Raw genomic sequence first — 230,686 nt, forward strand, 5'->3', positions numbered from 1 at the left:
ACGGGCTCGCCACCCGGCGGCGCCTTCCGCCGCCGGCCGCGGCGAACGTGTACGAACTCACCGTGCACGGGCGCCGGTTGCTGCCGGTGCTCCAGGCTCTGGGTGAGTGGGGTCAGGCCGAGCTGGGCGAACGGCGCCCCACCGACGCGGTCCGCGCCCACTGGTTCGCGTTGCCCCTGCTGCGGGCTCTTCAGGGCGAGGGAGTCGTCGAAGTCGCCCTGGAGGAAGGGGACTTCCATCTGTACCTCGGCGCCGAGGACGGGGCGGCGTACGGCGACGGGCCCGCGCCCGGCGCGGTGGACGCGCGGCTCGCGATGGACACCGCCACGTGCCTGGCTGTCGGCCGGGGCGAGCTGGGCGTGCCGGACGCCGTCCGGGCGGGGCGGATCAGCGTGACCGGGGACGGCGCCGTCGCGAAGAGCCTTCGTGAGGCGTGAGGCGTGAGGCGCGGTGCGTCGGTGCCGGTGCCGGTGCCGGCGTTCGGCGCCGACGCAGGCTCGGGCTCGGGATCGGACTCAAGCTTCTGCTTCGGCGTCGGCGGAAACAGCGAAGGCCCGCCGTTCGGGCGGGCCTTCTCCGTGGTTCGCGTGGGCTCAGATGCTCGGGGGCACCCGGGACGGCCGTCCCGAACCGCGCGTGAGCGCGTACCCGCCGATGCCGGCGAGCGCGGCCAGGATGCCGCCGATCGCCGTCCACACCCAGCGGTCGGACCACCAGCCGGAGGACCAGCCGTCGTCCGGCTCGATGCTGGAGAGCACCGCCGACTTCGAACCGTCCTCCTCGGCCTCGGACTTGACGGCGATCCCGGGCACCAGCGGCTTGGCGAGGGAGCCGTCCACCGCGGCGGCGCCGCCGATGTCCTTGGAGTCGACGCGCACCTCGGTGCTCACCGGCTGGCCGAGGTCGGAGGAGCCCAGGCCGAGAACCGTCAGCCGGATGTAGTACGTGCCCGGCAGCGGGTCGTCGGCCCACGGCTCCGACCAGGCGCGCACCGTGCGCAGCACGCAGGCCAGCTCGACCGAGGCCGACCCCTGGGTGGCGGTGCGCGTGGCCGAGCCGTACTGGCAGGCCTGGCGGCGGCGCAGGCCGTCGTAGACGTCGATCTGCCAGGTCTCGGCGGAGTGGGCCTGCGGCAGCTTCACCGTCGCCCTGACCGTGGGACGCTGGCCGGCGTCCGCCGGGAACGACCAGTACAGGTAGTCACCGGTGGAGCCGGACGCGGTGGCCCGCTCGCCCTGCTCGATCTCCGTCGCCGTACGGAACGAGGTGCCCGCCTGGGTGGGGGCGCTGTCCTCGGACGAGGCGCTCGGCGACGGCGAGGAGTCGGCGGCGGCCGGTCCGGCGGCCAGCCCCAGCGCCAGCGCCGCGACGGTCAACACATGTCTGATACGCATCAGTTCGTCCTCCAGACCGCGACCCGCCAGCGCGACAGCCAGCCCCACAGCAGACCGGCGACGAAGCCGGTCAGTACCAGCGCGCCCAGCAGCCACCAGCCGCGCCCGAGGCCGAAGGAGGCCACGTCGCTCGCCGGCGACGGGCTGTCCACCACGTCGACGGTCAGCTCCAGCGGCATACCCGGCGTGGTCTTCACGCCCGCGGCCGCCGAGAAGGAGTGGGTGACCTGGAGACACACCGTCTCCGCGGTCGCGGTGTCGTCGTCGTTCTCGGGCCTCGGGTAGCGGAGTCCGGTCGAGACCGCGTCCGTACGGCCGTTGCCCGCGGCCTCGCCGCGCACGATCTCCCGGCCCTGCGTGGTCACCGCCCGCAGCAGCACCCCGTAGTTCGGGTTCACGGCCCGGTCGTTCGCCACGCTCACCGAGGCGCGCAGCTCCTTGCCCGGGGCGACGTCGACCTTGTACCAGCGCTGCTGCCCGAACTCCTCGTGGTCGGTGTACAGCCCGGACTTGAGCGACGGCGCCTGCGCGCACTGGTCGGCGCCGGTGGTGGCCACCGGGGTCACCACGGGATCGGCCGCCCGGTCCACCAACTGACCGACTCGGTCGCTCAGTTCCTTCTTGTGCTGCACGGAGGTGTAGGTGCCGCCGGTCGCGTCCGCGATGCAGCTGAGCTGCTCACGGGTCTTGGTGTCCGGCACCAGGCCGAGAGTGTCGATGGTCAGCCCGATGCCCTTGGCGGCGATCTCGCGGGCGACCTCGCACGGGTCCAGCGGCTGGCAGGTGTCCTCGCCGTCGCTGATCAGGACGATCCGGCGGGTGCCGTCGCCGCCCTGGAGGTCGCCGGCCGCCTTCAGCAGCGCGGGACCGATCGGCGTCCAGCCGGTCGGCGCCAGCGTGGCCACCGCGGTCTTCGCGTCGGTCCGGTCCAGCGGGCCGACCGGGTAGAGCTGAGCGGTGTCCTTGCACCCCGTCTTTCGGTCAATGCCGGGGTAGTTGGCGCCCAGCGTGCGGATACCCAGCTGGACCTCCTCCGGCGTCGCGTCGAGCACCTCGTTGAACGCCTGCTTCGCCGCGGCCATCCGGGAGCCGCCGTCTATGTCACGCGCACGCATGGAGCCACTGACGTCCAGGACGAGTTCTACCTTCGGAGCGGGCTGCTGCTCCGTCTCGTCGGCGACAGCTCCGCCAGGGAACGCGATCCCGGCCGCCAGGGCGGCGAGCAGAGCACATATGCCTGCCGCCAGCCGTTGTCTTCTGATCATCGGTGGATCGTATTGATCGCACACGCCGGGTGCCAAACGCGGGCAGCGGCAGGCGGCGGACGCGATGCTGTCGGACTGCGTCGCCGTTTGCCGTCGCGCGCCCGCAACCTCCATGCGCGGGCCCTCGTGCCGTCGGCAGGGCGCTCGCGCGTGCGGAACACGGTTCTGCCCCAAGGGACTTCGGTCACCGGCCGACTCCTCATCGCGGGCGACCGTAACCACGCCGACCGAAGGCGGGGGAGTCGATGCGCAGGTCGAGGACCACGTCAGGACCACGTCAGGACCGCGTCGAGGACCACGTCAGGACCGCGTCGAGGACCGCGCGGTGCGCGACGGTGACGCCGTATCAGTCCAGAAAGGCCTGCGGGTTGGGCAGGTCCGTCCACTGGTCGCCCGGGGTTTCGGGGGAGAGGCGCATCAGGGTCAATGCCTTTGCGGGCAGGGGGCCTTCGCGCAAGGCGGTGAGGTCCGGGGTGTGGGGGAGGTCCGGCAGGGCGGCGCTGAGCGCCGCGCCCAGGGCTGGACCGGAGCCCGCCGTGCCGGCGAGCGCGCCCGCCACCAGGGAGCCGAACAGCTTGCGACGCAGGGTGGTCTCGTCGTCGGTGATCAGACGGCCGGTCAGGGCAGGCGAGGTGATGCCGTGGCGGGCCAGCCGCTCGGGGCTGATGCGGATGTCGGCGAGGTCGCGGTAGACGAGCCGGAGCGGGGTGCCGTCGGCGGCGGAGAGGATCACCAGCAGGTTCTGGCCGTGCGCCTCCAGCGCGACGCCCAGGTCGAGCAGGCGCAGGCCGGCCGTGAGGGCCAGGCGGGTGAAGGCGGCCAGCCAGGCGGGGGAGTCCGGGAGCCGGGTGGTGGCGAGGGCGGCGACGGGCAGGACACGCTCGCCCGGCCCCGCGTACTCCTCGGGCGACTCCCGCAGCAGCGCCGCCAGGTCGGGGGAGTGGGCCGTGACCGCGCCCAGGGTGCGGGTGACGTGCACGAGCCCGCCCGTGCGCGCCGCCAGCTCCGTCGCGAACGAGGACAGGGCCGCCGACGCCTCGACGGAGTACACGGAGATGTCCCGCACCGAGGAGGTCAGCCGGGCGCTCAACGCGGTCTTCACGTGCGGGCCTTCGGGCAGCGCCAGCGTGCGCAGCGACATCAGCGGGTGCGCCGGACGCCAGGGGGCGTACGACCGCTTGAGCACATGCGCCGCCTGCCAGGGATGCACCGGCACCAACAGCCGTTCCCCGTCCCGCAGTTCCTCCGGCCACTCCCCGGACACCAGGCACTCCGTCACCGGTACCGGCACCGTGCCGAGCACCACCACCGGACCGTGCTCCGGTCCGTACGCCAGCTGGTCCGCCACCGAGAACCCGGGCCGGGAACGGCAGTTGGGGTGGAACGGATGCCCGTCGACCACCCGCTGCTCCCACTCCCAGTCCCGCTCCGGCCACGCCTCCCCGCGACCTGCCTCCGTACGATCCGCCTCCGTACGACCTGCCTCCGTACGTTCCGCCTCCGAACGACCCGCGCCCGCCCGCGACAGCGCCAGCGAGGCCACACTGCCCGCGAGTTCCACCGCGAAGGAGGCCGCGTGCGGCACCGCGAGGTCGGTCATCAGCAGCGCCGGATCGTCGTACCGCTCCCGGTCCAGGCGCACGGCGGTGACACGGTCGCCGGTGGCGTACGGGTCGGTGTGCGGCCCGTACAGACTCCGGCCGTCGGCGAGGCGCAGGGCGAGGCCGTGCGCGCCCCGGGACCGGCCGGAGATCCACGGCAGCGGCTCATGGACGAGCGCCCGCCACAGTCGCGTCAGCACCGCCGCGCGAGCGCCCGGCAGCGCGGCCCGGTACCGGTCGAGCAGGCCGGGCCGTACAGCGGCGAGCTCCTCGGCCACCTCGGCCTCGGCGGTGCGAGAGTGGTACACGGTCGTCTCCTCGGGGACGTGCAGGCAGCAGGCGGCTCAGGGCACGATTGTCGGATACGGCAGACATACTGGTCGCGACCGGCCCCCCGGACGACGCCGGAGCCGATCGGCGCATCGGCCCCGGGCGGCCAAGAACCACGACCGACTCCCCCGACGAGAACGAATGGACCGCGTGGACCTCAAGCCCCCCACCGACGCCGCCGGCCGCCCCACCGACGACATCGGCCGGCGCGCAGACGCCTACGCCGCCGCGCCCCTGCTCAACTGCCTGCTGCGCGAAGTGGCCCAGCCGCTCCCGGACGCCGCCGGGGACCGGCCCGTCCACCGGCTGCCCGGCACCGGCCGGCTGCTGCGGGTGCGCGCCGGGCGGCGTCCCGCCGACCCCGAGGTGCACGTCGGCGGCGCCTGGCAGCGGATCGGCCACACCGAACTGGTCAAACTGGTCGCCGAGGAACTGCGCCGGCACACCGGACAGCCGAACGGCGACCTGCCCGCCGAGATGATCGACAGCCGGGACACCGTCGCCGCGCTGCTCACCGCCCGCGCCCGGACGACCGCGCCCGAGGACCCGTACGTGCGCTCCGAGCAGTCCCTGATCACCGGCCACCCCTACCACCCGGCCCCCAAGGCGCGCGGCGGCGGCCCGGTCGCGGCCTGGCTGCCGTACGCCCCGGAGGCGCACGCCCGCTTCCCGCTGGTGCTGCTCGGCGTCCGCGAGGACCAGGTCGCCGAGGAGGGCGACACCCGCGCCCTGGACGCCCTCGGCACCGCCCCGCCCGGCTACCGGCTGCTGCCCGCCCACCCCTGGCAGCTCGACCTCCTCGCCCGCGACCTCGCGCCGGCCTTCGCCGACGGGCGCCTGCTGCGACTGGGCACCACGGAGTACGACGTGTGGCCGACGGCGGCGGTACGCACGGTGTACGAACCCGCGCGCGACATGTTCCTGAAGTTCAGCCTCGATGTGCGCATCACCAACGACATCCGCCGGCTGTGGCGCCACGACCTGCGCAGACTGTGCCGCACCGATACGGCGGCCCGTACCGCCTTCGGGGCCATGGGGGGACCCGCGGCCTGGCTCAGCGACCGCGGCTACCGCACCGCGGCCTTCGCCTTCGAGGAGCTCGCCGTCCTCACCCGCGACGGCCTTCGCGGCCACCTGCTGCCCGGCGCCACCCCACTGCTCGCGGCCGGTCTCGCGGAGGACTTCGAGGGCAGCCCGCTGACCGCCGCACCCGATCCGGACGCCTGGTGGGAGGCGTACCTGCGGCAGGTGGTCCCTCCCGTCCTCACGGCGTTCGGGGACCACGGGGTGGTCCTGGAGGCGCACCTGCAGAACTCCCTGGTCGCCGTGGACGCGTCCGGCATGCCCGTGCAGGCGCTGTTCCGTGACGCGGAGGGCACCAAGCTGCTGCCCGAGGTCTCCCGGGCCGCCGGCTGGGAGCGGCTGGTGTACTGCCTGGTCGTCAACCACCTCAGCGAGATCGCCGCCGCCCTCGCCGAACACCACCCCGGACTCGACCCCTGGCCGGCCGTGCGCCGCGAGCTGGCCCGGCACGGCCTGCCCGAGATCCCCGCCCTGCTCGCCGCGCCCACCCTGCCCGGCAAGACCAACCTGCTGCTGCGCTGGACCGGCGCGGACGGCGCCGACGCCCGCTACCTGCCGCTGCCCAACCCCCTGGCCACCGGCTGACCTGAATTACGCTGGCCGGTGTGCTGCGCGATGTGACTGCCGTTCGATACGTGACCCCCCTCAGGTCGGGCGGCTCCGTGCCCGGAGTCGTCGAGGCCGACGACCTGGGGACGTACGTCGTGAAGTTGTCCATGGGGTGGCGCTGACCTGCGGTATTGCAGCAATCCGAATTGCTGACCTGCACGGATGCTCCTTTCGGAGCGTTTCAGGTTCGTGCTGCTTTATGTAGCCAATCCTCCCCACGCGCTCCCCAGCGGCGCGAACACTCCCCGGATTCTCCCCAGGGGAGGCCGACGTCACCAGCGGCGATGAGACGACAAGCCCACCCTGTCGTAGGCACGCTGAGTGACTTCCGTGGGGCCTGAGCCATGGGTCGAGCAGCATGGCCTGCGCCGACTGGGGGGCGCGCGTTGCGGTCGGCGACCTGGAGAGTGCTTCTTCCCGTGCAGCCAACAGGACCCTAGACAAGTCCCATCGTTGCAGGTCAGGAGCACTCTCCGCTTATTTGATCAAGCATCGGACAACCCGCGGCGTGAAAGCGCGAGGCTAAACCCCTCGGCACAGATGACACGACCGCACGCAGTGACCGACGCCGTCACCGCGGGTCGTGATCAGCGGGGCGACCCGCGCAGGGTTCGAGTTCGGGCCCGGTCTGGGATCGGGTCTCGGAACGGGTCTCGGACTGGGATTCGGGTCGGGTCATGCGGGCTCTGCCGATGGTGTGAGCAGTGCGTCCGCGATGGACGTGCGGGCGTAGAGCACCGAGCGGCCGCTGCGGTGGGCGGTGACGAGCCCCGCGTTGCGCAGGGCGGTGAGGTGCTGGGAGACACCGGCGGCGGACAGGCCGCTGTGCTGGGCGAGTTGGGTGGTGGAGGACGGGGTGTCGAGTTCGGCGAGGAGCAGGGTGCGGGAGCGGCCGAGGACGACGGCGACCGCGTCGGTGGCGCTGGTGGCCCTTGGCTCCCACAGGTTGCCGATGCCCCGTGCGGGATAGGCGAGTTGGGGTGGGTCGGGCGAGACCGCGCGGGTCATGACACGCGGCCAGGCGAACGTCGAGGGGACGAGCAGCAGCCCCGAGCCGGCCTCGTCGCGGGTCAGCGCACAGTGGCGCCGGACGAGGTGCAGGGTGCCGTCGTCCCACCGTACGGTCTCGTGGAGTTCGCTCAGAACGCGGGCGGAGCCGTGCTCGGCCACCTGCCGGGCGCGATGGAAGACGTCGGCCTCCAGGAGCTTGCGGATGCGGGCCCAGTAGGGGGCGAGGGCGAGCTCCCAGTAGCACTCGATCTCGGCGGCGACCTTCTCCAGGGTCGCCTCGGGGGCTTCGTCGAGGAGCCTGAGCCGGGGGGAGGGGCGGTCGGTGCGCTCGACTCCGAGCATCTCCAGGTCCTTGCGCACCTGCGCGGGTGTGGTCCGTCGGATCGCGTCCAGTTCGGCGACGAGGGTGGGGAAGGGGCTGGCAGGGGTCGGGTTGAGGAAGTCCGCGAGATAGCCGCGGGCGGGGACGAGCTCGGCCAGCCAGCCGCGGTCGAGCCCGGCGTGGACGAGGCGGGGCCGCACCTGTGCCGCCCACCGCCGGTGCAGCGGAGGGTCGTTGGCATCCTGGAGCAGCCGGAAGCTGGTGACGACCTCCCACATGGGGGAAACCGCGAACCGGGTCTGCGCCAGGTCCGCCGCGGAGAAGCTGAGTCCCGATTTCATGCGCCGTCACCCTCCCTGTACCGCCGATGGATTCGGTCTGAGCTTAATCAATGGATCGCCGGCAGGGAGGGGAGCAGTCTCCTCGCATGCTCTCCACCTTCCGCGGACTCCCGCGCACCGTCTGGACCGTCTTCGCCGGCACGGTCATCAACCGGCTCGGCTTCATGGTCACGCCCTTCCTGGTTTTCTTCCTCGCCGCACGCGGAGTCACGGGAACCGAAACCCCGTACGTCCTCGGCGCGTTGGGCGCCGGCAACCTGCTCGGCCCGGCGCTCGGTGGCGTGCTCGCCGACCGCATCGGGCGCCGTCCCACTATGCTCATCGGGCTCCTCGGTGCGGCCTCGGCCCAGGGTGTGCTCTTCGTGGCGCCGGGCGTGTGGACGATGGCCGCCGCGGCGCTGGTGATCAGCGCCGCGGGCATGATGGTGCCGCCCGCGGCCTACGCGCTCATGGCCGACGCCGTCGACGCGGAGCGCAGGCAGCGCGCGTACGCCTTGTTCGGCTGGGGCGTCAACATCGGTACGGCCGTGGCGGGTGTGCTCGGCGGCCTCCTCGCCGCGCACGGGTACTGGCTGCTGTTCGCGGTCGACGCCGGCACGATGCTGACCTACGCCATCGTGGTCGCGACCCGGTTGAGCGAACCGCCTCGCGTGGCAACCCAGGCGGAGGAAAAGGACGGCATCGGCTACGGAGTCGTCCTCCGGGACCCCCTGGCGCTCGCGCTGCTTCCCCTCTTCGGTGTCCAGCTCTTCGTCTACTCCCTCACCGAGGTCGCCCTTCCGCTCGCCATCCACGACAGCGGCCTCTCCCCGGCGGTGTACGGCGCGATGGCGGCGGTCAACGCGGTCCTGGTGGTTGCGCTCCAGCCCTTCGTGACCGCCCGGCTGGCCCGGTTGCCCCAGCTTCCGGTCCAGTGCGCGGGCAGTGTGCTGATCGCCACGGGTGTGGCTCTGACCGGTCTCGCGGGCGGCGTCGTCGGCTACACCGTGTCGGTGGTCGTCTGGTCCCTGGGCGAGGTGGCCGTCGCGGGCATTGCCGCCGCCGTCGTCGCCAATCTCGCGCCGGCCCACGCCCGGGGCCGCTACCAGGGCGCCTTCAGCTGGACCTGGGGCGTCGCCCGCTTCGCCGCCCTCACCCTCGGCGTCTCCCTGTACACGGGTCTCGGCCCGGCGGTCCTGTGGTGGACGGCCCTGGTCGCCGGCACCCTCACCGCGCTCGGCACCCTGGCCCTCGCGGGCCGGGTCGCCGACCACACTCAGGCCGCCGCTGCTCAGCAGCCGACGAAGACGGAAGCGGCGGAAGACGCGGAGGAGGACGCGGTGGACGGATCCATGGCCGCAGCCGTGGCCGCAAGCACGGGCGGAGAGGCCGTGGCGGTCGGCTCCGGGTGCGGGAAGCAGGCCGGGCCGAAGGGCCGGTAGGTGTGTACGAGGGCCATGAGGCGAGCGTGTCATGGTTGGCTGCGAACTGCAGCACTCGGGCGGCAGCGCGGAGTTCGGGCGGAGGCCCCGAAGCTTTCGGGCGCCGGTCCGAACTCAGATGCTTGGGTGCTTTGGCCGGTCGCTAACTGGTAGTGCCGAGCGAGCACGCCAGATCCAGACCGACGCTGTGCAGCCTGCGAGCGCCCTGCTTGCCGAGTAGGGCGCTGCCTGTGGCCCCGTGGTATCCCCCCGTTCGCGGGGCCACACTGCTGGTAGGCCAGGGGGCCGTCGCCCAGTATGCGAAGCACGAGAGTCCGCCCTCGTCATGCCAGAGCGGGTCCTCGACACTCGGAGGCCGAGGGCCGGCGTGCCCCACCGGATATTCCGCTCTCGAATGGTCCTGGTGCCCGGCCGGTGTCACCCTGAAGGGGTGATGGCGGAGGTACTGCTCCGGTCGTCGTGCACCGGCCCTCGGTGGCGGGTGGCCGGCGCGTCACATTGCGCACTCGTGGGTACGACGATCACCTTGGCACGGCCTATTCGGGCCACGATCTGATCGTCTTCCTTGAGGCTGCGGGCCATCGCAGACCCCGATTGGCTGCTAGAGGTCTGCGATGGGTTGAGTGGTCCGGTCGCCCAGCGCATGAGTGGCAGGCGGCCTGACGCCGCGGTACGCCTCAGCCGTCAGTGTCCCGCTCGTCTTCTTCCGGGAGCCGTGAACGCCTTGAGCGATTGCGTCGTGAGTGGTCTGCGCAGATCCTTTGGGATGCTTGTTCGCTGAAGCGGTCCGCGGTTGACCGGGCAACCTCTGCTGCGCGCCGATCGGAAGCCGATAGTGTGGAGCGAGCCGAATCAGGGCCGTTCAAGGGGGCTGAGTGGAAGCCGAGTTGGTGCGGCTGGTCGCGTCTGTTGCGACCACCATGGCCGGGGCGATCGGTACCGACGCATATACCGCGTTCAAGAACCGGCTGGGGGCACTTTTCAGGCGGGACAGGCAGGAGCGGGCGGACTCTTTCCTCAGCGAACTGGAGGAGCGACGTAACGATCTGGTCCTGGCTCGGGACAGGGGTGACGAAGCCCGGGTGGCGGAGCTGGTCTCAGAGATCGAGGAACTGCTGCGCAGCGAACTGCGACAGCTCCTGGGCGAGCAGCCCTCTCTGGCTGGAGAGCTGAGGGACCTGCACACAGAGGTAAGGAACGTTGTCACCAACGGCACCTTGGTAGTGGGAAGTCACACACAGGTGTCGAATGTGTACAACCACTACTACGACGGGGGTTCGGCTCCCCCTCGACAGGCCCTTCGGAGCGATGCGGCGCCGTTGCCCCGAATCGTTCTGTGGCCGATGGAGCACTACGAGAACAACGACAGCCTGCTACGGCGCATGGACACCGTGTGGGAGCAAAGCCAGGCCGCCGGGGTCGCCGCCACACTGTATATGCAGGGTGTGCCGGGTAGTGGGACGTCCGCCGCTGCACGTAGGTGGCTGCGCACGCACAGAGACGAACTGGCGGGACCTCAACTCGAAGCGTCGCTGGGCAGAGACACCTGGGGAAACCTGCCGGAGCCCTCAGCGATCCTGGAACGCTGGTTCCGCGAGCTGGGCGTCCCGGCTGAAGACGTGCCTGCCGACCCCGGGGAGCGGTCGGCGTACTTCCGTAGGATCGCTGCCCGTGGCCCGATCGTCGTGCTGCTTGAGGACGTCGTAGTCGCCTCCCAGGTCGAACCGCTGCTGCCGGGCACTCCGGGCAGCGTGGCCCTCATCACCAGCCACTCCCGTCTACCCCGACTGGTCCGCACCGTCGGCGCGGAGCCTTTCGAGATGAAGCCGCTGAGTCGAGTGCACAGCCTGAGGCTGCTCATCAACGTGGGCAGGATCAAAGGCGACACGACGGCGTACGAGAAGGAACTCGACCTGATCGCCGACGGATGTGGCGATCTCCCTCTCGCACTGTGCATCGCCGGGGCACAGCTGGCACTCGGTCACGCCGGCCGGGTGCATGAGCTGGCGACGGAACTGTCCGACCGCACGACCAGGCTGGAAACGCTCGACATGGATGACGAGATCTCCGCCGCGCTGGACCCCGGTTATCGCGGCCTCACCGGTGATGCCGCGCGTCTGTACCGTTGCATCGGCCTTCACCCAGCCGGAAGGTTCGAGGTAGATGTCGTACGGGCCATGCTCCCGGACATGGACACCGCTGCCCGGAACAAGGTTGTTCGACAGCTCACCGACGCGAACCTGATTGAGCCGGACGGGGACGGCTACCGGGTGCGTCACCATCTCATCCACGACCATGCGCTCGCGTGTGCTCTCGCCGACGAACCGGCCGAGGCCCGTGAAGCGGTGCTGGACCGGATCATCGCGCACTACCTGGAGTTCGCCGAACGCGCGGAGGCGGCTCTGTCCTCCCGCCACCGCTATGATCCCGCGGGTACGTACGCGGCGTACGCACCCACCGGGAACGTTGACGCACCAAAGGTGATCGCGAGTCTGGAGCGACGCAGGGAGAGCCTGGAGAATGTGGTCCGCGTGGCTCACGAGATGGGTCGGCATGACCAGACCTGGCGGCTGGCTCAGGGGCAGCACACCTTCTACCTCAAATGCGGCCTGCACAGTCCTTGGATCACGACACACGAACTAGCGCTCAAATCGGCCTACGAATGCCGTGACCAAATGGCCATCGCCCGTATGCACTTCGAACTCGGCTTCGCTTATCTCGAGCGGTGGAGCACACGCCAGGGCGACCCGCAGACCGCCCGCGAACACTTCGAGCGGGCACTTGAACTCGTACGCCCGGCCGATGGCAACGCCACCGAAGGGCAGCGGCGGACGGAGTCCAGTGCGCTGGAGGGTCTCGGCCTGCTGGAACGTAAGTTGGGCAATCCTGCGGTCGCCCTTGAGTACTACGCCGTGGGGCTGCGCGCGTTGAACGGCATCGACCACAAGCGTGGCCGAGCCTTGTTTGCCCTCCATCGTGGTGTGGCGTTCACTGATCTGCGGCGTCACGACGAGGCGGCCCGGGAACTGCGCTCCGCCCGCGAACAGTTTGCGGATCTGTCGGCGCCCGATCCTTACAACGTAGCTCGTGCTCTGACCCGTTGCGCCGAGGACCGGCGTGCCGCCGACCAGCTGGGTGCGGCTGTTCAGGCACTCGATGATGCGATCGAGATCATGACCGTGAACGGTCCGCCCTACCAACGGGCCGGGATTCTTCTGCTCAGAGGTGATCTGCTGAGTGAACAGGGCGACCACGTACGGGCGACGCTCGACTGGGTCACAGCGGGCGACCTGTTCCGCGAAGCGAACAGTCTGCGGGCGCAGGAGGCCGACCAGCGTCTCACAGATGCCCCGAGTCCGGGTGACGAGGACGGGTCACGGGACGTCGACGACGAGTAGGCCAGTCTCGGTATCCGCTCCGATCGCCACCTGAACGTGCAACGGGCCGGGTCCGCCCACGGCGGACATCGCGTGGTCATGGATCACCGAGGCCGCGATGGCCGCTGATGCCCACGACGGGCGCCTGCCGTCCCAGCGGGCGCTCAGGCGCGTGCCGTCCCGCAGCAACGCCAGGCAGCCGCCCTCGGGTTCTTCGAGGGCGAGCAGGGCGCACCCGGGGTAGACGGCGGCGACGGCCTCCCAGTTCACCAATCCGGCGACGTGACGCGGTCGACCCAGCGGCACGATCAGTACGTCCGCGGAGTGGGGCCAGTTGATGTCCGGATCGTCGATGTCGGCCACCAGGTGGGCTCCCGACAGATGCCGTTCCATGGTGCGGCGCTGCAAGGGTGCGGGATAGCGCTGCACCGTGGCCCGGCCCTTTCCGGAGGCGACGGACACGTACACCGGTCGCTGGGCGGGGGAGGAGTATCCAACCGGCACGGTGGAGGGAACCGGAACCAATCGCGACCTGGCAGGTGTCACGGGCTCGGGAAGTTCGAGCCATTCATAGAACAGGCGCCGCAGTAGGACGGCCGATTCCCCGGGCCGTGACGTTACAGCCCCACGCAGCTGACCCAGTTCGGTGCTGTCCTGCTGGACTGCGGCCGCTTCCTTGATCTGCGACAGGAAAGGCCGGCGAGCCGAAAGCCGGGGAAGTATCTGGCCGAGACGAGCCATGGGGGACTGAGAAGCCACCTTCGATTCTGCGAAAGAACCCAAAATAGTCGGGATACCCAACGCGAATCCGTACATCGTCAAAGAGCCATGGTCGCCAAGAATTCCATCCGCAGCCAGCAACGCGGCCTTCCAGGTTTCCGTATCCGGTACCGGAAGCAGTAGCCCATGCTCGGTAAGCGGAGCCAACCAGTTCTGCAATTGCCAGGCGCCATGACCGTAAAAGGCATTGCAATGGACGGCCGCCAAAACACGATATTCGTCGACCGGTAGCTCCGCCAGGACACGGCGAAGTAAATCCGATTCACTCTCGCCCGACGCCAGAATCGACCCGCGTCCCCACGTGGACGAGACAACAATGAGCTTTTGGCCTGGGAGAACACCCATAGCCCGCCGGTAGTCCTCCCGGAACGGAGCGCTCACCTGTAGCTGATCGAAGCAGGGATCCCCCGCCACCACGCTTATGGGTACGGCCTCGGGGCAACTAGCAGCGAGCCGCTGGCGTTGTTCATCATGAGAGAGAATGATCGCCGACGGAACCATCCGGCCTTCATGTGTCAACCACTCTGGCGACAAGCCAAATGCTTCCCGCTTCCCGCTTCCCGCTTCCCGCTTCCCGCTTCCCGCTTCCCGCTTCCCGCTTCCCGCTTCCCGCTTCCCGCTTCCCGCTTCCCGCTTCCCGCTTCCCGCTTCAACAGCTTATTGTACCCCGCGCCATGCGGTGCGCCAATCAATGGAGTGCGCAAATTTTGAAGGTCGCCGCCCCGGCTTGTGGCAATCGCCAAGTCGAATTTTTGAGCCGTTGCTTCTTCCCACGGTATATGTAGCATTCCCCGGGAAGTGAAGAATTCAAAAATCCCCTCGTCAAGAGCCGAGGATTCGGTGCAGGTGAAGACCGTTTGGACGCGCCGGTCGCCTTCGAACACGGTGAGCAGGTCGAGCAGCCGCGTCGCGGATGTGATGTTGTGGACCACGCCGAGAACGGTTCGCTTCGCCGCCACACTCACCCAGCGTCGACCGTCCGCCGCCATCGGCAGCGGAAGTCGCCCTGCACCGCGCACGTTCGCTCCCCACTATCCCCTGTGTGACCTCGTCAGACGATAACGTGCCGCAGGATCTGCCAGATCTCGCCTGTGGGCCACGGGTGGCTCACGTGTGATCACTCCACAGCCCTCAAGCGATCCCCTGAGCCCGTTACTTCCGTGCACTCGCCGGGGCCACGCCGGAGGACCAGCCTGCTCGGAGAGGTGGACCGACAGCCCGCACAGCTTAGTTAGGCCCCTGGGGGCGGTTGCGAAGCCTCGCGAGGGGGAGCTTGCGCGGAGCCCTACAGCGGCCTTCCTTCGTCTCTCTTGCTGGTTGACGAAGTGCGTGTGCACCCCCTGGGGAGAGTGTGATCTCGCGTGCCTGATCCGGCCAGTCGACCGGATCGACTTGCAGAGCAGACCCACTCCGGTGACGCTCGACGTACGCGGGTCGGGCCCACCCTTGCTGTGGGCCCGGCTCGTGCCCCTTCCGATCAGTGACGCCCCGTGGCCCCCGACGCCTTCCGGCCCCTTGCTGATGCCGTAGACGTTTCGGGTTTCGCCTTCGCGGCCACTGTTGCGGCCTGCGGCGAGAAGCCTGCATCCTCCAGGAACTGCATCGCGGCGACAATGTCCTTGCAGGTCTTGGTCAGCAGCATGATCGACAGGTCGCTCTGTGCCTCCGGCGGTAGGTTCGCCAGGGAGCACTTGTAGACGCGCACGGCCGCCCTGTGCAGCGACTCCAGTCTCGAAGCCGCGTAGAGCTTGGCCTTGTCAATGTCGTTCGTGGCGGCATAGCGGCCGTGAACCAGGGTGAAGTTGGTCTTCTCGTTGCCGCATTGGTGGTCACGGATCCACGCCTTGCCGCGCTCGAACTGGGAGCCCGTGTTGCGGCCGATCGCATCCTTCCGCTCGAGTCCCCTCCTTGTAGTCGACTGCCGACGTTGCCGCCTCCTCTTCGACCTCTTCGGCGTCCTCAGTGGTCGCGAGCTCAGCCTCGGCCTCGATCTCACGATCGACCTGGCGCCAGTGCTCGTGCTGGGCCTCTCGCAGCAGACGCGAGACAGGGCCGCTCACGTACAGACCCGCTTGCGGAGGCCGTCGAGATCGAGGGCGTGCTTGCTCTCCGGAGGTGTGATGGACCGCATCTGCGGAACGTGCTCGTTGAGGACCCCGGCGATCTCTGGGCCGGAGAGGTCGTCCACCACGATCTTCACTGTGCTCGCCCTTCTTGGGGACTCTCGGTGATCACGGTCGTGGCGCACCGCTGACCGTGCAGAAGCTCACTACGGTGCACATGGATTCAATGATCCTGGCCAAGGTGGTCGAGGAGGCCGGTCAAGTGGGTGATGTAGGACGTCGCTCCGATGAGGCTGCTCGCCGGGGTGAGGGCGGTGTAGCCGAGCACGGGCATGCCCGCGGCCTTCGCCGCGCGGACGCCGCCTGGGCTGTCCTCGATGACGAGGCAGTCGTGCGGGTCGGTATGGAGTGCGGCGGCGGCGTGGAGGAAGAGGTCGGGAGCGGGTTTGCCGACGCCTCGGACGTCCTGGGCGCTGAAGACCACGTCGGGCGGCAGGAGGGGGCGCAGGCCGGACCGGTCGAGGGTGAGGTCGATCCAGGCGTGGTCGGAGGAGGACGCCAGGCAGTAGGGAATGCTGCGGCGCCGCAGTTCGGTGAGCACGGTGGAGGCGCCCTGGACGGCGTCCAGCTTCTCCCGGAAGGCGGCGAACACCCGCTCGTGGAGGCGGGTGGTGAAGTCCGCGGGCAGTGTGCCGCCGAATCTGTGCGCGACGACCGTGTGGACGGTGCGGCCGGCGTTGCCGAGGAAGTGCCGGTAGGACTCTTCCAAGGTGAAGGGGAAACCCAGTTCTGTGAGGTAGCCGGAGAGCACACGGTGAGCGATGGGCTCGCTGTCGACGAGCACGCCGTCGTTGTCGAAGATGATCAGCTGGGGTTTCACGGGGTCTCCGCCCGGTTGAAGGTCGCGGTGAGGGCGATCGCGAGGAAGGCGGCGCCGAGGAGGCAGGTCGCGGTCCAGCCGCCGGCCGTGTAAGCGGCGGGTCCGAGGGCCGTACCGGCGATGCCGCCGAGGGTGTAGCCGGTCATGTAGACCGAGGCGAGGCGGGCTCGGGCGTCGTCGATGCCGTAGACGACGCTCATGTTCAGCAAGTGGGTGGCGTGGACGGCGGTGTCCATGGCGAAGAGCCCGATGAGGAGCCAGGCCAGGTGGTGGCCGCCGGCCCAGAGTGCGGCGAAAGATGCCACGCCGAGGACCAGTGCCGTCCTGGTGAGCCGTCTGCGGTCGGCTCGGTCGGCGGCGCGGCCGATGGGGCGGGCGGTGAGTGCTCCGGCGGCGCCGGCCAGTGCAAGGAGTCCGATCTGGGCGGGGCCGTAGCCGTAGGGGGGTTCGGAGAGGCGGAAGGCCGCGGTCGACCAGAAGACGCCGAAGGCGGCGAAGGAGCAGCCTCCGATGAAGGTCCGGCGGCGCAGCAGCCGGTGGGTGGCGGCCAGGCGAAGCGTGGCGTGGAGCTGGGACCGGTACGGGACGGGCAGGTCGGGTGGGGCGGGTGGAAGGGCGCGGGTGAGGACGACGGCGAGCAGCAGGGTGCTGACCGCGGCCGCGGTGAACAGTGCACGCCAACCGACGGCCTGCGAGACCAGGCCGGCGACGGTGCGGGACAGGAGGATGCCGGTGAGTCCGCCGGTGAGCATTGTCCCGACGGCGCGTCCGCGTTCGTGGGGTGCGGCCATGGTGGCGGCATAAGGGATGAGGGTGTTGACGAAGGCGGCGGCGGTGAGCCCGATGAGTGCTCCGGCGGTCAGGAGGAGGCCGGTGGTGCGGGCGGCGGCGGTCAGGGCGACGGCGGCGGCGTCGGCGCAGAGCAGGACGGCGAGTAGGGGGCGGCGGGGGACGATGTCGCCGAGCGGGACGATCAGGATCAGGGCGAGGGCGTAGCCGAGTTGGCCGACGGCGATGAGATGGTCGGCCGCGTGGGGGCCGATGGACCGGGAGATCTGTGGGAGGAGGGGCTGGCAGTAGTAGAGGTTCGCGATCGTCAGTCCGTAGGCCGTCGCGAGCAGCCGGCCGGTCCGGGGAGAGACGCTCTGCGGAGGTTCGATCAAGGTCACTTGGACGAACCTAGGGAGCCGATTGGGCCGTGGGTAAGATCCAATCGCATGGCGGATCAGTGGCCCAATCCTGGCCTGGACCTGCATCTGGAACTGGACGTCACCGACGGGCTCCGGACGGGTCTCGAGCGGGCGTTGCGAGCGGCCGTGCGGTCGGGGCGGCTGGCGCCCGGGACGCGGTTGCCGGCGACGCGGAGGCTCGCGGAGGACCTGGGGGTGGCGCGGGGCACGGTACGGGCGGCGTACGACCAGCTGATCGCGGAGGGGTATCTGACCGCACGGCAGGGTTCGGGCACCGTGGTGGCGCTACTGTCGCGCGTCGTGCCGGTGGCCACGGCCGAGCCGGTACGGGCGGAGCGGCCACGGCATGATCTGCGTCCGGGGAGTCCGGACGCATCGGCGTTTCCGGTGGCGGCGTGGCTGGAGTCGTCGCGGCGTGCCCTCGGCTCGGCTCCGGCCGACGCCTTCGGCTACGGCGATCCGCGGGGACGCGCCGAGTTGCGGACCGCGCTGGCCGGGTATCTGGGGCGGGCACGAGACGTGTCGGCCCATCCGGATTCCATCGTGATAACCAACGGGTATCTGCAGGGTCTGACGCTGCTGGCCGCCGTCGTCGGCGGGACCTTCGCCATGGAGGACCCGGGTGTTCCGCTGCATCGCGAGGCGGTCCGCCGTGCCGGGGCACGAGTGGTGCCGCTGCCGGTCGACGATCTGGGCGCCCGCACCGATCTCGTCGGCGCTCTGGCGCCGAACGCGGTCGAGGTCACCCCGGCCCATCAGTACCCGACCGGCCGGACGCTCCGTCCCGGGCGACGGCGCGCCCTGCTGGACTGGGCGCGCTCGTGCGGCGGTTTGGTCGTCGAGAACGACTACGACGCGGAGTTCCGCTACGACCGCAAGCCCGTCGGCGCGCTGCAGGGCGCCGGCCCCGAGGACGTGGCCTATCTGGGCACGACGTCCAAGGCCCTCGGCCCGGCGCTGCGGATCGGCTGGATGGTCCTGCCGCCCCGTCTGATCGACCCGGTGGTCGACGCCAAGCTGCACGCCGACCACCACACCGAACATCTCGGCCAGCTGATCCTGGCCGACCTGATCACTCGTCACGGCTACGACCGGCACATCCGCGCCTCCCGCCAGCGATACCTCCGCCGCCGCGACCAGCTTCGCCGCCGCCTCGTTGGACGTTCCCGTCTCCCTGACCGGCATCGCCGCGGGTCTGCACGCCCTGGCCGTCCTTCCCCCGGACGGGCCCACCGAGGCCGACGTCCGCACGGCCGCGGAGACACACGGCCTCGCCCTCGGCTACCTGTCGGAACGCCGCGCACTCCCCTCCACCGCCCAGGGCGTCATCATCGGCTACGGCCGTCCCCCCGAACACGCCTACGCGTCCGCCCTGGACGCCCTGACCGCGACCTTCACCGCCTGCTTCCGCTAACCCGTACGCCCAACCCGCTCAAAACGGAGACACCTTGCGGATATGCCGTGACCTGCACAGACACCGCGGGCACGGAAAGCGGGCCGCCGCCAGACGCTCGGCCCGAAGAGGAAGAGAGCTTACTTGCCCTCGATATGAGCGCGGCTGCTGTCGTCGGGGTCCTGTTTCATCTCCGTCAGGTAGCGCAGTGCCCCGAACTGGACCAGAACGTCGGCGCGGCCCATGCCGACGTTGTTCGTCTCCCCCTGAACAATGCTGTGCAGGGGGCCGCTGAGCAGCCACTGGTGAAAGTCGCGCTGCAGGTCCGCCTCGTTGGCCTCACGCTGTCCTGTTCCGGGCTTTCGACGGTAGTCGTAGGGCGGGTCGCCCTTCTTTCAGGAACATCACGGCGGCGGATCTATGTGCATACATAGCCAAGTTGGAGTCAACCGTCTCCTCGGTCGACTACCAGCGCGGCATTCTGTCCGAGCTCTCCTCCATTCTGGAAGCGGCTGTCGACGACAAGCGGCTCGCCAGGAACCCCATGCGTGCGAAGTCCGTGCGGTGGCCAAAGGCGCCGCAAGAGCGACGCGACGCGTGGCCGTTGGAGACGGCGCTGCGAGTCCGAGACGTCATCAGCGCGCACAACCGGATAGCCGTCGTAGTCGGCCTGGGATGCGGGCTCCGTCAGGGCGAGGTGTTTGGGTTGAGCCCGGAGGGCATCGACTACGCCCGAGGCGTCCTCCACGTCCGCCGCCAAATCCAGGCGATCCGTGGAAGGTTGTACTTCGCCCTGCCGAAGGGGAAGAAGACCCGTATCGTCGACATGCCCTCCTCGGTGGCCGAGGAGGGCATGTCGAAGCGTTCCCACCGGTCGAGGTGGAGCTTCCGTGGGGGAAGCCGGAGGGGCAGGGGCGGAAGTTCTCCCTGCTGCTCACCACGCGACTCGGCAACGCAGTCGCGGTGAACACGTGGAACACCTACACCTGGAAGCCCGCGCTGGCCGAGGCCGGCATCATCCCGCCGCGCGCCGAGGGAGTGAAACCCTGGCAGTGGGCGGCGGCCCCGAAGGACGGCTTCCACGTGCTGCGGCACACCTATGCCTCGATCATGCTGGAGGCCGGAGAGTCTGTCGTGACCTTGGCGCGGTGGCTCGGGCACTCCTCGCCCGCGATCACCCTCGGTTACTATGCTCACTTCATGTCGGAGGCCGGAAGCAAGGGGCGCACCGCCATTGACGGACTGCTTGGGGAGCGGGGGGATCGGCATGCCGGTCGAAACTCCCCAGATTCTCCCCAGGCCCGTTGACGGGTGATTCCCGCTGCTCCACCGCCTCTGAAGGCGGCCATGGATTGCAAGGTTGAAGAGATGGGTGGCCTGGGAAAATGCTAAAAGAGGTCACCGTGACCCGCTACATCGCGCCCCTGCGTGAAGGCGGCTCGCTGCCGGCGCTTGTCGAGGCCGATGACCTGGGTACGTACGTCGTCAAGTTCACCGGTTCGGCGCAGGGCCACAAGGCACTGGTCGCCGAGGTGATCGTCGGCGAACTCGCCCGCGCGCTCGGCCTGCGCTTCCCCGAACTGGTCCTCGTCCACTTCGACCCCGCCATCGCCGCCGCCGAGCCCCACCAGGAGGTGCGCGAGCTGCACGGCGCCAGCGCGGGCGTCAACCTCGGCATGGACTATCTGCCGGGCGCCCGCGACCTCACGCCCGAGATCGCCAGGGACTTCCCCGTCGACCCCCTGGAGGCGGGCAGGATCGTCTGGCTGGACGCGCTGACCGTCAACGTCGACCGTACGGTCCACAGCTCCAACCTCATGGTCTGGCCCACCCTCGGCATCGTGCCCCCGCGGCTGTGGCTCATCGACCACGGCGCCGCGCTCGTCTTCCACCACCGCTGGGACACCACGACCCCGGGCAAGAAGTACGACTTCCGCCACCACGCCCTCGGCCACTACGGCCCCGACGTCCGCGGCGCCGACGCCGAACTGGCACCCAAGCTGACCGAGGAACTGCTGCGCGGCATCGTCGCCGAGGTGCCGGACGCCTGGCTCGCCGAGGACGCGGGCTTCGCCACGCCCGACGACGTCCGCGCCGCCTACGTCGACTACCTCCTGCGGCGCGTACGGCTCTCGCACGAGTGGCTGCCCACCGACTTCCCGAGCCGCGAGGAACTCGCCGCCGAGGAGAGCGCCCGCGCGCGACGGACCGAGCAGGGCCGCCCCGACTGGCTCAAGCGCGTCCCCGACCTGCACGGCAAGCCGGCGGCGGAGCAGGACTGGTCGGTCCACCTGGGCTGAGAGCGGCGGCGCACCGGGGGCGGGGCCGGGGGCGGGCCGAGTCCGAGCCCGCGCGCCCCCGAGACGCCGCCCGGATCAGTCCCCGAGACGCCGGCCGGCTCATCCCCTGAGCCGCCAGTAGGCCGACAGGGTCAGCCCTGGAGCTGCCGGTACGCCGGGAGGGTCAGGAAGTCGACGTAGTCCTCGTCCAGGGACACCCGCAGCAGCAGGTCGTGCGCCTCCTGCCAGTGGCCGGCGGCGAAGGCCTCCGCGCCGATCTCCTCGCGGACGGCGGCCAGCTCCTGCGCGGCTACCCGCCGGGCCAGTTCCGGCGTGGCCTTCTCACCGTTCTCGAACTCGACACCCGCGTTGATCCACTGCCAGATCTGCGAGCGGGAGATCTCGGCGGTGGCCGCGTCCTCCATCAGGTTGAAGATGGCGACCGCGCCGAGTCCGCGCAGCCACGCCTCGATGTAACGGATGCCGACCTGGACGGCGTTGACCAGACCGCCGTACGTCGGCTTCGCCTCGAGGGAGTCGACGGCGATCAGGTCGGCGGCCTCGACGTGGACGTCCTCGCGCAGCCGGTCCTTCTGGTTCGGCCGGTCGCCGAGGACCTTGTCGAAGGACTCCATGGCGATCGGCACCAGGTCGGGGTGGGCGACCCAGGAGCCGTCGAAACCGTCGGCCGCCTCGCGGTCCTTGTCGGCGCGCACCTTCTCGAAGGCGACCCGGTTCACCTCGGCGTCCCGGCGGGATGGGATGAACGCCGCCATACCGCCGATCGCGTGCGCGCCGCGCTTGTGGCAGGTGCGGACGAGGAGTTCGGTGTACGCCCGCATGAACGGGGCCGTCATCGTCACCGCGTTGCGGTCCGGCAGGACGAACTTCGTTCCGCCGTCACGGAAGTTCTTCACGAGGGAGAACAGGTAGTCCCAGCGTCCCGCGTTCAACCCCGAAGCGTGGTCGCGAAGTTCGTAGAGGATCTCCTCCATCTCGTACGCCGCCGTGATCGTCTCGATCAGGACGGTCGCGCGCACGGTGCCCTGCGGGATGCCGAGCCGGTCCTGCGCGAACACGAACACGTCGTTCCACAGCCGGGCTTCGAGGTGCGACTCGGTCTTCGGCAGGTAGAAGTACGGGCCTTTGCCGAGGTCGAGCAGGCGCCGGGCGTTGTGGAAGAAGTACAGGCCGAAGTCGACGAGCGCACCGGGGACCGCCGTGCCGTCGGCGTCGACGAGGTGCCGTTCGTCCAGGTGCCAGCCGCGCGGCCGCATGACGACCGTCGCCAGCTCCTCCTTTGGGCGCAGGGCGTAGGACTTGCCCGACGCCGGGTCGGTGAAGTCGATGTCCCGGGCGTAGGCGTCGATCAGGTTCACCTGGCCGAGGACCACGTTCTCCCAGGTGGGCGCGGAGGCGTCCTCGAAGTCCGCGAGCCACACCCTCGCGCCCGAGTTGAGTGCGTTGACCGTCATCTTGCGGTCGGTGGGGCCCGTGATCTCCACCCGCCGGTCGTCCAGCGCGGCCGGGGCCGGGGCCACCCGCCAGGAGTCGTCCGCGCGGACGGCGGCCGTCTCGGGCAGGAAGTCGAGCGTGCCGGTACGGGCGATCTCGGCGCGGCGCTCGGCGCGGCGGACGAGGAGTTCGTCACGGCGCGGGGTGAACCGCCGGTGCAGTTCCGCCACGAAGCCGAGCGCGGCGTCGGTGAGGACCTCCTCCTGCCGGGGCAGCGGCTCGGCGCCGGCGACGGTCAGGGGGGACGGCGCGGGTGCGGACATGAGCTGTCACTTCCTTCAGCAGTGGCATCAGATGCCAAGGGGCATGAATCGGACAGTCGGCGCCCGCTGCGCGATGGGACGCTTCTGGTCTGTGGATACTAGTTTCCTCATGGTGGAGCTTCAATGTTCCGTTGACGTCGAGGCGCTCCGGGCGCGGCGAAGTGGCCCCCGGTGTCACCCCGTTCACCGCAGGCGGCGCAGATCGGCCTCGGTGTCGATGTCGTACGGCTCGGCGACGTCCGCGCACTCCACGAGCCGGGTCCGCGCCGTGTGCTCCCGCAGGTAGGCGCGGGCCCCCTGGTCGCCGGTGGCCGTCGCGGCGATGCCGGGCCAGTGCGCCACCCCGAACAGGACAGGGTGTCCGCGTACGCCGTCGTAGGCGGCCGCGGCCAGCGAGGACTCGCCGTCGTACGCGCCGAGCACCCGGGCCACCGCCTCCGGCCCGATGCCCGGCTGGTCGACCAGGCTGACCAGGACCGCGCGCACACCCGTACCCGCGAGCGAGGCGAGCCCCGCGCGCAGCGAGGAGCCCATGCCCTCGGCCCAGCGGGGGTTGTCGACCAGTACGCACCCGCTCAGGTCGGCGCGCGCCCGGACGTCGTCCGCCGCCGCGCCCAGGACGACGTGGATCCGCCCGCATCCGGCCGCGCGCAGCACACCCACCGCGTGCTCGGCCAGGGGCCGCCCCCGGTGTTCCAGCAGCGCCTTGGGGCGACCGCCCAGCCGGCTGCCCCCGCCGGCGGCCAGCAGCAGTCCGGCGATCTCCGGGCGGGGATGCCGATGGCCGTGCTCGTGCTGATCGTCCGTCATGGATCCTGCATACCCGGCGCGGGCCGGGGAGGGCCGCTCCCCTTGGGCTGAATTTCGGTCCGCGCGGTGGCGTTCCCGCATCCCGTCGCGTTAACTGACCCGCGCACAAGGCCGTGCGAAGGGGAGGGCTGGGTTGCGGAGCTTGGGGCAGAGGCCAGTGACCGGCAGCGAAGAGGACCCGCGGGTGGCGGAACTGCGGTCCGCCGTGGCCCGCCTGCGCCGCGAACTCGCCGCGCTGCCGTCGGAGTTCCCCGACCGGGGCATCGCCGAGGACGAACTGGCGGCCCTCGCCGCGATGATCACCGGCGGCGCGCCGGAGATTCCCCGCCTGCGCCGTTCCCTGCTCCTGATCGCCGGGGCGATCGGCTCGGTCAGCGCACTGGCCCGGGGCCTCGCCGAACTGAGAGCGGCGATGGACGTGCTGGGCGGGTCCCCGGGCACCTGAAGGCGCCTGGGAGGGCCTCCCTCTCCCGCCTCGAACACGCGAGCCACGGCGAGGCCGGGCCCGCAGGGGCCCAGGGGTTCTGCGGCGCCGGGGGGTCCCTACGGGATCGGTGGCCCTGGGGGTTCTGCGGGCCCTGCGGGTCGCACGGTTCCCTACAGGTCCCACAGCATCTACGTCCCGTACGGGTCCCTACGGCCCCTGCGGCCCCTGCGGCCCCTACGTCCCGTACGGCCCGTACGGCCCCTACGGCCCCTACGGCCTGTACGGGTCTCTACGGCCCCTACGGCCCCTACGGCCCCTACGTCACGTACGGCCCCCTACGGGCTCTGTGGCCCCTGCGGGTCGTGCGGCCCTTACAGGTCGCAGGGTCCCTACGTGGCGCACAGCCCCCAGGCCCCCGCGGCCCCGGCCGCCAGTGTGCCCCCGCCCGTCCTCGGAGCACACCGTGCGACGGCCCCTCAGGTGCTGGAGCTCGCCAGCGTTCGCGACAGCTCAAGGGCCACTCGCTGAAGCGCGGCCACACTCCGCGCCGTGGTGGCGTCCGTGAGCCGCCCCGCGGGCCCGGAGACGGAGACGGCCGCCGCGGTGGGGGAGTCCGGCACGGACACCGCGAGGCACCGCACCCCGATCTCCTGCTCGTTGTCGTCCACGGCGTAGCCGAGCCGACGTACCTCGTCGAGAGACGTCAGGAAGTCCTCCGGCGTGGTGATCGTCCGCTCCGTCGCGGCCGGCATGCCCGTCCGGGACAGCAGCGCCCGCACCTCCGCGTCGGGCAACTCCGCCAGCAGCGCCTTGCCCACGCCGGTCGCGTGCGGAAGGACGCGCCGGCCCACCTCCGTGAACATCCGCATCGAGTGCTTCGACGGCACCTGCGCCACGTAGACGATCTCGTCGCCGTCCAGCAGTGCCATGTTCGCCGTCTCGCCGGTCTCCTCCACCAGGCAGGCCAGGTGCGGCCGCGCCCAGGTGCCGAGCAGCCGGGAGGCGGACTCGCCGAGCCGGATCAGGCGGGGCCCGAGCGCGTACCGGCGGTTCGGCTGCTGTCGTACGTAACCGCAGGAGACCAGCGTGCGCATGAGCCGGTGGATGGTGGGCAGCGGCAGCCCGCCGGCCGCGGACAGTTCGCTCAGGCCGACCTCGCCACCCGCGTCCGCCATCCGCTCCAGCAGGTCGAAGGCGCGCTCCAGGGACTGGACCCCGCCGCCGGCGGCTCTGGCGGATGCGTTGGCGCTGGCGCGGGACGTCGGCACGGCGCGTTCCTTTCGGGGCTGGCGGGGAAGCCAGAAGCGTACCGGGCGGTCGTTCGCCGCGCCCCTTGACGCCGGGGGCCGCCCACGTGAAGACTCCTTCAACAGAACGTTGAATTCCGTTACATGGGGGTAAATCCCGTTTCCTGGACGTAGAACAGCAGACGGCGGAGAAAGGGGTTCGGGTGTCCGACGCCGACCTGGTGTTGCGCTCCACGCGCGTCATCACCCCGGACGGGACGCGGGCCGCCACGGTCGCCGTCGCCGCCGGGAAGATCACGGCCGTACTGCCGCACGACGCGGAAGTGCCCGCCACGGCCCGGCTGGAGGACGTCGGCGACCACGTCCTGCTGCCCGGCCTGGTCGACACCCACGTCCACGTCAACGACCCCGGCCGCACCGAGTGGGAGGGCTTTTGGACCGCCACGCGCGCGGCGGCCGCCGGTGGCATCACCACCCTCGTCGACATGCCCCTCAACTCCCTGCCGCCGACCACCACGGTCGAGAACCTGCGGGTGAAACGGGAGGCCGCCGCCGGCAAGGCGCACATCGACGTCGGCTTCTGGGGCGGCGCGCTCCCCGGCAACGTCAAGGACCTGCGCCCCCTGCACGACGCCGGAGTCTTCGGCTTCAAGGCCTTCCTCTCCCCGTCCGGCGTCGACGAGTTCCCGCACCTGGACCAGGAGGAGCTGGCCCGGACCCTGACGGAGACGGCCGGCTTCGACGGCCTGCTGATCGCGCACGCCGAGGACCCGCACCGGCTGGCCGCCGCCCCGCAGCGCGGCGGGTCCAGGTACGCCGACTTCCTCGCCTCGCGGCCGCGTGACGCCGAGGACACGGCCATCGCCCACCTCGTCGCGCAGGCCCGCCGCCTGCACGCGCGCGTGCACGTCCTGCACCTGTCCTCCAGCGACGCACTGCCGCTCATCGCCGCCGCCCGCGCCGACGGCGTCCGCGTCACCGTGGAGACCTGCCCGCACTACCTCACCCTGACCGCCGAGGAAGTCCCCGACGGAGCCAGCGAGTTCAAGTGCTGCCCGCCCATCCGCGAGGCCGCCAACCAGGATCTGCTCTGGCGGGCACTCGCCGACGGCGCCATCGACTGCGTCGTCACGGACCACTCACCTTCGACCGCCGACCTGAAGACCTCCGACTTCGCGACCGCCTGGGGCGGCATCTCCGGCCTCCAGCTGAGCCTGCCGGCGGTGTGGACCGAGGCCCGTCGGCGCGGCCACGGCCTGGACGACGTCGTCCGCTGGATGTCGGCGCACACGGCCCGGCTGGTCGGCCTCGACGCCCGGAAGGGTGCCATCGCGGCAGGCCGCGACGCCGACTTCGCCGTCCTCGCCCCCGACGAGACCTTCACCGTCGACCCGGCCGGACTCCAGCACCGCAACCCGGTCACCGCGTACGCGGGCAAGACCCTGTACGGCGTCGTGAAGTCCACCTGGCTGCGCGGCCGGCGCGTCTTCGCCGACGGCGAGTTCACCGAACCGACGGGCACACTGCTCACCCGACCCCGGTGACCTGTCCCCGGCGGCCCCTTCCACTTCCCCTCCCCCCACCTCCCGACCCCCGACGTCCGTAAGGAGCCCCTGATCACCGTGACGGCGCAGGATCCAGCCGGCCGGGCCGGCTTCACCGGCGACGCGAACCCCTACACAGGTGGTGACCCGTACGCCGACTACCGCACCGCCGACTTCCCCTTCACCCGGTTCGCCGACCTCGCCGACCGGCGGCTCGGCGCCGGGGTCGTCGCCGCCAACGACGAGTTCTTCGCCCAGCGCGAGAACCTGCTCCTCCCCGGACGGGCCGAGTTCGACCCCGAGCGCTTCGGTCACAAGGGCAAGATCATGGACGGCTGGGAGACCCGCCGCCGGCGCGGGCCGTCAGCGGAGCACCCCTGGCCGGCCGCCGACGACCACGACTGGGCGCTGATCCGCCTCGGCGCGCCGGGTGTCGTACGGGGCATCGTCGTGGACACGGCCCACTTCCGCGGCAATTACCCGCAGGCCGTCTCGGTCGAGGGCGCGTCGGTGCCCGGCTCCCCCTCGCCCGGGGAGCTGCTCTCCGACGACGTGAAGTGGACGACACTGGTCCCGCGCACGCCGGTCGGAGGCCACGCGGCCAACGGCTTCGCGGTGGACGTGGAACAGCGCTTCACCCACCTGCGCCTCAACCAGCACCCCGACGGCGGCATCGCGCGCCTGCGCGTGTACGGCGAGGTCGCGCCCGACCCGGCGTGGCTGGCGGCGATCGGCACCTTCGATGTCGTCGCCCTGGAGAACGGCGGCCAGGTCGAGGACGCCTCCGACCTCTTCTACTCCCCGGCCACGAACACCATCCAGCCCGGCCGCTCCCGCCGGATGGACGACGGCTGGGAGACGCGCCGCCGCCGCGACCACGGCAACGACTGGATCCGCTACCGCCTCGTCGCCCGGTCCCGGATCCGCGCGATCGAGATCGACACGGCGTACCTGAAGGGCAACAGCGCGGGCTGGGCGGCGGTCTCGGTGCGGGACGGCGAGAGCGGCGACTGGACCGAGATCCTTCCGCGCACCCGCCTCCAGCCGGACGCCGGCCACCGGTTCGTCCTCCCCGACCCCGCCGTCGCCACCCACGCGCGCGTGGACATCCACCCCGACGGCGGCATCGCCCGTCTGCGCCTGTTCGGGTCGTTGACGGAAGAGGGCGCGTCCGCGCTGTCGGCCCGCCACCAGGAGCTGGGCGGCTGAGACCTCCCTGGCTGGTGCCCTGGGGTCCTTAGGGACCCTGGGCGCCCTGGGTCTCTCGGGTGCCCCGGGTGGCCCCGGGTTCCCTGGGGTCCCTCGGAACTCTTTCCGTCACCCCGCGCGTTCCCCCCACGTGACCCTTCAGCAAGAGATCGTCGGCACCGCCATGCAGATGGCGGTCGTCAACCTGCACCCCGGCCAGACCGTGTACTGCGAGGCCGGGAAGTTCCTGTTCAAGACGACGAACGTGACCATGGAGACGCGCCTGTCCGGCCCGTCGGACAACGGCGGCCGGCAGCAGAGCGGAGGCGGCGGAGGCGGCGGCATGGGCGGCATGCTGCGCCAGGCCATGGGCACCGCCATGCAGGTCGGCCAGCGCGTGCTGGCCGGCGAGTCGCTGGCGTTCCAGTACTTCAGCGCCCAGGGCGGCCAGGGCACGGTCGGCTTCGCGGGCGTGCTGCCCGGCGAGATGCGCGCACTGGAGCTCGACGGCACGCGCGCGTGGTTCGCGGAGAAGGACGCCTTCGTGGCCGCCGAGTCCACCGTCGAGTTCGGCATCGCCTTCCAGGGCGGCCGCACCGGCATGAGCGGCGGCGAGGGCTTCGTCCTGGAGAAGTTCACCGGCCACGGCACAGTGATCCTCGCGGGAGCCGGCAACTTCATCGACCTGAACCCGGCCGACTTCGGCGGCCGCATCGAGGTCGACACCGGCTGCGTCGTCGCCTTCGAGGAGGGCATCCAGTACGGCGTCCAGCGCGTCGGCGGTCTCAACCGCCAGGGCATCATGAACGCCGTCTTCGGCGGGGAGGGCCTGTCCCTGGCCACCCTGGAGGGCAACGGCCGCGTGATTCTCCAGTCCCTCACCATCGAGAGCCTCGCCAACGCCCTGAAGAAGGCCCAGGGCGGCGACAAGCAGGGCCCGACCGGAGGACTGTTCTCCACGAACGTGGGCTGACCGTCAACACCAGACCGTCAACACCCGGGCCCTGGCTCCTTTGTCGCCGTAATCCCCTGGTCCGGACGGGCCGCCGGTAGGTACGGTGATCGTCCCCGTGCGAGCCGCCGACGTCCGCGCACGCCGTCCGCAGCCCCGGAGAGCTTGCCCATGTCGACCGTCGCCGTACCGGGCGCAGCCGTCACGCCCCGCCGTGCCCGGCACACCGACCTGCCCGTCCTGCTCGTCGCGGTCGTCTGGGGCGCGAGCTATCTGGCCGCCAAGGACATCACCACCGCCGGCACGGTGCTCGCCGTGCTGGTGCTGCGGTTCGCGCTGGCCGTGCCCTTCCTGGCCCTCGCGGCGAGGCGTTCGCTGCGCGCCCTCACCGGCGCCCAGTGGCGCGGGGCCGCCCTGCTGGGGCTGATCCTCAGCGGCATCTTCCTGCTGGAGACGTACGGCGTCGTCCACACGTCGGCGACGAACGCGGGCCTGATCATCAGCCTCACCATGATCTTCACCCCGCTCGCCGAGGCCGCCGTCACCCGCACCCGGCCCGCCTCGTCCTTCCTCGGCGCCGCGGCCCTGTCGGTGCTCGGCGTCGTCCTGCTCACCCAGGGCGGCGGCTTCACCCGGCCCTCACTCGGCGACCTGCTGATGCTGCTCGCCGCCCTGGCCCGCACCCTGCACGTCCTCGCGATGTCGCGGATCCGGGCCGTACAGGACGCCGACCCGCTGCCGCTCACCACGGTCCAGCTGGGCACCGGGGTCGCCGTGTTCGCGGCTCTGTCGGCGGGGACCGGCCCCACGCCGTGGGCCACCGCGGCCGGATTCGGCGTGCGCGAGTGGGCCGGACTGCTGTTCCTGTCCGTGCTGTGCACCCTGGTCGCCTTCTTCGTCCAGATGTGGGCGGTCCGCCGCACCTCCCCGTCCCGGGTCAGTCTGCTGCTCGGCACCGAACCGCTGTGGGCCACCGCGGCCGGCCTCGCGCTCGGCGGGGAACGGCTCGGCGTGCTCGGTCTCGCGGGCGGTGCGCTGGTGCTCGTGGGGACCGCGTGGGGACGACGGGCGGCGGGTTGAATTCCCGAGAAATCATGGGACTTGACGGGTGAAACCTCGTTCCTGTCATTGACATGCCATCATCTACGCGCGTCATCATGAGGGCATGAGATTCCCCCCACACGCATCTCGTATCGGCGCCGCAGCGGCGCTCCTGTCCGCACTCCTCGTCGGCGGCACCGTCTCCGCCACCACGGCGGACGCCGCCGCCACGTCCGTCGGCAGCATCTGCGCCGGCGACCTCCCGGCACAGGCGTACGACACCCTGGACCTCATCGACCAGGGCGGCCCCTTCCCGTACCCGCAGGACGGCGTCGTCTTCCAGAACCGCGAGCACGTCCTGCCCTCGGAACCCACCGGCTACTACCACGAGTACACGGTGAAGACCCCCGGCTCCTCCACCCGCGGTGCCCGGCGCATCGTCACGGGCGAGGGGTACCAGGAGGACTACTACACGTCCGACCACTACGTCACGTTCGACCTGATCGACTTCGGCTGCTGAGCCGACCGGACGGGTTCGAGGCGACGGCGCGCGCCCACCCTCGGGGGACGGAAGGCCACACTCGGCCGGATCTCCGTCCCCCGGCGGTGCCGGTGGCTGCGACTGCGGCAGTGTCGGCGCACAGTGTGAACGTGGTCCCGCGTGCGGGGGACCACCCAAAGTCCACGGTCGTGCGACTTTGGTCGGTGATCGTCCGCACGGAGCGGAAGCGGGGCCCGATCCTGCGTAGATTTGTCGACCGTGAGCAACGACGAACCGGCCCGGGCGCCGCAGGATTTCGTGGGCCGCCGGTGGCTGTTCCCGTCCGCCCTGGTCCATGAGCTGGCCCCCGACACCACCGCCTCAGGCCGCCGGCCACGGCGCACCGCCCGCGACTGGGTCGTCGACTTCTGCTGCTTCCTGCTCGCCGTCGGACTCGGTCTGGTGGCTGCGCGGTCCCTGCGCGACGAACCCGGGCTTCCGCACTCCCTCGCCGTCCTCGACGTGGCACTCGGCGTCGTCGCGTGCGCGGCGGTCTGGCTGCGGCGCCGCCTGCCGGTCGAGCTGGCCGTCGCGCTGGTCGCGGTCAGTTTCGCGTCCTCCACCGCGGGCGGCGCGGCGATGGTCGCCGTGTTCACGCTCGCCGTGCACCGGCCCTTCCGCTACGTGGCCTGGATCGGGGGGACCGAGCTCGCGCTGACCCCGCTCTACTACTGGCTGCGGCCCGACCCCGACCTGCCGTACGCCGGGATCGTCGCCTTCTCGGTGCTGCTCACCATCACCGTCATCGGCTGGGGCATGTTCGTCCGCTCCAAGCGGCAGCTCATGCTCAGCCTGCACGACCGCGCCCGCCAGGCGGAGAGCGAGGCACGGCTGCGCGCCGAACAGGCGCAGCGGCTCGCCCGTGAGGCCATCGCGCGTGAGATGCACGACGTGCTGGCCCACCGGCTCACCCTGCTCAGCGTGCACGCCGGAGCCCTGGAGTTCCGGCCGGACGCGCCCCGGGAGGAGATCGTGCGGGCGGCGGGGGTGATCCGGGAGAGTGCCCACGAGGCGTTGCAGGATCTGCGGGAGATCATCGGCGTACTGCGCACCGGGGAGGCGGACGACGCGGCCGGGAGCCGCCCGCAGCCGACCCTGGCCGCCCTGGACACCCTCGTCGCCGAGTGCCGCGAGGCCGGCATGAAGGTGACCCTCGACCACCGCGTCACCGACCCCGCCGCCGTCCCCGCCTCCGTCGGCCGCACCGCCTACCGCATCGCGCAGGAGGCCCTCACCAACGCCCGTAAACACGCTCCCGGCACCGAGGTCCGTCTCCGCCTCACGGGCGCTACCGCCGACGGCCTCACCGTCACGGTCACCAACGCCGCCCCCGAATCCGAGGCCCCGCCCGTCCCCGGTTCCGGCCAGGGCCTGATCGGCCTTACCGAACGCGCGACCCTGGCCGGTGGCCGGCTGGTGCACGGGCCCACGACGGACGGCGGGTTCGAGGTGCGCGGGTGGTTGCCGTGGGGCGCAAGCTGAGGGGTTCGGGGTGAGGGGCGGGGGCTGCCTGCCGGCTTGTCTGTCTGCTTGTCTGCGTGTCTGTCGTGGCCGAGGCCGGCGGGAGGACCGGGCCTGGTGGCGAGCACGCCGTTCCCGCGCGGACGGATCACGTACCGGCTCGCGGGGCGACGGCTGCCCGCCGGGGCCCGGGTCTTCATGCTGGCCGAACGCGATCTGTGCGGACCTGATCGCCCCGGTCCGGCCCGGCCCGGTCCGATCCGGTCCGACAGCCCTGGCCGACGCTCCGTCGGACGGTCCGCGCGGGTGCCGGTCCGGCGTGGAGACCGCCGGTCTTCGCCGGTCTCCGCGGGCCTCGCGGCTCCGCCGACGTCCGTCGGCGGCTGCTCGCCCTCCCGCGCGCGGACGTGATTTCGTGAACCCATGACTGTGACGCCGATCAGACTCCTCCTCGTCGACGACGACCCTCTGGTGCGGGCCGGGCTCGCGCTGATGATCGGCGGCGCCGGAGACATCGAGATCGTCGGGGAGGCCGCCGACGGGGACGAGGCCGAGGGCGCGGTCGAGCGGACCCGGCCGGACGTCGTGCTCATGGACATCCGGATGCCTTCGGTGGACGGCATCACGGCCACCCGACGGCTGCGCGCGCGGGCGGACGCGCCGGAGGTCGTGGTGCTCACCACCTTCCACGCCGACGAGCAGGTGCTGCACGCCCTGCGCGCGGGCGCCGCCGGGTTCGTGCTCAAGGACACCCCGCCCGCCGAGATCGTCGACGCGGTGCGCCGGGTCGCCGCCGGAGAGCCGGTGCTGTCGCCCGCCGTCACCCGTCAGCTGATGCGGCACGCGGCCGGTACCGCCGCGGACTCCCGCCAGGCACGCGCGCGTGAGCGGCTCGCCCGGCTCAACGACCGCGAGCGGGAGGTCGCCGTCGCCGTCGGCCGGGGCCTGGCCAACGCGCGGATCGCCGCCGAGCTCTTCATGAGCGTGGCCACCGTCAAGACCCATGTCTCCCGCATCCTCGCCAAGCTGGACCTCAACAACCGCGTCCAGATCGCCCTGCTCGCCTACGACGCGGGACTTCTGGAAGACGGGCGCGGAACCGAACCGGGCGAGGGGACCTGAGACGGGCCCGGAGACAGCCACCGGGACGCCCGCGGAGACGGGCACTGACCGCACGCCTCACACGTTGTCCACTTACCGGGGGACGCCCGGCAGGCCTCGGGGGAGTCCGGAGGGGGAGCGATGGACAGGCAACGGGTGGTCGATCTGGGGGAGTTCGGCGATGATTTCCGCCGCGATCCCCATCCGGTGTACGCCCTCCTGCGCGAGAGGGGTCCCGTGCACCGGGTCCGGACGCCGGGCATCGACCGGGGCCAGGAGACGTGGCTCGTCGTGGGGTACGGGGAGGCCCGCGCCGCCCTCGCCGACCCCCGCCTGGCGAAGGACATCAGCAAGATCGGTACGACCTTCCTCGACGAGGAGCTGATCGGCAAGAACCTCCTGGTCGCCGACCCGCCCCAGCACACGCGCCTGCGCTCCCTGGTCACGCGCGCGTTCACCGCGCGCCGGATGGAGCGGCTGCGCCCGCGGATCCAGCGGATCACCGACGACCTGCTGGACGAGATGATCCCGCGCGGCCGCGCCGACCTCATCGACGCCCTCGCCTACCCGCTGCCCATCACCGTCATCTGCGAACTCCTCGGTGTCCCGGACATGGACCGCGCCGAGTTCCGCAAGATGTCCACCGAGGTGGTCGCGCCGACCAGCACACAGACGGAGTACGACGCCGTCGTCCGCCTCGCCGAGTACCTCACCGAGCTGATCGAGGACAAGCGGTGCGCCGGACCGACCGACCTGCTCAGTGACCTGATCCGCACCACCGCCGAGGACGGCGACCGGCTCTCCGCGCGGGAACTGCGCGGCATGGCCTACCTGCTGCTCATCGCCGGCCACGAGACCACCGTCAACCTCATCGGCAACGGCGTCCTGGCTCTCCTCACCCACCCCGACCAGCTCGCCGCCCTGCGCGCAGACATGAGCCTCCTGGACGGTGCCGTCGAGGAGATGCTGCGCTACGAGGGGCCGGTGGAGACCGCCACGTTCCGCTATGCCGCCGAGCCCCTGGAGATCGCCGGCACGGCGATCGGGCAGGGCGAGTCGGTGATGATCGGCCTCACCGCGGCCCAGCGCGACGGCGACCGCTACGCCGACCCGGACCGCTTCGACATCCGCCGCGACACCCGCGGGCACCTCGCCTTCGGACACGGCATCCACTACTGCCTCGGCGCCCCCCTGGCGCGCATCGAGGGCCGGGCAGCCGTGGGCACCCTGCTGACCCGCGCCCCCGCCCTCGCCCTCGACAACGCCCCCGGCGAATGGCTCCCGGGCATGCTGATGAGAGGGGTGCGCACGCTGCCGGTCCGCTGGTGACCGGGACGGGCTGCGGCGCTCCGGCACACGTCTGAACGCCGCCGACCGCCGACCGCCGACCGCGTCCCGGCTCCTCCCGATCCCCCTCTTCCACCCCCCGCAACGGCTGCGACCACAACGGCTGCAACGGCTACGACTGCAACGGCTGCAGCCGGTCCGGGATCTCCACCAGCCGGACCTGCCTGCGCTCACGGCGGGAGACCTCGCAGGCCTCGGCGATACGCAGGGCCTGGAGTGCCTCGCGGCCGTCGCACGGGTTGGCCCGCTCGCCGCGCACCACCTCGACGAAGGCGCAAAGCTCCGCCTCGTAGGCGGGGCCGAACCGCTCCAGGAAGCCGGTCCAGGGTTTGTCGGCGGGCGGGGGACCGGTCGGCTCGGTGGAGGCCACCGGCGTGCGGTCGTCGAGGCCCACCACGACCGTGTCCCGCTCGCCGGCCAGCTCCATGCGGACGTCGTAGCCGGCTCCGTTCAGCCGGCTCGCGGTCGCCGTGGCGAGGGTGCCGTCGGCCAGGGTGAGCAGCGCCGCGCCGGTGTCCACGTCACCGGCCTCGCGGAACATCGCGGGCCCGGCGTCCGAACCGGTCGCGTACACCTCCACCACCTCACGGCCCGTCACCCAGCGCAGCACGTCGAAGTCGTGGATGAGCGTGTCCCGGAACAGTCCGCCGGACAGCGGCAGCCATTCCGGCGGCGGAGGAGACTGGTCGCAGGTCATGGCCCGTACGGTGTGCAGCCGGCCGAGCCGGCCCGAGCGCACCGCCTCCCGGGCGCCCGCGTAGCCCGCGTCGAAGCGCCGCTGGAAGCCCATCTGCAACACCGTGCCGGCCGACTCCACCTCGGCGAGCGCGTGTAACGTCCCCGGCAGGTCGAGGGCGATCGGCTTCTCGCAGAAGACCGGAAGTCCCGAGCGGGCCGCCCGCCCGATCAGCTCGGCGTGTGCGGCCGTCGCCGTGGTGATCACCACCGCGTCCACGCCCCAGGTGAAGATCTCGTCCACGCTCGGCGCCGCCGTCTCACCCAGCCGGTGCGCCACCTCCTGTGCCCGTGCCGGATCCGTGTCCGTAAGGATCAGTGATCCGACCTCCCGATGGCGGCTCAGCGTGTTCGCGTGGATGGTGCCGATGCGGCCCGTACCGATGACCCCGATGCGCATGGGAACAAAGTGGGGGCCGACCCCGCACGCTGTCAATCCGCATGTCCTGACAATCGGACTACACAACTTCCCGTCAACCGGGCGCCGGACTACGCTCGGGCCCGTGCCGAAACCAGATGCCGACCCGACCGTGTCACTCAAGCTGCGTGTGGACCGCAGCTCTCCGGTGCCGTTGTACTTCCAGCTCTCCCAGCAGCTGGAAGCCGCCATCGAGCACGGCGGCCTCACGCCCGGCAGCCTGCTGGGCAACGAGATCGAGCTGGCCGCCCGGCTCGGCCTGTCCCGGCCCACGGTCCGGCAGGCCATTCAGACCCTGGTCGACAAGGGCCTGCTGGTGCGCCGCCGGGGCGTCGGCACCCAGGTCGTGCACAGCAGGGTCAAGCGCCCCCTGGAGCTGAGCAGCCTCTACGACGACCTGGAGGCGGCCGGCCAGCGACCCGCGACCAAGGTCCTGGTCAACACGGTCGTCCCCGCCTCGGCCGAGGTCGCGGCCGCGCTCGGCGTCACCGAGGGCACCGATGTCCACCGCATCGAGCGCCTGCGCCTCGCGCACGGCGAGCCGATGGCCTACCTGATCAACCATCTGCCGCCCGGCCTGCTGGACCTGGACACCGGTCAACTGGAGACCACCGGCCTGTACCGGCTGATGCGCTCCGCCGGCATCACCCTGCACAGCGCCCGTCAGTGCATCGGGGCCCGCGGCGCCACCGCGGCCGAGGCCGAGCGGCTCGCCGAGGCCGAGGGCTCCCCGCTGCTCACCATGCAACGCGTCACATTCGACGACACCGGCCGCGCGGTCGAGTTGGGCGACCACACCTACCGCCCGGCCCGCTATTCCTTCGAATTCCAGCTGCTCGTACGCCCCTGAGCGGCCCGTCTGAGTTCGTCACAATGTCAGGACAATGTGACCGGTTTGGGCTCCCCGGGCATATCGCGGGTGTTTACCGTGTTCGATACTGAAGTGTTTGGGGCAGGTGAGGTCGCCGACGGAACGCACCGACGGTGAGGTCGCCCGCCCCTTGCGCACGTAGGAGCACAGTCAGAGCACGGCAAGAAGGGCAACGCCTCGTGGCACGGTTTCGGACCTGGGTAGGCATCGCGTTGGCGGGGGCGCTCAGCCTCTCCCTCGCCGGCTGCAGCAGCACCGGCGGCAAGCGGGCCGAGGACGCCCGCAAGGCCGCCGCGGCCCAGGGCAGGTCGGCGGTGAACACGCCCCGCTGGACCTTCGCGATGATCACCCACTCGGGAGATGGCGACACCTTCTGGGACATCGTGCAGAGCGGCGCCGAGCAGGCCGCCGTCAAGGACAACATCAACTTCCTGTACTCGCACGACGACGAGGCCCAGCAGCAGGCCCAGCTGGTGGACGCCGCGGTCGACAAGAAGGTCGACGGCATCATCGTCACCCTCGCCAAGCCGGACGCCATGAAGGCCGCGGTGGCCCGCGCCGAGAAGGCCGGCATCCCGGTGATCACGGTGAACTCGGGCTCCGAGGAATCCAAGGCCTTCGGCGCCCTCACCCATATCGGCCAGGACGAGACCATCGCCGGCGAGGCCGTCGGCGAGGAGCTGAACAAGCGGGGCAGGAAGAACGCCCTGTGCGTCCTGCACGAGCAGGGCAACGTCGGCCACGAGCAGCGCTGCGACGGCGTCGAGAAGAGCTTCCACGGCAAGCTGCGCAAGCTCTACGTCAACGGCACGAACATGCCCGACGTGCAGTCCGCCATCGAGGCCAAGCTCCAGGCCGACAAGTCCCTGGACGCGGTCGTCACGCTGGGCGCTCCCTACGCCGACACCGCCGTGAAGGCCAAGTCGGACGCCGGCAGCAAGGCCGAGATCGACACCTTCGACCTGAACGCCCAGGTCGCCGCCGAGCTGAAGAACGGCACCCTCGGCTTCGCCGTGGACCAGCAGCCGTACCTCCAGGGCTACCAGGCCGTCGACCTGCTGTGGCTGTACAAGTACAACGGCGACGTCCTCGGCGGCGGCAAGCCGGTCCTGACCGGCCCGCAGATCATCACCAAGGACCAGGCGTCCGCGCTGGCGGAGTACACCGAGCGGGGCACCCGATGAGCGTCACGACCGACGAGCGCAGCCCTGGTGGCCGGTCGCCGGGCGCGCTGCCGGACAAGAAATCTGACGAAAGGATTCTGCAGACCTCACCGCTGCGGAGACTCCTCGCCCGCCCCGAGCTGGGCTCGGTCGTCGGCGCGATCGCCGTCTTCGTCTTCTTCGCCGTCGTGGCCGACGGGTTCCTGCACCCGGCCAGCCTCGCCACGGTCCTGTACGCCTCCTCGGTCATCGGCATCATGGCCGTACCCGTGGCCCTGCTGATGATCGGCGGGGAGTTCGACCTCTCCTCGGGCGTCCTCGTGACGTCCTCCGCGCTGATCTCCTCGATGTTCAGCTACCAGATGACGGCGAACACCTGGGTCGGCGCGGGCGTCTCGCTGCTGTTCACCCTCGCCATCGGTGCCTTCAACGGGTTCATGCTCACCCGGACCAAGCTGCCCAGCTTCATCATCACGCTGGGCACGTTCCTGATGCTGAACGGCATGAACCTCGGCTTCACCAAGCTGATCGACGGCACGGTCTCCACCAAGACCATCGGCGACATGGAGGGCTTCCCCAGCGCCCACGCCGTCTTCGCCTCGACCCTCACCATCGGCGGCGTCGGCTTCAAGGTCACCATCCTGTGGTGGCTCGGCCTCGTCGCGCTCGCCTCCTGGATCCTGCTGCGCACCCGCGTCGGCAACTGGATCTTCGCGGTCGGCGGCAACCAGGACGCGGCCCGCGCGGTCGGCGTCCCGGTCGCCAAGACCAAGATCGGCCTCTACATGGCCGTGGCGTTCGGCGCCTGGATCTCCGGCCAGCACCTGCTGTTCTCCTTCGACGCCGTCCAGTCCGGCGAGGGCGTCGGCAACGACATGATCTACATCATCGCGGCCGTCATCGGCGGCTGCCTGATCACCGGCGGCTACGGCAGTGCCATCGGCTCGGCGGTCGGGGCGCTCATCTTCGGCATGACCAGCAAGGGCATCGTCTTCGCCGAGTGGAACCCCGACTGGTTCAAGTTCTTCCTCGGAGCCATGCTGCTCCTCGCGACCCTGCTCAACACCTGGGTCCGCAAGCGCGCGGAGGCCGCGAAATGACCGAGACGCCCCAGACACCCGCGACACCCGCGACACCGGGGACGACCGGGACACAACCCGAGGCGGCGGAGCGCACCGCGCTGGTCGAGCTGACCGACGTCAGCAAGTACTACGGCAATGTCCGCGCCCTTGAGGGGGTCTCCCTCGAAGTCCACGCCGGGCAGATCACCTGTGTCCTCGGCGACAACGGCGCGGGCAAGTCGACGCTGATCAAGACCATCGCCGGCCTGCACCGGCACGACGGCGGCATCCTGCGCATCGAGGGCGAGGAGACCCGGCTGTCCTCGCCGCGCGAGGCCCTGGATCGGGGCATCGCCACGGTCTACCAGGACCTCGCCGTCGTGTCCCTGATGCCGGTCTGGCGCAACTTCTTCCTCGGCTCCGAGCCCCGCAAGGGCGCGGGTCCCTTCAAGCGCATGGACGTCGACTTCATGCGCCGCACCACCCACGCCGAGCTGCTGCGCATGGGCATCGACCTGCGCGACGTCGACCAGCCCATCGGCACTCTCTCGGGCGGCGAACGCCAGTGCGTGGCCATCGCCAGGGCCGTCTACTTCGGCGCCAAGGTCCTCGTCCTGGACGAGCCGACGGCCGCACTGGGTGTGAAGCAGTCCGGTGTGGTCCTCAAATATGTGGCGGCGGCACGCGACAAGGGCCTGGGTGTTGTGCTCATCACCCACAACCCGCACCACGCGTACCTGGTGGGCGACCGCTTCGTCCTGCTCAGGCGCGGCACCATGGTGGGCAACCACACACGCGACGAGATCACCCTGGACGAGCTGACCAAGCAGATGGCCGGCGGAGCCGATCTGGACGCGCTGGTCCACGAACTGCAGCGAAACTGAAGGGTGGCGGGGACCGGACGGCCGCGCGGCCCCGCCGCGCGTCACCCGGACCGGCCACCCCGCACCGGGTGACGACCGCGCGCCACCCGGTGACGACCGCGTGTCCCACCCCCCGTCCCGCAACGCACCCACCCGCACGGTGAGGCAGAATCGACCAACGATGAGCACCTACCGCGACCTCACCGCCCCCATCGGCTCCCGTCGGGCCCCGGTCCTCCGTACGGTCGGCACACGGGAGCGCCGATCCCACCTGACCGCGCCCCGCGTGCCCACGGTAGGCATCGACATCGGCGGCACCAAGGTCATGGCGGGCGTCGTGGACGCCGACGGCAACATCCTGGAGAAGCTCCGCGCGGAGACCCCGGACAAGTCCAAGAGCCCCCAGGTCGTCGAGGACACCATCGTCGAACTGGTCCTGGACCTCTCCGACCGGCACGACGTGCACGCGGTCGGCATCGGCGCGGCCGGCTGGGTCGACGCCGACCGCAACCGCGTCCTGTTCGCCCCGCACCTGTCCTGGCGCAACGAACCCCTGCGGGACCGCCTCTCCGGCCGCCTCTCCGTGCCGGTCCTCGTGGACAACGACGCCAACACCGCCGCGTGGGCGGAGTGGCGCTTCGGCGCCGGCCGCGGCGAGGACCACCTGGTCATGATCACGCTCGGCACCGGCATCGGCGGCGCCATCCTGGAGGACGGCCAGGTCAAGCGCGGCAAGTTCGGCGTCGCCGGCGAGTTCGGCCACATGCAGGTCGTGCCCGGCGGCCACCGCTGCCCCTGCGGCAACCGCGGCTGCTGGGAGCAGTACAGCTCCGGCAACGCGCTCGTCCGCGAGGCCAGGGAAATGGCCGCCGCCGACTCCCCGGTCGCCTACGGGATCATCGAGCACGTCAAGGGCCAGATCGGCGACATCACCGGCCCGATGATCACCGAGCTGGCCCGCGAGGGCGACGCCATGTGCATCGAGCTGCTCCAGGACATCGGCCAGTGGCTCGGCGTCGGCATCGCCAACCTCGCCGCCGCCCTCGACCCCTCCTGCTTCGTCATCGGCGGAGGCGTCAGCGCCGCCGACGACCTGCTCATCGGCCCGGCCCGGGACGCCTTCAAGCGCCACCTCACCGGCCGCGGCTACCGCCCCGAGGCCCGCATCACCCGCGCCCAGCTCGGCCCCGAGGCCGGCATGGTCGGCGCCGCCGACCTCGCGCGGCTGGTCGCCCGCCGCTTCCGGCGCGCCAAGCGGCGCCGCGTGGAGCGTCACGAGCGCTACGAGCGCTACGTACAGACCCGCCGCGACCAGGACACCGCATGACCCCGTCCCTGCCCCACCAGGCCGCGCCCCCGGACGAGCCCCGCCGGCCGGCCGAGGACGCGCGCCACAAGGCGAGACGCAGGGCGCTGACCCTGCTGATCATCGTCCTGCTCATCGGTGTCCCGGCCGGCTACCTGGTGATCTCCGCCAACCAGAGCCGCAACAGCGGCAAGGACAAGGAAGCCAAGTACTCGGCCACCGGCCTCACCACCGGCTGGCCGTCGAAGGTGCAGCGCCGCCTCTACCAGGTGGCGGTCCCGCACCCGGCCGACAGCGTCGCCTACTACGAGACCAACAACTGGAAGACCAGCCGCCTGTACGTGCAGTTCCGCACCAACAACGCCGGTCTGGACAGCTTCCTGGGCACCTTGGGCGCGCGCCCGGACCAGCTGGAGCGGAACCGCGTCACCATCGGCGCCCGCGACCGGAAGATCGCCGGCTGGGACTTCGGCGGACCCGGCCCCTGGGCCGGCCTCACCCACAGCCAGAAGAACCCGGAGCCCACCCAGGACGTGGTCGTGAACACGTCCGACCCGAACTCCCCGATGGTGTTCGTCGTCTCCCGCGCCGTTCCGTAACCCGGCCGCGACCAGCACCGGAACCGATTGTCAGACCCCGCCCGTACAGTCGAAGTCGTCTGATCCGACGCACGGGCGGGAGGTGGCAGGACGTATGAGCGACGGCACGGCCGCGGTGGCCGGGCACACGGCGGGCTCCGGGCCGACCGGGAGCCCCGTTCCGGCACGCCTCGCCTCCGTCTACCTGCCCGCGCCCCTCCCGCGCGAGGGCCGTATCGCCTTCTGGGACCCCGACGGCGGCCCGCTCCCCACCACTGCCGCCCCGGACGCCGGCGCCGGCGAGCTGACCGTCGTACGACGCCAGGGAGCGAGCGTGCGCCGCCGCCAGGTGCCCGCGCTCACCCTGCCGCTCGCCGAGGCCCTGCCGCTGCTGGTCCGGGCCCGCCGCGACCCGGCCGCCCACCCCGCCACGGCCTGCTGGGGCGCCGCCGCGCTGCACGCCCTGCGGCTCGTCGCGCGCGGCCGCCTGCTGCCCGGCCTGACCCCGAGCGGCCACGACGCCTGGCGCGCCGGCCCGCTGGAACCCGACGACATCGCCCACCTGCGCGCGGTGGCCGCCGCCCTGCCCCCGGAGGGCCACGCCGTACCCCTCCCCGACCCCGGACCGCTCCGGCTGCCCGACCCGGAGGCGCTGATCCGCTCCTTCGTGGACGCCGTCGCCGACACCCTGCCCCGTACCCCGGCGGCCCCCCACACCTCCGGCCGGCCCTTCGCCGCCCGCGCGCCCCAGGCGCTGCCGCACGCCCAGGACTGGGCGGCCGAGGTGGCCGCCGGCATGGACGCGGGAGTGCGAATCTCGCTGCGCCTGGACCTGTCCGCGTACGACGTCTTCGACTCCGGCGCCGCCGGCGACCGCGACGACCACGCCGGTTCCGGGCGCACCCGCGCCGCCGGGGCCGCGATCACACAGGTGCACAGCCTCGCCGACCCGACCCTGGTGGCCGACGCGGCGGCCCTGTGGGCGGGCGAGGCCGACGCGGCCTTCGGACCACGCGCACGCGTGGACGCCGCCCTCGCCGTCCGGCGCGCGGCCCGCGTGTGGCCGCCCCTGGACCGGCTCGCCGAGCAGGAGGCACCCGACGTCCTCGCCCTGTCCGAGGAGGAGGTGGGCGACCTGCTCGGCGTGGCGGCCTCCCGGCTCGCCGCCGCCGGGGTCGCCGTGCACTGGCCCAAGGACCTCGCCCGCGATCTCACGGCCGCCGCGGTGGTCCGGACGGCGCCCGGTTCGGCGACCGACGGCACCGGGTTCTTCGAGAGCGAGGACCTGCTCCAGTTCCGCTGGCAGCTCGCCCTCGGCGGCGATCCGCTCAGCGAGGCCGAGATGGACGCCCTCGCCGAGGCCCACCGGCCGGTCGTACGGCTCCGGGACCGCTGGGTGCTGGTCGACCCCGCCCTGGTCCGCAAGGCCCGCAAACGCGAACTCGGCCTGCTCGACCCGGTCGACGCGCTGTCCGTCGCGCTCACCGGCACCACCGAGGTCGACGGGGAGACCGTCGAGGCCGTCCCGGTCGGCGCGCTCGCCGCCCTGCGCGACCGCCTCACGGCCGGCCTCGCCCCCGCCGAGCCGCCCGCCGGCCTCGACGCCACCCTGCGCGACTACCAGCTGCGCGGCCTGGCCTGGCTCGACCTCATGACCTCCCTCGGGCTCGGCGGCTGCCTCGCCGACGACATGGGTCTCGGCAAGACGATCACGCTCATCGCCCTGCACCTCAAGCGGGCCCGCTCCGCGCCCACCCTCGTGGTCTGCCCCGCCTCCCTGCTGGGCAACTGGCAGCGCGAGATCATCCGGTTCGCGCCCGGCGTCCCCGTCCGCCGCTTCCACGGCCCCGACCGGAGCCTGGACGGTGTCGCCGGAGGCTTCGTCCTCACCACGTACGGCACGATGCGCTCCGCCGCCGCCCGGCTCGCCGAGCAGCCCTGGGGCATGGTCGTCGCCGACGAGGCCCAGCACGTGAAGAACCCCTACTCCGCGACCGCCAAGGCGCTGCGCACCATCCCGGCACCCGCGCGCGTGGCCCTCACCGGCACCCCGGTGGAGAACAACCTCTCCGAACTGTGGGCCCTGCTCGACTGGACCACCCCCGGCCTCCTCGGCCCCCTGAAGTCCTTCCGCGCCCGCCACGCGCGCGCGGTGGAGAACGGCGAGACCGACGACAACGGGGAGGCGGTGGCCCGGCTGGCCCGCCTGGTGCGCCCGTTCCTCCTGCGCCGCAAGAAGTCCGACCCCGGAATCGTCCCCGAGCTGCCGCCCAAGACCGAGACGGACCACCCCGTCCCGCTCACCCGTGAACAGGCCGCGCTGTACGAGGCGGTGGTGCGCGAGTCGATGGCCGTCATCGAGACCGCCGAGGGCATGGCCCGCCGGGGCCTCGTCCTGAAGCTGCTCGGCGCCCTGAAGCAGATCTGCGACCACCCCGCGCTGTACCTGAAGGAAGAGGCCCAGGGGCCCGGCACGCGCGGCGGCACCGCCATGGCCGCCCGCTCCGGCAAACTCGCCCTGCTGGACGAGCTGCTGGACACCGTGCTGGCCGAGGACGGCTCGGCGCTGATCTTCACGCAGTACGTCGGCATGGCCCGCCTCATCACCGCCCACCTGTCCGCCCGCGCGGTCCCCGTGGAACTCCTCCACGGCGGTACACCGGTCGCCGAGCGCGAGCGCATGGTCGACCGCTTCCAGAGCGGCGAGACCCCGCTGCTGGTCCTGTCCCTCAAGGCCGCCGGCACCGGCCTGAACCTCACCCGCGCGGGCCATGTCGTCCACTTCGACCGCTGGTGGAACCCGGCCGTCGAGGAACAGGCCACCGACCGCGCGTACCGCATCGGCCAGACCCAGCCCGTCCAGGTGCACCGCCTGATCACCGAGGGCACCGTCGAGGACCGCATCGCCGAGATGCTCGCCGCCAAGCGCGCCCTCGCCGACGCCATCCTCGGCTCCGGCGAATCGGCCCTCACCGAACTCACCGACCACGATCTGTCCGACCTCGTCTCCCTGCGGAGGACGTCGTGACCCCCACGGAACACCGCCCCGGCGACGCCGCCCGCCGCGCCCTGCGGGCGGCTCGGGAGCGAGCGGAGGTCGAGCGCAGCGAGCGTGCCCCTGCCCGGGTGCCACTCGGTGAGACGGACGCGCCGGGGACCGGCCGCGGTGTCGCGGGGGCGGCGCCGCGCGGCGAGACGGACGTGCCTCGGGCCGGCCGCGCCGGTGCCGGAGCACCGCTCGGCGATGCGGCCGAACGGGAGACCGACGAGGCCACTGCGGGCCCGGCGCGCGGCGAAGCGAGCACGTCCGGGGCCGAGGCCCAGGCCGTCGAGGCCACCGGCGCCTCCGCCGACGACACCGCGCACGACAGCCGGCCCACCCCCACCGTCGCCCCCTCGCCCGCCGCCGCGGCGCGACCGGGGGACGTCGCGCGTGAGGCGCTGAGGGCGGCCCGCCGTGAGGCGCGCCTCGCCGAGGCGGCACAGCCGCGCGCCCGGCGCGGGCCCCGTACACCGGGCCGCCCCGACACCTCGCCCCGCGCGGGGGAGGAGACCGGGGGATCTCGGGCCCAGGCAGCCCGTGACATGCGCCAGTTCCTCGCGACCGCCTTCCGCATGCCCACCTGGGTCGACGCCCCGGAGGAGACCGGCGACTCCGACGCGCACGGCGGCATCGACGCGCCCGGCGACTCCGACGCGCCCGGCGGCTCCGGTCACCTGAGCGAGTCCGGCGCCGCGGCCTCCGCGCCGGAGTCCGGACCTGAGGGCGGTCCCTCGGCCGGTTCCTCGGCCGGCCCCGCGGCCGGTACGGCTCGTGCCGGGGACGGCACCGAGTCCGGCCGCCCGGCTCGCGAGCCCGGGCCTCGGCACAGGGCCGAGCCGCCCGCCACCTCACCTCGCGCCCTGGACGACGCGGAGTCCGGTGCTCGGGAGTCCGTGCGGGGGCGTGAGGACGTAACCGGCCCTGCGGCTGTCTCGCCCCGTGGCGACGACGACGGTGTGGAGTCCGGGCTTCCCGAGCATCCGGGGGAGGAGCGCCGTCGAGATGTCCCGTCGGAGTCCGGGCACGGGCCGGACGGGTCCTGGACGCCCCCGCCGCGTGCCCTGGAGGGCATCGACCCCCGTCTGTGGGGTCGGCGCATGGAGCCCGAGGTCCGCGAGGTCCCCGGGGTCCCCGGGGTCCCCGAGGCCTCCGAGGACGCGGACGGCGGCGCCTCGGCAGCCCCGTTCCTCCCCTCGCCCTCGGCCCCTGCCGCACCCGCGCAGGTCCCCGCCACCATGGCCACCCCGCACCGTGACGGCGAACTCCGCCGTACCTTCCCGGCGTTCGCGCCCAGGCCGGCGGCGCCGGACGGCGGGGCCTTCGCCGAGACCTGGTGGGGGAACGCCTGGACCGACGCGCTGGAGCGACAGGCGCTGGACGCGCGGCGGCTGGAGCGGGGGCGTGGGTACGCGGACCTGGGGAAGGTGGACGCGATCACCGTGACCCCGGGGCTGGTCCTGGCGTACGTGCGCGGCAGCCGCCCGCGGCCCTACCGTGTGCAGATGCGCCTGCGCACGCTGGAGGACGCGGACTGGGAGCGGTTCCTGGACGCCGCGGCCGACCGGCCGGGGCACATCGCGGCGCTGCTCGACAAGGAGCTGCCGCAGTCGCTGGCGGACTGCGGTGTGCCCCTGCTGCCCGGCCCCGGAGATCTCGTCCCGCGCTGCAGCTGCCCCGACTCCGGTCACCCCTGCAAGCACGCGGCCGCGCTCTGCTACCAGACGGCCCGCCTGCTCGACGCCGACCCGTTCGTCCTGCTCCTGCTGCGCGGCAGGGGCGAGCGCGAACTGCTCGACGCGCTGTCCCGGCGCAGCGCCGCGCGCGCGGCCCGCGCCACCCGGGAGCGGGCGCCGCAGGCCCTGCCGGGCATACGGGCCTCGACGGCCCTGGACGCCTCCCGTCGGCTTGCGCCGCTGCCCGCTCCGCTGCCGGTGCCACCGCACCCCGAGCAGCCTCCCGTGTACCCGGCGGTGCCCGGCGGACCGGACCCCTTCGCCCTGGACCAGCTCGCGACCGACGCCGCGGCCCGCGCGCACACGCTGCTCGCCGCCGGCATCGACCCGGTCGCGGAACTGACCCTGTGGCAGGACGCGGTACGGCTGGCCGCCGCCCGCCCGGGCTCCGGCCTGACCGCCGCCACCCGCGCCCTGTACGCCACGCTGGCCGCGGCCACCGACCGCACCCCGGCCGACCTGGCACGGGCGGTCGCCGCCTGGCGGCAGGGCGGCCTCGCCGGACTGGCCGTCCTGGAGGAACCGTGGGACCCGCCGGCGGGCCGGTTCGACCGGGCCCGCCCGCTGCTGCTCGCCGCCGACCTGCCCTCCTTCCGCCCCTGGCGCAACCGGCTCACCCACCCCCTCGGCCACGCCCAGCTCCGCCTCGGCCGGGACGGGCTCTGGTACGCCTACGAGTCGGAGCCCGGCCAGGACGACTGGTGGCCCCGGGGAACCCCCGACCTCGACCCGGTGGGCGCCCTCACCGGACTGGGCGCGGCGGGCGACCTCTGACGTGCGGTGGCCATCGCCCGGCCTGTCCGGTGAGGGCGGTGTGAGGGTTTCCCGGTGATTTCAGGGGGTCGCGTGACCGCACTGGGGGGCCCGGAGCCGTCGCCCCGGCGGCGGCGGTTAGCGTGGTGCGGTGAGCGAGACGAAGACCCCTGCCCTGCAATACCGCTTCGATGGCCCGGAAGACGCTCCGGTGCTCATCCTCGGCCCCTCTCTCGGGGCGACCTGGCACATGTGGGACCGTCAGGTGCCGGAACTGGTCAAGCAGTGGCGGGTCTTCCGGTTCGACCTGCCGGGTCACGGCGGCGCCCCCGCCCATCCGGTCGGCTCGGTCGGCGAACTGACGGCCCGGCTGCTCGCCACGCTGGACGGCCTCGGCGTGCAGCGCTTCGGGTACGCGGGCTGCGCGCTCGGCGGCGCCATCGGTATCGAGCTGGCCCTGAGCCACCCCGAGCGGCTCGCCTCGCTCGCGCTGGTCGCCGTCTCGCCCCGGTTCGGCACCGCCGACGAGTTCCGCCAGCGCGGGGTGATCGTACGGGCCAACGGGCTCGACCCGATCGCCCGGAGCGCCCCCGACCGGTGGTTCACGGGCGGGTTCGCCGCCGCCCAGCCGGCGATCACCGAGTGGGCCGTACAGATGGTGCGCACGACCGACCCCGGGTGCTACATCGCCGGCTGCGAGGCTCTGGCCGGGTTCGATGTGCGGCCCCAGCTGGGCCGGGTCGGCGTGCCCACGCTCGTCCTGGTCGGCTCCGAGGACCAGGTCACCGGCCCGGCCGAGGCCCGCACCCTGGTCGCCGGGATACCGGACGCCCGGCTCGCGGTGGTCCCCGGCGCCTCCCATCTGGTGCCGGTCGAGCAGCCCGCCGCCGTCACCGACCTCCTCGTACGGCACTTCTCCACCGCCTGGCAGCAGCCGTACGACACCGGCCAGACCGCCCTTCCGGCCGTCGCGGTCAACTCGGCCGTCGTTGCTGTCGCGGCGCCGCCGCAGGCCGTGCCCATCGCGGAGATCGCTCCCGCAGTCGTGGAGCCGCAGCCGTTCGGATCCCCGGACCGGTACGAGACGGGGCTGAAGATCCGCCGGGAGGTGCTGGGCGACGCGTACGTCGACCGGGCGCTGGGACAGGCCGGTGACTTCTCCGGCGACTTCGAGGAGTTCGTCACCCGCTACGCCTGGGGCGAGGTCTGGGACCGGCCCGGCCTGGACCGCCGCACCCGCAGTTGCGTCACGCTCACCGCGCTGGCCGCGGGCGGCCACCTGGAGGACCTGGCCTCCCACACCCGCGCCGCCCTGCGCAACGGCCTCACCCCCGACGAGATCAAGGAAGTGCTGCTCCAGACCGCCGTCTACTGCGGCATCCCGGCGGCGGGCAACGCCTTCCGGGTGGCGCAGCAGGTCATCCGAGAGGAAACCACCCCGACAGACTGACCCCCCACCCCACGACAGCCCGCCCTGCGCGACAGGCCCCAGCGCGGCAGGGCCCCGGGCGGGGCAGAGGCCCCCGGCGTGGCAGGGCAAGGCTCCCGTGGCAGGCCTCCCGACGGGGCAGGGCAAGGCTCCCGTGGCAGGCCTCCCGACGGGGCAGGCCCTGTGCGGCAGGCCTCCCGGCAGGGCAACGCCTCTCGGCGGCGCAGGCACCCCCCCCGTGGCAGCCCCCCGTCCGGGCTCCTCCCGTGCGGCAGGTGTGGGGCAGGCCCCGCGTGCGGCAGGCGTCCCACCAGGGCAGGCTCCCGGCGGGGCAAGCCCTCGGCGGGAGCAAAGCCCCCCGCGGCAGGCTCCTCGGCGGGGCAGGCCGCCCCGGGCAGGGCAAGCCCTCTGTGGCAGGTTCATGTGCGGCAGGTCTTTCCGTGCGGCGGCCCCCCATGCGGCAGGCGTCCCGCCAGGGGAGGTCGCCCCGGCAGGGCAACGCCTCCCAGCAGGGCAAGCCCCCGTGGCAGGGTTACGCGCGGCGGCCCCTCTGTGCGGCAGGCGTCCCGCCAGTGAGTGGCAGGCCTCTCGGCGGGGCAGGCCCCCCGGCAGCCGGGCAAGCCCCCCGCGGCAGGCTCACGCGCGGCAAGCCTCTCCGCGCGGCAGCCCCCCGTGCGGCAGGCGTCCCGCCAGGGCGAGGCCCCCGGCAGGTCAGGCCGCCCCGGCAGGGCAGCGCCTCTCAGCAGGGCAGGACTCCCGCGGCAGCCCCCGCGCGGAGCGCTCCGCGGGGCAGGATGGCCTCATGAAGCTCACCAAGAAGTCGCATGCCTGTGTCCGGCTGGAGAAGAACGGGCGGACGCTTGTCGTGGATCCGGGTGCCTTCAGTGAGGAGGACGCCGCGGTCGGCGCGGACGTCATCCTGGTCACGCACGAGCACGCGGACCACTTCGACGAGAGCCGGCTGCGGGCCGCCATGGAGGCTGACCCGGGTGCCGAGATCTGGACCCTGAGGTCGGTCGCGGAGAAGATCTCCGCGGCCTTCCCCGGGCGTGTGCACACCGTCGGCCACGGCGACACCTTCACCGCCGCGGGCTTCGACGTCCAGGTCCACGGCGAGCTGCACGCGGTGATCCACCCGGACATCCCGCGCATCACCAACGTCGGCTATCTGATCGACGGCGGCCGCGTCTTCCACCCCGGCGACGCCCTCACCGTCCCCGACGGGCCGGTTCAGACGCTGATGCTGCCGGTCATGGCCCCGTGGAACAAGATCTCCGAGGTCATCGACTACGTCCGTGAGGTGAAGCCGCGGCGCGCGTACGACATCCACGATGCCCTCCTCACCGACCTCGCCCGCCCGATCTACGACAACCAGATCGGCGCCCTCGGCGGGGCCGAACACCTGCGGCTCACCCCTGGGGCGTCGGCCGAGCTGTGAGCCGGGGCGTTGTCACACCCGCCAGGTAGGTTGTGAGACATGCGCATCGCCACCTGGAACGTGAACTCGATCACCGCCCGCCTGCCGAGGCTGCTGGCCTGGCTGGAGAGCAGCGGCACGGACGTGCTCTGCCTGCAGGAGGCCAAGGTCGCCGAGGGGCAGTTCCCGTTCGAGCCGCTGCGCGAGCTGGGCTACGAGGCGGCGGTCCACGCGACCGGCCGGTGGAACGGCGTGGCGGTGCTCTCCCGCGTCGGCCTGGAGGACGTGGTCAAGGGCCTGCCCGGCGATCCGGGCTACGACGGCGTGACCGAGCCGCGCGCCGTCTCGGCGACCTGCGGCCCCGTCCGCGTCTGGTCGGTGTACGTCCCCAACGGCCGCGAGGTGGACCACCCGCACTACGCCTACAAGATCCAGTGGTTCGAGGCCCTGAAGGCCGCCGTCGCCGGTGACGCGGCCGGCGGCCGCCCGTTCGCGGTCCTGGGCGACTACAACGTGGCGCCGACGGACGCCGACGTCTACGACGTGGCCGCCTTCGAGGGCGCCACCCACGTCACGCCCGCCGAGCGCGCCGCCCTGGCCTCCCTGCGCGAGACGGGCCTCACCGACGTCGTCCCGCGCCCCCTGAAGTACGACCACCCGTTCACGTACTGGGACTACCGTCAGCTCTGCTTCCCCAAGAACCGCGGCATGCGCATCGACCTGGTGTACGGCAACGAACCGTTCGCCGAGGCCGTCAAGGACTCCTACGTCGACCGCGAGGAGCGCAAGGGCAAGGGCGCGTCCGATCACGCGCCGGTGGTGGTCGACCTCGACGTGTGATGCCAGGCTGGGCCCATGCGCATTCCGTTCCTGGGCCCGAGGCACGACAGCAACGGCGACGCGGCACTCCCGGCCGACCCCGAGGCGATCGCCGACCTGATGTCCGAATGCGAACTGCTCCGCACCCAGGCGGCCGAGGCCGGCGTCCGCCTGGACGACACCCCGGCCTCCCTGGAGGCGCTGGACCAGCTGGTCCCGCGCTGGCGCGACGACGCGGAGACGCTGCCCTGGCTGGGCCACGACGCCGGGCTGTACCTGGGCACGGTCGTCGTCCGCACCGTGCCCGGGTCCGCCTGGCGGATCCGGCGCGACGGCGAGCCCGTCGTACGACTCCCCTCCGGCCGCGAGGTCGAGGTCGCGGAGTACGGGCGGGAATGGGCCGTGAGCGGGGTCCCCGAGCTGTCGCAGCTGTACGCGGAGGTCGCCGAGATATGACCCCGGCCGCTCACGCGGCGCCCGAATCGCGCGACTGAGGCGTAAATACGGCTAATGCACGTGAGGTGCGTGTCGCCCCTCTGCTCCGCTGGTGTCTGGATAGTTTGCGGCAACCACGACACAGCTGAAAGTGAGTAGGGCTGCGGATGGCCGTCGATCCGTTGATCGAGCTGCGGGACGTCAACAAGTACTTCGGGGATCTGCATGTCCTGCAGGACATCGATCTCACCGTCGGCAAGGGGGAGGTGGTCGTGGTCGTCGGCCCCTCGGGGTCGGGGAAGTCGACGCTGTGCAGGACGATCAACCGCCTGGAGACCATCGAGTCCGGGACGATCACGCTCGACGGACAGCCACTGCCCGAGGAGGGAAAGGCCCTCGCCAGGCTCCGCGCCGAGGTCGGCATGGTCTTCCAGTCCTTCAACCTCTTCGCCCACAAGACGGTCCTGGAGAACGTCACCCTCGCGCAGGTCAAGGTCCGCGGGCGCAAGCGGGCGGAGGCCGACCGCCGCTCCCGTGAACTCCTCGAGCGCGTCGGGCTGCTGGCCCACGCCGACAAGTACCCCGCGCAGCTCTCCGGCGGACAGCAGCAGCGTGTGGCCATCGCCCGCGCCCTCGCCATGGACCCCAAGGCCCTCCTCTTCGACGAGCCCACCTCCGCCCTCGACCCCGAGATGATCAACGAAGTGCTGGAGGTCATGCGGCAGCTCGCCCACGAGGGCATGACCATGGTCGTCGTCACCCACGAGATGGGTTTTGCCCGCTCCGCCGCCAACCGGGTCGTCTTCATGGCCGACGGCCGGATCGTCGAGGACCGCAGCCCGGAGGAGTTCTTCACCAACCCGCGCAGCGAGCGCGCCAAGGACTTCCTCTCCAAGATCCTCAAGCACTGACCGGGGGAGTGCGACCCGTGTTCCGTACCACCCGTGTGTCCCGCGGCCCGCGCCGCACCGCCGGTGCGTTCCGCGCCCCGTTCCATGTCCAGCGCCGCACCGCCCGTGTCTCCCGCGCCCTGTTCCTCCTGCTCGCGCTGGTGTTCGCCGCCGCCTGCGGCAAGGAGGGCAGCCCGCCCACCAAGGGCCCGGCGGTCGACAAACTGCCCCACTACAAGGTGGACCAGAACTTCAGCCTGCCCGACTCCCCGACCTGGCGGCGCGCCAAGAAGCGCGGCCACTTCGTCGTCGGCGTCAAGGAGGACCAGCCCTACCTCGGCGAGAAGGACCCGGCGAGGGGCACCTACGCGGGCTTCGACATCGAGATCGCCAGGATGATGTCGGCCTCCCTCGGTCTCCCGCCGGACAGCATCCGCTTCCGCACCATCGCCTCCGCCAACCGCGAGACCGCCCTGCAGAACGGCCAGATCGACTACTACGTCGGCACCTACACCATCAACCCCAACCGCAAGAAGCTCGTCGGTTTCGCCGGCCCCTACTACATGGCCGGCCAGTCCCTGCTGGTCCGCAAGGACGAGAACGACATCCACGGCCCCCAGGACCTCGCCGGCAAGCGCGTCTGCTCGGCCACCGGCTCCACGCCGTACCAGCGCATCAAGGCCGACTACCCGAAGGCGGTCCTCGTCTCCTACGACACCTACTCGGCCTGCGTCGACAACCTGCTGACCTACCAGGTCGACGCGGTCACCACCGACGACGCCATCCTCATCGGCTACGCGGCCAAGGTCCCGGACGAACTGAAGGTCGTCGGCAGGCCCTTCTCCGAGGAGCCGTACGGCATCGGCGTCCCGCGCGGCGACAACGCCCTGCGCTTCGCCCTCGACGACGCCCTGGCGGCACGGGAGAAGAACGGCGACTGGAAGAAGGCGTACGAGGCGACACTCGGCCTGTCCGGCGTCCCGGCACCCCGGCCGCCCGCGATCGACCGCTACCCGGCGAGCTGAGCGAGGACGGCATGAACGTACTGACAGACAACTTCCCGCTCTACCTCCAGGGCTTCCTCGGCACGGTCGAACTGACCGTCTACGCCTCCCTGCTGGCGCTCGCGCTGGGCTTCTTGATGGCGTCCTTCCGGGTCGCGCCCGTCGGCTCGCTGCGCGTCTTCGGCACCGTGTGGGTCACCGTGCTGCGCAACACCCCGCTCACGCTGCTGTTCTTCGCGGTGGTGCTGGGACTGCCCCGGTTCGGACTCGTGCTGCCCTTCGAGGTGTTCGCCGTGCTCGCCCTCGGCTGCTACACCTCGGCGTTCATCTGCGAGGCGCTGCGCTCCGGCATCAACACCGTGCCCAGGGGTCAGGGAGAGGCCGCCCGCAGCCTCGGCCTGACCTTCCGCCAGACGCTCGGCGTGGTCGTGCTGCCGCAGGCGTTCCGGTCCGTGATTCCGCCGGTCGGCTCCACGCTCATCGCGCTCGCCAAGAACTCCGCCATCGCGGGCGCGTTCAGCGTCACCGAACTGCTCGGCACCTACAAGACCCTGAGCGAGCTGGGCTACAACATCGTCTGGACCTTCGTCTGGATCGCCCTCGGCTATCTGATCATCACGCTCTCCATCAGTGCCCTGTTCAGCCTGCTGGAGCGGAAGTGGGGAGTCGCCCGATGACCGGAGCCGCCGCGCTCTACGACGTCCCGGGTCCGGGTACCAGGCGACGGCACCTGCTGTACGCGGCGTTGTCCACGGCCGCGCTGCTCGGCCTGGTCGCGTGGATCCTGTATCTCCTCTTCGCCACGAACCAGTTCACCGCCACCAAGTGGACGCCGTTCGAGTACAAGGGTGTCCAGGAACTGCTCCTGCGCGGCCTCGGCAACACCCTCAAGGCGTTCGCGATGGCGGCCGTCCTCTCGCTCGCCCTCGGCGGCGTACTGGCCGTCGGGCGACTGTCGGACCACCGTCCGGTGCGCTGGCTGGCCACGCTCCTGGTGGAGTTCTTCCGCGCGATGCCCGTCCTGGTGATGATCTTCTTCATCTTCGTGGCGCTGAAGGTGCAGCCGCTGCCCGCGCTCGTCGCCGGACTCACCCTCTACAACGGCTCGGTGCTCGCCGAGGTCTTCCGCTCCGGCGTGAACTCCGTCGACCGGGGCCAGCGGGAGGCCGCGCTCGCGCTCGGCATGCGCAAGACCCAGGTCATGACGTACGTCCTCGCGCCCCAGGCCGTACGCGCCATGCTGCCCGCCATCATCAGCCAGCTGGTGGTGGCCTTGAAGGATACCTCCCTCGGTTATCTCATCACCTACGAGGAGTTCCTCCATGCCGGGAAACTCATCGCCTCGAACCTCGACTACGATTTGCCGTTCATCCCTGTGGTGATGGTGATCGCGCCGATCTACATCGGGATGTGCATGCTGCTCTCGTGGTTCGCCGGCTGGGTGTCCCGCCGTGAGCAGCGCAGTCCCAAGACCGAGGCCGTGGTGGTCGCCACGGCCGGACCTGGGGCGCTGCTGCCGGGTGGGGAGCCCCCCACGGCCCCGAGAGCGTAAGGGGACGGCAGTTCACACGGGCCATGCTCGTCCGGCGGCAGCCGGGGATCACTGCTCGCGGACGGGGACCGACACGTACGACGGGTCGTCCTGCGGCGAGGAGAAGGTCAGCTGCGCGCCGGACGGGTTGTGCTCGGTGTAGAGCGGGTCGACCGTGTCGACCACGACCGCGAGGCGGTGCCCGGTGGGGACGTCGTAGGCCGTGGAGAACAGGTCCAGGTCCACGCCGAACGGCTCGCCGGGCGCCCGCCCGTGCCAGGTGTACGGCGCGTTGGTGACGAGCTTGCCGAAGCCGAGCGGCCCCACGTCGTACAGGTAGGCGACGAACGTGCCGCTCTCCGCGGTCGGGGTGAGCGTGGTGTGCAGCGTGGCGGTCCCGCGCACCCGCTGGGCGGTGCCGTACCGCTCCGACTGCCACACGGCCGCCCAGCGGCGCGGCAGCAGCGGGATCGAGGCCACCGGCGGGAGCTGGGCCACCTGGTCCAGGATGCTGGAGAGGAAGACGATCCCGCCGTCCGCGCCGGAGTCGACGTTGGCGTGGATGGTGGTGGAGTCCGCGAGCGCGATCTTCCGGTCGGTCGCCGCGAGGGACTTCCAGTCCGGATAGGCCTCGTAGCCGCCGCCGCTGCGGGACTTGAGCTGGACCGGCCGCTCGCGGTCGATGCCGTTGTCGACACCCCTGAGGTAGTGGTCGAACCAGCGCCCGGTGTCCGTCCACACGTCGTTGGGCAGCCCGAACAGGCCGGTGATCTCGGCGGTCGCGTGGTCTCCGGGGCGCAGTTCCAGCCGCTTGGGGACCGTCAGCCTGTCGTAGAAGTCGGCGTTCTGGTTCGCCGGGAAGATGGTGTCGCCCCAGGCGCCGGCGAGCATGACCGCGGCGCCGTTGCGGTTCAGCCGGTCGACGTAGGTCGCGGCGGAGCGCTCGCGGCCCCAGTCGATCATCGCCTGCTCTTCGGACAGGTCGGAGGCGTAGAAGTGGTCGAAGATACGGCGGACCTCGGGGCTCTCCCGGCCGGTGACGGTGCCTACGCCGTCCAGCAGGGCGCCCGCCTGGACGTGCTGGGTGCGGCCGGAGTAGATCGAGCCGATGAGGTCGGCCCAGCCGCTGAGCGCGGCCACGGCCCTGACGCGCTTGTCGTGCGCGGCGGCCAGCAGGGAGATGCCGGCCCCGTAGGAGACGCCCGCCATGCCGATGCGCGCGGGGTCGGCGGGGGTGTGCGCGAGCGCCCAGTCGATCACCTTGGAGGCGTCCGCCACGTCGGGCGGGCCCGCCACCTCGATCTGCCCGCCGGACTGCCAGAAGCCGCGCACGTTGTAGGTGAGGACGACGTACCCGGAGTCGGCGAGCTTCTGGGCCTGGGCGAGGTACTCGACCTGGGGCAGGCCCCAGCTCGTGGGCAGCACGATGAGGGGGTAGCCGCGCGAGCCGTCGGCGTCCGAGGGCGTGACGACGTTCGCCTTCAGTACGGTGCCCCCGTCGCCGGTGATGTCCACGAAGCGTACGGACGGGGCGGCCTGGGCGGCCGGCGCGAGGCAGGCCGTGCCGGCGATCAGCGCCGCCGACACGGCACCGACGGCCGCCGTGCGCAGGGTGGTGCGGGCGGGTCCCATGGGCCACTCCTCGGCTTGTGCCCGTGCAAAGTGAGCCGAGGGTATTGGGGTGCGCTTACCCCAGGTAACCCGTCAGTAAGTTACGTACGGGTAACAATCATGGGAAGGGGCGGGACAACCCACGGCGTTCCGGTGCGTTTCGCGTGGGCGGGGTGGGGCGTGGGATGTGGGGGCGTGGGCCTGTCTCCGGGGATGACGGGTGTCGCCGCGTACGCGGGCCGCCCCGGGCCGGTGATGGCGTTCTACGGAGTTGCGGGGCAGCCGATCGGCCTGACGTTCGCGCTGGAGGAGGGGGCCCCGGTCTTTCCCGTCGAGGGACTCGGGGTGTAGACGTCCGTGCTCGGACTGGCCGCCCCGAACGATCTGAAGGGACCGACCACTTTGTGGAGGCTCTTTCCGCGGTAGCTGTAGTCGATCTGCAGGGACCATTCATAGTTGCCCCGGCAGGCCTGTGCGTCGACTCGGATGATCGCGGGGTCGGACGCGCTGACGGTGAAACCCGACCCGAGTGGATTCGTGCGTACCGGTGGGTCCGTGGGGTCGGTGTACCCGTCGTCCACGACTCCCTTGTCGACGAGTCGCGGTCTGTCCAGGTCGAGCTCGAACACGCGCTCTTTCACGCCACCGCAGCCGCCTTGGGTCAGGGCCACCCAGGACGGAGGGGCGATCTTCTTCGGTAGGCGAGCCGTGAGGTGCACTTCGTCGACGGTGACCGTGGTCTCCGCGCTTCCGGTGCTCAGGTCCAGGTACAGGTGCCCGCTGCCCCAGACTCCGCCCTTGCTGTTCGGCGCCGCCACCCGCGAGCGGAAGTCCTGCTGGTCGGTGAAGAACGCCGTGAGCGGTTTGCCGCCGGTGGACATCGCCACGGACGTGGTGCCGTCGCACGACTTGATGGTCGGCCACTTGGTGGTGAGCAGCAGTGCGTCGTCCGCCCCCGCCCCCGCTGCCGGTCTCCGGGCCGCGTCGGAAGCGGGAGGCTGGTCGACGGCATTGTGCGCGCCGCACACGGAGCCGCCCGTGCAGTCGTTGCTGGAGCATCCTTGGAGCAGCGCGCAGGCGCACATGGCCATCGCGATTCCCAGGACGGCGTGAATTCTCACTTTTTCCGCTCCTGCGCAGGGGCTCGGCCGTCCCGGGAGTCGGACTGCTGGTCACCGATCGTGGTGGTGTTGTCGTGCCCGCAAACAGCTTGGTTGCTGCACTCGTTGCGATCTCCGCCGATGGTGTCGGTGGCGAACAGCACTCCCACAATGGCCACGAGGGAACTGCCCCCTGCAAGCCACAGCCGTGTCTTCTGCGTTCCGGACAAGGGCATGCGGACTTCCCCCTCAAACCATGCGCTCGTTCCGTCTCAGTATGTTCGCCTTCTCCCGCTGACGCAGCCCATTCTCACGTTTTTCGGATCTGTTCCATGCGCCCGATTGGTGTTCGAGTGTCAGGCTCCGGCGCTCGAATTCCGGCGAGCGGCGGGACCCGCCCCGCGCCCCTGCTCCGCGGGCGTCTCCGTCGGTGCCGCCGGTGTCGCCGGGAGCGGCGCCTGCGCCGCCCGGGTCACGTCGGCGACCACCTCGACGAGGTCCGGTCCGTACGCCTGGGAATTGACCACCTTGAGCAGCAGGACGAAGGAGCCCGCGCCGTGCTTGCGGGCCAGCCGCTCGTGGTTGCGGGCGAGATAGCGGGTGGCCGCCTGGTTGGTGATGGCCCGCTGCCCGCAGAACAGGAACACCGGCCGGGTCTGCCGCCCCGCCGAGAGCCGGGCCAGCAGGACGTACTCCGTGACCCCCGGATCCATCCTGTAGTGCTCGGCGCCGATCTGGAAGGCGGCCCGGTCTGGGCCGGGTTCGGGGCCGGTGTTCACCCGCACGCCGGGGAGCATCGCCGCCATGTGGGCCACCATGCGCCGGTTGGAGGCGGGTCCGCCCACGCAGAACTCGGTGCGCTCGCCGAATCCCTGCTGGGCCGCGTCCTGGGTCACCATGCGCAGATGTGCGCCGCACTCCTTGATGAGCGCGGACAGCTCCAGCAGCGCGAAGACGTCGAAGCGGTGCACCGCCGGTTCCGCGGTGGCCGAGTCGCGGTTGACGACGAGCAGCGACTCCGAGTTCTCCGGCAGCCCGAAGAAGGCCTGCTTGCGGCGCAGCTTGCGCCGCCACAGATACGTACGGGCGAGCCAGCCCAGCGCGGCGCTGATGGCGGTGGCTATCAGGCCCAGGACGATGTTGCGCACGTCGTCGTTCATGGCCGGGCATGCTAGCGGGCCCGTTGCGACGGCTACGTACCGGTGTTCGATCTGTGACGTTCACGTGGCGGGCGGCGCAGACGTACTGTCGGGACCCCCGGTAATCTGGTTAGGCTGCGCGAACGGTTCCGACGGGAGGTTCGCATGGGTCGTCCTGGCAGACGGAAACTGGCGGTTGTGGCGGTCTCGGCCGCCCTGGTGTCCGTGGGCGCGGCGGCGCCGCCCGCCGCGACGGGCAACGCGATCAAGAAGGTTCCGGTCGCCGTCGGCTACGGAGGCGCGGTCGCCAGTGTCGACGCGGACGCCTCGGCGGCCGGCATCGAGGTGCTCAAGAAGGGCGGCAACGCGGTCGACGCGGCCGTCGCCACCGCCGCGGCGCTCGGGGTCACCGAGCCCTACTCCTCCGGCATCGGCGGAGGCGGCTACTTCGTCTACTACGACGCCAAGTCCCGTACGGTGCACACCATCGACGGGCGCGAGACGGCGCCGCTCACCGCCGGCTCCGGCCTCTTCCTGGAGAACGGCAAGCCCCTCGCCTTCGCCGACGCCGTCAGCAGCGGCCTGAGCGTCGGCACCCCGGGCACCCCCGCCACCTGGCAGACGGCGCTGCGCGAGTGGGGCAGCGAGCGGCTCGGCACGGTCCTGAAGCCCGCGGAGCGCATCGCCCGCGACGGCTTCACCGTTGACGACACCTTCCGCGCGCAGACCGCGTCCAACGAGACCCGGTTCCGCGCCTTCCCCGACACCGCGCGGCTCTTCCTTCCGGGCGGCCAACTGCCGGTCACGGGATCGAAGTTCAAGAACCCGGACCTCGCCCGCACCTACGCCCAGCTGGGGCGCGAGGGGGTCGGCGCGATCTACCGCGGCGACCTGGGCCGGGACATCGTCGCCACCGTCGACAAGCCCCCCGTGGACCCGGCCTCCGGCTGGAACGCCCGCCCGGGCAAGCTCTCCGAGCACGACCTCGCCGCCTACCGGGCCAAGCTCCAGCGGCCCACGAAGACGTCGTACCGCGGCCTGGACGTGTACTCCATCGCGCCCTCCTCCTCGGGCGGCACCACCGTCGGCGAGGCCCTCAACATCCTGGAGCGGACGAACCTCTCCAGGGCGAGCCAGACGCAGTACCTGCACCACTTCATCGAGGCGAGCCGCATCGCCTTCGCCGACCGGGGGCGCTGGGTCGGCGACCCCTCCTTCGAGAACGTGCCGACGAACGAACTCCTCTCGCAGAAGTACGCCGACTCGCGCGCCTGCCTGATCAAGGACGACGCGGTCCTCACCAGCCCCGTCGCCCCCGGCGACCCGCGCCACCCCGCCGCCTGCGGAGCGGGCGGCACGGCGGCCCCGACGACGTACGAGGGGGAGAACACCACCCACCTCACCGTGGCCGACAAGTGGGGCAACGTCGTCTCCTACACGCTCACCATCGAGCAGACCGGCGGCAGCGCCATCACCGTGCCCGGCCGGGGCTTCCTGCTCAACAACGAGCTGACCGACTTCTCCTTCGCCCCCGCCAACCCGGCCGTGCACGACCCGAACCTGCCCGGACCGGGCAAGCGGCCGCGCTCGTCCATCTCCCCGACCATCGTCCTGGACCGGCACGGCAAGCCGGTCGTGGCGGTCGGCTCGCCCGGCGGCGCGACCATCATCACCACCGTGCTGCAGACCCTGACCGGGTTCCTCGACCGGCACCTGCCGCTGGTCGACGCCATCGCCGCCCCGCGCGCCAGCCAGCGCAACGCGGCCCGCACCGAACTCGAACCGGGCCTGTACAACAGTGACTTGAGGACCCGGCTGGAGGCCATCGGGCACAGCTTCACCCTCAACCCCGAGATCGGTGCCGCGACCGGGGTCCAGCGGCTGCCCGACGGCAGATGGGTGGCCGCGGCGGAGAAGGTGCGGCGCGGCGGCGGATCGGCGATGGTGGTGCGTCCCGCGCCGTGACGCCCGCGCGACGCGGCCTGCGCCGTGACGTCCGAGCGATGTGTCCTGTGCCGTGACGTCCGCGCGACGCGTCCTGCCGGGACACCCGCGCGACGCCGTGACGCGCCCGCGTCGCAGCACCCGCGCGCCGGCCGGTGCCGTCACCGTGGCGTGTCGGCCTGGGTCGGCTGGGGTGGTTCGGCCGGCTGGGCTTCCCGAGGAGTGCGGAAGTCCAGCCGTCCGTCCGTCACGTCCACCGTGACCCGGGCGCCCTCCGCGATCGTGCCGTTCAGCAGCAGCCGGGACAGCTGGTTGTCCACCTCGCGCTGGATGGTGCGGCGCAGCGGGCGGGCGCCGTACTCGGGCTGGTAGCCGCGCTCGGCGAGCCAGTCGACGGCCGCGTCCGTGAAGTCGACCGTGATGCCCTGGCCGGCCGTCAGCCGGCGGGTGCTCTCCAGCAACAGGTCGGTGATCTGCCGCAGTTGCTCGCCGGTCAGCTGCCGGAAGACCACGATCTCGTCGATGCGGTTGAGGAACTCCGGCCGGAAGTGCTCCCGCAGCGGCCGCAGGATCTGCTCGCGCCGCGCCTCCTCGTCCGCATCCGCGCCACCCGGCCCGAAGCCGATCCCGGCACCGCGCCGGGTGATGGCCTCGGAACCGAGGTTGCTGGTCATCACGATGACCGTGTTGGTGAAGTCCACCGTGCGGCCCTGGGAGTCGGTGAGGCGGCCGTCCTCCAGGACCTGGAGCAGGATGTTGAAGACGTCCGGGTGCGCCTTCTCCACCTCGTCGAACAGCAGCAGCGAGTACGGGTGCCTGCGCACCACCTCGGTGAGCTGCCCGGCCTCCTCGTGGCCGACGTACCCGGGCGGGGCGCCGACCAGCCGGGAGACGGTGTGCCGCTCCTGGTACTCGCTCATGTCGAGGCGCACCATGCGGTCCTCGCTGCCGAACAGGTCCTCGGCGAGCGCGCGGGCCAGTTCGGTCTTGCCGACGCCGGTCGGGCCGAGGAAGAGGAAGCTGCCGATCGGCCGCGCCGGGCTCGCGAGGCCGGCACGCGAGCGCAGGACGGCGTCCGCCACCACGTTCACCGCCTCGTCCTGGCCGACCACCCGCTGACGCAGATGTTCCTCCAGGCCCAGCAGCCGTTCCTTCTCCTCCTGGGTCAGCCGGCTGACCGGGACACCGGTCTGCCGCGACACCACCTCGGCGATGGCCTCCGCGGTGACCTCCAGGTTCTGCCCCTCGTCGGCCTGCCCCTCGTCGCTGGCCTCGGTGATCCGCTGCTTCAGCTCGACGATCCGGTCCCGCAGCTGGGTCGCCTGCTCGTAACTCTCGTCCGCGACCGCCTGGTCCTTGTCCCGGACCAGCTGCTCCATCTCGCGCTCCATCGTGCGGACGTCCGTCCCCTTGGTCCGGGCGCCCAGCCGCACGCGCGCGCCCGCCTGGTCGATCAGGTCGATCGCCTTGTCCGGCAGGCGGCGGTCGGTGAGATAGCGGTCGGACAGCTCCACCGCGGCCACCAGCGCCTCGTCCGTGTAGCGCACCTGGTGGTGGGCCTCGTAACGGTCGCGCAGCCCGCGCAGGATCTCGATCGCGTCCGCGACGGTCGGCTCGGGCACCATGACCGGCTGGAAGCGGCGGGCCAGCGCCGCGTCCTTCTCGATCCGCCGGAACTCGCCCAGCGTCGTCGCGCCCACGATGTGCAGCTCGCCGCGCGCGAGCGCCGGCTTGAGGATGTTGCCCGCGTCCAGCGTGCCGCCCTCGCCGCCCTGCCCGGCGCCGACGACGGTGTGCAGCTCGTCGATGAAGACGACCAGCCGGTCGGAGTTCGAGCGGATCTCCTCCACGATGTTGTTCAGCCGCTCCTCGAAGTCGCCCCGGTAGCGGGTGCCCGCGACGACCGCGGTCAGGTCCAGCGCCACGACCCTGCGCCCGGCCAGCCCGTCCGGCACGTCACCGTCCGCGATGCGCTGCGCGAGCCCCTCCACGACGGCCGTCTTGCCGACGCCCGCCTCGCCGATCAGCACCGGGTTGTTCTTGCCGCGCCGCGACAGCACCTCGATGGTCTGCTCGATCTCGGTGTCCCGGCCGATGACGGGGTCTATGCGGCCCTGCCGGGCCAGCTCGGTCAGATCGCGGCCGTACTTGTCGAGGGTCGGCGTGGTGGTGGGCCGCGGCCGTTCCTGGCGCTGCTGGGCGCCCGCCTCCGGCGTCTCCTGCGGTGCCGGGCGCCCGGAGAAGCGGGCGGCGTGCAGGATGTGCCCGGCCGCCGAGTCCGGGTTCATGGCCAGCGCGCTCAGCACGTGCTCCGGCCCGATGTACCCGGCGCCGCTCGCGCGGGCCATGTCGTGCGCGTCCAGCAGGGCCCGCTTGACCGCGGGGGTGAGCGACAGCGAGGTCGGCGGCGGCACCTCGCCCGGCGGGTGCTGGACGGGCCCCGCGCGGTGGTCGATCTCCGTGGCCAGCGAGTCCGGGTCCGCGCCGGACCGGCTCAGCAGGCTCCTGGTGGGCTCCGCCGACAGGGCGGCGCGCAGCAGGTGCTGGGTGTCGAGGTCCCGGCTGCCGTGCTCGGCGGCGTACTGCGCGGCCCCTCTGACCAGCTCGCGGGCCGGCTGGCTCAGGAGCCGGCCGATGTCGATATGACGGGCGCCGCTGCCGGGCTGTCCACCCGGACCACCGGCTCCGCCGAAGAAGCGGGAGAAGAACTCTCCGAAGGGGTCGCCGCCCTCCGGGCCGAGGTAGCCGCTGGTCATCGGTTCCGTCCTTCGCAGGCGAGAGGCGGCCCCGCCGGTTTCGCGGGGGTTTGGCTGCACTTGCCACGATGGCATGAAGTGCGGGTGGGGGCATGTTCGCCTGCGAAGGGCAGCGGCTTCGGCCGCCCGGCCGGTGCGGGTGGGGTGCTGTGGCCGGTCGTCTTGTCGCCTGCGGGGCTTCCCGCGCGGGTCGGTGTGGTTGCCCCGGCTGTCAGGGTTCGGGGCGCCCGGGGCGCCCGTTTTCGCGTTCGGCGCGTGCTGGTCGCGTTGACTGGTCGCCCGGGCGGTGCGGGCGAGGTGTCGTGGCTGGTCGCCTCGTCGGTCGCGGGGCTTTCCGCGCGGGTCGGTGTGGTTGCCCCGGCTGCCAGGGTTCGGGGCGCCCGCTGTCGGGTGGGGTGCCCGCTGTCAGGGTCCGGGGTGCCGGGTGTCAGGGTTCGGGGTGCTCGGGGCGCCCGTTTTCGCGTTCGGCGGGTGCTGGTCGCGTTGGCTGGTTGCCCGGCCGGTGCGGGTGGGGTGTCGTGGCCGGTCGTCTTGTCGCCCGCGGGGCTTTCCGCGCGGGTCGGTGTGGTTGCCCCGGCTGCCAGGGTTCGGGGTGCCCGCTGTCAGGGTCCGGGGTGCCCGTTGTCAGGGGTTCGGAGTGCCCGGGGCGTCCGCTTTCGCGTTCGGTGCGTGCTGGTCGCTTTGGCTGTTCGCCCGGCCGGTCACGCCGCTACCCACGCCCCTGGGGGCGCCTCCCGCCCGTCGCAATCAGGGCGCCCCCAGCCCCGCCAAGATCACGGCGCCCGGCCCCGCCGGCATCGGAGCGTGTCCCGCCCCGCCAGGATCGGTGCGTCTCCCGCCCCGCCGGGATCAGAGGGGCTCCCTGGCGGTCAGGATCAGAGGATCTCCCCAGCGGCCAGCGTCAGAGCGTCTCCCGCGCCGTCAGGATTCGGGGGCCCGCCTCCATGATCGCCACCGTGTGTTCCGCGTGTGCCGCCCTGGAGCCGTCGCTCGTGCGCAGGGTCCAGCCGTCCGGCGCCTCGTAGTATCCGTCCGCGCCGCTCGCGATCAGCATCGGCTCGATCGCCAGGACCATGCCGTGGCGCAGGGGCAGGCCCCGGCCGGGGCGGCCCTCGTTGGGGACCTCGGGGTCCTCGTGCATGTGGCGGCCCACGCCGTGGCCGCCGAAGCCCGACGGGATGCCGTAGCCGGCCGTGCGGCAGACCCGGCCGACCGCGTGGGCGATGTCGCCGATCCGGTTGCCCACGACGGCCGCCGCGATGCCCGCGGCGAGGGCGCGCTCGGCCGTTTCGATCAGGCGCAGGTCCGCCGGGCGCGGGCGGCCGACCACGAAGCTGACGGCCGAGTCGCCGGCCCAGCCGTCCAGTACGGCGCCGCAGTCGACGGAGAGCAGGTCGCCGTCGCGCAGGCGGTAGCGGTCCGGGATACCGTGCACGATCGCGTCGTTGACCGAGGCGCAGATGACGGCCGGGAAGGGGGTCGTGGCGAAGGAGGGGCGGTAGCCGAGGAACGGCGAGGACGCCCCGGCCTCGCGCAGCACCTCCCGCGCCACCTCGTCCAGCTCCAGCAGGGAGACGCCGACGCCGGCGGCCTGGCGTACGGCCGTCAGGGCCTGTCCGACCACCTGGCCGGCCGCGTGCATCGCGTCGATCGAGAGATCTGTCTTCAGTTCCACCATGCCAATTACTATACCGGTATAAGAATGGGGGCGTGGAGAGGGGGCGGTATTAGAATGGGCGGCATGGTGCGAACCCCCCTCACCCCCGAAGAGCACGAGCGCGGCGAGCGGCTCGGACGGCTGCTGCGCGAGGCGCGTGGCGGCCGGAGCATGGCCGAGGTCGCTGCGGAGGCGGGCGTCTCGGCCGAGACCCTCCGCAAGATCGAGACCGGCCGGGCGCCGACCCCGGCCCTCTTCACCGTGGCCGCCCTGGCCGGGGTGCTCGGACTGTCCCTGGATGAGCTGGTCACGAGGTGCGCACTCGTGGGCGTGTGAGCGCAGGGCGCGTCCGGGGGTGCCCGAGGGGCGTCGGAGGCATGGAGGGGCGCTTCTCCGGGGGTGCCTGATCCGCCGTCCGCCCGGCGTGTCCGCTCACCCACTGGGGTGCGAAACGTGATCGACTCAGCGGGTTCACGACGATGGTCTTGGCAAGGGCTCCCGCGAGGCTTACTTTCGTCCCTCTACGGCCCCGTTTCTACGGGCGTAGAGGCTCGGACGTCGCGTCGAAGGAGCAGCTCATGGCCAACGTCGTACGTGCCGCACTGGTTCAGGCCACCTGGACCGGCGACACCGAGTCCATGATCGCCAAGCACGAGGAGTACGCCCGCGAGGCCGCCCGCCGGGGTGCGAGGATCATCGGATTCCAGGAAGTCTTCAACGCCCCCTATTTCTGCCAGGTCCAGGAGCCGGAGCACTACCGCTGGGCCGAGCCGGTGCCCGACGGGCCGACCGTGCGCCGCATGCGGGATCTCGCGCGTGAGACCGGCATGGTGATCGTCGCCCCCGTCTTCGAGGTCGAGCAGTCCGGCTTCTACTACAACACCGCCGCCGTGATCGACGCCGACGGCACCTACCTCGGCAAGTACCGCAAGCACCACATCCCCCAGGTCAAGGGCTTCTGGGAGAAGTACTACTTCAAACCCGGCAACCTCGGCTGGCCCGTCTTCGACACGGCCGTCGGCAAGGTCGGCGTCTACATCTGCTACGACCGGCACTTCCCCGAGGGCTGGCGGCAACTGGGACTGAACGGAGCCCAGTTGGTGTACAACCCGTCCGCCACCCATCGCGGCCTGTCCGCCCATCTGTGGCAGCTGGAGCAGCCCGCCGCGGCCGTCGCCAACGAGTACTTCGTCGCCGCCATCAACCGGGTGGGCCAGGAGGAGTACGGGGACAACGACTTCTACGGCACCTCGTACTTCGTGGACCCGCGCGGACGGTTCGTCGGCGACGTCGCCGGCGACAAGGCCGAGGAACTCCTCGTCCGCGACCTCGACTTCGACCTCATCGAGGAAGTACGGCAGCAGTGGGCCTTCTACCGCGACCGCCGCCCCGACGCCTACGAAGGGCTGGTGCAGCCGTGAACGACCTCTACGACCGCCACCGCAAGGTCATGCCCGACTGGCTCGCCCTCTACTACGAGCGGCCGCTGGAGATCACCCACGGCGAGGGCCGCCACGTCTACGACTCCGCGGGCAACCGCTACCTGGACTTCTTCGGCGGCATCCTCACCACCATGACCGCGCACGCCCTGCCCGAGGTGACCAAGGCGGTCAGTGAGCAGGCCGGCCGGATCATCCACTCCTCGACCCTCTACCTCAACCGGCCCATGGTCGAACTCGCCGAGCGGGTGGCCAAGTTGAGCGGCATCCCGGACGCCCGGGTCTTCTTCACCACCTCCGGCACCGAGGCCAACGACACCGCCCTGCTGCTCGCCACCGCCCACCGGCGCAGCAACACGCTCCTGGCCATGCGCAACAGCTACCACGGCCGGTCCTTCAGCGCCGTCGGCATCACCGGCAACCGGGGCTGGTCCCCGACCTCCCTGTCCCCGCTGCAGACCCTCTACGTCCACGGAGGCGTGCGCCACCGGGGCCCGTTCGCCGAACTGGACGACCGCGCCTTCATCGACGCGTGCGTGGCGGACCTGAGGGACGTCCTCGGCCAGACCCGGCCGCCCGCCGCGCTGATCGCCGAACCCGTGCAGGGCGTGGGCGGGTTCACCTCACCGCCCGACGGACTGTACGCGGCCTTCCGCGAAGTGCTGGACGAACAGGGGATCCTGTGGATCGCCGACGAGGTGCAGACCGGCTGGGGCCGCACCGGCGACCACTTCTGGGGCTGGCAGGCGCACGCGCGAAACGGGCCGCCGGACATCGTCACCTTCGCCAAGGGCATCGGCAACGGCATGTCCATCGGCGGTGTGATCGCCCGCTCCGAGATCATGAACTGCCTGGACGCCAACAGCATCTCGACCTTCGGCGGCACCCAGATCACCATGGCCGCCGGCCTCGCCAACCTCACCTATCTCCTGGACCACGACCTCCAGGGCAACGCCCGGCGGGTCGGCGGCCTGCTCATCGAGCGGCTGCGCGCGGTCGCCGCCCAGTTGCCCGGAGTGCGGGAGGTCCGCGGACGCGGCCTGATGATCGGCATCGAGCTGGTCAGGCCCGGCACCGACGAGGCCGATCCGCAGGCGGCCGCGGCCGTACTGGAGGTGGCCCGCGAGGGCGGCCTGCTCATCGGCAAGGGCGGCGGTCACGACACCAGCGCCCTGCGCGTCGCCCCGCCGCTGTCGCTGACCGTCGCGGAGGCCGAGGAGGGCGCCGCGATCCTCGAACGCGCGCTGAGGAGCACGTACTAGGGGCTCCGCCGGGAGAACCGGTACGCGTTCCGCCGTCGCGTGTCCGCGGGGCCGTCCCGACCGGCCCCGCCCACGCGGCGGCAGCCGCACCTCGAAACAGCCCCGCGCGCCCCACGGGGCGCGCCCTCGCACCACCCGAGCAAGGGAAACGGCCTTGGTCATCGCTTCCGTCCCCCGGCAGTCCGGCCGGCGGCCCCCGGACCCCGCACTCTCCGTCCGGCAGGTGCTGACCCTGGAGCGGGTGCTCGCCGGGGAGCCCGAAGTGGTGGCCGGGGCCGGGCAGCTCGACCGGCCCGTGCGCTGGGTGCACGTCGCCGAGGCCGCCGACGTCGGCGTGATGCTCAGCGGCGGTGAGATGGTGCTCACCACCGGGGTGCTGCTCGCCGGCGACGAGACCAAGCAGGCCGAGTACATCCGGTCCCTGCACCGGGCGGAGGCCGCGGCCGTCGTCCTCGGGCTCGGCCGCGCCTTCCCCGCGCCGCCCGAGGTGATGCGCCGCGCGGCCGAGCGGTGCGGGCTGCCCATGGTCGTCCTGCACCGGCCCTTCCCCTTCGCCGAGTTGACCGAAGAGGTCCAGTCCCGCCTGGTACGGAGCAAGTTCGCCGCCGTCAGCCTGTCCGAGGCGGTCCGCACCAGCCTCACCGGACTGATCACCGCCGGCGCCCCGCTGCAACGGCTGCTCGACGAGGTCGCCCAGCACAGCGGCTGTCCGGTCGTCGTCACCAACGTCGCCCACCGCGTCCTCGCCACGGCGGGGGAGCGGAGCGCGGTGGACGACGTGCTGCGCGACTGGGAGCGGATCGCCCGGCAGGCATGGGGGCACCACCCAGGCCTTTCAGGCACTGGGGGAGGCAGCGAGGGCGACGGCTGGATCCGCGCCGAACTGGGCGGGCGCGGGGAGCGCTGGGGCCGGCTGCTGCTGTGCGGGTACCGGGGCGAGACGGGCACCGGGCGGCTGCTCGCCGACCGGGCGGCCGAGGCCCTCGTCCTGCACCGCATGCTCGTCGGCGGCTCCGCCCACAGCTGGGAGGAACGGTCCGCGCAGAGCCTGCTGACCGACCTCGTCTCCGGGGCCGTACCCGCCCGGCAGCTGCTGCCGAGGGCCCGGGCGGCCGGACTCCCCGTCAACCGGCGCACGTTCGTGCCGCTCGTCGTACCCGACGGCGAACCCGGCCGGCTGGACCGGGTCCTGCGCGTCCTGGGCATGTCCGGACTCGTCGCCGAACTGGCCGACGGCGCCACCGCCGTCCTGCTCAGCCTCGCCCGCGACCAGCACGCCGAGTCGCTCACCGCCCACTTCGCGGCCCGGCTGCGCACCGAGACCGGCAGTCCCTCGGCGCTCGTGGCCGCCGCCGACGCGTGCACCGACTGGGACGGCGTACCCGCCGGGCTGCGCGAGGCCCGGCACGTCGCCGACGCCGTGACCGGCTCCGCCGCCGTCGACCTGCCGGCCGTCGTACGGCTGCGGGACGTCCATCTGCGCGGCCTGATCCGGCTGCTCAGGGACGACCCGCAGGTGCAGTCCTTCGCCGAGCGGGAGCTGGACGGCCTGCTGGGCGGGGCGGACCCGGAGCTGCTGGACGTGCTGCGCACCTACCTCGCGACCGGCCGCAACAAGTCGCGCACCGCCCAGCTCCACCACGTCTCCCGGCCCGCCCTCTACCGCCGCCTGGAGGCGATACAGGCACGACTGGGGGCCGACCTCGACGACTTCGAGCAGGCGGCCTCGGTGCACATCGCGCTCCTCGCGCACGACGCGCAACAGCGCTGAAACACAGGACTACCTGGGAAAACGGCGGTGAAACATGGGCTCGCGGACACGTGACACGGTGGCACGCAGAGCGCCCGCAGACGTGACACGCTGCCACTCAAACAGGTCACCCGGCCTTTCTAGGCTCCTGGAGCGGGCACCGGAGGTCCCGTCCGAGACCTCCGGCGCCGGCCCCAGCACACCGACCCACCGGAGGATCCGATGAGCCGAGTGATCCGTGCCGCCCTGTTCCAGACCGCCTGGACCGGCGACAAGGAATCCATGATCCAGGTCCACGAGCAGGCGGCCCGCGACGCGGCCGCGCAGGGCGCCCAGGTCCTGTGCTTCCAGGAACTGTTCTACGGCCCCTACTTCTGCCAGGTCCAGGACAAGGCCTTCTACGAGTACGCCGAACAGATCCCCGAGGGCCCGACCGTCCAGCGCTTCCAGGCTCTCGCCAAGGAACTGGGCATCGTCCTCGTGCTGCCCATGTACGAGGAGGAGCAGCCGGGCGTCCTGTACAACACCGCCGCCGTGATCGACGCGGACGGCTCCTACCTGGGCAAGTACCGCAAGACCCACATCCCCCAAGTCCAGGGATTCTGGGAGAAGTTCTACTTCCGCCCGGGCAACAGCGGCTGGCCCGTCTTCGACACGGCCGTCGGCAGGATCGGCGTCTACATCTGCTACGACCGTCACTTCCCCGAGGGATGGCGGGCGTTGGGCCTGGCCGGCGCCGAGATCGTCTTCAACCCCTCGGCCACCTCACGCGGCCTGTCCCGCTACCTGTGGCAGCTCGAACAGCCGGCGGCGGCCGTCGCCAACGAGTACTTCGTCGGCGCGATCAACCGGGTCGGCGTGGAGGACCTCGGCGACAACGACTTCTACGGCACCACCTACTTCGTCGACCCGGAGGCCCAGTTCGTCGGCGAGGTGGCGAGCGACAAGGAGACCGAACTCGTGGTCCGAGACCTGGACATGGACAAACTCCGCGAGGTCCGTGACCGCTGGCAGTTCTACCGCGACCGGGAGCCGGGCGCCTACACACCGCTGACCGCACCCTGACCGCACCGTCAACCCGGCCCGCCCCGGGAGGAGAGGGATCATGAGCAGCCGTACCGTCATCCGCGGCGGTCTCGTCATCACCGCGTCCGACGAGATCCACGCCGACGTCCTGATCGAGGACGGCCGCATCGCCGCCCTCGCCGCCACCGGCACACCCGCCGCCGAGGCGTTCACCGCCGAGAGGGTCATCGACGCCGCCGGGAAGTACGTCATCCCGGGCGGCGTCGACGCCCACACCCACATGGAGCTGCCCTTCGGCGGCACCTTCGCCTCCGACACCTTCGAGACCGGCACCCGGGCGGCCGCCTGGGGCGGTACGACCACCATCATCGACTTCGCCGTCCAGAGCGTCGGCCACACCCTGCGCGAGGGCCTGGACACCTGGCACGCCAAGGCCGAGGGCAACTGCGCGATCGACTACGCCTTCCACATGATCGTCTCCGACGTGAACGACGAGACGCTCAAGGAGATGGACCTGCTGGTGGAGGAAGGGGTCACCTCCTTCAAGCAGTTCATGGCCTACCCGGGCGTCTTCTACTCCGACGACGGCCAGATCCTGCGCGCCATGCAGCGCTCCGCCGAGAACGGCGGGCTGATCATGATGCACGCCGAGAACGGCATCGCGATCGACGTACTCGTCGAACAGGCCCTGGCCCGCGGGGAGACCGACCCCCGCTACCACGGCGAGGTCCGCAAGGCGCTGCTGGAGGCCGAGGCCACCCACCGCGCCATCAAGCTCGCCCAGGTCGCCGGCGCCCCGCTCTACGTCGTGCACGTCTCCGCCACCGAGGCGGTCGCCGAGCTGGCGCGGGCCCGTGACGAGGGCCTCAACGTCTTCGGCGAGACCTGCCCGCAGTACCTGTTCCTGTCCACCGACAACCTCGCCGAACCGGACTTCGAGGGCGCCAAGTACGTGTGCAGCACGCCGCTTCGGCCCAAGGAGCACCAGGCCGCCCTCTGGCGGGGCCTGCGCACCAACGACCTCCAGGTGGTCTCCACCGACCACTGTCCCTTCTGCTTCGAGGGCCAGAAGGAGCTGGGCCGCGGCGACTTCTCCAAGATCCCCAACGGACTGCCGGGCGTGGAGAACCGCATGGACCTCCTCCACCAGGCCGTCGTCGACGGGCGCATCTCCCGGCGCCGCTGGATCGAGATCGCCTGCGCCACACCGGCCCGCATGTTCGGCCTGTACCCGAAGAAGGGCACCATCGCCCCGGGCGCCGACGCCGACATCGTCATCTACGACCCGCACGCCGAGCAGATCATGTCCGCCGAGACGCACCACATGAACGTCGACTACTCGGCGTACGAGGGCAGGCGCACCACCGGCCGGGTCGAGACCGTGCTCTCGCGGGGCGAGCCCGTCATCACCGAGCGGGAGTACACCGGACGCGCCGGGCACGGCGTCTTCACCCCGCGCTCCACCTGTCAGTACCTCAACTAGGAGTCGCGCCCATGGACTTCGGACTCGTCCTGCAGACCGATCCGCCCGCCTCCCGCGTCGTCAGCCTGATGAAGCGGGCCGAGCGCAACGGCTTCACCTACGGCTGGACCTTCGACTCCGCCGTGCTGTGGCAGGAGCCGTTCGTCATCTACAGCCAGATCCTGGCGAACACCGACCGGATCAAGGTCGGCCCGATGGTCACCAACCCGGGCACCCGCACCTGGGAGGTCACCGCCTCCACCTTCGCCACCCTCAACGACATGTTCGGCAACCGCACCGTGTGCGGCATCGGCCGCGGCGACTCCGCGATGCGCGTCGCCGGCCGCAAGCCCAACACCCTCGCCCGCATAAGCGACGCGATGAAGGTCATCCGCTCCCTCGGCCGGGGTGACGAGGCCGACCTCGGCGGGACGAAGATCCGGTTCCCCTGGGTCGCGGAGGGCGCCGAACTCCCCGTGTGGATGGCCGCGTACGGGCCGAAGGCGCTGAAGATGACCGGCGAGGAGGCCGACGGCTTCATCCTCCAGCTCGCCGACCTCTACCTGACCGAGTACATGGTGAAGGCCGTCAAGGCCGCGGCCGTGGCCGCCGGCCGCGACCCCGCCGAGGTCACCATCTGCGTGGCCGCGCCCGCCTACGTCACCGAGGACGACTCGCCCGAGGCACTCGCCCACGCCCGCGAGCAGTGCCGCTGGTTCGGCGGCATGGTCGGCAACCACGTCGCCGACCTGGTCTCCAAGTACGGCGAGCACTCCGCCCAGGTCCCCGACGAACTCACCGAGTACATCAAGTCCCGCGAGGGCTACGACTACGCGCACCACGGCCGCAGCGGCAACCCCGACACCCAGTTCGTGCCCGACGAGATCGTGGACCGGTTCTGCCTGATCGGCCCGGTCGAGAAACACGTCGAAAAGCTCAAGGCGCTGCGCGAGCTGGGCGTCGACCAGTTCGCGGTGTACGACATGCACGACGCCCAGGAAGCCACCATCGACGCCTACGGCACGAAGGTGATCCCGGCCGTCAACGGCTGACCCCACCAGACCGGTTGATCGTCCCCCTTCCCCCTTCCCGCTGCCCGGGAAGGGGGAAGGGTTCATGTCCTCGCACGGATCTCCGAGATACGAGGTGGTCTCCGTTGTCCTCCAGTGAAAGAACCCTGGCCCATCCGGCCGTTGCGCAGCAGGTGTATCCGGACGGCCGGGTCGCCCTGTCCGATCCGGCGGTGCTGGACGATTCGCGTTTCGCCAACGCGGACCTGGTCCCGGTCGCCATCGAGCGCCGGACATGGGGGACTTACAACTATCTCGCCCTCTGGGTGGGAATGGCGCACTGCATTCCTTCGTGGACGCTGGCCTCGGGGCTGGTGGCGCTGGGGATGGACTGGAAGCAGGCGGTGCTGACGATCGCGCTGGCGAACGTGGTCGTGCTCGTCCCGATGCTGCTCAGCGGCCACGCCGGCACCAAGTACGGAATCCCGTTCCCGGTGTTCGCGCGGGCCTCGTTCGGGGTGCGCGGGGCGAACCTGCCCGCGATGGTGCGAGCCGCGGTGGCCTGCTGCTGGTTCGGCATCCAGACCTGGATCGGCGGCGAGGGCATCTTCCTGCTCGCCGGCAAACTGTTCGGCCACGGCTGGCTGAACGCCGGCGCGATATCGGGCACGCCGTGGACCCAGTGGCTGTCGTTCGTGGCCTTCTGGCTCATCGAGGTGGCCATCATCACCCGCGGCATGGAGACCCTGCGCCGGGTGGAGAACTGGGCGGCACCGCTGGTGATCGTCGGCGCGCTGGTGCTGCTGGGCGTCATGGCCGCCAAGGCGGGCGGCTTCGGCCCGCTCCTGGACCAGCCTTCGCGCCTGGGCTGGGGCAGCGACTTCGCGAAGGTCTTCTTCCCCTCCCTGATGGGAATGATCGGCTTCTGGTCCACGCTGTCCCTGAACATCCCCGACTTCACGCGCTTCGGCGGCAGCCAGCGCGCCCAACTGTGGGGCCAGGCGCTGGGTCTGCCGACCACCATGACTCTCTTCGCCGTCCTGTCGGTGCTGGTCACGTCCGGCTCGCAGGCTGTCTACGGGGTGCCGATCTGGGACCCGATCGCCCTGAGTGCGAAGATGAGCAACACCGTCGGCGCGTTGTTCGCGCTGCTGATCGTGATGGTGGCGACCCTGTCGGTGAACATCGCCGCCAACGTCGTCTCCCCGGCGTACGACCTGTCCAACCTGCTGCCGCGACTGATCAGCTTCCGCACCGGCGCGCTCATCACCGGAGTCGTCGGCATCCTGATCATGCCGTGGAAGCTCATCGCCAACCCGCACGTGTACATCTTCACGTGGCTCGGCTTCGTCGGGGGCCTGCTCGGCACGGTGGCCGGCATCCTCGTCGCCGACTACTGGATCGTGCGCGGTACCCGCCTGGCACTGGGGGAGCTGTACCGGTCCGACGGCCGGTACTGGTACACCGGCGGCTGGAACCTGCGCGCGGTGGCGGCCTTCGTGGTCGGTGGTGTCCTGGCCGTCGGCGGCTCGTACTCGACGGTCGTCGGAGGCGTCAAGCAGGGCCCGTTCCCCGCCGACGGCGTCATCCCGTTCCTCAAGCCACTGGCCGACTACGGCTGGGCGGTCGGCCTGGCCTCCGCCGTACTGCTCTACACCCTGCTCAGCCTCGGCAGCGGGCGGAACGAGGACGTCTGAGCCGCAGACCGGCCGGCAAGCACTCGGGGCGCGTGCACAGCGGGTTGTGCACGCGCCCGTGTGCGGGCCGTGAGCCGGCCGAACGCCGGGATCGTCAGGAGGCGGAATCCTTACGGTACCGCTTGGCGAGTACCGGGTCCGACTCCCACCACAGGCCGGAACCGTTCGGAAGCTCGTCAGCGGTCTCGCCGCTCGCCCGAGAGGCCCGTCGCTCGGTGTCGCCGTCGGCTCGTACCCGGAACAGCAGGCCGGGGACGGCGTAGAACACCGCAGCGATGAGCAGGACGGCCCCGATCACGTAGAGATGGGGAAACGCGGCGCCTGCCAGGAACGGGAGCAGCGTGGCGACCATCAGCCCGGTGCTCCGGGTCGTGACCAGGAAGTCCTGGTTCTCGGCGACGTCCACGGTCACCGTGTTGGAGCGGGTGCGGTCCTTCGCGAGGACCCGGACCGTGTGCCTGCCGGCCGCCACCGGGAAACGGGCTGCATCACCCTGCCTGACCTGGCCGACCGTCACCCCGTCGATCGCCACCTTGAACGTCCCGCCCCGGCGGAGCCGCGGTGGCTCCGCGTACACCGCGATGGTCCCAGTCATGAGTCCCCCTCATTCGTTGATCATTCGCGCCTCGCCCATGGTAGGGCGCCTCTGGCGTCATCATCGAAAATTTGTTCCCCAGGGCATGCCCGGTGTCGGGCCGGGGCGTGGGGCTGCCGGGAGCCGTCGATCGGCGCACTCGCCGGACATCGGGCGAAACCGGTTGGGCGCGATCGGGCGCCCGGCGTGGCCGTGAGGGGGACAGGCGGCATGGCAGGACGCGAGAACGGGCTGCGAATCAACCGGACTTGGCGTTCTGGAGGGAGGCCACAGCGCTCTTCGCGGCCTTGATGGCTCCCTTGTTGATCACGTCCGTGCTCGGGGCCTTCTTCGACTCGAAGTCGCTGCCGCTGTAGGTGACGACCGCCAGGGCGTTGGCGACACGAACCATCACCACGCCCTCGCGGGTCTGCTGCTTGTCCTCCGTGCTGAGGTTCACGACGGAGTATCCGGCGTCGCCGATCCCCGGGACCGATCCGCCGCCGCTCTTGTCCTCGACGCGCTGCTGGTACTCCTTCGTCGCCGCCTGGTCCGACGCGGAGATCTCGTAGGAGACGTCCAGCCAGCGGTAGTTGTAGCCGTCCAGGGCGTTCCAGGAGCAGGTGCGGCGCAGGGACGAGTCGGTGGACGGAATCTCCTTGCCCGCCGTCTTCGCCCCGGGCACCAGGGACTTGATGGTCGCCACGGGCACGCCGGTGCAGGGCGCGGGCGCGTTGGCGTACGTCTTCGTCGCGGGGCCGGGGGAGGAGGCCGCGGAGTCCGAGGAGGGGGCGGAGGCCGAGTCGGCCGGGTGCTGTCCGGCCGACTGGTGGGCGGCGTCGGCCGGCGGGGCCGGGTCCCCGGCCATCGTCCAGCCCACACAGGCGAGCACGACGACCGGCGACAGACGCGCGGACAGGGCGAGCGGCAGAGGAAGGGAACGCACGGCTCACTTCTCGTGGGGGAGGGGGTGCGGACGGGGGATCCGCGGGGTGGACGCGTTCGACAGTCTCACATGACTGACTGTGAGGCGGAAGGGAAAACTCGCTGCGTGCCCACGCGGTCACACAGACCCCCGGCGCCGCCGTCCGGTGTGCCCGCCTTGTCCCCTGGCCTCCTGGCTTCCGGGTTTCCGTGCCTTCGGGCTTGCGGGCCTCCCAGCCCCCGTCTCCCAGCCCCCGCCTCCCCGCCTACGCGCCTCCGCGCCGGCCGGCGACGGCTTCGGTGGGTCTCAGCTCCCCAGGCGCAGGGCGGAGACCGGGCAGGACTTCACCGCGGCGTCCACGAGTTGCCTGTCGTGGTCCCGCGGCCGGTCGTCGAGCACGTGCACCTGGCCGTCGTCGCCGACCTCGAAGTACTGGTCGGCCATGGCCTCGCACATGCCGAGGCCCTCGCACAGGTGCAGGTCGGAAATGATGCGCATGTCAGAGAGCCTCTCGGGTCAGGGGAACGAAGTCGACCTTGTCGCGGACACCGCAGTCCGGGCAGGTCCAGTCGTCGGGGATCAGGCTCCACGGGGTGCCGGCGGCGAAGCCTTCGAGCTCGTCGCCCTCGGCGACCACGTAGGTGTGGCCGCACCCCGGGCAGCGGGCGGCCTCGACACCGTCGGCGAAGGTCCGGGCCGAACGGTCGACGCCGTCGACGACGGCAGCGGCCTTTGGCGGCACCGGGTACTTCGCGAGCAGCTTCTCCAGCTTGCCGGGCTGGACGTTGGCGCGGCGGACGTCACCGTCGAAGTGGGCCACCACCCGCGGGTCCATGAGCCGCCGGAACAGCGGCGGGAACAGCGCGACGACCATCATCCCCGTGTACCCGGTCGGCAGGACCGGGCTCTCCTCGAAGTCCCGCAGCGTCTGGAAGCGCCGGGTCGGGTTGGCGTGGTGGTCGCTGTGGCGCTGCAGGTGGTAGAGCAGGACGTTGGTGGCGATGTTGTTGGAGTTCCAGGAGTGCGCGGGCGTGACCCGCTCGTAGCGCTGCCTGCTGCCGTGCGCGACCTTCCGCCGCAGCATGCCGTAGTGCTCCATGTAGTTGACGATCTCCAGCAGGGAGAAGCCGAACACGGCCTGGACCACCAGGTAGGGCAGGACGCCCGGGCCCAGCCACACGGTCAGCGCGCCCCACAGCACGGCCGACATGAGCCAGGCGTTGAGGACGTCGTTGCCGAGCCGGAACGGGTGCGTGTCCCTGCGCGCGTAGCGCTTCCGCTCGACTTGCCAGGCGCTGCGCAGCGAGCCGGACACCGTACGGGGCCAGAACCGGTAGAAGCTCTCTCCCAGGCGGCTGGACGCCGGGTCCTCGGGGGTGGCGACGCGGACGTGGTGGCCGCGGTTGTGCTCGATGTAGAAGTGGCCGTAGAAACACTGGGCGAGGGCGATCTTGCCGAGCAGGCGTTCCAGGTCGTCGCGCTTGTGGCCCAGCTCGTGCGCGGTGTTGATGGCGACACCGGCCACCGTGCCGAGCGTGAACGCCATGCCGATCCGCCCCTCGGCCGAGACGCCGCCGGCCGCGACGAGCCACATGCCGTAGAGGAAACCGCCGTACTGCAGGGGCAGGTACAGGTACGTCACCCAGCGGTAGTAACGGTCCTCCTCGAGCGCGTCGATGATCTCGTCGGGCGGGTTGCTCGGGTCGTTCCCGGCGACGAGGTCGATCAGCGGGACGACGGTGAGCAGTACGACGGGCCCGAGCCAGAGGACCAGATCGTGTCCGGTCAGCGCCCGGAGCAGGCCGGCGAGGAACGGCAGCGAGGGGACGACGAGGCCGAGGATCCAGAGGTAGCGCTTCCGGTCCCACCACACCTCCTTTCCGTCGATCGCGGTGGCGAGCGGGTAGGCCTTCATGGCGCCTCCTGGCGACGAGAGGTGATGCGGGGGAGGGGGACGGTGAGGAGGGAGGAGGGAGGGGCAAGGCGAGGAGGGAGGGGGCCCGGCGCGCCCGGACGCGCGGGGCGGACACGGCGCGTTCCACGAGTGCGCGTCCGTCGCGTGGGCCGTTACGCGCTTCCCCCCACGCCGCTCGGCGCGCCCGCGAACTCGCGGGCCACCGTCCAGGGCGCCCGACGGGCGATCATGGCCCGGTACTTCATGATCTGCCGGGGCCGGCCGACCGTCAGCGCCCCGACGACGCGGTCACCTCTGCGGTGGAGCGCCGCCCAGGACCCGCCGTCCGGGTCGCCCACGACATGGACCTCGTCGGCCTCGACGACGCCCACCATCTGGATGCGGGAGCCGTACCAGTCCGACCAGAAGTAGGGCACCGCGGACACGGCGGTCGCCGCCGACGGATCGACCGCGTGACGTCCCGCCGCGGCGCCGAGTTCGGCGGCCGCCGTCCGGTTCTCCAGCCGCATCGCCGTGCCGAACAGCGGATTGTGCCAGCGGGCCACATCGCCGGCCGCGTAGACGCCGGGGGCCGCCCGCAGCGTCTCGTCGCAGAGCACACCGTCGTCCACGCCCAGCCCCGAACCGGCCAGCCAGCCGGTGGTCGGCCGGGCGCCGACGCCGACGAGCACCAGGTCCGCGGTCAGTACGGAACCGTCCGACAGCACGACCCGCCTGCCGTCCGGCCCATCGCTCACCCGCCGGACCGACACGCCGCAGCGCAGGTCGACTCCGGCACGGGCGTGCAACGCGGCCAGCAGCGGTGCGACGACCCGCCCCGCGGCGCGTACGAGCGGTACGTCGGCCGCCTCGACGATCGTCACCGACGAGCCCCGCGCCCGCAGGGCGGTGGCGACCTCCGCGCCGATGAAGCCGCCGCCGACCAGCACGGTGCGGGCGCCGGCGAGCACGTGACGTCGTACCGCGCGAGCGTCGTCGAGCGTCCGCAGGGTGTGCACGCCGTTCACGCCGTTCATGCCGGCCGTGTCGGCCATGCTCTCGGTGCCCGCGAGGGTGACGGGTGCGCAGCCGGTGGCGATGACCAGTGAGTCGAACGGCACGCACCGGCCGCCGGCCATGACCTCGCGCTCCTCCAGGCACAGGCCGTCGGCCGCCTCGCCGAGCCGCACATCGACGTTCAGGGCGGCGAGCGCGTGGGCGTCCGCGAGCGTGGGCACGGCGGGCTCCTCGTCCCGCAGGAACGCCTTCGACAGAGGCGGCCGGTCGTACGGCAGGTGGCGTTCGGCGCCGATCAGGGTGATCGGACCCGAGTAGCCGGTGGCGCGGGCGGCCTCCACCGCGCGCAGCCCGGCCAGCGAAGCTCCCACGACCAGCAGTCCGGCTTCCCGCATGGCGTCAGACCCCGCTTCCGGAAGGGGACGCCGGCCGCAGCGCCGCGGGCGCGCCCTCCGGGACCGCCGGCCTGCGCGGGGCGGTCGCGTCGACGCGCCGGTACGGCGCGCCCAGCGGTGGCCTGGGATCCCGCTCCCCCCTGTTCGGCCACAACGCCATCGCGCGTTCGGCCTGCGCGGTGATCGTCAGCGAGGGGTTGACGCCGAGGTTCGCGGAGATCGTCGACCCATCGACGATGTGGAGCCCGTCGTAGCCCCAGACGCGGTGGTACGGATCGATGACCCCGCGGTCCGGGTCGTCGGAGATCGTGCAGCCGCCGATGAAGTGCGCGGTCATCGGGATGTCGAAGATCTCGCCGGTGCTGCCGGCGGCGACGCCGTCGATCTTCGCCGCGACCCGCCGGGCGGCGTCGTTGCCCGCGGGGATCCACGTCGGGTTGGGCTCGCCGTGCCCCGGGCCGGACGTGAGCCGGAAGCGGCCGGTACGGGTGCGCCGGCCGAAGACGGTGATGGAGTTGTCCAGCGTCTGCATCACCAGCAGGATGATCGTCCGCTCCGACCAGTGCCGCGGAGAGAAGAACGTGAGGTTGCGCGGGTGCCGGAGCACGGTCCCCAGCCAGGTGAGCCAGCGCGGTGCCCGCCCGTCGCCGTCGGTCAGCGCGTTCTGCAGCAGCGACATCGCGTTGCTTCCCCTGCCGTAGCGGACCGGCTCGATGTGCGTGTGCGCGTCGGGGTGGATCGACGAGGTGATGGCCACGCCCCGGGTGAAGTCGACGTCCCGGCGTGAGGACTTGGCGCCGAGGATCGACTCGGAGTTCGTGCGAGTCAGCCGGCCGAGGCTCGGCGAGAGGTCCGGCAACACCCCGGTGGCCCGGGCCCGGTGCAGCAGCTTCTGCGTGTTGTACGTGCCGGCGCCGAGGATCACCTCGCGGGCCCGCCAGGTGCGGAGGTTCCTGCCGCGCCGCCGGGACCGGCCGGTGCGGACCGTACGGACCTCCCACCCTCCGCCGGTCGCGGGCCGCACGTCGAAGGCGGTCGTCATCGGCACGACCTGGGCGCCGAGTCTCTCCGCGAGGAACAGGTAGTTGCGGTCCAGGGTGTTCTTGGCGCCGACGCGGCAGCCCGTCATGCACGACCCGCACTCGGTGCAGGTGCGCCGGGCCGGCCCCGCGCCCCCGAAGTACGGGTCGGGGACGACCGTGCCCGGTGTGCTCCCGGGCTCGCCGAAGAGGACGCCGACCGGAGTGAGGCTGAACGACGAGCCGACGCCCATCTCCTGCGCCACCTCGCGCAGCACGGTGTCTGCCGCGGTCACCGTCGGGTTGCGCGTGACACCGAGCATGCGGCGGGCCTGGTCGTAGTGGGGCGCCAACTCCGCCTGCCAGTCGGTGATGTGTGCCCACTGGCGGTCCTCGAAGAACGGCCGCGGTGGCTCGTACAGGGTGTTGGCGTAATTCAGCGAGCCACCGCCCACGCCCGCGCCGCCCAGGATGACGACGTCACGCAGCAGGTGGATGCGCTGGATGCCGTAACAGCCGAGGCGCGGAGCCCACAGGAAGTCGCGGACGTCCCAGGAGGTGCGGGGGAGCGTCTCCTGGGTACGGCGTGGGCCCGCCTCCAGGACGGTGACGCGGTAGCCCTTCTCCGCCAGCCTGAGCGCGCTCACGGATCCGCCGAACCCGGATCCGATGACGAGGACGTCGGCGTCGTACGCGTCCTCGTCGGCCTGCGGTGCCGCCGCGGGGGCGGGATCGGCTTCGGGCATGCGGTCCTCCGGGAGGTGTCGTCGCGAAGACGGTCGGGGCGAGTGGGGCTCACCCACGACCGCAAGTCTTCGCCGCGGCCCGCGGAGGGTCATCGGTCCGTGGAACGGATGCTCCGCCGCGCGACTGTTCCCCAGCACAACGGCGCGCGGTCGCACGGCCGGTGGAGCGGCGATACGGAGGTACGGCGGTATCCCGGTTCGGCGGTGCGGCGGTATCCGGGTTCGGTAGTACGGCGGTATCCCGGTTCAGTGGTACGGCGGTTCAGCGGTGCGCGGCGGTACGGCGGTTCCGCGACGGGGAGTTCAGCGGTGAGACGGCGGGACCGGCGGGACCGGACGCAGGACCGTGCTGCCGAGCAGCCGGCAGGCCAGCAGGGCGACCTCCACGTCGATGCGGCCCTCGGAGATCGGCCGGCCGCGCGTCTCCTCCGCCTTCCGGATCCGGTACTGGATGGTGTTCTTGTGCAGGTGCAGTTCGGCCGCGGCGGTGTTGAGGCTGCTGCCGCTGGACAGGTAGGACCACACCGTCTCCCGCATACGGGCGCAGTTCTCGTCGTCGGCGGCGAGACCACCGAGCACCGACCCCACCCACGTGCGCAGGTCCCGTACCTCCGCTGACACCAGCGCGAGCGGGCCGAGCTGGGACGACGTCAGGAGGGGGAGTGCGTGACCGGGACCGGCGGCGAGGGCGATCGTCTGGGCCTGACGTGCCTGACGATGGCTGACGCGGAACCCGTCGAGCCCCGCCCCCGGATCCCCCACGGTCGCCCGTACGCCGCCGGGCGCGTCGTCCATGCGCGCGGTCACGGACGCGAGGTCGACGGCCCTGCACGGTATCCACGCCCACAGGGTCGAGTCGTCGGGCGCGACGGACAGGGCCGACCGCGGGCCGGTCCCCAGACAGGACGCCAGCCGGTCCAGGTGCCGTTCCAGTCTGCCCAGCCGGTCCGGCTCGGCGGTCTCACGGCCGCACCACACGACCACGCCCACCATCGGCCGCGCGGACGAGAAGCCGATCACGGTGTCGAGTTCCTCCGTGTCGCAACTCCTGCCGTCGAGCAGCGCCTGGACCCGGGCGAGCCGCATGGCGTTGCGGTGCCGCATCCAGGTGTCGCGCTCCAGCACGTACGCGGCGACCACCTGCTCGGACACCCGGTCGATGAAGGAGAAGACCAGCGACGACAGTGCCATCGTCGCGCCCGCGACCTGTTCCGCGGTGACGTCCTGGGCCGCTATCCGGGCGATGACCCGCTGCTGGAAGACCGCCTGGCCGATCCGGTAGGCCCGCAGCAGGGCCGTGATCGGGACACCTTGCTGCGCGAGCCGCCGGGCGAACTCCAGTGTGACCGGCGGGGCTTCGAACTCCTCGTCGTCACGGCCGGTACTCAGTACGCGCAGCGCCGTCACGACGTTGTCGAGCACCGTGCTCCGAAAGACCTCCTCGGTCCTCGCGTCCTGGACGAGCTCCGGGAGTTCCGCCGTGATCGACAACGCGACGGAGCCGGTCAGGGCGTCCATGTCCGGCACCATGGAGGAGGCGGCGCACCGGAGTGTGTCCGTCGTCAGCAGAGGCACAGCGCGGAGCGTACTAGCGGCGGAGTTCTTTGGAAACGCCCGTCGTTCCGCACCAGGGGGCCAGGGGGCCAGGGGGCCAGGGGGCCAGGGCGCCAGGGGCCTTGGGGGCTTGGGTGCGAAGGGAGGCGGTGGCCGTGTGGGCGGGACGGGTCAGGTGAGGCGCCGTCCCAGCTTCGCCGACCGCCGGTTGTGTCCCTTCGTGTCCCACCACTCCTCCAGATGGGCGTGGACGAGGTGCACGAGCTGCAGCAGTCGGTCGGGAGGGGGTGCGGGTGAGGCGAGCACATCCGCCCAGGACCTGTCGTCCCAGGGCAGCGTGACGACCCAGCGTTCGTCCGGGCGGTCCTGGCGGCCTACGGTCAGCCAGTAGGTCAACGTCGCGCTGCGGTCCGGATCGTGCTCGACCGTCATTCCGGTCACGTCGAACCGGAGTCCGTCAGCGGTGACGTACGAGCGGCTCAGGGCCCGCTCGGCCGGTGTCTGTCCGTCCACGGGGGTCAACCTCCCTTTCGCCTCAGGCCCGCACCCCGACACAGTGTTTCAGCAGCGAGCGGCTCCGGCGACGGCCGGCCGGTCGACCTTGTAGGCCGTCAGGAGGTCGTTCCTCCCGGCCGGGGTGCCGAGGATGGTGCGGAACTTCTCCACGCGCGGACACTGATTGGCGTAGGTCGAGTAACCACCGCGGCCATTGGGGTCCCCGGACCCGATCGCAGCGCTTATCTTCCGGTCCATGGCGGCGTTCCAGCCGTGCCCCGCCTTGATGTGCTTCCAGCCCCACGTGCTGGTGCCGCAGCGCAGGGTGGAGAAGGACGGCGGGCCGACGGGCACCTGACGGTAGTACTTCTTCAGGACGTAGTTGCGGCTGTGGCTCCTGCACTTGGCGTCAAAGCTGTCGGCCGCCGCGGCGCCGGTCTTTCCCGGGACGGCGGGTGCGGCGGACGCGGAACCGGCTGCCGGAATCAGCAGGGCCGATACGACGGCAGCGGCAGACAGCGCTGCCTTGACGGCAGAGTTGTGAAGCATGTGTTCCCCTCTGTTCTCCCCGTGGTCAGCAGGGAGTTGATGTACAGAGCGCCTCCTTGGTGACGCCGCTTCACGCTTTCATCGTCGACTGCGCGTAGTCAACCGCATACACACCAGGCCCTCCAGGCGCAGGTTTCACAGCATCGGTCAGACCCACGGGGCCCGCGGATCGTTCCGTCTCCCCGCGGACCGTTTTGATGTTGGATGGGCCGACCGACGTCCGCTGACACCGAGGTGAGAGATGCAGTTCACGACTCGACCCACACTTCAAGGCACCTTCGGCATGGTGTCCTCCACGCACTGGCTGGCCTCCCAGTCGGCGATGGCGGTCCTGGAGAACGGCGGCAACGCCTTCGACGCCGCCGTGGCCGGCGCGTTCGTCCTGCACGTGGTGGAACCGCACCTGAACGGACCCGCCGGCGAGGTGCCGATCCTGCTCGCCCCGGCCGGCGGCGAGGTGCGCGTGCTGTGCGGACAGGGCGTCGCCCCTGCGGGGGCCACGGTCGCGCACTACAGGAGCCTGGGTCTGGACCTCGTACCCGGCACCGGGCCGCTCGCGGCCGCCGTGCCCGGCGCCTTCGACGCGTGGCTGCTGCTCCTGCGCGACCACGGCACCAAGTCCCTCGACGACGTCCTGAAGTACGCCATCGGCTACGCCGAACACGGGCACGCCCCCGTGGAGAAGGTCGGCGCGACCGTGGAGAGCGTACGGGAGCTGTTCGAGACCGAGTGGACGTCCTCGGCGGAGGTGTATCTGCCGGACGGCAGGGCGCCCCGCCCCGGGGAACTGCTGCGCAATCCCGCGCTCGCCGCCACCTGGAAGCGGCTGCTCGCCGAGACCGCGGGGGCGGGCGACCGGGAGGCGCGCATCGACGCCGCGCGCGAGGTGTGGCGCTCCGGGTTCATCGCCGAGGCCCTGCTGCGGCAGTCCCGCCGGCCGACCATGGACACCAGCGGCGAACGCCACACCGGCACGCTCACCGAGTCCGACCTGGCCGGCTGGTCGGCGTCGTACGAGGCGCCGGTGACGTACGACTGGAACGGCTGGACCCTGTGCAAGGCCGGCCCCTGGAGCCAGGGCCCCGCCTTCCTCCAGCAACTGGCCCTGCTCCCGCCCGAACTGCCCGCCTACGGCTCACCCGACTACGTCCACCTGCTGGTCGAGGGCTGCAAGCTCGCCATGGCCGACCGCGAGGCCTGGTACGGCGACGCCGCCGAGGTGCCCCTGGCCGAGCTGCTGTCCGACGGCTACAACGCGGGGCGGCGCGAACTCGTCGGCGAGAAGGCCTCCTACGAGCTGCGCCCCGGCAGCCCGGGCGGACGGACCCCGCTTCTTCCCGCGCAGGCGTACGCGTGCCCGAAGACCGGTACTGGCGCCGGGTTCAACCCGATGGGCGCGGGCGAGCCGACGGTCGCGGAGCTGCCGGGCGAACCCCGGGTGGCCCCCGACGGCACCACCCGCGGGGACACCTGCCACCTCGACGTCGTCGACCGCTGGGGCAACATGGTCGCGGCCACGCCCAGCGGCGGCTGGCTCCAGTCCAACCCCGTCGTACCCGAACTCGGCTTCCCGCTCGGCACCCGGCTGCAGATGGCCTGGTTGCAGGAGGGCCTGCCGAACTCCCTCACCCCGGGCCGCCGCCCCCGCACCACCCTCACCCCGTCCCTCGCCCTGCGCGACGGCGTGCCGGTGCTGGCGTTCGGCACCCCCGGCGGCGACCAGCAGGACCAGTGGCAGGTGCACTTCTTCCTCGCCGCAGTCCTGCTCGACCCGGTCCGCGGCGGCCTCGACCTGCAGGGCGCCGTCGACGCGCCGAACTGGCACAACGACAGCTTCCCCAGCTCCTTCTACCCGCGCGACCGCCGTCCCGGCAGCGTGACCGTGGAGGGCGGAACGCCGGACGCCGTCGTCGAGGGGCTGCGCCGCCGCGGCCACGACGTCACCGTCGGCCCCGCCTGGTCCGAGGGCCGCATCTGCGCGGTGTCCCGGGACCCCAGGACCGGCGTGCTGTCCGCAGCGGCCAACCCGCGAGGGATGCAGGGGTACGCGGTGGGGCGCTGAGGGGAAAGGGGGAGCGGCCGGGCGTTGACGGGAAGGGGGAGGGGAGGTGGTCAGGCGCTGACGGGGAGGGGCTGCTCGTTGAGGGCCCATTCCCGTCCCCGTCCCCCGTCCCCGTCCCCGGCCCCCGTTCTTCATGCCGATTCCATCCGCCTTCCACTTTCCGGGCGGGGATTGTCACAGCGGCGTGGTCTCATGGAGGCATGATCGACGACACGGAAACCTGGCGGTCCCCCCTGGACGAAGTCCTCGGCGGAGAGTTCCTCGCCCGCCACTCCGGCGACGTGGAGGAAGCGGTCCGCAAGGCGGCCGCGACCGAGATCCTGCCCCGCTTCCGCAGGCTCGCCGAGCACGAGGTGGACGAGAAGAGCGGGCCGCACGACCTGGTGACCGACGCCGACCGCCTCGCCGAGCGGCAGCTCACCGGGACCCTCGGTGCCCTGCTGCCGGGTTCGGTGGTCGTCGGCGAGGAGGCCGTGCACGCCAACCCCGCGACCTACGACGCGCTCCAGGGCGACGCACCGGTCTGGATCATCGACCCGGTCGACGGCACAAGGCAGTTCGTACGCGGCGACGACGGCTTCGCCACGCTCGTCGCCCTCGCCCACCGAGGCACCGTCCTCGCCTCCTGGACCTATGCCCCCGCCAGGGACCAGCTCGCCACGGCCGTGCGCGGGCAGGGCGCCTTCCTGGACGGCGAGCGGTTGTTCGCCGGGCTGCCCGCACCCGGCCAGGACCTCCGAGTGGCCACCTCCCACCCGGACTTCACCACCGACGAGCAGAAGCGCACGCTGCGCGCCCTGGCGACCGACGGAGTCGCCCCGCGCCCCTGCGGAGCGGCCGGTCTGGAGTATCTGGCCATCGCACGGGGGGAGTTGGACGCCGTCGCCTTCGACTGGGAGGCGGCCTGGGACCACGCGGCGGGCCTCCTCCTGGTCGAGGAGGCGGGCGGCACCCATCTCACCATGTCGGGGGAGCCGTTCCGCGTGACCGGCGGCAACGCGCTGCCGTTCACCGCCGCCCGTGACGCCGCCACCGCCCGCCGCGTCGCGGAGATGCTGCGCACCGGCGCCTGAGGCAGCCGTCTCCGCCGGCCGGGGTCGAGTCCGGGACCTAGGGGGTGTCGTTTGGATCAGCTCGGGTCCGCGACGCCCGGCACGGCACCTCGCCGCGTTGTCGGATCGGCCGAGTACGTCCAGTACGCGGCAGATCCTCCGCCTTGCGAGGCACCGCACCGGACGCCGCGGCCTGATCCGACCTGACCCAAACGACACCCCCTAGTCCGGGACTGGAGTCGGGGGCCGAGGCCGAGGCCGAGGCCGGAGTCAGGGTCGGGGGCCGGTGTCAGGAGCGCGGTCGGGGGTGGCGCCGCTGGTCAGGACGCCCGGTCCCGGCCGGCGCAGGGGCCTGGACACCCGGCCCCGGGCGATGTCGGTCCCCAGGCCTATCCTGAGACCGAGTTGCCACCGGCTGACGAGGGGGTCCGAAGGTGCCGACGATGCTCGACGCGGTCGTGGTGGGTGCGGGACCGAACGGTCTGACGGCCGCCGTGGAACTGGCCCGCCGCGGCTTCTCCGTGGCCGTGTTCGAGGCGCGCTCGACGGTCGGCGGTGGCGCCCGCACCGAGGAGCTGACGCTGCCCGGCTTCCGGCACGACCCGTGCTCGGCCGCCCACCCGCTCGGCGTCAACTCGCCCGCTTTCCGCGACCTGCCCCTGGACCGCTACGGCCTGGAGTGGCTGCACGCCGACCTGCCGATGGCGCACCCCTTCCCGGACGGCAGCGCGGCCGTGCTGGCCCGTTCCGTCGCCGAGACGGCCGCCTCCTTCGGTCCGCGCGACGCGGGCGCGTACCGCAGGCTCGTCGCGCCGTTCCTGCCCCGGTGGGACACCCTCGTCCGGGACTTCATGTCCCTGCCGCTGACCGCGCTGCCGCGCGACCCGCTCACCCTCGCCCGCTTCGGACTCGCGGGCCTGCCGCCCTCCACCATGCTGATGAGCCGCTTCCGCGACGAACGGTTCAAGGCCCTCTTCTCCGGTCTGGTCGCCCACGCGGTGACCCCGCTCGGCGGCTTCGCCACCGGCGCCGTCGGCCTGGTCTTCGCCCTGGCCGCGCACGCCCGAGGCTGGCCGGTGGCCCGTGGCGGCTCCCAGGCGATCTCCGACGCGCTCGCCGCGTACCTGAAGGACCTCGGCGGCGCCGTGCACACCGACTACGAGATCAAGCGCCTGGACGACCTGCCGCCCGCGCGTGCGTACGTCTTCGACACCTCACCCACCGCGCTCGCCCGCATCGCCGGCTTCGGCGCCCACTACGACCGCTACCGGTACGGCCCCAGCGTCTTCAAGATCGACTATGCGCTGGACGGCCCCGTGCCATGGACCGCGCCCGAGGCGCGCGTCGCCGGCACCGTGCAGGTCGGCGCGAGCCACGCCGAGATCGGCAGGGCCCTGCGCGCCGCGTCCCGGGAGAACCGAGCCCCCGACAAGCCGTTCCTGATCACCGTGCAGCCCAGCGTGGCGGACCCCACCCGCGCCCCCGAGGGCAAGCACGTCTTCTGGGCGTACGGCCACGTCCCGAACGGCTGGACGGGCGACCTCACCGACGCCATGGAGCGTCAGCTGGAGCGATACGCGCCCGGCTTCCGCGATCGCGTCCTCGCCCGCGCCACGGCCGGACCGCCCGAGCTGGCCGCCCGCAACGCCAACTACGTGGGCGGCGACATCGCCTGCGGCGCCGCCTCCGGACTTCAGCTCCTGCTGCGCCCCAGACTGTCCCTGTTCCCGTACCACACCCCGCACCCGGCGGTGTTCATCTGCTCCTCCGCGACCCCGCCGGGACCCGGCGTGCACGGGATGTCCGGACACAACGCGGCCAAGGCCGTCTGGCGAAGACTGAGGCAGGCATGACCACCATCACCCTCGTCCAGGGCGACATCACCCGCGAGAGTGCCGACGCGATCGTGAACGCGGCCAACTCCTCCCTGCTGGGCGGCGGAGGCGTCGACGGCGCGATCCACCGGCGCGGCGGCCCCGCGATCCTGGAGGAGTGCCGCGCCCTGCGCGCCTCCCTCCCCCAAGCTCTCAACTCCGTTCGAGCAGGGGGTACCCCCATCGGCAAGGGTCTGGCCACCGGCAAGGCGGTCGCCACCACGGCCGGTGAACTGGACGCCCGCTGGGTGATCCACACCGTGGGCCCGGTGTATCAGGTTTCAGGTAGCGATCCTGCGCTGCTTGCCTCCTGCTACAGGGAGTCGCTCCGCGTAGCCGACGAGTTGGGTGCCAGGACGGTCGCGTTTCCGGCGATCTCGACTGGCGCGTACGGGTGGCCGATGGACGACGCAGCTCGCATCGCCGTCGAGACGGTGCGGAACACGCCGACCGCCGTTGAAGAGGTGAGGTTCGTGCTCTTCGATGACCGGGCGTACGAGGCGTTCATCCGGCAACTCGGCTAACGGAGACCACGGCGAGATTGACCCATTGGGCCTGAGTCCCCTGTCAGACGAGTTCATTAGTGGGTGTTGTCGTACCGAACCTGGGGGCGGCGTTTTAGCTGGTCAGGCATAGGTTCGGCGATCCCGTGGGAGTGGTGGCCTGGCGTGTCATCGTTCCTGGGGAGGTCATGGATGCCGTCGGTCGTGGGGTTGCTTGAACAGCGTGAGTTGGGCGCTCGCCGTCGTGTGGACGAGCTGCGGGAAGAGGCCGACCGCCTCCAGGCCGAGCTGGCCGTGGCCGAGCGGGAATGGAAGGAGTGGGTCCTCGCCCGCTCGCGGGTCGGCGAGGTGCTGGGTCCGGTGGACCAAGCCGAAGATCACGCCCGGACCGAACGGACGATGCCGGACCGTGGGCGGGCCGAGGAGCGTCATCGGCGTCGATGGCCGCGAAGCCGAAGTCGCAGGTGCCGGTGTGGCGCGAGGGGCTGGTCGAGTCAGTGCTGTCGATGGACTACCAGCGCATCCGGCAGGCCCTCACGGACCGGCATCGCCTTCATCAAGGGCCGCTGACCTGCCAGGAGATGGCCGTCTTGTTCGGCCTGGACGCGGTTCCGTCGAAGGTGGAGGCGTTGCGGTCGAAGGCGAAGCGGCTGGTCGCGCGGGGCTGGCTGGCCGAGCGTCAGCCGGGCCGCTTCACGCTCACGCAGAATGTGACCGGGCCAGGCGGCGGGTCATGATCATGGTCATCGACCAGTAGACCATCGCCTCGGCGCTGGAGGTGCGGCGCTCGAAGTCGCGCACCAGGCGGCGGCTTCGCATCAGGTGGGCGAAGAGACGCTCGACGATCCACCGCTTGGGCAGCACCACGAAGCCACGCGTGTCGTCGCTGCGCTTGACGATCGTCAGGACCATGGCGAACGCGGCCAGGCAGTGCTCGACGAGGCTGCCGGTGTAGCCGCCGTCGGCCCAGACGAGTTCCAGCCGGTGGTGAGCGTCGGCCGCCTGGGCGAGCAGCACCTTCGCGGCGGCGCGGTCACCGATCTCCGCGCTCGTGACCATCACGCCCAGCAGCAGGCCGAGGGTGTCGACCACGACGTGCCGCTTGCGGCCGTTGATCAGCTTGCCGCCGTCGAAACCGCGGCTGTCGGCGCCGACGACTGCGTCCGCCTTGACGGACTGCGAGTCGATCACACCGCCCGTCGGCTCCCCATCCCGTCCCGCCTTCTGGCGGACCCGGTCGTGCAGCCGGTCGTGGAACTCCCTGACCAGCACGTGGTCGCGCCAGAGGCGGAAGAACGCGTAGACCCGGTCCCACGGCGGGAAGTCGGCCGGCATCGCCCCGCCACTTGACGCCGTTGTCCACGAGATAGCGGATCGCGTCCAGTATCGCCCGGTGGCAGTACACCTCCGGCTGCCCGCCCCGGCCCCGCATCCAGCCCGGCACCGGCAGGAACGGCCGGACCACGGCCCACTGCGTATCCGTCATGTCCGAGGGGTACCGCCGAACACGTTCCGGGTGATCGGCCGGATTCCCGAACCGGTGAGCGACGCAATCACACGACGGAGCAGCCAAGTTGAACTCCACCGGCGCGAGCGCGTACAACTGCGGCAACAGGGTCTCCTGGATCTCGGTTGGCTTCGCAACCCCGAGCTACCAAGAGGCCCTGCCTTCATGCCCACGGCCAGCCGCGATCACCCGATCGAGACTCCCGTTCGATGCCCACACCTCAAGATCGGAACGACAACAGCTACTTAGGTGCATTCCGCCGAATGAACGCTGACGTCGGTGAAGCTCAGCCCCCGGCGGATCCCAGGGTCTGGACGGTGATGGAGCCGTCGTAGCCGCCCGTCGCGACCAGCGCGGTCCCGTCCGGACGGCTGAGGGCCGAGACGACGACACCGCTGAGCAGTTCGTCGATCGGTTCGCCGGTGGCGGCGTCCCACTGACGGATGATCTCGTCGTCCCCCGAGGCGAGCAGCCTGGGCACGCCTTGCACATAGGCGGAGGTCAACTGGGGTGTGATCACATCGGTGTGGACAGGCCGCCCGAGCGGGGTGCCAGTCAGGGCGTCCCAGCGGTACAGCATTCCGTGGGAGTCGGTGGCCGCGAGTAGGACCGTGCCGTCGAGCAGCCGCAGGGAGTGCAACTGCCGGACGATCTCCTCAGCGGCCAGGGGCTCACCGACCAGCGCACCGGTGACGGCGTCCCAGCGGCGGACCTCACCGTAGTCGTCACCTGAGGCGATCAGATGGGTGCCGTCGGGCAATGGCACCAGCGTCACGGCCTTGACGGTGATCTCATGCCCCTCAAGCGGAGGGCCGAGCGGCTCCCCGGTCACGGGGTCCCACCGGAACACGTTGCCGTCGTTTCCCGCCCCCACCAGCAGGGGCCGGCCGTCGGCAAGGGTGCCGGTGTCCACATTCCAGATCGAGTTGTAGTGTTCCAGCGGCGCCCCGGGGAGCTTGTCGCCGGTGTCGGCATTCCAACGAACGATCCCGTCCTCGGTACCCGCGACCAAGAGGGGCGTGCCGTCTGCCGGGCAAGCGACCGTGAGGTCCTCGACTCCGCAGTCGCTGCCCGGATAGTCGCAGAGCATCTTCCCCGTCAACGGGTCCCAGCGGCGCACCTGCAGCCCGGAGGGGCCGGCCGATACAAGGATCGGCCGGCCGTCCGCCGACGCCGTCAGAAACAGCGGCCAGACCGTCCCCTTGTGAGCACCGACGATGGTCAGTCCCGTCATCGTGTGTTCCACCTGTGACATTGCCTGTCTCCTCGGCGTCGTTCACGTGTACTGAACCCTAACGCGACCCGGCATCCGTCCCGGTCCCGGTCCCGGACCGGGACCGGGACCGGGACACCGGATCACTCTTCCGCCATCTCGGGAATCTCCTCGGTCTCGGGCTCCCCCTCCTCGGGCTCCACACCGGCGGAGGAGAAGAAGTGGCGCGCGGCGTCAGCCGACGCCCGGCACGGTCTCGGTGGTCGTGGACTACGACGCTGGCAAGGCGGAGCTGGTGACTTACGCGGGGCAGGTGGCGACATTCCCTCTCCCCGTGGGGACTCAGGCGCTAACCCTTGCCGCGTGAGGCTGGGTAAATCCTTCACACCGTGGGCCCCGTCTTCAGCAACGAGGAGGACCGCTCGGAGCTCCTCGCCTCCTGCTACCGGCAGTCCTTGCGCCTGGCCGACGAACTGGGCGCTCGTACCGTCGCGTTCCCCGCCATCTCCACCGGCGTCTACCGCTGGCCGATGGACGACGCGGCCCGCATCGCCGTGGAGACCGTACGCAACACCCCGACCACCGTCGAAGAGGTACGGTTCGTCCTCTTCGACGACCGGGCGTACGAGGCGTTCGCCGGGCAGATTGGCTGACGCAGCCGACATCATTGCTGCGGGCTCTGTATAGGCTGCTGCGCGTGGATATGACGGGGTGTCTTGGGTGTGACCTTCTGGCCGGGCGCCGGGAGTTGCCTGGAGGTGTCCTGTACGAGACCGCTGCGTGGGTGGTGAACCACGTCGTCGGTCCGATGAATATCGGCACCTTGATCGTCGGTCCGCGAGAGCACGTCGCGGCCATCGCCGAGCTCGACGACACGGCGGCGGCGGAACTCGGCCCCTTGCTGCGCGATACCGCGCGCGTCGTGGAGACGTTGTGCCAGCCCGAGCAGACCTACGTCTGCATGTGGTCACACGGCCGCGACGCGCGCAAGCACTTGCACGTCGCGGTCCAGCCGGTGACCGCTGAGGTGCGGGCCCGCTACGGTGGGCTGCGCTCCGAGCAGCTCCAGGCCCGGATGCTGGCGGACGGCGACGAGCCGGACATCACGGAGGTCGAGCAGTTCTGCGAGCGGGCTCGCGAGCTGTTCGGGGCCATCACCGACAGTGGCGTCGGAGACCGCAGCTGATCACCAGCGCCAGACCGACGTCGCCGCGCAGTCGGGCGAGCACACGTGAGGCTCCGGGGCATGCCAGATTTCAAAACAGCATCAGGGGAATCGCCACCCTTCGCCTCGCACGGCCCCCAGATAAGACCCCCAAGTAATCCTTGTTTCCTGCGTCCGGCTAAACCTAAGAAGTCCCGCTGAGTATATTCGAGCGGGGCTTCCATGGGGGTGGAGCGATTAGGCGAACCGCGTCAGCGGTCCCGACTCCGACCACCTGTCATTTAGCTGTCAATCAGGTGTTCCAGTGCTGCAACCAGAAATTCACCGTATCCGTAGGCGGCGCCCCGTCTTTCCAGTTCTTCATAAATATAGGCGGGGACAGGGTGGGCGGAATTCAGAAGACTGCGAACGGCGATGCGAAGTGCCAGCTCGGGGCAGACGCTGTCGGCAATTTTGCCCCATGCGACAAGAAACTCGGAGTCTGAAACTCTTTGCTGGACGAGACCGCCGGTCGAAGCCGTTTTCTCGATCCAGTGTCTCGCCGGGTCAGGAAGTGGATCATGTCGACAGGGCGGAAAGGCGTCGAGTTCCGATCCGGAGTTCTCGGCAAGCCAACCCCGAGCGATGTCCGACACTTGAAGCAGCCAGTCCCTGCCGTCCCTTTCGAAAAATCTGGCCGGCGTTCGGGAAGGGACGCAGGCATTCCATAGGGCATCCAGAGATGCTGCCGAAAGTTCTGAACCGAGCATTCTCTGGGCGTCCTCGAGAAGCAGGGACACCTTCTTCGGTCGCTGCTCGCCGAGTTCGCTGATCCATGTGTGAACCAGACCGCCAGGCGTTTCCGCGTAGCAACGCCAATCTTGATGAAATTCACCAGCCAGCCGAGTGATGCCGAAATCGAACTCGGCCACATTGAGAATTTCATCGGTCATGACTTCAGTATGCTCCATTTGTCGGCGGTGCGGGAGGAGCACCCGTGTTTATGCGACCACGCTGGCGGCGTGCTGCCGTACGAGGCGTTCGCTCGGCGACTTGGCTGACGCGGCGTCGGCGGGGCCTGTCCCGCCGGCACTTCCGAGCGGGCGGCGGGCGGCGTGGGGGGTCAGGAGGAGGTCGCGGGACGTACGAGGACGCGGCCGCTGTCGATCTTCACGTCCCAGGGCGGCTCGTCGACCGAGGCCGGTCCGCGCACCGCTTCGCCGTCGGCCAGCCGGAAGACGCTGCCGTGCCAGGGGCACTCGATGCAGCCGTCGCCCACGATCTTTCCTTCGTCGAGCGGGCCACCCGCGTGCGTGCAGGTGGCCGACAGCGCGTAGACCTGACCGTCGTGCCGTACGAGCACCACCGGCACACCCTCCACCGTGACCCGGACGAGTTTGTCCTCGCTCAGGACGGACAGCGACGCGACGTCGGTCCACTTCGTGGCGGGTTCCTGGAACGCGGTGTGGTTGACCCCGATGCCGCGGACGAACGACAGGTGTCCGCCGAGGTAGGCGGCGCAGACGGTGACGCCGAGACCCACGCCGCTGAGCATCACGCCGGCTCCGCGCCGTCCGCGCGCACGAGCCACCCAGGAGGCCGCCTGCAGGGCGACGCCGGCCGCGTTGCCCAGGGCGTGCGCGTATCCGACCCGCTGGGGCGGGCCGTAGGTGTCGGCCCAGTCGGACCACCCCGCCGCCGCGGTCGGCACCGCGGAGAGCAGCCCGAGACCGACGAGACGGCGCGCGGCCTTGGCCCCGCCCCTGCCCGCCGTCACGTCCAGGGCGCTGGCCATCGCCCAAGCGCCGACGGGCAGGTCGGACAGCACCGGGTGCAAGGGGTGGCCCAGCCACGTACCCGACAGGGCGTTCTTGACGAAGTCGCCCTTCGTCGCGCGCGTCACCCAGCCGGCGGTCTTGCTGCAGACACCGTCGAGCGAGCTCATCTCCCCGATGTCGTCGATGACGCCTTCGATCAGCTTGCGCATGGCGGTAGCTCCTCGCCGCGGACGGGCAGACGCTCAGGACTCCCGGGGCACACGCATTCACCAGCAGCCCCGGGGCACGCGCGACCACCAGCAGTCCCGGGGCACGCTCGATCACCATCTCACGCCACCGGAACACCAGCCACTCCACGCGCGGGGAGCAACAGGGGGATCGGTGAGCGCCGACTCAGGCAGCCGTGACGTCTCGCTGCCGCGAGGTCAGGTTCGTTCGGCAGCCGTCTCGACGGCCGGGGTCCCGCTGCGGGCGCCGTACGCACGACCGTTGCCCGGGAGGAGGAGTACGACGCAGCCGAGCAGCGACGCGGCGGCGAAGGCGAAGCAGCCCCACAGGCTGTACGGGCCGGCCCAGAAGGTGCCGGGTGCGGTGCTCTGGATGCCGGTCACCGCCGCCACTCCCAGGGCTCCGCCCGCCTGCTGGCAGGTGACCAGGAAGCCCGAGGCGGTGCCCTGGTCGGCGAGGGAAGCGGCCTCGCCGGCGAGCATGACCGAGGCCGGATAGGCGACGGCGATCCCCGATCCGACCAGGAGTGCGGCGGGCAGCAGGTGGGTGGCGTAACCGCCGTGCTCGACGCTGGTGTAGAGCAGCTGTCCGGCGGTGATGACGGCGAGCCCGGAGAGCAGCAGCCGGGGTGCGGGCCTGCGGTCGGCCAGGCGGGCCGCGGGCGCGGAAAGCAGGCCCACGGCGACTCCCTGCGGCAGGAAGGCGAGTCCGGCCGCCAGCGCGGAGTAGCCCCGGTGTTCCTGAAGGTCGGTCGCCACGAGGAACATGGCCCCGGTGATCGCCGCGAAGGCACCGCCGAGCGCGAGGCATGCCGCCGCCATACGACGGTCGGCGACGAGACCGAGCGGTAGCAGCGGCGTCCGGGATCCGGCCTGGACCACGAAGAACGCGGCGATGGCCAGGGAACCCACGGCCGTGACGGCCACGATCTCGGTGAGGGAACCGGTACCGGTACGGCCCAAGGCGTAGACGACGGCGATGAGCCCGCCGACGAACAGCAGGGCCGGCAGCCAGAGCACCCTGCTCCGCGGAGCCTTTGTGCCGGTCTCGCGGTCGAGGACACGTACGCCGACGAGCAGGATCACCAGGCTCAGGGGGACGTACAGCAGGAAGGCACCTCGCCAGCCCACCCCTTGGGTCAGCAGGCCGCCCATGACGACACCGAGCGAGAAGCCCGCCGCGCCCATGGCGCTGAGTACGCCGAGCGCCCGGTTGCGCGCGGCTCCCTCCGGGAACCCCCGGATGATCAGGGCGACGGCCGCGGGCGCGGTGATCGCGGCGCCGACCCCCTGTACGGCCCGGGCCGTGACGAGCAGGACGGCCTCCTGGGACAGTGCCGCGCCGAGCGAGCCCGCGCCGAAGACGCCCACGCCCATCAGGAACATCCGCCGGTGCCCCCACTGGTCCGCGCACTTGCCGCCGACCAGGAGCAGCGCCGCGTACACGGTGAGGAACGAGCTCGCGACCAGTTGGAGCCGGTCGGGCGGCAGGCCCAGCGTGCGCTGGATACCGGCCAGTTGCACATTGATGCTCGACAGGCTCATCCCCTCGAAGAGGATGGCGCCGCACAGCACCAGCAGCCGGGTCCACGCGCGGGCGTCGAAGGCGAAGCCGTCCGCCGCGTCCTGCGAACCGGTGGTCACTGATGCTCCTTGGGGTGGGGGGAGGAGGGCGTGCCGTGTTCGGCCGGCCGGGTCAGCGCCATCCGGTAGGCCACTCGCAGATCGTCCCCGTCGTACCGGTGGCGGGCGAGCCGCCGCAGGGCTTCGTCGGCGTTCACGGCCACGGTGCGGCGCAGCTCCCGGAACAGCGGGATGTCCGAACCGGAGTCGCCGTAGGCGACGCAGGAGTCCCGGCCGAGTCCCAGCGCGGTACGGATCCGGTCCACGGCCGTGACCTTGTCCGCGGGCGTGAGGATTCCCGTGGGGTCGGGCGCGGTACGGAACGGCAGCGGGGGGAAGCGGGAGGCCACCACCTCGTCCACCCCGTACTCCTTCAGGCGGTCCGCGAAGAAGTCCGGGGACATGGTGACCACGACCGAGCGCCCACCGCGTCGGCGGATGTCCGCGAGCACGTGCGCCAGTCCGCCGATCCAGGGCGCCTTGGCGAAGACGTCCGCCGCCAGCTCAGGGGTCAGCTCCTGCCAGAGCCGGTGGACCTTCGCCGCGAAACCGCGGGTGTCGATCGTGCCCGCCGCGAAGTCCGCCTCCAGCCGGATCAGATCGGGCAGACAGTCCAGACGGCGCGATATCTCCAGGCTCGCGGTGGTGCGACGCAGCAAGGTGCCGTCCATGTCGAAGACATGGAGGAGGCGCGCTTCGTCTCCTCCGGGAGCACCGGCGGTGTCTGTCATCGCGTCCACGGTTCATCCAGCGGGTGCGGGTGCGGGTGCGGGTGCGGGCACGGAAGCGGAAGCGAGCACGGGTGTGGGTGGGGGTGCGGGGTTCGGCTGCCGGTGGCCGCGGTCATCCGGTGGCCGAACCCTCGGCCACCGTGCGCCAGATCTCGGCGGCGAGGTCCGGCATACGTGCCTCCTGCACCGCCATCGCCAGCTCCCGCAGCCGGTCCAGGGCCGCGGGGACCTCGGTCCGGGCGTCGAGGAGACCGCGCAGCGCCTCCAGGCGGACCCGGTCGCGGTAGGAGAGCAGGCTCGCGCCCTTCTCCGCCCGGCCGCACAGCTCCTCGGCCGCGCTCAGGTCGCCCTTCCGGTAGTGGAGTTGGGCGCGCAGGAAGAGGAGCTCATGGCGGTGCAGCGGCGATCCGACCAGGTCGACCGCGGATTCGACCGCGTCGAGGTACGCCTCGGCCTCCGCGGCTCGCGGCGGGGCGGTCTGCAGCGCGAGCGACGCCGCCGCGAGCCGCAGCCGCATCCACAGCGTCAGGTTCTCGTGGCTGTCCAGCGCGGCGAGGGCACGCTGGAGCAGAGCCGCCGCCCGGGTGTACTCGCCCAGCCGGGTGTGCACGGTCGCGGAGACCCAGAAGGACTCCGCGGCGAGCGCGCCCTCCGTGCGGGACAGCGCGTCGCACACCTCGTCCGCCAGCCGGGCGGCCTCCGCGAGGTTCCCCAACTCGGCCTCGGTGGAAGCCAGCAGCAGCCTGCTGCGCGTCACGTCGGTGTTCGGCACCAGCAGATGGTGCTGCTCGCTCAGCCGCAGTGCGGTCCGGACGAGCCGGCGGGCCGTGAGCGGGTCTCCGAGGTTGCGCACGGAACGGGCCAGCCGGATGAGGGCGTGCACCTGGAGCGCGGGGCGTGCCAGTTCGTCACTGAGACGGTGCAACTCCTCGAGGGTGGCGCGCTCTTCCTCGTAGTCGCAGAGCGCACCGTGCAGCCGGGCCAGCTGGGCCAGTGCCTGCCAGCGGGTCTGCCGGTCGGTGGCGCCGGACTCGGCGAGGGCGCTCTGCAGCATGGTCCGGATCTCGGCGCTCCGCTCGCTTCCGGAGAGCGTGAACAACGTCGCCAGGACGTCGCTGAGTTCACTCGTCGGCGGCTGTGCGAACGATTCTGCGGGGAGGCCGAGCCGCTCCGCGAGATACGCGACGGCGCGTGAGGTGGGCGGACGGGCGCCGGACTCCAGGCGCGACAGATAGGTGGCGGACATGCCGGGTCCCGTGAGGTCGGCCTGGGACTTGCCCTGCTGTCGCCGCAGTTGTCGCAGACGCCTGCCGAACTCCGGTTGCTCCAGCATGCACAGTCACCACCCAGTGAAACCTTGTCGTGCGGATGCCGGCCCCCGGAGCCTCGGGTCCGCGGTTCACGCGGCGACTCGAAGGCCCCCGGGGTATCGCGGCCTCACACGTTGGCAACGATTGCCGACTCTTGGGCAAACACCTTACAGCCCCTGAGTTGCCCCGTGATGTACGGGGGTCACGGCCAGTCGATCGAGACCTGGGGCGTGGCAGCCGCCTCGGCGTGCGTGACGCCGGCGGTGCCGACGGCACCGGCGAAAGCCATGACGGCCAGCGTCAGAACGGCCGCGAAGGCCAGACTTCCCATTGTGCGCAGCGTGCGCGTCCTCATCGTGTCCAGCTTTCCGTCAGCGTTTCCCGTGGCACCGCCCCCGTCCTGCCGTAAGCAGTGAGGGGCGCCCCCCTTGGGCCAGTGGATGCGAGGGAACGCTAGGCGCTGATCAACGGTCTGGCAAGGGTTGACAGTTTTGGCAATCTCTCCGTAGTTTTCAGCCGATCCGCCGAGGCGACGGCTCGAACCCCTATGTCGCCCCAGACGAAAGGGCCATGATGGCCAGCCAGTTGGACGGCCCCGCAGTGACCGAGGATCCGGTTCTCGCCTATCACCGGGGCGGCAAGCTCACGGTGTGCGCCACGACGCCGCTCAAGGACGCCGACGACCTCTCGCTCGCGTACACGCCGGGCGTGGCCAAAGTCTGCACCGAGATCGCACGGCGTCCGGAACTCGCGTACGACTTCACCTGGAAGTCCTCGTCGGTGGCCGTCGTCAGCGACGGCACGGCCGTCCTCGGTCTCGGCGACATCGGTCCGGAGGCCTCCCTGCCGGTCATGGAGGGCAAGGCGATCCTGTTCCGGCAGCTGGCCGGGATCAACGCGGTACCGCTCGTTCTGGACTGCACCGGCGTCGACGAGATCGTCGAGACGGTGGTCCGGCTCGCCCCGGCCTTCGGTGGCGTCAATCTGGAGGACATCTCGGCGCCCCGCTGCTTCGAGATCGAGCGCAGGCTCCAGGAGCGGCTGGACATCCCTGTCTTCCACGACGACCAGCACGGCACGGCGGTCGTCACACTCGCCGCCCTGTGGAACGCGGTCCGGGTGACGGGGCGTCGGTTCGGCGACGTGCGGGCCGTGGTGGCCGGGGCGGGTGCCTCGGGCGTCGCGGTCGCCAGGATCCTGCTGGACGCGGGCATCGGCGACATCGTGGTGTGCGACAGCAAGGGTGTCGTCCACACGGGGCGGGACGACCTGAACCCGGTGAAACGGGCGCTCGCCGCCGACACCAACCGGACGGGGCTCACCGGCACGATCGCCGACGCCATGCGCGGCGCCGACGTCTTCATCGGACTGTCCGGCAGTCCCATGGCCGAGGAACCCTTCGCCACGATGGCGCCCGACGCGATCGTCCTGGCGCTGTCCAACCCGGATCCGGAGATCCTGCCCGGCCGCGCCCAGCGGTACGCGGCCGTCGTGGGAACGGGCCGCTCCGATTTCCCCAACCAGGTCAACAACGTCCTGGCGTTCCCCGGCATCTTCGCCGGAGCGCTCCGGGTACGGGCCACGCGCATCACCGAGGGGATGAAGCTGGCCGCCGCGAGGGCACTGGCGGACGTGATCGGCGACGAGGCGACCCGCGAGCGGATCCTGCCGGACTCCTTCGACGCCCGTGTGGCGCCGGCCGTCGCCGAGGCGGTCGCGGCGGCCGCCCGGGCGGAGGGGACGGCCCGCGCCTGAGCCCCGACCACCCGCGTCCGAGCCCCGATCGTACGGCCCCGAGCCCGACCGCCAGGCTCTGAGCCCCGACCCGGCCTCACACCCGCGCCCATCCGTCCCGCGCCCATCCGCCCCGCGGCCCGAGCATCCGCGGGCCCACGTTTCCGCCGCTCCCCGAGCCTCGCGCGCGCGAGCCCGAGATGCCCATGCCTCCGCCCCCCCCGGGCCTCGCGCGACGCCGGACCGGCCCGGGCCTCGCCTGACACCGGCCCGGGCCTCGCGCGACACCGGCCCGCGGTGCCCGCGCGTGAGGCCTCCACGACCTGTGCCCACTGAAGCAACCGAGGAACGAGACACCGTCATGACGCTGCACGCTGTCGTCGGCATCAACTGGGGCGACGAGGGGAAGGGCCGGATGATCGACTACCTGGCCCGGGACGCGGACCTGGTCGTCCGCTACCAGGGCGGGAACAACGCCGGCCACACGGTCATCAACGACCTCGGCACCTTCAAGCTGCGGCTGGTCCCCTCCGGCATCTTCCAGCCCGGAACCGTCAACGTGATCGGCCCCGGGACCGCCGTCGACCCGGAGTCCCTCGACGGCGAACTCGCCGAGCTGCTGGAGCGCGGCATCGACACCTCGGGGCTGCTGGTCTCCGACCGTGCCACCGTCGTCTTCCCCTTCCACCGCGACCAGGACGCCTGGGAGGAGGAGCGGCTCGCCGACCGCCACTTCGGCTCCACCCGCCGGGGCATCGCCCCCGTATACGGCGACCGCCACCTCAAGCGGGCCGTCGTCCTCGGCGAACTGTTCGACGAGGAACTGCTGCGCGAACGCCTGGCGCCGGTCGTCGAGTGGAAGAACCTCGCGCACGCCACGCTCTACCCCGACCGCCCGGCGATCTCCCTCGACGGCATGGTCAAGTGGGGGCTGGAGTACGGCAGGCGGCTGCGGCCGTACGTCCGTGACGTCCTCCCCGAACTCGCCGCCGCCGAGCGGCGCGGCGCGCACATCATGTGCGAGGCCCAGCTCGGCGCGCTCCGCGACATCCTGCACGGGATCTATCCGTACACGACGTCCGCCAGCACCCTCGCCGGCTACGCCCCCGTCGGCTCCGGACTGCCCGGCGCCCCGCTCGCCCGCGTCACCGGTGTGATGAAGGCGTTCTCCACCTGTGTCGGCGAGGGCCCCTTCGTCACCGAGGAGCACGGCGAGTGGGCCGACGCCCTGCGGAAGGCCTCGGGGGAGTACGGCGTCAACACCGGCCGGCCGCGCCGCATCGGCCACTTCGACGCCGTCGCCTCCCGCTACGGTGTGCTCCTCCAGGGCGCCGGCGAACTCGCCCTGACCAAGCTGGACAGCCTCAGCGGGCTGCCCGAGCTGCGGATCTGCACCTCGTACGAGATCGACGGGCGGACCACCGGCGACTTCCCGCTGACCCATCTCCTCGACCGCGCGCGGCCCCGCTACGAGACCCTGCCCGGCTGGGACGAGGACCTCACCGGCGTACGGGACTTCGCGGAGCTGCCGCCCGCCGCCGCGGCGTACGTCCTGCGCGTCGAGGAGCTGGTCCGCGCCCGGATCAGGTACGTCTCCGTCGGCCCCGAGCGGGACCAGCTCATCGACCGCGGTCCGCACGGGTGCTGAACACACGTCCCGCCGGCATCGCCCGCTTCCTGTTCTTCCGTCACGACGAGACGAAAGGCTCGGCCCCACCACCATGTCAGCCGAAAACGAGATAGTGCCGCCGCCCGGCGCAGCGCACAGGTTCGCGGTCGTGGGCATGGGGGCGACGGGCGTCGGTGTCTTCGTCGCCCTCGTCCGCTCGCTGGTCGCGGGCGGACGCGCGGCCGGAGCCGAGGTCCACATCTTCGAGACCAAGGAACGCCTCGGCGCCGGCGTCGCCTACAGCACACCCCACGACTGCCACCTGCTGAACATGCGCGCCTCCACCATGAGTGTGCACCCCGACGACCCGGACCACTTCGTGCGCTGGCTGTCCGCCCACCCGGGCGCCGGGCCGGCCGTCGAGAGCGAGTACGTGCCGCGACGGCTGTTCGCCGAGTACCTCCAGGAGTTCTTCGAGGAGGCGCTCGTCGAGGCCCGGCAGTGCGGCATCAAGGTGCGCACCCACAAGTCCGTGGTGAGCGACTGCCGCGAGGACGCCCGCGGGGTGCACCTGATCGCGGGACTCGACCACTTCGTCTTCGGCCGGGTCTTCCTGTGCCTGGGCGACCTGCCCTCCACGGCGTACCTGGAGTTCACCAAGCTCCCCACCTACGTCCACTCCATGTGGCAGGGCGCCGGCCTGGAGACGATCGCCCCGGACGCCACCGTCGGCATCCTCGGCACCAGCCTCACCGCCGTGGACGCCCTGCTCCAGCTGCGGGGCGCCGGACACCGGGGCGCCATCACCTGCTTCTCCCGGCGCCGCGCGCTGCCCAAGGTGCAGGGCCCCAGCGTCCGGTACACCCTGCGGCACGTCACCGAGGAGAATCTGGGCCGGCTCACCGACGGCTTCACCCGGCAGCTGGAGTTCGCCGAAGTGGCCGAGCTGTTCCGGCGCGAGCTGGAGGACGGACTGGGGCTCGCCATCGACTGGAAGCGGGTGCTGGCCCGGCCCGCGGAAACCTTCACGCACACCCTGGCCAGGGACGTCGAGCGCGCCGAGCGGGGCCAGACCCTGTGGTACTCGATCCTCGACGCGACCTCCGAGATCGTCCCGCTGGTGTGGCGGACCATGTCGGCCGGGGCCCGCGCCTCGTTCATGACCGAGCACCTGTCGATCTGGTCGATGTTCCGCCACTGCATGCCGCTGGACAACGCCCGCCGCCTCCTCGGCATGGCCACCGACGGAGCGTTCACCGTGGCCAGCGAGCTCTCCGCGGTGTCGTACGACGAGGAGGACGCCGTCTTCCAAGTCTCTGCGGGCGGCACCACGCACCGCGTGCGCTGGCTGGTCAACGCCACCGGCACCGGCTTCGCCCTGGACTGCAGCGACTCCTCACTGATCCAGAACATGCTGATGCGCGGCGACATCACCCCGCATCCGCTCGGCGGCATCGACGTCGACTTCGACTCCCTGCGCGTGCTGCGCCGCGACGGCTCGCACTCCGCACGCGCCCACTACATCGGTCCCCTCACCCGGGGCGTGCACTTCTACACCAACTCCTTCGAGACGAACCTCGCCAACGCCCACAGCGCCGTGGCCGCGGCGCTGAACTGAGCTTCCCCACGGCCTGCTTGCGGCCCACCCACGGCCTCACCACGGCCTCACCACGGCCTCCCCGTCCTTCGCACACCGCCAGGAGACCCCTCATGCGCGTGGCGTTCCTCGTCGGCAACGACCTCACCTCCCACCTCATCGTCGGACAACTCCTCGACGACGTCGTCAGGGCCGGTCACACGCCGTACGTCTGCTACACCCACCAGCGGCCCGACCCCGCCGCCGAACCCGAACTGCGCGAGCTGTTCACCTACGAGCGCACCCTGCTCGGCGCCTACGTCCATCCCTACCTCGACAGCCTCCCGGCTCCGCTGCACGGCGCCCTGCTGTCGCCGGCCGGGATCGCCAAGCTGTACCGCGAGAAGGCGGTCGTCCGCGTCGTCGAGGACGTCAACGCCCCCGACTTCATCGCCTACCTGGCCGCACAGGACGTGCGCGCGGCGTTCTCCGTGCGCTGCTACCAGAAGTTCCGCGCACCGCTGATCGACCACTTCCGGCCCGAGCCCGGCGCCCCCGCCCTCTTCGCCAACCTCCACCCCGGCATCCTTCCCGCCTACCGAGGCGTACTGACCTTCGCCCGCTCCATGCTGCACGGCGAACGCGAGGCCGGGTTCACCCTGCACCGCGTCAACGAGGAGTGGGACGCGGGAGGGATCGTCTCCGTCGTCACCGCCCCGCTGGACTACGGCCGTTCGGTCCTGGAGAACATGGCCGGCCAGCGCGGCACGGCCGCGGCGCTGGTGCGCGACGCGATCGAGACCGCCGCCGCCGACGGGAACTGGACGGACCGCCCGCAGGACCTCGACCAGGCGGGCTACTACTCCCACCTGCGCCGCGCGGACCTCGACGAACTGCACCGCAAGGGCATCGAACTCTGCCGCCCCCGCGCCGTCATCGACCTGCTCACCGGCGCCTACACACCGCCCGGTTCGCCGGAGCGCCTCGAACTCGGCGGCATTCTCACCGGAGTCACCAGCCGCCGCCCCGACACCGCCGGCGTACCGGCCTGACCCCGTCGACGACCCCAACGAAAGGACACGCCATGGCCCTCGACCGTGACGAGATCGTGCAGACCGTCAGCGAGATCTGGGAGGAACTCCTCGACGTCGACGTCGACGAGGACGACGACTTCTTCGACCTTGGCGGCTACTCACTGCTCATCGTCAACGTCGTCACCGAGGCCCGCAAGCGCGGTCTGGAACTCTCGGCGAACGACATCTACACCCACAAGACCCCGGCCGGCCTGGCCGACGCGCTGAGCGCGCAGGCGGCCCCGGCCGACGGCCCGGCGGACCCCGACTTCAGCACCGTCTGGGAGAGCGGCCTCAGCCCCCTCGGGACCGAGCCGTCGGCGACGCTCGTCCGCCTCGCGGAGGGCACCGGCACGCCCGTGTTCACCTTCCACTGGGGCACCGGCAACGTCCGCTTCATGGGCGGTCTCGTCGACTCCTTCCGCGGTGAACGGCCTGTGTACGGGCTGGAGATGGTCGGCATGTGGAGCCGCGAACGGCCCGCGCTGTCCCTGGTCGAGATGGCCTCCCGCTACCTGCGCGAGATCCGTACCGTGCAGCCCGAGGGCCCGTACCTCTTCGTCGGACCGTGCGCCGGTGGCCGCATCGCCTACGAGATCGGCCGCCAACTGGAGGAGCGCGGCGAGGAGGTCGCCGTGCTCGCCGTGGTCAACACCATGCCGCCCGGCACCACCGAGCTGGACGCCGCATGGGGCCTGCGCGAGCTGTACGAGTTCCGGCTCGCCGCCCTGCGCGAGCGATTCGGCGTACCGGACCTGCTGACCGACACCGAACGCCTGATGCGCGGCATGGCCGAGATCGCCTGGCTCGACGAGGGAGTCGACCCGGCCGACCTGCACTGGCGGCAGGCGGTGTGGGCCGCCGGCATCTTCGCCCAGGAGCACTACGAGCCGCGCCCGTACGGCGGTGAGGTCACCGTCTTCCAACTGGCCGAGCACGCCGACCGCCCCGAGGCCGACTGGGGCCGGGTCGCCGCCGCCACCGAGACGCACACCTACGAGTCGCAGGGCACGCTGCCGCTGCTGCGCGATGCCTCCTTCGCCCAGGACCTCGCCAAGAAGCTCGCCGCGTACGCGGGCTGAACGCCGACAACCCCCCAACCGAGGTGAATTGACAGTGGCAGGCAACAGGGTCGTGACGGCCGTCCGCGGCTGGGCCTCCGAGACGGTGCCGGCTCCCGGGCCGGCCCGCGGGCTGGCCGTGCTGGCCGTGGTGCAGTCCGTCGGCTTCGGCCTCTTCCTCAGCTCCAGCGCCATCTTCTTCCGCCGGTCCGTCGGACTGACCGCCGGACAGGTCGGCCTCGGGCTCTCCGTCGCCGGGCTCGCCGGACTGCTGTGCACCGTGCCGATCGGCAGGCTCGCCGACCGCTACGGCGCGCGCGGCCCGTTGCTCGTCCTCTACGCCGCCCTGGCGGTGCTGTTCACCGGCTACTGCGCGGTCGGCGGCTTCGCCGGATTCGTAGCCCTCGCCTGCGCGATCTCCGTGTGCGAGACGTCCTCGCACCCGCTGCGGATGACGCTCACCCACGAGGTGTTCGAGGCGGAGGCCCGGGTACGGGTCAGCGCCCAGATGCGGTCCCTGTTCAACCTCGGCTTCATGCTCGGCGCGGCGGCGGCGGGCGGGGCGCTCGCGGCCGGCGGCCGGGACGCCTTCGTCGCGGTGATCCTGCTGACGGCCGCCGCGCACGCCTGCTGCGCCGTGCTGACCGGCAGAATGCCTGGGCGGCCCGCGGAGCCGCTCCCCGAACCTGCGCAGGGCGCGAAGAAGCGGTCCGGTCTGCGCGACGTCCGGTACGTCACGCTGGCCCTGCTGTGCGGCGTACTGGAGCTCTACCAGCCCATTCTCACCGTCGCGCTGCCGCTGTGGATCATCGGCCGTACGCATGCCCCCGGTGCCGTCAACTCCGTGCTGCTGATGCTCGACACGGTGCTCGTGATCGTCTTCCAGGTGACCGCGAGCCGGGGGGCCGACACCGCGTCCGGTGCCGCCCGGCTGCTGCGCCGCTCCGGAATCCTGCTCGCCGTCTGCTGTCTGGTGTTCGCGCTCACCCAGGGCACGGGCGCGCTGGTCGCCGTACCGCTGCTGCTGCTCGGCACGGCGGTCCTGGTGCTCGGCGAACTCGGTCAGGCGGCCGGCTCCTGGGGGCTGTCCCTGCATCTGCCGCCGCCCGGCCGGCAGGGCGAGTACCAGGGCGTGTTCGCCCTCGGCCGCGGCCTGCAGCAGACCGCGGGGCCCTACCTGGTCACCGTGCTCGCGGTGGGGCAGGGGCGGCTCGGCTGGACGGCCCTCGCCGTCCTGCTCCTCCTGGCGGGCCTCGCCTGCCCGCCGCTGGCCCGGGCGGCGGAGAAGGCACGGGCCGGTGACGCGAACGCGGACGCGGCCCGCCCGGCCGAGCCCGTCGCGTCCTGACCTGACCCGGGGTCACCCCTCTTCCCACCGCTGTCGCCGCCGCTGCCGATCCGATCCCGCCTCAGCCATCGCTGTCGCCCCCTCCACGGACGAGAGAGAACGCATGCAATCCTCCCCGCGCCGGACCGACGCGGCCCTGCCCGATCCCCAGGGCGCCTCGGTGCACGGCATCTTCTCCGCGCACGCGACGGCCACCCCCGACGCGGTGTGCCTCGTCGAGGACGGGACAACCGTCACCTACGGCCTCCTCGACCGCGCCTCGGACGCCTACGCCGTCCACCTCGCGGACCTCGGTGTCGGCCCCGGGGACCTCGTGCCGGTCCGGCTCCCGCGCGGGACGGAACTCGTCGCCACCGTGCTCGCCGTGCTCAAGCTGGGGGCGGCCTACGCGCTGGTCGACGCGGCGTGGCCACCCGCCCGGGTCGCGGACGTGCTGGAACAGCTCGACGCCCGCGTCCTCGTGGACGGTACGGACCCGAACCCGAACCCGGACCCGGACCCGGACCCGGACAGGGACCCGGACCCGGTGCGCGGCGGTGTCGTCCGCTGGACCCCGCCTCCCGGCGGCCTGACCGCCGTCGACGGCCAGGGCGCCGGCTTCCGGCCGGTGACGGCCGGCGGTGGCGACCCCTGCTGCGTGTTCTTCACCTCCGGCACCACCGGCCGCCCCAAGGGCGTGCTCACCCCGCACCGCGCGACCGTACGCCTGTTCCGGCCCCACGACGCCGTCGCCCGCTTCCACGCCGGCACCGTGATGCCGCAGGCCGCGCCGGTGCCGTGGGACGGCTACTCGCTGGAGTTGTGGTCGGTGCTCCTCAACGGCGGCACCTCCGTCGTCGTACCGGAGCCGTATCTGACGCCCGGCGCCCTGCGGTCGGGCATCGCCCGGCACGGCGTCGACACGGTCTGGCTGACCGCCAGCCTGTTCAACATGATCGTGGACGAGGACCCCGACGCCTTCGACGGCCTCACCCAGGTCATGACCGGCGGGGAACGGCTCTCCGTGCCCCACGTCCGCCGGTTCCTCGGCCGGCACCCGGACATCGCGCTCATCAACGGCTACGGCCCGGTCGAGAGCACCGTCTTCGCCACCACCCACCACGTCCGCCCCGAGGACTGCGACCGCCCCGGCGGCATCCCGATCGGCCGCCCGGTGCCCGACACGCGGATCCACGTCCTCGACGGCGACCGGGTCTGCGCCGCCGGAGAGACGGGCGAGGTGTGCATCGCGGGGCACGGACTCGCGTTGCGCTACCTGGGGCGACCCGAACTGACCGCCGAGAGGTTCACCGAGGTGGACGTCGACGGCACACCGGTGCGCGTCTACCGCACCGGCGACCTCGCCGCCCGGGACGAGGGCGGGCTGCTGCACTACCTCGGCCGCGCGGACCGGCAGGTCAAGATACGCGGCCACCGCGTCGAACCGGCCGAGGTGGAGCGCCAGATCGAGGCACTGCTGCCGGCCGTGCGCCGGGCCACCGTGCTCGCCCTGCGCGACGAGGCCGGCGCCTGCCGGGGACTCGCCGCGTTCTGCGTCCCGGAGCACCCGGGCGACCGGCTCGACGGCGCCCTGGAGACGGTACGCGCGGCCCTGGTGTCGTATCACCGCCCCGAGCACCTCCTCGGCGTCGACGCCCTTCCCCTGACCGGCAACGGCAAGCTGGACGAGCGGGCGCTGCTGGCGCTGCTGCCGAGCCCGCGGGACGACGAGGAAGCGGCCCCGGACACGCTCCGGACGCCGAGGAGCGGCGACCGGCCCGGCGACCTCTCCGACCCCGGCGGCCACCTCGGGCACATGCACTTCACCGACCTCGTCGCCGGTGTCTTCGCCGACGTCCTCGGCCGGTCCCGCGTGCCCGTCGACGCCGAGTTCACCGCGCTCGGCGGGACCTCGCTGGCCGCGGGCCGGGTGTGTGCCCGGCTGAGCGCGCGGCTCGCCCGCCCGGTACCGCTGGCCGAACTGTTCGCGCACCCCACGGCCGCCGCGCTCGCCGCACGGCTGGCGCACGACCCCGAGCCGGCCGACGTGCCCACGGCCGGCCAGGCGCCGGACGACGTGCCCACGGCCGGGCAGGCGCCGGACGACGTGCCCCTCACCGCCGTGCAGACGGGCTTCCTCATCCGCCAACTCCTCGAACCCGACGACCGGTCCGGACACTGCCTCGCCGCCTGGACCCTCGACGGCGCCCTCGACCGCGAGGCGCTCACCGGGGCCCTCGCCGACGTGCACACCCGGCACCACGCGCTGCACTCCTCCTACCGCACCCAGCGAGCGCGCGCCTTCGCGGTCCCGGGCGGCACCCCGCCGCCCGTGCCTGCCGAACTCCCCGCCGAACCTTCGGCGCAGGCCGCGCTCGCCGCCGTACGCCGCGAACTCGCCGCACCACTGGACCCCGTGACGGGCCCCGTCTGGCGCGCCGCCCTCGCGCCCGTCGCCGGCACCGGCACCACCGTTCTCGGCTACGCCGTCCACCACATCGCCTTCGACGGCTGGTCGGAGTCCCTGCTCGCCGAAGACCTCTCGGCCGCCTACAACGCCCGGCTCGCCGGCCGGAATCCCGCGTGGGCCCCTGCCCCCACGGCCGCACAGGTGTGGGCCGTGCGGGAACGGCACACGCGGGCGGCCGGCCTGGTGGAGCAGCGGGAGCGGCTGACCGCGGCCCTCACGGGTGTGCCGGAGCTGCGCCTGCCCGTGCCCGTCGCCGCCACGCCCGCCGATGTGCTGCGTACCGAGGCCGAGTTGACGGCCGCCGAGGCCGCCGGACTCGACCGGCTCGCGGCCGCGGCCGGACTCACCCGGTTCTCGGTGCTGCTCTCGCTCTACGGGCGGGCGCTCGCCGACCTCACCGGGCAGCGGGACTTCGGGGTCGGCGTGCCCGTCGCCCAGCGCGTGGACCCGCTGCTGGAGACGGCTGTCGGCTGCCACATCGGCATGGTGTGCGTCCGCCTGCGGGGCGACGCGCTCACCGGCACGCCCGCGGACCGCGCCGCCGCGACCGGACGACTGGTGCGGGACGCGTTCGCCTGCCAGGACGTCGGCTTCGCCGAGGCCGTACGCCTGGTCAACCCGCCGCGCGGCAACCGCAGTCCGCTCTTCCAGACGGTCTTCGCACTCCAGGACAACCGCGCCGCCGCACTGCCCCTCACCGGACTGCGCACCGCCTTCCACCGGCTGCCGTACCTCGGCATCCCCGCTGAGCTCCAGACCGAGGTCTGGCCGGGCTCCGACGGCGGACTGCGCGTCGTCCTGAACTCCCGTACCGACGCGCTGGACGCGCCCACGGCCGCCGCCCTGACCAAGACGTTCGCGGACCTCGTCCGCACCGCCGACTGATCTCCCGAGCCTACGAAGGACACCAGAACCGACATGACCACGACCTCCGTCGCGGCCCGGCTCGACGCCGTGCGCTCGCTGCCCGCGCTGTTCAGGCGGGTGGCCGCCGAGCGACCCGACGCGGCCGCCGTGCGTGACGCCGGCCGCACCCTCACCTACGCCGAACTCGACCTCGCCTCCGACCGGTTGGCGGCCCGCCTCGCCCACGCCGGAGTCCGTCCCGGCGACCTGGTCGGCCTGCTCCTGGAGCGCTCCGCCGACGTGCCCGTCGGCATCCTCGGCGTCATGAAGGCGGGCGCCGCCTATGTGCCGCTGGATCCGTCCTACCCGGGCGAACGCCTGCGCTACATGATCGCGGACGCCGGGGTGACCACCGTCGTCGGCGCCGCCGGGCAGGCGGCCGAGCGCGGCCTCGACGCGGTCGCCGTACTGCCGCCGTACGACGACTCAGCCCCTGAAACCCCGGTGCCGGAAACTGAGTTGACCGGAGAGGAGCCGGCCTACGTCATCTACACCTCCGGTTCGACCGGCAACCCCAAGGGCTGCGTCGTCGGCCACCGGCAGGTCCTCGCCCTACTGAAGGCCGCGCTGCCGCTGTTCGACGTGGACGCCGAGGACCGGTGGGCGCTGTTCCACTCCTTCAGTTTCGACGTCTCCGTCTGGGAGTTCTGGGCGTCCATGGCCGTCGGTGCCACCGCGGTGACCGTGCCGCTCGCCGTCGCCCAGTCCGCGGCCGACTTCCTCGCCCTGCTCGTCGCCGAGAAGGTCACCGTGCTCGGCCAGGTGCCGTCCGTCTTCCGCGCCCTGGCGATGGCGTACGAGGAGGCCGGGCGCCCCGAACTCGCCCTGCGCTACCTGGTGTTCGCCGGTGAGGCCATCGACCTGGACGTGGTCGGCGGTTTCCTCGGGGCATACCCGGGCACCGCCCCGACGGCCGTCAACATGTACGGGCCCACCGAGACCACCGTCTACGCCACCCACCGCGCCCTGACCGAGGCCGACTTCGGCGGTGCGGTGGCCTCCCCGATCGGCGCGGGTCTGCCGCACCTCAGGCTGGAGATCCGCGACGCGGACCTGCGCCCGCTGCCCGACGGCGAGACCGGCGAACTCCTCATCGCCGGCGAGGGTGTCGCCGACGGCTACCTCGGCCGCCCCGAGCTCACCGCCGAGCGCTTCGTCACCCTCGACGGACCCGACGGACCGGACCGCTACTACCGCACCGGCGATCTGGCCCGCCGGCTGCCCGACGGCTCCTTCGCCTACCTGGGCCGCAACGACCAGCAGATCAAACTGCGCGGCTACCGCATCGAACTCGGCGAGGTGGAGGCGGCCCTGCGCGGCCACCACCACGTCAAGGACGCCGCCGTCACCGTGATCACGACCGCGGCCGGAGCGACCTTCTTCGTCGCCTGCGTCGTGCTCGCCGAGGGCGCCCCCGCCAAGCCCGCCGCCGAACTGCGCGCCCACGCCCAGACCGTGCTGCCGCGCTACATGGTCCCCGACCGCTACCAGGCCGTCGACGCCCTTCCGCTCACCGGCTCCGGAAAGCTCGACCGCAAGGCCCTCACCGAGCTCGCCGCGACCCGCCCCTCCCGCACTCCGAAGGCGGCCCGATGACCCCCGAGACGACCTCCCCGGCCCACACCACCGCCCCGCCGGAGCCGTACGACGTCCTGCCGGAGACGAGTGACGCCCCTTCGGCGATGCACGACGCCCTCGCGGAGACGTACGACATAGCCGTGATCGGCGCCGGTCCCGCCGGGCTCGCCGCCGCCCGCCGGCTCACCGGTACCGGCGTGTCCACCGTCCTGATCGACGGTGGCAGACCCGTCGCCGAACGCGACCGGTACGCCGCCGGGGACCTCACCCGCGGCCACGGCGGCGCGGGCCTGTTCTCCGACGGCAAGTTCTCCTTCTTCCCGTCCGCCAGCGAGCTGTGGGAACTGCCGCGCACGGCCGACCTGCGCGCCGCCTACGACTGGACCTGCGCGCTCCTCGGCTCGTACGGCCTGGACACCCCGCCGTTCCCCGAGGACCCGACCGCCTACACCGTCGGCGCCGGTGAATGGGTGCTCAAGGACTACCCGTCCGACTACCTCTCCCTGGACGCCCGGCTCAGGCTCACCGACGACCTGGTGGCCACGCTCGACGCCACCGTCGTCGACGAGACCGAGGTGGTCGGCGCCGAGTACGACGCCGAAGCCGACGTCTTCCGGCTGGCGCTGCGCGACAGCAAGGGCCAGGACTCGCGGCTGACGGCACGCCGGCTGCTGCTGGCCGGCGGCCGCTTCGCGCCGCTGGGGCTGCGCGAGCTGAGCGAACCCCGCTCCTTCCGGCGGCTGGAGGTCGGCTTCCGCATCGAGCAGCCCGCGGACCGCGCGTTCTTCCGGGACATGACCCAGCTCGACCCCAAGCTGCGGTTCCGGGAGGCGGACGGCAGCGTGGAGTGGCGCACCTTCTGCGCCTGCCGGCAGGGCGAGGCCTCGCTCACCGAGACACAGGGCCTGTGGACCGTCTCCGGCCGCTCGGACTGCCCGCCCACCGGCCGCTCCAACGTCGGCTTCAACACCCGGGTCCTCGACGAGGCGGTCGCCGAACGGGCGCTGGCCCCCGCCCTGCGCGGAATGGCCGACGAGAACAACCACTTCACCCTCCCCATGAACGACCTGCTGACCGGACGGCCGGACGCGGTGGCCCTCTTCGACCGCGTCTACGGGCCCGAACTCCGGGAGGCGATGACCCGCGGCCTGCGTCGCCTGGCCGAGGCGTTCCCCGACGTCGAGGACGGCGAGACCCGGCTCATCGGCCCGACCCTGGAGGGTGTGGGCTGGTACCCCGAGGTGGACGGCGACCTGCGGCTGCCGGACGCCCCGGCCTGGGTGGCCGGCGACGCGTGCGGGCTGTTCCGGGGTATCGTCGCCGCGTTCATCAGCGGCCACTACGCGGCTTCCTCGGCACTGCGGGATCCAGCACTGCGGGACCCGGCGCTGCGGGACCCGGCGCTGCGGGATCCGGCGCTCGTACCGTCGGCGCTCGTGCCGCACGAGGAGGAGGTACCGCGATGACAGCCGTCGTCGGTGTCGGCGCTCTGCTGTTCGCCCCTGACGGCCGCATCCTGATCGGCCGCCGCGTCAAGCGGGGCGAGTCGCCGACCTGGTGCCTGCCCGGTGGCCATGTGGAGCCGGGGGAGACCTTCGAGCGCGCCGCGGTGCGCGAGATCGCGGAGGAGACGGGCATCGCGGCCGCGCGGGTGCGCGAGGCACGCGTCTTCGCCGTCGCCCTGCGCACCGAGTCACCGGACACCGCGGTCACGGCGTGCGTGGTCGCGCGAGCGGAGGCCGACGTCCCGGACGGGACTGTGGCGGCCGTCGTCACGGAGCCGGACGTCTTCGACGAGTGGCGCTGGGTCAGCCCCGAGGAGCCGCCGGCCCCGCTGTTCCCGGCGACCGGAATGCTGCTCGCCGCCTGGCACGGCCACCCGGCGCCCGAGGGCTGGACCGTCCACCGCGTGGCGGACCTGTGACGACCAGGGGCCCGTCCGACGCGCCGCGGCTCACGGCGGGGCGTGCGGCGCCGAACGGGTAATCCGTCGCGGAACGCACGGCGGATTGGGGTGAAAGAAGTTTTCACCTGATCGGGGGAGTTCACCCATCCGCCCGGGCCGCAGAACCGGATTCCCCACGTGAGGGAAGAAGAGAAGGACCGGCGGACGCGGCGAAGCCTGCCGTGGTTCGCGGCGGCCGCGCTCAGCGGAGTGCTGGCCGGGTTCGCGTCGCTGGCGGTTGCCGAGCTGGTGGCCGCGGCAGGCCGCGCGCAGGCCGGCCCGGTCATCGCGGTGGGCGGCGCGGCCATCGACGCGACGCCCGCCCCGGTCAAGGACTGGGCGATCCGCCACTTCGGCACCGCCTTCACCCGGATCCGGCGAGCCGGCACCGACTTCTACGCCGACCCGCACCTGACGCGGCCGGGCGAGATCAACCACCACCACGGCGGCCGTGGCGTGTACTTCATGGATCCGGCAGGCCACGGCATGGAGATCATCACCCGCCCCTACGGCAGCCACCAGGTGCCGGCCACATCATGAGGCGGTGAGCAAGCGGCCGGCCGGGGGGCGCGCGACCCCGGCCGGCTCCGTCCTGGCTCCGTCCTGGTTCACCCCCAGGACGGAGTGGTATTCGCGGTGTCGCCGCGTGAGCCGTGCTTGACTCCGGGGTGTCCGGCGACGGGACGCCGGAGCGCACAACAGGGCACCCACGAAGGCGAGTTCATCAAGTGGCCACGCAAGTCATCGTGCTGAACGGCGGATCCAGCTCCGGCAAGTCCGGGATCACCCGCTGTCTCAAGGCGATTCTCCCGCAGCCGTGGATCAACCTCGGTGTGGACGATCTGGTCGACCGGCTCCCGCCCTCGCTGACCGACTCGGGTTCCGGCATCGCGTTCGGACAGCGGGGCGAGGTCGAGATCGGCGCCGGCTTCCGTGAGATCGAAGCGGCCTGGACCACGGGCGTCGCGGCCATGGCACGGGCCGGGGCACGCGTCATCATCGACGACGTCTTCCTCGGCGGCGGCGCCTCCCAGGAACGCCTGCGGGAGCACCTCCAAGGACTCGAGGTGCTCTGGGTCGGCGTGCACTGCGCCCCGGACACCGCGGCAGGCCGGGAGATCGCCCGGGGCGACCGTGCGATCGGCATGGCCGCCGCCCAGGCGGAGACCGTGCACAAGGGTGTTCTCTACGACGTCGAGGTCGACACCACCAGGACCGAGTCCCTGGACTGCGCCCGCGCCATCGCCGCACACGTCGGCTGACGTCCCGCCGAACGCGAACGGCGTGGCGACGGCCGCTCCGCCGGAGAACGGCGGCCGCTCCTCCGGCGTGGAACCACGACCACCCCTCAGCCGGAGAACCGCGACCACCCCTACGCCGGGGAACCGCGACCGGCCCTCTCCGCCGCGGGAGGGGCCGGTGCCGGGCCCCGATAGGCTGCCCGGACGGTCCATGGTCACCGCGGAGTGTGGCCATGGCGGGACAGGATCCACCAGGGAGTCGCGCGTGAAGGTACTCATCGCCGGCGGTGCCGGCTTCATCGGCAGCACCATCGCGTCCGCCTGTCTCGACAGCGGTATCGAGCCGGTCGTCCTCGACAACCTGGTGACCGGCCGCCGCGAGTTCACGGCCGGACGCACCTTCTACGAGGGGGACATCGCCGACGGCGCCCTCGTCGACCGCGTCTTCGCGGAGCACCCGGAGATCGAGGCGGTCATCGACTGCGCCGCCCTCATCGTCGTCCCCGAGTCCGTCGCGCAGCCCCTGCGCTACTACACCGAGAACGTGGCGAAAGGCATCGCCTTCCTCGGCCACGTCGTCCGCAACGGCTGCCGCCGGCTCATCTTCAGCTCCTCCGCGTCGATCTACGGCGCCGGCGAGGACTTCGCCGTGGACGAGGGGGCACCCCTCGCCCCGCTCAGCCCCTACGCCCGTACCAAGGCCCTGTTCGAGACGGCGCTGGAGGACATCAGCTCCACCGGCGACATCCGTGTGGTGTCCCTGCGCTACTTCAACCCCATCGGGGCCGACCCCGAGCTGCGCACCGGCCTCCAGGTCCGCCGGCCCAGCCATGCCCTGGGCAAGATGATCGAGGCCCGCGAGAGCGGGGAGCCGTTCGCGGTCACCGGCACCGACTGGCCTACCCGGGACGGCTCCGGCATCCGCGACTACGTGCACGTCTGGGACCTGGCCCGGGCCCACATCCAGGCCATCCGGCGCTTCGACACCTTCCTGCCCGCCTCCGGCCCCGCCACCTACGAGGTGATCAACCTCGGCACCGGCACGGGCACCACCGTCCGCGAGCTGCTGGACGCCTTCGCCAACGTCGCCGGCGCACCGCTGCCCGCCGTCGAGGCGGGGCGCCGTCCCGGGGACAGCGCAGGGGCCTTCTGCCGGAGCAAGCGGGCCGAGGAACTCCTCGACTGGCGCCCCGAGCGCTCCGTCGAGGACGGCATCCGCGACACCCTCGCCTGGTTCGCCCGGCGGGAGTCCGTCATCGACCTCGCCGACTGACCGCCCCGCGCCCCGCGACCACCCCTCGGCACCGGGCGCACCCCGCCCGCATGGCATCATCGGCCGAGGCCGAGACCGAGGCCGAGACCGAGGCCGAGCCCGGAACCGGTGGTACCCGGTCGCGGCAGGTCACGGTAGTCGCAGGTCGCACGAGGAGCACGTTTGAACGCCGCCGTCATAGCCACGCCCGCGGTGGGCACCGCGCTGCTGGACGACTTCTCGCTGGAGATGACCGGCAAGGACATACCGAAGCTGGAGGAGGCCCACGCCGGCATCCCCCAGGGCACACGGATCAACGTCACCTTCCTCGCCGGCGAGGACCTCGGCATGCGGCTGGCCGCCGCCCGTGCGGTCAAGCGGCTCGGATTCGTGCCCGTGCCGCACATCTCCGCCCGCCGCCTGCCCTCCCGGGCCCACCTGGAGGAGTTCCTGTCCGGGCTCGCGGAGGACGGCACCGCCGAGAACGTGTTCGTGGTCGGCGGCGACCCGGCCCGCCCGGAGGGGCCGTACGAGGACGCCCTCTCCGTCATCCGTACCGGCCTCCTCCAGCACTACGGCGTCCGGCACATCGGCGTCAGCGGCTACCCGGAGGGCCACCCGGCCATCTCCGACAACACCCTGTGGTCGGCGCTCACCGACAAGTCGGCGGCCCTCGGCGCCGGACGGCTGGCCGGTGACGTGATCACCCAGTTCGGCTTCGACGCCGACCCGGTCCTCGGCTGGCTGGAGGCCGCCCGCGCCCGCGGGGTGCGCCTGCCGGTCCGCGTCGGCGTCCCGGGCCCGGCCGGAGTGCGCCGGCTGCTCGGCTACGCGACCCGCTTCGGCGTCGCCACCAGCGCCTCCGTCGCCCGCAAGTACGGCTTCTCGCTGACCAACCTCGTGGGCACGACGGGCCCGGACCGCTTCCTGGACGCCCTCGCCGAGCGGTACGACCCCGGGCGGCACGGCATCGTGAAGGTGCACTTCTACACCTTCGGCGGCCTGCGCACGACCTCCGAGTGGGTCGCCCGGTTCCGTGAGCGGGGACAGCTGGGCTGAGCGGCCGGGCCGAGCAGTGGGTCCGGGCAGCTGGGCCGAGCGGCCGGGCCGACCGGCCAGGCTCGGGCCCGGGGCCCACCTACGTGTCGGATTCTCGCCAGCGCCGCACCCGTCCGGTGACCGATCCTGGACCCATGGAGACAGGGAGCGCCCGAGCGGGCGGCCGGCGGAACACCCCGGGGAGCGGCCGGGGGAGCACCGCAGAGACCGGCACGCGCTTCGACCGGGAGCACTGCGTACGCGCGGTGCAGTCCAAGGACGCGCGGTTCGACGGCTGGTTCTTCACGGCGGTCCTGACCACCCGCATCTACTGCCGGCCCAGCTGCCCGGTGGTGCCGCCCAAGCCGGAGAACATGACGTTCTACCCCAGCGCGGCCGCCTGCCAGCAGGCCGGATTCCGGGCCTGCAAGCGCTGCCGCCCGGACACCAGCCCCGGCTCCCCGGAGTGGAACCAGCGCGCCGACCTGGTCGCCCGCGCCATGCGGCTGATCGCCGACGGCGTCGTGGACCGCGAGGGAGTGCCCGGACTGGCCGCCCGGCTCGGCTACTCCACCCGGCAGGTGGAGCGCCAGCTGCTCGCCGAACTGGGCGCCGGACCGCTCGCCCTCGCCCGCGCCCAGCGCGCCCAGACCGCGCGGCTGCTGATCGAGACGACGCCCCTGCCGATGGCGGAGATCGCCTTCGCGGCCGGCTTCTCCTCCATCCGCACGTTCAACGACACGGTGCGCGAGATCTTCGCCCTGACCCCGAGCGAACTGCGCGCACGCCTGCCGCGCACCAGCGCCCCGGCGGCGCCCGGCACCCTTGTGCTGCGGCTGCCCTTCCGCGCCCCGCTCAACCCCGGCAACCTCTTCGGTCACCTGGCCGCCACCGCCGTACCCGGAGTGGAGGAGTGGCGGGACGGCGCCTACCGGCGCACGCTCCGGCTGCCGTACGGCCACGCGATCGTCGCCCTCGCCCCCCGCCCCGACCACATCGCCTGCCGCCTCACCCTCAGCGACCTGCGCGACCTGACCGTGGCCATCAGCCGCTGCCGCCGGATGCTCGACCTGGACGCCGACCCGGTCGCGGTCGACGACCGGCTGCGCGCCGACCCGCTGCTCGCCCCGCTGGTGGACAGGGCCCCGGGCCGACGGGTGCCGCGCACGGTCGACGAGGCCGAGTTCGCCGTACGCGCCGTGCTCGGACAGCAGGTGTCCACGGCGGCCGCCCGCACCCACGCGGCCCGCCTGGTCACCGCCCACGGCAAACCGCTGGACGACCCCGAGGGCGGCCTCACCCACCTCTTCCCGTCCTCCGAGGCACTGGCCGCGGTGGACCCCGAGACGCTGGCGATGCCGCGCACCCGGCGTACCACCTTCGCTGGCCTCGTCGGCCAACTCGCGGACGGAACGCTCCACCTGGGCCCCGAGTCCGACTGGACCGAGGCCCGGACCCGACTGCTCGCCCTGCCCGGCTTCGGCCCCTGGACGGTCGACGTCATCGCCATGCGCGCCCTCGGCGACCCCGACGCCTTCCTCCCCACCGACCTCGGCGTCCGCCGCGCCGCCCAGGAACTGGGCCTGCCCGCCACCCCGGCCGCGCTCACCGCCCGCGCCGAGATCTGGCGTCCCTGGCGCGCCTACGCCGTGCAGTACCTGTGGGCGACCGACAGCCACCCGATCAACTTCCTTCCAGGACAAGGCCCGTGCAAGGAAAACCAGTGAGACACCACACCGTGACCGACAGCCCGTACGGCCCGCTCACCCTCGTCGCCGAGGACGAGGTGCTGTGCGGCCTGTACATGACCGACCAACGCCACCGCCCCGCCGAGGAGACCTTCGGCCCGCGCGACGACTCCCTGCCCGCGTTCGCCGCGGCCGAGGAGCAGCTCAAGGCCTACTTCGCGGGCGAGTTGACCGAGTTCACGCTCGAACTCTCGCTCGGGGGAACGGAATTCCAGCGCAAGGTCTGGCATCAGCTCACCCTGATCCCCTACGGCGAGACCCGTACCTACGGCCAACTCGCCGACGAACTCGGCAACCCGGGCGCCTCCCGCGCGGTCGGCCTCGCCAACGGCCGCAACCCGATCGGCGTCATCGTCCCCTGCCACCGCGTGATCGGCTCCACCGGCAGTCTGACGGGCTACGGCGGCGGCCTGGACCGCAAGCGCCGACTGCTGGACTTCGAAAGGTCGGCGGCCCTCTTCTAGGACCTGTCCGCCAGGTCGCGCAGCAGCGTGGGCAACGCCGTGCCGATGGGTTCGCGGATCACCTCGTCGGCGATCTCGTCGTACGGGGTCGGATCGGCGTTGACGATGACGAGGCGTGCGCCGTTGTCGGCGGCGACGCCCGCGAGGCCCGCGGCGGGCTGGACCTGGAGGCTGGAGCCGACGGCGATGAAGACGGTGCAGGCCTTGGTGATGGCGAGGGCGTCACCCAGGACGGCCGGATCGAGCCGCTGGCCGAACATGACGGTCGCCGACTTCAGGATGCCACCGCACTCCAGACAGGGCGGGTCCTCCTCGCCGGCCTCGACCCGGGCCAGCGCGTCCTCCATCGGGCCCCGGGCGTGGCACCGCGTGCACACGAACCGGCGCGCGGTGCCGTGCAGCTCCAGCACCTTGCGGGCCGGCATCCCGGCCAGCTGGTGCAGGCCGTCCACGTTCTGCGTGAGCACCCGTACCGGGATGCCGGACCTCTCCAGCTCGGCGACCGCCCGGTGTGCCGCGTTCGGCTCGGCCAGCAGGGCCCGGTTCTTCCGGCGCAGCTGCCACGACCTGCGCCGGATCTCCGGATCGTTCATGTAGTACTCGTACGTCACGAGCTTCTCGGCCTCGGGATCCGTCCGCCACAGTCCGTTCGGGCCGCGGTAGTCGGGGATCCCGGAATCGGTGGAGACGCCCGCGCCACTGAGGATCGCGATGAGAGGCCTGTCCATGGGCCGAGGGTAGGACGCACACCCATCCGGGGCGAACGGATATCCGGCGCGGCCCCGGGGGCAGGGTCCTACTGCTTGCCGGTGCCGACGGGGTCCACCGTGACGCCGCCGGTGGCGTCGGTGCTGACCGGGAGGCTGAAACTGACCGGCAGGGTCTTGGAGTGGGTCTCGCCGGGCGGCGTCACGACGAGGGCGTTCACGGCCAGGCCACTGCCACCGCTGTTGTTCGGCGGGTAGTGGAGGGTGAAGCGGGTCGCCTCGCCCGGACGGACGGCGACGGCCGGGGCGGCGAGCTTGCTGCGCCCGGCGCTGAGGGCGTCGGAGCTGCCCGGGGACTTGAGATCGACGCCGGGGAAGCCCTTGAGGGAGCAGGCGTCGCCGCCGGTGTTCTTGAAGCTGACCACGATCTCGCCCTCGGCCATCCCGTGGGCGAGGCCGAACTCGAGGTCCGCCGTCTTGCAGAGGCCGGTGGTGACCTGCCCGCCGCCGCTGCCCGGGGCGGGGTCCGTAGGGGCCGTCGAGCCGCTGGTGCCCGTGGCGTTCGCGCCGGAGGTGCTGCTGCCGCCGGAGGCCGAGGACGAGGACGTGGACGTGGACGAAGACGAGGCGGAGGAGGCGGACGAAGAGGACCCGGAGTCGTTCGTGCTCGCGGCGGAGTCGTCACTTCCCTGGCAGGCGGTGAGCGAGAGGCCCGCGGCGAGGGCCACGGCGGCGAGGGTGAGGTGCCTGGCGCGCGTCATTTCTTTACGTCCTTTGCGGTCCGTGCCGTTTGCCCGGCACGAGCGAGCGTTACTGATCATCAAGACCCGCTCGGCCCGAGGAACGTTCCCCCCGCCCGCCTCCCCGTACATGCCTGTTACACGCGACTACGCGAGTGAGCCGGCGTCACCGCCGGGCGCGCACCCCTGCGAGTCCGACCCCGAACCCCTGCCGCGCACCGCTGTCGGGCCCGGGAAACGGGCCCGAACGCCCTGTCCGGCGCCCGCGCCGACGCACTGCTCCGCACGCACGGCCACCGGTTTCCGCGGCCTTCGCCGCGAGTCGCCGTGAGCCGCCCCGGCCACCGACCGCTGGGACAGACATGTGACCGGCCGGCCATTGAAGATCATCGGCAACACAGTCTCTTCACGCGTGCAACACCTCACCCGCTCGCCCTCCTCAGGCCACGCGGTGGCCGTTCTCCAGTTCCGCCGTGTCCGAGCCGTCGGCCAGGATGTCCAGGGCCGTCAGGACGCGGCGGCCGGTGGCGCCGGGGAGGTGGGCGGCGATCTCCTCGCGGGGCACCAGACGCCAGGAGAGGAGCTCCTCCTCCTGCAGACGGATCGACTTCAGGTCCGCCTCGCCGAGAACCCCGCCGTCGTAGAGGTAGAACACCACCGGCGGGCGGGACGTGCCCGGGACCCAGTCCACCGCGAGGAGCCGGCCGAGGTCGCGGTCCAGGCCGATCTCCTCCAGCGTCTCGCGGCGCGCACCCTGCCGGGGCGTCTCGCCGTCGTCCGACTCGATGGTGCCGCCCGGAAGCGCCCAGCCCTCCCGGTAGTTGGGCTCGACCAGCAGGATCCGCCCCTCGGCGTCGCGGAACAGGGCGGCGGCGCCGGCGAGGACGCGAGGCAGGCTCGCGATGTACGCGGCGAAGTCTTCGGTGGTGGTCATCCAGGAAGGGTAACCAGCCCACGCGGGGTCACGGTCCCGCCGTCGCCAGGCGCAGGGTGCGTTCGGCCAGCGCACTGATCCGTACGCCGTCGAAACCGCACACCGCGCTGCGCACCGTGTCCTGGAGCGGGTCCTTCCACTGGGCCGGGACGGCCGCCGCCCCGGTGCGCACCCCGGCGAACGAGCCCGCCGTCGCCCCGTTGGAGTCGGTGTCCAGTCCGCCGCGCACGGTGAGCCCGACGGTCCGGGTGAAGTCGTCGTTGCCGTACAGCAGGCCGGCGGTGAGGACGGCCGCGTTGGGCACCGCGTGGATCCAGCCGAGGCCGGCCGTCTCCTCGGACACGGTCGCCAGGGTCTGCTCCCAGGACAGTCCGGCCTCGTGCAGGGACATCACCCGGCGCACGGTGCGGGACAGCCGGCTGCCCGGCGGGATCACGGTGAGGGCCGTGCGCAGCGCGTCCCGCACGCTCGGCGCGGTGAACGCCGCCGAGATCAGCGCGGCCGCCCACATCGCGGCGTACACGCCGTTGCCCGTGTGCGACAGCACCGCGTCCCGGCGGGCCAGCGAGGCGGCGCGGGGCGGGTCGCCCGGGCACGTCCAGGCGTAGACGTCGACGCGGATCAGGGCGCCGATCCAGTCCTGGTAGGGGTTGTCGTACGTCGCCGTCAGCGGCGGCTTCAGACCGTTCGCGAGGTTGCGGTACGCCGCCCGTTCCGCGGTGAACGTCTGCAGGTACGGCAGCCTGAGCAGCCACAGCTCGCCGACCTGCTCGGTGCTGAAGCCGAAGCCGTGGGTCTCCAGCAGGTCCAGGGCGAGGATCGCGTAGTCGACGTCGTCGTCCCGGCAGCTGCCGTGGACACGGCCGCGCACGCACTGACGCCACTCCGGGCGAAGGACGGCGGTGTCGGCCGCGTCGGCGGGCTCCGGCAGGTAGTCGGTGAGCGGGAGGGCGCCGGCCCGCCGCAGGTAGCGGTCGATGCGCTCGCGCGTCCATACGTCACCTCGCTCGACCGGTTTGCCGAGCATGTTGCCGGCGATCCGGCCGAGCCAGCCGCCGTGGACGCGGTCGGCGAGGTCGGGCACGGTGCCGTGGTCGTTCATACCTGCCGTCTACCCCTCTGCCCGCTTTCCAGTGGGGTCGCCCACCTCCCGTGAGCTGGGGTTTCCCGGGCCGGGCGGGGCATGACCGCGGCCGTGAGGTGGCGTTATGGTCGCAGCGGCGTGACCGGCCCCCGGTGCGGGGCCCGCAGAGCAAGGGGAAGACAAAGTGGCGGACGCAAGCGGGAACGAGCCCCGTCGGGTACTCATCGCCGCGGACAAGTTCAAGGGCTCACTGACGGCCGCGCAGGTCGCCGAGCGTGTGACGGCCGGGCTGCGCCGGGTCGTGCCCTCGGTCGAGGTCGAGGCGCTGCCCGTGGCCGACGGCGGCGACGGGACCGTGGACGCGGCGGTGGCGGCGGGCTTCGAGCGCCGCGAGGTGCGGGTCGCCGGGCCGCTGGGGCAGGAGGTCACGGCGGCGTTCGCACTGCGCGGTGACACGGCGGTGGTGGAGATGGCCGAGGCGAGCGGGTTGCAGCGGCTGCCGGCCGGTGTCCTCGCGCCGCTCACGGCGTCGACGTACGGCTCCGGGGAGCTGCTGCGGGCCGCGCTGGACGCGGGGGCGCGCACGATCGTGTTCGGCGTCGGCGGGAGCGCGACGACGGACGGCGGGGCCGGGATGCTGGCGGCGCTGGGCGCGCGGTTCCTGGACGCGGACGGGGAGCCGGTGCCGCCGGGCGGCGGGGGCCTCGCGCGTCTCGCGCGCGCCGACCTGTCCGGGCTCGATGCGCGGCTGTCCTCGGTGGAGCTGGTCCTCGCGAGCGACGTCGACAATCCGCTGTCCGGGCCGAAGGGGGCGCCCGCGGTGTACGGGCCGCAGAAGGGGGCTTCGGCGCAGGACGTCGCGGTCCTGGACGCCGCGCTGGCCCGCTTCGCGAAGGTGCTGGAGGCCGAGGTGGGGGCGCGGGCCGGGGAGTACGCGGTGGCGCCCGGCGCGGGGGCTGCGGGCGGTGTCGGGTACGGCGCGCTGCTGCTGGGGGCGCGGTTTTGTCCCGGGATCGAGGTGATGCTGGAGGTGCTCGGGTTCGCGGCGGCGCTGGAGCGGGCGGATCTGGTGATCACGGGGGAGGGGTCGCTGGACGAGCAGACGCTGCACGGGAAGGCGCCGGCGGGGGTCGCCGCGGCGGCTCGGGCGGCCGGCAAGGAGGTCGTGGCGGTGTGCGGGAGGCTCGCGCTGGAGTCCGGGGTGCTTCAGCGAGCCGGGATTCGTGCGGCTTACCCGTTGACCTCCGTCGAGCCCGACGTCTCCCGCTGCATCACGGACGCGGGGCCGCTGCTGGAACGCCTCGCCGCCCGGATCGCTGAGGACTGTTTGCGTTGAGGTCCCTGGGGGCGCCGCCCCCAGACCCCCGGCCTATGCCCACCCACCACCCGACTCGGTAAGTCGAATGGGGACCCATCCAGCCAACTGGGACGGGCGGCTGGATGGGCAAACAGGGGTCTGGGGGCGGAGCCCTCAGGGGGCACGCCGTCACCGGGTGCCGGCACAGACGGCACAGACAGCGAAGGGCCCCGGACCTTACTCAGGTCCGGGGCCCTCACAGCGGAGCGCGGGGGTCACGGCAGCTGGGCCGCGCGCGCCTCCCGCCGGTTGTCGCGGAAGTTGTTCACCCGGCGAGCCGTGGCGAACAGGGGGATCACCGCGCCCATGACCAGCTGCAGGGCGCAGCCCGTCTGGAGGAGCAGCTGTCCGCCCGGGGCGTCGAAGGCCCAGGCGGCCAGGAGGCCCATGGACAGGACGATCCAGACGAGCACCGCGCCGGCGAGGCGGCCACGCGGCTTCGGGTACTCGACCCGGCTCACCATCAGCCACGCCGTGCCCAGGATCGCCATGAGCGTCGCCGGGAAGGGCAGCTCCAGCAGCACGATGGAGACGACCGTGAGCGCGCCGAACGGCGAGGGCATGCCCTGGAAGATGCCGTCCTTCACCGTCACGCACGAGAAGCGCGCGAGGCGCAGGACGACGGCCAGCAGGACGACGATCGCGCCGAGCGCCGCCACCCTCTGGTGCGCGTCGTCGGCGACCATGCCGTAGACGAGCACGAAGTAGGCGGGCGCGAGGCCGAAGCTGATGAGGTCGGAGAGGTTGTCCAGCTCCGCGCCCATCGGGGAGGAGCGCAGCTTCCTGGCCACCAGCCCGTCGAAGAGGTCGAAGACCGCCGCGCAGAGCATGAGGATGACCGCCGTGGCCGCGCTGTGGCGGGCCATGCCGGATTCCTGGCTGCCGGTGAGGTGCGGGATCAGGATCCCGGTGGTGGTGAAGTACACCGCCATGAAGCCGCACGTGGCGTTGCCGAGGGTGAGGGTGTCCGCTATCGACAGGCGGAGAGAAAGTGGCATCTCCTCCTCGTCGTCGACCTCCTCGGCCTCGGGCACCCAGCCCGCCTGAGTTTCAGGATCAATCACGGTCAATGCGAGTCACCCCAGCCACGGTCTTCTGCCCGACCTCGACCGCGACCTCCACGCCCTCGGGCAGGTAGAGGTCGACACGCGAGCCGAAGCGGATCAGACCAATCCGGTCGCCCTGCTCGACCTTCGTGCCCTCAGGGATGTAGGGCACGATGCGGCGGGCAACCGCGCCGGCGATCTGGATCATCTCGATGTCGCCGAGTTCGGTGTCGAAATGCCAGACTACGCGCTCGTTGTTCTCGCTCTCCTTGTTGAAAGCCGGAACAAAGCCGCCGGGGATGTGCTCGACCGACGTGACCGTGCCGGAAAGCGGCGCGCGGTTGACGTGGACGTTGAGCGGGCTCATGAAGATCGCGACGCGCGTGCGGCCGTCCTTCCACGGCATGATGCTCTGCACCACACCGTCGGCGGGGGAGATGACCCGGCCCTGGGTGATCTCCCGCTCGGGGTCGCGGAAGAACCACAGCATGCCCGCCGCGAGCGCGGTGGCGGGTACGGCGACGGCCTTGGCGACGCCCGAGCGGCGGGCGCGGGCCAGGCTGAGGGCTGCGGTGGCGACGGTCGGAAGAAGCCACGGCGATGCTCCGCGCGCGAGGCGTACGCCGGCTCGGCTGTCGCGAGGTGCAGAGGTTTGGCTGTGGGGCATGGATGACCTTCGTAGCGGATGAGGCCGCGCGGTGAACGGGGACGGCGGCGTTTCCGGGATCGTACCGGGAGCGGGTTACAACTGGGCAAGCCAGGAAGCCGAGTCGGCGGCTGAAGACTATCGGCAAGCCGCCGACGGGGTGTGATCTTCTTCTCGAAGAAAACACCCCGTTTCCGGACAATCAGCCCTGGAATCGATATTCTTCGAGCAACCTGCGCCCGATGATCATTTTCTGGATCTCGGCGGTGCCTTCACCGATGAGCAGCATCGGAGCTTCCCGGTAAAGGCGTTCGATCTCGTACTCCTTCGAGAAGCCGTAGCCGCCGTGGATCCGGAAGGCGTCCTCCACGACTTCCTTGCAGTATTCGGAGGCGAGGTACTTCGCCATCCCTGCTTCGAGGTCGTTTCGCTCCCCGGAGTCCTTTTTGCGTGCCGCGTTGACCATCATCGCATGCGCGGCCTCGACCTTGGTGGCCATTTCGGCCAGTTTGAACTGGATCGCCTGGTGCTGGGCGATCGGCTTGCCGAAGGTGTGCCGCTGCTGGGCGTACGAGACGCCCAGTTCGAACGCACGCTGCGCGACGCCGCAGCCACGTGCCGCGACATTCACGCGGCCGACCTCGACTCCGTCCATCATTTGGTAAAAACCTCGGCCGGTGACGCCGCCGAGCACCCGGTCGGCCGGAACGCGCAGGCCGTCCATGATCAACTCGGTGGTGTCGACACCCTTGTAGCCCATCTTGTCGATCTTGCCGGGGATCGTGAGGCCGGGACGGACCTCGCCGAAGCCGGGCTCCTTCTCCACCAGGAAGGTCGTCATCGACTTGTGGGGGGCCGTGCCCTCGGGGTGTCCTTCGTCACTTCGTACGAGGACGGCCACGAGCGAGGACGTTCCGCCGTTCGTCAGCCACATCTTCTGGCCGTTCAGGACGTACTCATCGCCGTCCCTGACCGCCTTCGACGTGATCGCCGACACATCGGAGCCCAGGGCCGGCTCCGACATCGAGAACGCGCCCCGGATGTCGCCGGCCGCCATGCGCGGCAGGAAGTGGTCCTTCTGCTCCTGCGTGCCGTGCTGCTTGAGCATGTACGCCACGATGAAGTGCGTGTTGATGATGCCGGACACCGACATCCAGCCGCGGGCGATCTCCTCCACGCACAGCGCGTAGGTGAGGAGCGACTCGCCCAGGCCCCCGTACTCCTCGGGAATCATCAGGCCGAACAGGCCGAGTTCCTTCAGGCCGTCCACGATCGCCTGCGGGTACTCGTCGCGGTGCTCCAGCTCGGTCGCGACCGGGATGATCTCCTTGTCGACGAAGTCCCGGACGGTGGAGAGGATCTCCTGCTGGATGTCGGTCAGACCGGCGGTCTGGGCGAGGCGCGCCATCTCTACTTCTCCGTCTTTGCCGTAGGTGCGTTCAGCTCGGGGCGGCCGGGCTGCTCGCCGCCGCGCTCCTTGATGTACGTCTCGGTCGGCACCATCACCTTGCGGCGGAATACGCACACCAGGGTGCCGTCCTGCTTGTAGCCCTTGGTCTCGACGTGGACGATCCCGCGGTCGTTCTTCGACTTCGACGGCCACTTGTCGAGCACGGTCGTCTGGCCGTAGATCGTGTCGCCGTGGAAGGTCGGCGCCACGTGCTTGAGCGACTCGATCTCCAGGTTGGCGATCGCCTTGCCGGAGACGTCCGGGACGGACATGCCGAGCAGGAGGGAGTAGATGTAGTTCCCGACGACGACGTTCTTGCCGAAGTCGGTCGTGTTCTCCGCGTAGTTGGCGTCCATGTGGAGCGGGTGGTGGTTCATGGTGAGGAGACAGAACAGGTGGTCGTCGTACTCCGTGACCGTCTTTCCCGGCCAGTGCTTGTACGTCGCCCCGACCTCGAACTCCTCGTAGGTGCGCCCGAACTGCATGCTCACGCCTCCGGAATCTCGAACTTGCTGGTGCGCTGCATGCCCGCGGCCCGGCCCTTGCCGGAGATGACCAGGGCCATCTTGCGGCTGGCCTCGTCGATCATCTCGTCGCCGAGCATCGCCGAGCCCTTCTTGCCGCCGGCCTCGGACGTGCAGTAGTCGTACGCGTCCAGGATCAGCTCGGCGTGGTCGAAGTCCTCCTGGGAGGGCGAGAAGATCTCGTTGGACGCCTCGACCTGGCCCGGGTGCAGCACCCACTTGCCGTCGAAGCCGAGCGCGGCGGCGCGCCGGGCGACCTCGCGGTAGCCGTCGACGTTACGGATCTGCAGGTAGGGGCCGTCGATCGCCTGGAGGTCGTTGGCGCGGGCGGCCATCAGGATCTTCATCAGGATGTAGTGGTAGGCGTCCGCCGGGTAGCCGGGCGGCTGCTCGCCCACCACGAGGGTCTTCATGTTGATCGACGCCATGAAGTCGGCCGGGCCGAAGATGATCGTCTCCACGCGCGGGGACGCCTGGGCGATCTCGTTGACGTTGTTCAGGCCCTGGGCGTTCTCGATCTGCGCCTCGATGCCGATCCGGCCGACCTCGAAGCCCATCGTCTTCTCGATCTGGGTCAGCAGCAGGTCGAGCGCGACGACCTGCTGGGCGGTCTGCACCTTCGGCAGCATGATGCAGTCGAGGTTCTGGCCGGCGCCCTCGACCACCGTCACGACGTCGCGGTACGTCCACTCGGTCGTCCAGTCGTTGACGCGCACGACCCGCGTCTTGCCCGTCCAGTCACCCTCGTTGAGGAACTTGACGATGGTGTGCCGCGCCTCGGGCTTGGCGAGCGGCGCGCACGCGTCCTCCAGGTCCAGGAAGACCTGGTCGGCGGGGAGGCCCTGCGCCTTCTCCAGGAAGCGCGGGTTGCTCCCGGGCACGGCGAGGCAGGAACGCCGCGGACGAAGACGGTTGACGGTCATGCGGGGACCTCCAGGGGGTCGAGCTTGTTCGCTTTCCGGATCTCGTCGACGATGCGGCCGATAATTCCGGTGATGTCGAAGTCCTTCGGGGTGAACACCGCGGCCACTCCTTCGGCGCGGAGAAGTTCGGCGTCACCGTTCGGGATGATGCCACCTGCGATCACGGGTATATCTGTGGCACCGGCCACACGCAGCCGCTGGAGTACGTCGGGCACCAGCTGGGCGTGCGAGCCGGAGAGGATGGACAGGCCCACGGCGTGGACGTCCTCCGCCAGGGCCGCGTCCACGATCTGCTCGGGCGTCAGCCGGATGCCCTGGTAGACCACCTCGAAACCCGCGTCACGGGCCCGCACGGCGATCTGCTCGGCGCCGTTGGAGTGGCCGTCCAGGCCCGGCTTGCCGACCAGGAAGCGCAGCTTGCCCACGCCCAGGTCGCGGGCGGTGACGTCCACCCTGGCGCGGACGTCCGCCATGGCCGAGCCCGGCTCGGCGGGAACGGCCACCGGCGCCGAGGAGACCCCGGTCGGGGCCCGGTACTCGCCGAACACCTCGCGCAGCGCGCCCGCCCACTCGCCGGTGGTCACCCCGGCGCGGGCGCACTCCAGCGTGGCCGCCATGAGGTTGCCGGTGCCCTTGGCGGCCTCCTTCAGCCGCTCCAGCGCCTTGCAGGGGCGCGGGTGGTTGAACGGCGGCTGGTAGCGCGTGTCCCGCCAGGTGCCCATCGCCTCGATGACGCGGGCCTCGACCGCCGGGTCGACCGTCTGGATCGCGGTGTCCAGGTCGGCCGTGAGCGGATTCGGCTCGGTCGTCTCGAAGATGTTGACGCCGACGATCTTCTCCTGCCCGGACTCGATGCGGGCCCGGCGCTCGGCGTGCGAGGCGACCAGCTGCGCCTTGAGGTAGCCGGACTCGACGGCGGCCATCGCGCCGCCCATCGCCTCGATCCGGTCCATCTCGGCGAGGCACTCCTCGACGAGCGTGCTCACCTTCGCCTCGATGACGTGCGAGCCCGCGAAGATGTCCTCGTACTCCAGCAGGTCACTCTCGTGCGCCAGCACCTGCTGGATGCGCAGGCTCCACTGCTGGTCCCACGGCCGGGGCAGCCCCAGCGCCTCGTTCCAGGCGGGGAGTTGCACGGCGCGGGCGCGGGCGTCCTTGGAGAGGGTCACGGCCAGCATCTCCAGTACGATCCGCTGGACGTTGTTCTCCGGCTGCGCCTCGGTCAGGCCCAGGGAGTTGACCTGGACGCCGTAGCGGAAGCGGCGCTGCTTGGGGTTCTCGATGCCGTACCGCTCCCGGGTGACCTTGTCCCAGATGCGGCCGAAGGCGCGCATCTTGCACATCTCCTCGACGAAGCGGACGCCCGCGTTGACGAAGAAGGAGATACGGGCCACCACGTCGCCCATGCGCTCGGCCGGCACCTGGCCGGAGTCGCGCACGGCGTCGAGGACGGCGATGGCGGTGGACATCGCGTACGCGATCTCCTGCACCGGAGTGGCCCCGGCCTCCTGCAGGTGGTAGCTGCAGATGTTGATCGGGTTCCACTTGGGGATGTGGGAGACCGTGTACGCGATCATGTCCGTCGTCAGGCGGAGCGACGGTCCCGGCGGGAAGACGTGCGTGCCCCGGGAGAGGTACTCCTTGACGATGTCGTTCTGGGTCGTCCCCTGGAGCTGCGTGATGTCCACGCCCTGTTCCTCGGCGACGACCTGGTAGAGCGCCAGCATCCACATGGCGGTGGCGTTGATCGTCATCGAGGTGTTCATCTGCTCCAGGGGGATGTCCTGGAACAGCCGGCGCATGTCACCGAGGTGCGAGACGGGCACGCCGACCCGGCCGACCTCGCCGCGGGCGAGGATGTGGTCGGGGTCGTAGCCGGTCTGTGTCGGCAGGTCGAACGCCACCGACAGGCCGGTCTGGCCCTTGGCGAGGTTGCGCCGGTACAGCTCGTTGGACGCCTCGGCCGTGGAGTGGCCGGCGTACGTGCGCATGAGCCACGGCCGGTCCCTTTCTTTTTGCGCCTGCGGCGCAGGGTGCTCCGTGCCGGTGCCGACGTTCCTCAGCCCGCGGTCGCTGCGCTCCCTCGGCTTCGTCTCTTTCGGCACCGGCGCGCCCTGAGCCGCAGGCGCGGGCTCCCGTACACCGTCGGCAGGCTGACGCTCTGTCATCTATGACCTCGGGGTGCTCAGATGTTGCGGAAGCGGTTGATGGCGTCGACGTGCTTGGCGCGCATCTCCTCGTCGCGCACGCCCATGCCCTCCTCGGGGGCCAGGCACAGCACGCCGACCTTGCCCTGGTGGAGGTTGCGGTGCACGTCGTAGGCCGCCTGGCCGGTCTCCTCCAGGGAGTAGACCTTCGACAGCGTCGGGTGGATCTTGCCCTTCGCGACGAGCCGGTTGGCCTCCCAGGCCTCGCGGTAGTTGGCGAAGTGCGAGCCGATGATCCGCTTCAGGGACATCCACAGGTAGCGGTTGTCGTACTCGTGGTTGTAGCCCGAGGTCGAGGCACAGGTGACGATCGTGCCGCCCTTGCGGGTGACGTAGACCGAGGCGCCGAAGGTCTCGCGGCCGGGGTGCTCGAAGACGATGTCGACGTCCTCGCCGCCGGTGAGTTCGCGGATGCGCTTGCCGAAGCGCTTCCACTCCTTGGGGTCCTGGGTGTGCTCGTCCTTCCAGAACCTGTAGTCCTCGGCGTTGCGGTCGATGATCGCCTCGGCGCCCATGGCGCGGCAGATCTCCGCCTTCTGCGGGCTGCTCACCACGCAGATGGGGTTGGCGCCGCCGGCGAGGGCGAACTGCGTTGCGTAGGAGCCCAGTCCGCCGCTCGCGCCCCAGATGAGGACGTTGTCGCCCTGCTTCATGCCGGCGCCGTTGCGGGAGACCAGCTGGCGGTAGGCGGTGGAGTTGACCAGGCCGGGGGCCGCCGCCTCCTCCCACGACAGGTGCGCGGGCTTCGGCATCAGCTGGTTGGACTTGACGAGCGCTATCTCCGCCAGGCCGCCGAAGTTGGTCTCGAAGCCCCAGATGCGCTGCTCGGGGTCGAGCATCGTGTCGTTGTGGCCGTCCGAGGACTCCAGCTCGACGGAGAGGCAGTGCGCGACGACCTCGTCGCCGGGCTTCCAGGCGTTGACGCCCGGGCCGGTGCGCAGCACGACGCCCGCGAGGTCGGAACCGATGATGTGGTACGGCAGGTCGTGGCGCTTGGTCAGCTCCGAGAGCTTGCCGTAGCGCTCCAGGAAGCCGAACGTCGACAGCGGCTCGAAGATCGAGGTCCAGACCGAGTTGTAGTTGACCGAGGAGGCCATGACGGCCACCAGGGCTTCGCCCGGGCCCAGTTCGGGCACCGGCACCTCGTCCAGGTGGATCGACTTGCGCGGGTCCTTGTCGCGGGTCTCCAGGCCCGCGAACATCTCCGTCTCGTCCTTGTGCACGGTGATCGCGCGGTACGAGTCGGGGAGCGGCAGAGCGGCGAAGTCGGCCGACGTGGAGTCGGGCGACTGGATCGCGTCGAGGATGTCCTTCACGGTCACGGTGTTGCCTCCGGCGGTGAGCACCCTGAGGGAGGGGTGCTGGGGGTTCGTCGGTGCTGCTGGAAGAGCGCTTGAGGTCTTGCGTGAGAGTGGTGCCGTCGGTTCGGCGGGGGTGGTGCTTCGGCGGCGCTTTGTGGCGCGGAAGGTTGCCTGTGACGCAGGCGCCCGGGCGCGCAAGCTCGGGATCCCCCCTGCTCGGTCGAGCCCAGGAGAGGCTTGCGGGGACAGCCGGCGTACGTATGGTCTCTGCACGCCGGCCGCCCGGACACAATCAACGTATGACACCGCGTGTCAGGTCGCAAGGCACTGAGTGCCAGGAGTTCGTCTCAGATGAAATCTTTACGTAACAAATGAGCGATGATCGATCGAACGGGCTCTGAAAACCGCCGGAAAACGCCCTCTGACATGCCAAAACGGCCACCCCGGCGGGGTGGCCGTCATCACAGCGGATCGGTGCCAGGGGGTGTCTCCCCGATCTTCGTGGGTCCGCGACGCCCGGCCCGGCACCTCGCCGCACGGCCGAATCGCCCACGTACGCCCAGTACGAGGACGATCCGGCCGCACGCCGAGGCACCGCACCGGACGCCGCGGCCTGATCCACGAAGATCGAAGAGACACCCCCTAGGGCGCTCAGCGCTCCTTCAGCGCCTCCTCGATGGTCCGCATGACCTCTTCCAGCGGCGCGTCGGTGCGGGCGACGGTCACCAGCACCTCGCCGTGCGCGGAGGCCGTCACGGGGGCGCCGGCGGACGCCTGGGCGGCCGGGCCGCGGCCGGCGCCGATGCCGTTGCCGAAGGTCTTGCGGACGATCGCGAAGGCGTGGTCGAGCTGGGCCTCCACGTCGCCCTGTCCGTCGGCCCGCAGCCAGCGCCTGAGGACGTGGTTGTGGGCGGTGACGACCGCGGAGGCGGCGACCTCGGCGAGCAGGGGGTCGTCGTTGGCGTCGTCGGCGTGCGCGTGCTCGTCGAAGTGGCCGAGCAGATAGCGGGTGAACAGGCGCTCGTAGCGGGCCACGGAGGCGATCTCGGCCTCGCGCAGGGTGGGCACCTCGCGCGTCAGCCTGTAGCGGGCGACCGAGATCTCCGGCCGCGCCGCGTACATCTTCATGACTTCCTTGATGCCGCGGCACACGGTGTCGAGCGGATGCTCGTGCGCGGGGGCGGCGTTGAGGACCGCCTCGGCGCGGACCAGCGTGTCGTCGTGGTCCGGGAAGATCGCCTCTTCCTTGGAGCGGAAGTGACGGAAGAAGGTGCGTCGCGCGACCCCGGCCGCGGCCGCGATCTCGTCGACGGTGGTCGCCTCGTACCCCTTCGTCGCGAAGAGTTCCATCGCGGCGGCCGCCAGTTCTCGGCGCATCTTGAGCCGCTGGGCGGCGGCGCGGCTGCCGGCGGCACTCTCCGGCGCGTCGGACGTAGCGGGTGTACGGGAGGACTTGGCGGGCTGGGACATGACCCGAACGTACTGCATGTACGCAGTTCGGTGCGCGGGTGCCGGGCTTCCCCCGGCCGCGGGGGACGGGGGAGCGCCGGCCCGGCCGGGCGGGAGGAACCCGCCCGGGTCGAGCAGCCCGCCCCAGTCCGGCCCGGCGCGGGCCCGGTCGCCGCCGCCGTCAGCGGCGGGCATACTCGCGGAAGCCGCGGCCGGTCTTGCGGCCGAGGCAGCCCGCGGCCACCAGGTGCTCCAGCAGCGGCGCCGGGGCCAGACCCGGGTCGCGGAACTCGCGGTGCAGCACCTTCTCGATGGCCAGCGAGACGTCCAGGCCGACGACGTCGAGCAGTTCGAACGGGCCCATCGGGTACCCGCCGCCCAGCTTCATCGCCGCGTCGATGTCGTCGAGGGACGCGTAGTGCTCCTGCACCATCTTGATCGCGTTGTTGAGATACGGGAACAGCAGCGCGTTCACGATGAAGCCCGCGCGGTCACCGCAGTCGACGGCGTGCTTGCGCACCGTGGCGCACACCTCGCGGACCGTGGCGTGCACGTCGTCGGCGGTCAGGACCGTGCGGACGACCTCGACCAGCTTCATCGCCGGGGCCGGGTTGAAGAAGTGCATGCCGATCACGTCCTGCGGGCGCGAGGTGGCGCGGGCGCAGGCGACGACGGGCAGCGAGGAGGTGGTGGTGGCCAGGACCGCGCCCGGCTTGCAGACCTTGTCCAGCGTCGCGAACAGCTGCCGCTTGACCTCCAGGTCCTCCGCGACCGCCTCGACGGCCAGGTCGACGTCGGCGAAGGCGTCGTAGGAGCCGGCCGGGGTGATCCGGTCCAGGGTCAGGGCGGCGGCCTCGGCGGTCAGCCGGCCCTTGTCGACGGAGCGCGCGAGGGACTTGCCGATCCGGGCCTTGGCGGCCTCGGCCTTCTCCGGGCTGCGGGCGGCCAGCACGACCGTGTACCCGGCCTTGGCGAACACCTCGGCGATGCCCGACGCCATCGTGCCGGAGCCGGCGACGCCGACCGAGTGCACCGGCCGGCCCGCGGTCCCTGTTCCGGAGCCCGCCGGGGTCAGGGCGTCGGCCACGACCGCGGCACTGCCCGGAGCCTCGTAACTGTAGAAACCGCGCCCGGACTTGCGGCCGGTCAGGCCGGCCTCGCTGAGCTGCTTCAGGATCGGGGCGGGGGCGTGCAGCCGGTCCCGGGACTCGGCGTACATGGCCTCCAGGACCGTGCGCGCGGTGTCGATGCCGATCAGGTCCAGCAGGGCGAGGGGGCCCATCGGCAGGCCGCAGCCGAGCCGCATCGCCGCGTCGATGTCCTCGCGGGAGGCGTACCGGGCCTCGTACATCGCGGCCGCCTGGTTGAGGTAGCCGAACAGCAGCCCGTCCGCGACGAATCCGGGGCGGTCGCCGACCGCGACCGGCTCCTTGCCCAGCTCGATCGCCAGGTCGGTGACCGCGGCGACGGCCTGCGGCGCGGTGAGCACCGACGAGACGACCTCGACCAGCTTCATCGCGGGCGCCGGGTTGAAGAAGTGCAGCCCGAGCACCCGCTCGGGACGGGCCGAGTCGGCGGCCAGGCGCGTGACCGACAGGGCGTTGGTGCCGGTCGCGAGGATCGTCTCCGGCCGGACGATCCCGTCCAGTTCACGGAAGATCTGCTGCTTGATCTCGTACGACTCCGGGACCACCTCGATCACGAGGTCGGCGTCGGCCGCCGCGCGCAGGTCGGTGGAGGTGCGGACCCGGGCCAGGGCGTCGGTGCGCTCCCGCTCGGTCAGCCGGCCGCGCTCCACGGCGCGGGCGGTCGCGGTCTCCAGCGCGGCGACGGCCTTGGCGGCCTGGGCCTCGCTGACGTCGACGCCGATCACCTGCCGGCCGGCCTTGGCCAGGACCTCGGTGATACCGGTGCCCATGGTGCCGAGGCCGACGACGGCGATCGTCGCGAGGGGAGACAGAGGGGTGTGGGACAGGGGAGTGGCCATCGCGGGACTCCAGAAAGGAAAGTGACGACGAGGAACACGCCGGGCGCGCGCGGTGCGCACGCCGGAGTGGAGAGAGGTGCGGGTGTTGCCGGGCTGCGAGCGCACACGCCCGGTGCCGTCCGCGCGGGGCGTGCACACGCCCGCGAGCGGCGGTTGTGCGACCGGCCCTGTCCCGGAGCCGGGTCGTACCGCGGTACCGATGTACCGAACCGACCATCCCCACCGCCCGGAAGGCGTGGGGTGTGTTCCCGCACGACGGCTGCGTCACCAAACCGTCGCCCACGGAACACGCGAGTGGGTAACTCGCTCGTATGAGCTTAACCCGTGAGTAACGAGCGCGCCAGGCCTGGGCATCACTCGACTTGGTGATGCACCTCCCCCCGCCCGCGCCGCCCGCCTACGCTGGTCGCCGTGGACGAAGAGTCGCGCTCGCTCACGGAGCGCATACGGCAGGAGTCGCGCGGCACGCCGGCGTACGACCGGCTGCTGGCGACCGGGGACCACGACGAACTCGCGGACGTCCTCACCGCGCCCGGACAGCCGCTGTGGGCCAGGGAACTGGCCGCGTTCCGGCTCGGCCTGGCCGGCGACCGCCGCGCCTTCGAGTCCCTGGTGCTGCTCCTCAACCACCGCGACGCGCCCCGCTGCGCCTCCGCCGCCCACGCCCTGGCCCGCCTCGGCGACCCGCGCACGGCCCGCGCCGCCGCCGCCCTCGCCACCAACGAACTCCGGGTCGCCTACGCCCTGTACCCGGTACGGCTCCTGGCCGAGCTGCGCGCCCCCGAGTCCGTGCCCGCGCTGATCACCACCCTGGAGCGCCGGCTGCGCCCGCACGACCCCTACCGCCGGGTCGCCCTGGCCTGCGTGCAGGGGCTGGGCGACCTCGGCGACCAGCGTGCCCGCCGGGTCCTGAACGAGGCCCTCGCCCATCCCGCGCTCGCCGAGGCGGCCGTGCACGCCCTCGCCCGCATCCCGCAGCAGCAGCCGCGGAGCTGACGTCCCCTCACAGCTCCCTGGCGTACCGCACCTCGGGCACCGCCGCGCCGTCCACGTCGAAGGGCTCCTCGGCGCCGTCCGCACGGAAGCCGGCGCGCTCGTAGAAGCGGCGGGCGCGCACGTTCTCCTTCAGGACCCACAGGAGCATCCGCGGGTACTCGGAGCACCGCGCGACGGACTCGGCCAGCAGCGCCCGCCCGACGCCGCCGCCCAGGTGCGCGGGGTCGACGTAGATCGCGTACAGCTCGGCGTCGGCGGTGGGCCCGTCGTCGTCCCGGTACGGCCCGATCGCCGCCCAGCCGACGGTCTCGCCCGCCCGCTCGGCCACCAGGTTCACCACCGGAGCGTCCCCCTGCCCGAACCGGGCCCGCCGCCGCTCGGCGTCCCGCGCCACGCTCAGCGCGTCGAGGTAGGGCTGCGGCATGAGTCCCCGGTAGGCGTGCTGCCAGCCGCGGATGCGGATCTCCGAGACGCGGTCGCAGTCGGCGAGGGTCATCGGGCGGATACGGGTGAGCCGGTCGTCCATGACCGAACCCTAGGGACCGGCGGTGACGCACGCCCGTGAATAACCGTCACCGCCTGCGCGCGCCCGCCGCCCGTCGCCCGCCGGGAGTCGCCTGCCGGCAGCCCCCGGCGGGCCGGGGGTCCGTCTACCGGCGGAAGCCCAGCATCCCGTGCAGGGTCGAGCCCCGTGACGACGTCGAAGCCGCCTTCGCGGTCAGGGGCTTGGGGTCGGGGGACTTCTCGCACACCGCGTCGGCGTCGCTCATGCCGGAGCCGCGCGGCACCGTGCCGTCGGTCAGGTAGTCGGCGAGGTACCGGTCCAGGCAGGAGTTGCCGCTGAGCGTGACGCCGTGGTTGCCGCCGCCCTCCTCCACCACCAGGCTGGAGTGGGCGAGCAGCCGATGGGCCGTCACGCCGCCGTGGTACGGCGTCGCCGCGTCGCCCGTGGCCTGGAAGAGCAGGGCGGGCGGCAGCTTGCCGTTGGCGATGTTCACCGGCTTGCGGGTGGCGGCCGGCCAGAACGCGCACGGCGCGTTGTACCAGGTGTTGTTCCAGGCCATGAAGGGAGCCTTGTCGTACACCGCCCAGGTGTCCCGCTGCCAGCGCTTCCAGTCGCGCGGCCAGCCGGCGTCCCGGCACTGCACCGCCGAGTACACGCTGTACCCGTTCTCGCCCGAGGAGTCCACCGCGGCGAAGTTGTCGTACGCCTCCACCAGCGGGCCGGTCTTCCCGGCGTTGACGTACGCGGCGAACGCCTCGGCGAGGTAGGGCCAGTAGCCGTCGTAGTAGCCGCCGGGGATGAAGGTGTCCTCCAGCTCGGAGGCGCCGACCCGGTCCTGCGCCGGCTTCTTCGCGAGGGCGGCCCGCATCGCGTACCACTTGGCCTCGACCTTGACCGGGTCGGTGCCGAGCTTGTACCGCGCGTCGTACTTGGCGATCCAGGCCATCAGGGCGCGGTGGCGGTCGTCGAAGGCGTACTCCTGGCCGATGTTGTCGTCGTACCAGACGCCCGTCGGGTCCACGACCGAGTCCAGTACCAGACGGTGCACGCGCGTGGGGTACGTCTTGGCGTAGACCGCACCGAGGTAGGTGCCGTAGGAGTAGCCGAAGTAGCTGATCCGCGGGGCGCCGAGGGACTGCCGGACGGCGTCCATGTCCTGGACCGCGCTGATGGTGTCGATGTACGGCAGCACGTCCGCGTAGGTGCGGGCGCAGGAGGCGGCGAAGGACTGGGCGCGCTTCAGGCCCGCCTCCTCGGCGGCCGGCGTGTCCGGCACCGTGTCCGGGCGCACCCGCCCGAACCAGCCGGGCGAGCAGTTCAGCGCGGGCGTGCTCCTGCCCACGCCGCGCGGATCGAAGCCGATGACGTCGTACTGCGCGGCCACCTTCTTCGGCAGCGCGGTGGCGACGAACCCGGCCAGCGACAGACCGCTGCCGCCGGGACCGCCGGGGTTGACCAGCAGCGGGCCCTGGGAGGTCTTCGCGGTGTGCGGGACGCGGGACAGGGCCAGGGTGATCTGCCGGCCGGACGGATTCGTGTGGTCCAGCGGCACCTCCAGGGAGGCGCACTGGAGCGTGGGGTAGTCGCTGGTGCCGCAGTTCTTCCAGGCGGGCTGCGCCGGGGCCGCCTCGGCGGTCGGCACGGCGGTGACCGAGCCCGCCAGGACGGCGGCGGTCGCGCACAGCACGGCTGCGCGTGTTCTCATGGGTCCTCCCGGGACGGAGGGTGACGCGAACCGCGAGGTCCACGGCTCTCGCCGCATCGTCCCGGGGCAGCGCCCCTGAAGAACCCGTTCTGCCCAGAGTTGACCCAATTGGGTCGCGGGTTGCCCTCGAACGTCTCAGGCGAGGGTGAGCCGGGGCCGGCGGGCCGAGGCGGTCGCCGCGACGGTGAGGTTTTTCCTGTGTGTGACGCCTCGTCGGTGGCTCGGTGCCCGGAATGGAAACGTATGTTCCCATGATCGTGCCGACCCCGATTTGGGCGGCCGGGCGCCGGGGTGGTTGGCTGGTCCCCACCCCGAGAAACCAGGTCCTGGAGGAACGCAATGGCGCAGGTCGAGGCCACTACGGAGCGGGTCGTCGCGGCGGACGCGGAGAAGGTGTTCGACGCCCTCGCCGACTACACCGGCACCCGGCGCAAGCTGCTGCCCGAGCACTTCAGCGAGTACGAGGTGCGCGAGGGCGGCGACGGCGAGGGCACCCTCGTCCACTGGAAGCTCCAGGCCACCAGCAAGCGGGTGCGCGACTGCCTCCTCGAGGTCGCCGAGCCCACCGAGGGCGAGCTGGTCGAGAAGGACCGCAACTCCACCATGGTCACCACCTGGCGCGTCACCCCGGCCGGTGAGGGCAGCTCCCGGGTCACCGTCACCACCACCTGGAAGGGCGCCGGCGGCATCGGCGGCTTCTTCGAGCGGACCTTCGCCCCCAAGGGCCTCGGGCGGATCTACGACGCGGTCCTCGCCAACCTCGCCACCGAGGTCGAGAAGTAGGCCCGTGGGGTGACTTTGCGGGGTATCCCCTGAAGTCACCCCAAGCACCGGCCGGTGAAGGGGTGTTGCACCCCTCACCGGTTCGGGTGGAACTCCCTGTCGACCGGGATCGTGCCGTAACTCGCCGTACTTGTTCGCAGTTGTCGCCTAGGGGGTGTCTCCCCGATCTTCGTGGGTCCGCGACGCCCGGCACGGCACCTCGCCGCACGGCCGAATCGCCCACGTACGCCCAGTACGAGGACGATCCGGCCGCACGGCGAGGCACCGCACCGGACGCCGCGGCCTGATCCACGAAGACCGAAGAGGCACCCCCTGGCGCGGGAATCGCGCGACAAGTGCGACGAGGGGAGCGGTACGTGGGCGGGACGACTCTGGTGCAGCACGATCCGGTCGCGGAACCGGACCCGGCACCGGGTCCGGAGCCGGTCCCGGCGAAGACCTCGACGGGCCCACCAGTCCCTGGAGACACCGGACTTGGCCCGCGCCGGGTGCGCCTGGTCTTCCTCGGGCTCATGCTCGCGCTGCTCCTCGCCGCGCTCGACCAGATGATCGTCGCCACCGCGCTGCCGAAGATCGTCGGCGAACTGCACGGCCTGGACAGGATGTCCTGGGCGATCACCGCCTACCTGCTCACCTCCACCATCGGCCTGCCCCTTTACGGCAAGGTGGGCGACCTCTTCGGACGCAAGGGCGTCTTCCAGTTCGCGATCCTGGTCTTCGTCGTCGGCTCCGCGCTCGCCGGCCGGGCCCAGAGCATGGACCAGATGATCGCCTTCCGCGCCGTCCAGGGCGTCGGCGCGGGCGGCCTCATGATCGGCGTCCAGGCGATCATCGCCGACATCGTGCCGCCCCGGGAGCGCGGCCGCTACATGGGCCTGATCGGCGCCGCCTTCGGACTCGCCTCCGTCGCCGGCCCCCTGCTCGGCGGCTACTTCACCGACCACCTCTCCTGGCGCTGGTGCTTCTACATCAACGTCCCCTTCGGGCTGATCACCCTCGCCGTCGTCAGCGTGGTCCTGAAACTGCCCAGGCCGCGGGTGCGCGCCCGCCTCGACATCCTCGGCGCGCTGCTGCTCGCCGCGGCCTCGACCTGCCTGGTGCTGCTGACCAGTTGGGGCGGGACCGAGTACGCCTGGGGCTCCCGGCAGATCCTCGGACTCGGCGCCGGCGCCCTGGCCGCCGCCGTCCTCTTCGTCGTCGCCGAGCACTTCGCCTCCGAACCCCTCATCCCGCTGAGGCTGTTCAGGGACTCCGTCTTCAACGTCTCCGCCCTGGTGGGCCTGGTGATCGGCGTCGCCCTGTTCGGCGCCGCCAGCTATCTGCCCACCTTCCTGCAGATGGTCGACGGCGCCAGCGCCACCGGGTCCGGGCTGCTGATGCTGCCGATGATGGCCGGCATCGTCGGCGCCTCCGTCATCGGCGGACAGCTCATCAGCCACACCGGCCGCTACAAGGTCTTCCCCCTGGCCGGCGGCGCCCTCTCCGCCCTCGGCATGTGGCTGCTGTCCCGGCTCGACGCCGACACCTCCCGCCTGAACTACAGCATCTGGATGGCCGTCCTCGGCGCCGGCATCGGCCTGGTCATGCCCGTTCTGGTGCTGGCCGTGCAGAACTCCGTGCGCCCCGCCGACCTCGGCACCGCCACCAGCGCCAACAACTACTTCCGGCAGATCGGCGGCAGCGTCGGCGCCGCCGTCTTCGGCACCCTCTTCGCCGGCCGGCTCGCCGACGCCCTGCGCGAGGAACTGCCCCCGCGCGCGGGAGCCCGGCTGCCGGACGCCGAATCGATCACCCCGCAGCTCGTCCACGCGCTGCCCCCGGCCCTGCGCGACGCCTACATCCGCGCCTACGCCGACGCGATGCCCCGGATCTTCCTCTACCTCGTCCCGGTGCTCGTCCTCGGCCTGCTCATCGCCTTCTTCCTCAAGGAGAAACCGCTGGTGTCCCACCACGCCACCGAGACGGAGCCCGCCACCGTGAACACTTCCATCCCGCAGGCCCGCCTCCAGTCCCCGGGCGGGGGGACACCCACCTCGCCCCGCTCGCCCCACACCGCCGGAATCCCCGTCTGCGGCACCGTCCAGCACCCCGACGGAACCGTGGTGCCCCGCGCGGCGCTCACCCTCATCGACGTCGCCGGACAGCAGATCGGCAGGGGCGCGAGCGGCGAGGACGGCCGCTACGCCCTCGCCACACCCGGCTCCGGGTCGTACGTCCTGATCGCGGCCGCGGGCGGCCACCAGCCGCAGGCCGTCTCCGTCACCGTCGGCGAGCGGCCCGTCGAACTCGACGTCGTCCTCGGCGGCGCGGGACGCCTCGCCGGCAGCGTGCTCACCGCCGACGGCACCCCCGTGCGGGAGGCCACCGTCACCCTCACCAACGTGCACGGCGAGGTGGTCGCCACCACCCGCAGCGGCCGCGAGGGCGGTTACGTCATCACCGAACTCGTCGCCGGCGAGTACACCCTCGCCGGCAGCGCCCCCGCCTTCCGCCCCGCGGCCCTCCCGGTCAGCGTCCAGGCCGCCCGGGAGACCCGTCAGGACGTCGAACTCGCGGGCGGCGCGGTCCTGAAGGGCACCGTCCGGGCAGGCGGCGGCCGCCCCGTCGAGGACGCGCGGGTGACCCTCCTCGACGCCGCCGGGAACGTCGTCGACACCCTCACCACCGGATCCGACGGAACGTTCCGGTTCGTGGATCTCTCCTCCGGCGAGTACACCGTCATCGCCGCGGGTTACCCGCCGGTCGCCACCGTGCTCCAGGTGGCGGGCGGCGGCCGCACCGAGCGTGACCTGCAGCTGGGCCACGAGGACTGACGGGTCGTCGGCCGGGGGCCGGCGCGATCGGGTGCGGTCAATTCCAGGATTGCCACACATCGCGACCGGCCGCCGCCGTACGGTAGTGGCCGGCGACACAGATCGTTTGCGAACAGCCGTGGGGGAGAGAGGGCCTGGGCCATGGACCGTGGCAGCGAGCGGGACACACCTCCCGGCCGCGGCGCCGGTGAGGCCGCGGCGGGCCGGATTCCCCTGGCCGTGGTCGTCGTCGACCGCGACGGCCTGGTCTCCCACTGGAGCAGCGGCGCCCGCCGGCTCTTCGGCGCCGACCGCGAGGACGCCGTCGGGCAGCCCGCCGTGGACCTGCTGCCCGTCTCCGGCCCGCTCACCGACGACCCTGACAGCGATGCCCTGCGCGACCCGTACGGCCCCTACGGGGCGTACGGCGAACTCGGGCCCGAGCTGGTGGCCTCCCTCGGCGGCCGTACCGCCTACCCGACCGCGGGCCGCGCCCGCGTGGCCCCGCACGCCGCGACCCCGTACGACGGGACCGCGGCGGAGGCACCCGGGCGCGAGGCTCCGGCGCGTCCGGGCGGCGCTCCCGCGCACCCGGGCGGGCGAGCGGGCGCCGGGGCGTCCGGCGGCGAGCGGGTCGACGTCCTGTGGTGGGCCTATCCGCTGGTCGGCCCGGGGCCGTCCCGGCTGCTGGTGCTCGCCGCCGACGCCACCCGGCTGCGCGACGAGCGCGGCCACGACGACGAGACCGCCGAACGCATCTCGCCCGGGTTCGCCCGCCACACCGAACTGCCCGCCTCCGAGCAGCTGGAGCGGCGGCTGCCCGAGATCCTGCCCAACATGGGCCCGGACCTCAGCGGCCGCATCGTCTCCCAGATCCTCGAACTCGGCTATCCCGTGCTGGAGTTCAGCCAGTTCGACCGGGTTCCCGTCACCCCGTACTGGGGCGTGCCCCGGCGCGCCGGACGCGTCCGCGCCGAAGTCGTCGTACCGCAGCAGCGCTCCGCCCCCGTCGTCCCCGCCGGCGCCGAACTGGACTTGGAGTACGCGGCCGTCCGCGAGCGGCTGGAGTTCCTCAACGAGGTCAGCTCCGGCATCGGCACCTCCCTCGACCTCGGTGAGACCATCCGTGAGGTCACCAGCGCCGCGGTGCCCCGCTTCGCCGACTTCGCCGGTACCCATCTGCGTGCCGCGGTCCTGGCCGGAGAGGGCTTCCCGGACGGACCGCCCGACGCCACCACCGTCATGCACCGCGTCTGGGTCGAGCACAACGACGAACCCGGCCGCTGGGACGACACCACCCCCGTCGGCGAGAGCTTCGCCTTCCCCGAACACACCCCGTTCTACCGGTGCATGGTCACCGGCGAACCGGTCCTCATCCCGCGCGTCACCGAGGAGCTGTCCAACCGCATCTCCGGCGAGTTCGAGAAGCGCGACCTCAGACCCCTCATCGGCGACCGCTCCCTGCTGATCGTCCCGCTCAAGGCGCGCAACGTCGTCCTCGGCTTCATGGTGCTGATGCGCCGCCCGGACCGCCCCGCCTTCGACGACATGGACCGCACCACCGGCGCCGAACTCGCCGCCCGCGCCGGTCTCGTCCTCGACAACGCCCGCATGTACACGTACCAGGAGAACGTCGCCGACACCCTCCAGGACAGCATGCTGCCGCAGGTCGCCCCGCGCATGGCGGGCTGCGACGTGGCCACCCGCTACCTGCCCGGCACCCGGCTCGGGCGGATCGGCGGCGACTGGTTCGACACCATCAAACTGCCCGGCTCCCGTACCGCTCTCGTCGTCGGTGACGTCATGGGCCACGGCCTCAACTCGGCGGCCATGATGGGCCAGTTGCGGACCGCCGTGCAGACCATGGCCACCATGGAGACCCCGCCCGCCCAACTGCTGCGCAACCTCGACGACCTGGCCCGCCGGCTCGGCGAGAACTACCTCGCCACCTGCCTGTACGCCGTCTACGACCCGATCCGCGGCGAAGTGCACCTCGCCAACGCGGGACACATTCCGCCCGTGCTGGTGCGCGCCGAGGACGGCAGCAGTGAGCTGCTCGACCTGCCCACGGGGGCGCCCATCGGCGTGGGCGGCGTCCCCTTCGAGGCCACCTCCGTCCGCGTCGCGCCAGGCGACCGGCTGGTGCTGTGCACCGACGGTCTGGTCGAGGTGCGCGGCACCGACATCGGCGAGGGGCTCGCCGCGCTCTGCGAGTCCGCCGCGCATCCCGCCGCCTCGATGGACGCCGCCTGCGACACCATCATCCGCGCCCTCAACACCCACGGCGGCCGCAAGGACGACGTCGCCCTGCTCATGGCCCGCCTCAACGGCATCCCCGACGACCACGTCGCCGAGTGGCACTTCGACGCCGACCCGCGCGAAGTGGGCCACGCCCGCGACCTGGTGGGCGACCTGCTGTCCGCGTGGGACCTGCCCCGGCAGACCGTCGATACCGCGCGGCTGCTGGTCAGCGAGGTCGTCACCAACGCCGTCCGGCACGGCGGAGGCGGACGCGTGGGACTGCGTCTGGTCCGCACCGACGCGCTGCTGTTCGAGGTCACCGACGGCGAACCCGCCCTGCCCGCCATGGTGAGTGCCGACGCCCGCGACGAGTCGGGGCGCGGCATGCGCGTCGTCAGCCGACTGGCCCGCGAGTGGGGCGCCAACGCCACCGGGCACCGCAAGACGGTCTGGTTCGAACAGGCCATCGCCGGGCGGTGAAGGCCGAACGGGGGCCGCCGTGGCCCCCGTCGAGGGTCTCCCGCGGTGACACTCCACCCCTCCATGCGGTGAAGGTGGTGCCCGCCTCTTGCCGAGGACGGGCCGGTCGCGATATCCCGATCACGCAACCGACCGTGGGGAGATCGCGATGAACGTATCGGACAACTACCGTAATTCCTGGGAGAGTTACTGGAGCGAAACCTCCGACGTGCGAGGTGAGGCCATCTGGGACGCCGACCCCTCCCTGAGTGCGGAGCCGCACAGTGAACTGCTCCTGCCCCATGCCGACACCACCCGCACCATCGTCGACCTCGGCTGCGGCAACGGCACCCAGACCCGTTACCTCGCCACCCGCTTCGCCCGTGCCGTCGGCGTCGACCTCACCCACGCCGCCATCGAGCACGCCCGCCGCGCCGCGGACGACGACGGCGACGCCGTCGAGTTCCAGCAGCTCGACCTCACCGACACCGGCGCCGTACGCGCCCTGCACACCCGGCTCGGCGACAGCAACGTGTACATGCGTGCCGTCATCCACCAGAGCGAACCGGCGGCCCGCCCGCTCGTGGCCGCCGCCGTCGCCGCGATCATCGGCAGCGAGGGGCGTGCCTTCGTCGTCGAGCTCACCTCCGGCTCCCGGGACGTCCTCAAGCGTGCCGCCGACGGCCCGGACGGCCCCGGACCCAAGCTGCGCCGGGTCTTCCACCACGGCCTCAAGCCCGCCGACGCCGCCGACGACGAGATCCCCCGCCTGCTCGCCGACGCCGGCCTGAAGATCCTCGCCACCGGCGAGACGGTACTGCCGCAGACCGAGGACCACGCGGACGGCACCCGTATCGACCTGCCCGCCCGCTGGTTCGTGCTCGCGGGCTCGTAGGCGGCCTTGACGCAGGCCCCGGTGCCGCCACCAGGGCCTGCGCCGGGCCCCGGCTCCGGCTCCCGACTCCGGCGCCGGTGCGCGCCGGGGTCGTAGCCGCCGTGCCGCGCAACGCGTAACCTGCGCGGCATGAAGATCCTCATCAGTGCGGACATGGAGGGTGCCACCGGCGTCACCTGGCCGGCCGACGTGCTGCCGGGGACGCCGCAGTGGGAGCGCTGCCGGTCGATGTTCACCTCGGACGTGAACGCGGCCGCGCTGGGTTTCCTCGACGGCGGAGCCGACGAGGTCCTCGTCAACGAGGCCCACTGGAGCATGCGCAACCTGCTGCTCGAACAGCTCGACGAGCGAGTCGAGATGATCACCGGCCGGCACAAGACCCTGTCCATGGTCGAGGGCGTCCAGCACGGCGACGTGGACGGCATCGCCTTCGTCGGCTACCACGCCGGCGCCGGCATGGAGGGCGTCCTCGCCCACACCTACCTCGCCAACCAGATCACCGGGGTGTGGCTGAACGACGTCCGCGCGAGCGAGGGGCTGCTCAACGCCCACGTCGTCGCCGAGTACGGCGTACCCGTCGTGCTCGTCACCGGCGACGACGTGGCCTGCGAGGACGCCCTCGGCTACGCGCCCGAGGCGCCGAAGGTCGCGGTCAAGGACCATGTGTCGCGGTACGCGGCGGTGTGCCGCACCCCGGCCCGTACCGCCGCCGACATCCACGCCGCCGCCAAGCAGGGCGCGTCACTCGCGGTCCGCCGGCAGCCCGTGGAGGCAGGCCCGTTCACCATCGCCCTGGAGTTCGACGCCGAGCACCTGGCGATGGCGGCCACCGTCGTCCCGGGCGTCAGCCGCATCGGGGAGCGGAAGGTGGCGTACACCAGCGACACCATGTACGAGGGGATCCGTACGTTCAAGGCGGTCACCACGATCGTCTCGGCCGCCGTGGAGGAGCAGTATGGCTGACCAGCAGGCCCTGGACGAGGTCGTCGAGTTCACCTCGGGCCTGATCAGGATCGACACCACCAACCGGGGCGGCGGCGACTGCCGCGAGCGGCCCGCCGCCGAGTACGCGGCGGAGCGGCTGGCCGGTGCGGGCCTGGAGCCCCTGCTGCTGGAGCGCACCCCGGGCCGCACCAACTTCGTCGCCCGCGTCCAGGGCACCGACCCGTCCGCCGACGCCCTGCTGGTCCACGGCCACCTCGACGTGGTGCCCGCGGAGGCCGCCGACTGGAGCGTGCACCCGTTCTCCGGGGAGATCCGCGACGGTGTCGTGTGGGGGCGCGGTGCCGTCGACATGAAGAACATGGACGCGATGATCCTCGCGGTCGTCCGCGGCTGGGCCCGGCAGGGCGTGCGGCCCCGCCGTGACATCGTCGTCGCCTTCACCGCCGACGAGGAGGCCAGCGCCGAGGACGGTTCCGGGTTCCTCGCCGACACCCACCCGGAACTCTTCGAGGGCTGCACCGAGGCCATCGGCGAGTCCGGTGCCTTCACCTTCCACGACGGCGCCGGGCGCGAGATCTACCCCATCGCGGCGGGCGAGCGGGGCACTTGCTGGATCAAGCTCACCGCGCGCGGCCGGGCCGGACACGGCTCCAAGGTCAACGAGGAGAACGCGGTCACCCGTCTCGCCGCCGCGATCACCCGCATCGGCGAGTACGAGTGGCCGCTGCGGATCACCCCGACCGTGCGGGCCGCCCTCACCGAACTCGCCGCCCTCTACGGCCTGGAGCCGGACTTCGGCGATGTCGACCTACTGCTGGAGAAGCTCGGCCCGGCCGCCAAGCTGGTCGAGGCGACCGTCCGCAACAGCGCCAACCCGACCATGCTGAACGCCGGTTACAAGGTCAACGTCATCCCCGGCGAGGCCGTGGCCTTCGTCGACGGCCGCTGTCTGCCCGGCGGCGAGGACGAGTTCGTCACCACCCTCGACCGGCTCACCGGGCCGTACGTGGACTGGGAGTTCCACCACCGGGAGGTCGCCCTGCAGGCCCCGGTCGACGCGCCGCTCTTCACCGGAATGCGGGCCGCCGTCGAGGAGTTCGCGCCCGAGGGGCACGTGGTGCCGTACTGCATGTCCGGCGGCACCGACGCCAAGCAGTTTTCCCGGCTCGGCATCACCGGCTACGGCTTCGCACCGCTGAAGCTTCCCGAGGGCTTCGACTACCAGGCGCTCTTCCACGGCGTCGACGAACGCGTTCCCGTCGAGGCGCTGCACTTCGGTGTCCGTGTCCTCGACCGGTTCCTGCGGACGGCGTAGGCGGCGGCGGACGGGATCCTGAGGGCGGAACTGAAAGGCGAGACGGTGCTGAAGGGGAGCGGGGACGACGTGCTGAAGGGGAGCGCGGACGGCGTGCTGAAGAGGAGCGCGGACGAGGTGTCCGAGGGGACGGGGGACGAGATGCTCAGGTCGGCGTACGGTTCCTGGCCGTCGCCCATCGACGCGGCGCTGGCCGCCGCGCACGACGGGCAGCCCGAATGGGTGGGGTTCGTCGGCGACGAGGTCTGGTGGACCGAACCCCGGCCCGCCGAGGGCGGCCGCCGGGCCCTGGTGCGGCGCACGGCCGAGGGCGCCGAGCAGCCGGTGCTGCCGGCGCCGTGGAACGTGCGCAACCGTGTCATCGAGTACGGCGGCAGCCCCTGGGCCGCGGTACCCCGCGACGGCGAGCCCCTGGTGCTGTTCACCCACTTCGCCGACCAGCGGCTCTACCGGTACGAGCCCGGCGGCGAACCGCGCCCGCTGACCCCCGTCTCCCCGGTGGGCGGCGGACTGCGCTGGGCCGAACCCCAGATCCTCGCCGACCGGGACGAAGTGTGGTGCGTGCTGGAGGAGTTCACCGGCGACGGCCCGGGCGACGTGCGGCGTGTCCTGGCCGCCGTACCGCTGGACGGCTCCGCGGCGCGGGACCGTACGGCCGTACGCGAACTCACCGACGACCGGCACCGGTTCGTCACCGCCCCCCGGATCGCGCCGGACGGCCGACGCGCGGCGTGGCTCGCCTGGGACCACCCGAGGATGCCCTGGGAGGGCACCGAGCTGCTGGTCGGCGATGTGGGGGACGACGGCGTCCTGCACGACGTCCACCCGGTCGCCGGCGGCCCCGGGGAGTCCGTGGCACAGGTCGAGTGGTCCGCGGACGGCCGGCTGCTGTACGCGAGCGACCGCGGCGGCTGGTGGAACCTCTACCGGGACGACACCCCGCTCTGCCCGCGCGAGGAGGAGTTCGCCGGGCCGCTGTGGAAGCTCGGCACCCGCTGGTTCGCGCCCCTGGACAACGGGCTGGTCGCGGTCGTGCACGGCCGTGGGCCGGCCGTGCTCGGCATCCTGGATCCGGAGTCCGGCGAGGTCGTCGACGTCGCCGGACCGTGGACCGAGTTCACCGGCACGGTCGCCGTGCACGGCTCCCGGGTCGTCTCCGTCGGCGCCGGCCCCCGCACCGCGCACGAAGTCGTCGAACTCGACACCCGCAGCGGCCGGGCCCGCGCGATCGGCTCCCGGCACCACGATCCCGTCGACCCGGCCTACTATCCGGAGCCGTACATCCGCACCTTCACCGGTCCCGCCGGCCGCGAGGTGCACGCCCACGTCTACCCGCCGCACCACCCCCGCCGCACCGCCCCCGACGGCGAGCTGCCGCCGTACGTCGTCTGGGCGCACGGCGGCCCCACCGGCCGGGTCCCACTCGTGCTGGACCTGGAGATCGCCTACTTCACCTCGCGGGGCATCGGCGTCGTCGAGGTCGACTACGGCGGCTCCACCGGATACGGCCGCGCCTACCGCGAGCGGCTGCGCGAGCAGTGGGGCGTGGTCGACGTCGAGGACTGCGCGGCCGTCGCCCTCGCCCTCGCCGAGGAGGGCACCGCCGACCGGAACCGGCTGGCGATCCGGGGCGGCAGCGCCGGCGGCTGGACCACCGCCGTCTCCCTGACCACCACCGACGTCTACGCCTGCGGCACCGTCATCTACCCCGTCCTCGACCTGACCGCCTGGGCCTCGGGCGAGACCCACGACTTCGAGTCCCGTTACCTGGAGTCGCTGGTCGGCCCGCTCGCCGAGGTGCCCGCCCGGTACGCCGAGCGCTCGCCCACCAGCCACGCCGACCGCCTCACCCGCCCCTTCCTGCTGCTCCAGGGCCTGGACGACGTCATCTGCCCGCCCGCCCAGTGCGAACGCCTCCTGGCCGGCATCGCGGGTCGCGGCGTGCCGCACGCCTACCTCACCTTCGAGGGAGAGGGGCACGGCTTCCGCCGGGCCGGCACGCTGGTGCGCGCGCTGGAGGCCGAACTGTCCCTTTACGCTCAGGTGTTCGGGCTGGACGTGCCCGGAGTCCCGACGCTGGAGCTGCACACGTGAAGTACGCCGAGGACGCACAGGTGAAAGAGCTGGTACGGCCGCACCGGCTGGCCGCCGGAGCCCGGGTCGCCGTGGTGGCCCCCAGCGGGCCCGTGCCCGAGGAACGCCTGGAGGCCGGGCTCGACGTGCTGCGCGGCTGGGACCTCGACCCGGTCGTCGCACCCCATGTCCTGGACCGGCACGGCGAGTTCGACTATCTCGCGGGCACCGACGCGGACCGCGCCGCCGACTTCCAGAGCGCGTGGTGCGACCCGACGGTGGACGCCGTCCTGTGCGCCCGGGGCGGGTACGGCGTCCAGCGGATGACCGACCTTCTCGACTGGGACGCGCTGCGCGCCGCCGGACCGAAGGTGTTCGTCGGCTTCAGCGACACCACCGCCCTGCACGAGGCCATCGCCACCCGTCTGGGGCTGGTCACCCTGCACGGACCGATGGCCGCCGGGATCGACTTCGTCAAGAACCAGCGCGCCCAGGACCACCTCAGGGCCACCCTCTTCGCCCCGGAGACCGTGCGCACCCTCGGCTCCGGCGGCCCGGCCCTCGTCCCGGGCCGGGCCCGGGGCGTCACCCTCGGCGGCTGCCTGTGCCTGCTCGCCGCCGACCGCGGCACCCCGCACGCCCGCCCCTCGGCGGCCGGCGGTCTGCTCTGTCTGGAGGACGTGGGGGAGGAGGCGTACCGACTGGACCGGTACCTCACCCAACTCCTGCGCGCGGGCTGGTTCGAAGGGGTGCGCGGCATCCTGCTCGGCTCCTGGGAGAAGTGCGCCCCCTACGAACGGCTCCGGCCCCTGCTCGCCGACCGCCTCGCGCCCCTCGGCGTCCCCGTCGTCGAGGAGTTCGGGTTCGGCCACTGCGCGGGGGCGTTGACGGTCCCCTTCGGTGTCGCGGCCGAACTCGACGCGGAGGCGGGCACGTTGACCTTGGAGGAACCCGCGCTGAGGTGAGGCCGCCATCCGGCGGCCGGGGTGGTGTGCGGGCGTCCGCGTACGTCGGGGGCGCCCGCGTACGTCGGGGGCGTCCGCGTACGTCGGGGGCGCCCGGTACAGGGTTCGACCACCTGCGCGGCGCCTTCCGGGCGCACGGTTTCCGAGGCGCGGCGGCCGGTGTCCCGAGGCGCGGTGGCCGGGGCCCTGACGTGCTCAGCCGGGAGGGCAGGTCCCGGCGCACGGCCTGCTCTCCCGGCGGCCCCCGCGCCTGGTGCACGGCCTGCCTGCCCTCCCGGTGATCGCCGCGCCCGGCGCAAAGCCTGCCCTCGTAGTGGCCCCGCGCCTGGTGTCCGGTCCGCTCTCCCAGCGGCCCCCGCGCCCGGCACCCGGTCCGCCCTCCCGGGGGACGCCCCCCGCCGCGTGGCCCGGTCACCCGGAAAGGGCCGCCCGGCGTGCGGCCCCCCGCCGTCCGGGCCACCCTGGTCGTATGAGTCCGAAGACCCCGGACAGCGCCGCCGCCGAGGGCGCCAAGGGCGGACTGATGAAGACCGCCCGTACCTCCGTGCTGGCCCTGGCGGCCTTCGTGCTGGTCTTCGTCTCCGAGAACACCGGAGCCACACGCATCCGGCTGCTCGGCTCCGAGGTCACGATGCCGCTGTGGACGGCGCTGCTCGGGACCGGGGCCATCGGGGCGGTGTGCGGGGTCTGGTTCATGAAGCGCAAGAGCCGTTGACGCGTAGGCTGACCGGATGCCGCAGACCACACCCCACTATCTCGCCGAGGGCCCGCGCGTGGGCATCCGTCGCATCACCGCCGACGACGGCGCCGAGTTCACGGCCCGGGTCAGGGAGAGCAAGGACCTGCACCGGCCGTGGTTGTTCCCGCCCGACAGCGACGAGGCCTACGCCTCCTACGCCGCCGCGCTGATCGAGGACCCGGCCCGGGCCGGGTTCCTGGTGTGCGAGAAGGACTCCGGGGACCTCGCCGGCTACATCAACATCAACAACATCGTGCGGGGCGGTTTCCAGTGCGGCGCCCTCGGCTACGGCGCCTTCGCGCACGCGGCCGGGCGCGGACTGATGCGCGAGGCGCTGGACCTGGTGATCGGGTACGCGTTCGGGCCGCTGGGACTGCACCGGCTGGAGATCAACGCGCAGCCCGGCAACACCGCGTCCATCGCGCTCGCGCGCGGCGCCGGTTTCCGCCTGGAGGGATTCTCGCCCGCCATGATCCGGATCGACGGTGCGTGGCGCGACCACGAACGCTGGGCGCTCACCGCCGAGATGCGGGCCGCGGACTGATCCGTCGGACACGGCGGCCTCCCGTCCAGCGCAGGCATTCCCCCGTCCACCGGACGGAATCTCCCGTCCACCGGGCGGCCTTTGCGTAATCCTGACCGGCAGCTCCCCTGGCCGACTCACCGGCCGGGAGGTTGCATGGTCATCGTGACGAGGATCCGACGTGAGGTACTGACCCTGCCCGCCGCGCGGTTGGGCCCCGACAACCCGCTGCCCCCACTGCGCCCCCTCGACGAGGTCCACCGCATCGACGACCGGGATCGCGAGGGCATGCCCCACGACATGGCCCGGCAGCTCGGCCATGCCCCCCTGCGCAGCCTGCTCCCGGTCGGCGTGCGTGACGGATACGGAAGAGACCGCGAACTCCGCTCCCTCGACGCGCTGGTGATCGAGAACGACCGGCTGCGCGCCACCGTGCTGCCCGGCCTCGGCGGCCGGATCGCCTCACTGGTCCACCTTCCCACCGGACGCGAACTTCTCTACCGCAACCCGGTGTTCCAGCCCGCCAACTTCGCCCTCAACGGCGCCTGGTACTCCGGCGGCATCGAATGGAACATCGGCGCCACCGGCCACACCACCCTCTCCTGCGCACCCGTGCACGCCGCCCGGGTCCCCGCCCCCGGCGGCGGCGAACTGCTGCGCCTGTGGGAGTGGGAGCGGCTGCGGGACATCCCCTTCCAGGTCGACCTGTGGCTCCCGGACGGCTCCGACTTCCTCTACGTCGGCGTCCGCGTCCGCAACCCGCACGAGCGCCCCGTGCCCACCTACTGGTGGTCCAACATCGCGGTGCCCGAGGACCGCCGCATCCTCACCCCGGCCGAGGAAGCATGGCAGTTCGGCTACGAACGCCGCCTGCGCCGGGTGCCCGTTCCGTCGTACGACGGCGTCGACCGCACCCGCCCGCTCAACAGCCCTTACGCCGCCGACTACTTCTACGAGATCGCCGACGGCCGGCGCCGCTGGATCGCCGCGCTGGACACGGACGGGAACGGGCTGGTGCAGACGTCCACCGACGTGCTGCGCGGCCGCAAGCTGTTCGTGTGGGGCAGCGGACCGGGCGGGCGGCGCTGGCAGGACTGGCTCACCGAACCCGGCACCGGCGGCTACTGCGAGATCCAGGCCGGGCTCGCCCGCACCCAGCTGGAGCACGTCCGGATGGAACCGGAGAGCGAGATCTCCTGGCTGGAGGCGTACGGCCCCCTCGCGGCCCCCGGCGACGGCACGTGGCCGGCCGCCGTACAGGAAGGCGACGGCACGTGGCCGGCCGCCGTACAGGAGACGGAGGAGCGGCTGGAGGCGGTGCTTCCCCGCGCCCGCGTCGAGGAGGCGTACGCGGCCTGGAGGCCGTACGCCGACACCGAACCCGGCGAGAGCCTCGCCACCGGTTCCGGCTGGGGCGCGCTCGAAGTGCTGCGTGCCGACCGCAAGCTGCCCGGCACGCCGTTTCCCGAGTCCACCCTCGGCGAGGAACAGGCGCCCTGGCGGGAGCTGCTGCGCACCGGCTCGCTGCCGGAACCGCGCCGGGTACGGCCGCCCGGCGAGACCCTGGTCGCCCCGCACTGGCGGGACATGCTGGAGACCGCGCCCGCCACCCCGCACACCGAGTACCACCTCGGCGTCGCCCAGTGGCACGCCGGCGACCGCGCCCAGGCGGTCCGCAGCTGGGAACGGGCCCTGCCGCTCGCCCCGTCCCTGTGGCCGGTGCTGCGCTGCCTGGCCGTCGCCGACGAGGAGAGCGGCCACCACGAGCGCGCCGCCGACCGGTACACGGACGCCTTCGACGACCTGTGCCGCGAGCGGCGCGACGACGGCGAGACCTGGACGGCCGCCCTCGCCGCCCTGGGCGGCGAGGCCCTCCGGGCGCTGCTGCGCGTGCGGCGGACGGCCGACGCACGCGTCGTGTGGGAGCGGCTGCTGCCCGCCGTGCGCCGGCGCGGCCGCTTCCGGCTGCTGGAGGCCGAGCTGCTGCTCGCCGAGGGGCGGCACGCCGACGCCCGGGCCGTCTTCGACGAGGGCTTCGACGTGGCCGACCTGCGGGAGGGCGCGGACGTCATCGGCCGGTTGTGGGCCCGCCTCACCGACGACCCCCTGCCCGCCCGCTACGACTTCCGGATGCACCCCGACATGCCCTGAGCGGCCTGCCGTGACCTGCGGAGGACGGCGCGGGCCGCGGACCGCTTGGTCCGGGGCGGCCTCGGGCTGATCCGGGGCGCCTCGGGGTGATCCGGGGTGGCCTCGGGCTGGGGTGGGGAGTCTCGGGTGATCCGGGGCGCCTCGGGCTGGGGTGGGGAGTCTCGGCTGATCCGGTGCACGACGCCTCGGGCTGAGGCGCCGTGTCCCGGATTCCCGACCAGTCCGGCCGCCGGTCAGCCGGACTGGTCGACGTACTCGAAGATCGATCCGTCCGGGTGCATCGCCAGCAGGTTCCGGCCCACCGGGGTCGGCACCGGCCCCGCGAGGATGTGGGCGCCGAGGTCCGTCAGCAGCCGGTGGGCCTCCTCGACGTCCTTGACCGCGATCGTGGCCGCCACCTTGCGCAGCACCTCCAGCTCGGACTCGGGCCCGCTCATCAGCAGGAAGGAGCCGACCGCGGCGACCCGCACGCCACCGCGCTCGAAGCGCAGCGCCGTGCCGCCCGCCAGACGCTCGTAGAACGGGACCGCGGTGTCGAGGTCGTCGACGCAGATGCGCAGTGTGGCGCCCAGAATCTCCATGCGCAGAAGCCTAGTTGGGGCATCCGGGCGCGCACAGGCCGCAGTCGTGGAACTGTCGCGACCGCCCTGCCGTCACGTTGTGTGCGTGCCGGGTCCCCGCAGGTGAGGGGAGCCTTCGATCGTCCGGCGCGGGTGAGACGCCCGGAGCGGGAAACCCGGCAGGGGCCCGTCGAGGCCCACGCCCCCGGCGATGCCCCGCCCGCCCGGCCGGAAGGCGGGCGACCGGCGTCCGGGTGACGTGCGCGGCGTTTGGGTGCCCCGTGCCCGGTTACGCGGAAAGTCTCGGACGAGCCGCACCGGGGAGCGTCCGACCCGCTCGCGCCGCGCGGAGACCGTGCAGAAGGAGACTCATGAACACCGATGAACTCGCCGAACTGGGCCAGCAGTTGCGGGTGGACAGCGTGCGGGCCGCGGCCGCCGCGGGGTCCGGGCACCCGACCTCCTCGATGTCCGCCGCCGACCTGATGGCCGTCCTGCTCGCGCACCATCTGCGCTACGACTTCGAGCGCCCCGAGCACCCTGCCAACGACCGCTTCGTCCTCTCCAAGGGCCACGCCTCACCCCTGCTCTACGCCGCCTACAAGGCGGCCGGCGTCCTGGACGACGGGGAGCTGCTCACCTTCCGCAGGCTCGGCAGCCGTCTGGAGGGGCATCCGACCCCGCGCAGGCTGCCCTGGGTGGAGACGGCGACCGGATCGCTCGGCCAGGGCCTGCCCGTCGGCGTCGGCATCGCCCTCGTCGGCAAACGCCTGGAGCACACCGACTCCCGGGTGTGGGTGCTGTGCGGCGACAGCGAGATGGCCGAGGGGTCGGTGTGGGAGGCCGCCGAGACGGCCGCGTACGAGAACCTGGACAACCTCACCGCGATCGTGGACGTCAACCGGCTCGGCCAGCGCGGCCCCACCCGGCACGGCCACGACCTGGACGCCTACGCCCGCCGCTTCCAGGCCTTCGGCTGGCACACCATCGAGGTCGACGGCCACGACGTCGAGGCGATCGACCGGGCCTACGAGGAGGCACTGGCGACCACCGGAGTGCCCACCGCGATCCTCGCCCGCACCCTCAAGGGCCGGGGCGTCGCCGCCGTCGAGGACCGCGAGGGCATGCACGGCAAACCCCTGCCCGACCCCGAGGAGGCCGTCGCGGAACTCGGCGGACCACGCGACATCCGCGTGAGCGTGAGCGAGCCGCCCGCCTCGGCCGTGCCGCGCCCGGACTCGACCGGGGTCCTCCAACTTCCGCGCTACGCCGAGGGTGACGAGGTCGCCACCCGGGACGCCTTCGGCAAGGCCCTCGCCGCACTCGGCACGGCCCGCGGTGACGTCGTGGCCCTGGACGGGGAGGTCGGCGACTCCACGCGCACCGAGTTCTTCGCCAAGGAACACCCCGAACGCTTCTTCGAGTGCTACATCGCCGAACAGCAGATGGTGGCCTCGGCGACCGGCATGGCGGCGCGCGGCTGGCTGCCGTACGCCTCCACGTTCGCGGCCTTCCTCACCCGCGCCTTCGACTTCGTGCGCATGGCCTCCATCAGCGGCTCCGGGCTCAATCTGGTGGGCTCGCACGCGGGTGTCGCGATCGGGCAGGACGGCCCCTCGCAGATGGGCCTGGAGGACCTGGCGATGTTCCGGACCGTGTACGGCTCGACCGTGCTGTACCCGTGCGACGCCAACCAGACGGCACGGCTCGTCGCCGCGATGGCGGACCTCGACGGCATCCGCTACCTGCGTACCTCGCGCGGCAAGAGCCCGGTGATCTACGGCCCCGACGAGGAGTTCCACGCCGGCGGCAGCAAGGTGCTGCGCTCCGGTGACGACGACCGGCTGACGGTGGTCGCGGCCGGCGTGACCGTGCACGAGGCGCTGGCCGCCGCCGACCGGCTCGCCCAGGAGGGCATCCGGATCCGCGTGATCGACCTGTACTCGGTCAAGCCCGTCGACGTCGACACCCTGCGCGCGGCCGGCGCGGAGACCGGGTGCCTGGTGACCGTCGAGGACCACCACGAGGAGGGCGGACTCGGCGACGCCGTCCTGGAGGCCTTCACCGACGGCCGTCCGGTGCCCCGCCTGGTCCGGCTCGCGGTGCGTACGATGCCCGGCTCGGCCGAGCCCGACGAGCAGCTGCACGCGGCCGGCATCGACGCCGTGAGCATCGCGACCACGGCGAGGCGGCTGGCCCAGGGGGCTGAGATCGAGTGAGCCGTGACCGGGTCGTTCGTACACGGTCGTACACCGGCCGTCTTCCGGTGGCGGTCCGAAGGAGGCAGTCGTGACCGGTCCGCGGTACGTCTACGCCGTCTGCCGCCCCCTGGACGCGCCCCTGCAGGTCCAGCTGGCGGGCATCGGGGGCGCCCCGCCGACGCTGCTGCACCACCACGGGCTGGTCGTGGTCGTCAGCGACGTTCCGGAGGCCGACTACAGCCCGGGGGTGCTGGCGGACTGGCTGGCCGACACGGTCCGCGCCCACCGGGGCGTCGTCGACGCGCTCAGCACGGTCACCACTCCGGTGCCGCTGCCGCCCGCGGCCCTCTTCCGGGACGACAGCGCGGTGCGCGCCATGATCGAAGCCCGGGAGGACGACTTCCGGCGCCTTCTGCACCGGCTGCACGGGCGGGTGGAGTGGGGCGTGCGGCTGTACGCGGCTGACGGGCGCGGGCGCGGGCACGAGCACGGGCGCGGGCAGGGGCAGGGGGCGGAAGGCGGCGACGCGGACGACGCGGCCGAGGCGTTCGCACGGACCCTGCACCAGGCGCTCGCCTGGCTCGCCGAGGACTCTCGGCTGTTTGCTCCGGAGAGCTCCGTCCCGGCGGAGGCGGCGGAGCGGAACGTCCTCGACGCCGCCTATCTGGTGCCCCGGGCGCGTTCCGAGGAGTTCGTGGAAATGATCGAGAGGGCGAGAGCCGAGGAGCTCGGGGTCCGGATCGAACTCGACGGGCCCCGGGCCGCTTACTCGTTCACGGGAGAGGAGCCGTGGAGATGAACGAGGAGGCGGCCGTGGACATGCCCGAGGAGGCGGCCGTGGGCGTGGACTGCGGGACTGCCGCGATCGGACCGACGCCCCGGGCCCCGGTCAGACCTCCTTGCGGCACAGGATCTCCCCGTGCGGGACCGTGAACCGGCCGTCCTCGCGCCGCCCCCATTCCCGCCACGCCTCGGACACCGCGCGCAGGTGCCCGGCCGTGGCGTGCCCCGCCGCCACGGCCCGGTCGGCGTAGGCGGCGGCGAGGGTACGGTCCGCCCACAGCCCGCTCCACCAGTCCCGCTCCTCGGCGGTGGCGAACGTCCAGGTGCCCGAGGTGGCGGTGACGTCCGTCAGGCCGGCGGCCAGGGCCCACTCCTTCAGCCGGCGCCCCGCGTCCGGCTCGCCACCGTTGGCGCGGGCGACCCGCTCGTACAGGTCCAGCCAGTCGTCCAGGCCCGGCACCGCCGGAGACCAGGTCATCGCCCCGTAGTCCGCGTCGCGCACCGCGACGAGGCCGCCCGGTTTCGTCACCCGGCGCATCTCGCGCAGTGCCTGTACGGGGTCGCCGACGTGCTGGAGCACCTGATGGGCGTGGACCACGCAGAACGTGTCGTCCGGGTAGTCCAGCGCGTGGACGTCCGCGACCGCGAAGTCGACGTTGGTCAGGCCGCGCCCGGCGGCGGTGGCCCGGGCCCGGGCCAGGATGTCCGGCGCGTGGTCGACGCCGGTGACATGGCCGTCGGGGACCAGTTCCGCGAGGTCGGCGGTGATCGTGCCCGGACCGCACCCGATGTCCAGGACCTTCATGTGGGGCTTGAGCGATCCGAGGAGGTAGGCCGCGGAGTTGGCCGCGGTCCGCCAGGTGTGCGAACGCAGCACCGACTCGTCGTGACCGTGCGTGTAGACGGCGGTCTCCCGCGCTTTCGACATGGCTGTGCCCCTTCGCACCTCGTCGGCGTACGCCTACCGGCACGGAGGCCGACTCGGCCTCGTCCGGCAGCACGGTGAACGGTACGCCCGTGTGTCGTATGGCGAGACCCGTGTTTTGCCATGTGGACTGACGGAGCGTCAGGGAAGTGTGGGCGTGGAGGTGCGGGGGAAGGCGGGGGAGAGGGGGCGGCGGGTCGGCCGGCGGCCGTGCTCGCGCGGACGCGGTTACCCTGAAGCGGCGTCTCCCCGCGCCCGGGGAGACGCCGACGGACCGACCGACGCGGGAGGACCCCGATGCGCCTGATCCTCGTACGCCACGGCCAGACCCCGTCCAACGTGCACCGCCTGCTGGACACCGCCGTGCCCGGCCCCGGCCTCACCCCGCTCGGCCACAGGCAGGCCGCCGCCCTGCCCGGAGCCCTCGCCCACGAGGACATCCGCGCCCTCTACGCCTCCCCCTTCCTCCGCGCCCGGCTCACCGCCGCCCCGCTGGCCCGCGCGCGCGGCCTCGACGTCATCGTCCGGGACGGCATCCGTGAACTCGCCGCCGGTGACCTGGAGATGCGGCGCGGCGACACCCCGGAGGGCGAGCGCTACCTGCGCACCGTCTTCGCCTGGGCGGCCGGTGAGACCGGGCTGCGCGTCCCCGGCGGGGAGAGCGGCGAGGAGGCCCTGGCCCGGTACGACGCCGTGATCGCCGAGGCCGCCGCGAGCGGCGCCGGAACCGTCGCCATGGTCAGCCACGGCGCCGCCATCCGCGTGTGGACCGCCGCCCGCGCCGGCAACATCGACGTGGCCTACGCCGCCGCCCGCCCGCTGGCCAACACCGGCGCGGTGATCCTGGAGGGCTCCCCGTCCACCGGCTTCCAGGTCCTGACCTGGGCCGGCGCCACCGTCGTACCGGCGGGCGAGAGCGGGCCGGCCGGGGAGCCGGTGGAGGCGGCCGGCTGACCGCGGAAGGACGCGGCTGCGACCGGCCGGGCGGGGAGGGCTGCCGGGTCCCGTCCCATAACGGTTTGCCCCAGGTCGGGGGTGCCGCACAGAATGCCTCTTCATGGGACACCTGGAAGCCGCGCATCTCGAGTACCACCTCCCCGACGGGAGGACGCTGCTCGGCGACGTCTCCTTCCGGGTCGGCGAAGGCGCCGTCGTGGCGCTGGTCGGCCCGAACGGCGCGGGCAAGACGACCCTGCTGCGGCTGATCTCCGGCGAGCTGAAACCGCACGGCGGCACGGTCACCGTCAGTGGCGGCCTCGGCGTCATGCGCCAGTTCGTGGGCTCCGTACGCGACGAGTCGACCGTGCGTGACCTGCTCGTCTCCGTCGCCCCGCCCCACATCCGTACGGCGGCCAAGGCGGTCGACGTCGCCGAGCACGCGATCATGACCGTCGACGACGAGGCCGCCCAGCTCGCCTACGCCCAGGCCCTCTCCGACTGGGCGGAGGTGCGCGGCTACGAGTTCGAGACCCTGTGGGACATGTGCGCCACCGCGGCCCTCGGCATGTCCTACGAGCGGGCCCAGTGGCGGCAGACGAACACCCTCTCCGGCGGTGAGCAGAAGCGGCTCGTGCTGGAGGCGCTGCTGCGCGGCACCGACGAGGTGCTGCTGCTCGACGAGCCGGACAACTATCTCGACGTCCCCGGCAAGCGATGGCTCGAGGAGCAGCTCAGGGAGACTCGTAAGACGGTCCTGTTCGTCTCCCACGACCGCGAACTCCTCGCCCGCGCCGCCGAGAAGCTCGTCTCCGTCGAACCCGGCCCCGCCGGCGCGGACGCCTGGGTGCACGGCGGCGGCTTCGCCACCTACCACGAGGCCCGCCGCGAACGCTTCGCCCGCTTCGAGGAGTTGCGCCGCCGCTGGGACGAGAAGCACGCCCAGCTGAAGAAGCTCGTGCTGACCCTCCGTCAGGCCGCCGCCGTCAGCCACGAGATGGCCTCGCGCTACGCGGCCGCTCAGACCCGGCTGCGCAAGTTCGAGGAAGCCGGACCGCCGCCCGAGCCGCCGCGTGAGCAGGACATCACCATGCGCCTGAAGGGCGGCCGCACCGGCGTACGGTCCGTCACCTGCGCCGGACTCGAGCTGACCGGCCTGATGAAGCCCTTCGATCTTGAAGTCTTCTACGGCGAACGGGTGGCCGTCCTCGGCTCCAACGGCTCCGGCAAGTCGCACTTCCTGCGCCTGCTCGCCGGTGAGGACGTCGCGCACACGGGCGAGTTCAAGCTCGGCGCGCGGGTCGTACCGGGCCACTTCGCGCAGACCCACGCCCACCCCGAGCTGCGGGGCCGCAGCCTCCTCGACATCCTCTGGAAGGAACACGCCCAGGACCGGGGCGCGGCCATGTCCCGGCTGCGCCGCTACGAACTCACCGGCCAGGCGGAACAGTCCTTCGACCGGCTCTCCGGCGGACAGCAGGCCCGCTTCCAGATTCTGCTGCTGGAACTCGCCGGTGCCACCGCCCTGCTGCTGGACGAGCCCACCGACAACCTCGACCTGGAGTCCGCCGAAGCCCTCCAGGAAGGGCTGGAGGCCTTCGAGGGCACCGTACTCGCGGTCACCCACGACCGCTGGTTCGCCCGTTCCTTCGACCGCTTCCTGGTCTTCGGCACCGACGGCCGCCTCCGCGAGACCCCGGAGCCCGTCTGGGACGAACGCCGCGTCGAGCGGGCCCGGTAACCCCGCAGGTCGCCGGGCCCGTCCCCGAGCGGAGGCCCGGGGGCGGGGATCTCCGTACAGTGGAGGCAGGAACGCACTCGACGAGCGGGGCACCACCATGACCGGAGTCGACCCCAGCCGACTGGACGACCAGCAGCTCATGAGAGAGCTGGAGACGATCCACCGCACACGCCACGACACCCTCCTGTACGGCTCCAACGACGCGCTGCGCGCCCACAACGAGCGCATGGCACAGCTGGAGGGCGAGTACCTGCGCCGCAACCCGCGCCGCCTGGTCAGCGCGGGCCGCACCCGCGAGGGCGCCCGGGAACGCGGCTGCGGCGAAACGGCGGCACCTGAAGCGTCCGGCACCTGAGGCGTCCGGCACCTGAGGCGGCCTCCGGCCTCCGGCACCTGAGGCGGCCTCCGGCCTCCGGCACCTGAGGCGGACTCCGACCTCCGGCCGGCGGGTGGGACGGCCGCCGCACGTGTGCCCGCGCGGGTGGGCCGACGCGAGCGTGGGCCGGGTGGACGGCGACGGAACGGGGTGGGCGGGCGCGGGGCCGGCGTCACCCGTCAGGCGGTTCGCGTCCCGCTAATGGGGTCCGGCCGCGAGCGCTGAGGCCTCCGGCGGGCTGTGATGGCAGAGCGAGGGCGCGAGAGCCGTGCCCCTGAGGTGTACCGACCACTGCCGACCGGTGACACGTACGTCGCCGGCTGCCGATCCTCGACCGCGGGTCACCGACCACCGACCGCCGACCGCCGACCGTCGACCGCTGATCGTCGGAGGCCGACCGCCGTTCTGCCGCCCGCCGTCGACCGCCGTTCTGCCGAGGAGCCCGCCCCATGCGCCGCACCGCCTGTGCTCTGTCCGTCACCGTCCTGGCCGGGGCGGCCGCGCTCGGCATGGCGGCGCCCGCCATGTCCGCGACCCCCACGGCCCGGACGGCCCCCGGCACTTTCCGGCCCACCGGCCCGCTCGCCGCTCCCGTGACCTGCGACGATCCGGCCGGACCGATAGCGAAGGCCCCCGGCACCGGCACCGGAACCGGCGCCATTCCCGACATCGACACCGACCCCGGCACGGGCACGGGCACGGGCATGGGCACGGGTCCCGACACCGCGCCGACCTCCGGGGACGGTGTCGCGCGTCTGCGCCCGCCGGACTCCGGCACGGACGACAGTGTCTCCGGGGCGGCCCTCGGTGGCGGTACGGGCATCGCCACGCGCGTCGAGGGCGACAAGCCGGGTGATCCGGCGGCGGCCCGCATCAGCACCCCGCCCACCGTCGACAGCGCCTGCCCGCCCGGCTCGGGTGCGCGGGCGGATGTGTGGAGCGCGGAGACCGGCGTCCCCGGCGCGGACACGGACAGCTCCTGTGCCGAAGCGCAGGGCTGCGCCACGGGACAGGGTCAGGGTCAGGGTCAGGGGCAGGGTCAGGGGAAGACGCCGGAGCAGGGCCAGGAACAGCGCCAAGATCAGGGCCAGGGAGAGGGCCAGGGACAAGGCCAAGATCAGGATCAGGGCCGGGAGCAAGGGCAGGTCCCGGGAGGAGACTCCGACGACGACTCCGAGTGCGCGGAGTCCCGCAGCGCCTCCTGCTCCGGCGGTGACGACTGCCGTGAGCCGGACGAAGAAGCCGACTGCGCTCCCGCGGCCGTACAGCGCGGAGTGGAGGCCGGAACGGGAGGGGCGTTCAACGACTCGCTTCCCGCGCTGGTCGCCGGCGGGATGCTGATCGTCGCCGCGGGCGGTGGCGCCGCGTACCGGCTCTACGGCCGCAGGCGGGCGGCGGACGCCTGACGCGCCGGGCCGGGCGGTGACCGTGACCGGGGCGACGCGGGTCACGGACCATGGCGCACGGCCGCCCGGGTACACCCTGCGGGGGCACCACTGGCGGCCCTCGCCGGGGCACCACTCGCACCACCCGAATCACCCGCACCACCCACGGACACCGTACGCACGGGTCTCGCGGCCGACGGCACGCACGCGGCGGCCGGGACGGAACAGGGACAGCACACGGCACACGGACTGCGCGGAGGCGGACATGCGGCGCACGGACCCCGGGGACCACGGCCCCGTCCGCTACGGGCCGCCGCTGCCCGCCGACGGCCTGCCGGTGCTCCCGGAACTCGCCGCCCGCCTGGCCGCCGCGGCGGGTGACGCCGGTGCCCAGCCCGTCGGCGGGGCCCCCGCCCTGCTGGAGGCGGCCTGCGGCTACTGGACCCGGCGCGGGCTGCCCTGCGCCCCCGACCGGGTGGCCGCCGCCCCGGGCACCCCGCCTCTGCTGCTCGCCGTGGCCGCCGCGCTCGCCGGGGACGGCGGCGACGTCCTCGTGCCCCGCCCGAGCGCCTCCTGGTGGGAGCCGTGCGTCCGCCTGCTGGGCAGGCCCGTTTTCCATGTGGGCACCCCGGCCGAGAGCGGGGGCGTGCCCGACCCGTACGCGCTGCTGGAGACCGTGCGCCGGGTCCGCGAGGAGGGCGGTGACCCCCGGGTGCTGGTGCTGTCCGTCGCGGACGATCCGACGGCCACCGTCGCGCCCCCGGAACTGCTGCACGAGACCGTGGAGGCCGCGGCCGCCGAAGGCATGCACCTGGTCAGCGACGAGACCTGGCGCGACACCCTGCACGACCCGCACCAGACCGTGCTGCTCAGCCCCGCCGAGATGCTGCCCGACCGGGTCACCGTCGTCACCGACCTGGCCGGCGCCCTGCTGCCGGCCGGCTGGCCCGCGGCCGTGGCCCGCTTCCCCGCGGGGGAGGCGGGAGAGCGGCTCCACGCGCGCGTGCTCGACGTCCTCACCGCGCTCGGCGCGCGCGTCGCGACGCCGGTCGCCGCGGCGGCCGGGTACGCGCTCGACGAACCCGACCCCGTCACCGAGCGCCGCGAAGCCGCCGTACGCCTGCACGCGCGCCTGGCCGCCGCCGTGCACTGCGCCGTCGTCGCCTCCGGCGCGCTCTCGAGACCGCCGTGCGCGGGCCGCCACCTGTACGCCGACCTGGGCCCGCTGCGCGAAGCGCTCGGCGAGCACCGCGTCGGCGACGCGCAGGAACTGGAGGACTTCCTCACCGCCCGACTCGGCATGCCCGCGCCCGGCGGTCACCGCTTCGGCGACCACCTCGGGGCGTTGCGCGTGCGGCTCGACACGGGGCCCCTGCTGGACGGCTCCGACGAGGAACGCTCGGAATGCCTCACGTCACCCGAACCGTTGGAACTGCCACACGTGCAACGTGCGTTGAACTCCTTGAGATCGGTCTTCGGTGATCTCCGCGACGACGCTCAGCGATGGGAGCCGCCTCGATGACGCAGCAGACGCATGAGCCAGGATCCACCGCCACGACCGCCACTACCGCTACGACGACCGGCGCGAGCGCAACGGCCACGACATCCACGACGGCCACGACGGCCACTACGACTCCGGCTACCCCGGGCACTCCGGGCACCTCGACAACGCCCGGCGGTGTCCCCTCGATCCCGGCCACCCCGAGCGGAGCGGCCGGCGCCCCCTCGGTCCCGATCGCCCCCGCGCCCCCGTTCCCGCCACTGGCCGAGCCCCGCCCGCTCGGCGAACGCCGGGTGTGGCCACGGACCTTCCACGACCGGCTCACCGCACCGCTGCCCGGTCTCAAGGCCCTGGCCCGCTTCGCCCGCGAGGGCGCGGTGCGGCCCGGCCCCGACAGCGTCGCCGACATCCCCCGACTTCCCTACGAACCGGGCCCGTTGCCCCGTACTGACACCCGCACCCTCGCCGCCACATGGGCGGGACACGCCAGTTGGATCCTCCGGATCGGCGGCCTGACCGTACTCACGGACCCCGTCTGGTCCCGCCGCATCCTCGGAACCCCGGCCCGTATCACTCCCGTCGGGGTCGCGTGGGACTGTCTTCCGCGGGTCGACGCGGTCGTCATCAGCCACAACCACTACGACCACCTCGACGCCCCCACCCTGCGCCGACTCCCGCGCGACACACCGGCGTTCGTCCCGGCGGGCCTCGGGCGCTGGTTCCGGCGGCGGCGGTTCACCTGTGTCACCGAGCTGGACTGGTGGGAGGGCGCCGAACTGTCCGGTGTGCGCTTCGACTTCGTCCCGTCCCACCACTGGTCCAAGCGCACGCTCGCCGACACCTGTCACAGCCTGTGGGGCGGCTGGGTCCTGACGGCGTCCGACGGCCGGCGCGTCTACTTCGCCGGCGACACCGGCTACGGCCACTGGTTCTCCCGTATCGGCCGCCGCTACCCCGGTATCGACCTGGCCCTCATGCCCATCGGCGCCTACGACCCCCGCTGGTGGCTCAGCGACGTCCACTGCGACCCGGAGGAGGCCGTCCAGGCCGCGCAGGACGTGGGCGCGCGACGGATGGCCCCCATGCACTGGGGCACGTTCGTCCTCTCCGCCGAACCGGTCCTCGAACCCCTGACGCGGGTCCGTACGGCCTGGGAGAAGGCGGGCCTGGAGCAGGAGGATCTGTGGGACCTGCCGATCGGCGGATCGCGTGTACTGGGCTGAGGGAAAGGCGGCCCAACTCCGGGAAGCCCAACTCCGGCGCTTCGCACCGGTTTTACCGTGGAGTGCCCCGAAGGCGTCGTACGACACCCGGCACCACGCCCACGAGCACGGTCAGGGCGACGGCGGTCACCACGCCCTCCCACGGCTCGCTGAACAGTGACCCGCCCAGGATCCCGATCAACTGGTAGGTCACGGCCCACGCCAGGCACGCCGGGAGGTTGCCGCGGGCGAAGCGCCGCAGCGGCCAGTCGGCCATCAGGCATGCCAGCATCACCGGTATGCGGCCCGCCGGTATCAGCCGGGACAGCACCAGTACCGCCACCCCGTGCTCGGACAGCTTCTCCTGTGCTCCAGCGAGCCGTTCCTCCGGCGCCCGCGAGCGTATCGCCTCCAGCCAGCGCGAACCGTTCCGCGACCGCATCCCGCGCCGCCCCAGCCAGTACAGCGCGGCGTCCCCGAGGAAGGACGCGAGCGACGCCGTCACGAACACCAGGGCAAGTGAGAACGGCGCCGTCTGATGGAACGCCACCACGGCCGCCGAGCTCACCAGCGCCCCGGTCGGTACCACCGGCACCAGCGCGCCGATCAGTATCAGCAGGAACAACGACGGGTATCCGAGCGCCTGTTGTGTCGACTCCGGCGGTACGGTCCGCGCCGACGCCGCGGCGAGCGTGACGGCACCCGGCAGCCACCTCACCGTGCGCCCTCCAGTCGCACGCTCTCCCCGTGCCCCAGCTTGTGCACCGCAACCTTGGGAGCGGCCTCGGCGGCCAGGCGTACGAACTCGTCCCCGGGGGCGTGGAATTCGTGCGGGCGCACCGCGTCCATGCCGATCGGCCAGTACGTCCCGTAGTGCACCGGCACCGCGCTGCCGGGCGCCAGCCGGGCCAGTGCCCGCGCCGCCCGCCCCGCGTCCAGATGCCCCTCGCCGAGATACGGCCCCCAGCCGCCCACCGGCAGCAGCGCCACCTCCACCGGACCGACCTCCCGGGCCATGGAATCGAACAGGCCCGTGTCCCCGGCGAAGTAGGTCCGCGCCTCGCCCTCGACGACGTACCCGAGCGCGGGGGAGCGGTGCGGCCCCAGAGGCAGCCGCCGCCCGTCGTGCAGCGCGGACACCACCCGGACGCGCAGCTCCCCGATCCGCACCTCGTCCCCGGGCGCCACCTCGGTGACCCGCAGCCGGCGCAGCTCCCGCAGCCGGCGCAGACCCGGTACCGCCCGTCGTGCGCCCCGGGGCACGAGCAGGCGCGTGCCCGGGGCGAGGGCGGCCAGCGAGGGCAGATGCAGATGGTCGGCGTGCAGGTGCGAGACGAGCGCCACGTCCGCGCGGTGGGCCTCGGCGGGGGGCAGGGCGCCCCGGCGCCGCCGCAGATGCGCCAGCCTGGCGGCGAACAGCGGATCGGTGAGCACGCGTGTGTTCGAGTCCACGATCGTGCAGGTGGCGTGCCCCCACCAGGTGATCTCCACCGGCACCCTTTTCGCCTCCTTCGCGCGACTCCCCCGAAGCGTACGGGCAGGAGTAGGGTCGGCGGCGAAACCCGGAGGTGAGGGGGGACGCCATGGGACAGCCACGCGGTGCCTCCGGCGGATGCGCGCCGGTGCGGGTCACCGCCATCGCGAGCCTGACCCCTCTGGAAGAGCTGGAAGCCGACCCCTTCCTGGTGGACTCCCGCAGCCAGCACGCCATGTGCGCCCGCTGGGCGGCCGAGCGCGGTTACGTCGTGGCCCGCGAACTCCTCGTCGGCGGCCTGCGCTTCGACCACAGCGCCCTGTGGGACGGGGTCCGGTCCGGTGTCGACGTGTTCGTCGCCCCCAGCCACCGCGTGCTGGAACGCGCCCTGGCCTCGGTGGAGGAGTTCACCGCCGAGTGCGCGCGCCGCGGAGTGCGGGTGGAGACGGTGGGCCGCGCCGAACCCTCGTACGACGCGCAGATGAAGGCCCAGGTCCACCGCCGCCTGTCGATGCCGACCGCCGGCTACGACGGCCGCTGACAGCCCCCGGCCTCGGCCCTGAGCCCCGGCCTCCGGCCCCTGAGCGTGAGAGCCGTTCCGGCGCCGCCACGCCTGCGCCATTACTGTGGCTTCGCATGACCGATGCCGAGATCGAGATCACCGCGGACCTGGTTCACGACCTGCTGCGGGAGCAGCATCCGGATCTCGCGGGGCTGGCCATCCGTGAAGTCGCCGGCGGATGGGACAACAAACAGTGGCGCCTCGGGGACGAGTTGGCCGTACGCATGCCGCGTACAGAGCGTGCCCCGGAGCTTCAGCGCAAGGAGCGTCGATGGCTGCCGGTCCTGGCCCCGCGCCTGCCCCTGCCGGTCCCGAACCCGGTGCGGACCGGCGAACCGTCCGCGCGCTTCCCGAAGCCCTGGACCGTCATGACGTGGGTTCCGGGCGAGCCTCTGGACCACACCTCGATCAGCCGCGGCAACCACGCGGCCGACACTCTGGCGGGCTTCCTCGGGGCGCTCCATGTGGAGGCACCCGCAGAGGCGCCGACCGGTACGGATCGCGGCGCGCACCCCAGGAGCTGCACGGACGGCTTCGACCACTTCTTCCGAGCCGTCGTACCTGACAACATCGCCGACGAGGTCCGGGCCGTCTGGGACGACGCCGTGGCGGCCCCCGAGTGGGAGGGCCCGCCGGTATGGGTGCACGGTGACCTCCATCCCGCGAACGTCGTCGTCTCGGACGGGACGCTCTCGGGTGTGATCGACTTCGGTGACATGTTCGCCGGCGATCCGGCGTGGGACCTCGCGGCCGCCTGGGTCATCCTTCCCGCGGGCGCCGCCTCGCGCTTCTTCGACGTGTACGCGCACGCGGACGAGGCGACGATCCGGCGCGCCCGCGGGCTGGCCGCTCTGAAAAGCCTGTTCCTCATGCTGATGGGCCGGAACGGGGACCGGGGTCTTCCCGGCGGCAAGCCGACTTGGGGACCGGCCGGCCGGGCAGCGCTCGACCGTGTCCTGAGAGCGGCCTGACGCGGAAGTGGCGGTGGCTGGGACCGACGGACGCCCTCACGTGGACGTGGCGCCGGCTGAGACCGAGGGACGGACGCCTTCACGCCGTCTCCGCCGGCCACGACCGGGCCGTGCGTGTACGGGACCCGCGTCCCAGGCCATGGGCCCCTGCCCCTCCCACCCGACCCCGGCCCCCCCGGCGTCGGTTCCCGGTCCCGGCCCAGGGTTGGGCGCCGGGGTCGGGCGCCGGTGAGGGCGTCCCCGATCCTCGCTCCGCCGGGCTCTCGATCCCCGCTCCGCCGGGCTCCCGAGCCCGGTATGACAAGGTGGAGCACGGCCCCGCGTGCGACGGGGCCGGGACGTGAGGTGTACGAGGCGTGCGGTGGCGGCGGGTTGCCGGTCAGGTCGGACGGAGCGTCACGGTGTGGGCCGTGTCCACGCTCACGATGCTCGTGCTCGCCGGTCTCCTGCCCGACTTCCGGCTCCAGTCCGCCGACGGCGACAGCGCCACCCGTATCGGCGTCACCGCCGCGCTCGGAGCAGGCGCCTTCGGTGTCCTGTCGGCCGTCGTGTGGCCGCTCCTGGTACGGCTGTTGCTGCTCGTACCCGCCCTCGTCCTCGGCCTGCTGGTCTTCTTCCTCAACGGCTCCCTGCTGCTGCTCGCCCTGCGCGTCAACCCCTCCGGCCGGGGCGAGGTGGCGCCGGAGACCGCCGTCATCGTGGCCGCCGTGATGTCCGCCGTCGCCTCGGCCACCGGAGCGGCCCTCGCCGTCCGCGACGACGACGCCTACCGCCGGCGCCTGCTCCGCCTGGCCGACCGCCGGCGCCGGTCCACCCCGCCCTGCCCGGACACGACCGGCCTGGTCTGTATCCAGCTCGACGGGGTGGGCCACGACGTGCTCACCGCCGCCGTCCGCAAGGGCCTCATGCCGACGGTCGCCCGCCGGCTGGCGCCGGCCGACGGTATGCGGCCCACCCACCGCCTCACCCCCTGGCGCACCGACTGGTCCAGCCAGACCGGGGCCAGCCAGCTCGGCATCCTGCACGGCAGCACCTTCGACGTGCCGGCCTTCCGCTGGTACGAGAAGGACCGGGGCGAGGTGATGGTCTGCAACCGCCCGACCAGCGCGGCCGAACTGCAACGCCGCGCCGTAGCGCGTACCGGCGACGGCGGACTGCTCACCGTGGACGGCGCCAGCCGCGGCAACCTGTTCAGCGGCGGCGCGGGCGAGCAGGCCCTCGTCCTGTCCATCGCCGCCCGCCGCCGCGGCCGGGAGAACCGTTCCCGCGCCGGCTACTTCGCCTACTTCTCCGACCCCGCCAACGCGGTCCGCACCGCCCTGTCCTTCGTCGCCGAGGTCGCCCGCGAGATCGGCCAGTCCACCCGGGCCCGCTTCGGGAAACAGCGCCCCCGGGTGAGCCGCGGCGGCCTCTACCCCCTCGTGCGCGCCTTCGCCACCGTCGTCGAACGGGACGTGGTCGTCGCCGCGGTGATGGGCGACCTGCTCGCCGGCCGCACCGCCGTCTACGCCGACCTCGTCGCCTACGACGAGGTCGCCCACCACTCCGGACCGCACAGCGGCGACGCCGAGAAGGTCCTGCGGCGCCTGGACCGTTCCCTCGCGCTCATCGAGAAGGCGGCCGAACACGCCCCCCGCCCCTACCACCTGGTGGTCCTGTCCGACCACGGCCAGAGCCCCGGCGAGACCTTCCGCGCCCGCTACGGCCTCACCCTCGCCGACCTGGTCCGTGCCGGCAGCGGGCTGCCGGTGCCCCGCCGCGCCGAACGCACCGCCAGCGGCACCGAGGCCCGGGCGGCCGTGCGCGCCGCACTGCGCCGGCCGGTGGAGGAGGAGAGCGCCCGGCACCGGCCCGCCCCGCGCTCGGAGCCCGTCGTGCTGGCCTCCGGCAACCTCGGCCTCGTCTCCTTCCCCGACGTGCACCACCGCATGACCAAGGAGGAGATCGACGCCCGCCACCCGGCCCTGCTCACCACCCTCGCCAACCACCCCGGCATCGGCTTCCTGCTGGTGCGCAGCGAGGAGCACGGCGGTGTGGTGCTCGGCCCGCACGGCACCGAGATCCCGCTGGCCGAACTGGACGGCCGGCCCGGACCGCTGGAGTGTTTCGGCCCCGGCGCCGCCGACGCCGTCCGCCGTACCCACTCCTTCCCGCATACCGCCGACATCATGGTCAACTCCTGTTACGACCCCGCCGACGGCGAAGTCCTCGCCTTCGAGGAGCAGATCGGCTCCCACGGCGGTCTCGGCGGCGCCCAGTCCCGCCCGTTCCTGCTCTCCCCGCTCGCCCTGTCCGCCCCGGCCGGGGACGGCGCCGCGCCGTTCGGCGCCGAGCACGTGCACGACGTACTGCGCCGCTGGCTGCGCGAGTCGAACGGCCCCCAGGTGCCCCTGGAACCGGAGCGGGACCGCCGCGCGGCCTGACCCCCGGTCTTCCCTCAGCCGGACCGATGGTGCTGTGCCGGAGATCCCGTCTCCCCGTGATGTCGCCTCCGCCATGCGGTGCGGGCGATCTCCAGTGCGCCCGCGGCCTCCGCGATCGCTCTGACGGCGGATGTGACCACGGCGGCTTCGAAGAAGGTGCCGATCATGAACTTGGCGTCCCGCAGTTCCATCGCGAACAAGACCGCCACGGCGCAGCAGTAGAGAGACGCCCAGAACCCGCGCTTCCGGCTGCGCGGGCAGACGAACAGGGGAACGGCCGGCCAAGGCGTCACACGGACCGAACGCGTTGCCGTCGGGCGCCGTGTCCGGGAAGTCGGAAAAGGCCCCGCCCCGCTCCCGTGCGCCCCGCGTGGCCGGTCCTTCACGGTGCGCCGGGCCCGGATGTGATCGGATGGGAGGCGGAACCCGGAACCGGGGCCCACCCGTTCGCGAAAGGATCAGCCGTGGCCACCACGCGCACCGCACACACCGACTGGGAAGGCGACCTGCTCAAGGGCAGCGGCGTCGTCACCTTCGACTCCTCCGGCATCGGCGACTTTCCGGTGTCGTGGCCGTCGCGCGCCGAGCAGGCGAACGGCAAGACCAGCCCCGAGGAGCTGATCGCCGCCGCCCACTCCAGCTGCTTCTCCATGGCGCTGTCGCACGGGCTGGCCGGTGCCGGCACCCCGCCCACCCGCCTGGAGACCAAGGCCGACGTGACCTTCCAGCCGGGCGAGGGCATCACCGGCATCCACCTCACCGTCCGCGGCCAGGTGCCGGGACTGGACGCGGAGGGCTTCGTGGCGGCGGCCGAGGACGCCAAGAAGAACTGTCCGGTCAGCCAGGCCCTGACGGGCACGACCATCACCCTGACCGCCGAGCTGGCCTGACGCTCGTACGTCCGGCGGATGCCGCGCCCCCACCCGGGGCGCGGCATCCCGCTGTCCGGCCGGGCCGGCGGGGTGCCCTCCGAACCGGTCGTACGGTGTGCGCTCCCCACCCCTCGAAGCTCACAGGCGCTCGCGGCACTCCCGCAGGATCTTCTGCGTGCGCCGCGCCGACGCCGCGCGCGCCGTCATGTGGTCCAGCACCTCCAGGTGCGCTGCGACCTCACGGCGGGAGTCCAGATAGAGGGCACCGGTCAGGTACTCGGTGAACACCATGTCCGGCAACTCCGGTTCACCGAACCGGAACAGCGTGAACGGCGCGTACGTCCCCGGGTGCGGGCCGGCCGCGAACTCGGCGAGCTGCAGGGTGAACCGGTCGCGTTCGGCGTACTCCAGCAGCCGGTCCAGCTGGTCGCGCATCACCTCGGGACGGGCGCTCACCGGGCGCCGCAGCACCGTCTCGTCCATGATCACCCAGAGGTGCGGCGGATCGTCCCGCTCCAGCAGCCGCTGCCGCTCCATGCGCAGCGACACATGCCGCTCGACCGTCTCCGGGCCGGTCTGCCCTATCGTCCCGGCCTCCAGCACCGCCCGCGCGTACCCCTCGGTCTGCAACAGGCCGGGCACGAAGTGCGGTTCGTAGGAGCGGATGATCCGCGCGGCGCCCTCCAGGCTGACGTACAGACTGAACCAGTCCGGCAGCACGTCGTGGAACCGCTGCCACCAGCCCGGCTCGTTCGCCTCCTCGGCCAGCCGGACGAACGCGGCCGCCTCCTCGGCGGCCACCCCGTAGGCGGACAGCAGCATCTGGACGTACGGGATCTTCAGCGAGACCTCGGCCATCTCCATCCGCCGTACGGTCGCCGACGCCACCCGGAGCACCTGGGCGGCCTCCTCGCGGCTGAGACCGGCCGCCTCCCGCAGCTCCTGCAACCGCTTGCCGAGCACCACCTGACCCACGGTGGGCGCGGGCCGCCGCTCACTCACGCCACGCCCTCCCCTACGCGCCGACGTACGCGCCGACGTACGCGCCGACGTACGCGCCGACGTACGCGTGCAGTCTGTCATGCGACCGCGCCCTCGCACACGCGTCTGAGACGGGTCGGTCGCGAGGCGGGGCGGTGGGTCAACCAGGCCGCAGGGGAAGATACTTGACGGTCGCCGGTCGCCGGTCGGCCGGCAGGAGTGACTCGACGGCGAGTCCGGCGACGGTGACGTCCGCGGGCGTGTTGAACGTGCTGAACGTGTTGAAGGTGGAGACCGACGGGACGGCCGACGCGATCCTGCCGTGTTGCTCGACGCGCAGTGGAAGCGCGGGTTGCGACAATGGCCGTACGAGCGACCGCAATCGAGAGAAGGATCCCCTGCTGCCGTGTCCGGACGGGGAGTTGAGGAGCGCACCCATGAAGCAGCAGCCGTGGAAGGCCTCGTGGGAGGCCGAGGCCGTGTACCGGGCCAGGGTCCGGGGCTGCCTCCTCGGCGGGGCTCTCGGCGACGCCCTCGGCTACCCCGTCGAGTTCGCCTCGCTGGAACGGATCCGTGCCCAGCACGGCGAGCGTGGGGTGACCGGCCCGGCGACCGGCGTGAGCGCGACGGTCGCCCGGATCAGCGACGACACCCAGATGACCCTGTTCACCGTCGATGCCCTGCTCCAGGCACACGCACGGGAACGGGAGAAGGGGATCGGCGGCGGCTGGGCCCTGCTGCTGCGCTGGGCCTACGAGCGGTGGCTGGAGACCCAGCGCTGGTCCGGCCCGGAGCAGGCCGACCCGCCGCCGAGCGGCGCCCCCGAGGGCGGCCTCGTCACCGAGGCGTGGCTGTACGCCCGCCGCGCACCCGGCAACGCCTGCCTGTCCGGCGCCGCCCAGATGTACGCCCCCGACCCCGCCCTCCCGCTCGACGGCAGGCCGGGGCAGGTCAACCCCGACTCCAAGGGCTGCGGCACCGTGATGCGCTCGGCGCCCTTCGGCCTCGTCAACACCCCCGACGCGGCCTTCGCCATGGCGGCCCGGGGCGCCCAGATCACCCACGGCCACCCCACCGGCTACTACGCGGCGGGCGCGCTGGCCGCGATCGTCGCCCACCTCGTCGAGGGCGACTCGCTGGAGGGCGCGGTCCTGCGCACCCTGCGGCTGCTGGAACGATATCCCGGCCACGAGGAGACGACGGCAGCCCTGCGCGAGGCCCTCGACCTGGCCGCCGAGGGCGCACCGACCGCCGAGAAGGTCGAGTCCCTCGGCGCGGGCTGGGTCGCGGAGGAGGCCCTCGCGATCGGCGTCTACTGCGTTCTGGCCGAGCCGCGCGTGAAGGACGCCCTCCTGCTGGCGGTCAACCACTCGGGCGACAGCGACTCCACCGGCTCGGTCTGCGGCAACCTCCTCGGCGCCCGGTACGGCGACGTCGGCCTCCCGCACGCGTGGGTCGGGCGGGTGGAGGGCCGGGACCGGATCGCCGCGCTGGCGGACGACCTCGCGGCGGAGCGCGTACGCGGCTGAACGTGACAGGCTGACCACGTCCCCACCCGTCACGGCGGCCGTACCGGACAGGCGGGGCACGTCCGGCCGGCGCCGCCCCGGCGCACGTACCGGTGCCGTCCCGAGAGGAGACCGACATGCCCGTCGAACCGCTGTCGCAGAAGGAGATCGAGGACCGGCTCGCCGAACTGCCCGGCTGGTCCCTCGACGGGGACCGCCTCACCCGCAGCTACCGGCTCGGCTCGCACTTCGCGGCGGCTGCGCTGGTGATGGGCATCGCCGGCATCCAGGACGAGCTGGACCACCACTCCGACCTCACCCTCGGGTACCACACCGTGTCCCTCGCCGTGCACACCCACAGCGTGGGCGGCTTGGTCACCGAGAAGGACTTCGAACTCGCCCGCAGGGTGGAGGACATCGCGCCGGGCCGGGCGGCACACTGAGGCCCGTGCTCAACTACGACAAGGAAGCGGACGCCTATGACGCGTCCCGCGGCGGCGAGGCGCGCGCCGAGGCTGCCGCCCGGGCCGTCCTCGGCCTGATACCCCACCGGCCCGGGCGCCCGGCCCGGCTCCTGGACGCCGCCTGCGGCACCGGGATCGTCACCCGGCGCCTGGCGGCCGCCCGGCCCGGACTGCGCGTGACCGGCACGGACCTCGCCCCCGCCATGGTCCGCATGGCCGCCGCCCGCTTGCCCGGCGCGATCCTGCGGGCCGACAGCCGCCGACTGCCCTTCGCCGACGCCTCGTTCGACGCGGTCACCACCGTCTGGCTGCTGCACCTGCTGTCCGACCCCGCCGACCTGCACGCCGTGATCGCCGAGTGCGCACGCCTCCTGCGGCCCGGCGGGGTGTACGTCACCACCGTCGACAAGGCGCGGTCGCACGACGTCGGCAGCGACATCGACACCGTCCTCGCCACACGTCCGCGGCACGCCGCCCCCGACGCCGCCGGCACGGTCGCCGCCCACGCCGCCGGGCTGGGCCTGACCCCGTCCGGCGAGGCGGTCTTCCCCGGCGTCGGCCAGGGACGCACCCCCGCGAGCACCGTCGCCGACCTCAGGCGCGGCTGGTTCACGGTCCTGCCGTCCGGCGATCCGCGCACCGAGGACTTCGCCGTCCGCCTCGCCCGCCTCCCGGACCAGCACCGCCACCGCCCGGACCCGGTCTTCGCCGTACGCGCCTTCCGGAAACCGGCCGAGGCCGGGTGACGACGGCGGTACGGCCGCTTGCCGCCATGCGCTCCTCCCGCCGTTCTCTTTTGCCGTAACGGCAAAGGAACTGGCCCGCACCCGGTGTGTCGTCGCACGCTGACCGCAAGCGGACGAGAGGCTGACCATCATGGCGCACGACCACCACGCCGACCACGACCACAAGCACGGGCACGACCACAAGCACGGCCACGGGGACCAGGGCGGGCACGGGGACAAGGGCGGGCACGGCGGCCAGGGCGGGCACGCCGGAGGCCACCACCACTCCGACCTGGACTGGAGCGAGATGGGCCCGCACCTGGAGGCGCAGGCGGAACTGTTCGCTCCCCTGTACGAGCAGGCGATGACCTGGCTCGCGCAGGAGGTGATCGAGCCGGGGCTGATCGTCGACGCGGGCAGCGGCCCCGGAGTCGTGTCGTGCCTCCTCGCCGAGACCTTCCCCGGCGCCCGGGTCGCCGCGGTCGACAGCGCCGAGCCGCTGCTGGAACGCGCCCTCGCCCGTGCCACCGAGCGGGACATGGCCGACCGCTTCGACACGCTCGCCGGTGAACTCCCGGGCGTTCTGGGTGAGTTGGAGTACCCGGTCGATCTGCTGTGGGCCGGCCGCAGCCTGCACCACCTGGGCGACCAGCGGGCCGCACTCGCCGCCTTCGCCGAGCGGCTGGCCCCCGGCGGTACCGTCGCGATCCTCGAAGGCGGACTGCCCGTCCGTTTCCTGCCCCGAGACATCGGCATCGGCCGCCCCGGCCTCCAGGCGCGCCTGGACGTGGTGCAGGAGGAGTGGTTCGCCGGCATGCGCGCCGGCCTGCCCGGCTCCGTCGCCGAGACCGAGGACTGGCCGGCCCTGCTGACCTCCGCCGGTCTGAAGTACACCCGCACGCGCAGCTTCCTGCTCGACCTGCCCGCCCCGGTGACCGACAGCGCCCGCGCCTACGTCGCGGACACCCTCTCCCGCCTGCGTGACGCGGGCGACGAGTGCCTGGACGCCGAGGACCGCGCCACCCTGGACCGCCTGCTCGACCCGTCCGACCCGGCGAGCGTGCACCACCGCCCGGACCTGTTCGTCCTGGGCGCGCACACGGTCCACACCGCGGTACGCCCCGCCTAGGTCCTGCCTGGGCCCTGCCTCCCCCGGCCGGGTGGAGATCCCCTTCCGGGGCAGCTGCGGCAGCCTGCCCCCGGGGTGTCCGCTCACCGCCGGCCGGATCGCCGGCCCGGTCGTCCGGGCGATCCGGCGACCGGCCGGGGTCGACGCCAGCACCGTCGTCGTACGTCCGCCGGGTCAGCCCAACTGGCGTGACAACGGCGTCAGTTGTCCTGCAGGAACTGCTTGGCCAGTTGGTCCCCGAGGGTCACGGCCGCGCTGTGGCTCTCGATGGGGGAGACCTTGGAGTTCTTGAACAGGATGTACGTCACGCCGGAGTCGGCCCCACCGGTGGCCGGGTCGGGGTCGATGCCGAGGGCCTGGGCGGTGGCGTAGGACGCCTCGCCGATGATCTTCGTGGGGCCGGTGTCGCCGACGACGGCGTACTCGACCTTGTTGTTGTAGACGACGGCGACGACACCGCCGCCCTTGATGCCCGCGCTCGAGTAGTTCCAGATGCTGCTGGAGCTGGGGACCACCACGTACGGCAGCGACTCGGCCTTCAGGGGCTTGCCGTCGGACTGGTGGAAGGCGGTGTCGTCCTGGTACCAGGGGTCACGGTCCTCGTTGCAGTTGGTGCTGCGCCGGCCGTCGCAGTCGATGTCCATGTCGGCCTTCCAGAACACCGCGCCGTTCTTGCCGCACACGGGGACCGTGGCCGAGGTCTCGTCGTCGGTCTTGTACTTGCCGGTCGAGATCTGCGAGCAGGACGTCACCTTGGCGAGCAGGTCGGCCGCGCTGACCGTGCCCTCCTGGACCGAGGCCGGTGTGCGGGTGTGGGAGGTGTCCGCGGCGCCGGCGGGGAGCGTTCCGGCGGCGAGCAGGGCGGCGCCGGAGGCCGCGGCGAGGGTCAGTGATCGAAGACGCACTGTGGAGGACCCTTCTGTTAGGAAAGTTTCCTTACCGGGTGTCGTACAAGGTGGCCCCGCCTGCATGTCCGCGTCAACCCCCGAGCGGGCCGGGCGTTCGGCGGGAGCCGTCGGGGTCACGGTCGAATGTGCTGTTTTGCGGTGTTATGTTCCCGGCGGAACACTGGTCGTGTCGGGCTGGGAGGAGAAATCTCATGTTCGTACGCACCATCTACGTGACGGGTGACCCCGAGAAGATCGAGACGGCCGTCAGGGCGCTGAACAGTGAAGGGCGGGAGCTGCTCGAGGAACGCCCCGGGTACCGGGGAGCCGGCGTCTTCGTGGACCGGGAACTCGGCAAGCTGCTGGGAGTGAGCTGGTGGGACTCGCGGAAGGCGAGGCACAACAGCGACGAGGTGATGCGTGAGCACCGGCCGGCCATGCTGGAGCCGTTCGCGGGCACGCTCGCGGTGGAGAACTTCGAAGCGGTGGCGTACCACGCGGTGGGGGTGCCGCGGATGGGCGGCGGGCTGCGCGTCACACGGGTGCAGTTCGATCCCGCGGACGCCGACCTGTTCGCCGAGACCTTCCGGTCGTCCGTGCTCCCGAGGCTGCGGGACCTGCCCGGCCTGGCCACGGTCGGCCTCTTCGTCGACCGGGAGCGGGGGACGGGCCAGGTCGGCACCCTCTTCACCGACCGCGCGTCCATGGCGGCGTCGCGAGCCGCCCAGGCCGCCGTCCGGCACGACGCCGCGGCCGAGGCCCGGGTGAGCGTCGTCGGCCTGGAGGAGTTCGAGGTCGTCCACGCCGACGTGGACCCCGGCTGACGCCGTCCGCGGTGCGGCCGGGGCACGACCGCCGGGCACCGCGGTGCCCGGCGGTCCGCCGTCCGGGCCGTCCGGCGACGCGAACGGCCGTGACCCCTGGGTGACCCCTGGGGCTCCTGGGTGAGCGCGGTCGTCAGGCCATGTCGAACTCGGCCGGGTCCGGGCCCAGCCGCCGGTCCTCGTTCAGCGCGCTGATCGCCGCGAGGTCCTCGTCGTCCAGGTTGAAGTCGAACACGTCGATGTTCTCCCTGATCCGCGACGGCGTCACGGACTTGGGGATCACGATGTTGCCGAGCTGGACGTGCCAGCGCAGCACGACCTGCGCGGGCGTACGGCCGTGCTTCTGCGCGATGGCGACGATCGCGGGCACCTCCAGCAGGCCCTTGCCCTGGCCCAGCGGCGACCAGGCCTCGGTGGCGATGCCCTGCTCCGCGTCGAACTCACGCACCGCGCGCTGCTGCAGCTGCGGGTGCAGCTCGATCTGGTTGACCGCCGGGACGACCGAGGTCTCCGCGATCAGCCGCCGCAGGTGCTCGGGGTGGAAGTTGGACACGCCGATCGCCCGGATCCGACCCTCGGAGTACAGCTTCTCGAACGCCTTGTAGGTGTCGACGTAGTTGTCCCGCGACGGCAGCGGCCAGTGGATCAGGTAGAGGTCCAGGTAGTCCAGACCCAGCTTCCGCATCGACGTGTCGAACGCCCGCAGCGTGGCGTCGTACCCCTGGTCGCTGTTCCACAGCTTGGTGGTGACGAAGATGTCCTCACGGACCAGGCCGGAGGCGGCGATGGCCTTGCCGGTGCCCTCTTCGTTGCCGTAGATCGCCGCTGTGTCGATGCTGCGGTACCCGGCCTCGAGTGCCGTGGCGACGGCCCGCTCGGCCTCGTCGTCCGGCACCTGCCAGACGCCGAAGCCCAGCTGGGGCATCTCGACGCCGTTGTTCAGGATGATCGGGGGGACCTTGCTGCTCACGGGCTTCTTGATCCTTCGGTTGTCGACAGGTGGTACTCCCATGGTCAACGATCACGGGTCCGAATGCATTCCTGCACGCGCATCCGGTACCGGCCCGCGTGCGCACGGGCCGGCGTCAGGCCTGGTAGAGCGCCTCGACCTCACGCTCGTACGCGTTCTCGATCGCCTTCCGCTTCAGCTTCAACGACGGTGTCAGCAGGCCGTGTTCCTCGGTGAAGGGCTGAGCCAGGATGCGGAAGGTGCGGATCGACTCGGCTTGTGAGACAAGGGTGTTGGCGGCGACCACGGCCCGCCGCACCTCCGCCTCCAGATCCGTGTCGCTCACCAGTTGCGTGCCGGTCAGCTTCGGCTTGCCGCGCATCTGCAGCCAGTGCTCGACCGCCTCCTGGTCCAGGGTGACCAGCGCGGCGATGTAGGGGCGGTCGTTGCCGACGACGATGCACTGGTTGACCAGCGGATGGTCGCGGACCCGCTCCTCCAGCACACCGGGGGAGACGCTCTTGCCGCCGGAGGTCACCAGGATCTCCTTCTTGCGGCCGGTGATGGTCAGATAGCCGTCCTCGTCCAGCGCCCCCAGGTCACCGGTGGCGAGCCAGCCGTCGTGCAGGGTCTCGTCCGTCGCCTTGGGGTTGTTGAGGTAGCCCTGGAAGACGTTGCCGCCGTTCAGCCAGATCTCCCCGTCGTCCGCGATGTGCACGGTCACCCCGGGGACGGCCTGGCCGACGGTGCCGTAGCGGGTGCGGTCGGGCGGGTTGGCGGTCGCGGCGGCCGTGGACTCCGTCAGGCCGTAGCCCTCGTAGATCTGCACGCCGGCGCCCGCGAAGAAGAGCCCCAGCCGGCGGTCCATCGCCGAACCACCGGACATCGCGTTGCGTATCCGGCCGCCCATCGCCGCCCGCACCTTGGAGTACACCACCTTGTCGAAGAACTGGTGCTGCATCCGCAGCGCCGCCGACGGTCCCGGGCCGATGCCCCACGCCTTCGCCTCCAGGGCGTCGGCGTACCGCACCGCGATGTCGATCGCCTTCTCGAACGGACCCGACTTGCCTTCCTTCTCCGCCTTGCGCCGGGCCGAGTTGAACACCTTCTCGAAGATGTAGGGCACGGCGAGGATGAACGTCGGCTTGAAGGCCTGCAGATCGGGCAGCAGGGCGGCGGCGTGCAGCTGCGGCTGGTGGCCGAGGCGGACCCGGCCGCGGATGGTGGCGACCTCCACCATCCGCCCGAAGACATGGGCGAGCGGCAGGAACAGCAGGGTGGAGGCCTCGTCGCCCTTCTTGGAATGGAACACCGGCTCCCAGCGGCCGATCACGCTGTCCGCCTCGAACATGAAGTTGCCGTGCGAGAGCACACACCCCTTGGGGCGGCCCGTGGTGCCCGAGGTGTAGATGATCGTGGCGACCGAGTCGGGAGTCACCGCCTGCCGGTGCCGGTGGACCACCTCGTCGTCCAGATGCGCCCCGGCGTCGTACAGCTCCTGCACACAGCCCTCGTCCAGCTGCCACAGCTGGCGCAGCTGGGGGAGGCGGTCGATGACGGTCGCGATGGTCATCGCGTGGTCCTCGTGCTCCACGATCGCGGCCGTGCACTCGGCGTCGTAGAGCATCCAGAAACACTGCTCGGCCGACGAGGTCGGGTAGACCGGCACCACCTGCGCGCCGATCGTCCAGAGCGCGAAGTCGAACTGGGTCCACTCGTAGCGGGTGCGGGACATGATCGCGACGCGGTCGCCGAAGCGGATGCCGCGGGCGAGCAGGCCCTTGGCGAGGGCGAGGACCTCGTCGCGGAACTCGGCCGCGGTCACGTCCCGCCACTGTCCGGATTCGTCCTTGCGGCCGAGGGCGACGCGCAGCGGGTCGGTCCGCGCATGGTCGAAGACGGCGTCGGCCAGACCGCCTGCCTGCGGCGCCGGCGCCAACAGAGGGTTGGTGAACTCGTGCAAACGTCGCTCCCCGTTCCTCGCTCCTCGGTCACGCCAGCGATCCTCCGCACGGCGCCGTGAAAGCTACCTCACAGGCCAGCCGGGCGGGAGGGTCCGCGAAACCGGCCAAACCACTCGTTCTCCCCGGTGGGCGGCCGGAAAATGCCCGCACATGGGGAAGGGACGGACACAACACTTACGGGTCGGTAAGCGCCGCTGGCGCAATCTCCACCGAATCTGTACCTGCCGGTCACGGCATACGGCGAGGCCCTGCGCATGCGTGCGGACGGGGCGGTGGTCTCCGCGCATGCGCCCGCGGCGATCCGCGCGTGCCGCGCCGACGCCCTGCGCGGGCCGGTTCCCGAGGGCGTTCCCGGGCGCCCCGTCGGCAGGACCGGACCGGCCCGCCGTACCCCTTTTCCCCGCTCTCCCACCGCCCCGGGCGCTTTCGGGGTACGGACGATTCAGGCCGCTCGGGACGGAGGGGCGATTCGGGCCGCTCGGGATCGGCGGACCCTCTCCGGAGGTGGCCTGTGGTGGTGGCCTGTGGTGGTGGCCTGCGGTGGTGGCCGCCGGTGGAGCCGCGTGGCGTTCCCTCAGCCGCCCCGGCGCCGCAACCGCTCGCCGCCCGCCAGGATCGCCGCGGCCAGCGCGTCGGCGGCGCCCTCCGCGGTGGGCGGTCGCCGGCCGTGGACGAGGACGAAGTCGACCTTCCCCAGTTCGGGCAGCCCCGCGCGGTCCGGTACCCGGAACAGCCCCGGGGGGATCAGCCGGCGGGAGTGGGCCATCACGCCGAGGCCGGCGCGGGCGGCGGCGATCAGGCCGTTGAGGCTGCCGCTGGTGCACACGATCCGCCGGTCGCGCCCCTCGGCCTCCAGGGCCTCCAGCGCGAGGGCCCGGGTGATCCCGGGCGGGGGATACACGATCAGCGGGACCGGCCGGTCGGGGTCCAGGCGGAGCCGTTCGGCGCCGATCCACACCAGGTCGTCGCGCCACACCAGCTCGCCGCGCGGATCCTCCGGACGCCGTTTGGCCAGCACCAGGTCGAGCTTCCCGGCGGCCAGCTGCTCGTGCAGGGTGCCGGACAGCTCCACGGTCAGCTCCAGGTCCACCTCGGGATGGTCGTACCGGAACGCCTCCAGGATCTCCGGCAGACGGGTCAGGACGAAGTCCTCCGACGCGCCGAACCGCAACCGGCCCCGCACCCGCGTGCCGGTGAAGAACGCCGCCGCCTGCTCGTGCACCTCCAGCAGCCGGCGCGCGAAGCCCAGCATGGCCTCGCCGTCCACGGTCAGCTCCACCGAGTGCGTGTCCCGCGCGAACAGCTGCCGGCCGGTGGCCTCCTCCAGCCGGCGCACATGCTGGCTGACCGTCGACTGGCGCAGCCCGAGCCGCCGGGCGGCCTGCGTGAAGCTGAGCGTCTGGGCCACCGCCAGGAACGTCCGCAGCTGGGTCGGGTCGTACATACGGGCAGGGTAGCCCGGTCATCGCGAGACGTGATGACAGTCAGAGTGGTGTGCCGGTTTCCCGATCGGCGCGCCCGGGGGGACCATGAAGGGGCTCCGGGCCCGTGAGTGCAGCCGCGCACGTACCGGCGCACGTACCCGCGCATGTGACCGCGCCTGTAACTGACGAACAGCTTTCGGAGCACTGTGAAACGCCTGCACTGGCCGAGTCGGATGCCGATCGACCCGTACATCCTGCTGCTGCTCGGGACCGTGGGTCTCGCGGCGCTCCTCCCGGCGCGGGGCACCGGGGCCGACGTGGCCTCCGGGGCGTCGACCGCCGCGATCGCCTTCCTCTTCTTCCTCTACGGCGCCCGGCTCTCCACCCGTGAGGCGCTGGACGGGCTGCGCCACTGGCGGCTCCACATCACGGTGCTGGCCTGCACCTTCGTCCTCTTCCCCCTGCTCGGGCTGGCCGCGCGCGGCCTGGTGCCGGTGCTGCTGACCCACCCGCTCTACCAGGGGCTGCTGTTCCTGACGCTGGTGCCGTCGACCATCCAGTCCTCCATCGCGTTCACCTCGATCGCCCGGGGCAACGTGCCCGCCGCGATCTGCGCGGGCTCCTTCTCCTCCCTGGTCGGCATCATCGTCACCCCGCTGCTCGCGGCCGTGCTGCTGGGCAACAGCGGCGGCGGGTTCTCCGCCGACTCGCTGGTGAAGATCGTGCTCCAGCTCCTGGTTCCGTTCCTCGCCGGACAGCTGCTGCGCCGCTGGATCGGAGGCTTCGTCACCCGCCACAAGAAGGTGCTCGGACTGGTCGACCGAGGCTCCATCCTGCTGGTCGTCTACACCGCCTTCAGCGAGGGGATGGCCCAGGGCATCTGGCACCAGGTCGGCCTCGACCGGCTGGTCACCCTGCTCGCCGTCGAGGCCGTCCTGCTGGCCGTGATGCTCGCCCTGACCTGGCACGGGGGCAAGGCGCTCGGCTTCGGCCGGGGGGACCGGATCGCCATCCAGTTCGCCGGTTCGAAGAAGTCCCTCGCCGCCGGGCTGCCCATGGCGAGCGTCCTGTTCGGCGCCCACGCCTCCCTGGCCGTGCTGCCGCTGATGCTCTTCCACCAGATGCAGCTGATGGTGTGCGCGGTCATCGCCAAGCGCCGCGCCCATGACGCCGAGGAGACCCCGGAACCGTCAGCCCCTCACCCGGCCCAGGGGCAGCCACAGAGCGGTGTCCTTCGTTGATCGCAGGACACGCGGACCCGCTGCTCGGATTCGGGAGCGGAGGCGGCGGACTGGGCGTGCGCCGGACGGGGAGGGGTGAACGAACGCGAGCGGTTCATGGGCCTGTTGATCAGGATTTCCGGCACGGACGGCTGATGACGGCTAACGTTCCGTCATGACCGCAGCTCCCGCCCTCGATCCGCGACACACCGCCCTGGTCCTCGTCGACCTGATGGACCGCATCGTCGCGCTGCCCCTCGAACCCCGCAAAGGCACCGAAGTGCTGGCTGCCGCAGAGGAGTTGGTGGACGCCTTCCGTGCCGCCGGCGCCCTCGTCGTGCTGATCCGGGTCGAGCGCCCCACCGTCGCCGAGCAACCGCCCGGCAGTGGCCTCGTGGCCGGGCTGCTCCGTGACGGCGACCTGGAGGTGGTCAAGCGGACGATCGGCGCCTTCCAGGGCACGAACCTCGACGAGCGGTTGCGCCAACACGGCATCCGCACGCTCGTGTTCGGCGGTATCGCCACCAACCTCGGCGTGGAGTCGACAGCCCGCGCCGCCGCCGACCTCGGCTACGACCTCGTCTTCGTGGAAGACGCCATGGCTGCCCTCACCGCCGCCGAGCACGAGGCCTCCGTCAGGCTCGACTTCCCGAGGCTGGGAACCGTCGTCGCCGCGTCTGAGGTGCGCTTCGCGGCACACTGAGCCGCCGGGACGCCGGGACGCCGGGACGCCGGGACGCCGGGACGCCGGGACGCCGGGGCGTCGGGGAGCCGGGTGCCCGGTGCCGGGCACCCGAGGCTCGCCCACGCCCCCGCGACCGTTCCCCGGGCCCCCGCGCCCCGCCTCACACCAGCGTTCCGCCGCCGTCCACGACCACCACCGACCCGGTGCTGTACCCGCTGCGCATCAGGTAGAGGTAGGCCTCCGCCACGTCCGCCGGGTCGCCGACGCGTTCCACCGGAAGCGACTCCGCCGAGGCCTGGAAGAGTCCCTCCCGCTCCGTCTCCGGCAGGTCGCGCCACAGCTCGGTGCGCACCAGACCGGGGGAGACCACGTTGACCCGCACCGGCGCCAGCTCCAGGGCCAGCGCCCGGGTCAGGGACTCCATCGCCCCGCATAGCGCCGCCGCCGCGGTCGTCCCCGGCAGCGGGCGCCGCCCCGCCGTGCCGGTCGTCAGCACCACAGAACCGCCCTCGCGAATCGACCCGGCCCCGTGCTTCACCGCCGTGTACGCACCCCACAGCCGTGTGTCCAGGAACCTCCGCGCCCGCTCTGTACTCGTCTCGGCCAGGCTCCCCAGCAGCAGCGACTCGCCCGCCGTGTAGACGAGGTGGTCGAAGGTGCCGATCGCCGCGAAGAAGCCGCGCACCGCCGCCTCGTCCGTCGCGTCCAGCACGTACCCCTCCGAGCCCTCCGGCAGCAGCTTCAGGGCCGCGTCCACGCTCTCCTGCCGGCGCGAGGCGACCACCACCTCGGCGCCCGCCCGCGCCGCACCCTCGGCGACCGCGAACCCGATGCCCGCCGTACCCCCGATGACGACGACACGCTGTCCCCGCAGATCCATGAGAAATCCCTCTCCAAGCAGGTGTTCCACCACGTTCGGACGGTTTCCAGCCTGCGTCCGCGAGGGTGCGGTCGTCCAAGACCTCTTCCGGTGGCGGCGATACCCTGGAGGTATCGCCGCCACCGGTGAGGAAGGGACTGCTGTCATGCGCCTGGACCCGGCTTCGCACCCGACTTCGCACCTGACCACGCACCCGGCCTCGGAACCGGCTTCGCACCCGGTCTCGGAACCGACCCCGGAGCCGAGGTCCGGCCTGAACGCGGACCTGGACCTGCGGAAGGTCCGCTACTTCGTCGCGGTGGCCGAACTGCTTCACTTCGGCCGCGCCGCCGAGAGGCTCCACATCGCCCAGCCCGTGCTGAGCCGGCAGATCCGCGCGCTGGAGAAGGACTTGGGCGCCGAACTGTTCGTACGTGACAGCCACGGCGTGACGTTGACCGAGGCGGGACGGCAACTCCTCGATGACGGGAGGCAGTTGCTTGCCCTGGCCGACGCGACGCGGCGCAGGGCGCTGCGGGTGGCGTGCGGGCCGGCACGGTTCGTCGTCGGCTTCCGCGCCGGTGTCGTCGTCACGCACGCCCTGCGCGCCTTCTCGGCCGGCCATCCCGACGTCGAGGGAAGCGCCCGCAGGGTCGAGTGGGACGACCAGGAACGGCTGATCCTCGACGGCACCGTCGACATGGCCTACGTACGACGGCCCGTCCGGGAGGACGGCCTCGAACTGCGCCCCCTGTACGTCGAGCCCCGCGTGGCCATGCTCCCCGAGGGCCACCGGCTCGCCGGCAAACAGGAGTTGTCCCTCGTCGACCTCGACGGCGAGACCTGGCTGCGGTACTCCGACCCGCGGCCGGGCGACCTGCCGATCCGCACCATCGAGGAGAAGTTCGAGTGCGTGGCCGCGGGCACCGGGATCACCCTCGTCCCGCGCTCGGTCGCCGAACAGTACTCCCGCCCGGACATCAGCTACGTACCGGTCACCGACGCCGAGCCCGACCAGGTCCTGCTGGCCTGGGCCGCCGGCCGCCGCTCACCCCTGATCGCCGCCTTCGCCGAGGTCGCCGCGGCCGTGGGAGCGGCACCGGGCGGCCACGCCTGAGGCGGACCCCAGCGCCCGCGGCAGCGGGCAACCCCGCCGGCCGGACCCTGCCACCGCCGTGCCGCCGGAGCCTGCCACCGCCGTACCGCCGTACCGCCGTACCGCCGTACCGCCGGAGCCTGCCACCGCCGTGCCGCCGGAGCCTGCCACCGCCGTACCGCCGGACCCTGCCACCGCCGTGCCGCCGTGCCGCCGTGCCGCCGTGCCGCCGTGCCGCCGTACCGTCGGCGCGGGGAAACGGCGCGGCACAGGTGCGACCGCTGGACGCATGCCTCCTACCGTTCACCGCATACAGCCGACGCGACGTCTTCTCAACTTCCCTGCTCCGCCTTACCGTCCGGCCCCATGAGCAGCCCCCCTGTCGCACCCCCGGGCTGGAGCCGATGGCTTGTTCCGCCCGCCGCCCTCTCCGTCCATCTGTCCATCGGGCAGGCCTACGCCTGGAGCGTGTTCAAACCGCCCCTGGAGTCCGCCCTCCACCTCGACGGCACCCAGAGCGCACTTCCGTTCCAGCTGGCGATCGTGATGCTCGGACTGTCGGCCGCGTTCGGCGGCACACTCGTCGAACGCAACGGGCCGCGCTGGGCGATGAGCGTGGCACTCGTCTGCTTCTCCTCCGGCTTCCTCATATCCGCGCTCGGCGCGCAGACGCAGCAGTACTGGCTGATCGTCCTCGGCTACGGCTTCGTCGGCGGTATCGGCCTCGGCATCGGCTACATCTCACCCGTCTCCACCCTGATCAAGTGGTTCCCGGACCGGCCCGGCATGGCCACCGGCATCGCGATCATGGGCTTCGGCGGCGGCGCGCTGATCGCCTCGCCCTGGTCGGCGCAGATGCTCGAGTCCTTCGGCAGTGACCACTCCGGGATCGCGCTCGCGTTCCTCGTGCACGGCCTGTCGTACGCGGTCTTCATGTCGCTCGGTGTCCTCCTGGTCCGCGTGCCGCGCGCGCCGAAGCCCGCCGAGGCCGGGCCGAGCGCCGTAACCGGTGTGCAGGTGTCCGCCCGCAGCGCCGTGCGTACCCCGCAGTTCTGGTGCCTGTGGATCGTGCTGTGCACCAACGTGACCGCGGGCATCGGCATCCTGGAGAAGGCCGCCCCGATGATCACGGACTTCTTCGCGGACAGCTCCACCCCGGTCTCCGCCTCGGCGGCCGCAGGCTTCGTCGCGCTGCTGTCGGCGGCCAACATGGCCGGCCGTATCGGCTGGTCGTCCACCTCCGACCTGATCGGACGCAAGAACATCTACCGCCTCTACCTCGGCGTCGGCGCGATGATGTACCTGCTCATCGCACTGTTCGGCGACTCGGCCAAGCCGCTGTTCGTGCTGTGCGCCCTGGTGATCCTCTCCTTCTACGGCGGCGGCTTCGCCACGATCCCCGCCTACCTGAAGGACCTCTTCGGCACGTACCAGGTCGGTGCCATCCACGGCCGGCTGCTCACCGCCTGGTCCACCGCCGGTGTGCTCGGGCCGCTGATCGTCAACTGGATCGCCGACCGGCAGGAGGCAGCCGGGAAGCACGGCGCCGGCCTCTACGGGCTGTCGTTCTCCATCATGATCGGGCTGCTCGTCGTCGGATTCGCCGCCAACGAGTTCGTCCGCCCCGTCGACACCCGCCACCACATCCCCGCCCAGAGGGAGGCCTCCGATGTCCAGCGACAGCAGCCCGCCTAGCCGACGGGGCCTGATCGCCCTGTCCTGGCTGTGGGTGGGGGCGCCCCTCGCCTACGGGGTGTACGAACTCGTACAGAAGGCGACACAACTGTTCACGGGGTGAGTGTTCGGATGCCCCCGGGTCTGCGGGAAGCCGACAACCCGGATGCCCGATTCCTGTCGCTTCACGCGCCCTCGTACCCGCCGGTCACGGATAAGACTGGAGAATCCCGCTGAATCGGCCAACGAGGGGGACCTCCACATGAACGGCTCGCGTATCGCCGCCATCGGTCACTACCAGCCCGCCAAGGTGCTCACCAACGAGGACCTGGCGGGCATGGTCGACACCAGCGACGAGTGGATCCGCAGCCGGGTGGGCATCCGTACCCGGCACATCGCAGGTCCCGACGAGCCGGTCGACGAGCTGGCCGCGCACGCAGCCGCCAAGGCCCTCGCCGCGGCCGGTCTCGCCCCCGGCGACATCGACCTGGTCCTGGTCGCCACCTCCACGGCGATCGACCGCTCCCCGAACACCGCCGCCCGGGTCGCGGCCCGGCTCGGCATCCCGCAGCCCGCCGCCATGGACGTCAACGTGGTGTGCGCCGGCTTCACCCACGCCCTCGCCACCGCCGACCACACCGTCCGGGCCGGCGCCGCCACCCGCGCCCTGGTCATCGGTGCGGACAAGATGTCCGAGATCGCCGACTGGAGCGACCGCACCACCTGCGTTCTCGTCGGCGACGGCGCCGGGGCAGCCGTGGTCGAGGCGTGCGCACCGGACCAGGAGCCCGGGATCGGACCGGTGCTGTGGGGATCGGTGCCGGAGATGGGCAACGCCGTACGGATCGAGGGCACGCCGCCGCGCTTCGCGCAGGAGGGGCAGAGCGTCTACCGCTGGGCCACGACCCAGCTGCCGCCCATCGCGCGCCGCGTCTGCGAGAGGGCCGGCATCGAACCCGCCGACCTCGCCGCCGTCGTCCTGCACCAGGCGAACCTGCGCATCATCGAACCGCTCGCGCAGAAGATCGGTGCCGTCAACGCCGTGGTCGCGCGGGACGTCACCGAATCCGGCAACACCTCCGCCGCCAGCATCCCCCTCGCCCTGTCCAAGCTGATCGAGACGGGGGCGGTGCGCAGCGGCGACCCGGCCCTGCTGTTCGGCTTCGGCGGCAACCTGTCGTACGCCGGCCAGGTCGTACGGTGCCCGTGAGGTTTCCCGGGGTGCTTTCCGCGGTGCCCTCCGCGGTGCCCTCCGCGGTGCCCTCCGAGGGGTGATCGCCGGGATGGCGGGCCACGCCCGCCCCCTCGCCGCGAATCAGTGATCGGTGAACACGCCACGTACACGTGTGATCGCGTGGCGTACGACCTGCGCGATCCGGGAGCGCAGCGTGCCCGGGTCGCCACGCGCCGGACAGATACGCAGGTGAAAGGCACTCCGAAACCTTGGTATTGTTATCCATGTCGCCGCGGGGAACACCGCAAAAGGCGGCAGACACCTAGTCCGGGTGGCGGAATGGCAGACGCGCTAGCTTGAGGTGCTAGTGCCCTTTATCGGGCGTGGGGGTTCAAGTCCCCCCTCGGACACAAGGCGGAAGGCCTGGTCAGCGCAAGCTGGCCAGGCCTTCTCCGTGTTTGGATCTGCGTTCGAACGGTCCACCCGCCGCGGTCGGTCCCACAGTGTGGGTCGGGTGGTGCGGCGGTCGGGTGGCCGTGCGTCGCGGTGGTTACGGCTTCCAGTGGACGGGCAGCCGCTGGGGGCCGCGTATGAGCATGCCGTGGCGCCAGGGCAGGGCGGCCGGGTGGGCGTCGAGGGCGAGGTCGGGACAGCGCTCCAGGAGGGTGCGGACCGCGATCCGCGCCTCCAGGCGGGCGAGCGGCGCGCCGAGGCAGTAGTGGATGCCGTGACCGAAGGCGACATGACCACCGGCGGGCCGGCGGACGTCGAAGCGGCCGGGCTCCGGGAAGCGGGCCGGGTCGTGGTTGGCGTCCGCCAGGGCCACGAGGACCAGCTCACCGTCGCCGGGGACGACGGTGTCCCCGATCCGGACCGGCTCGGTGGTGAACCTGAACGTCGGCGTCTCCACCGGCCCGTCGTAACGCAGCATCTCCTCCACCGCGTTGGTCATCAGCGTCATGTCCGCACGCAACGCCGCGAGTTGATCGGGGTGGGTCAGCAGGGCCAGCACGCCGTTGGAGATCAGGTTGACCGTGGTCTCGTGCCCGGCGACCAGCAACAGCCACGCGGTGCCGAGCAGTTCATCCGCCGACAGGCGGTCGCCGTCCTCGTCGGTGGTGCGGATCAGGTCACTCATCAGGTCCTGGCCCGGGTCCAGGCGCTTGCGCTCCAGCAGATCGGCGAGGTACGCGGCCACCTCGCCCGAAGCCGCCAGCCGCGCCCCGGGGTCGGGATCGCTGAGGACCGTGCTGGTCCAGCCTCGGAACGCGGCCCGGTCCAGCATGGGCACACCGAGCAGCTCGCAGATCACCGAGATCGGCAACGGGAATGAGAGGGCCTCGACCAGATCCGTTCGCCCCTCCGGAAGCGCCAGCATCGCGTCGAGCAGCTCGTCGGTGATCTGCTGTACGCGCGGCGCGAGTTGCTCGATCCGGCGCGGAGTGAACTCACGGACGACCAGCTTGCGCAGCCGCTCGTGGTCCGGCGGGTCGGAGTTGAGCATGTGCGGCCCCGCGGACGGGCTGGAGATCGGAAAGGACGGCGCGGCGTTCTTCCACTGCTTGGACAGCCGCGGATCCACGAGCGCGGCCCGCCCTGCCTCGTACCCGACGACGAGCCACGCCTCGGCTCCCTCGGGAATCCGCACCCTGTGCACCGGCCCGCGCTCACGCAGGGCCGCGTAGACCGGATACGGATCGCGGACGAAGTCCTCACCCATCGCCACCAGATCGACCACTTCGGCTGCCGTCATCGCCCGCCCCGTTCCGGTCCGCCCCCGCCGCACAGTCCGCCCCGACGCTAGCAGCGGGCGGCGCCGTACCGAAGGGCGAATCCAGCCGCATCAGGTGAGGAGGGCGAGGAGGACGCGGAAGGGCCCGCGGGGGATGCGGCAGTGCGGCAGTGCGGCAGTGCGGCGGTGCGGCGGTGCGGTGGTGCCGTGCCGGGCACGAATTGGTTGCGGCCGTGCCTCTTCGCCGTGCCCGCGCCGGTTCAGCGGCAGCATGACCGGACATGAGCCGAGACCGCTATGTCGACTTCCTGCGCGCGTGGGCCATCGCATCGGTCGTGGTCGGCCACTGGCTGATCACCGCCCTCGTGCGCCGGCCCGACGGGACGATCGCCGCGCCCGAACTGCTGGCCTCACTTCCCTGGACCCAGTGGCTGACCCTCGGGTTCCAGATCATGCCGCTGTTCTTCCTGGCCGGCGGTCACGCGGCGGGCGGCTCGTGGGCGCGGGCGCGGGCGCGGGCCCGCGCGGTGGGCGGCAGTCCCCGCTGGTCCGGGGCTCCCTCCGCCCCCGCAGTCGATGCCGGCCGGCACCTCCTCCGCCCCCGCAGTCGATGCCGGTCCGGTACCTCCTCCGCCCCACCAAGCCCACCGCTTCATGCGCCCGCCCCTACGTGTCGGCGTGCTCGACGTGAACCACCTGAGGGATTCTTGAGTCGGCGAGCCTGCGCGCAGGGGAGATGATCGATCATGGACAGACCGGCGACCAGCGACCGAGAGCCCGGCGAAACCTTCGACGCCGGTGAGGCCGTGGCCGTGACGGATCCGGACGGAGTGCTGACCGGCTGGAGCTCCGGTGCGCAGCGGTTGCTGGGATACGCCGCGGGTCAGGCCGTGGGCCGGCCGGTGACGGAGCTGCTCGCGTCCCCCGCGCCCGGGATCGCGCGCGAGGAACCCGCCGTACTTGCCGCACTCGCCGCACGGGTGGGACAGGAGGGCTGGGCCGGGCGGGTGGTGCTCCGGGCCCGGGACGGCGGCCCGGTGGAGTGCCGGCTGCGGGTGCGCCCACTGGCGGACGCCGACGGACGTACCGGCTGGCTCCTGGAAGCCCGCCCGACGCGGGAACGGCACGTACCGCAGGAGGAGGCGGCGGACGACCGTGACTCGGACCCGTTGCTGCGCTGGTCGTTCGACCAGTCCCCGTTCGCCCTGGCCATCTACGACACCCAGGGCCGCTTCGCCCGGATCAACGCCCCGATGGCGCGGCAGCTCGAGGCGTCGGAGGCGGACCTGCGCGGGCTCCGGATCACCGAGCACATGCCCGATCCGCGGTTCAAGGGTCCTGAGCAGACCATCGACCGTGTGGCGGTGACCGGTGTGCCGGAGAGTGTCGAGAACTACGTGCGGGTACCGGGGGAGCCCTACGCGCACGCCTGGGTCGTCCATGTGGACCCCCTCAAGGACCCCGCGGGGCGGGTACGCGGCGTCCAGGTGGCCGCGCTCGACTTCTCGGAGCAGTCCGCGGCCCGCGAGCGGCTGGCGCTGCTCAACGAGGCCAGCAGGCGGATCGGCAGCAGCCTGGACGTGGCCCGTACCGCCCAGGAGATGGCCGACGTGGCCGTGCCCGCCTGCGCGGACTTCGTCTCCGTCGATCTGCTCGACGCCGTGCTGCACGGCGACGAACCCGCTCCGATCCCCGTCGGCGCCCCGCTGGTGCTGCGGCGTACGGCTGTGCGCGCCACCGCGCCGCTCCTCGTGGAGACCGGTGCCCTGGCGCGCTACCCGGAGTTCTCGCCGCTCGAACGCTGCCTGGCCACCGGTCGCGCCAGCAGGCACCGGATCACCGATCCCGAGATCGTCCGCTGGCTCGCCCAGGACCCGGACCGGGCCGTATGGGTGGACCAGCACCGTCCGCACGCGCTGATGGCGGTGCCTCTGCGCGCCCGAGGCGTGAACCTCGGTGCCGCCCTGTTCACCCGTCTGGACCCGTCCGCCCCGCCGTACACCGAGGACGACCTGCGGGTCGCCGAGGAGATCGCGGCACGCGCCGCGGTCTGCATCGACAACGCCCGCCGCTACACGCGCGAGCGCACCACCACCCTGGCCCTCCAGCACAGCCTGCTGCCGCAGGGAATCCCCGAGCAGGCGGCCGTCGACGTCGCCGGCCGCTATCTGCCCGCGGGCTCGCAGGCCGGAGTGGGAGGCGACTGGTTCGACGTGATCCCGCTGTCCGGCGCCCGCGTCGCCCTCGTCGTCGGCGACGTCGTCGGCCACGGCCTCCACGCCTCCGCCGCGATGGGACGCCTGCGTACGGCCGTACGCACGCTCGCCGACGTCGACCTGCCCCCGGACGAACTGCTCGCGCACCTGGACGACCTGGTCATCCGCCTCAGCACCGGGCTGGAGACCGGCGCCGAGGCCCCCAACGCCGATCTCGGGGCCACCTGCCTGTACGCCGTCTACGACCCGGTCTCCCGCCGGTGCACGCTCGCCAGCGCCGGCCACCCCTGGCCCGCCCTGGTCACCCCGGACGGCACGGTGGACTTCCTGGAACTGCCCACCGGCCCGCCCCTGGGCCTGGGCGGACTGCCCTTCGAGTCCGTCGAGATGGAGCTTCCCGAAGGCAGTCTGCTCGCGCTCTACACCGACGGCCTGATCGAGGCCCGCGATCACGACGTCGACGCCGGCCTGCGCGCCCTGCGCACTGCTCTCGCCGATGCCGTTCCCTCGCTGGAGACCACCTGCGACATCGTCCTCAAGGCGCTGCTCGACGGGCGGCCGGCCGACGACGTCGCACTGCTGGTCGCCCGCACCCGTGCCCTGGACAGCCGGCACATCGCCGAGTGGGAGCTGCCCGCCGACCCGGCCGTCGTCGCCGAGGCGCGCTCGCTCACGGCCGCCCAGCTCCACGCCTGGAACCTGGACGAGCTGGACTTCGTCGCCGAGCTCGTGGTCAGCGAGCTGGTGACCAACGCGATCCGTCACGCCGCCCCGCCCATCCAACTGCGCCTCATCAAGGACCGGACCCTGATCTGCGAGGTCTCCGACGCCAGCAGCACCGCGCCCCACCTGCGCAGGGCCCGCATCCTGGACGAGGGTGGCCGCGGCCTGATGCTCGTCGCCCAACTCACCGAACGCTGGGGGACACGGCACACGGAGACCGGCAAGACGATCTGGGCGGAGCTGCCGTTGCCGGGGGGTGGGGATCCCGGGGTGGGGTGAGACACCCAGAGGCGCAGGGAGCGGTGACCGGCAGGGATCGGCAGCCCGGAGGGCCACGATCCGGCCCGGAGCGGAGGGATCGGCCCGGCCCGGAGCGGCCCGCGCGGCGCAGGTGACGGGGTGACGGGGTGACGGGCGATGCGGGCGAAGGGGCAACGCGCACAGCCGCGAGCCCCGCTGCCCCATGACGAACGGCCGGGTTCGCTCACGCCCGCCCCTACTGCCGCCCTTCCGGCGTGGGCGTGGGCGTGAGCGTGCGCAGGAGTCGCGCGTGCTCCTTGTGGGCGACGGAGGCGGGAACGCGCCCCGTCACGCGGCGCAGGGCCAGCGACGCGAGCGCGTCCGCGGTCTCGTTGAGGTCGTGGCCGATGTGACCCTTGAGCCAGCGGACTTCGACGCGGTCGCGATGCGGCAGCAGTTCGGCGAGCAGCCTCCTGCCCTCGGGGAACAGCACCGTACGGTGGGCCGCCGCCGGATCGGCGGCCGCCAGCGCCCGGTCGACGACGGAGACCGCCTCGGTGCTGTCGCACAGGACGACGACGGGGGCGTCCGCGGTGCCGTCGAGGAGCCCGAGCGCGGCCGCGCAGATGCCGATGACCTCGGCCTCGCCACTGCTCGACGCCATGGAGTCGCCATGTCCCGTGACACCGTTCTCGGCGACCCAGCCGTAACCGCACAGGGCCGACTCGTCCCCCACGGCGGCGTCGGCCACCGCCACCACCGCGTGCGGGTCGAGATCGTCGAGGAGCGCGTACCGGTCGCCGGTGAGCGGTGAGACGGCCTCCTCCTCGCCGTCGCTTCCCTCCCGTGGCGTGAGGCCGGACGCTTCCTCGCCGAGGACGTCGGCGAGCGCGGAATGGCAGCGGGGGCAGCCCGCGTCCCTCTCCGCGCAGTCGGTCCGGTGCTCGGCCGACAACTGCCCGGCCCGCAGCCACAGTTCCGGATGACGGGAGCCGAAGCGCGTGAGAGCGCCCGCGTGACACGCGGCGACCAGATCGGCGAAGGGGCCGGCCGCCGTGAACTCCGCTATACGGTCGTGGAGTTCCGCGGTTCGCTGCGCGGCCTCGACTGCGCGGGCCGTGAGGATCGCGGCGTCCTGGTGCGCATCGTCGAGCGCGTCGAGGTGGACCGCGCGAGCGGCGACTGGACGGGTCAGCGCCGCGCGTTCGGCCTGGGCGATCGCGTAGCGGCCCCAGGCGAGCGAGGCACGCGAGTGGCGGCTCCACCGTTCGGCGAGCGCGTCCTGTCCGAGGTGCGGGTTCTCCGCCCGCCGGGCGTCGTCGAGCAGAGCCTGTACGAAGGTGTCGTCGTCGCACGCCAGCAGTTCGCGGACCGGAGCGGGTATCGCGGCAGGCATCAGCCCGTGCTCGCGCGCCCATCGGGCCCGGTCGTGCTTCTCCGGACCCAGAAGCCCCATGGACAGGCCGCGTTCGGCCAGCTCCTCGCTCAGGGCGGCGAAGTACGCCGCCGAGTACGCGGTCCTTACGATCCGTGCCTCCAGCGGATCCGTCGGCGGCCGCTGCCGTCCGGTGACCCGGCGGGCGCGGTGTTCCTTCCACACGGCGTCCGCCTGGGACCGCGCACGCCGGACCCTGCGGGCGTACTCCCGCAGCGGGCGCAGCCGCTGTGCGGGCAGACCGGAGAGCTCGCCGCGCCGTACGGCTCCGCGGGCCAGGACGTCGGCGTGGGCGAGAGCGGCGACGGCGCCCCCGGTGAGCGCCGGATGGTCCAGCGCGGCCAGGATCTCCCGGGACGCGGTGCCGTTCATCCGGTCCAGGACCGCGTCCTGGAGCGCCGTGAAGTCCTCGGCGAGGTGGCGGACGAGTTCGGGGCGCGCGATGACGGTCACGGTGACTCCCAGGTGGCGTAAGGCTGGTGGGGTTCTGAGTAGCGCCGTAACCCCCTGCCGGAAACGGGCGTTCAGCGCGGCGAGCGACGGCTTCAGCACTGCTTCGGGTGCGGGCGGTGCGGGCGGTGCGGGCGGTGCGGGCGGTGCGGAGTCGGATACGGCGGTGGGCCCTCTTGCGGGGCGGTGACAGCTGAGACGCAAGTCAGGTGCAGCAGAGGGAAGTCGGGTCCGGGCTCCGGGGTCCGAGGGCCGGGATCCGGGGGCGCGTGCGCCGCTGTCGAGGGTTTGCCCGGTGGTGGCTGGAGAAGCTGCCCGGCTGCGGCTCGGAGAGTGCTTCGCGCGTGTCAGGTCGTACGGGGTGCGGTGGCGTGTACCTGTGCGTAGACGGTGAGGAAGAGCTCCAGGTCGGCAGCCTCGTCCGGCGTGGCGGAGCCGGAGGCGAGGCGGGCGCGGGCGGCGTGCCGGGCCTGCCGCAGGTATCCGCTGCGGTCCAGGTGCCGCCAGAGGAGCCGGAAGGACTGCTGGTGGTCGTAGAGACTGCTCGCGCGTGCACCCCCGTGGACGTGACGGGCCTCGTCCAGGAGGGCCCGGAAGTTGTCGTCGTCGCCGCGCTGCGGCAGTGCGGCCAAGTGCCGGTAGTAGAAGGTGAGCTGGGGCTCACCGGACTCGGTCAAGCTGGGCTTCTCCCTGTCGCTCGACAGTGGTGCTGTGTGGGCGGCGCGAGGACGGCGGTAGGCGATCGCCGAACGAAGGGCGCGTGAAAGCGTGCGATCCCGACATCACCCTGTGGGCGACGCCCCCATCGGGAAGCATTGAAAGATAACCATGAACATGAAAGCACTGTCAATCGTCGAGCGTTGCGTGTGCTGAGCCGACACCTTGGTCAGGAAGCGGACTTGGCTCGGAGCGCCGACGCCTGGCGTCCGCAGGCGTGTTCCGGCGACGGAGTCGCAGTGCACGCGTGCGCCACGAGGCGCACGGGCACGTGACCGCACGTGCGGTCACCGCACGGTCAGGCGACGCCCGCCTCGGTCAGGAAGCGGCTGGGGGCACCCGTCCAGGAGACGTACAGGCCGTCCCGCGCCCGCGTGCACGCCACGAACAGCAGGCAACGTTCGGACATCAGGTCCGCCTCGTGCTGGGCGCGGTCGAGTTCCACGGGGGTCACGGCCTTCGGATACGGCAGAGCACCGTCGTTGACGCCGACGACGGCGACGCAGCGGAACTCCAGGCCCTTGACGGAGTGCATGGTGCCGACCCGGACGGCGTCCATGTCCTCGGGGACGTCCGCTCGCAGCTTCACCGCGGGGATACCGGCGGCCGTCAGCCGCGCGACCGCCTTCTCGGCACCCTTGTTGAAACGCGTGGCGACACCGATCTCCCCGGCGGCGACGCCGGTCGCGTTCCAGGCGTGGACGCGCGCGACGAGGGCGTCGAGCTCGTCCTCCTCCGAGGCCGCCGCGAACAGGGCGGGGCCGTTGCCGTGCAGGGCGGAACGGTAACCGAGGAGGGTCTCGTTGCGTGCGTCGTCCTCCAGCTGCTCGAAGGGCCGGCCGACGAGGAGGGCGGTGGCCCAGCTGAGGATCTCGTGCGTGGAACGGTAGTTCTTCCGCATCTTGGTGGACCGCCCGGCGACCTTGATGCCGAGCGCCTTCAGGAAGACCTTCGTGTCGTAGATGCGCTGGTGAGGGTCCCCGGCGACGAACAGGTCATCGGGGCGCGCGGGCGCGGCGGCACGCAGCAGACGCCACTGCGCCGGGTGCAGGTCCTGGGCCTCGTCCACGACGACGTGCCGGTAAAGGGGCCCCCTCTCCTGGAGCAGGCGGGCTGCCTCCGCGCACGTTCCCAGATAGGTGCGCAGGCCGTCCGCGGCGAGCCGGTCCGTGTACTCCTGGACCGTGCGCCACACCGACGGGCGTTCCCCGGCCGGCAGTCGACTGCCCCGCCCGCGCCGGTCGGCGGCCTCGTACTCCGCCAGGCTCCGCAGATCCTGGGCCAGCACGACGTGCTTGTACTCCTGGGCGAGGAACTGCGCGCTCCCCGTACAGCCGGTCACCCGCGCCGCCTCCGCCCAGCGGCCCTCCTCCTCACCGCCGCGCAGCGGACGGCGCGAGGTGGAGACGATCCGCCCGGCCAGGGCGTCCACGGTCGTGATGTCCACGCGGTCACGCAGCTGCTCGTCCTCCACGAGCTGCGCGAGCCCGCCGCGCAGGGCGGCGACGAGCGCGTTGGTGTACGTCGTCAGCAGGATGCGGTCACCGTCGCGCAGGTACGACAGCAGGTGCCTGACGCGGTGCAGCGCGACGACCGTCTTGCCGGTGCCGGGCCCGCCGGTGACCTGGGCCGGACCGGAGTAACTGGCCCGGTAGGCCACCTTGTGCTGCGAGGGGTGCAGGAAGACCCGCCAGGCCGCGAAGGGTTTGTCGAGGATCTCGCGCAGTTCGTCGGACGCGGTGACGAGCGCGATACGCGTGCGCGTGTGGCGGATGGCCGTCGCGTAGTCGTCGGTGTCCACCGGATCGGTGGTCGTGGCGGCGAGGTTGACGGACACCACGTCACGCCAGACCTCCTCCGCGGAGAAGCCCTCCGCGAGATACTCCAGGACCTCCCGCTGGTCCTGCGGGAAGTACGGCGCGAAGACCTCCAGTTGCTCCTTGCTGGTGAGCGCCCGCACCTGCCGCAGCGTGGTCTCGTCGATGCCGAGCGCGGCCAGGTCACCGTCGGAGAACTTGGCGAACAGCCGCAGGTCCGGAGCGGGCGCGATCCGCTCGTAGGCCGGCGTCAGCTCCTCGAGCATCTCGATGTCGCGGATCTCGACGGCCCGGGTGACCGCGTTGATGCTGGCCTTCTGCTTGACGGCCCAGTCGATCGCCTTGTCGTGCGGCATGACGCGCAGCAGTACGAAGGTGTCGCCGCTGCCGGGCGCGAGAACGACGCCCCGGGTGCCCTGGTCGATGCGGATCGTCCGGATGTGCGGGTCCTTGGCCCGCTTCAGGGACTCCAGCTTCAGCCCGGGGTCCTTGAAGAGCTGGTCCAGGGTGAGGCGCTCGAACTTCTCCCAGGCGTCGAACACACCCTGCTTGACGGTGCCCTGAAGCTTGCCGAGCTGGGCGCAGAAACCGATGTCGAAGGCGAGGTGCGGCATGAGGTCGGTCGGCTTTCTGTGCGTGACGTGCGGTGCGCGGCAACGGGCGACAGGGGAAGAGCAACAGGCGAGGGGCAGGGAGTGACGGATCAGCCCGCGCCCGCGGCGTAACCGGCGCCGTCGCCGCCGTCGAGGCCGAGCCGGATCACGGCCAAGGCTTCGGCGATCGCGGTGGCCATGTCGTCGTCGGGGCCGAACACCACGCAGATGTCCTGGTGGAGCGGTTCGAGGATCTGCCGCGCCTCGATGGCGCGACCCTGGGCGAGCAGCAGCATTCCGATGTCGTGCCGCAGCTCGACGGCCTCCTCGCTGAGATCGCTGTCCACCGACCGTACGACGTTCAGCACGTCCTGAAGGACGGCGAGCGCCTCGGTGACCTGTCCGAGGTCGGCGCGGCAGCGGGCCGCCTGGGCGCGGCAGTCGCGGGCCTGCTCGCTGGTGGGGCCGTTGACCCGGGCGTACGCGTCGGCGAGGGCTTCGAACTCGGGCAGCGCGGCCCGGTAGTCGCCGCCGAGGAGCCGGATCGCGGCCCGGCGCCTGCGCAGCTTCAGAACCTGCTTGTTCTCCGAGCCGAGCGCCGGAGCGGCCGACTCGATGATCTCGCCGAGCACCTCGGCCGCCTGTGCGAAGCGCTCCTCCTCCAGGAGGGCGTCGGAGTGGGCGTACGCCTCCTTGATGTCCCCGCGCAACTGGGCGGGCACGGGCACCGGTCCGCCCTGCGGCGGGACGACGGAGGCGATCCCCGTGTGACCGGCGGCAGCCGGGGCCTGGGCGCGCGGCCTGGGCGCGTAGGGGTGGCGGAACAGGCCCGTCGGGTCGGGCGCGCCGGGCGGACCCGCGTCGCCGGCATCGGACTTCTCGCCGGGACCGGGGAGGAACGGCAGCAACCGCGCGTACACCTCCTGGGTGTCGGCGGGCCGCGCCTCGGGGGCCTTGCGGAGCAGGTGCAGGACCAGCTCCTCCAACTCCGCGGGTACGTCCGGCCGCAGCTGACGCAGGGGAGTGGGGGCTGCGTTGACGTGCTGGTACATCAGCTGGAACTCGCTGTCCGCCTCGAACACGAGCCGCCCGCAGAGCAGTTCGTGCAGGACGCAGCCCAGGGCATACAGGTCCGTCTGCGGGGTGATACGCCCGCCGCGCACCTGCTCCGGAGACATGTACTGGTAGGTGCCGACAGGGCTGCCGGTCGCGGTCAGCTTGGTGACATCCGTACGCAGGATCGCCGCGATACCGAAGTCCAGCACCTTCACGGTCCCGTCCCGGGCGACCAGGATGTTCCCCGGCTTCAGGTCACGGTGGATCACCGGCACGTCGTGCGCGTGCGACAGCACCGTCGCCACCTGCGCGGCGACGGCCACCGCCCAGCCGACCGGCAGCGGCCGTTCGCGGTGGACGTACGCGGACAGGGGTACGCCGTCGACAAGTTCCATCACCAGGAACAGCCGCTCGTACGACTCGCCGAGCACCGCGTCGTACACCTGCGGAACCCCGGGGTGCTGGATGCGGGCGGTGATGCGCGCCTCGCGGTGGAACCGCTTGGCGAACTCCTCGGCCAACTGCGGGGAGGTGACCGACGCCTGCCGGATGAGCTTCACGGCGACGGGCCGGTCCAGCACGGCGTCGTAGCCGCGCCACACGTCCCCCATGCCGCCGCTGCTGAGCTCCTCCAGGAGTTCGTAGCGGTCGGAGATCGCCTGCTTCGGCACGGTGCCCCCCGGATACGAGTGAACTGTCGTGGTCAGGGGGCAAGTCTGACGTGTGTGAAGATCTTGCGTCCAGTCGATGCGGTGTGAAACGGAGGTCGGTGTTCGGTCAGTCGAAGCTCTGCAGCCTGATGAACTCCAGTGGATCGTCGTCCACGTCGAGTCCCGGAAAGCCCTCCCACCTGAAACGCCCTCGCACCCACGCCAGCAGGGTGTCCGTCAGCCCCATCGGCAGTGGCCCGTCCTGGTCCGCGTGGCGGGGTATCACGATGAGGGGCCAGTCGTCGGGGTCGTCGCCGTCCGTCAGCCAGCAGATCGCGTCGCCGTCGATGGTCGACGCGAAGGGCAGGAAGCCGCCCTTCTCCGGCCAGACGGGCAGCGGGTGATACTCGGGGTGGTCTTCCCGCAGCGAGCGGTAGGCGTCGCGGAACCACTGCTCGGCCACCAGCCCCAAGCGCCCGGTGTGCAAGGGCGGGTGCAGTTCCAACCAGTCCAGCCAGGTGCTGCCGCCGTACGTCTCCACCAGCGTGACGTACTCGGCGGGCAGCCGCGTGCCCAACTGCTCGTACACCCAAGCCCAGTCCGCCTCGCCGAGGTACGGGTGCGAGGGTGGCGGCAACAGCACCCGCAGCGCTTCCAGGCCCTCGCCCTGGGTGAGCGCGGCCCGGCGGCGCGTCTCCGTCGACGCTTCCTCGTCCCGGCTCGGGGGCGTCCAGACCCGGGCTTCGGTGAGGAACGCCGTCCGCCCCGCACTGGCGGGCAGCGGCCCCAGCGTCTCGCCGCCGGGAAGCGGCAGTCCCGTCCGTATGAGCGCCACGAGGGTCTCCGCCAGCGGCATCCCGTAGCTGTGCCACGGGTTCACACCCCGGTACAGCGCGTCCCTGTGGAAGATGACGACCGGCCACGCATCGGGGTCCTCGGAAGCCGAGGTGTCCCAGAAGAGGCAACTGGTCGCCCGGGTCTCGCCCAGCGCGAGCAGCCCGCCCGTTTCGGGCCGGAAGACGGGCGGTTCGTACGGCGGGACCCCCCGCGAGGCGATACGGCAGCTCCGGTGGGTCGCCTTCAACCAGGAGCCGTAGTCGAAGCGGCCGCCCTGCTCGCACGGGGTGTGCAACCAGACGAAGTCACCGATGTCGAGCGGGCCGTACGACGCCAGGGCCTTGTAGTCCGCGGGAAGTGCGACCCCGAGCCATGACTCGACGGCTTCCCAGTCGACGGGTACGGGCTCGGGTGAGGTCACCATCACCAGATCGCGGAGGTAGGAAAGCTGGGCAGCGCCTTGCACGCGAACACCTTCGGCTCGTCGGACCGACGCGGGGGCAGTCCGCGCCCCGCGCATCAAAGGGCCGGTTATACAACGCCCGCCCCGTCGAAGGCCAGACCGTGGATGCCTCAGGCGTGAGCGGTGCAGCCTTCGGAGGGCAGCTCGTACTCCGCCCAGACCGTCTTGCCCGGGCCGTCGGGGCGCTGGTGCCAGTCCCAGCGAGTGGCGAGACACGTCACCAGCAGCAGGCCTCGGCCCCTCTCGCTGACGGGGTCGGCAGTTGTGTGGGTGGCCGGAAGCCGTTCGGTTCGGGTGTCGGTGACTTCCACGCGTACGGCCTTTGTTTCGCACGTCAATTGGAGGCGGAAGTCGCGGCCGGGGACGTGGCCGTGGCGGACGGCGTTCGCGCACAGCTCGGCGACGATCAGCGTGAGCGCGTCATGCGGGTCGCTGTCGTACGGGATACCCCAGGTGTCGAGCCGATGCCCGGCGAGGCGGCGGGCGAGGCGTGCGCCGCGCGGGGTGGAGCTGAACAACATGGAGAAGGTGCTTACGGGACTGGTGAGTTGGGTGGTGTCGCTGGGAGGGATGGTCTCGCTGGTCATGCCTCCACGGTGCGGCGTGACGGCGTAGCGTAACCAGTGGTGACGCGCCGTCGCCGTGTGGTTGTACGCGACGGGGTCGTGGGTGTGCGTGGCGCGCGCGTGTTGGTGGGGCAGACCGGGGCGTTGAGGCGGGAGCTGCATCGCCCGCCCGAGGAACTGCTCACTGCCAGAGGTCAGCTCCGTCACGCCCACTGGGATCCATCGCCAGGAGGTCTTCATGGAGTCCCGGCAGGACCCGCCCAGCGGGGGAGCCGTCCTCGCCCGTCGCCGTGACCGTCCAGCCGGCCTCCACTCCCGACACGTTCACATCGCCGCCGGCATCCAGCTCGTCGAGCGTCACGAACACGGTCTCATACGCAACGGCCCGGACCAGGCGAACAAGGTCCTCCCTGTCCGTCCCGGCAGCAAGAAGCCGTTGAGCTGAGGGCAGTTGATCCAGCGAGCCGGGGTCGGACCAGCCGTCGATCGCACTGCGCCAAAGACTCCGCAGCAGCACGAATCGCGCAAGCTGCGGAATGTCTTCCATGGCCTCCGACTTGATCAAGTCGAGAGGATCGGTCACGCCGAGGGTGCTGAACTGGGCACGCAGCGACTCCGCAGCGGCCTTCCGCGGCCCGTCCAGACTGTTCAGCCATTCCTGCCATGCCAGTTGCTGCTCACTCACCCCAACAGCATGCCCTACGGTCAGGGATCACAGACGGTAGGCGTGTCCCCCGGTCGCTCCACCAGACGCTGTCACGCGCGCAACTGCGGCCAGAGCCTCAGAATCTGAAGCCGAACAGTCCGCCTCTTCGTAGCTACGGCCTCGAAGGACGACGATGGCGGGAACGGCACGCCGCTGTGGATCGGTCTCGGCGTCGCCGCCGTAGTGCTCATCGGCGCCGCAGGAGCGTTCGTCGTCCATCGCAGGCGTCGTGGAGTCCCAGCCGCTCCATACGTCCCACCGTTCGCATCCGGCCAAAGCCCCTACGGTGGGTCGCCCGTCGGCCACGCCCCGTATGTGGATCCCAACAGGCACAACGGTCCCGGCGTGCCCTGAATCAGCCCGATGGGAACGAGCCGGTGCCACAGGGCGTGCGCGCGTCGCGTTCGGCTCATTTCCGGCTGAGTACGGATACTCAGCCGGGTTGAGGTGCCGAGCGGACGAGACGCGGCACGATCGGCCCGTAGCGTCTTTCTCGCAAACCTCATGGGGCACAACGGAAGTTGGACGATGCTCACCCGGGCAGGGCCCGGTCCACGGGGAGGCGATCACGCATGGCGTGGGACGAGTGGGAACAGCTCAAAGCGGAGACGGCTGAACGGCACACCGCGCACATGCAGATCAACAGTGTCCCGGTCGACGGCGGCTACGGAAAGCCGAGCAACAGCGGTACTGCGGCCGGCAATCCGGACCTGCGGATCACTGACGCCCCGTGGTTGCGCGCAGCCGGTGTGGCGCAGGAGCTGCAGACCTCCATGCAGAGGGCGCTCACCGCGCTCAGGGACTCGGACGAGGGCGTGGGAGGCGGCACCGAGGGCTTCACAGCGACGGCTGCGCTACGCGAGATCCAGCCCACCTGGGAGAAGCGGCTCGGCGCCGTGCGGGATGAGTGCGATCGGCTGCACGGCACGTTGGAGAAGACCGGCAAGCGGTTCGGGGAGACCGACGACGACGTGCGCAGGAGCGTCGACGGAGTGAGGACTCCCAGCAGGCCCGGCTGGTTGAGGTGACGGGCGTGACCACCTGGCAGCAACTGCGCGATCTGAAGCTCACCGAGTACCAGGACGCCGCCGACGAGTGGGGCGAGATCAGCCACCGTTCCGATGCCGCCCGGATCCGCGTCGAGCAGGAGATGTCGATCCCGGTACGCAGCACCCAGAAGGGCGAGACGCCCGATGCGGCAGTTGGCCGGCTCAACCGGCTCAGAGACAACTACCAGTACCTGCACAGCGAGTGCGGCCTGGTCCGTACCACCCTCAACGCGCTCGCCACCGAACTCGCCTCCCCGCAAAGAAGGTTGAAGCACGCTCTGGAGGACGCGGAGTCCCTCGGTTTCACCGTGAACGAGAACGGCTCGGTCACCTACCCCAACTCCGTCCCCCTCGCCCCGAGCAACAGCACCGCCACACCGGGCGCACCCGTGCCCCTGCTGCCCGGCGCCGGCGAGGGACAGGGCAACGCCAACAAGGGCAAGGCCGAGGACATTGCCCAACGCATCGCAGACGCGGTCAGAGAAGCCGACGAGATCGACACCCGTTACGCCGGGTTACTGCGCAGACTCAAGGCCCCGGCCGGGCTGGAAGTCACCACCGAGATGCTCGCGGACGCCGGGAAGGATCTGAAGGCCGTCCAGAAGGAGGCCGGGGGCGTCCTGGAGAAGGAGGACATCCCGCACGGCAAGAGCGCGGCTCAGAACCGGGGCTGGTGGGATCACCTCACCGGAGAGCAGCAGGATGAGTACCTGACGCTCTACCCGGCGGAGATCGGTGCGCTGGACGGGCTGCCGAGCACGGTGCGGGACACGTCCAACCGCATGGTGCTGGCCCAGACCATGGCCCAGACCCAGATCACCCTCGACGGACTGCCCGCGAACCCGCCCCAGTACATCCAGGTCGGAGACCCGCCCTCCGCCGTGGTCAACCCCGAATGGAAGAAGTGGGTCAAGCCCTACCACGACATGATCGGCATGAAGGCGATCCAGGCCCGGCTCGACGCGAGCGGTTTCCCCGGAGAGATGGGGAAGTCAGGCCTGCCCCAGGCCTATGTGCTGGGTTTCGACACCAAGGGCGACGGGCGCGCCATCATCGCCAATGGCAACCCGGACACCGCGGACAACACGGCCGTGTACGTACCGGGGACGGGCTCTGGGCTGGAGGGGGCCCACGGCGACATCGGCCGGATGACAGAACTGTGGCGCACCGCCCAGACACAGTCCCCCGGGCAGACAACCTCTACGGTCACGTGGATCGGCTACGACGCGCCGGACCAGATTCCGAATGCCGCTGCCCGGCACTATGCCTATGACGGTGCGGCCCCCCTCAACAACTTCATGGACGGCCTTCAGACCGCCCAGGGTGGCCCCGACAGCAGCCACACCACCTTGATCGGCCACAGCTACGGCACCACCACGATCGGTGCCGCCGCCAAGATGCCCGACCACATCGCCGCCGACGACATCGTCGTAGCCGGCAGCCCCGGCATGCTGGTCAGTGATGCCTCCGACCTCGACGTGGGAAGCGATCATGTGTGGTCCGAAGCTGCCCGCACCGACCCGGTGCCCCTCCTCGGGCAGGAGGCCCTGGGCGGCCGCAAGTTGGGTATGTCGACTTGGAACGGAATTCCCTACAATGCCGGCCTGATCATCTCGATCCCCTCCGACGAATCCTTCGGAGCCCACCGCATGGATGTCGACACCAGCGGCCACAGCGGCTACTGGGATTCAGGCTCGACCTCGCTGTTGAACCAGGCGAACGTCGTGGTCGGCCGATACGACCGGGTGAAAGAAGACTGATGAACTTCGTGAACACAAATCGTCAGCGGCTGTGGTGGCTGACCGGTACGGCGGCCGTCGGCCTTACTCTGTCCCTCCTCATCACAGGATGTGCCAAGTCCGTGGATGACCTCGGCTACGAACCCACCACACTCTCAGTCGACAAAGCCCGCAGCGAGGCCGGCGCTGTCTCCAGCCAGATCCTCGATCTGATCGGCATCAAGGAAGGCAAGGTCACCGAGACGGGGCCCGGCATCTCCACGTGCGACGAAGACCCTGATCACTTGTACAAGGCACGCCATCCCTGGTCGATTTATCAGGTGTCGTCGGAAGAGGTCCTCAAGCAGGGGTTCGAGCGTCTCCACGAGAAGCTCCCGCAGCACGGCTGGAAGATCGTCCGGTACGGCCACGACAACAGCAAGGCGAAGACCCTCGGACTTACCGCGGACTCGAAGACGAAGCGGTTTTCCATCAATGCAGAGTTGATCGTGTCGAGCCCCACGGCCGGCAAGGAGAAGGAACCACTCCTGCAAGTCACAGTCGTCTCCGGCTGCTTCCGGGCCCCGAAGGGCACGGACCTCAACGAGGAGTACTGACAGGACTCCGTCAGGTTGGGTCTTGGTGGCGGGTGTTCGCCGGGCACGGTGGAAACGCTTCGCGAACTCCTCCGCGAGCTGCGGCGAGGTGATCGACGCCTGCCTGATGAGCTCACGGCGACGGGCCGGTCCAGCACGCTGTCGTAGCCGCGCCATACGTCCCCCGTACCGCCGATGCTGAGCTCCTCGAGGAGTTCGTAGCGGTCGGAAACCGTCTGCTGCGGCACCTTGCCCCCGGTGTGCGTGAAGAACAGACACGATCAGTCACGGACAAGTGCGGACGCTACACCGATCTTCCGTTCAGCCGTCCAGCCGTTCAGCCGGTCAGCCGGCCGTCACCGCGCCGTGCGGGCCTGCTCGGAGGTGGTGGGGCCGGGAGGCGGCCACCGGTCGGCCATCGAGGGTGGGATGTACTTCGCCCACACCGTCTTGCCGGGGCCGTCCGTGCGCGGGCGCCAGCCCCAGCTGTCGGCGAGACACTCGACCAGGAGCAGGCCGCGCCCGCCGGTGTCGTCCGTGTCCTGTCTGTATGCCGGTGTGGCGGCTGCGGGCAGGCGTTCGCCGCGCGTGTCGGTGACCTCGATCCGTACGGTCGTGGTGGCGAAGGCCAGCGACAGGTGGAAGTCGCGCCCGGCGACTCTGCCGTGCCGGACGGCGTTGGCCGCGAGTTCGGCGACGATCAGGGTCAGGGTGTCGTGCGCGTCGCAGCCGTAGGGGACACCCCAGGCGTCGAGGCACTGCCCGGCGAGCCGCCGGGCGAGCCTCGCACCACGCGGCGTCGAGCTGAACCGTATGGCGAAGTGGGAGCCATGTACGGCCGCTTCGGCGACGTCGTGGGGTTCGGCAGTTTCACTGTTCACGCCCTCCACGCTGCCGGTGACGGGGATACGCGACCAGGGGTGACGCGCTGACGGATGCTGTTTGTACGCGGCGGGGCGGCGCCTGCACGCGGCTTGCGCCGCGCCGCGTGATGACGGCTGGTGCGGGTGCTGGTGTTCTCTCGTCACCTCGCGCCCCAGGGAGTTGCGGCTCCGGGGCGCCCGGCGGACCTGGACGAGGTCCGGGGTGCGGTCATGACCGCGCGGGCGGCGCGGAAGGCGTCGAGACCGGCGGAGGTGATGACGGGCTCCGGGACCGGTGGGGTGCGGTCGGTGACTTCGCCCGTGGTGCAGTCGATCTCGAACACGACCGGGCCGCTGCCGAGAGCGCACTCGGTACAGATGCCGGTCTCCTGACCGGCGGGCAGCAGGTTGCCGCAGAGCTTGCCGCACTCGGCGTACGACTTCCATTGGCGCCTGCGATCCGGCTTCTTGCGTTCGAGGCGGTCGGCGATCAGGCGAGAGGCCGAGTACACCTTCGCTGGGAGGCCTTCGGTGACGGCGTCGGTGATCTCTCCGACGGTGGCGCCACGGTCGAGCCAGTCGACGACGGCCGGGGTCAGCTTGCCGACCTGACGGTCGGAGAGGCGGAGCCGGGAGTCCACGGCGGCGAGGCGACGCAGGATGCGGGCGCCTTCGGCGGCCTTCCCGTCCTCCTTCCCGGCCCCCTCCCCGTCCTCCGCTTCGCTCGGCGCGGTTCGACCTTCGCCGGGTCCGGTAGGAGGCAAGGGAGGGTTCTTGTTCCCGTCCTTTTCGGAGTCCTTTTCCCCGTAAGGGGACGTGCCCGTGTTCCCGGTGTCCATGGGGCCGGTTCCCGGCCGGGTGGGAACCGGGGAAGAGGCCAGGCCCGGCAGCTCGTACACGTCGACGCAAGAGGTGATCTGGTTCGTCTCCTCGTCGCGGACGGTGTTCGTCACCCAGTAACCGAGCTTGCGCAACTCCTCGACGGCCCTGCCCACGGCGGAACGGCCCTGCGGGTAGTTGTCGGAGAGCGTACGGACGTTCGTCCTGTGCCCGTCGGGCAAGGAGAGGACGAGAGCGAGGATGCCGCGCGCGGTATGGCTGAGACGCGGGTCCTGGATCGCCTTGTTGGCGATGATGACGAAGTCCCGTTCGTGCTTCGGGATACGATGAATCTGCATCGGGAGTGTCAGCTCCTGGTGTCGCCCCGACCGGAGATTGCTGTCTCGCGGACGGGAAATCTGACCCCCGGAGGTTGCTGCCTTCGGGGGTCACTTGTCATGGGTGGCACCTTCGGTGCCGAGCCACAGCGTTACACGAGAACTGATCCCCCGTCAGCCTTTGACGGAACGGACCGCCCGTCCGAGCTACTTGTTCGGCTGACGGATTCGCTGTTCAGCCCGCGCATGCTCCCGGTGGTGGCGTAGCGTAACCATGAGTGACGCACCGACACGTGCCGTTTGTACGCGACGGGGCGGGGTCTGTACGCGGCGCGGCGTGACGGGGTTCCGGGCCGGGCCCGCCGTGTGCAACGGGAGAGGCGGTCCAGCCGATGACGTCTACACAGCCGGCTGAACGGGACCTGGATGAAGGCGATCTGGGCGAACGGGAAGATGCCGGACCGAGGCCGGAGGACGGCCCGGGGTCGGGCGTGGTGGCGGCCTTCGGACGCCAGTTGAAGCTGCTACGGGTCCGGGCGGGCCTGGAACGGGCGGAGTTCGGCCGACTCACCGGCTACGCCGCCCAGTCGATCGCCTCCTTCGAGCAGGGCCGCCGCATCCCCGCACCGAGGTTCATCGACCGGGCGGACGAGGTGTTGGACGCCGGGGGAGTACTCAAGGCGCTGAAGGAGGAGGTGGCTCGCGCGCAGTATCCGGCGTTCTTTCGGGATATGGCGCGGTTGGAGACCGAAGCGGTGGCTCTGCACGTGTACGCGGCGCTGGCTGTACCTGGGTTGTTGCAGACCGAGGAGTACGCACGGGCCGTGTTCGGTATGCGTCGCCCGCTTCTTGACGAGGAGACAGTCGAGCAGAGGGTCTCAGCCCGCTTGGCCAGGCAGGAGATCTTCTCGCGCAGGCCGATGCCGACTCTGAGCTTCGTCGTCGAGGAATCGGTGTTGAGGCGCCCTATTGGCGGACGGTCGGTTCTGCGCGGGCAGCTTGAGCAGATCATGCTGCACGGCCAGCGCAGGAATGTGGAGCTTCAGGTCATGCCCAACGAGCGTACGGACCACTGCGGCTTGGGCGGTCCATTCACCTTGATCGAGAACGGTGAAGGGCGGAGGACGGCCTACGTTGAGGTTCAGCGAGACAGCACTCTTCACACCGACAGGTCGGCGGTCAGAGAGATCGAAGAGCAGTACGGGATCCTTCGGGCCCAGGCTCTCACCCCGCGAGAGGCGCTGAAATTCATTGAGAAGCTGCTGGGAGAGCTATGAACATCGCCGAGACCCCGGTCACCGCTCAGCCTGTGTGGTTCAAGAGCAGCTACAGCAGTGGCGAGGGCGGGGAGTGTGTCGAGGTCGCCGACACCGCTCAAGCCGTGCACATCCGGGACTCGAAGGTCGTCGGCGGCCCGGTCCTGACGGTCACCCCCCAGGCGTGGACCAGATTTGTCGGGCTGACCTCCGACCAGACCATCTGAGCCGTACATTCGTGACCCCCGTGGGGCCAGCCGCACAGGCGGCTGGCCCCCGCGTCTGAACGGCTGCTCAGGTTGAACTCATGAAGTCGTCGGAGTGAGGGGCGGCCCCCGGTACGAGATCTGTCCCAGCCGCGATCAACAGGTGACCTCGCCCACGCTTCGACGTCGTTGCTATTTCACATCTTTGGCCAGGACGGCGACGGCAACCTTGCCCACCACCGTCGTCAGGATGTAGTTGGTCGAACTGCTGAAGGCGACACCTATGCCGGCTGGAATCGCCTTGGCCATCGCCTTCTGGGTGAAGGTGATGGATACCCGCTTGAACAGCTGCTTGATCGTGACCAAGGCGGGCCCTCTCAGGTACTGGTAGACCAACTTCTCGGCGATCTTCTGTACCGCGGCTTTGCCGCCCTTTGTTGCCATTTGTTCTGCGGAACCCGCCAACGCGATCGTGAAGGCGAGGTGCTTCTTGTCCTCACTGCTCAGCTCGGATTCGTACACCTCGACCAGGCACATGCACATGTCGACCTGGAGCTTGAGAGCCACGGCAATGTCAGCGGCACCACCGCCCAAGACTGCGACCGCAGTCCCGATCCCTGGAATCACGCTCGGGGCCGCGGTGGCCGCCCCAGCGGCCGCCGAAATTTTGGAGTACCGGCCTATGATCTTGGCCGCGATCCGGCGCCTGTCCTCCAGGCTTTCGGGCTTCCGCTTGAACTTGTCCTCGAAGGTCGCACGGTAACCGCCTACGAGCTTTGTGGCCGCCTCCGGTGTGATGACGATTGTCTCGACGGCCTTCTGGAGCCGAGATCCGTCGAGCTCGCCCGCCGCGTGGTTCATTTGCCCCTCCCGATTCGTTGCACCTCATGAAGAGGGCAACTTGCACTACGCACACTTTTGCACGCAGAAGTCCAATAACATGTGCGGCCTATCCCCGAGCCTGACTTTCACGAGTTCGGTCTTGCTGTGGCCGCAGCTGATCGATCGCGGTTCGGCTGTGCTGATGACGTTCTCCAAAGGGCGCCCCGGCCGACGCATCAAGCCGGGGCGTACGCCTCAGACGTCGTCATCCAGCCCCTCCTCGCGGCGGATCATCCGCCACGCCGCCTTGCGGGCGCTGCGGTCCAGGCTGGACTTGAAGCCCTTGTCGGGGCCGAAGTACTGGCGGCCGAGGCCGGCGATGGTGTCGATGTGGTCGGCCATCTTGTCGGCGAAGACGTTGTCGAAGACGAGCCCGAAGTTGTCCTCGTCGTTGACGACGGCAGCCGCGCGCACCTTCGGGTCGGCCTTGGCCTCCTCGAAGGGCTGGATGACGTCCTGCTCGGTGAACTCGGTGCCGAAGCGCTCGTTGAACTTCTCGATGAGTTCGGAGAGCAGCGACTTCTCCGCTTCCTTGGCGCCGCCCGAGCCGTCGCCGAAGCCCTGCATCATCGTCGGCCCGTCGGCGGAGAGGGAGACGTCGTACTCGCCGGTCTTGTCGACGCGCAGGTGGCTGAGGTCGACTTCGCCTATGTCCACACCGCCGTCCGTGCGGCCCCGCAGCCGGGTGAGCAGATAGCGGCCGTAGAGGTGCAGGCGCTCCAACTCGGCGTCCCTGTACGGGATGATCTGCGCGAGGAAGCCGTACTTGCGGACGTAGTCGTTGAGGTCGGCACGGAAGTCCTCCGCCGTCTCCAGGTCGTCCTCGTCGTCGCTGTCGCGGAGGGCCTCGAAGCGGGTGACGGCGGGGGAGAGCAGCCGGTACAGCTCGGCGTGCAGCTTCTCCCACTTGGCCTGAGAGCCGGCGGCCTTCTCCTTGGCCGTGAAGTACGCCGCGGCGAACTCGTCCATCTCCTGGGCGGCCAGGATCGGCGCCCGCATGACCCGGCTCTGTGCGGTGTAGAGCAGGTTGGGGTCGGAGGGGAGGGTCATCGCCTCCTCGAAGTACGGGCGGAACGACTCCTGGATGTCCTCGGCCTTGTTGACGAAGTCCAGGACGGCCAGGTCGGCCTGGGTCTTGCGCTCGGCGGTCCGGTTCAGCCGGGAGAGCGTCTGCACGGCGGAGATGCCGGTCAGCGACTTGTTGACGTACATCGTCGTCAGGAGCGGCTGGTCGAAGCCGGTCTGGTACTTCTCGGCGACGACCAGGATCTTGTACTCCTGCTGGCCCGCACCGCCGGCGCGGACGGTCTTGTCGTCGGCGCGGGTGTACGCGAACGCCTTGGGCAGCGCGCTCTCCGGCAGGCCGCCGTTCTCCTTGGACTCGGTGGTCTCCTCGCCGTCGACGGTGAGCGAGCCCGAGAAGGCGACGAGGACGCCGAGGTCGGGGTATTTGGTGTCGTAGTCCCGGTCCTTGAGGTAGCTCTTGATCGCGCGCGCCATGTCGACGGCCGACTGTCGGGAGGCGGTCACGACCATGGCCTTCGCGCGCCCGCCGAGCCGGCCGCGGGTGTGCGAGACGAAGTGCTCGACGACGACCTGGGCGTGCTGGGCGACCGTGGACTCGTGCGTCAACGCGTACCGGGCGAGCAGGCTGTTGGCCTTGGAGGGGTCGACCTCCTTCTCGTCCGGGTTCTGGTTCACCAGCTTCCAGTACGTGTTGTACGTGACGTAGGTGCGCAGCGGGTCGAGGATGAAGCCTTCCTCGATGGCCTGCCGCATGGAGTACGTGTGGAAGGGGCGGTGCACGGCCTCGCCGTTCACCGTCTGCGGGGTGCCGAAGAGTTCGAGGGTCTTGGCCTTCGGGGTGGCGGTGAAGGCGAAGTAGGAGAGGTTCGCGGCCTTGGAGCGTTCCTCGGCCTTCTTCTCCAGCTTCTCGTCGAGCGTGAGGGTGGTCGCGCCCGCGTCGTCCGAGTCCGAGTCCAGGCCGAGGTCACGCAGCGCGGCCCGTACGGCGGTGGCGGCATCGCCGGACTGCGAGGAGTGCGCCTCGTCCACGATGATCGCGAAGGTCGAGCCCTGGATCTCGGTGGGGTTGCGCTGGAGGTAGTCGAGGAGCGCGGGGAAGGAGTGCAGCGTGACGGTGACGATCTTCCCGGTGTCGCGGGAGAGGGCGCGGGCGAGCTGCTCGCCCTTCGCGCCGTTCTTCTCGTCGATCTTCACGACCAGGCCGGCCGTCTGCTCGAAACTGCCGATGGTCTCCCGGAGTTGGGCGTCCAGGTTGCGGCGGTCGGTGATGACGATGACCTTGTCGAAGACCGGCACGCCCGTCTTGAGGCCCTGCGCGAGGGCCTCGGGGGCGAGCTCGCGGGGGTCGGTGGGGGTGTGCAGGTCGCTCAGGCGATGGGCGAGCCAGCCGATCGTGTTCGACTTGCCGGAGCCGGCCGAGGCCATCACGAGGTAGTTGTGGCCCGCGCCGTGCGTGGCCGCGTGCGCGGTGAGCTTCTTGACCACGTCCCACTGGTGGAAGCGGGGGAAGATCAGCTTCTTGGTCGTGCCGCCGCCGGGCGTCTTCGACTTGTGCAGGTGTACAAACCGCTGGAGCAGGTCCAGCCAGTTGTCCGGCTGCCACACCTGCTCCCAGAGGTAGGAGCTGGAGTACGTCCCGAAGGCGGTGGGAGCCGGGTTGCCGGCGCCGCCGGGCTGACCGGGGCCGCTGGAACCGGTGTTGAAGGGGAGGAAGCGGGTCTTCGGCCCCTTGAGCTGGGTCGCGACGAACACCAGGTCCGGGTCCACGGCGAAGTTCGCGACGGCTCGGCGCGTGAAGAGCAGCTCGGTGGGGTCGCGGTCGGAGCGGTACTGTTCCTTGGCCTGCTCCACGCCCTGGCCGGTGAGGGGGTTCTTCAACTCGGCCGTGGCTACGGGGATTCCGTTGAGGAACAGGGTGAGGTCGAGCCGGTTGCCCCAGTCGGCCTGCTTCGTGGCGTACGCCAACTCGCGGACGACAGTGAGGCGGTTGGCGCGGTAGCCGTCGAGGACGGAGTCGTGTGCGACGAGGTTCGGCTTGAAGTACGCCACGCGGAGACGGACACCGCGGTCCTTGACGCCGTTGCGGAGCACGTCGAGGAGGCCGTCGGTGGCGATGGCCTGGTCGAGCCGGCGGGCGAACCCGCGCTGGGCCTCCGCCTGGTCGCTGCCGTAGAGGGTGACCAGCTCGTACCACTCGTCGGGCTGGGTGGCGCCGATGAAGGTGAACAGCTCGTTGGTGTCCAGGCCGAGGTCGGCCCGGTAGTCCTCGGGCCGGGCCTCGCGCCAGCCGCGCTCGGTCATGGCGGCGACGATGGCGTCGCCGAAGGCGGACTCGTTGTGGATGGGACTCATGACTACGCGGTGACTCCGTCCGTGACGTTGCGCCCGCCGGCGGTGGACACGTCGAACTGTCCGGTCACGGCGGCTGTGATGAGGGCTTGGCGGCGTTCCCGGACCAGACCCGAGGCCCGAACCGCTGCCGCCCGCAACGCGCCCACATGGTCGGCGGCGCGGTTCAGTCGGCGGGCGACTTCCTGCTGCCGGCCGAGGGAGGGCACAGCAATGAGGAATGATTTGAGGAAGTCGTTATTGATGATGGGCAGTGTGGTGTAGGGCGCTGTACTCCGAAGTTCCCTTGCGGCCGCCCAGAGTTGCCAGGCGAGGAACTCTCCGGAGACATCACGCTCGGGCGTGAGGGCGGTGATCTGCTGGTTTCCCGATGCGTCGTGATCGAGGTAGGCGACCTTTCCGGCGGTCGCGCCGATGCCCACGATCAGTACCGAGCCCTTGGGGAACAGCGGTACCACCCGCTCGGCGACGGCGCCGCTGGGCAGAAGCCTTGCCGGCACCCCAAGGCCGAGGAGACCTTCGAAGTCGGAGGGGCCGTACCACGGGAGGGTGTCCGGCTGTGATCCGTCGGTCCACAGCTCAGGCCCGGAACCGGAGGGAGTCGAGCCGGTCTTGATGCCCCTGATCGCCCTGCGCAGTGGGCGCACCGGCCAGTCTGCGGGCGGTTCACCGGCCGCGCGGACGTGGAGGCGTCCTGTCTCCCGCACGGCGAGGGCGTCCAGCCGTGCGAAGGCGAGTGCCAGCTGGCGCTCACGCGCGAGAGCGAGGCGGTCGACGCGGGCGATCTCCGTGTCGAGGAAGTCGGCGATGCGGCGCTGCTCGTCCGTGCCGGGAGCCCGAAGCGGGATGTTCGCGTAGCGGTCCGCGTTGAAGTTCTGGATGGTCGAGGAGACGGCCTCGGAGTGCACGACTCCCTGGAACGGGGCCGACTGGGTGGCGTACTTGAGGAAGCGCGGCTCGGTGTCGCCGCTGGGGCGGAACCGGATCAGGAACCCGGCGAAGGAGTGCCCGTCCGCCGCGGCGGGGACGAGGAGAGAACGTCCCAGGGTGCCGCTGCGTGACAGCAGGATGTCGCCCTGGCGCAGTTGGTGGCGGGGTTCCAGGACGGTGTCCACGAAGACGCCGTCGTGTGCGTTCCTGAGTTCGCCGTTCGCCGTGATGTCCGAGGTGCGGATGAGTCGCGTGCCGGAGGAGCGGTACTGATCGGCGGGCACGTTGAGTCCGTACTGGCCGGAGTCGGTGCACAGGTGCTTGAGGCGGGTCTCGTCCCAGCTCATTCGGTGACCTCCCGCGACTGTCCATGGAGTTCGTGGTGGACAGGGGTCATGGCGACGCGGTGACTCCGTCCGTGACGTTGCGCCCGCCGGCGGTGGAGACGTCGAACTGGCCGGTCACGGCGGCTGTGATGAGGGCTTGGCGGCGTTCCGCGAGAAGGCTGCTGGACTGGTGGATCGCCTGCTGGGCGGAGATGATGTCGCGGCGCACCCTGGTGAGAGCATCCGAGATCTCGTCCTGGACGTCGCTCGGGACGGCCGGAATCTCGATGGCCTTGATGTCCTCGGCCCTGAGTTTGATGGTCTGGCCCGACTGCCCTCGGAAGAGAAGCGCCATGCGCCCACGGACAGGCCGGCTGCCCAGCAGCAGGGCGACGAATTCCGGCGACCAGCCCGAGGCAAGCCTCACGCGGTACAGCAGATCGCTGAGCAGGAGTCGCCGGCCCTCCGTCCTGGCGACCGCGGCCACTCCGACGTGTGCCGGAGAGCCGCTTCCACGCGTCATCAGAATGTCGCCGTCGGTGATCTCGTGGCGAAGATCGGGCTCAAGACTGTTGGGCAGCCGCTTGTGCTCCAAGGGCTTGAAGCGGCCGGAACTGACGGCACTGGTCTTGAGGATCGCCCACTCCTGAGGCGCGGCCTCGGAATCCTCGCACTGCGGACTCCAGCCCTGTTCCACGGATGTGACCAGGCGGCGCAGCGCGACGAGCCCGTACGTGGCGATGAGACCGTCGACCCTGGAGGCCAACCGGGCCTCCCACAGCTGCTCCAGCCCGCGCACCTGGGAATTCCGTGCGGTGATCAGGGCATCGACACGGGCGATCTCGACGTCCAGGAAGTCGGCGATGCGGCGCTGCTCGTCCACGTCGGGAGCCCGCAGCGGGATGTTCGCGTAGCGGTCCGCGTTGAAGTTCTGGATCGTCGAGGAAACGGCTTCGGAGTGCACGACTCCCTGGAACGGGGCCGACTGGGTGGCGTACTTGAGGAACCGGGGCTCAGCGTCACTGTTCGGACGGAACCGGATCAGGAACCCGGCGAACGAGTGGCCGTCCGCTCCCGCCGGGACAAGAAGGGAACGCCCCAACGTGCCGCTTCGCGACAGCAGGATGTCCCCCTGGCGCAGTTGATGGCGGGGTTCCAGCACGGCGTCGACGAAAACGCCTTCGCGCGCACTCTTGAGTTCGCCGTTCACCGCGATGTCCGAGGTGCGAATGAGCCTCGTGCCCGAGGACCGGTACTGATCCGCCGGCACATTGAGGCCGTACTGGCCCGAGTCGGTGCACAGGTGCTTGAGGCGCGTCTCCGCCCAGCTCATTCCGTGACCTCCCTCAGCAGCTCCTGGATCTCCGCCTCCAGCGACTTCAGCTCAGCGTCGATCTCCGCCAGCGGCCTCGGCGGCTCGTACACGTAGAAGTGCCGGGTGAAGGGGATCTCGTAGCCGATCTTCGTCTTCGTCCGGTCGATCCACGCGTCCGGGACGTGCGGCAGGACCTCGCGGGTCAGGTACTCGTCGATGTCCTCGCCCAGCGGGACGTTCTCGTAGTCGCGCAGGTCCGTGTCCGGCTCCGCCGCGCCCTTGGCCTTCTGGACCTCGCCCTCGGGGTCGCGGACGCCGACCGTCTCGCGTACCGCCTTGGTGAACGGCGCACCCGACGGCCACGTCAGGCCGGCCGCGACCACCGCGTCCTTGAGGGCGATGAACGCCTCGGACTTCGTCGGCCACGTCGAGCCCAGCAGCGGGCGCAGCGCGGCGACGAACTCCTCGCTCTTCTCCAGCTTCGCCACCGGCTTGGCCTCCGCCAGCGCCGCGAGGGTCTCGTCCGTCAGCTCGAAGCGGAGCTTCAGCGGGCGCTCCACCGTGATGCGCTGGTAGCCGAAGTCCTCGTTCGCGAAAACCTTCACCTTGCCGTGCAGGGGATGACCGACGTTGTGCGCGACCTGCAGGGCGTCCGCGTACAGCCGAGTGATCTCGCCGATGTGGTTCGGGCGCCCGTTCGTGCCGTCGCCCAGCTCCTTGCGCTTGTCGCCCAGGGACTTGCGCATCTTGACCCAGTAGTCGCGCGCGTCGAGCAGCACGACCTTGCCCTTGTGGCCAGGGGCCTTGCGGTTGGTCAGGATCCAGAAGTACGTCGAGATGCCCGTGTTGTAGAAGAGCTGGTCCGGGAGGGCGACGATCGCCTCCAGCCAGTCGTTCTCCAGGATCCATCGGCGGATGTTGGACTCACCGGACTCGGCCGCGCCCGAGAAGAGCGGGGAGCCGTTGAAGACGATGGCGATGCGGGAGCCTCCCCCGCCGTTCACGTCCACCGGCTTCATCTTCGAGAGCATGTGCTGGAGGAAGAGGAGTGAGCCGTCATTGATGCGAGGCAGGCCCGCGCCGAAGCGGCCGGATTCGCCGAGGGACTTGTGCTCGTACTCGACCTCGTCCTTGACCTTCTTCCACTCCACGCCGAACGGCGGGTTGGCCAGGATGTAGTCGAACTTGGCGCGCGAGTGGCCGTCGTCGGAGAAGGAGTTGCCGAAGGCGATGTGGTCCGGGTCCTGGCCCTTGATCATCAGGTCGGAGCGGCAGATCGCCCAGGACTCGGGGTTGAGCTCCTGGCCGTACACCTCGACCGTGGCGTCCGGGTTCAGCGTCTCGATGTGGTCGTCCATCGCGCTGAGCATGCCGCCCGTGCCGCAGGCGGGGTCAAGGACCGTACGCACAACACCCGGCATGGTCAGTACGTCTGCGTCCGGTGCCACAAGGAGGTTCACCATCAGCCTGATGACCTCGCGCGGAGTGAAGTGCTCGCCCGCTGTCTCGTTCGACTGCTCGGCGAAGCGGCGGATCAACTCCTCGAAGACATAACCCATGTTGTGGTTGGACACGACAGACGGGTGCAGATCGAGGTCGGTGAACTTGCCGATCACCTGGTAGAGAAGGTTCGCGCTCTCGAGCTTGCGCACCTGCTGTGCGAACTCGTACTTGTCGAGGACCTCGCGGGCGTTGTCCGAGAAGGCGCCGATGTAGATCTGCAGGTTCTTCGCCGCGTTCTGCGGGTCAGCCGCGATCTTGCTGAGCGTCAGGTTGCTCTTGTTGTAGAAGGCGTGAGCCGACGCGCGCCGCAGGAAGCGGTCGGTGTCGATGTCCTGGCCCTCGAACCTGGCCACGGTCTCGACAACCGCGTCCCGCGTCGGTTCAAGCACGCACTCCAACCGCCGCAGCACCGTGAACGGCAGGATGACCTTGCCGTAGTCGGACTGCTTGTAGTCCCCTCGCAGGAGATCGGCGACGGACCACGCGTGGTTCGCCAGCTCCGTGTGCTTGCTGCTGTTCAATTCGATCCCCGAGTTCCTTCCGAACTTGTCCCGCCCCTGCCGCGCCGTCCAGCTGTGCGGGTGCGTCCAATTGTGGTCGATGCGTGAAGGGTGATGCGCCTACTGGGGCGAACCGCCACCCCGTGATCCTGACGTCCTGTTGTCGTCGCCCGTCGAGGGGAGCAGTTGGCCACCGGTCAGCCCGCCCGCCAGCAGCCCCGCCGTCTCCTCCGCCAGCCGCGTCGCCCGCTGCGCCTCCGCCCGGAGTTCCTGTACGCGCCGGAACGCCTCCCCGTACCGCCGTTGCTCCTCCAGTGGGAGCAGCGGGACGCGCAGGCGGCCCGGGCTGACGGTCAGGATCGTGCTGCCCGTCGACGCGCCCGCGATGTTGTCCTCCGCGCCCAGGAACCCGGCGAGGAACCACGGGTCCAGACGCGCCGGGTCCGGTCGGAGGAGGTGGACGTGAGGGCCGAGCAGCGCGCCGGCCTCCTCCTTGCCCGCGACCCGGGTCATCGGGCCGCTTCCGCCCGCCAGTGCTCGTACCAGCACATCCCCGACGGCGATCACGGGCGCCGCATCCGTACGCACCTCGGCCGGATTCCCCGTCGGGCCCGAACCGTTCGCGATGTCGACGCCGGTGAGGACGGGGCGCTCGGCGACGCCCGCGCGGTCCACGCCCTGGTTCTCGTCCTCCGCTCGGCCCCGCGATCCCTCTGGAACCGTCCGCAGCAGAGCCAGCGCGCCGCCCCTCGCGAGGTCCGACGCCGTTGCCGTACGCCATTCGCGCGCCGCGCCGCCCGCGGACGTCCAGCCCTCGTAACCGGCCGCCCTGGCAAAGGACTTCGTGGCCTTCACGAGGTCTCGGCGCGTCGCGTCCACCTCCGCCGACAGTTCCGCCGGGTCGATCTCGGCCCGTGAGGCGCGCACCAGGCGTGCCGGTGTCAGATCCACCACGTCGTCCAGCAGGTCGACCACGCCGACCGCGCGGGAAAGGCCCGGCTCGCCCGTGAAGGCGTCAGGGTCGTCCGTGAACGCCTGCCACGCGCCCAGGACTTGTGCCGTGATCGCGGCCCAGTCCAGAGAGACGGAACGGCTGCCGCCGCGCGTACGCGGTCCGGCCGTATCGCCGCCTCCGCTTCCGCTCCCGGCGCCGGCCCCAGGCGTCTCCGCCGCATCGACGAACAGCACCGACTTCCGCTCCGCGCCGCCTGGTTCGGGCCGTCGCAGGACCCAGATCTGCAGTCCGACGTGCAGCGGCACCGAGGCTCCGACCGGCAGTGCCACCACCGCGCGCAGCGCACCGCCACGCACCAGCTCGGCGCGCACCCGGCGCCCCGAAGCGCGGCCGGCCACGGCGGGTGGCAGGATCAGGGCGGCGTAACCACCTGGCTCGAGGTGGGCGAGCGCGTGCTGTACCCACGCCAGCTCCGACTCGGCCCTGGGCGGAACGCCGTACGCCCAGCGGGGGTCGTACGCCAGCTCGTCATGGCCCCAGTCGCGCACACCGAAGGGCGGGTTGCACAGCACCGCGTCGGCGACGAGGCCGGGGAAGGCGTCCGCGCGCAGGCTGTCGGCGGCACGCACGGCGACCGTGGCCCCGGGTGCCGTCAGCATCAGGCTCACCGCGCTGCGCTGGGCCTGCACGGGCAGCGTGTCCTGGCCGTACAGCTCGCGCGCGCCGGCGCGGGCGGCGGCCGCCAGCAGGGTGCCGCTGCCGCAGGCGGGGTCCAGGATGCGAGCCGGAGTGCCGGGGATCAGGCGTGCGAGCAGATCCGCGAGCGGGGCGGGTGTCCGGTAGGCGCCGGTCGCGGCGCTGTCCTCCAGCTCCCGCTCCGCCAGCACTCCCAGCGCCGCCTGGCCGCCCTCGTCCCGTACGCAGGCGTACAGCGCGCGCACCACCGCCGTGTCGACGCCTTTGAGGCGGACCGCGGCCACGCCCGGCACCGCCTCCGCGGCGGTCGCCGCGTCGCGTTCCGCGTGGGTGACGAGTCCGGCGTCCGGCAGCTCCAGGGCGGCCGTCAGATCGGCCGCCGAGTGGCCCGCCGCCGCCAGGACGAGGAGCAGGAGCGCCGAGGTGTCACCGCCGTCGCCGCTGTGCGCGTGCAGACGGAGGGTCGTACGCAACTCCTCCGACGGGCTCGCCGCCGACGCGTGACCGCGCGAGGCGAGCCAGGCGCGTACGGCCTCCAGGTCGTACAGCGGACTGCTCTCCGTGCCGCCGGACGGCTGCGGGAAGTCGTCGTGCCGGCGGCGCCAGTTGCTGACGGTGGCACGGGTGACCCCCGCGATGCGGGAGATCTCGGCGGCGGTCACCTGGGCGGACGGCGTCGACGACGTCGACGGCGCGGATGGCTGGGGCATGGGTGAAGTCCTCGGCCTCTCGGTAGCGGACGTCAACAACCTACAGCACCCGTCAAATCTGTCAACGCGATTGACAGTGCTTTCAGGCGTGCGCTTTCATATTCGAGCTTCCACAGGGAAGCATTCGCCAGGTGGCTGACTACAAGATCCGCAGTCCCTGAGCGGGGTCACGCCGCAACGCGACCTTGCGTCCGCGTCGACACCTTGCGTCCGCGATGCCGACCTACTGCGCACGCCCTTCACCGCACACCGAGGAAACGGAGTACTCCCATGTCCTTCCAGCACCCCGCCCCTCAGCCCGCCCCTCACTCCGGACCGGTCCCGCAGGGCCCCTACGGCGTCGGCATGCCCGCCGGGCCCGGAGGCGCCACCCCCGGCCCCAAGAGCGGCAAGCGGTGGCTGAAGTACGGAGCGGTCTCCCTGGTGTCCCTCTTCATCGGCGTCGGTATCGGCTCGAGTGACGGCTCGGCGGATCCGGGCAAGGGCGCCTCCACCACGAAGGCCGCGCCCCGGCCCGCGGTCACCGTCACCAAGACCGCCGAAGCCCATGCCCCCCAGCCCGCGCCCACCGTCACCGAGACGGTCACCGCCAAGCCGAAGAAGACCCGCAAGCCCGGCCCGGCGACCAGCTTCTCGGGCGAGGGCGAGTACCTCGTCGGCGAGGACATCAAGGCCGGCACCTACAAGACGAGCGGCCCGGCCGACGAGTTCGGCTGCTACTGGGAGCGCGCCAAGGACGCCAGCGGGGAGTTCGGATCCATCATCGCCAACAACAACCTGGAAGGACCGGGGCGCGTGACCCTCAACAACGGGGAGTACTTCAAGACCAACCGGTGCGAGGAGTGGAAGCGGGTCGGGTGAGCTAGGGGGTGTCGTTTGGGTCAGGTCGGATCAGGCCGCGGCGTCCGGTGCGGTGCCTCGCAAGGCGGAGGATCTGCCGCGTACTGGACGTACTCGGCTGATCCGACAACGCGGCGAGGTGCCGTGCCGGGCGTCGCGGACCCGAGCTGATCCAAACGACACCCCCTAGGGGGTCTGCCGGCTGGTGACGCGGCTCGTCGACGGAGCGCGACCTTCGACAACGGCAGCGACGGCGGCGATGACGGGCGCCCTCTCGCGCCGGCAACTGCGCCGGCCACCGCACCGCCGCGCTCGGGCTTGTCGGCAGCCCACACCGATGGCCTGGCGAGGATGCTGACTCCGGATGCGTGAAGGTGCTCTGGGAGGTCGACGCGAGCCTCACCAGGACAAGTGACGCTCTGGGCAACTTCGCCTGTGCGTCACCCGAACTCCTAAGGCGCCCCCGTTGTCAGTGGCGAGCGTTACGGTCGGTCGCGTGATCACACAGCGAGGCGAGGGTGATGGGGAGCCGGTGGTGCGGTTCACGGGAGAGTTCGACATCCATTCCGTGCCGACATCCGCAAGGACGTCTGTGCCGGGTTGCGTGCCGGGCTCCCTGCTTGGATCCGTGTCGGGATCCGTGTGACCGGCTCGGTGCCACCCACGCGGGACATGCCGCCGTCGGACGGCGGTGAGGCGGTCCGCCGACCGGCCGCCTGCGGCCATCGGGCGGCCCGGCGCGCGGCCCTGGACCACGTGCTCCGTCTCGTCGCGGACGCTCCCTGGAGCGGGGGCCTGGTCCTGCGCGGAAGCATGGCGATGCAGGCCTGGGTGGGCGGCGCGGCCCGGGAACCCGCCGATCTCGACTGGGTGGTTCTGGAGGGCGCCGTCGCGGCCGACCCGCTGGACCCGTTTCCGTACGTCGACCGGGTCGAGGCGGTGCAGCAGTGGCCCGAGGCGGCCGCCGGCGCGGCGCGGTACGAGATGTGGACGTACGAGGAGTTCGACACCGCCGGGCAGAGACCCGTACTGCCGCCGGAAGGCCTGCACTGGATGGGAGAAGAGGACCTCGCGGAGACCTGCCCCCCGTACCGGGATCTGCTTGAGCGGGTGGCCCGGTCACCGCAGGTCGCCCCGGGACTGACCCTCGACCCGGAGGCCGCGCGCGAGGACGGCACATGGACCTACACCGAGTACGACACTCCAGGCGTGCGTCTGCTCGTCCCCTGGCACGCGGACGGCCTGGGGCCGGGCGAGGTCCAGTTGGACTTCGCGCGGGACGAAGCGCTCCCCGAGTCCCCGGTGTGGACCCCGATACCCCAGGGTGCGGGCGGCGGGCCTACCCCCGTACGAACTGTCAGCCGGGACGTCGCCCTGGCGTGGAAGCTGCTGTGGCTGCACATCGACAGCCGGGACGGCGGCCGCGCGCGGGGCAAGGACCTGTACGACGCGGCACTCCTCGCCGGGGCGGCGGGTGCGCGCCTACCGGCACACCTGCTGCGGAGGGTCTTCCGGCGGGCGGGGTACAGCCTGGCGGCCGCTCTCCGCCCTGGCGCGCTGGTTCGGTGGGACGTGGATTGGGACGGGTTCCAGGCGGAGCACCCGTGGGTCCCGGGCACGGCGGAGGAGTGGCTGCGGCGGCTCGACCGGGCCTTGGCCCCGGTGATCCCCCAGGGCCCTTCTCCGGCGTAACTCGCTGCCCGTAGGCGGGGGAGGCTTGCGATGATCGGGCAGGGGAGGTTCCCCCGGGGGTGGTCGGTCGCGGGTGGTGACCGAGAACGGGACTGGCGGGGAGGCAGGTTCGTGGTGACAGGTGACGGAGACAACAGAGATGACGCGGACAGCGCGGGCAGCGCAGGCAGCGCGGACAGCGCGGACAACGAGAGCAGGGGAGGGGGCAGGCGGCCGGTGACCGGGTCCTGGGAGGGGTTCGGGTGGCGCGACGACACCGTTCCTCAGGCTCCGCTGGACGACAGCACACGGTCTCGGCTCGATCTGCCCTCGACGCTGCGGCCGGTGGCGGACGCGCGTGCCGTGCAGCGTTCCGTCTTCGAGCCGGCGCTCAAGCAGTACGGCAACGCCTACCGGGCCGCCGACCCCCGATTCGCCGACCGGCAGGTCGAACAGGCATGGCGGGAGGCCCGTCGTACCGCACTCGACCTGGTCCTCGCGGCGGTCGCCGACTCGGTCTGGGGGGACTCGCTCGTGCTGCGCGGCAGCGTGCTGCTCCGGGCCTGGTTCGGGGGTGCGGCGCGGGAACCGGGGGACCTGGACTTCGTCGTGACGCCGGCCTCGTGGCGGATCGAGGAGGCGCGCACATCGGCCATGCTGGACGGCATCGCCGAGGCCGCGGAGGCCGCCGCCCGCCGCGCCGGCACCGCCGTACGGATCGATGCCGCCGGCGCGGTCAGCGACGAGATCTGGACGTACGACCGGGTTCCCGGACGCCGTCTGGTCCTGCCCTGGACCGCCGAGGGGCTGCCCGGCGGAACCGTGCAACTGGACTTCGTCTTCAACGAGTCCCTGCCCGCCGCCCCCGAGGCGACCCCGCTGCCCGCCATGACGGGCGACACGCGGATACTCCTCAACGCGGCCACGGCCGAGCTGTCACTGGCCTGGAAGATCATGTGGTTGTGGACGGACACCCATCCCCAGGGCAAGGATCTCTACGACGCCGTCCTGCTCGCCGAGTACACACCCCTGCGTTACGAGCTGTTGCGGCAGGTCTTCCTGCTCGCGGAACCCTCCGACGCATGCCGTCCGGTGGGGCTCGACGAGATCGCCTCGCTCGCGCAGACCGTCGAGTGGAACCACTTCATCGCCGAGTACCCGGATGTCACGGGAAACGAGGCCGACTTCGCCGGCCGTCTGAGCGCGGCCCTCGCACCGACCTTCCGTACGGCCCTGTCCGACGCGGGAGAAGACGGCGAGTACGCGCGCACGGTGTGGTGGCTGGAGCCCCGGATCCGTGCCTACCGGGAAGTGCTCCACCGCAAGAGCCTGCGTACCGCGCAGAAGCAGATGCATGCGGACGGCCTGCCCGCCTTCGCGGCCGTCGTCATCACGCGCGAGCTGCTCGGGTCCGGTCACCACAGCCTGCAGGACGCACGGGACGCCCTGTTCGACGCCCCTGCCTGGCGGCGAGTGGCCGACGTCTACGGGCGTTGCAGAAGGTGGCTCGACGACGAACTCGCACGGCTCGAGGACACGGACGCGGCACGGTCGGTCCCGGACGCCGACTGACTCCGTCGCTCCTGTGAGAGGGAGGGAAGCCGGGGAGAAAACCAGTGGGCACCGCCTCGCCCCGGTTTCTACACTCACCTTGGATCACGCGCCGTACGGATGCCTCGGCGGCGCGCTTCCGTACCGCTGACACCGACCACCGAGGGGAGCCCGGCCGTGCGTGACCGTACCGCAGTCGTCGTTCCCCCCTCGCGGTCCGAGGTGATTCTGGTGTCCTCGGCCGTCCGGTGCCCGCTGCGCGGCCGGCACCGGATGCCCGCGACGAGTCTCTGACACGTGTGGCCCTCATGTCCTGCCCGTCGGCAGGGCCTTGGGGCTGCCGTTCCGCGGGCCTGATCGGGCCCACCGCCCCTCGTCCGGGAATCGCGCCGCCCCTTCTCCTGCTCCGCAGAAAGGCCACGGGCCGTGCGTACCGACCTCATCACCCTCAACAGCCTCGCCACCATCCGCAACCTCGGCATCCTCGCTCACGTCGACGCCGGGAAGACCACTGTCACCGAGCGGATCCTGTATGCCACCGGTACCACCCACAAACGCGGAGAGGTGCACGACGGCACCACCGTCACCGACTTCGACCCGCAGGAACGCGACCGGGGGATCACCATCTTCGCCGCGGCCGTCAGCTGCGCCTGGGACGGGCACCGGATCAACCTGATCGACACCCCCGGGCACGTGGACTTCGCGGACGAGGTCGAACGCTCGCTCAGGGTCCTCGACGGGGCCGTCGCCGTCTTCGACGCCGTCGCCGGGGTCGAGCCGCAGAGCGAGGCGGTGTGGCGGCAGGCGGACCGGCACCGGGTGCCCCGGATCGCCTTCGTCAACAAGATGGACCGCGCGGGCGCCGACCTCGACGCCGCCGTCGCCTCCATCCGGGAGCGGCTGCATCCGGCGCCGCTCGTCGTCCAGTTGCCGATCGGCGCCGAGGAGGACTTCACCGGTGTCGTGGACCTGGTGCGCATGCGGGCGGTGGTGTGGGACGGCGACGGGGGCGTACCCGGTGCGCCTGGCGTCGTCGCCGTACCTGCCGAGGGGCCGGTGCCGGACGAGCTGCGTGACGAGGCGCTGCGCCGGCGCCGGCTCCTGGAGGAGGCGGTGGCGGAACTGCACCCGGCCGCGCTGGAGGAGTTCTGCGACCGGGAGACGCTCTCCGCGTCCACCCTCGCCGGCGCCCTGCGCGACCTCACCCGGGCCGGAACTGGTGTCGTCGTCCTGTGCGGATCCGCGTACCGCAACCGGGGCGTCGAGCCGCTCCTGGACGCGGTGGTGGCCTACCTGCCGTCGCCGTTGGACGTGCCCGCCGTACGCGGTGTCCACGAGGACACCGAACAGCGGCGGGCGGCCGACCCCCGAGCGCCGTTCGCGGCACTCGCGTTCAAGGTGAACGCGGGCGGCACGGGACGGCTGACCTATGTGCGCGTGTACTCGGGCACGATCGAGAAGGGAGACACCGTGCGTGACACGCGCAGCGGACGCACCGAGCGCGTGGCGCGGATCCTGCGGGTCATGGCCGACCGGCACGCCCAGCTGGACCGGGCGGCCGCCGGGGACATCGTCGCGCTCGTGGGCCTGAAGTCGGCGCGCGCCGGTTCGACGCTGTGCGATCCCGCCGCCCCGCTGCTGCTGGAACCGCCCGTGGTCGCCGAGCCCGTGGTGTCCGTGGCCGTCGAGGCACGTCGCGCCACCGACACCGGCCGGTTGGCGACGGCTCTGGCCCGGCTGGTGGAGGAGGACCCGTCGCTGGTGGTGCGTACCGACGAGGAGACCGGTCAGACGGTGCTGTCCGGGATGGGTGAACTGCACCTGGAGGTGGCGGTGGAGAAGATCCGGCGAGAGGGGGGACTGGAGGTCGGCGTGGGCCGTCCGGGGGTCGCGTACCGGGAGACCGTGCTGCGTGGCGTGCGCGGGCTGGTCCACCGGCACGTCAAACAGGACGGCGGAGCAGGGCAGTTCGCCCACATCGTCCTGGACGTGGAGCCGCTCGGCGATGAGCCCGGCGCAACTGGCTTCGCCTTCCGGTCTGTTGTCGTCGGCGGACGCGTACCGCAGGAGTACGTGCGCGCCGTCGAGGCCGGCTGCCGGGACGCGCTGGCCGAGGGGCCGCTCGGCGGGCACCCGGTGACCGGGCTGCGCGTCACGCTGACCGACGGCTCCACCCACGTGAAGGACTCCTCCGACACGGCGTTCCGCACCGCCGGCCGGTTCGGACTCCGCGAGGCCCTGCGCGCCTGCGCGACGGCCCTGCTGGAGCCGGTCGCCGAGGTCACGGTCACCGTGCCCGAGGACGCGGTCGGCGGCGTGCTCGGCGACCTGGCCGCCCGGCTCGGCCGCGTCACCGGCTCCGAGAGCCGCGGCGGTTCGGCGGTGGTCACCGCCACCGTGCCGCTGGCCGAACTGTTCGGCTACGCGACCCGTCTGCGCAGCCGCACACAGGGCCGGGGCACCTTCACGGCCCGGCCCGCCGGCTACGCGGTGGCACCGCCTTCGGCCGCGGCGTCGGCCGACGCGGGGGCTTCCGGGGCGGGGGTGCGGCGGTGACGCTCCGGTGATGGTGCCGGTTCGGTGACGGTCCCGGTTCGGTGATGGTGCCGGTCCGGTGAGCGCGGCCGACCGTCCTCGGCTCGCGCCGGCCACGGACCGGCGGGCCGGCGGGCCGGCGGGCCGGGACCGGGGCTGTGGCCGGGACCGCGGCCCCGGCCCCGGTCCCGGCCACAGCAAGGGCGAACCGGCGAGTGTCCCGCACGGGCATCCACCGGTTCGCCCCTGCGTAGGCTGTGCCCGGCGTGCCTGCCGACCAGGTGTCGTCACCGCTTCCAAGAGTGCGACCACGTCGCGGAGTTCAGGAGTTCCCACGTGTCACCCCGCTTCGAGACCGCCCGTTTCCACGTCGAGTCCGGGCCTGCTTCGCTGTTCACCCGGGTCCGTCACGTCCTGCGGGAGCCCGCGCTCCTCAAGGCACACGGATCGCATGTCGCCGAGCGGCTGCGGAGAAGGGGCGCGCCCACCGGTGAACTGACCCGGTTCGATCCGGAGTGCTGGTCCCTGGTCTCCGCGGAGGTGCGCACCGACACCGGCAAGTGGGTGAAGTCGACCTGGCGGGTGCGTGCCGAAGGTCGCGACTGGTGGGTGGTGGTGGGGCTGGGCAACGCCCTTGTCACCGTCATCGACGTCGACCCCCGGCGCCGTGGGCGGGGTGACGGGATCGTCACCGGCGGACCGCTGTACACACATGTCGAGGCCGTCAACGCGGAACTCATGAGCGCCGGATGACAGAAGAAGGGCGGGAGCGGGTGAGCGTGCCGGCGCACTCCACCCCCTCCCGCAGTGCGGAGTGAGCGTGCCGACGCGCTCCCCCTCCCGCAGTGCGCCGGGGCGTCGGGACGGGAATCCCGGCCCGACGCCCGCGTCGCCTCCGCCCGTTGCCGGTCAGCCGCCGGCGGCGGGACCCTCCAGGGGCACCAGCCCCGACGGCCCCTCCTCGACCGCGTTCCTCGCGAGGAGCGCCTCGATGTCCGCGCCGAAGGCGGACCGGATGTCGGCCCCCAGTCGCAGCCAGCCG

The 230,686-nt window shown here is 71.8% G+C and carries 190 protein-coding genes, 1 tRNA gene and 8 pseudogenes (2 of these 199 cut by a window edge); 115 read left to right on the forward strand and 84 right to left on the reverse strand.

The features are described 5' to 3' along the window. Nucleotides 1–437: the 3' portion of a winged helix-turn-helix transcriptional regulator gene (locus OIB37_RS29140; protein WP_330460591.1), read on the forward strand. 190 nt of this gene lie to the left of the window's left edge; 437 of the gene's 627 nt are visible here — the last part of the coding sequence; its start codon lies beyond the left edge, outside the window; the stop codon is at nt 435–437. Between the two features lie 156 nt (nt 438–593). On the opposite strand, the gene OIB37_RS29145 is transcribed toward OIB37_RS29140, so the two are convergent. The 3 genes from OIB37_RS29145 to OIB37_RS29155 form a co-directional block, all read right to left on the reverse strand. Further along, on the reverse strand, nt 594–1,394 hold the full coding sequence (locus tag OIB37_RS29145; protein ID WP_330460592.1) for a hypothetical protein: 801 nt from the start codon (nt 1,392–1,394) through the stop codon (nt 594–596). After that, entirely contained in the window at nt 1,394–2,659 is a 1,266-nt protein-coding gene (locus tag OIB37_RS29150; RefSeq protein WP_330460593.1) for a VWA domain-containing protein, read from the reverse strand. The genes OIB37_RS29145 and OIB37_RS29150 overlap by 1 nt, the downstream gene beginning before the upstream one ends. Nucleotides 2,660–3,005: 346 nt before the next feature. Further along, nucleotides 3,006–4,568: an IucA/IucC family protein gene (locus OIB37_RS29155; protein WP_330460594.1), complete on the reverse strand. Its 1,563-nt coding sequence runs from the start codon at nt 4,566–4,568 to the stop codon at nt 3,006–3,008. Nucleotides 4,569–4,731: 163 nt separating this feature from the next. Here OIB37_RS29155 and OIB37_RS29160 point away from each other — a divergent pair, with 163 nt between their 5' ends. Together OIB37_RS29160 and OIB37_RS36365 are read left to right on the forward strand one after the other, a co-directional pair. Continuing rightward, complete coding sequence (locus OIB37_RS29160) at nt 4,732–6,258, forward strand: IucA/IucC family protein (protein ID WP_330460595.1); 1,527 nt, start codon at nt 4,732–4,734, stop codon at nt 6,256–6,258. Between the two features lie 20 nt (nt 6,259–6,278). Next, a pseudogene (locus OIB37_RS36365) lies at nt 6,279–6,389 on the forward strand (HipA family kinase); the annotation flags it as partial. Between the two features lie 568 nt (nt 6,390–6,957). Here the strand turns inward: OIB37_RS36365 and OIB37_RS29165 are convergent. Continuing rightward, nucleotides 6,958–7,956 (reverse strand): ArsR/SmtB family transcription factor, encoded by a 999-nt coding sequence (locus tag OIB37_RS29165; protein ID WP_330460596.1) that lies wholly within the window; start codon nt 7,954–7,956, stop codon nt 6,958–6,960. 86 nt (nt 7,957–8,042) lie between these two features. Here OIB37_RS29165 and OIB37_RS29170 point away from each other — a divergent pair, with 86 nt between their 5' ends. Together OIB37_RS29170 and OIB37_RS29175 are read left to right on the forward strand one after the other, a co-directional pair. Continuing rightward, on the forward strand, nt 8,043–9,377 hold the full coding sequence (locus OIB37_RS29170; RefSeq protein WP_330460597.1) for an MFS transporter: 1,335 nt from the start codon (nt 8,043–8,045) through the stop codon (nt 9,375–9,377). A gap of 875 nt (nt 9,378–10,252) precedes the next feature. Next, on the forward strand, nt 10,253–12,775 hold the full coding sequence (locus OIB37_RS29175; RefSeq protein WP_330460598.1) for a tetratricopeptide repeat protein: 2,523 nt from the start codon (nt 10,253–10,255) through the stop codon (nt 12,773–12,775). On the opposite strand, the gene OIB37_RS29180 is transcribed toward OIB37_RS29175, so the two are convergent. From OIB37_RS29180 to OIB37_RS29205, 6 genes and pseudogenes are all read right to left on the reverse strand, one after another. Then, entirely contained in the window at nt 12,752–13,915 is a 1,164-nt protein-coding gene (locus OIB37_RS29180) for a hypothetical protein (RefSeq protein ID WP_330460599.1), read from the reverse strand. The two genes, OIB37_RS29175 and OIB37_RS29180, sit on opposite strands and share 24 nt — an antisense overlap. Nucleotides 13,916–14,049: 134 nt before the next feature. Next, on the reverse strand, nt 14,050–14,466 hold the full coding sequence (locus tag OIB37_RS29185; RefSeq protein WP_330460600.1) for a hypothetical protein: 417 nt from the start codon (nt 14,464–14,466) through the stop codon (nt 14,050–14,052). 545 nt (nt 14,467–15,011) lie between these two features. After that, complete coding sequence (locus OIB37_RS29190; RefSeq protein ID WP_330460601.1) at nt 15,012–15,530, reverse strand: hypothetical protein; 519 nt, start codon at nt 15,528–15,530, stop codon at nt 15,012–15,014. A 75-nt stretch (nt 15,531–15,605) separates the two neighbouring features. Continuing rightward, nucleotides 15,606–15,734, reverse strand: a pseudogene (locus OIB37_RS29195) (GNAT family N-acetyltransferase); the annotation flags it as partial. Between the two features lie 86 nt (nt 15,735–15,820). Further along, nucleotides 15,821–16,477, reverse strand: a complete 657-nt coding sequence (locus tag OIB37_RS29200; RefSeq protein WP_330460602.1) for an HAD family hydrolase — start codon at nt 16,475–16,477, stop codon at nt 15,821–15,823. Next, entirely contained in the window at nt 16,474–17,646 is a 1,173-nt protein-coding gene (locus OIB37_RS29205; protein WP_330460603.1) for an MFS transporter, read from the reverse strand. Before OIB37_RS29205 ends, OIB37_RS29200 begins: the two co-directional genes overlap by 4 nt. Before the next feature lie 48 nt (nt 17,647–17,694). On the opposite strand from OIB37_RS29205, the pseudogene pdxR reads away from it, so the two are divergent. From pdxR to OIB37_RS29225, 4 genes and pseudogenes are all read left to right on the forward strand, one after another. After that, a pseudogene (pdxR, locus tag OIB37_RS29210) lies at nt 17,695–19,081 on the forward strand (MocR-like pyridoxine biosynthesis transcription factor PdxR). Between the two features lie 418 nt (nt 19,082–19,499). Then, nucleotides 19,500–20,027, forward strand: a complete 528-nt coding sequence (locus OIB37_RS29215) for a site-specific integrase (protein ID WP_330460604.1) — start codon at nt 19,500–19,502, stop codon at nt 20,025–20,027. Next, nucleotides 20,024–20,368 carry a tyrosine-type recombinase/integrase gene (locus tag OIB37_RS29220; RefSeq protein ID WP_330460605.1) on the forward strand — a complete coding sequence of 115 codons (345 nt, stop codon included), beginning with the start codon at nt 20,024–20,026 and terminating at the stop codon, nt 20,366–20,368. Before OIB37_RS29215 ends, OIB37_RS29220 begins: the two co-directional genes overlap by 4 nt. 77 nt (nt 20,369–20,445) lie before the next feature. Beyond that, complete coding sequence (locus OIB37_RS29225) at nt 20,446–21,360, forward strand: HipA family kinase (protein ID WP_330460606.1); 915 nt, start codon at nt 20,446–20,448, stop codon at nt 21,358–21,360. 131 nt (nt 21,361–21,491) lie between these two features. Here OIB37_RS29225 and aceB read toward each other — a convergent pair whose 3' ends face one another. Beyond that, nucleotides 21,492–23,117 carry a malate synthase A gene (aceB, locus tag OIB37_RS29230; protein ID WP_330460607.1) on the reverse strand — a complete coding sequence of 542 codons (1,626 nt, stop codon included), beginning with the start codon at nt 23,115–23,117 and terminating at the stop codon, nt 21,492–21,494. Nucleotides 23,118–23,300: 183 nt separating this feature from the next. Further along, the gene (locus OIB37_RS29235) at nt 23,301–23,927 is read right to left on the reverse strand and encodes a nucleotidyltransferase family protein (RefSeq protein ID WP_330460608.1); all 627 of its coding nucleotides are present in this window, start codon (nt 23,925–23,927) and stop codon (nt 23,301–23,303) included. A 157-nt stretch (nt 23,928–24,084) separates the two neighbouring features. On the opposite strand from OIB37_RS29235, the gene OIB37_RS29240 reads away from it, so the two are divergent. After that, nucleotides 24,085–24,372 (forward strand): DUF5955 family protein, encoded by a 288-nt coding sequence (locus OIB37_RS29240; protein ID WP_330460609.1) that lies wholly within the window; start codon nt 24,085–24,087, stop codon nt 24,370–24,372. Between the two features lie 458 nt (nt 24,373–24,830). Here OIB37_RS29240 and OIB37_RS29245 read toward each other — a convergent pair whose 3' ends face one another. Beyond that, nucleotides 24,831–25,622, reverse strand: coding sequence for an IclR family transcriptional regulator (locus OIB37_RS29245; RefSeq protein WP_330460610.1), 792 nt, complete (start codon nt 25,620–25,622; stop codon nt 24,831–24,833). Between the two features lie 182 nt (nt 25,623–25,804). On the opposite strand from OIB37_RS29245, the gene allB reads away from it, so the two are divergent. From allB to OIB37_RS29285, 8 genes are all read left to right on the forward strand, one after another. Beyond that, nucleotides 25,805–27,145 carry an allantoinase AllB gene (gene allB / locus OIB37_RS29250; RefSeq protein WP_330460611.1) on the forward strand — a complete coding sequence of 447 codons (1,341 nt, stop codon included), beginning with the start codon at nt 25,805–25,807 and terminating at the stop codon, nt 27,143–27,145. A 78-nt stretch (nt 27,146–27,223) separates the two neighbouring features. After that, complete coding sequence (alc, locus tag OIB37_RS29255) at nt 27,224–28,354, forward strand: allantoicase (protein ID WP_330460612.1); 1,131 nt, start codon at nt 27,224–27,226, stop codon at nt 28,352–28,354. 130 nt (nt 28,355–28,484) lie between these two features. Continuing rightward, nucleotides 28,485–29,306, forward strand: a complete 822-nt coding sequence (locus tag OIB37_RS29260; RefSeq protein ID WP_330460613.1) for an AIM24 family protein — start codon at nt 28,485–28,487, stop codon at nt 29,304–29,306. 150 nt (nt 29,307–29,456) lie between these two features. Next, entirely contained in the window at nt 29,457–30,365 is a 909-nt protein-coding gene (locus OIB37_RS29265) for a DMT family transporter (protein ID WP_330460614.1), read from the forward strand. An 85-nt stretch (nt 30,366–30,450) separates the two neighbouring features. Next, nucleotides 30,451–30,846 (forward strand): ribonuclease domain-containing protein, encoded by a 396-nt coding sequence (locus OIB37_RS29270; RefSeq protein WP_330460615.1) that lies wholly within the window; start codon nt 30,451–30,453, stop codon nt 30,844–30,846. 240 nt (nt 30,847–31,086) lie between these two features. Then, nucleotides 31,087–32,349, forward strand: a complete 1,263-nt coding sequence (locus OIB37_RS29275) for a sensor histidine kinase (protein WP_330460616.1) — start codon at nt 31,087–31,089, stop codon at nt 32,347–32,349. 408 nt (nt 32,350–32,757) lie between these two features. Beyond that, nucleotides 32,758–33,450: a response regulator transcription factor gene (locus tag OIB37_RS29280; RefSeq protein WP_330462004.1), complete on the forward strand. Its 693-nt coding sequence runs from the start codon at nt 32,758–32,760 to the stop codon at nt 33,448–33,450. A gap of 120 nt (nt 33,451–33,570) precedes the next feature. Next, nucleotides 33,571–34,758, forward strand: a complete 1,188-nt coding sequence (locus OIB37_RS29285) for a cytochrome P450 family protein (protein WP_330460617.1) — start codon at nt 33,571–33,573, stop codon at nt 34,756–34,758. A 130-nt stretch (nt 34,759–34,888) separates the two neighbouring features. Here OIB37_RS29285 and OIB37_RS29290 read toward each other — a convergent pair whose 3' ends face one another. After that, nucleotides 34,889–35,911, reverse strand: a complete 1,023-nt coding sequence (locus OIB37_RS29290; protein ID WP_330460618.1) for a Gfo/Idh/MocA family protein — start codon at nt 35,909–35,911, stop codon at nt 34,889–34,891. Between the two features lie 130 nt (nt 35,912–36,041). Between OIB37_RS29290 and OIB37_RS29295 the strand changes: the two genes are divergently transcribed. The 16 genes from OIB37_RS29295 (at nt 36,042) to OIB37_RS29370 (ending at nt 54,846) form a co-directional block, all read left to right on the forward strand. After that, nucleotides 36,042–36,779 carry a GntR family transcriptional regulator gene (locus OIB37_RS29295; protein ID WP_330462005.1) on the forward strand — a complete coding sequence of 246 codons (738 nt, stop codon included), beginning with the start codon at nt 36,042–36,044 and terminating at the stop codon, nt 36,777–36,779. A gap of 200 nt (nt 36,780–36,979) precedes the next feature. After that, entirely contained in the window at nt 36,980–37,984 is a 1,005-nt protein-coding gene (locus tag OIB37_RS29300; protein ID WP_330460619.1) for a sugar ABC transporter substrate-binding protein, read from the forward strand. Continuing rightward, complete coding sequence (locus tag OIB37_RS29305) at nt 37,981–39,063, forward strand: ABC transporter permease (protein WP_330460620.1); 1,083 nt, start codon at nt 37,981–37,983, stop codon at nt 39,061–39,063. Before OIB37_RS29300 ends, OIB37_RS29305 begins: the two co-directional genes overlap by 4 nt. Continuing rightward, nucleotides 39,060–39,908: an ATP-binding cassette domain-containing protein gene (locus OIB37_RS29310; RefSeq protein ID WP_443058219.1), complete on the forward strand. Its 849-nt coding sequence runs from the start codon at nt 39,060–39,062 to the stop codon at nt 39,906–39,908. Before OIB37_RS29305 ends, OIB37_RS29310 begins: the two co-directional genes overlap by 4 nt. A gap of 160 nt (nt 39,909–40,068) precedes the next feature. Beyond that, on the forward strand, nt 40,069–41,214 hold the full coding sequence (locus tag OIB37_RS29315; protein WP_330460621.1) for an ROK family glucokinase: 1,146 nt from the start codon (nt 40,069–40,071) through the stop codon (nt 41,212–41,214). Continuing rightward, complete coding sequence (locus OIB37_RS29320) at nt 41,211–41,792, forward strand: sugar kinase (protein WP_330460622.1); 582 nt, start codon at nt 41,211–41,213, stop codon at nt 41,790–41,792. Before OIB37_RS29315 ends, OIB37_RS29320 begins: the two co-directional genes overlap by 4 nt. Before the next feature lie 94 nt (nt 41,793–41,886). Next, entirely contained in the window at nt 41,887–44,799 is a 2,913-nt protein-coding gene (locus OIB37_RS29325) for a DEAD/DEAH box helicase (RefSeq protein ID WP_330460623.1), read from the forward strand. Further along, nucleotides 44,796–47,321: an SWIM zinc finger family protein gene (locus OIB37_RS29330; protein WP_330460624.1), complete on the forward strand. Its 2,526-nt coding sequence runs from the start codon at nt 44,796–44,798 to the stop codon at nt 47,319–47,321. The genes OIB37_RS29325 and OIB37_RS29330 overlap by 4 nt, the downstream gene beginning before the upstream one ends. Before the next feature lie 130 nt (nt 47,322–47,451). After that, entirely contained in the window at nt 47,452–48,750 is a 1,299-nt protein-coding gene (pcaDC, locus tag OIB37_RS29335) for a bifunctional 3-oxoadipate enol-lactonase/4-carboxymuconolactone decarboxylase PcaDC (RefSeq protein WP_330460625.1), read from the forward strand. A 781-nt stretch (nt 48,751–49,531) separates the two neighbouring features. Then, the gene (locus tag OIB37_RS29340) at nt 49,532–50,167 is read left to right on the forward strand and encodes an MBL fold metallo-hydrolase (protein WP_330460626.1); all 636 of its coding nucleotides are present in this window, start codon (nt 49,532–49,534) and stop codon (nt 50,165–50,167) included. Nucleotides 50,168–50,206: 39 nt separating this feature from the next. Next, nucleotides 50,207–50,986 carry an exodeoxyribonuclease III gene (locus OIB37_RS29345; RefSeq protein ID WP_330460627.1) on the forward strand — a complete coding sequence of 260 codons (780 nt, stop codon included), beginning with the start codon at nt 50,207–50,209 and terminating at the stop codon, nt 50,984–50,986. 15 nt (nt 50,987–51,001) lie between these two features. Further along, nucleotides 51,002–51,421, forward strand: a complete 420-nt coding sequence (locus OIB37_RS29350) for a DUF6278 family protein (RefSeq protein ID WP_330460628.1) — start codon at nt 51,002–51,004, stop codon at nt 51,419–51,421. 146 nt (nt 51,422–51,567) lie between these two features. After that, nucleotides 51,568–52,311 carry an amino acid ABC transporter ATP-binding protein gene (locus OIB37_RS29355; RefSeq protein WP_330460629.1) on the forward strand — a complete coding sequence of 248 codons (744 nt, stop codon included), beginning with the start codon at nt 51,568–51,570 and terminating at the stop codon, nt 52,309–52,311. 119 nt (nt 52,312–52,430) lie between these two features. Continuing rightward, the gene (locus OIB37_RS29360; RefSeq protein ID WP_330462007.1) at nt 52,431–53,315 is read left to right on the forward strand and encodes a glutamate ABC transporter substrate-binding protein; all 885 of its coding nucleotides are present in this window, start codon (nt 52,431–52,433) and stop codon (nt 53,313–53,315) included. 11 nt (nt 53,316–53,326) lie between these two features. After that, a complete protein-coding gene (locus OIB37_RS29365) occupies nt 53,327–53,971 on the forward strand; it encodes an amino acid ABC transporter permease (RefSeq protein ID WP_330460630.1) in 645 nt (214 codons plus the stop codon). Beyond that, on the forward strand, nt 53,968–54,846 hold the full coding sequence (locus OIB37_RS29370) for an amino acid ABC transporter permease (protein ID WP_330460631.1): 879 nt from the start codon (nt 53,968–53,970) through the stop codon (nt 54,844–54,846). The genes OIB37_RS29365 and OIB37_RS29370 overlap by 4 nt, the downstream gene beginning before the upstream one ends. Nucleotides 54,847–54,894: 48 nt before the next feature. Here OIB37_RS29370 and OIB37_RS29375 read toward each other — a convergent pair whose 3' ends face one another. From OIB37_RS29375 to OIB37_RS29390, 4 genes are all read right to left on the reverse strand, one after another. Next, nucleotides 54,895–56,457, reverse strand: coding sequence for an alpha/beta fold hydrolase (locus tag OIB37_RS29375; RefSeq protein WP_330460632.1), 1,563 nt, complete (start codon nt 56,455–56,457; stop codon nt 54,895–54,897). A gap of 242 nt (nt 56,458–56,699) precedes the next feature. Next, nucleotides 56,700–57,557, reverse strand: coding sequence for a hypothetical protein (locus tag OIB37_RS29380; RefSeq protein ID WP_330460633.1), 858 nt, complete (start codon nt 57,555–57,557; stop codon nt 56,700–56,702). After that, complete coding sequence (locus OIB37_RS29385) at nt 57,554–57,715, reverse strand: hypothetical protein (protein ID WP_330460634.1); 162 nt, start codon at nt 57,713–57,715, stop codon at nt 57,554–57,556. Before OIB37_RS29385 ends, OIB37_RS29380 begins: the two co-directional genes overlap by 4 nt. A gap of 177 nt (nt 57,716–57,892) precedes the next feature. Then, nucleotides 57,893–58,696, reverse strand: a complete 804-nt coding sequence (locus OIB37_RS29390; protein ID WP_330460635.1) for a hypothetical protein — start codon at nt 58,694–58,696, stop codon at nt 57,893–57,895. Between the two features lie 144 nt (nt 58,697–58,840). On the opposite strand from OIB37_RS29390, the gene ggt reads away from it, so the two are divergent. Next, nucleotides 58,841–60,640 (forward strand): gamma-glutamyltransferase, encoded by a 1,800-nt coding sequence (gene ggt, locus OIB37_RS29395; RefSeq protein WP_330460636.1) that lies wholly within the window; start codon nt 58,841–58,843, stop codon nt 60,638–60,640. Between the two features lie 140 nt (nt 60,641–60,780). Here the strand turns inward: ggt and OIB37_RS29400 are convergent, their stop codons facing one another. Then, complete coding sequence (locus tag OIB37_RS29400; protein WP_330460637.1) at nt 60,781–63,375, reverse strand: ATP-dependent Clp protease ATP-binding subunit; 2,595 nt, start codon at nt 63,373–63,375, stop codon at nt 60,781–60,783. 901 nt (nt 63,376–64,276) lie between these two features. Then, nucleotides 64,277–65,053 (reverse strand): type I methionyl aminopeptidase, encoded by a 777-nt coding sequence (map, locus tag OIB37_RS29405; protein WP_330460638.1) that lies wholly within the window; start codon nt 65,051–65,053, stop codon nt 64,277–64,279. A 63-nt stretch (nt 65,054–65,116) separates the two neighbouring features. On the opposite strand from map, the gene OIB37_RS29410 reads away from it, so the two are divergent. The 8 genes from OIB37_RS29410 (at nt 65,117) to OIB37_RS29445 (ending at nt 74,678) form a co-directional block, all read left to right on the forward strand. Further along, nucleotides 65,117–65,368 carry a helix-turn-helix domain-containing protein gene (locus OIB37_RS29410; protein ID WP_330460639.1) on the forward strand — a complete coding sequence of 84 codons (252 nt, stop codon included), beginning with the start codon at nt 65,117–65,119 and terminating at the stop codon, nt 65,366–65,368. Between the two features lie 242 nt (nt 65,369–65,610). After that, entirely contained in the window at nt 65,611–66,453 is an 843-nt protein-coding gene (locus OIB37_RS29415; RefSeq protein WP_330460640.1) for a nitrilase-related carbon-nitrogen hydrolase, read from the forward strand. Between the two features lie 29 nt (nt 66,454–66,482). Beyond that, nucleotides 66,483–67,733 carry an aspartate aminotransferase family protein gene (locus OIB37_RS29420; RefSeq protein ID WP_330462008.1) on the forward strand — a complete coding sequence of 417 codons (1,251 nt, stop codon included), beginning with the start codon at nt 66,483–66,485 and terminating at the stop codon, nt 67,731–67,733. 154 nt (nt 67,734–67,887) lie between these two features. Continuing rightward, the gene (locus tag OIB37_RS29425) at nt 67,888–69,504 is read left to right on the forward strand and encodes a PucR family transcriptional regulator (protein ID WP_443058220.1); all 1,617 of its coding nucleotides are present in this window, start codon (nt 67,888–67,890) and stop codon (nt 69,502–69,504) included. Between the two features lie 201 nt (nt 69,505–69,705). After that, nucleotides 69,706–70,548: a nitrilase-related carbon-nitrogen hydrolase gene (locus tag OIB37_RS29430; RefSeq protein ID WP_330460641.1), complete on the forward strand. Its 843-nt coding sequence runs from the start codon at nt 69,706–69,708 to the stop codon at nt 70,546–70,548. A gap of 40 nt (nt 70,549–70,588) precedes the next feature. Next, nucleotides 70,589–71,992: a dihydropyrimidinase gene (gene hydA, locus OIB37_RS29435; protein ID WP_330460642.1), complete on the forward strand. Its 1,404-nt coding sequence runs from the start codon at nt 70,589–70,591 to the stop codon at nt 71,990–71,992. A gap of 11 nt (nt 71,993–72,003) precedes the next feature. Further along, nucleotides 72,004–73,023, forward strand: a complete 1,020-nt coding sequence (locus OIB37_RS29440) for a TIGR03842 family LLM class F420-dependent oxidoreductase (protein ID WP_330460643.1) — start codon at nt 72,004–72,006, stop codon at nt 73,021–73,023. Between the two features lie 104 nt (nt 73,024–73,127). Then, nucleotides 73,128–74,678 (forward strand): NCS1 family nucleobase:cation symporter-1, encoded by a 1,551-nt coding sequence (locus OIB37_RS29445; RefSeq protein ID WP_330460644.1) that lies wholly within the window; start codon nt 73,128–73,130, stop codon nt 74,676–74,678. 94 nt (nt 74,679–74,772) lie between these two features. Here the strand turns inward: OIB37_RS29445 and OIB37_RS29450 are convergent, their stop codons facing one another. From OIB37_RS29450 to OIB37_RS29490, 9 genes are all read right to left on the reverse strand, one after another. After that, on the reverse strand, nt 74,773–75,273 hold the full coding sequence (locus OIB37_RS29450) for a hypothetical protein (protein WP_330460645.1): 501 nt from the start codon (nt 75,271–75,273) through the stop codon (nt 74,773–74,775). A gap of 238 nt (nt 75,274–75,511) precedes the next feature. Beyond that, nucleotides 75,512–76,198 (reverse strand): hypothetical protein, encoded by a 687-nt coding sequence (locus tag OIB37_RS29455; protein WP_330460646.1) that lies wholly within the window; start codon nt 76,196–76,198, stop codon nt 75,512–75,514. Nucleotides 76,199–76,483: 285 nt separating this feature from the next. After that, nucleotides 76,484–76,675 carry a ferredoxin gene (locus OIB37_RS29460; RefSeq protein ID WP_330460647.1) on the reverse strand — a complete coding sequence of 64 codons (192 nt, stop codon included), beginning with the start codon at nt 76,673–76,675 and terminating at the stop codon, nt 76,484–76,486. A gap of 1 nt (nt 76,676) precedes the next feature. After that, on the reverse strand, nt 76,677–78,092 hold the full coding sequence (locus tag OIB37_RS29465) for a fatty acid desaturase (RefSeq protein WP_330460648.1): 1,416 nt from the start codon (nt 78,090–78,092) through the stop codon (nt 76,677–76,679). Between the two features lie 152 nt (nt 78,093–78,244). Beyond that, complete coding sequence (locus OIB37_RS29470) at nt 78,245–79,483, reverse strand: NAD(P)/FAD-dependent oxidoreductase (RefSeq protein ID WP_330460649.1); 1,239 nt, start codon at nt 79,481–79,483, stop codon at nt 78,245–78,247. Nucleotides 79,484–79,487: 4 nt separating this feature from the next. Next, nucleotides 79,488–81,248, reverse strand: coding sequence for a GMC family oxidoreductase (locus tag OIB37_RS29475; protein ID WP_330460650.1), 1,761 nt, complete (start codon nt 81,246–81,248; stop codon nt 79,488–79,490). A gap of 303 nt (nt 81,249–81,551) precedes the next feature. After that, complete coding sequence (locus OIB37_RS29480) at nt 81,552–82,823, reverse strand: PucR family transcriptional regulator (RefSeq protein ID WP_330460651.1); 1,272 nt, start codon at nt 82,821–82,823, stop codon at nt 81,552–81,554. Nucleotides 82,824–82,973: 150 nt separating this feature from the next. Then, the gene (locus OIB37_RS29485) at nt 82,974–83,315 is read right to left on the reverse strand and encodes a hypothetical protein (protein ID WP_330460652.1); all 342 of its coding nucleotides are present in this window, start codon (nt 83,313–83,315) and stop codon (nt 82,974–82,976) included. A 48-nt stretch (nt 83,316–83,363) separates the two neighbouring features. Further along, the gene (locus OIB37_RS29490; RefSeq protein WP_330460653.1) at nt 83,364–83,846 is read right to left on the reverse strand and encodes a hypothetical protein; all 483 of its coding nucleotides are present in this window, start codon (nt 83,844–83,846) and stop codon (nt 83,364–83,366) included. 241 nt (nt 83,847–84,087) lie between these two features. Between OIB37_RS29490 and OIB37_RS29495 the strand changes: the two genes are divergently transcribed. The 4 genes from OIB37_RS29495 to OIB37_RS29510 all read left to right on the forward strand — a co-directional run bounded on the left by OIB37_RS29495 (nt 84,088) and on the right by OIB37_RS29510 (nt 89,358). Next, nucleotides 84,088–85,908, forward strand: coding sequence for a gamma-glutamyltransferase family protein (locus tag OIB37_RS29495; protein WP_330460654.1), 1,821 nt, complete (start codon nt 84,088–84,090; stop codon nt 85,906–85,908). A 200-nt stretch (nt 85,909–86,108) separates the two neighbouring features. Next, nucleotides 86,109–86,981 carry an inositol monophosphatase family protein gene (locus OIB37_RS29500; RefSeq protein ID WP_330460655.1) on the forward strand — a complete coding sequence of 291 codons (873 nt, stop codon included), beginning with the start codon at nt 86,109–86,111 and terminating at the stop codon, nt 86,979–86,981. Nucleotides 86,982–87,394: 413 nt separating this feature from the next. Further along, nucleotides 87,395–88,813, forward strand: coding sequence for a phytoene desaturase family protein (locus tag OIB37_RS29505; protein ID WP_330460656.1), 1,419 nt, complete (start codon nt 87,395–87,397; stop codon nt 88,811–88,813). Next, on the forward strand, nt 88,810–89,358 hold the full coding sequence (locus OIB37_RS29510) for an O-acetyl-ADP-ribose deacetylase (protein WP_330460657.1): 549 nt from the start codon (nt 88,810–88,812) through the stop codon (nt 89,356–89,358). Before OIB37_RS29505 ends, OIB37_RS29510 begins: the two co-directional genes overlap by 4 nt. Nucleotides 89,359–89,523: 165 nt before the next feature. Here OIB37_RS29510 and OIB37_RS29515 read toward each other — a convergent pair whose 3' ends face one another. Further along, nucleotides 89,524–89,718: a hypothetical protein gene (locus OIB37_RS29515; protein WP_330462102.1), complete on the reverse strand. Its 195-nt coding sequence runs from the start codon at nt 89,716–89,718 to the stop codon at nt 89,524–89,526. On the opposite strand from OIB37_RS29515, the pseudogene OIB37_RS29520 reads away from it, so the two are divergent. Further along, nucleotides 89,632–90,074: pseudogene (locus OIB37_RS29520) on the forward strand (hypothetical protein). The gene OIB37_RS29515 and the pseudogene OIB37_RS29520 sit on opposite strands and share 87 nt — an antisense overlap. Here OIB37_RS29520 and OIB37_RS29525 read toward each other — a convergent pair. From OIB37_RS29525 to OIB37_RS29535, 3 genes and pseudogenes are all read right to left on the reverse strand, one after another. Then, a complete protein-coding gene (locus tag OIB37_RS29525) occupies nt 90,037–90,672 on the reverse strand; it encodes an IS5 family transposase (protein ID WP_330460658.1) in 636 nt (211 codons plus the stop codon). The pseudogene OIB37_RS29520 and the gene OIB37_RS29525 overlap by 38 nt on opposite strands. Nucleotides 90,673–90,736: 64 nt before the next feature. After that, a pseudogene (locus tag OIB37_RS29530) lies at nt 90,737–90,823 on the reverse strand (IS5 family transposase); the annotation flags it as partial. Nucleotides 90,824–91,130: 307 nt separating this feature from the next. Continuing rightward, on the reverse strand, nt 91,131–92,099 hold the full coding sequence (locus tag OIB37_RS29535; protein WP_330460659.1) for a WD40 repeat domain-containing protein: 969 nt from the start codon (nt 92,097–92,099) through the stop codon (nt 91,131–91,133). 335 nt (nt 92,100–92,434) lie between these two features. Between OIB37_RS29535 and OIB37_RS29540 the strand changes: the two are divergent. Continuing rightward, nucleotides 92,435–92,710, forward strand: a pseudogene (locus OIB37_RS29540) (macro domain-containing protein); the annotation flags it as partial. Between the two features lie 131 nt (nt 92,711–92,841). Further along, nucleotides 92,842–93,243 carry a hypothetical protein gene (locus tag OIB37_RS29545; RefSeq protein WP_330460660.1) on the forward strand — a complete coding sequence of 134 codons (402 nt, stop codon included), beginning with the start codon at nt 92,842–92,844 and terminating at the stop codon, nt 93,241–93,243. Nucleotides 93,244–93,503: 260 nt separating this feature from the next. Here OIB37_RS29545 and OIB37_RS29550 read toward each other — a convergent pair whose 3' ends face one another. The 6 genes from OIB37_RS29550 to OIB37_RS29575 form a co-directional block, all read right to left on the reverse strand. Then, nucleotides 93,504–94,154 carry a hypothetical protein gene (locus OIB37_RS29550; RefSeq protein ID WP_330460661.1) on the reverse strand — a complete coding sequence of 217 codons (651 nt, stop codon included), beginning with the start codon at nt 94,152–94,154 and terminating at the stop codon, nt 93,504–93,506. Nucleotides 94,155–94,324: 170 nt separating this feature from the next. Continuing rightward, nucleotides 94,325–95,188 (reverse strand): Rieske 2Fe-2S domain-containing protein, encoded by an 864-nt coding sequence (locus OIB37_RS29555; protein ID WP_330460662.1) that lies wholly within the window; start codon nt 95,186–95,188, stop codon nt 94,325–94,327. Nucleotides 95,189–95,404: 216 nt separating this feature from the next. Next, on the reverse strand, nt 95,405–96,850 hold the full coding sequence (locus OIB37_RS29560; RefSeq protein ID WP_330460663.1) for an MFS transporter: 1,446 nt from the start codon (nt 96,848–96,850) through the stop codon (nt 95,405–95,407). After that, nucleotides 96,847–97,560, reverse strand: coding sequence for an HAD family hydrolase (locus tag OIB37_RS29565; protein WP_330460664.1), 714 nt, complete (start codon nt 97,558–97,560; stop codon nt 96,847–96,849). The genes OIB37_RS29560 and OIB37_RS29565 overlap by 4 nt, the downstream gene beginning before the upstream one ends. A gap of 112 nt (nt 97,561–97,672) precedes the next feature. Continuing rightward, nucleotides 97,673–98,893 (reverse strand): helix-turn-helix domain-containing protein, encoded by a 1,221-nt coding sequence (locus OIB37_RS29570; RefSeq protein ID WP_330460665.1) that lies wholly within the window; start codon nt 98,891–98,893, stop codon nt 97,673–97,675. A gap of 179 nt (nt 98,894–99,072) precedes the next feature. Next, entirely contained in the window at nt 99,073–99,201 is a 129-nt protein-coding gene (locus OIB37_RS29575) for a hypothetical protein (RefSeq protein ID WP_330460666.1), read from the reverse strand. A gap of 239 nt (nt 99,202–99,440) precedes the next feature. On the opposite strand from OIB37_RS29575, the gene OIB37_RS29580 reads away from it, so the two are divergent. The 16 genes from OIB37_RS29580 to OIB37_RS29655 all read left to right on the forward strand — a co-directional run bounded on the left by OIB37_RS29580 (nt 99,441) and on the right by OIB37_RS29655 (nt 119,892). Then, nucleotides 99,441–100,625: an NAD(P)-dependent malic enzyme gene (locus OIB37_RS29580; RefSeq protein ID WP_443058221.1), complete on the forward strand. Its 1,185-nt coding sequence runs from the start codon at nt 99,441–99,443 to the stop codon at nt 100,623–100,625. Between the two features lie 340 nt (nt 100,626–100,965). After that, nucleotides 100,966–102,252, forward strand: coding sequence for an adenylosuccinate synthase (locus OIB37_RS29585; protein ID WP_330460668.1), 1,287 nt, complete (start codon nt 100,966–100,968; stop codon nt 102,250–102,252). A gap of 73 nt (nt 102,253–102,325) precedes the next feature. Beyond that, nucleotides 102,326–103,831, forward strand: a complete 1,506-nt coding sequence (locus tag OIB37_RS29590) for an FAD/NAD(P)-binding protein (RefSeq protein WP_330460669.1) — start codon at nt 102,326–102,328, stop codon at nt 103,829–103,831. Nucleotides 103,832–103,923: 92 nt separating this feature from the next. Continuing rightward, on the forward strand, nt 103,924–104,841 hold the full coding sequence (locus OIB37_RS29595) for a formyltransferase family protein (RefSeq protein ID WP_330460670.1): 918 nt from the start codon (nt 103,924–103,926) through the stop codon (nt 104,839–104,841). A 32-nt stretch (nt 104,842–104,873) separates the two neighbouring features. Beyond that, nucleotides 104,874–105,944, forward strand: coding sequence for a thioesterase domain-containing protein (locus OIB37_RS29600; protein ID WP_330460671.1), 1,071 nt, complete (start codon nt 104,874–104,876; stop codon nt 105,942–105,944). Between the two features lie 34 nt (nt 105,945–105,978). Continuing rightward, nucleotides 105,979–107,271: an MFS transporter gene (locus OIB37_RS29605; protein ID WP_330460672.1), complete on the forward strand. Its 1,293-nt coding sequence runs from the start codon at nt 105,979–105,981 to the stop codon at nt 107,269–107,271. A 103-nt stretch (nt 107,272–107,374) separates the two neighbouring features. After that, nucleotides 107,375–110,605: an amino acid adenylation domain-containing protein gene (locus tag OIB37_RS29610; RefSeq protein WP_330460673.1), complete on the forward strand. Its 3,231-nt coding sequence runs from the start codon at nt 107,375–107,377 to the stop codon at nt 110,603–110,605. Nucleotides 110,606–110,638: 33 nt separating this feature from the next. After that, nucleotides 110,639–112,222 carry an amino acid adenylation domain-containing protein gene (locus OIB37_RS29615; protein ID WP_330460674.1) on the forward strand — a complete coding sequence of 528 codons (1,584 nt, stop codon included), beginning with the start codon at nt 110,639–110,641 and terminating at the stop codon, nt 112,220–112,222. Further along, complete coding sequence (locus OIB37_RS29620) at nt 112,219–113,670, forward strand: hypothetical protein (protein ID WP_330460675.1); 1,452 nt, start codon at nt 112,219–112,221, stop codon at nt 113,668–113,670. The genes OIB37_RS29615 and OIB37_RS29620 overlap by 4 nt, the downstream gene beginning before the upstream one ends. Next, complete coding sequence (locus OIB37_RS29625) at nt 113,667–114,128, forward strand: nucleotide triphosphate diphosphatase NUDT15 (RefSeq protein WP_330460676.1); 462 nt, start codon at nt 113,667–113,669, stop codon at nt 114,126–114,128. Before OIB37_RS29620 ends, OIB37_RS29625 begins: the two co-directional genes overlap by 4 nt. A 159-nt stretch (nt 114,129–114,287) precedes the next feature. After that, nucleotides 114,288–114,689: a hypothetical protein gene (locus tag OIB37_RS29630; RefSeq protein ID WP_330460677.1), complete on the forward strand. Its 402-nt coding sequence runs from the start codon at nt 114,288–114,290 to the stop codon at nt 114,687–114,689. Between the two features lie 188 nt (nt 114,690–114,877). Next, complete coding sequence (gene cpt, locus OIB37_RS29635) at nt 114,878–115,411, forward strand: chloramphenicol phosphotransferase CPT (protein WP_330460678.1); 534 nt, start codon at nt 114,878–114,880, stop codon at nt 115,409–115,411. A 244-nt stretch (nt 115,412–115,655) separates the two neighbouring features. Then, nucleotides 115,656–116,663, forward strand: a complete 1,008-nt coding sequence (gene galE / locus OIB37_RS29640; protein WP_330460679.1) for a UDP-glucose 4-epimerase GalE — start codon at nt 115,656–115,658, stop codon at nt 116,661–116,663. A 228-nt stretch (nt 116,664–116,891) separates the two neighbouring features. Then, on the forward strand, nt 116,892–117,701 hold the full coding sequence (locus OIB37_RS29645) for a methylenetetrahydrofolate reductase (protein WP_330462010.1): 810 nt from the start codon (nt 116,892–116,894) through the stop codon (nt 117,699–117,701). 134 nt (nt 117,702–117,835) lie between these two features. Continuing rightward, nucleotides 117,836–119,407, forward strand: coding sequence for a DNA-3-methyladenine glycosylase 2 family protein (locus OIB37_RS29650; protein ID WP_330460680.1), 1,572 nt, complete (start codon nt 117,836–117,838; stop codon nt 119,405–119,407). After that, nucleotides 119,404–119,892 carry a methylated-DNA--[protein]-cysteine S-methyltransferase gene (locus OIB37_RS29655; protein WP_330460681.1) on the forward strand — a complete coding sequence of 163 codons (489 nt, stop codon included), beginning with the start codon at nt 119,404–119,406 and terminating at the stop codon, nt 119,890–119,892. The genes OIB37_RS29650 and OIB37_RS29655 overlap by 4 nt, the downstream gene beginning before the upstream one ends. On the opposite strand, the gene OIB37_RS29660 is transcribed toward OIB37_RS29655, so the two are convergent. From OIB37_RS29660 to OIB37_RS29675, 4 genes are all read right to left on the reverse strand, one after another. After that, nucleotides 119,889–120,620 carry an SIR2 family NAD-dependent protein deacylase gene (locus tag OIB37_RS29660; protein ID WP_330460682.1) on the reverse strand — a complete coding sequence of 244 codons (732 nt, stop codon included), beginning with the start codon at nt 120,618–120,620 and terminating at the stop codon, nt 119,889–119,891. The genes OIB37_RS29655 and OIB37_RS29660 overlap by 4 nt on opposite strands. A 68-nt stretch (nt 120,621–120,688) precedes the next feature. Further along, entirely contained in the window at nt 120,689–121,360 is a 672-nt protein-coding gene (locus OIB37_RS29665; protein ID WP_330460683.1) for a DUF4232 domain-containing protein, read from the reverse strand. Nucleotides 121,361–121,778: 418 nt separating this feature from the next. Then, entirely contained in the window at nt 121,779–122,273 is a 495-nt protein-coding gene (locus tag OIB37_RS29670) for an NUDIX hydrolase (protein WP_330460684.1), read from the reverse strand. 28 nt (nt 122,274–122,301) lie between these two features. Then, nucleotides 122,302–123,375 carry an ADP-ribosylglycohydrolase family protein gene (locus OIB37_RS29675; protein ID WP_330460685.1) on the reverse strand — a complete coding sequence of 358 codons (1,074 nt, stop codon included), beginning with the start codon at nt 123,373–123,375 and terminating at the stop codon, nt 122,302–122,304. Between the two features lie 166 nt (nt 123,376–123,541). On the opposite strand from OIB37_RS29675, the gene OIB37_RS29680 reads away from it, so the two are divergent. Continuing rightward, complete coding sequence (locus tag OIB37_RS29680; protein WP_330460686.1) at nt 123,542–124,693, forward strand: glycerate kinase; 1,152 nt, start codon at nt 123,542–123,544, stop codon at nt 124,691–124,693. A gap of 236 nt (nt 124,694–124,929) precedes the next feature. Here OIB37_RS29680 and pssA read toward each other — a convergent pair whose 3' ends face one another. The 9 genes from pssA to OIB37_RS29725 all read right to left on the reverse strand — a co-directional run bounded on the left by pssA (nt 124,930) and on the right by OIB37_RS29725 (nt 136,247). Beyond that, nucleotides 124,930–125,748, reverse strand: a complete 819-nt coding sequence (gene pssA / locus OIB37_RS29685; RefSeq protein ID WP_330462011.1) for a CDP-diacylglycerol--serine O-phosphatidyltransferase — start codon at nt 125,746–125,748, stop codon at nt 124,930–124,932. 22 nt (nt 125,749–125,770) lie between these two features. Continuing rightward, nucleotides 125,771–126,427, reverse strand: coding sequence for a phosphatidylserine decarboxylase (locus OIB37_RS29690; RefSeq protein ID WP_330460687.1), 657 nt, complete (start codon nt 126,425–126,427; stop codon nt 125,771–125,773). Between the two features lie 181 nt (nt 126,428–126,608). Beyond that, nucleotides 126,609–127,814, reverse strand: a complete 1,206-nt coding sequence (locus OIB37_RS29695) for an acyl-CoA dehydrogenase family protein (protein WP_330460688.1) — start codon at nt 127,812–127,814, stop codon at nt 126,609–126,611. Nucleotides 127,815–127,816: 2 nt separating this feature from the next. Beyond that, nucleotides 127,817–128,341, reverse strand: coding sequence for a MaoC family dehydratase (locus OIB37_RS29700; protein ID WP_330462012.1), 525 nt, complete (start codon nt 128,339–128,341; stop codon nt 127,817–127,819). A 2-nt stretch (nt 128,342–128,343) separates the two neighbouring features. Then, nucleotides 128,344–129,303, reverse strand: a complete 960-nt coding sequence (locus OIB37_RS29705; RefSeq protein WP_330460689.1) for an HpcH/HpaI aldolase/citrate lyase family protein — start codon at nt 129,301–129,303, stop codon at nt 128,344–128,346. Beyond that, entirely contained in the window at nt 129,300–131,366 is a 2,067-nt protein-coding gene (locus tag OIB37_RS29710; RefSeq protein ID WP_330462013.1) for a protein meaA, read from the reverse strand. The genes OIB37_RS29705 and OIB37_RS29710 overlap by 4 nt, the downstream gene beginning before the upstream one ends. 122 nt (nt 131,367–131,488) lie before the next feature. Continuing rightward, nucleotides 131,489–132,826 carry a crotonyl-CoA carboxylase/reductase gene (ccrA, locus tag OIB37_RS29715; RefSeq protein WP_330462014.1) on the reverse strand — a complete coding sequence of 446 codons (1,338 nt, stop codon included), beginning with the start codon at nt 132,824–132,826 and terminating at the stop codon, nt 131,489–131,491. 636 nt (nt 132,827–133,462) lie between these two features. Further along, the gene (locus tag OIB37_RS29720) at nt 133,463–134,281 is read right to left on the reverse strand and encodes a TetR family transcriptional regulator (RefSeq protein WP_330460690.1); all 819 of its coding nucleotides are present in this window, start codon (nt 134,279–134,281) and stop codon (nt 133,463–133,465) included. Nucleotides 134,282–134,441: 160 nt separating this feature from the next. Next, nucleotides 134,442–136,247 carry a 3-hydroxyacyl-CoA dehydrogenase family protein gene (locus OIB37_RS29725; RefSeq protein ID WP_330460691.1) on the reverse strand — a complete coding sequence of 602 codons (1,806 nt, stop codon included), beginning with the start codon at nt 136,245–136,247 and terminating at the stop codon, nt 134,442–134,444. A gap of 411 nt (nt 136,248–136,658) precedes the next feature. On the opposite strand from OIB37_RS29725, the gene OIB37_RS29730 reads away from it, so the two are divergent. After that, complete coding sequence (locus OIB37_RS29730; RefSeq protein ID WP_330460692.1) at nt 136,659–137,243, forward strand: adenylosuccinate lyase; 585 nt, start codon at nt 136,659–136,661, stop codon at nt 137,241–137,243. A gap of 7 nt (nt 137,244–137,250) precedes the next feature. Here OIB37_RS29730 and OIB37_RS29735 read toward each other — a convergent pair whose 3' ends face one another. Next, nucleotides 137,251–137,769 carry a GNAT family N-acetyltransferase gene (locus OIB37_RS29735; RefSeq protein WP_330460693.1) on the reverse strand — a complete coding sequence of 173 codons (519 nt, stop codon included), beginning with the start codon at nt 137,767–137,769 and terminating at the stop codon, nt 137,251–137,253. A gap of 124 nt (nt 137,770–137,893) precedes the next feature. After that, nucleotides 137,894–139,453, reverse strand: coding sequence for an alpha/beta hydrolase (locus OIB37_RS29740; RefSeq protein WP_330460694.1), 1,560 nt, complete (start codon nt 139,451–139,453; stop codon nt 137,894–137,896). Between the two features lie 339 nt (nt 139,454–139,792). On the opposite strand from OIB37_RS29740, the gene OIB37_RS29745 reads away from it, so the two are divergent. The 11 genes from OIB37_RS29745 (at nt 139,793) to OIB37_RS29795 (ending at nt 155,334) form a co-directional block, all read left to right on the forward strand. Next, complete coding sequence (locus OIB37_RS29745) at nt 139,793–140,236, forward strand: SRPBCC family protein (protein WP_330460695.1); 444 nt, start codon at nt 139,793–139,795, stop codon at nt 140,234–140,236. A 356-nt stretch (nt 140,237–140,592) separates the two neighbouring features. After that, the gene (locus OIB37_RS29750; RefSeq protein ID WP_330460696.1) at nt 140,593–143,049 is read left to right on the forward strand and encodes an MFS transporter; all 2,457 of its coding nucleotides are present in this window, start codon (nt 140,593–140,595) and stop codon (nt 143,047–143,049) included. 141 nt (nt 143,050–143,190) lie between these two features. Beyond that, entirely contained in the window at nt 143,191–145,749 is a 2,559-nt protein-coding gene (locus OIB37_RS29755; protein WP_330460697.1) for a SpoIIE family protein phosphatase, read from the forward strand. A 148-nt stretch (nt 145,750–145,897) separates the two neighbouring features. Continuing rightward, a complete protein-coding gene (locus tag OIB37_RS29760) occupies nt 145,898–146,623 on the forward strand; it encodes a class I SAM-dependent methyltransferase (protein ID WP_330460698.1) in 726 nt (241 codons plus the stop codon). A 129-nt stretch (nt 146,624–146,752) separates the two neighbouring features. Continuing rightward, complete coding sequence (locus tag OIB37_RS29765; RefSeq protein ID WP_330460699.1) at nt 146,753–147,586, forward strand: M55 family metallopeptidase; 834 nt, start codon at nt 146,753–146,755, stop codon at nt 147,584–147,586. Further along, on the forward strand, nt 147,579–148,883 hold the full coding sequence (locus tag OIB37_RS29770; RefSeq protein ID WP_330460700.1) for a M20/M25/M40 family metallo-hydrolase: 1,305 nt from the start codon (nt 147,579–147,581) through the stop codon (nt 148,881–148,883). Before OIB37_RS29765 ends, OIB37_RS29770 begins: the two co-directional genes overlap by 8 nt. Nucleotides 148,884–149,024: 141 nt before the next feature. Beyond that, nucleotides 149,025–150,977: a S9 family peptidase gene (locus OIB37_RS29775; protein WP_330462015.1), complete on the forward strand. Its 1,953-nt coding sequence runs from the start codon at nt 149,025–149,027 to the stop codon at nt 150,975–150,977. A gap of 20 nt (nt 150,978–150,997) precedes the next feature. Beyond that, complete coding sequence (locus OIB37_RS29780) at nt 150,998–151,921, forward strand: S66 peptidase family protein (protein ID WP_330462016.1); 924 nt, start codon at nt 150,998–151,000, stop codon at nt 151,919–151,921. Between the two features lie 469 nt (nt 151,922–152,390). Next, nucleotides 152,391–152,636 carry a DUF1049 domain-containing protein gene (locus OIB37_RS29785; RefSeq protein WP_443058222.1) on the forward strand — a complete coding sequence of 82 codons (246 nt, stop codon included), beginning with the start codon at nt 152,391–152,393 and terminating at the stop codon, nt 152,634–152,636. Nucleotides 152,637–152,652: 16 nt separating this feature from the next. Next, the gene (locus OIB37_RS29790) at nt 152,653–153,204 is read left to right on the forward strand and encodes a GNAT family N-acetyltransferase (protein WP_330460701.1); all 552 of its coding nucleotides are present in this window, start codon (nt 152,653–152,655) and stop codon (nt 153,202–153,204) included. 135 nt (nt 153,205–153,339) lie between these two features. Then, on the forward strand, nt 153,340–155,334 hold the full coding sequence (locus OIB37_RS29795) for a DUF5107 domain-containing protein (protein WP_330460702.1): 1,995 nt from the start codon (nt 153,340–153,342) through the stop codon (nt 155,332–155,334). A 233-nt stretch (nt 155,335–155,567) separates the two neighbouring features. Here OIB37_RS29795 and OIB37_RS29800 read toward each other — a convergent pair whose 3' ends face one another. After that, entirely contained in the window at nt 155,568–155,915 is a 348-nt protein-coding gene (locus OIB37_RS29800; RefSeq protein WP_330460703.1) for a VOC family protein, read from the reverse strand. Nucleotides 155,916–156,265: 350 nt separating this feature from the next. On the opposite strand from OIB37_RS29800, the gene OIB37_RS29805 reads away from it, so the two are divergent. Further along, nucleotides 156,266–158,113: a transketolase gene (locus tag OIB37_RS29805; protein WP_330460704.1), complete on the forward strand. Its 1,848-nt coding sequence runs from the start codon at nt 156,266–156,268 to the stop codon at nt 158,111–158,113. A gap of 70 nt (nt 158,114–158,183) precedes the next feature. Further along, on the forward strand, nt 158,184–158,894 hold the full coding sequence (locus tag OIB37_RS29810; RefSeq protein WP_330460705.1) for a GvpL/GvpF family gas vesicle protein: 711 nt from the start codon (nt 158,184–158,186) through the stop codon (nt 158,892–158,894). 90 nt (nt 158,895–158,984) lie between these two features. Here OIB37_RS29810 and OIB37_RS29815 read toward each other — a convergent pair whose 3' ends face one another. After that, on the reverse strand, nt 158,985–159,806 hold the full coding sequence (locus OIB37_RS29815) for a class I SAM-dependent methyltransferase (protein ID WP_330460706.1): 822 nt from the start codon (nt 159,804–159,806) through the stop codon (nt 158,985–158,987). A gap of 294 nt (nt 159,807–160,100) precedes the next feature. Between OIB37_RS29815 and OIB37_RS29820 the strand changes: the two genes are divergently transcribed. The 6 genes from OIB37_RS29820 to OIB37_RS29845 all read left to right on the forward strand — a co-directional run bounded on the left by OIB37_RS29820 (nt 160,101) and on the right by OIB37_RS29845 (nt 166,965). After that, a complete protein-coding gene (locus tag OIB37_RS29820; protein ID WP_330460707.1) occupies nt 160,101–160,757 on the forward strand; it encodes a histidine phosphatase family protein in 657 nt (218 codons plus the stop codon). Between the two features lie 103 nt (nt 160,758–160,860). Then, complete coding sequence (locus tag OIB37_RS29825; protein WP_330460708.1) at nt 160,861–162,480, forward strand: ABC-F family ATP-binding cassette domain-containing protein; 1,620 nt, start codon at nt 160,861–160,863, stop codon at nt 162,478–162,480. A gap of 97 nt (nt 162,481–162,577) precedes the next feature. Further along, nucleotides 162,578–162,835 carry a DUF6158 family protein gene (locus tag OIB37_RS29830; RefSeq protein ID WP_330460709.1) on the forward strand — a complete coding sequence of 86 codons (258 nt, stop codon included), beginning with the start codon at nt 162,578–162,580 and terminating at the stop codon, nt 162,833–162,835. Between the two features lie 470 nt (nt 162,836–163,305). After that, entirely contained in the window at nt 163,306–164,262 is a 957-nt protein-coding gene (locus OIB37_RS29835; protein WP_330460710.1) for a hypothetical protein, read from the forward strand. A gap of 244 nt (nt 164,263–164,506) precedes the next feature. After that, nucleotides 164,507–165,763, forward strand: a complete 1,257-nt coding sequence (locus tag OIB37_RS29840; RefSeq protein ID WP_330460711.1) for an aminotransferase class I/II-fold pyridoxal phosphate-dependent enzyme — start codon at nt 164,507–164,509, stop codon at nt 165,761–165,763. Then, the gene (locus OIB37_RS29845; RefSeq protein ID WP_330460712.1) at nt 165,760–166,965 is read left to right on the forward strand and encodes an MBL fold metallo-hydrolase; all 1,206 of its coding nucleotides are present in this window, start codon (nt 165,760–165,762) and stop codon (nt 166,963–166,965) included. Before OIB37_RS29840 ends, OIB37_RS29845 begins: the two co-directional genes overlap by 4 nt. 52 nt (nt 166,966–167,017) lie before the next feature. Here the strand turns inward: OIB37_RS29845 and OIB37_RS29850 are convergent, their stop codons facing one another. Both OIB37_RS29850 and OIB37_RS29855 read right to left on the reverse strand, forming a co-directional pair. Beyond that, nucleotides 167,018–167,662, reverse strand: a complete 645-nt coding sequence (locus OIB37_RS29850) for a DedA family protein (RefSeq protein ID WP_330460713.1) — start codon at nt 167,660–167,662, stop codon at nt 167,018–167,020. Next, nucleotides 167,659–168,441 (reverse strand): MBL fold metallo-hydrolase, encoded by a 783-nt coding sequence (locus tag OIB37_RS29855; protein WP_330460714.1) that lies wholly within the window; start codon nt 168,439–168,441, stop codon nt 167,659–167,661. The genes OIB37_RS29850 and OIB37_RS29855 overlap by 4 nt, the downstream gene beginning before the upstream one ends. Before the next feature lie 86 nt (nt 168,442–168,527). On the opposite strand from OIB37_RS29855, the gene OIB37_RS29860 reads away from it, so the two are divergent. The 3 genes from OIB37_RS29860 to OIB37_RS29870 all read left to right on the forward strand — a co-directional run bounded on the left by OIB37_RS29860 (nt 168,528) and on the right by OIB37_RS29870 (nt 172,374). Continuing rightward, on the forward strand, nt 168,528–168,959 hold the full coding sequence (locus tag OIB37_RS29860; RefSeq protein WP_330460715.1) for a hypothetical protein: 432 nt from the start codon (nt 168,528–168,530) through the stop codon (nt 168,957–168,959). Between the two features lie 95 nt (nt 168,960–169,054). Further along, complete coding sequence (locus OIB37_RS29865; protein WP_330460716.1) at nt 169,055–169,951, forward strand: aminoglycoside phosphotransferase family protein; 897 nt, start codon at nt 169,055–169,057, stop codon at nt 169,949–169,951. Between the two features lie 356 nt (nt 169,952–170,307). Further along, complete coding sequence (locus OIB37_RS29870) at nt 170,308–172,374, forward strand: phage holin family protein (protein WP_330460717.1); 2,067 nt, start codon at nt 170,308–170,310, stop codon at nt 172,372–172,374. Between the two features lie 14 nt (nt 172,375–172,388). Here OIB37_RS29870 and OIB37_RS29875 read toward each other — a convergent pair whose 3' ends face one another. Continuing rightward, nucleotides 172,389–172,583 carry a hypothetical protein gene (locus OIB37_RS29875; protein WP_330460718.1) on the reverse strand — a complete coding sequence of 65 codons (195 nt, stop codon included), beginning with the start codon at nt 172,581–172,583 and terminating at the stop codon, nt 172,389–172,391. Between the two features lie 255 nt (nt 172,584–172,838). Here OIB37_RS29875 and OIB37_RS29880 point away from each other — a divergent pair, with 255 nt between their 5' ends. After that, on the forward strand, nt 172,839–173,264 hold the full coding sequence (locus OIB37_RS29880; RefSeq protein WP_330460719.1) for an OsmC family protein: 426 nt from the start codon (nt 172,839–172,841) through the stop codon (nt 173,262–173,264). 120 nt (nt 173,265–173,384) lie between these two features. Here the strand turns inward: OIB37_RS29880 and OIB37_RS29885 are convergent, their stop codons facing one another. Both OIB37_RS29885 and OIB37_RS29890 read right to left on the reverse strand, forming a co-directional pair. Further along, complete coding sequence (locus OIB37_RS29885; protein ID WP_330460720.1) at nt 173,385–174,248, reverse strand: helix-turn-helix domain-containing protein; 864 nt, start codon at nt 174,246–174,248, stop codon at nt 173,385–173,387. A gap of 139 nt (nt 174,249–174,387) precedes the next feature. Beyond that, a pseudogene (locus OIB37_RS29890) lies at nt 174,388–174,576 on the reverse strand (hypothetical protein); the annotation flags it as partial. An 88-nt stretch (nt 174,577–174,664) separates the two neighbouring features. On the opposite strand from OIB37_RS29890, the gene OIB37_RS29895 reads away from it, so the two are divergent. The 4 genes from OIB37_RS29895 to OIB37_RS29910 all read left to right on the forward strand — a co-directional run bounded on the left by OIB37_RS29895 (nt 174,665) and on the right by OIB37_RS29910 (nt 178,053). Beyond that, nucleotides 174,665–175,756: an ADP-ribosylglycohydrolase family protein gene (locus OIB37_RS29895; RefSeq protein ID WP_330460721.1), complete on the forward strand. Its 1,092-nt coding sequence runs from the start codon at nt 174,665–174,667 to the stop codon at nt 175,754–175,756. Between the two features lie 116 nt (nt 175,757–175,872). After that, the gene (locus OIB37_RS29900) at nt 175,873–176,178 is read left to right on the forward strand and encodes a 4a-hydroxytetrahydrobiopterin dehydratase (protein ID WP_330460722.1); all 306 of its coding nucleotides are present in this window, start codon (nt 175,873–175,875) and stop codon (nt 176,176–176,178) included. 5 nt (nt 176,179–176,183) lie between these two features. Continuing rightward, nucleotides 176,184–176,945: a class I SAM-dependent methyltransferase gene (locus OIB37_RS29905; RefSeq protein ID WP_330460723.1), complete on the forward strand. Its 762-nt coding sequence runs from the start codon at nt 176,184–176,186 to the stop codon at nt 176,943–176,945. Between the two features lie 130 nt (nt 176,946–177,075). Then, entirely contained in the window at nt 177,076–178,053 is a 978-nt protein-coding gene (locus OIB37_RS29910) for a class I SAM-dependent methyltransferase (RefSeq protein WP_330460724.1), read from the forward strand. A gap of 200 nt (nt 178,054–178,253) precedes the next feature. Here the strand turns inward: OIB37_RS29910 and OIB37_RS29915 are convergent, their stop codons facing one another. After that, nucleotides 178,254–178,958: a glycoside hydrolase family 75 protein gene (locus OIB37_RS29915; RefSeq protein WP_330460725.1), complete on the reverse strand. Its 705-nt coding sequence runs from the start codon at nt 178,956–178,958 to the stop codon at nt 178,254–178,256. Between the two features lie 194 nt (nt 178,959–179,152). Between OIB37_RS29915 and OIB37_RS29920 the strand changes: the two genes are divergently transcribed. Beyond that, nucleotides 179,153–179,764 (forward strand): hypothetical protein, encoded by a 612-nt coding sequence (locus OIB37_RS29920; protein ID WP_330460726.1) that lies wholly within the window; start codon nt 179,153–179,155, stop codon nt 179,762–179,764. A 133-nt stretch (nt 179,765–179,897) separates the two neighbouring features. On the opposite strand, the gene OIB37_RS29925 is transcribed toward OIB37_RS29920, so the two are convergent. From OIB37_RS29925 to OIB37_RS29935, 3 genes are all read right to left on the reverse strand, one after another. Then, on the reverse strand, nt 179,898–180,734 hold the full coding sequence (locus OIB37_RS29925) for an aldo/keto reductase (RefSeq protein WP_330460727.1): 837 nt from the start codon (nt 180,732–180,734) through the stop codon (nt 179,898–179,900). Between the two features lie 115 nt (nt 180,735–180,849). Further along, nucleotides 180,850–182,676 (reverse strand): AMP-dependent synthetase/ligase, encoded by a 1,827-nt coding sequence (locus tag OIB37_RS29930; protein WP_330460728.1) that lies wholly within the window; start codon nt 182,674–182,676, stop codon nt 180,850–180,852. Nucleotides 182,677–183,251: 575 nt separating this feature from the next. Then, a complete protein-coding gene (locus OIB37_RS29935; RefSeq protein ID WP_330460729.1) occupies nt 183,252–184,121 on the reverse strand; it encodes a LysR family transcriptional regulator in 870 nt (289 codons plus the stop codon). A gap of 213 nt (nt 184,122–184,334) precedes the next feature. Here OIB37_RS29935 and OIB37_RS29940 point away from each other — a divergent pair, with 213 nt between their 5' ends. Together OIB37_RS29940 and OIB37_RS29945 are read left to right on the forward strand one after the other, a co-directional pair. Then, entirely contained in the window at nt 184,335–185,342 is a 1,008-nt protein-coding gene (locus OIB37_RS29940; protein ID WP_330460730.1) for a bile acid:sodium symporter family protein, read from the forward strand. Between the two features lie 154 nt (nt 185,343–185,496). Further along, on the forward strand, nt 185,497–186,024 hold the full coding sequence (locus tag OIB37_RS29945; protein ID WP_330460731.1) for an isochorismatase family protein: 528 nt from the start codon (nt 185,497–185,499) through the stop codon (nt 186,022–186,024). Between the two features lie 142 nt (nt 186,025–186,166). On the opposite strand, the gene OIB37_RS29950 is transcribed toward OIB37_RS29945, so the two are convergent. Further along, nucleotides 186,167–186,886 carry an SDR family oxidoreductase gene (locus OIB37_RS29950; protein WP_330460732.1) on the reverse strand — a complete coding sequence of 240 codons (720 nt, stop codon included), beginning with the start codon at nt 186,884–186,886 and terminating at the stop codon, nt 186,167–186,169. Nucleotides 186,887–187,031: 145 nt separating this feature from the next. Here OIB37_RS29950 and OIB37_RS29955 point away from each other — a divergent pair, with 145 nt between their 5' ends. The 5 genes from OIB37_RS29955 (at nt 187,032) to OIB37_RS29975 (ending at nt 191,219) form a co-directional block, all read left to right on the forward strand. Further along, nucleotides 187,032–187,982, forward strand: coding sequence for a LysR substrate-binding domain-containing protein (locus tag OIB37_RS29955; RefSeq protein ID WP_330460733.1), 951 nt, complete (start codon nt 187,032–187,034; stop codon nt 187,980–187,982). 345 nt (nt 187,983–188,327) lie between these two features. After that, a complete protein-coding gene (locus OIB37_RS29960) occupies nt 188,328–189,656 on the forward strand; it encodes an OFA family MFS transporter (protein ID WP_330460734.1) in 1,329 nt (442 codons plus the stop codon). Then, on the forward strand, nt 189,631–189,759 hold the full coding sequence (locus OIB37_RS29965; protein WP_330460735.1) for an MFS transporter small subunit: 129 nt from the start codon (nt 189,631–189,633) through the stop codon (nt 189,757–189,759). Before OIB37_RS29960 ends, OIB37_RS29965 begins: the two co-directional genes overlap by 26 nt. 138 nt (nt 189,760–189,897) lie before the next feature. Next, complete coding sequence (locus OIB37_RS29970) at nt 189,898–190,845, forward strand: beta-ketoacyl-ACP synthase III (RefSeq protein WP_330460736.1); 948 nt, start codon at nt 189,898–189,900, stop codon at nt 190,843–190,845. 289 nt (nt 190,846–191,134) lie between these two features. Next, nucleotides 191,135–191,219, forward strand: a tRNA-Leu gene (locus OIB37_RS29975). Between the two features lie 140 nt (nt 191,220–191,359). On the opposite strand, the gene OIB37_RS29980 is transcribed toward OIB37_RS29975, so the two are convergent. After that, nucleotides 191,360–192,562, reverse strand: coding sequence for a cytochrome P450 family protein (locus OIB37_RS29980; protein WP_330460737.1), 1,203 nt, complete (start codon nt 192,560–192,562; stop codon nt 191,360–191,362). Nucleotides 192,563–192,822: 260 nt separating this feature from the next. Between OIB37_RS29980 and OIB37_RS29985 the strand changes: the two genes are divergently transcribed. Next, the gene (locus OIB37_RS29985; protein ID WP_330460738.1) at nt 192,823–193,281 is read left to right on the forward strand and encodes an acyltransferase family protein; all 459 of its coding nucleotides are present in this window, start codon (nt 192,823–192,825) and stop codon (nt 193,279–193,281) included. A gap of 6 nt (nt 193,282–193,287) precedes the next feature. Next, the gene (locus OIB37_RS29990) at nt 193,288–195,759 is read left to right on the forward strand and encodes a SpoIIE family protein phosphatase (protein ID WP_330460739.1); all 2,472 of its coding nucleotides are present in this window, start codon (nt 193,288–193,290) and stop codon (nt 195,757–195,759) included. Between the two features lie 217 nt (nt 195,760–195,976). Here the strand turns inward: OIB37_RS29990 and OIB37_RS29995 are convergent, their stop codons facing one another. The 7 genes from OIB37_RS29995 to OIB37_RS30025 form a co-directional block, all read right to left on the reverse strand. Next, complete coding sequence (locus OIB37_RS29995; RefSeq protein ID WP_330460740.1) at nt 195,977–197,608, reverse strand: RNase H family protein; 1,632 nt, start codon at nt 197,606–197,608, stop codon at nt 195,977–195,979. A gap of 344 nt (nt 197,609–197,952) precedes the next feature. Then, nucleotides 197,953–198,282 carry a hypothetical protein gene (locus tag OIB37_RS30000; RefSeq protein ID WP_330460741.1) on the reverse strand — a complete coding sequence of 110 codons (330 nt, stop codon included), beginning with the start codon at nt 198,280–198,282 and terminating at the stop codon, nt 197,953–197,955. A gap of 338 nt (nt 198,283–198,620) precedes the next feature. Then, nucleotides 198,621–200,753 (reverse strand): UvrD-helicase domain-containing protein, encoded by a 2,133-nt coding sequence (locus tag OIB37_RS30005; RefSeq protein WP_330460742.1) that lies wholly within the window; start codon nt 200,751–200,753, stop codon nt 198,621–198,623. An 89-nt stretch (nt 200,754–200,842) separates the two neighbouring features. Next, nucleotides 200,843–202,459, reverse strand: coding sequence for a serine/threonine-protein kinase (locus OIB37_RS30010; protein ID WP_330460743.1), 1,617 nt, complete (start codon nt 202,457–202,459; stop codon nt 200,843–200,845). Nucleotides 202,460–202,565: 106 nt separating this feature from the next. After that, complete coding sequence (locus tag OIB37_RS30015; protein WP_330460744.1) at nt 202,566–203,741, reverse strand: SMI1/KNR4 family protein; 1,176 nt, start codon at nt 203,739–203,741, stop codon at nt 202,566–202,568. Nucleotides 203,742–203,848: 107 nt separating this feature from the next. Continuing rightward, nucleotides 203,849–204,325 (reverse strand): ATP-binding protein, encoded by a 477-nt coding sequence (locus tag OIB37_RS30020; RefSeq protein ID WP_330460745.1) that lies wholly within the window; start codon nt 204,323–204,325, stop codon nt 203,849–203,851. 160 nt (nt 204,326–204,485) lie between these two features. Further along, the gene (locus tag OIB37_RS30025) at nt 204,486–204,989 is read right to left on the reverse strand and encodes a hypothetical protein (protein ID WP_330460746.1); all 504 of its coding nucleotides are present in this window, start codon (nt 204,987–204,989) and stop codon (nt 204,486–204,488) included. 593 nt (nt 204,990–205,582) lie between these two features. On the opposite strand from OIB37_RS30025, the gene OIB37_RS30030 reads away from it, so the two are divergent. The 3 genes from OIB37_RS30030 to OIB37_RS30040 are packed head-to-tail and all read left to right on the forward strand — an operon-like array spanning nt 205,583 to nt 208,394. After that, complete coding sequence (locus tag OIB37_RS30030; protein WP_330460747.1) at nt 205,583–206,038, forward strand: hypothetical protein; 456 nt, start codon at nt 205,583–205,585, stop codon at nt 206,036–206,038. A 5-nt stretch (nt 206,039–206,043) separates the two neighbouring features. Further along, nucleotides 206,044–207,819, forward strand: a complete 1,776-nt coding sequence (locus tag OIB37_RS30035; RefSeq protein WP_330460748.1) for an alpha/beta hydrolase — start codon at nt 206,044–206,046, stop codon at nt 207,817–207,819. Continuing rightward, the gene (locus OIB37_RS30040) at nt 207,819–208,394 is read left to right on the forward strand and encodes a hypothetical protein (RefSeq protein WP_330462103.1); all 576 of its coding nucleotides are present in this window, start codon (nt 207,819–207,821) and stop codon (nt 208,392–208,394) included. Before OIB37_RS30035 ends, OIB37_RS30040 begins: the two co-directional genes overlap by 1 nt. Nucleotides 208,395–208,406: 12 nt before the next feature. Here OIB37_RS30040 and OIB37_RS30045 read toward each other — a convergent pair. From OIB37_RS30045 to OIB37_RS30055, 3 genes and pseudogenes are all read right to left on the reverse strand, one after another. After that, nucleotides 208,407–208,621, reverse strand: a pseudogene (locus tag OIB37_RS30045) (serine/threonine protein kinase); the annotation flags it as partial. Nucleotides 208,622–208,729: 108 nt separating this feature from the next. Further along, complete coding sequence (locus OIB37_RS30050; protein WP_330460749.1) at nt 208,730–209,254, reverse strand: ATP-binding protein; 525 nt, start codon at nt 209,252–209,254, stop codon at nt 208,730–208,732. Nucleotides 209,255–209,397: 143 nt separating this feature from the next. Then, nucleotides 209,398–210,414 (reverse strand): hypothetical protein, encoded by a 1,017-nt coding sequence (locus OIB37_RS30055; RefSeq protein WP_330460750.1) that lies wholly within the window; start codon nt 210,412–210,414, stop codon nt 209,398–209,400. Between the two features lie 371 nt (nt 210,415–210,785). Here OIB37_RS30055 and OIB37_RS30060 point away from each other — a divergent pair, with 371 nt between their 5' ends. Further along, nucleotides 210,786–211,670 carry a helix-turn-helix domain-containing protein gene (locus tag OIB37_RS30060; RefSeq protein ID WP_330460751.1) on the forward strand — a complete coding sequence of 295 codons (885 nt, stop codon included), beginning with the start codon at nt 210,786–210,788 and terminating at the stop codon, nt 211,668–211,670. Further along, nucleotides 211,667–211,876, forward strand: coding sequence for a DUF397 domain-containing protein (locus OIB37_RS30065; RefSeq protein WP_330460752.1), 210 nt, complete (start codon nt 211,667–211,669; stop codon nt 211,874–211,876). The genes OIB37_RS30060 and OIB37_RS30065 overlap by 4 nt, the downstream gene beginning before the upstream one ends. A gap of 171 nt (nt 211,877–212,047) precedes the next feature. On the opposite strand, the gene OIB37_RS30070 is transcribed toward OIB37_RS30065, so the two are convergent. The 6 genes from OIB37_RS30070 to OIB37_RS30095 form a co-directional block, all read right to left on the reverse strand. Beyond that, a complete protein-coding gene (locus tag OIB37_RS30070) occupies nt 212,048–212,716 on the reverse strand; it encodes an EcsC family protein (protein WP_330460753.1) in 669 nt (222 codons plus the stop codon). A 216-nt stretch (nt 212,717–212,932) separates the two neighbouring features. After that, complete coding sequence (locus OIB37_RS30075; RefSeq protein WP_330460754.1) at nt 212,933–216,115, reverse strand: type I restriction endonuclease subunit R; 3,183 nt, start codon at nt 216,113–216,115, stop codon at nt 212,933–212,935. A 2-nt stretch (nt 216,116–216,117) separates the two neighbouring features. Then, nucleotides 216,118–217,389 (reverse strand): restriction endonuclease subunit S, encoded by a 1,272-nt coding sequence (locus tag OIB37_RS30080; RefSeq protein WP_330460755.1) that lies wholly within the window; start codon nt 217,387–217,389, stop codon nt 216,118–216,120. Nucleotides 217,390–217,435: 46 nt separating this feature from the next. Beyond that, nucleotides 217,436–218,701 (reverse strand): restriction endonuclease subunit S, encoded by a 1,266-nt coding sequence (locus tag OIB37_RS30085; RefSeq protein WP_330460756.1) that lies wholly within the window; start codon nt 218,699–218,701, stop codon nt 217,436–217,438. Then, the gene (locus OIB37_RS30090) at nt 218,698–220,707 is read right to left on the reverse strand and encodes a type I restriction-modification system subunit M (protein ID WP_330460757.1); all 2,010 of its coding nucleotides are present in this window, start codon (nt 220,705–220,707) and stop codon (nt 218,698–218,700) included. The genes OIB37_RS30085 and OIB37_RS30090 overlap by 4 nt, the downstream gene beginning before the upstream one ends. Nucleotides 220,708–220,806: 99 nt before the next feature. Next, nucleotides 220,807–223,047, reverse strand: a complete 2,241-nt coding sequence (locus tag OIB37_RS30095) for an N-6 DNA methylase (RefSeq protein WP_330460758.1) — start codon at nt 223,045–223,047, stop codon at nt 220,807–220,809. Between the two features lie 270 nt (nt 223,048–223,317). Here OIB37_RS30095 and OIB37_RS30100 point away from each other — a divergent pair, with 270 nt between their 5' ends. The 5 genes from OIB37_RS30100 to OIB37_RS30120 all read left to right on the forward strand — a co-directional run bounded on the left by OIB37_RS30100 (nt 223,318) and on the right by OIB37_RS30120 (nt 230,397). Further along, nucleotides 223,318–223,908 carry a hypothetical protein gene (locus OIB37_RS30100; RefSeq protein WP_330460759.1) on the forward strand — a complete coding sequence of 197 codons (591 nt, stop codon included), beginning with the start codon at nt 223,318–223,320 and terminating at the stop codon, nt 223,906–223,908. 651 nt (nt 223,909–224,559) lie between these two features. Then, entirely contained in the window at nt 224,560–225,579 is a 1,020-nt protein-coding gene (locus OIB37_RS30105) for a nucleotidyl transferase AbiEii/AbiGii toxin family protein (protein ID WP_330460760.1), read from the forward strand. 114 nt (nt 225,580–225,693) lie between these two features. Continuing rightward, entirely contained in the window at nt 225,694–227,130 is a 1,437-nt protein-coding gene (locus tag OIB37_RS30110; protein ID WP_330460761.1) for a nucleotidyl transferase AbiEii/AbiGii toxin family protein, read from the forward strand. A 405-nt stretch (nt 227,131–227,535) separates the two neighbouring features. Next, a complete protein-coding gene (fusA, locus tag OIB37_RS30115; protein ID WP_330460762.1) occupies nt 227,536–229,665 on the forward strand; it encodes an elongation factor G in 2,130 nt (709 codons plus the stop codon). Nucleotides 229,666–229,980: 315 nt separating this feature from the next. Continuing rightward, on the forward strand, nt 229,981–230,397 hold the full coding sequence (locus OIB37_RS30120) for a hypothetical protein (protein WP_330460763.1): 417 nt from the start codon (nt 229,981–229,983) through the stop codon (nt 230,395–230,397). Nucleotides 230,398–230,553: 156 nt separating this feature from the next. On the opposite strand, the gene OIB37_RS30125 is transcribed toward OIB37_RS30120, so the two are convergent. Then, a protein-coding gene (locus OIB37_RS30125) for a DUF3320 domain-containing protein (protein ID WP_330460764.1) crosses the window boundary here: on the reverse strand, nt 230,554–230,686 show its final stretch. Its footprint extends 6,641 nt past the window's final position; only the last 133 of its 6,774 coding nucleotides appear in the window; its start codon lies off the right edge, out of view; it ends in the stop codon at nt 230,554–230,556.

Origin of the sequence: Streptomyces sp. NBC_00820 (assembly GCF_036347055.1) — a bacterium.
Classification (GTDB): Bacteria; Actinomycetota; Actinomycetes; order Streptomycetales; family Streptomycetaceae; genus Streptomyces.

What these genes read in the sequence shown, in the direction of transcription:
- OIB37_RS29145 (WP_330460592.1), bottom strand. Translation starts at nt 1,394, where the DNA reads ATGCGTATCAGACATGTGTTGACCGTCGCGGCGCTGGCGCTGGGGCTG.
- OIB37_RS29150 (WP_330460593.1), bottom strand. Translation starts at nt 2,659, where the DNA reads ATGATCAGAAGACAACGGCTGGCGGCAGGCATATGTGCTCTGCTCGCC.
- OIB37_RS29160 (WP_330460595.1), top strand. Translation starts at nt 4,732, where the DNA reads ATGGACCGCGTGGACCTCAAGCCCCCCACCGACGCCGCCGGCCGCCCC.
- OIB37_RS29165 (WP_330460596.1), bottom strand. Translation starts at nt 7,956, where the DNA reads ATGAAATCGGGACTCAGCTTCTCCGCGGCGGACCTGGCGCAGACCCGG.
- OIB37_RS29170 (WP_330460597.1), top strand. Translation starts at nt 8,043, where the DNA reads ATGCTCTCCACCTTCCGCGGACTCCCGCGCACCGTCTGGACCGTCTTC.
- OIB37_RS29225 (WP_330460606.1), top strand. Translation starts at nt 20,446, where the DNA reads ATGCTAAAAGAGGTCACCGTGACCCGCTACATCGCGCCCCTGCGTGAA.
- aceB (WP_330460607.1), bottom strand. Translation starts at nt 23,117, where the DNA reads ATGTCCGCACCCGCGCCGTCCCCCCTGACCGTCGCCGGCGCCGAGCCG.
- OIB37_RS29235 (WP_330460608.1), bottom strand. Translation starts at nt 23,927, where the DNA reads ATGACGGACGATCAGCACGAGCACGGCCATCGGCATCCCCGCCCGGAG.
- OIB37_RS29265 (WP_330460614.1), top strand. Translation starts at nt 29,457, where the DNA reads ATGTCGACCGTCGCCGTACCGGGCGCAGCCGTCACGCCCCGCCGTGCC.
- OIB37_RS29270 (WP_330460615.1), top strand. Translation starts at nt 30,451, where the DNA reads ATGAGATTCCCCCCACACGCATCTCGTATCGGCGCCGCAGCGGCGCTC.
- OIB37_RS29285 (WP_330460617.1), top strand. Translation starts at nt 33,571, where the DNA reads ATGGACAGGCAACGGGTGGTCGATCTGGGGGAGTTCGGCGATGATTTC.
- OIB37_RS29290 (WP_330460618.1), bottom strand. Translation starts at nt 35,911, where the DNA reads ATGCGCATCGGGGTCATCGGTACGGGCCGCATCGGCACCATCCACGCG.
- OIB37_RS29305 (WP_330460620.1), top strand. Translation starts at nt 37,981, where the DNA reads ATGAGCGTCACGACCGACGAGCGCAGCCCTGGTGGCCGGTCGCCGGGC.
- OIB37_RS29310 (WP_443058219.1), top strand. Translation starts at nt 39,060, where the DNA reads ATGACCGAGACGCCCCAGACACCCGCGACACCCGCGACACCGGGGACG.
- OIB37_RS29315 (WP_330460621.1), top strand. Translation starts at nt 40,069, where the DNA reads ATGAGCACCTACCGCGACCTCACCGCCCCCATCGGCTCCCGTCGGGCC.
- OIB37_RS29320 (WP_330460622.1), top strand. Translation starts at nt 41,211, where the DNA reads ATGACCCCGTCCCTGCCCCACCAGGCCGCGCCCCCGGACGAGCCCCGC.
- OIB37_RS29325 (WP_330460623.1), top strand. Translation starts at nt 41,887, where the DNA reads ATGAGCGACGGCACGGCCGCGGTGGCCGGGCACACGGCGGGCTCCGGG.
- OIB37_RS29340 (WP_330460626.1), top strand. Translation starts at nt 49,532, where the DNA reads ATGAAGCTCACCAAGAAGTCGCATGCCTGTGTCCGGCTGGAGAAGAAC.
- OIB37_RS29345 (WP_330460627.1), top strand. Translation starts at nt 50,207, where the DNA reads ATGCGCATCGCCACCTGGAACGTGAACTCGATCACCGCCCGCCTGCCG.
- OIB37_RS29350 (WP_330460628.1), top strand. Translation starts at nt 51,002, where the DNA reads ATGCGCATTCCGTTCCTGGGCCCGAGGCACGACAGCAACGGCGACGCG.
- OIB37_RS29355 (WP_330460629.1), top strand. Translation starts at nt 51,568, where the DNA reads ATGGCCGTCGATCCGTTGATCGAGCTGCGGGACGTCAACAAGTACTTC.
- OIB37_RS29365 (WP_330460630.1), top strand. Translation starts at nt 53,327, where the DNA reads ATGAACGTACTGACAGACAACTTCCCGCTCTACCTCCAGGGCTTCCTC.
- OIB37_RS29370 (WP_330460631.1), top strand. Translation starts at nt 53,968, where the DNA reads ATGACCGGAGCCGCCGCGCTCTACGACGTCCCGGGTCCGGGTACCAGG.
- OIB37_RS29375 (WP_330460632.1), bottom strand. Translation starts at nt 56,457, where the DNA reads ATGGGACCCGCCCGCACCACCCTGCGCACGGCGGCCGTCGGTGCCGTG.
- OIB37_RS29390 (WP_330460635.1), bottom strand. Translation starts at nt 58,696, where the DNA reads ATGAACGACGACGTGCGCAACATCGTCCTGGGCCTGATAGCCACCGCC.
- ggt (WP_330460636.1), top strand. Translation starts at nt 58,841, where the DNA reads ATGGGTCGTCCTGGCAGACGGAAACTGGCGGTTGTGGCGGTCTCGGCC.
- OIB37_RS29400 (WP_330460637.1), bottom strand. Translation starts at nt 63,375, where the DNA reads ATGACCAGCGGCTACCTCGGCCCGGAGGGCGGCGACCCCTTCGGAGAG.
- map (WP_330460638.1), bottom strand. Translation starts at nt 65,053, where the DNA reads ATGGTGGAACTGAAGACAGATCTCTCGATCGACGCGATGCACGCGGCC.
- OIB37_RS29410 (WP_330460639.1), top strand. Translation starts at nt 65,117, where the DNA reads ATGGTGCGAACCCCCCTCACCCCCGAAGAGCACGAGCGCGGCGAGCGG.
- OIB37_RS29415 (WP_330460640.1), top strand. Translation starts at nt 65,611, where the DNA reads ATGGCCAACGTCGTACGTGCCGCACTGGTTCAGGCCACCTGGACCGGC.
- OIB37_RS29420 (WP_330462008.1), top strand. Translation starts at nt 66,483, where the DNA reads ATGCCCGACTGGCTCGCCCTCTACTACGAGCGGCCGCTGGAGATCACC.
- OIB37_RS29430 (WP_330460641.1), top strand. Translation starts at nt 69,706, where the DNA reads ATGAGCCGAGTGATCCGTGCCGCCCTGTTCCAGACCGCCTGGACCGGC.
- hydA (WP_330460642.1), top strand. Translation starts at nt 70,589, where the DNA reads ATGAGCAGCCGTACCGTCATCCGCGGCGGTCTCGTCATCACCGCGTCC.
- OIB37_RS29440 (WP_330460643.1), top strand. Translation starts at nt 72,004, where the DNA reads ATGGACTTCGGACTCGTCCTGCAGACCGATCCGCCCGCCTCCCGCGTC.
- OIB37_RS29450 (WP_330460645.1), bottom strand. Translation starts at nt 75,273, where the DNA reads ATGACTGGGACCATCGCGGTGTACGCGGAGCCACCGCGGCTCCGCCGG.
- OIB37_RS29460 (WP_330460647.1), bottom strand. Translation starts at nt 76,675, where the DNA reads ATGCGCATCATTTCCGACCTGCACCTGTGCGAGGGCCTCGGCATGTGC.
- OIB37_RS29465 (WP_330460648.1), bottom strand. Translation starts at nt 78,092, where the DNA reads ATGAAGGCCTACCCGCTCGCCACCGCGATCGACGGAAAGGAGGTGTGG.
- OIB37_RS29470 (WP_330460649.1), bottom strand. Translation starts at nt 79,483, where the DNA reads ATGCGGGAAGCCGGACTGCTGGTCGTGGGAGCTTCGCTGGCCGGGCTG.
- OIB37_RS29475 (WP_330460650.1), bottom strand. Translation starts at nt 81,248, where the DNA reads ATGCCCGAAGCCGATCCCGCCCCCGCGGCGGCACCGCAGGCCGACGAG.
- OIB37_RS29490 (WP_330460653.1), bottom strand. Translation starts at nt 83,846, where the DNA reads ATGCTTCACAACTCTGCCGTCAAGGCAGCGCTGTCTGCCGCTGCCGTC.
- OIB37_RS29495 (WP_330460654.1), top strand. Translation starts at nt 84,088, where the DNA reads ATGCAGTTCACGACTCGACCCACACTTCAAGGCACCTTCGGCATGGTG.
- OIB37_RS29500 (WP_330460655.1), top strand. Translation starts at nt 86,109, where the DNA reads ATGATCGACGACACGGAAACCTGGCGGTCCCCCCTGGACGAAGTCCTC.
- OIB37_RS29510 (WP_330460657.1), top strand. Translation starts at nt 88,810, where the DNA reads ATGACCACCATCACCCTCGTCCAGGGCGACATCACCCGCGAGAGTGCC.
- OIB37_RS29525 (WP_330460658.1), bottom strand. Translation starts at nt 90,672, where the DNA reads ATGCCGGCCGACTTCCCGCCGTGGGACCGGGTCTACGCGTTCTTCCGC.
- OIB37_RS29535 (WP_330460659.1), bottom strand. Translation starts at nt 92,099, where the DNA reads ATGTCACAGGTGGAACACACGATGACGGGACTGACCATCGTCGGTGCT.
- OIB37_RS29550 (WP_330460661.1), bottom strand. Translation starts at nt 94,154, where the DNA reads ATGACCGATGAAATTCTCAATGTGGCCGAGTTCGATTTCGGCATCACT.
- OIB37_RS29555 (WP_330460662.1), bottom strand. Translation starts at nt 95,188, where the DNA reads ATGCGCAAGCTGATCGAAGGCGTCATCGACGACATCGGGGAGATGAGC.
- OIB37_RS29565 (WP_330460664.1), bottom strand. Translation starts at nt 97,560, where the DNA reads ATGACAGACACCGCCGGTGCTCCCGGAGGAGACGAAGCGCGCCTCCTC.
- OIB37_RS29570 (WP_330460665.1), bottom strand. Translation starts at nt 98,893, where the DNA reads ATGCTGGAGCAACCGGAGTTCGGCAGGCGTCTGCGACAACTGCGGCGA.
- OIB37_RS29575 (WP_330460666.1), bottom strand. Translation starts at nt 99,201, where the DNA reads ATGGGAAGTCTGGCCTTCGCGGCCGTTCTGACGCTGGCCGTCATGGCT.
- OIB37_RS29580 (WP_443058221.1), top strand. Translation starts at nt 99,441, where the DNA reads ATGATGGCCAGCCAGTTGGACGGCCCCGCAGTGACCGAGGATCCGGTT.
- OIB37_RS29585 (WP_330460668.1), top strand. Translation starts at nt 100,966, where the DNA reads ATGACGCTGCACGCTGTCGTCGGCATCAACTGGGGCGACGAGGGGAAG.
- OIB37_RS29590 (WP_330460669.1), top strand. Translation starts at nt 102,326, where the DNA reads ATGTCAGCCGAAAACGAGATAGTGCCGCCGCCCGGCGCAGCGCACAGG.
- OIB37_RS29595 (WP_330460670.1), top strand. Translation starts at nt 103,924, where the DNA reads ATGCGCGTGGCGTTCCTCGTCGGCAACGACCTCACCTCCCACCTCATC.
- OIB37_RS29600 (WP_330460671.1), top strand. Translation starts at nt 104,874, where the DNA reads ATGGCCCTCGACCGTGACGAGATCGTGCAGACCGTCAGCGAGATCTGG.
- OIB37_RS29610 (WP_330460673.1), top strand. Translation starts at nt 107,375, where the DNA reads ATGCAATCCTCCCCGCGCCGGACCGACGCGGCCCTGCCCGATCCCCAG.
- OIB37_RS29615 (WP_330460674.1), top strand. Translation starts at nt 110,639, where the DNA reads ATGACCACGACCTCCGTCGCGGCCCGGCTCGACGCCGTGCGCTCGCTG.
- OIB37_RS29620 (WP_330460675.1), top strand. Translation starts at nt 112,219, where the DNA reads ATGACCCCCGAGACGACCTCCCCGGCCCACACCACCGCCCCGCCGGAG.
- OIB37_RS29625 (WP_330460676.1), top strand. Translation starts at nt 113,667, where the DNA reads ATGACAGCCGTCGTCGGTGTCGGCGCTCTGCTGTTCGCCCCTGACGGC.
- OIB37_RS29645 (WP_330462010.1), top strand. Translation starts at nt 116,892, where the DNA reads ATGACCGGCAAGGACATACCGAAGCTGGAGGAGGCCCACGCCGGCATC.
- OIB37_RS29650 (WP_330460680.1), top strand. Translation starts at nt 117,836, where the DNA reads ATGGAGACAGGGAGCGCCCGAGCGGGCGGCCGGCGGAACACCCCGGGG.
- OIB37_RS29660 (WP_330460682.1), bottom strand. Translation starts at nt 120,620, where the DNA reads ATGGACAGGCCTCTCATCGCGATCCTCAGTGGCGCGGGCGTCTCCACC.
- OIB37_RS29665 (WP_330460683.1), bottom strand. Translation starts at nt 121,360, where the DNA reads ATGACGCGCGCCAGGCACCTCACCCTCGCCGCCGTGGCCCTCGCCGCG.
- OIB37_RS29670 (WP_330460684.1), bottom strand. Translation starts at nt 122,273, where the DNA reads ATGACCACCACCGAAGACTTCGCCGCGTACATCGCGAGCCTGCCTCGC.
- OIB37_RS29675 (WP_330460685.1), bottom strand. Translation starts at nt 123,375, where the DNA reads ATGAACGACCACGGCACCGTGCCCGACCTCGCCGACCGCGTCCACGGC.
- OIB37_RS29690 (WP_330460687.1), bottom strand. Translation starts at nt 126,427, where the DNA reads ATGCCCCACAGCCAAACCTCTGCACCTCGCGACAGCCGAGCCGGCGTA.
- OIB37_RS29695 (WP_330460688.1), bottom strand. Translation starts at nt 127,814, where the DNA reads ATGGCGCGCCTCGCCCAGACCGCCGGTCTGACCGACATCCAGCAGGAG.
- OIB37_RS29700 (WP_330462012.1), bottom strand. Translation starts at nt 128,341, where the DNA reads ATGCAGTTCGGGCGCACCTACGAGGAGTTCGAGGTCGGGGCGACGTAC.
- OIB37_RS29705 (WP_330460689.1), bottom strand. Translation starts at nt 129,303, where the DNA reads ATGACCGTCAACCGTCTTCGTCCGCGGCGTTCCTGCCTCGCCGTGCCC.
- OIB37_RS29720 (WP_330460690.1), bottom strand. Translation starts at nt 134,281, where the DNA reads ATGTCCCAGCCCGCCAAGTCCTCCCGTACACCCGCTACGTCCGACGCG.
- OIB37_RS29725 (WP_330460691.1), bottom strand. Translation starts at nt 136,247, where the DNA reads ATGGCCACTCCCCTGTCCCACACCCCTCTGTCTCCCCTCGCGACGATC.
- OIB37_RS29735 (WP_330460693.1), bottom strand. Translation starts at nt 137,769, where the DNA reads ATGGACGACCGGCTCACCCGTATCCGCCCGATGACCCTCGCCGACTGC.
- OIB37_RS29740 (WP_330460694.1), bottom strand. Translation starts at nt 139,453, where the DNA reads ATGAGAACACGCGCAGCCGTGCTGTGCGCGACCGCCGCCGTCCTGGCG.
- OIB37_RS29745 (WP_330460695.1), top strand. Translation starts at nt 139,793, where the DNA reads ATGGCGCAGGTCGAGGCCACTACGGAGCGGGTCGTCGCGGCGGACGCG.
- OIB37_RS29755 (WP_330460697.1), top strand. Translation starts at nt 143,191, where the DNA reads ATGGACCGTGGCAGCGAGCGGGACACACCTCCCGGCCGCGGCGCCGGT.
- OIB37_RS29760 (WP_330460698.1), top strand. Translation starts at nt 145,898, where the DNA reads ATGAACGTATCGGACAACTACCGTAATTCCTGGGAGAGTTACTGGAGC.
- OIB37_RS29765 (WP_330460699.1), top strand. Translation starts at nt 146,753, where the DNA reads ATGAAGATCCTCATCAGTGCGGACATGGAGGGTGCCACCGGCGTCACC.
- OIB37_RS29770 (WP_330460700.1), top strand. Translation starts at nt 147,579, where the DNA reads ATGGCTGACCAGCAGGCCCTGGACGAGGTCGTCGAGTTCACCTCGGGC.
- OIB37_RS29775 (WP_330462015.1), top strand. Translation starts at nt 149,025, where the DNA reads ATGCTCAGGTCGGCGTACGGTTCCTGGCCGTCGCCCATCGACGCGGCG.
- OIB37_RS29785 (WP_443058222.1), top strand. Translation starts at nt 152,391, where the DNA reads ATGAGTCCGAAGACCCCGGACAGCGCCGCCGCCGAGGGCGCCAAGGGC.
- OIB37_RS29790 (WP_330460701.1), top strand. Translation starts at nt 152,653, where the DNA reads ATGCCGCAGACCACACCCCACTATCTCGCCGAGGGCCCGCGCGTGGGC.
- OIB37_RS29795 (WP_330460702.1), top strand. Translation starts at nt 153,340, where the DNA reads ATGGTCATCGTGACGAGGATCCGACGTGAGGTACTGACCCTGCCCGCC.
- OIB37_RS29800 (WP_330460703.1), bottom strand. Translation starts at nt 155,915, where the DNA reads ATGGAGATTCTGGGCGCCACACTGCGCATCTGCGTCGACGACCTCGAC.
- OIB37_RS29805 (WP_330460704.1), top strand. Translation starts at nt 156,266, where the DNA reads ATGAACACCGATGAACTCGCCGAACTGGGCCAGCAGTTGCGGGTGGAC.
- OIB37_RS29815 (WP_330460706.1), bottom strand. Translation starts at nt 159,806, where the DNA reads ATGTCGAAAGCGCGGGAGACCGCCGTCTACACGCACGGTCACGACGAG.
- OIB37_RS29820 (WP_330460707.1), top strand. Translation starts at nt 160,101, where the DNA reads ATGCGCCTGATCCTCGTACGCCACGGCCAGACCCCGTCCAACGTGCAC.
- OIB37_RS29825 (WP_330460708.1), top strand. Translation starts at nt 160,861, where the DNA reads ATGGGACACCTGGAAGCCGCGCATCTCGAGTACCACCTCCCCGACGGG.
- OIB37_RS29830 (WP_330460709.1), top strand. Translation starts at nt 162,578, where the DNA reads ATGACCGGAGTCGACCCCAGCCGACTGGACGACCAGCAGCTCATGAGA.
- OIB37_RS29835 (WP_330460710.1), top strand. Translation starts at nt 163,306, where the DNA reads ATGCGCCGCACCGCCTGTGCTCTGTCCGTCACCGTCCTGGCCGGGGCG.
- OIB37_RS29840 (WP_330460711.1), top strand. Translation starts at nt 164,507, where the DNA reads ATGCGGCGCACGGACCCCGGGGACCACGGCCCCGTCCGCTACGGGCCG.
- OIB37_RS29845 (WP_330460712.1), top strand. Translation starts at nt 165,760, where the DNA reads ATGACGCAGCAGACGCATGAGCCAGGATCCACCGCCACGACCGCCACT.
- OIB37_RS29860 (WP_330460715.1), top strand. Translation starts at nt 168,528, where the DNA reads ATGGGACAGCCACGCGGTGCCTCCGGCGGATGCGCGCCGGTGCGGGTC.
- OIB37_RS29865 (WP_330460716.1), top strand. Translation starts at nt 169,055, where the DNA reads ATGACCGATGCCGAGATCGAGATCACCGCGGACCTGGTTCACGACCTG.
- OIB37_RS29895 (WP_330460721.1), top strand. Translation starts at nt 174,665, where the DNA reads ATGAAGCAGCAGCCGTGGAAGGCCTCGTGGGAGGCCGAGGCCGTGTAC.
- OIB37_RS29900 (WP_330460722.1), top strand. Translation starts at nt 175,873, where the DNA reads ATGCCCGTCGAACCGCTGTCGCAGAAGGAGATCGAGGACCGGCTCGCC.
- OIB37_RS29910 (WP_330460724.1), top strand. Translation starts at nt 177,076, where the DNA reads ATGGCGCACGACCACCACGCCGACCACGACCACAAGCACGGGCACGAC.
- OIB37_RS29920 (WP_330460726.1), top strand. Translation starts at nt 179,153, where the DNA reads ATGTTCGTACGCACCATCTACGTGACGGGTGACCCCGAGAAGATCGAG.
- OIB37_RS29935 (WP_330460729.1), bottom strand. Translation starts at nt 184,121, where the DNA reads ATGTACGACCCGACCCAGCTGCGGACGTTCCTGGCGGTGGCCCAGACG.
- OIB37_RS29940 (WP_330460730.1), top strand. Translation starts at nt 184,335, where the DNA reads ATGCCGATCGACCCGTACATCCTGCTGCTGCTCGGGACCGTGGGTCTC.
- OIB37_RS29945 (WP_330460731.1), top strand. Translation starts at nt 185,497, where the DNA reads ATGACCGCAGCTCCCGCCCTCGATCCGCGACACACCGCCCTGGTCCTC.
- OIB37_RS29950 (WP_330460732.1), bottom strand. Translation starts at nt 186,886, where the DNA reads ATGGATCTGCGGGGACAGCGTGTCGTCGTCATCGGGGGTACGGCGGGC.
- OIB37_RS29955 (WP_330460733.1), top strand. Translation starts at nt 187,032, where the DNA reads ATGCGCCTGGACCCGGCTTCGCACCCGACTTCGCACCTGACCACGCAC.
- OIB37_RS29960 (WP_330460734.1), top strand. Translation starts at nt 188,328, where the DNA reads ATGAGCAGCCCCCCTGTCGCACCCCCGGGCTGGAGCCGATGGCTTGTT.
- OIB37_RS29965 (WP_330460735.1), top strand. Translation starts at nt 189,631, where the DNA reads ATGTCCAGCGACAGCAGCCCGCCTAGCCGACGGGGCCTGATCGCCCTG.
- OIB37_RS29970 (WP_330460736.1), top strand. Translation starts at nt 189,898, where the DNA reads ATGAACGGCTCGCGTATCGCCGCCATCGGTCACTACCAGCCCGCCAAG.
- OIB37_RS29980 (WP_330460737.1), bottom strand. Translation starts at nt 192,562, where the DNA reads ATGACGGCAGCCGAAGTGGTCGATCTGGTGGCGATGGGTGAGGACTTC.
- OIB37_RS29985 (WP_330460738.1), top strand. Translation starts at nt 192,823, where the DNA reads ATGAGCCGAGACCGCTATGTCGACTTCCTGCGCGCGTGGGCCATCGCA.
- OIB37_RS29990 (WP_330460739.1), top strand. Translation starts at nt 193,288, where the DNA reads ATGGACAGACCGGCGACCAGCGACCGAGAGCCCGGCGAAACCTTCGAC.
- OIB37_RS30005 (WP_330460742.1), bottom strand. Translation starts at nt 200,753, where the DNA reads ATGCCGCACCTCGCCTTCGACATCGGTTTCTGCGCCCAGCTCGGCAAG.
- OIB37_RS30020 (WP_330460745.1), bottom strand. Translation starts at nt 204,325, where the DNA reads ATGACCAGCGAGACCATCCCTCCCAGCGACACCACCCAACTCACCAGT.
- OIB37_RS30030 (WP_330460747.1), top strand. Translation starts at nt 205,583, where the DNA reads ATGGCGTGGGACGAGTGGGAACAGCTCAAAGCGGAGACGGCTGAACGG.
- OIB37_RS30040 (WP_330462103.1), top strand. Translation starts at nt 207,819, where the DNA reads ATGAACTTCGTGAACACAAATCGTCAGCGGCTGTGGTGGCTGACCGGT.
- OIB37_RS30055 (WP_330460750.1), bottom strand. Translation starts at nt 210,414, where the DNA reads ATGCAGATTCATCGTATCCCGAAGCACGAACGGGACTTCGTCATCATC.
- OIB37_RS30060 (WP_330460751.1), top strand. Translation starts at nt 210,786, where the DNA reads ATGACGTCTACACAGCCGGCTGAACGGGACCTGGATGAAGGCGATCTG.
- OIB37_RS30065 (WP_330460752.1), top strand. Translation starts at nt 211,667, where the DNA reads ATGAACATCGCCGAGACCCCGGTCACCGCTCAGCCTGTGTGGTTCAAG.
- OIB37_RS30070 (WP_330460753.1), bottom strand. Translation starts at nt 212,716, where the DNA reads ATGAACCACGCGGCGGGCGAGCTCGACGGATCTCGGCTCCAGAAGGCC.
- OIB37_RS30075 (WP_330460754.1), bottom strand. Translation starts at nt 216,115, where the DNA reads ATGAGTCCCATCCACAACGAGTCCGCCTTCGGCGACGCCATCGTCGCC.
- OIB37_RS30080 (WP_330460755.1), bottom strand. Translation starts at nt 217,389, where the DNA reads ATGAGCTGGGACGAGACCCGCCTCAAGCACCTGTGCACCGACTCCGGC.
- OIB37_RS30085 (WP_330460756.1), bottom strand. Translation starts at nt 218,701, where the DNA reads ATGAGCTGGGCGGAGACGCGCCTCAAGCACCTGTGCACCGACTCGGGC.
- OIB37_RS30095 (WP_330460758.1), bottom strand. Translation starts at nt 223,047, where the DNA reads ATGCCCCAGCCATCCGCGCCGTCGACGTCGTCGACGCCGTCCGCCCAG.
- OIB37_RS30100 (WP_330460759.1), top strand. Translation starts at nt 223,318, where the DNA reads ATGTCCTTCCAGCACCCCGCCCCTCAGCCCGCCCCTCACTCCGGACCG.
- OIB37_RS30105 (WP_330460760.1), top strand. Translation starts at nt 224,560, where the DNA reads ATGCCGCCGTCGGACGGCGGTGAGGCGGTCCGCCGACCGGCCGCCTGC.